The 230,686-nt window shown below is 59.9% G+C and carries 206 protein-coding genes and 11 pseudogenes (1 of these 217 cut by a window edge); 88 read left to right on the top strand and 129 right to left on the bottom strand.

Features of this window, described 5'->3' with window-relative positions:
- Positions 1-474, bottom strand: the 5' portion of a protein-coding gene (locus tag H4I99_RS18530; protein ID WP_163898122.1) for a LysR family transcriptional regulator. 453 nt of this gene lie to the left of the window's left edge; only the first 474 of its 927 coding nucleotides appear in the window; the start codon lies at positions 472-474; the stop codon falls past the left edge of the window.
- A 91-nt stretch (positions 475-565) separates the two neighbouring features.
- Here H4I99_RS18530 and H4I99_RS18525 point away from each other — a divergent pair, with 91 nt between their 5' ends.
- On the top strand, positions 566-1,582 hold the full coding sequence (locus H4I99_RS18525) for an NADP-dependent oxidoreductase (protein WP_163898119.1): 1,017 nt from the start codon (positions 566-568) through the stop codon (positions 1,580-1,582).
- A gap of 36 nt (positions 1,583-1,618) precedes the next feature.
- Positions 1,619-1,942, top strand: a complete 324-nt coding sequence (locus tag H4I99_RS18520; protein ID WP_342345165.1) for a putative quinol monooxygenase — start codon at positions 1,619-1,621, stop codon at positions 1,940-1,942.
- 257 nt (positions 1,943-2,199) lie between these two features.
- Here H4I99_RS18520 and H4I99_RS18515 read toward each other — a convergent pair whose 3' ends face one another.
- Entirely contained in the window at positions 2,200-3,420 is a 1,221-nt protein-coding gene (locus tag H4I99_RS18515) for an ROK family transcriptional regulator (RefSeq protein WP_163898113.1), read from the bottom strand.
- A 228-nt stretch (positions 3,421-3,648) separates the two neighbouring features.
- Here H4I99_RS18515 and H4I99_RS18510 point away from each other — a divergent pair, with 228 nt between their 5' ends.
- The 6 genes from H4I99_RS18510 (at position 3,649) to H4I99_RS18485 (ending at position 9,730) form a co-directional block, all read left to right on the top strand.
- Complete coding sequence (locus H4I99_RS18510; RefSeq protein ID WP_163898110.1) at positions 3,649-4,887, top strand: extracellular solute-binding protein; 1,239 nt, start codon at positions 3,649-3,651, stop codon at positions 4,885-4,887.
- A gap of 68 nt (positions 4,888-4,955) precedes the next feature.
- Positions 4,956-5,837: a carbohydrate ABC transporter permease gene (locus tag H4I99_RS18505; protein ID WP_163898314.1), complete on the top strand. Its 882-nt coding sequence runs from the start codon at positions 4,956-4,958 to the stop codon at positions 5,835-5,837.
- Positions 5,837-6,682 (top strand): carbohydrate ABC transporter permease, encoded by an 846-nt coding sequence (locus tag H4I99_RS18500; protein ID WP_163898108.1) that lies wholly within the window; start codon positions 5,837-5,839, stop codon positions 6,680-6,682. Before H4I99_RS18505 ends, H4I99_RS18500 begins: the two co-directional genes overlap by 1 nt.
- Complete coding sequence (locus H4I99_RS18495) at positions 6,679-7,701, top strand: SIS domain-containing protein (protein ID WP_163898106.1); 1,023 nt, start codon at positions 6,679-6,681, stop codon at positions 7,699-7,701. Before H4I99_RS18500 ends, H4I99_RS18495 begins: the two co-directional genes overlap by 4 nt.
- A 5-nt stretch (positions 7,702-7,706) precedes the next feature.
- Positions 7,707-8,642: a PfkB family carbohydrate kinase gene (locus H4I99_RS18490; protein ID WP_163898103.1), complete on the top strand. Its 936-nt coding sequence runs from the start codon at positions 7,707-7,709 to the stop codon at positions 8,640-8,642.
- The gene (locus H4I99_RS18485; protein ID WP_163898080.1) at positions 8,639-9,730 is read left to right on the top strand and encodes an ABC transporter ATP-binding protein; all 1,092 of its coding nucleotides are present in this window, start codon (positions 8,639-8,641) and stop codon (positions 9,728-9,730) included. The genes H4I99_RS18490 and H4I99_RS18485 overlap by 4 nt, the downstream gene beginning before the upstream one ends.
- 388 nt (positions 9,731-10,118) lie before the next feature.
- Here the strand turns inward: H4I99_RS18485 and H4I99_RS18480 are convergent, their stop codons facing one another.
- Together H4I99_RS18480 and glgX are read right to left on the bottom strand one after the other, a co-directional pair.
- Complete coding sequence (locus tag H4I99_RS18480; protein ID WP_163898077.1) at positions 10,119-10,898, bottom strand: SDR family oxidoreductase; 780 nt, start codon at positions 10,896-10,898, stop codon at positions 10,119-10,121.
- Between the two features lie 340 nt (positions 10,899-11,238).
- Entirely contained in the window at positions 11,239-13,329 is a 2,091-nt protein-coding gene (gene glgX, locus H4I99_RS18475) for a glycogen debranching protein GlgX (RefSeq protein ID WP_163898074.1), read from the bottom strand.
- A gap of 214 nt (positions 13,330-13,543) precedes the next feature.
- Here glgX and H4I99_RS24825 point away from each other — a divergent pair, with 214 nt between their 5' ends.
- Positions 13,544-13,843: a DUF982 domain-containing protein gene (locus H4I99_RS24825; protein ID WP_163898071.1), complete on the top strand. Its 300-nt coding sequence runs from the start codon at positions 13,544-13,546 to the stop codon at positions 13,841-13,843.
- A 256-nt stretch (positions 13,844-14,099) separates the two neighbouring features.
- Here H4I99_RS24825 and H4I99_RS18465 read toward each other — a convergent pair whose 3' ends face one another.
- The 3 genes from H4I99_RS18465 to H4I99_RS18455 all read right to left on the bottom strand — a co-directional run bounded on the left by H4I99_RS18465 (position 14,100) and on the right by H4I99_RS18455 (position 17,934).
- Positions 14,100-16,334, bottom strand: coding sequence for an ATP-binding protein (locus tag H4I99_RS18465; protein WP_163898068.1), 2,235 nt, complete (start codon positions 16,332-16,334; stop codon positions 14,100-14,102).
- Entirely contained in the window at positions 16,331-16,738 is a 408-nt protein-coding gene (locus H4I99_RS18460; RefSeq protein ID WP_244625164.1) for a putative pterin-binding protein, read from the bottom strand. The genes H4I99_RS18465 and H4I99_RS18460 overlap by 4 nt, the downstream gene beginning before the upstream one ends.
- Positions 16,739-16,848: 110 nt before the next feature.
- A complete protein-coding gene (locus H4I99_RS18455; protein ID WP_163898062.1) occupies positions 16,849-17,934 on the bottom strand; it encodes an HD domain-containing phosphohydrolase in 1,086 nt (361 codons plus the stop codon).
- Positions 17,935-18,061: 127 nt separating this feature from the next.
- Between H4I99_RS18455 and H4I99_RS18450 the strand changes: the two genes are divergently transcribed.
- Both H4I99_RS18450 and H4I99_RS18445 read left to right on the top strand, forming a co-directional pair.
- Complete coding sequence (locus tag H4I99_RS18450) at positions 18,062-20,044, top strand: methyl-accepting chemotaxis protein (protein WP_246225533.1); 1,983 nt, start codon at positions 18,062-18,064, stop codon at positions 20,042-20,044.
- A 96-nt stretch (positions 20,045-20,140) separates the two neighbouring features.
- Positions 20,141-20,962 (top strand): helix-turn-helix transcriptional regulator, encoded by an 822-nt coding sequence (locus H4I99_RS18445; RefSeq protein ID WP_244625163.1) that lies wholly within the window; start codon positions 20,141-20,143, stop codon positions 20,960-20,962.
- A 719-nt stretch (positions 20,963-21,681) separates the two neighbouring features.
- Here H4I99_RS18445 and H4I99_RS18440 read toward each other — a convergent pair.
- From H4I99_RS18440 to H4I99_RS18410, 7 genes are all read right to left on the bottom strand, one after another.
- Entirely contained in the window at positions 21,682-21,951 is a 270-nt protein-coding gene (locus H4I99_RS18440; protein ID WP_163898059.1) for a WGR domain-containing protein, read from the bottom strand.
- Between the two features lie 427 nt (positions 21,952-22,378).
- Positions 22,379-23,179 carry a M55 family metallopeptidase gene (locus H4I99_RS18435; protein ID WP_163898056.1) on the bottom strand — a complete coding sequence of 267 codons (801 nt, stop codon included), beginning with the start codon at positions 23,177-23,179 and terminating at the stop codon, positions 22,379-22,381.
- On the bottom strand, positions 23,176-24,213 hold the full coding sequence (locus H4I99_RS18430; protein WP_163898052.1) for a DmpA family aminopeptidase: 1,038 nt from the start codon (positions 24,211-24,213) through the stop codon (positions 23,176-23,178). The genes H4I99_RS18435 and H4I99_RS18430 overlap by 4 nt, the downstream gene beginning before the upstream one ends.
- Before the next feature lie 14 nt (positions 24,214-24,227).
- Positions 24,228-24,971, bottom strand: coding sequence for an amino acid ABC transporter ATP-binding protein (locus H4I99_RS18425; protein ID WP_163898049.1), 744 nt, complete (start codon positions 24,969-24,971; stop codon positions 24,228-24,230).
- Positions 24,972-24,976: 5 nt separating this feature from the next.
- A complete protein-coding gene (locus tag H4I99_RS18420; protein WP_163898046.1) occupies positions 24,977-26,092 on the bottom strand; it encodes an amino acid ABC transporter permease in 1,116 nt (371 codons plus the stop codon).
- Positions 26,093-26,096: 4 nt separating this feature from the next.
- The gene (locus H4I99_RS18415; protein WP_163898043.1) at positions 26,097-26,942 is read right to left on the bottom strand and encodes an ABC transporter substrate-binding protein; all 846 of its coding nucleotides are present in this window, start codon (positions 26,940-26,942) and stop codon (positions 26,097-26,099) included.
- Between the two features lie 48 nt (positions 26,943-26,990).
- Complete coding sequence (locus H4I99_RS18410; protein WP_163898305.1) at positions 26,991-27,854, bottom strand: D-amino-acid transaminase; 864 nt, start codon at positions 27,852-27,854, stop codon at positions 26,991-26,993.
- A gap of 179 nt (positions 27,855-28,033) precedes the next feature.
- On the opposite strand from H4I99_RS18410, the gene H4I99_RS18405 reads away from it, so the two are divergent.
- A complete protein-coding gene (locus H4I99_RS18405; protein WP_163898040.1) occupies positions 28,034-29,011 on the top strand; it encodes a LysR family transcriptional regulator in 978 nt (325 codons plus the stop codon).
- 126 nt (positions 29,012-29,137) lie between these two features.
- Here the strand turns inward: H4I99_RS18405 and H4I99_RS18400 are convergent, their stop codons facing one another.
- From H4I99_RS18400 to H4I99_RS18370, 7 genes are all read right to left on the bottom strand, one after another.
- A complete protein-coding gene (locus tag H4I99_RS18400) occupies positions 29,138-30,205 on the bottom strand; it encodes a 4-oxalomesaconate tautomerase (RefSeq protein ID WP_163898037.1) in 1,068 nt (355 codons plus the stop codon).
- A gap of 96 nt (positions 30,206-30,301) precedes the next feature.
- Positions 30,302-30,808 (bottom strand): tripartite tricarboxylate transporter TctB family protein, encoded by a 507-nt coding sequence (locus tag H4I99_RS18395; protein WP_164490827.1) that lies wholly within the window; start codon positions 30,806-30,808, stop codon positions 30,302-30,304.
- Entirely contained in the window at positions 30,805-31,794 is a 990-nt protein-coding gene (locus H4I99_RS18390) for a tripartite tricarboxylate transporter substrate binding protein (RefSeq protein WP_163898031.1), read from the bottom strand. The genes H4I99_RS18395 and H4I99_RS18390 overlap by 4 nt, the downstream gene beginning before the upstream one ends.
- A gap of 26 nt (positions 31,795-31,820) precedes the next feature.
- Positions 31,821-33,335, bottom strand: a complete 1,515-nt coding sequence (locus tag H4I99_RS18385) for a tripartite tricarboxylate transporter permease (RefSeq protein WP_163898028.1) — start codon at positions 33,333-33,335, stop codon at positions 31,821-31,823.
- Between the two features lies 1 nt (position 33,336).
- Entirely contained in the window at positions 33,337-34,221 is an 885-nt protein-coding gene (locus tag H4I99_RS18380; protein WP_163898026.1) for an NAD(P)-dependent oxidoreductase, read from the bottom strand.
- Positions 34,222-34,267: 46 nt separating this feature from the next.
- Complete coding sequence (locus H4I99_RS18375; protein ID WP_163898023.1) at positions 34,268-34,942, bottom strand: 4-carboxy-4-hydroxy-2-oxoadipate aldolase/oxaloacetate decarboxylase; 675 nt, start codon at positions 34,940-34,942, stop codon at positions 34,268-34,270.
- The gene (locus H4I99_RS18370; protein ID WP_163898020.1) at positions 34,939-35,673 is read right to left on the bottom strand and encodes a PIG-L deacetylase family protein; all 735 of its coding nucleotides are present in this window, start codon (positions 35,671-35,673) and stop codon (positions 34,939-34,941) included. The genes H4I99_RS18375 and H4I99_RS18370 overlap by 4 nt, the downstream gene beginning before the upstream one ends.
- Positions 35,674-35,784: 111 nt before the next feature.
- Here H4I99_RS18370 and H4I99_RS18365 point away from each other — a divergent pair, with 111 nt between their 5' ends.
- Positions 35,785-37,017, top strand: a complete 1,233-nt coding sequence (locus tag H4I99_RS18365; protein ID WP_163898017.1) for a LysR substrate-binding domain-containing protein — start codon at positions 35,785-35,787, stop codon at positions 37,015-37,017.
- Positions 37,018-37,519: 502 nt separating this feature from the next.
- Here H4I99_RS18365 and H4I99_RS18360 read toward each other — a convergent pair.
- The 10 genes from H4I99_RS18360 to H4I99_RS18315 all read right to left on the bottom strand — a co-directional run bounded on the left by H4I99_RS18360 (position 37,520) and on the right by H4I99_RS18315 (position 46,956).
- The gene (locus H4I99_RS18360) at positions 37,520-38,884 is read right to left on the bottom strand and encodes an amidase (protein WP_425314393.1); all 1,365 of its coding nucleotides are present in this window, start codon (positions 38,882-38,884) and stop codon (positions 37,520-37,522) included.
- A 270-nt stretch (positions 38,885-39,154) separates the two neighbouring features.
- Entirely contained in the window at positions 39,155-40,063 is a 909-nt protein-coding gene (locus tag H4I99_RS18355) for a Pnap_2097 family protein (RefSeq protein ID WP_163898014.1), read from the bottom strand.
- 2 nt (positions 40,064-40,065) lie between these two features.
- A complete protein-coding gene (locus tag H4I99_RS18350; RefSeq protein WP_163898011.1) occupies positions 40,066-41,337 on the bottom strand; it encodes an MSMEG_0569 family flavin-dependent oxidoreductase in 1,272 nt (423 codons plus the stop codon).
- A gap of 14 nt (positions 41,338-41,351) precedes the next feature.
- Positions 41,352-41,639, bottom strand: coding sequence for an MSMEG_0570 family nitrogen starvation response protein (locus H4I99_RS18345; protein ID WP_163898007.1), 288 nt, complete (start codon positions 41,637-41,639; stop codon positions 41,352-41,354).
- Positions 41,632-42,786 (bottom strand): MSMEG_0565 family glycosyltransferase, encoded by a 1,155-nt coding sequence (locus tag H4I99_RS18340; RefSeq protein ID WP_163898004.1) that lies wholly within the window; start codon positions 42,784-42,786, stop codon positions 41,632-41,634. The genes H4I99_RS18345 and H4I99_RS18340 overlap by 8 nt, the downstream gene beginning before the upstream one ends.
- Positions 42,783-43,757 (bottom strand): sll0787 family AIR synthase-like protein, encoded by a 975-nt coding sequence (locus tag H4I99_RS18335; RefSeq protein WP_163898299.1) that lies wholly within the window; start codon positions 43,755-43,757, stop codon positions 42,783-42,785. The genes H4I99_RS18340 and H4I99_RS18335 overlap by 4 nt, the downstream gene beginning before the upstream one ends.
- A gap of 2 nt (positions 43,758-43,759) precedes the next feature.
- Positions 43,760-44,302 (bottom strand): MSMEG_0567/Sll0786 family nitrogen starvation N-acetyltransferase, encoded by a 543-nt coding sequence (locus tag H4I99_RS18330; protein ID WP_163898001.1) that lies wholly within the window; start codon positions 44,300-44,302, stop codon positions 43,760-43,762.
- Complete coding sequence (locus H4I99_RS18325; RefSeq protein WP_163897998.1) at positions 44,299-45,417, bottom strand: MSMEG_0568 family radical SAM protein; 1,119 nt, start codon at positions 45,415-45,417, stop codon at positions 44,299-44,301. The genes H4I99_RS18330 and H4I99_RS18325 overlap by 4 nt, the downstream gene beginning before the upstream one ends.
- On the bottom strand, positions 45,344-46,402 hold the full coding sequence (locus H4I99_RS18320; RefSeq protein ID WP_163898296.1) for a Nit6803 family nitrilase: 1,059 nt from the start codon (positions 46,400-46,402) through the stop codon (positions 45,344-45,346). The genes H4I99_RS18325 and H4I99_RS18320 overlap by 74 nt, the downstream gene beginning before the upstream one ends.
- A gap of 71 nt (positions 46,403-46,473) precedes the next feature.
- A complete protein-coding gene (locus H4I99_RS18315) occupies positions 46,474-46,956 on the bottom strand; it encodes an MSMEG_0572/Sll0783 family nitrogen starvation response protein (RefSeq protein ID WP_163897995.1) in 483 nt (160 codons plus the stop codon).
- Positions 46,957-47,327: 371 nt separating this feature from the next.
- On the opposite strand from H4I99_RS18315, the gene H4I99_RS18310 reads away from it, so the two are divergent.
- The gene (locus H4I99_RS18310) at positions 47,328-48,731 is read left to right on the top strand and encodes an aminotransferase-like domain-containing protein (protein ID WP_163897993.1); all 1,404 of its coding nucleotides are present in this window, start codon (positions 47,328-47,330) and stop codon (positions 48,729-48,731) included.
- A gap of 153 nt (positions 48,732-48,884) precedes the next feature.
- Positions 48,885-49,313: a DUF983 domain-containing protein gene (locus H4I99_RS18305; RefSeq protein WP_163897990.1), complete on the top strand. Its 429-nt coding sequence runs from the start codon at positions 48,885-48,887 to the stop codon at positions 49,311-49,313.
- A 312-nt stretch (positions 49,314-49,625) separates the two neighbouring features.
- Here the strand turns inward: H4I99_RS18305 and H4I99_RS18300 are convergent, their stop codons facing one another.
- The 3 genes from H4I99_RS18300 to H4I99_RS18290 all read right to left on the bottom strand — a co-directional run bounded on the left by H4I99_RS18300 (position 49,626) and on the right by H4I99_RS18290 (position 53,029).
- Entirely contained in the window at positions 49,626-50,663 is a 1,038-nt protein-coding gene (locus H4I99_RS18300; protein ID WP_163897987.1) for a zinc-dependent alcohol dehydrogenase family protein, read from the bottom strand.
- 295 nt (positions 50,664-50,958) lie between these two features.
- Positions 50,959-51,984, bottom strand: a complete 1,026-nt coding sequence (locus tag H4I99_RS18295; protein ID WP_163897985.1) for an AraC family transcriptional regulator — start codon at positions 51,982-51,984, stop codon at positions 50,959-50,961.
- 121 nt (positions 51,985-52,105) lie between these two features.
- Positions 52,106-53,029, bottom strand: a complete 924-nt coding sequence (locus H4I99_RS18290) for a LysR family transcriptional regulator (RefSeq protein ID WP_163897982.1) — start codon at positions 53,027-53,029, stop codon at positions 52,106-52,108.
- Between the two features lie 222 nt (positions 53,030-53,251).
- Here H4I99_RS18290 and lysA point away from each other — a divergent pair, with 222 nt between their 5' ends.
- The 8 genes from lysA to H4I99_RS18250 all read left to right on the top strand — a co-directional run bounded on the left by lysA (position 53,252) and on the right by H4I99_RS18250 (position 62,405).
- Entirely contained in the window at positions 53,252-54,577 is a 1,326-nt protein-coding gene (gene lysA, locus H4I99_RS18285; RefSeq protein ID WP_163897979.1) for a diaminopimelate decarboxylase, read from the top strand.
- Positions 54,578-54,708: 131 nt separating this feature from the next.
- Positions 54,709-56,295 carry an ABC transporter substrate-binding protein gene (locus H4I99_RS18280; protein WP_163897976.1) on the top strand — a complete coding sequence of 529 codons (1,587 nt, stop codon included), beginning with the start codon at positions 54,709-54,711 and terminating at the stop codon, positions 56,293-56,295.
- 130 nt (positions 56,296-56,425) lie between these two features.
- Complete coding sequence (locus H4I99_RS18275; RefSeq protein ID WP_163897973.1) at positions 56,426-57,364, top strand: ABC transporter permease; 939 nt, start codon at positions 56,426-56,428, stop codon at positions 57,362-57,364.
- A complete protein-coding gene (locus H4I99_RS18270) occupies positions 57,361-58,251 on the top strand; it encodes an ABC transporter permease (RefSeq protein ID WP_163897970.1) in 891 nt (296 codons plus the stop codon). The genes H4I99_RS18275 and H4I99_RS18270 overlap by 4 nt, the downstream gene beginning before the upstream one ends.
- 10 nt (positions 58,252-58,261) lie before the next feature.
- Entirely contained in the window at positions 58,262-59,260 is a 999-nt protein-coding gene (locus H4I99_RS18265) for an ABC transporter ATP-binding protein (RefSeq protein WP_099060828.1), read from the top strand.
- Positions 59,257-60,231 (top strand): ABC transporter ATP-binding protein, encoded by a 975-nt coding sequence (locus tag H4I99_RS18260; RefSeq protein ID WP_163897967.1) that lies wholly within the window; start codon positions 59,257-59,259, stop codon positions 60,229-60,231. Before H4I99_RS18265 ends, H4I99_RS18260 begins: the two co-directional genes overlap by 4 nt.
- Positions 60,232-60,267: 36 nt before the next feature.
- Positions 60,268-60,783 (top strand): L,D-transpeptidase family protein, encoded by a 516-nt coding sequence (locus H4I99_RS18255; RefSeq protein WP_163897964.1) that lies wholly within the window; start codon positions 60,268-60,270, stop codon positions 60,781-60,783.
- Between the two features lie 56 nt (positions 60,784-60,839).
- Entirely contained in the window at positions 60,840-62,405 is a 1,566-nt protein-coding gene (locus H4I99_RS18250) for a D-aminopeptidase (protein ID WP_163897961.1), read from the top strand.
- Between the two features lie 100 nt (positions 62,406-62,505).
- Here the strand turns inward: H4I99_RS18250 and H4I99_RS18245 are convergent, their stop codons facing one another.
- The 6 genes from H4I99_RS18245 to H4I99_RS18220 all read right to left on the bottom strand — a co-directional run bounded on the left by H4I99_RS18245 (position 62,506) and on the right by H4I99_RS18220 (position 69,484).
- On the bottom strand, positions 62,506-63,519 hold the full coding sequence (locus H4I99_RS18245; protein ID WP_163898293.1) for a LacI family DNA-binding transcriptional regulator: 1,014 nt from the start codon (positions 63,517-63,519) through the stop codon (positions 62,506-62,508).
- 215 nt (positions 63,520-63,734) lie between these two features.
- Positions 63,735-65,015: a D-tagatose-bisphosphate aldolase, class II, non-catalytic subunit gene (locus H4I99_RS18240; protein WP_163897958.1), complete on the bottom strand. Its 1,281-nt coding sequence runs from the start codon at positions 65,013-65,015 to the stop codon at positions 63,735-63,737.
- 1 nt (position 65,016) lies between these two features.
- Positions 65,017-65,961: a tagatose kinase gene (locus H4I99_RS18235; RefSeq protein WP_163897956.1), complete on the bottom strand. Its 945-nt coding sequence runs from the start codon at positions 65,959-65,961 to the stop codon at positions 65,017-65,019.
- A gap of 38 nt (positions 65,962-65,999) precedes the next feature.
- On the bottom strand, positions 66,000-66,962 hold the full coding sequence (locus H4I99_RS18230; RefSeq protein ID WP_163897953.1) for an ABC transporter permease: 963 nt from the start codon (positions 66,960-66,962) through the stop codon (positions 66,000-66,002).
- The gene (locus H4I99_RS18225; RefSeq protein WP_163897950.1) at positions 66,959-68,476 is read right to left on the bottom strand and encodes a sugar ABC transporter ATP-binding protein; all 1,518 of its coding nucleotides are present in this window, start codon (positions 68,474-68,476) and stop codon (positions 66,959-66,961) included. Before H4I99_RS18225 ends, H4I99_RS18230 begins: the two co-directional genes overlap by 4 nt.
- Positions 68,477-68,593: 117 nt before the next feature.
- Positions 68,594-69,484 carry a substrate-binding domain-containing protein gene (locus tag H4I99_RS18220; RefSeq protein WP_163897948.1) on the bottom strand — a complete coding sequence of 297 codons (891 nt, stop codon included), beginning with the start codon at positions 69,482-69,484 and terminating at the stop codon, positions 68,594-68,596.
- Between the two features lie 472 nt (positions 69,485-69,956).
- Here H4I99_RS18220 and H4I99_RS18215 point away from each other — a divergent pair, with 472 nt between their 5' ends.
- From H4I99_RS18215 to H4I99_RS18195, 5 genes are all read left to right on the top strand, one after another.
- Complete coding sequence (locus H4I99_RS18215) at positions 69,957-70,742, top strand: DeoR/GlpR family DNA-binding transcription regulator (RefSeq protein ID WP_163897945.1); 786 nt, start codon at positions 69,957-69,959, stop codon at positions 70,740-70,742.
- A 20-nt stretch (positions 70,743-70,762) separates the two neighbouring features.
- On the top strand, positions 70,763-71,902 hold the full coding sequence (locus H4I99_RS18210) for an MFS transporter (protein ID WP_163897943.1): 1,140 nt from the start codon (positions 70,763-70,765) through the stop codon (positions 71,900-71,902).
- Positions 71,903-71,910: 8 nt separating this feature from the next.
- Positions 71,911-72,294, top strand: coding sequence for a VOC family protein (locus H4I99_RS18205; RefSeq protein WP_163897940.1), 384 nt, complete (start codon positions 71,911-71,913; stop codon positions 72,292-72,294).
- A 265-nt stretch (positions 72,295-72,559) separates the two neighbouring features.
- Positions 72,560-73,759: an MFS transporter gene (locus tag H4I99_RS18200; RefSeq protein WP_163897937.1), complete on the top strand. Its 1,200-nt coding sequence runs from the start codon at positions 72,560-72,562 to the stop codon at positions 73,757-73,759.
- 90 nt (positions 73,760-73,849) lie between these two features.
- Positions 73,850-74,218, top strand: coding sequence for an ArsR/SmtB family transcription factor (locus H4I99_RS18195; protein ID WP_163897934.1), 369 nt, complete (start codon positions 73,850-73,852; stop codon positions 74,216-74,218).
- 103 nt (positions 74,219-74,321) lie between these two features.
- Here the strand turns inward: H4I99_RS18195 and H4I99_RS18190 are convergent, their stop codons facing one another.
- The 12 genes from H4I99_RS18190 to H4I99_RS24555 form a co-directional block, all read right to left on the bottom strand.
- Positions 74,322-77,459, bottom strand: coding sequence for an efflux RND transporter permease subunit (locus tag H4I99_RS18190; protein WP_163897931.1), 3,138 nt, complete (start codon positions 77,457-77,459; stop codon positions 74,322-74,324).
- A gap of 26 nt (positions 77,460-77,485) precedes the next feature.
- Entirely contained in the window at positions 77,486-78,622 is a 1,137-nt protein-coding gene (locus H4I99_RS18185; RefSeq protein WP_163897928.1) for an efflux RND transporter periplasmic adaptor subunit, read from the bottom strand.
- 61 nt (positions 78,623-78,683) lie between these two features.
- A complete protein-coding gene (locus H4I99_RS18180; protein WP_163897925.1) occupies positions 78,684-79,292 on the bottom strand; it encodes a TetR/AcrR family transcriptional regulator in 609 nt (202 codons plus the stop codon).
- A gap of 249 nt (positions 79,293-79,541) precedes the next feature.
- A complete protein-coding gene (locus H4I99_RS18175) occupies positions 79,542-80,654 on the bottom strand; it encodes an NADH:flavin oxidoreductase (RefSeq protein ID WP_163897922.1) in 1,113 nt (370 codons plus the stop codon).
- 147 nt (positions 80,655-80,801) lie between these two features.
- Positions 80,802-81,584, bottom strand: a complete 783-nt coding sequence (locus tag H4I99_RS18170; RefSeq protein ID WP_163897919.1) for an SDR family NAD(P)-dependent oxidoreductase — start codon at positions 81,582-81,584, stop codon at positions 80,802-80,804.
- Between the two features lie 625 nt (positions 81,585-82,209).
- Positions 82,210-83,745, bottom strand: coding sequence for a L,D-transpeptidase family protein (locus H4I99_RS18165; RefSeq protein WP_163897916.1), 1,536 nt, complete (start codon positions 83,743-83,745; stop codon positions 82,210-82,212).
- Positions 83,738-84,754, bottom strand: a complete 1,017-nt coding sequence (locus H4I99_RS18160) for an ABC transporter ATP-binding protein (RefSeq protein WP_244625162.1) — start codon at positions 84,752-84,754, stop codon at positions 83,738-83,740. The genes H4I99_RS18165 and H4I99_RS18160 overlap by 8 nt, the downstream gene beginning before the upstream one ends.
- Positions 84,747-85,727: an ABC transporter ATP-binding protein gene (locus H4I99_RS18155; protein WP_163897913.1), complete on the bottom strand. Its 981-nt coding sequence runs from the start codon at positions 85,725-85,727 to the stop codon at positions 84,747-84,749. The genes H4I99_RS18160 and H4I99_RS18155 overlap by 8 nt, the downstream gene beginning before the upstream one ends.
- A complete protein-coding gene (locus H4I99_RS18150) occupies positions 85,724-86,557 on the bottom strand; it encodes an ABC transporter permease (protein ID WP_163897911.1) in 834 nt (277 codons plus the stop codon). Before H4I99_RS18150 ends, H4I99_RS18155 begins: the two co-directional genes overlap by 4 nt.
- Entirely contained in the window at positions 86,554-87,486 is a 933-nt protein-coding gene (locus tag H4I99_RS18145) for an ABC transporter permease (RefSeq protein WP_163897908.1), read from the bottom strand. Before H4I99_RS18145 ends, H4I99_RS18150 begins: the two co-directional genes overlap by 4 nt.
- A gap of 90 nt (positions 87,487-87,576) precedes the next feature.
- The gene (locus H4I99_RS18140; protein ID WP_163897906.1) at positions 87,577-89,202 is read right to left on the bottom strand and encodes an ABC transporter substrate-binding protein; all 1,626 of its coding nucleotides are present in this window, start codon (positions 89,200-89,202) and stop codon (positions 87,577-87,579) included.
- Positions 89,203-89,301: 99 nt separating this feature from the next.
- The gene (locus H4I99_RS24555) at positions 89,302-90,219 is read right to left on the bottom strand and encodes a serine hydrolase (protein ID WP_163897903.1); all 918 of its coding nucleotides are present in this window, start codon (positions 90,217-90,219) and stop codon (positions 89,302-89,304) included.
- A 186-nt stretch (positions 90,220-90,405) separates the two neighbouring features.
- Here H4I99_RS24555 and H4I99_RS18130 point away from each other — a divergent pair, with 186 nt between their 5' ends.
- On the top strand, positions 90,406-91,326 hold the full coding sequence (locus tag H4I99_RS18130) for a LysR family transcriptional regulator (protein ID WP_163897900.1): 921 nt from the start codon (positions 90,406-90,408) through the stop codon (positions 91,324-91,326).
- A gap of 19 nt (positions 91,327-91,345) precedes the next feature.
- On the opposite strand, the gene H4I99_RS18125 is transcribed toward H4I99_RS18130, so the two are convergent.
- The 13 genes from H4I99_RS18125 to H4I99_RS18065 all read right to left on the bottom strand — a co-directional run bounded on the left by H4I99_RS18125 (position 91,346) and on the right by H4I99_RS18065 (position 103,639).
- The gene (locus H4I99_RS18125; protein ID WP_163897898.1) at positions 91,346-92,050 is read right to left on the bottom strand and encodes a hypothetical protein; all 705 of its coding nucleotides are present in this window, start codon (positions 92,048-92,050) and stop codon (positions 91,346-91,348) included.
- A gap of 114 nt (positions 92,051-92,164) precedes the next feature.
- Complete coding sequence (locus tag H4I99_RS18120) at positions 92,165-92,752, bottom strand: hypothetical protein (protein ID WP_163897896.1); 588 nt, start codon at positions 92,750-92,752, stop codon at positions 92,165-92,167.
- A gap of 24 nt (positions 92,753-92,776) precedes the next feature.
- Entirely contained in the window at positions 92,777-93,445 is a 669-nt protein-coding gene (locus tag H4I99_RS18115) for a potassium channel family protein (RefSeq protein ID WP_163897893.1), read from the bottom strand.
- Entirely contained in the window at positions 93,442-94,626 is a 1,185-nt protein-coding gene (locus H4I99_RS18110) for a low temperature requirement protein A (protein ID WP_163897890.1), read from the bottom strand. Before H4I99_RS18110 ends, H4I99_RS18115 begins: the two co-directional genes overlap by 4 nt.
- A 48-nt stretch (positions 94,627-94,674) precedes the next feature.
- Complete coding sequence (locus H4I99_RS18105) at positions 94,675-94,944, bottom strand: hypothetical protein (RefSeq protein ID WP_163897888.1); 270 nt, start codon at positions 94,942-94,944, stop codon at positions 94,675-94,677.
- Between the two features lie 330 nt (positions 94,945-95,274).
- Entirely contained in the window at positions 95,275-96,795 is a 1,521-nt protein-coding gene (locus tag H4I99_RS18100) for a GMC family oxidoreductase (protein ID WP_163897885.1), read from the bottom strand.
- Positions 96,796-96,798: 3 nt separating this feature from the next.
- Complete coding sequence (locus tag H4I99_RS18095) at positions 96,799-97,842, bottom strand: 2,5-dihydroxypyridine 5,6-dioxygenase NicX family protein (protein WP_163897883.1); 1,044 nt, start codon at positions 97,840-97,842, stop codon at positions 96,799-96,801.
- A 142-nt stretch (positions 97,843-97,984) separates the two neighbouring features.
- Positions 97,985-98,500 carry a flavin reductase family protein gene (locus tag H4I99_RS18090; protein ID WP_163897880.1) on the bottom strand — a complete coding sequence of 172 codons (516 nt, stop codon included), beginning with the start codon at positions 98,498-98,500 and terminating at the stop codon, positions 97,985-97,987.
- The gene (locus tag H4I99_RS18085; RefSeq protein WP_163897877.1) at positions 98,497-99,795 is read right to left on the bottom strand and encodes an amidase; all 1,299 of its coding nucleotides are present in this window, start codon (positions 99,793-99,795) and stop codon (positions 98,497-98,499) included. Before H4I99_RS18085 ends, H4I99_RS18090 begins: the two co-directional genes overlap by 4 nt.
- Before the next feature lie 11 nt (positions 99,796-99,806).
- Complete coding sequence (locus H4I99_RS18080; protein WP_163897874.1) at positions 99,807-101,225, bottom strand: amidase; 1,419 nt, start codon at positions 101,223-101,225, stop codon at positions 99,807-99,809.
- Positions 101,226-101,229: 4 nt separating this feature from the next.
- Positions 101,230-101,619: a nuclear transport factor 2 family protein gene (locus tag H4I99_RS18075; RefSeq protein WP_163897871.1), complete on the bottom strand. Its 390-nt coding sequence runs from the start codon at positions 101,617-101,619 to the stop codon at positions 101,230-101,232.
- 69 nt (positions 101,620-101,688) lie between these two features.
- Positions 101,689-103,179: a 4-hydroxyphenylacetate 3-hydroxylase N-terminal domain-containing protein gene (locus H4I99_RS18070; RefSeq protein ID WP_163897868.1), complete on the bottom strand. Its 1,491-nt coding sequence runs from the start codon at positions 103,177-103,179 to the stop codon at positions 101,689-101,691.
- Positions 103,180-103,237: 58 nt separating this feature from the next.
- Positions 103,238-103,639, bottom strand: coding sequence for a carboxymuconolactone decarboxylase family protein (locus tag H4I99_RS18065; RefSeq protein ID WP_099060297.1), 402 nt, complete (start codon positions 103,637-103,639; stop codon positions 103,238-103,240).
- A 178-nt stretch (positions 103,640-103,817) separates the two neighbouring features.
- Between H4I99_RS18065 and H4I99_RS18060 the strand changes: the two genes are divergently transcribed.
- The 6 genes from H4I99_RS18060 (at position 103,818) to H4I99_RS18035 (ending at position 110,168) form a co-directional block, all read left to right on the top strand.
- Complete coding sequence (locus H4I99_RS18060) at positions 103,818-104,669, top strand: N-acyl homoserine lactonase family protein (protein WP_163897863.1); 852 nt, start codon at positions 103,818-103,820, stop codon at positions 104,667-104,669.
- Positions 104,666-105,448 (top strand): SDR family NAD(P)-dependent oxidoreductase, encoded by a 783-nt coding sequence (locus tag H4I99_RS18055; protein ID WP_163897860.1) that lies wholly within the window; start codon positions 104,666-104,668, stop codon positions 105,446-105,448. The genes H4I99_RS18060 and H4I99_RS18055 overlap by 4 nt, the downstream gene beginning before the upstream one ends.
- A gap of 29 nt (positions 105,449-105,477) precedes the next feature.
- On the top strand, positions 105,478-106,374 hold the full coding sequence (locus H4I99_RS18050) for an NAD(P)-dependent oxidoreductase (RefSeq protein WP_163897857.1): 897 nt from the start codon (positions 105,478-105,480) through the stop codon (positions 106,372-106,374).
- Between the two features lies 1 nt (position 106,375).
- Positions 106,376-107,737 carry an MmgE/PrpD family protein gene (locus H4I99_RS18045; RefSeq protein ID WP_163897854.1) on the top strand — a complete coding sequence of 454 codons (1,362 nt, stop codon included), beginning with the start codon at positions 106,376-106,378 and terminating at the stop codon, positions 107,735-107,737.
- Between the two features lie 18 nt (positions 107,738-107,755).
- Positions 107,756-108,940, top strand: coding sequence for a pyridoxamine--pyruvate transaminase (gene ppaT / locus H4I99_RS18040; RefSeq protein WP_163897851.1), 1,185 nt, complete (start codon positions 107,756-107,758; stop codon positions 108,938-108,940).
- Positions 108,941-109,448: 508 nt separating this feature from the next.
- A complete protein-coding gene (locus H4I99_RS18035; protein ID WP_163897848.1) occupies positions 109,449-110,168 on the top strand; it encodes a GntR family transcriptional regulator in 720 nt (239 codons plus the stop codon).
- Positions 110,169-110,195: 27 nt separating this feature from the next.
- Here the strand turns inward: H4I99_RS18035 and H4I99_RS18030 are convergent, their stop codons facing one another.
- Positions 110,196-110,963 (bottom strand): SDR family oxidoreductase, encoded by a 768-nt coding sequence (locus tag H4I99_RS18030; RefSeq protein ID WP_163897845.1) that lies wholly within the window; start codon positions 110,961-110,963, stop codon positions 110,196-110,198.
- A gap of 274 nt (positions 110,964-111,237) precedes the next feature.
- On the bottom strand, positions 111,238-111,639 hold the full coding sequence (locus H4I99_RS18025) for a hypothetical protein (protein ID WP_163897843.1): 402 nt from the start codon (positions 111,637-111,639) through the stop codon (positions 111,238-111,240).
- Between the two features lie 86 nt (positions 111,640-111,725).
- Here H4I99_RS18025 and H4I99_RS18020 point away from each other — a divergent pair, with 86 nt between their 5' ends.
- The 8 genes from H4I99_RS18020 to H4I99_RS17985 all read left to right on the top strand — a co-directional run bounded on the left by H4I99_RS18020 (position 111,726) and on the right by H4I99_RS17985 (position 121,014).
- Positions 111,726-112,769 (top strand): putative B6 ABC transporter substrate-binding protein, encoded by a 1,044-nt coding sequence (locus tag H4I99_RS18020; RefSeq protein ID WP_163897840.1) that lies wholly within the window; start codon positions 111,726-111,728, stop codon positions 112,767-112,769.
- Positions 112,770-112,846: 77 nt separating this feature from the next.
- Positions 112,847-114,418: a putative B6 ABC transporter ATP-binding protein gene (locus tag H4I99_RS18015; RefSeq protein WP_163897837.1), complete on the top strand. Its 1,572-nt coding sequence runs from the start codon at positions 112,847-112,849 to the stop codon at positions 114,416-114,418.
- Positions 114,415-115,506 (top strand): putative B6 ABC transporter permease subunit 2, encoded by a 1,092-nt coding sequence (locus H4I99_RS18010; protein WP_163897834.1) that lies wholly within the window; start codon positions 114,415-114,417, stop codon positions 115,504-115,506. Before H4I99_RS18015 ends, H4I99_RS18010 begins: the two co-directional genes overlap by 4 nt.
- A 15-nt stretch (positions 115,507-115,521) precedes the next feature.
- The gene (locus tag H4I99_RS18005; protein ID WP_163897831.1) at positions 115,522-116,454 is read left to right on the top strand and encodes a putative B6 ABC transporter permease subunit 1; all 933 of its coding nucleotides are present in this window, start codon (positions 115,522-115,524) and stop codon (positions 116,452-116,454) included.
- A 364-nt stretch (positions 116,455-116,818) separates the two neighbouring features.
- The gene (locus H4I99_RS18000) at positions 116,819-117,769 is read left to right on the top strand and encodes a GlxA family transcriptional regulator (RefSeq protein WP_163897828.1); all 951 of its coding nucleotides are present in this window, start codon (positions 116,819-116,821) and stop codon (positions 117,767-117,769) included.
- Between the two features lie 576 nt (positions 117,770-118,345).
- On the top strand, positions 118,346-119,104 hold the full coding sequence (locus tag H4I99_RS17995; protein ID WP_163897825.1) for an SDR family oxidoreductase: 759 nt from the start codon (positions 118,346-118,348) through the stop codon (positions 119,102-119,104).
- Between the two features lie 65 nt (positions 119,105-119,169).
- Positions 119,170-120,363 carry an MFS transporter gene (locus H4I99_RS17990; RefSeq protein ID WP_163897822.1) on the top strand — a complete coding sequence of 398 codons (1,194 nt, stop codon included), beginning with the start codon at positions 119,170-119,172 and terminating at the stop codon, positions 120,361-120,363.
- A 111-nt stretch (positions 120,364-120,474) separates the two neighbouring features.
- Positions 120,475-121,014, top strand: a complete 540-nt coding sequence (locus H4I99_RS17985) for a carboxymuconolactone decarboxylase family protein (RefSeq protein ID WP_163897819.1) — start codon at positions 120,475-120,477, stop codon at positions 121,012-121,014.
- 302 nt (positions 121,015-121,316) lie between these two features.
- Here the strand turns inward: H4I99_RS17985 and H4I99_RS17980 are convergent, their stop codons facing one another.
- On the bottom strand, positions 121,317-122,126 hold the full coding sequence (locus tag H4I99_RS17980) for a transglutaminase-like domain-containing protein (protein WP_163897817.1): 810 nt from the start codon (positions 122,124-122,126) through the stop codon (positions 121,317-121,319).
- An 86-nt stretch (positions 122,127-122,212) separates the two neighbouring features.
- Positions 122,213-122,491 (bottom strand): annotated as a pseudogene (locus H4I99_RS24550) (transglutaminase family protein); the annotation flags it as partial.
- A 93-nt stretch (positions 122,492-122,584) separates the two neighbouring features.
- Between H4I99_RS24550 and H4I99_RS17970 the strand changes: the two are divergent.
- Positions 122,585-122,761: pseudogene (locus H4I99_RS17970) on the top strand (IS481 family transposase); the annotation flags it as partial.
- On the opposite strand, the pseudogene H4I99_RS24545 reads toward H4I99_RS17970, so the two are convergent.
- The 8 genes and pseudogenes from H4I99_RS24545 to H4I99_RS17935 form a co-directional block, all read right to left on the bottom strand.
- Positions 122,754-123,196 (bottom strand): annotated as a pseudogene (locus H4I99_RS24545) (DDE-type integrase/transposase/recombinase); the annotation flags it as partial. The pseudogenes H4I99_RS17970 and H4I99_RS24545 sit on opposite strands and share 8 nt — an antisense overlap.
- Positions 123,197-123,203: 7 nt before the next feature.
- Positions 123,204-124,739 (bottom strand): hydantoinase/oxoprolinase N-terminal domain-containing protein, encoded by a 1,536-nt coding sequence (locus H4I99_RS17965; protein ID WP_163897814.1) that lies wholly within the window; start codon positions 124,737-124,739, stop codon positions 123,204-123,206.
- The gene (locus tag H4I99_RS17960; protein WP_163897811.1) at positions 124,736-125,818 is read right to left on the bottom strand and encodes an S-methyl thiohydantoin desulfurase family protein; all 1,083 of its coding nucleotides are present in this window, start codon (positions 125,816-125,818) and stop codon (positions 124,736-124,738) included. Before H4I99_RS17960 ends, H4I99_RS17965 begins: the two co-directional genes overlap by 4 nt.
- 27 nt (positions 125,819-125,845) lie before the next feature.
- Positions 125,846-126,925 carry an ABC transporter ATP-binding protein gene (locus tag H4I99_RS17955; RefSeq protein ID WP_163897808.1) on the bottom strand — a complete coding sequence of 360 codons (1,080 nt, stop codon included), beginning with the start codon at positions 126,923-126,925 and terminating at the stop codon, positions 125,846-125,848.
- The gene (locus tag H4I99_RS17950; protein ID WP_163897805.1) at positions 126,922-127,746 is read right to left on the bottom strand and encodes an ABC transporter permease; all 825 of its coding nucleotides are present in this window, start codon (positions 127,744-127,746) and stop codon (positions 126,922-126,924) included. The genes H4I99_RS17955 and H4I99_RS17950 overlap by 4 nt, the downstream gene beginning before the upstream one ends.
- Entirely contained in the window at positions 127,746-128,654 is a 909-nt protein-coding gene (locus H4I99_RS17945) for an ABC transporter permease (RefSeq protein ID WP_163897803.1), read from the bottom strand. Before H4I99_RS17945 ends, H4I99_RS17950 begins: the two co-directional genes overlap by 1 nt.
- Entirely contained in the window at positions 128,654-129,385 is a 732-nt protein-coding gene (locus H4I99_RS17940) for an aspartate/glutamate racemase family protein (RefSeq protein ID WP_163897800.1), read from the bottom strand. The genes H4I99_RS17945 and H4I99_RS17940 overlap by 1 nt, the downstream gene beginning before the upstream one ends.
- A gap of 27 nt (positions 129,386-129,412) precedes the next feature.
- The gene (locus tag H4I99_RS17935; RefSeq protein ID WP_163897797.1) at positions 129,413-130,546 is read right to left on the bottom strand and encodes an ABC transporter substrate-binding protein; all 1,134 of its coding nucleotides are present in this window, start codon (positions 130,544-130,546) and stop codon (positions 129,413-129,415) included.
- 202 nt (positions 130,547-130,748) lie between these two features.
- Between H4I99_RS17935 and H4I99_RS24540 the strand changes: the two genes are divergently transcribed.
- From H4I99_RS24540 to H4I99_RS17890, 9 genes and pseudogenes are all read left to right on the top strand, one after another.
- Positions 130,749-131,774 carry a helix-turn-helix domain-containing protein gene (locus H4I99_RS24540; protein WP_244625160.1) on the top strand — a complete coding sequence of 342 codons (1,026 nt, stop codon included), beginning with the start codon at positions 130,749-130,751 and terminating at the stop codon, positions 131,772-131,774.
- 108 nt (positions 131,775-131,882) lie between these two features.
- Entirely contained in the window at positions 131,883-133,223 is a 1,341-nt protein-coding gene (locus H4I99_RS17925) for an amidase (protein ID WP_163897794.1), read from the top strand.
- 214 nt (positions 133,224-133,437) lie between these two features.
- Positions 133,438-133,655 (top strand): annotated as a pseudogene (locus H4I99_RS17920) (IS3 family transposase); the annotation flags it as partial.
- An 889-nt stretch (positions 133,656-134,544) separates the two neighbouring features.
- Entirely contained in the window at positions 134,545-134,757 is a 213-nt protein-coding gene (napE, locus tag H4I99_RS17915; RefSeq protein WP_163897793.1) for a periplasmic nitrate reductase, NapE protein, read from the top strand.
- Positions 134,758-134,764: 7 nt separating this feature from the next.
- Positions 134,765-135,268 carry a ferredoxin-type protein NapF gene (locus H4I99_RS17910; protein ID WP_163897790.1) on the top strand — a complete coding sequence of 168 codons (504 nt, stop codon included), beginning with the start codon at positions 134,765-134,767 and terminating at the stop codon, positions 135,266-135,268.
- Entirely contained in the window at positions 135,261-135,542 is a 282-nt protein-coding gene (locus H4I99_RS17905) for a chaperone NapD (protein ID WP_163897787.1), read from the top strand. The genes H4I99_RS17910 and H4I99_RS17905 overlap by 8 nt, the downstream gene beginning before the upstream one ends.
- Positions 135,517-138,021 (top strand): periplasmic nitrate reductase subunit alpha, encoded by a 2,505-nt coding sequence (napA, locus tag H4I99_RS17900; protein WP_163897784.1) that lies wholly within the window; start codon positions 135,517-135,519, stop codon positions 138,019-138,021. Before H4I99_RS17905 ends, napA begins: the two co-directional genes overlap by 26 nt.
- A 20-nt stretch (positions 138,022-138,041) precedes the next feature.
- Positions 138,042-138,485 (top strand): nitrate reductase cytochrome c-type subunit, encoded by a 444-nt coding sequence (locus tag H4I99_RS17895; RefSeq protein WP_244625159.1) that lies wholly within the window; start codon positions 138,042-138,044, stop codon positions 138,483-138,485.
- Positions 138,485-139,177 (top strand): NapC/NirT family cytochrome c, encoded by a 693-nt coding sequence (locus H4I99_RS17890; protein WP_163898284.1) that lies wholly within the window; start codon positions 138,485-138,487, stop codon positions 139,175-139,177. Before H4I99_RS17895 ends, H4I99_RS17890 begins: the two co-directional genes overlap by 1 nt.
- A gap of 794 nt (positions 139,178-139,971) precedes the next feature.
- Here the strand turns inward: H4I99_RS17890 and H4I99_RS17885 are convergent.
- The 3 genes from H4I99_RS17885 to H4I99_RS17875 all read right to left on the bottom strand — a co-directional run bounded on the left by H4I99_RS17885 (position 139,972) and on the right by H4I99_RS17875 (position 143,031).
- Positions 139,972-140,931, bottom strand: a complete 960-nt coding sequence (locus tag H4I99_RS17885; RefSeq protein WP_425314392.1) for an AI-2E family transporter — start codon at positions 140,929-140,931, stop codon at positions 139,972-139,974.
- 528 nt (positions 140,932-141,459) lie between these two features.
- Positions 141,460-142,101, bottom strand: coding sequence for a DedA family protein (locus H4I99_RS17880; RefSeq protein WP_163897778.1), 642 nt, complete (start codon positions 142,099-142,101; stop codon positions 141,460-141,462).
- A 180-nt stretch (positions 142,102-142,281) separates the two neighbouring features.
- The gene (locus tag H4I99_RS17875) at positions 142,282-143,031 is read right to left on the bottom strand and encodes an SDR family oxidoreductase (protein ID WP_163897775.1); all 750 of its coding nucleotides are present in this window, start codon (positions 143,029-143,031) and stop codon (positions 142,282-142,284) included.
- Between the two features lie 137 nt (positions 143,032-143,168).
- On the opposite strand from H4I99_RS17875, the gene H4I99_RS17870 reads away from it, so the two are divergent.
- A complete protein-coding gene (locus H4I99_RS17870; RefSeq protein WP_163897772.1) occupies positions 143,169-143,774 on the top strand; it encodes a TetR/AcrR family transcriptional regulator in 606 nt (201 codons plus the stop codon).
- Positions 143,775-143,854: 80 nt separating this feature from the next.
- Here the strand turns inward: H4I99_RS17870 and H4I99_RS17865 are convergent, their stop codons facing one another.
- The 6 genes from H4I99_RS17865 to H4I99_RS17840 form a co-directional block, all read right to left on the bottom strand.
- The gene (locus H4I99_RS17865; protein WP_163897769.1) at positions 143,855-144,091 is read right to left on the bottom strand and encodes a hypothetical protein; all 237 of its coding nucleotides are present in this window, start codon (positions 144,089-144,091) and stop codon (positions 143,855-143,857) included.
- A gap of 71 nt (positions 144,092-144,162) precedes the next feature.
- The gene (locus H4I99_RS17860; protein ID WP_163897766.1) at positions 144,163-144,927 is read right to left on the bottom strand and encodes an SDR family NAD(P)-dependent oxidoreductase; all 765 of its coding nucleotides are present in this window, start codon (positions 144,925-144,927) and stop codon (positions 144,163-144,165) included.
- Positions 144,928-144,959: 32 nt separating this feature from the next.
- The gene (locus H4I99_RS17855; protein WP_163897763.1) at positions 144,960-146,507 is read right to left on the bottom strand and encodes an FAD-binding oxidoreductase; all 1,548 of its coding nucleotides are present in this window, start codon (positions 146,505-146,507) and stop codon (positions 144,960-144,962) included.
- Positions 146,508-146,518: 11 nt separating this feature from the next.
- On the bottom strand, positions 146,519-147,175 hold the full coding sequence (locus tag H4I99_RS17850; protein ID WP_163897760.1) for a hypothetical protein: 657 nt from the start codon (positions 147,173-147,175) through the stop codon (positions 146,519-146,521).
- Entirely contained in the window at positions 147,172-147,600 is a 429-nt protein-coding gene (locus tag H4I99_RS17845; RefSeq protein ID WP_163897757.1) for a c-type cytochrome, read from the bottom strand. Before H4I99_RS17845 ends, H4I99_RS17850 begins: the two co-directional genes overlap by 4 nt.
- A gap of 15 nt (positions 147,601-147,615) precedes the next feature.
- Entirely contained in the window at positions 147,616-148,941 is a 1,326-nt protein-coding gene (locus tag H4I99_RS17840) for a c-type cytochrome (RefSeq protein ID WP_163897754.1), read from the bottom strand.
- A 104-nt stretch (positions 148,942-149,045) separates the two neighbouring features.
- Between H4I99_RS17840 and H4I99_RS17835 the strand changes: the two genes are divergently transcribed.
- Positions 149,046-150,038 carry an AraC family transcriptional regulator gene (locus tag H4I99_RS17835; RefSeq protein ID WP_163897751.1) on the top strand — a complete coding sequence of 331 codons (993 nt, stop codon included), beginning with the start codon at positions 149,046-149,048 and terminating at the stop codon, positions 150,036-150,038.
- Positions 150,039-150,496: 458 nt separating this feature from the next.
- On the opposite strand, the gene H4I99_RS17830 is transcribed toward H4I99_RS17835, so the two are convergent.
- Both H4I99_RS17830 and H4I99_RS24535 read right to left on the bottom strand, forming a co-directional pair.
- Positions 150,497-151,348, bottom strand: a complete 852-nt coding sequence (locus H4I99_RS17830) for a GNAT family N-acetyltransferase (protein WP_163897749.1) — start codon at positions 151,346-151,348, stop codon at positions 150,497-150,499.
- Positions 151,349-151,376: 28 nt separating this feature from the next.
- Positions 151,377-151,558: pseudogene (locus tag H4I99_RS24535) on the bottom strand (hypothetical protein); the annotation flags it as partial.
- A gap of 490 nt (positions 151,559-152,048) precedes the next feature.
- Here H4I99_RS24535 and H4I99_RS17825 point away from each other — a divergent pair.
- Positions 152,049-152,330 carry an SDR family oxidoreductase gene (locus tag H4I99_RS17825; protein WP_163897745.1) on the top strand — a complete coding sequence of 94 codons (282 nt, stop codon included), beginning with the start codon at positions 152,049-152,051 and terminating at the stop codon, positions 152,328-152,330.
- A gap of 172 nt (positions 152,331-152,502) precedes the next feature.
- Here the strand turns inward: H4I99_RS17825 and H4I99_RS17820 are convergent, their stop codons facing one another.
- From H4I99_RS17820 to H4I99_RS17760, 13 genes and pseudogenes are all read right to left on the bottom strand, one after another.
- Entirely contained in the window at positions 152,503-153,432 is a 930-nt protein-coding gene (locus H4I99_RS17820; protein ID WP_163897742.1) for an MYG1 family protein, read from the bottom strand.
- A 190-nt stretch (positions 153,433-153,622) separates the two neighbouring features.
- A complete protein-coding gene (locus tag H4I99_RS17815; protein WP_163897739.1) occupies positions 153,623-154,339 on the bottom strand; it encodes a response regulator transcription factor in 717 nt (238 codons plus the stop codon).
- A 204-nt stretch (positions 154,340-154,543) separates the two neighbouring features.
- Positions 154,544-156,775, bottom strand: a complete 2,232-nt coding sequence (locus H4I99_RS17810) for a sensor histidine kinase (protein WP_163897736.1) — start codon at positions 156,773-156,775, stop codon at positions 154,544-154,546.
- Between the two features lie 14 nt (positions 156,776-156,789).
- Positions 156,790-159,465, bottom strand: coding sequence for an autotransporter outer membrane beta-barrel domain-containing protein (locus H4I99_RS17805; protein WP_163897733.1), 2,676 nt, complete (start codon positions 159,463-159,465; stop codon positions 156,790-156,792).
- A gap of 536 nt (positions 159,466-160,001) precedes the next feature.
- Positions 160,002-160,769 (bottom strand): annotated as a pseudogene (locus tag H4I99_RS17800) (IS6 family transposase).
- Positions 160,770-161,128: 359 nt separating this feature from the next.
- A complete protein-coding gene (gene fhuB, locus H4I99_RS17795; protein ID WP_163897730.1) occupies positions 161,129-163,111 on the bottom strand; it encodes a Fe(3+)-hydroxamate ABC transporter permease FhuB in 1,983 nt (660 codons plus the stop codon).
- On the bottom strand, positions 163,108-163,959 hold the full coding sequence (locus tag H4I99_RS17790) for an ABC transporter substrate-binding protein (RefSeq protein ID WP_280513884.1): 852 nt from the start codon (positions 163,957-163,959) through the stop codon (positions 163,108-163,110). Before H4I99_RS17790 ends, fhuB begins: the two co-directional genes overlap by 4 nt.
- Positions 163,960-164,023: 64 nt before the next feature.
- On the bottom strand, positions 164,024-166,489 hold the full coding sequence (locus H4I99_RS17785; protein ID WP_163897725.1) for a TonB-dependent siderophore receptor: 2,466 nt from the start codon (positions 166,487-166,489) through the stop codon (positions 164,024-164,026).
- A gap of 117 nt (positions 166,490-166,606) precedes the next feature.
- Positions 166,607-167,599, bottom strand: a complete 993-nt coding sequence (locus H4I99_RS17780; RefSeq protein ID WP_163897722.1) for a FecR family protein — start codon at positions 167,597-167,599, stop codon at positions 166,607-166,609.
- A gap of 98 nt (positions 167,600-167,697) precedes the next feature.
- On the bottom strand, positions 167,698-168,186 hold the full coding sequence (locus tag H4I99_RS17775) for an RNA polymerase sigma factor (RefSeq protein WP_163897718.1): 489 nt from the start codon (positions 168,184-168,186) through the stop codon (positions 167,698-167,700).
- 139 nt (positions 168,187-168,325) lie between these two features.
- Positions 168,326-168,427: pseudogene (locus H4I99_RS17770) on the bottom strand (IS3 family transposase); the annotation flags it as partial.
- A gap of 49 nt (positions 168,428-168,476) precedes the next feature.
- Positions 168,477-169,229, bottom strand: a pseudogene (locus H4I99_RS17765) (IS6 family transposase).
- Positions 169,230-169,312: 83 nt separating this feature from the next.
- Positions 169,313-170,521 carry an MFS transporter gene (locus H4I99_RS17760; RefSeq protein ID WP_163897715.1) on the bottom strand — a complete coding sequence of 403 codons (1,209 nt, stop codon included), beginning with the start codon at positions 170,519-170,521 and terminating at the stop codon, positions 169,313-169,315.
- A gap of 345 nt (positions 170,522-170,866) precedes the next feature.
- On the opposite strand from H4I99_RS17760, the gene H4I99_RS17755 reads away from it, so the two are divergent.
- The gene (locus H4I99_RS17755) at positions 170,867-171,772 is read left to right on the top strand and encodes a LysR family transcriptional regulator (protein WP_163897712.1); all 906 of its coding nucleotides are present in this window, start codon (positions 170,867-170,869) and stop codon (positions 171,770-171,772) included.
- 64 nt (positions 171,773-171,836) lie between these two features.
- Here the strand turns inward: H4I99_RS17755 and H4I99_RS17750 are convergent, their stop codons facing one another.
- Together H4I99_RS17750 and H4I99_RS17745 are read right to left on the bottom strand one after the other, a co-directional pair.
- Positions 171,837-172,850: an aldo/keto reductase gene (locus tag H4I99_RS17750; protein WP_163897709.1), complete on the bottom strand. Its 1,014-nt coding sequence runs from the start codon at positions 172,848-172,850 to the stop codon at positions 171,837-171,839.
- A gap of 193 nt (positions 172,851-173,043) precedes the next feature.
- A complete protein-coding gene (locus H4I99_RS17745; protein ID WP_163897705.1) occupies positions 173,044-173,970 on the bottom strand; it encodes an ArdC family protein in 927 nt (308 codons plus the stop codon).
- Positions 173,971-174,453: 483 nt separating this feature from the next.
- Between H4I99_RS17745 and H4I99_RS17740 the strand changes: the two genes are divergently transcribed.
- Positions 174,454-175,107 carry a hypothetical protein gene (locus H4I99_RS17740; protein ID WP_163897703.1) on the top strand — a complete coding sequence of 218 codons (654 nt, stop codon included), beginning with the start codon at positions 174,454-174,456 and terminating at the stop codon, positions 175,105-175,107.
- An 87-nt stretch (positions 175,108-175,194) separates the two neighbouring features.
- On the opposite strand, the gene H4I99_RS17735 is transcribed toward H4I99_RS17740, so the two are convergent.
- Positions 175,195-175,797, bottom strand: coding sequence for a hypothetical protein (locus tag H4I99_RS17735; RefSeq protein WP_163897700.1), 603 nt, complete (start codon positions 175,795-175,797; stop codon positions 175,195-175,197).
- A gap of 65 nt (positions 175,798-175,862) precedes the next feature.
- Positions 175,863-176,768, bottom strand: coding sequence for an HNH endonuclease (locus tag H4I99_RS17730; RefSeq protein WP_163898281.1), 906 nt, complete (start codon positions 176,766-176,768; stop codon positions 175,863-175,865).
- 157 nt (positions 176,769-176,925) lie between these two features.
- Between H4I99_RS17730 and H4I99_RS17725 the strand changes: the two genes are divergently transcribed.
- Together H4I99_RS17725 and H4I99_RS17720 are read left to right on the top strand one after the other, a co-directional pair.
- Positions 176,926-179,274: a hypothetical protein gene (locus H4I99_RS17725; RefSeq protein WP_163897691.1), complete on the top strand. Its 2,349-nt coding sequence runs from the start codon at positions 176,926-176,928 to the stop codon at positions 179,272-179,274.
- 700 nt (positions 179,275-179,974) lie between these two features.
- Positions 179,975-180,187: a hypothetical protein gene (locus tag H4I99_RS17720; RefSeq protein WP_163897688.1), complete on the top strand. Its 213-nt coding sequence runs from the start codon at positions 179,975-179,977 to the stop codon at positions 180,185-180,187.
- A gap of 27 nt (positions 180,188-180,214) precedes the next feature.
- Here the strand turns inward: H4I99_RS17720 and tnpC are convergent, their stop codons facing one another.
- From tnpC to H4I99_RS17705, 3 genes are all read right to left on the bottom strand, one after another.
- Positions 180,215-181,759 carry an IS66 family transposase gene (gene tnpC / locus H4I99_RS17715; RefSeq protein WP_163897686.1) on the bottom strand — a complete coding sequence of 515 codons (1,545 nt, stop codon included), beginning with the start codon at positions 181,757-181,759 and terminating at the stop codon, positions 180,215-180,217.
- 68 nt (positions 181,760-181,827) lie between these two features.
- Complete coding sequence (tnpB, locus tag H4I99_RS17710; protein WP_163897684.1) at positions 181,828-182,181, bottom strand: IS66 family insertion sequence element accessory protein TnpB; 354 nt, start codon at positions 182,179-182,181, stop codon at positions 181,828-181,830.
- A complete protein-coding gene (locus H4I99_RS17705) occupies positions 182,178-182,564 on the bottom strand; it encodes a transposase (RefSeq protein WP_163897681.1) in 387 nt (128 codons plus the stop codon). Before H4I99_RS17705 ends, tnpB begins: the two co-directional genes overlap by 4 nt.
- Positions 182,565-182,974: 410 nt before the next feature.
- Here H4I99_RS17705 and H4I99_RS17700 point away from each other — a divergent pair, with 410 nt between their 5' ends.
- The 8 genes from H4I99_RS17700 (at position 182,975) to H4I99_RS17665 (ending at position 192,869) form a co-directional block, all read left to right on the top strand.
- Positions 182,975-184,624 (top strand): tannase/feruloyl esterase family alpha/beta hydrolase, encoded by a 1,650-nt coding sequence (locus H4I99_RS17700; RefSeq protein WP_163897678.1) that lies wholly within the window; start codon positions 182,975-182,977, stop codon positions 184,622-184,624.
- Between the two features lie 43 nt (positions 184,625-184,667).
- Entirely contained in the window at positions 184,668-185,795 is a 1,128-nt protein-coding gene (locus tag H4I99_RS17695; RefSeq protein WP_163897675.1) for a serine hydrolase domain-containing protein, read from the top strand.
- 398 nt (positions 185,796-186,193) lie between these two features.
- Positions 186,194-187,756 (top strand): ABC transporter substrate-binding protein, encoded by a 1,563-nt coding sequence (locus H4I99_RS17690; RefSeq protein ID WP_163897672.1) that lies wholly within the window; start codon positions 186,194-186,196, stop codon positions 187,754-187,756.
- 164 nt (positions 187,757-187,920) lie between these two features.
- Positions 187,921-188,892 carry an ABC transporter permease gene (locus tag H4I99_RS17685; RefSeq protein ID WP_163897669.1) on the top strand — a complete coding sequence of 324 codons (972 nt, stop codon included), beginning with the start codon at positions 187,921-187,923 and terminating at the stop codon, positions 188,890-188,892.
- A 49-nt stretch (positions 188,893-188,941) separates the two neighbouring features.
- Complete coding sequence (locus tag H4I99_RS17680; RefSeq protein ID WP_163897667.1) at positions 188,942-189,793, top strand: ABC transporter permease; 852 nt, start codon at positions 188,942-188,944, stop codon at positions 189,791-189,793.
- The gene (locus H4I99_RS17675) at positions 189,790-190,764 is read left to right on the top strand and encodes an ABC transporter ATP-binding protein (RefSeq protein WP_163897664.1); all 975 of its coding nucleotides are present in this window, start codon (positions 189,790-189,792) and stop codon (positions 190,762-190,764) included. The genes H4I99_RS17680 and H4I99_RS17675 overlap by 4 nt, the downstream gene beginning before the upstream one ends.
- Complete coding sequence (locus H4I99_RS17670) at positions 190,761-191,750, top strand: ABC transporter ATP-binding protein (RefSeq protein ID WP_163897661.1); 990 nt, start codon at positions 190,761-190,763, stop codon at positions 191,748-191,750. The genes H4I99_RS17675 and H4I99_RS17670 overlap by 4 nt, the downstream gene beginning before the upstream one ends.
- 39 nt (positions 191,751-191,789) lie before the next feature.
- The gene (locus H4I99_RS17665; RefSeq protein ID WP_163897658.1) at positions 191,790-192,869 is read left to right on the top strand and encodes a serine hydrolase domain-containing protein; all 1,080 of its coding nucleotides are present in this window, start codon (positions 191,790-191,792) and stop codon (positions 192,867-192,869) included.
- Positions 192,870-192,893: 24 nt separating this feature from the next.
- Here the strand turns inward: H4I99_RS17665 and H4I99_RS17660 are convergent, their stop codons facing one another.
- The 5 genes from H4I99_RS17660 to H4I99_RS17640 form a co-directional block, all read right to left on the bottom strand.
- A complete protein-coding gene (locus H4I99_RS17660; protein ID WP_163897654.1) occupies positions 192,894-193,844 on the bottom strand; it encodes a LysR family transcriptional regulator in 951 nt (316 codons plus the stop codon).
- A gap of 219 nt (positions 193,845-194,063) precedes the next feature.
- A complete protein-coding gene (locus H4I99_RS17655) occupies positions 194,064-194,840 on the bottom strand; it encodes an ABC transporter permease (RefSeq protein ID WP_163897651.1) in 777 nt (258 codons plus the stop codon).
- Positions 194,827-195,648, bottom strand: coding sequence for an ABC transporter ATP-binding protein (locus H4I99_RS17650; RefSeq protein ID WP_186663358.1), 822 nt, complete (start codon positions 195,646-195,648; stop codon positions 194,827-194,829). The genes H4I99_RS17655 and H4I99_RS17650 overlap by 14 nt, the downstream gene beginning before the upstream one ends.
- A gap of 9 nt (positions 195,649-195,657) precedes the next feature.
- Entirely contained in the window at positions 195,658-196,659 is a 1,002-nt protein-coding gene (locus tag H4I99_RS17645; RefSeq protein ID WP_163897648.1) for an ABC transporter substrate-binding protein, read from the bottom strand.
- A gap of 45 nt (positions 196,660-196,704) precedes the next feature.
- Positions 196,705-197,787 carry a 4-oxalomesaconate tautomerase gene (locus H4I99_RS17640; protein WP_163897645.1) on the bottom strand — a complete coding sequence of 361 codons (1,083 nt, stop codon included), beginning with the start codon at positions 197,785-197,787 and terminating at the stop codon, positions 196,705-196,707.
- A 106-nt stretch (positions 197,788-197,893) separates the two neighbouring features.
- On the opposite strand from H4I99_RS17640, the gene H4I99_RS17635 reads away from it, so the two are divergent.
- The 4 genes from H4I99_RS17635 to H4I99_RS17620 all read left to right on the top strand — a co-directional run bounded on the left by H4I99_RS17635 (position 197,894) and on the right by H4I99_RS17620 (position 203,503).
- Positions 197,894-198,790, top strand: coding sequence for a LysR family transcriptional regulator (locus tag H4I99_RS17635; protein WP_163897642.1), 897 nt, complete (start codon positions 197,894-197,896; stop codon positions 198,788-198,790).
- 288 nt (positions 198,791-199,078) lie between these two features.
- Positions 199,079-200,911, top strand: coding sequence for a methyl-accepting chemotaxis protein (locus H4I99_RS17630; RefSeq protein ID WP_163898262.1), 1,833 nt, complete (start codon positions 199,079-199,081; stop codon positions 200,909-200,911).
- Between the two features lie 717 nt (positions 200,912-201,628).
- Positions 201,629-202,576, top strand: a complete 948-nt coding sequence (locus H4I99_RS17625; protein WP_244625156.1) for a helix-turn-helix domain-containing protein — start codon at positions 201,629-201,631, stop codon at positions 202,574-202,576.
- 465 nt (positions 202,577-203,041) lie between these two features.
- Positions 203,042-203,503, top strand: coding sequence for a YHS domain-containing (seleno)protein (locus tag H4I99_RS17620; RefSeq protein WP_163897639.1), 462 nt, complete (start codon positions 203,042-203,044; stop codon positions 203,501-203,503).
- 83 nt (positions 203,504-203,586) lie between these two features.
- Here H4I99_RS17620 and H4I99_RS17615 read toward each other — a convergent pair whose 3' ends face one another.
- Genes H4I99_RS17615 through H4I99_RS17605 form a run of 3 tightly spaced genes read right to left on the bottom strand, consistent with a single transcriptional unit; the run spans position 203,587 to position 207,583 of the window.
- Positions 203,587-204,822: a CaiB/BaiF CoA transferase family protein gene (locus H4I99_RS17615; RefSeq protein ID WP_163897635.1), complete on the bottom strand. Its 1,236-nt coding sequence runs from the start codon at positions 204,820-204,822 to the stop codon at positions 203,587-203,589.
- Positions 204,823-204,828: 6 nt separating this feature from the next.
- Complete coding sequence (locus H4I99_RS17610) at positions 204,829-205,962, bottom strand: OpgC family protein (RefSeq protein ID WP_280513887.1); 1,134 nt, start codon at positions 205,960-205,962, stop codon at positions 204,829-204,831.
- Positions 205,946-207,583, bottom strand: a complete 1,638-nt coding sequence (locus H4I99_RS17605) for a thiamine pyrophosphate-binding protein (RefSeq protein WP_163897632.1) — start codon at positions 207,581-207,583, stop codon at positions 205,946-205,948. The genes H4I99_RS17610 and H4I99_RS17605 overlap by 17 nt, the downstream gene beginning before the upstream one ends.
- A 95-nt stretch (positions 207,584-207,678) precedes the next feature.
- Between H4I99_RS17605 and H4I99_RS17600 the strand changes: the two genes are divergently transcribed.
- A complete protein-coding gene (locus tag H4I99_RS17600; protein WP_163897628.1) occupies positions 207,679-208,488 on the top strand; it encodes a CE1 family esterase in 810 nt (269 codons plus the stop codon).
- Between the two features lie 38 nt (positions 208,489-208,526).
- On the opposite strand, the gene H4I99_RS17595 is transcribed toward H4I99_RS17600, so the two are convergent.
- Together H4I99_RS17595 and H4I99_RS17590 are read right to left on the bottom strand one after the other, a co-directional pair.
- A complete protein-coding gene (locus H4I99_RS17595) occupies positions 208,527-209,012 on the bottom strand; it encodes a hypothetical protein (protein WP_163897622.1) in 486 nt (161 codons plus the stop codon).
- Between the two features lie 28 nt (positions 209,013-209,040).
- Entirely contained in the window at positions 209,041-210,369 is a 1,329-nt protein-coding gene (locus H4I99_RS17590; protein WP_163897619.1) for a tetratricopeptide repeat protein, read from the bottom strand.
- A gap of 232 nt (positions 210,370-210,601) precedes the next feature.
- Here H4I99_RS17590 and H4I99_RS17585 point away from each other — a divergent pair, with 232 nt between their 5' ends.
- Positions 210,602-211,105, top strand: a complete 504-nt coding sequence (locus H4I99_RS17585; RefSeq protein WP_163897615.1) for a hypothetical protein — start codon at positions 210,602-210,604, stop codon at positions 211,103-211,105.
- A 50-nt stretch (positions 211,106-211,155) separates the two neighbouring features.
- Positions 211,156-211,572: a CopD family protein gene (locus H4I99_RS17580; protein ID WP_163897612.1), complete on the top strand. Its 417-nt coding sequence runs from the start codon at positions 211,156-211,158 to the stop codon at positions 211,570-211,572.
- Positions 211,573-211,736: 164 nt separating this feature from the next.
- Here the strand turns inward: H4I99_RS17580 and H4I99_RS17575 are convergent, their stop codons facing one another.
- Positions 211,737-212,441, bottom strand: coding sequence for a DUF1223 domain-containing protein (locus tag H4I99_RS17575; protein WP_163897609.1), 705 nt, complete (start codon positions 212,439-212,441; stop codon positions 211,737-211,739).
- Between the two features lie 238 nt (positions 212,442-212,679).
- Between H4I99_RS17575 and H4I99_RS17570 the strand changes: the two genes are divergently transcribed.
- The 7 genes from H4I99_RS17570 to H4I99_RS24360 all read left to right on the top strand — a co-directional run bounded on the left by H4I99_RS17570 (position 212,680) and on the right by H4I99_RS24360 (position 218,014).
- A complete protein-coding gene (locus tag H4I99_RS17570) occupies positions 212,680-213,297 on the top strand; it encodes a TetR/AcrR family transcriptional regulator (RefSeq protein ID WP_163897607.1) in 618 nt (205 codons plus the stop codon).
- Positions 213,294-214,025: a glutathione binding-like protein gene (locus tag H4I99_RS17565; RefSeq protein ID WP_163897604.1), complete on the top strand. Its 732-nt coding sequence runs from the start codon at positions 213,294-213,296 to the stop codon at positions 214,023-214,025. The genes H4I99_RS17570 and H4I99_RS17565 overlap by 4 nt, the downstream gene beginning before the upstream one ends.
- Before the next feature lie 117 nt (positions 214,026-214,142).
- The gene (locus tag H4I99_RS17560) at positions 214,143-214,709 is read left to right on the top strand and encodes a sigma-70 family RNA polymerase sigma factor (protein WP_163897601.1); all 567 of its coding nucleotides are present in this window, start codon (positions 214,143-214,145) and stop codon (positions 214,707-214,709) included.
- Positions 214,696-215,331, top strand: coding sequence for an NrsF family protein (locus H4I99_RS17555; RefSeq protein WP_163897598.1), 636 nt, complete (start codon positions 214,696-214,698; stop codon positions 215,329-215,331). The genes H4I99_RS17560 and H4I99_RS17555 overlap by 14 nt, the downstream gene beginning before the upstream one ends.
- 52 nt (positions 215,332-215,383) lie before the next feature.
- The gene (locus tag H4I99_RS17550) at positions 215,384-216,019 is read left to right on the top strand and encodes an NrsF family protein (protein ID WP_163897595.1); all 636 of its coding nucleotides are present in this window, start codon (positions 215,384-215,386) and stop codon (positions 216,017-216,019) included.
- Between the two features lie 340 nt (positions 216,020-216,359).
- Positions 216,360-217,307: an alpha/beta fold hydrolase gene (locus H4I99_RS17545; RefSeq protein ID WP_163897592.1), complete on the top strand. Its 948-nt coding sequence runs from the start codon at positions 216,360-216,362 to the stop codon at positions 217,305-217,307.
- A 131-nt stretch (positions 217,308-217,438) separates the two neighbouring features.
- Entirely contained in the window at positions 217,439-218,014 is a 576-nt protein-coding gene (locus tag H4I99_RS24360; RefSeq protein WP_206110922.1) for a CGNR zinc finger domain-containing protein, read from the top strand.
- A gap of 25 nt (positions 218,015-218,039) precedes the next feature.
- On the opposite strand, the gene H4I99_RS17535 is transcribed toward H4I99_RS24360, so the two are convergent.
- On the bottom strand, positions 218,040-218,930 hold the full coding sequence (locus H4I99_RS17535) for a LysR family transcriptional regulator (RefSeq protein WP_163897589.1): 891 nt from the start codon (positions 218,928-218,930) through the stop codon (positions 218,040-218,042).
- A 95-nt stretch (positions 218,931-219,025) separates the two neighbouring features.
- On the opposite strand from H4I99_RS17535, the gene H4I99_RS17530 reads away from it, so the two are divergent.
- A complete protein-coding gene (locus H4I99_RS17530; RefSeq protein ID WP_163897586.1) occupies positions 219,026-219,676 on the top strand; it encodes a peroxiredoxin-like family protein in 651 nt (216 codons plus the stop codon).
- A 73-nt stretch (positions 219,677-219,749) separates the two neighbouring features.
- Here the strand turns inward: H4I99_RS17530 and H4I99_RS17525 are convergent, their stop codons facing one another.
- Entirely contained in the window at positions 219,750-220,301 is a 552-nt protein-coding gene (locus H4I99_RS17525) for a carboxymuconolactone decarboxylase family protein (RefSeq protein ID WP_163897584.1), read from the bottom strand.
- A gap of 103 nt (positions 220,302-220,404) precedes the next feature.
- Between H4I99_RS17525 and H4I99_RS17520 the strand changes: the two genes are divergently transcribed.
- On the top strand, positions 220,405-221,310 hold the full coding sequence (locus H4I99_RS17520) for a LysR family transcriptional regulator (RefSeq protein ID WP_163897581.1): 906 nt from the start codon (positions 220,405-220,407) through the stop codon (positions 221,308-221,310).
- An 81-nt stretch (positions 221,311-221,391) separates the two neighbouring features.
- Here the strand turns inward: H4I99_RS17520 and H4I99_RS17515 are convergent, their stop codons facing one another.
- Positions 221,392-222,486, bottom strand: coding sequence for a nucleotidyltransferase family protein (locus tag H4I99_RS17515; protein WP_163897578.1), 1,095 nt, complete (start codon positions 222,484-222,486; stop codon positions 221,392-221,394).
- Positions 222,487-222,654: 168 nt separating this feature from the next.
- Here H4I99_RS17515 and H4I99_RS17510 point away from each other — a divergent pair, with 168 nt between their 5' ends.
- Positions 222,655-223,407: an IS6 family transposase gene (locus tag H4I99_RS17510; protein ID WP_163897575.1), complete on the top strand. Its 753-nt coding sequence runs from the start codon at positions 222,655-222,657 to the stop codon at positions 223,405-223,407.
- Here H4I99_RS17510 and H4I99_RS17505 read toward each other — a convergent pair.
- The 4 genes from H4I99_RS17505 to H4I99_RS17490 form a co-directional block, all read right to left on the bottom strand.
- Positions 223,394-223,621, bottom strand: a complete 228-nt coding sequence (locus H4I99_RS17505; protein ID WP_342345163.1) for an alpha/beta fold hydrolase family protein — start codon at positions 223,619-223,621, stop codon at positions 223,394-223,396. The genes H4I99_RS17510 and H4I99_RS17505 overlap by 14 nt on opposite strands.
- Entirely contained in the window at positions 223,618-224,073 is a 456-nt protein-coding gene (locus tag H4I99_RS17500) for a DUF1330 domain-containing protein (RefSeq protein ID WP_163897572.1), read from the bottom strand. Before H4I99_RS17500 ends, H4I99_RS17505 begins: the two co-directional genes overlap by 4 nt.
- A 22-nt stretch (positions 224,074-224,095) precedes the next feature.
- Complete coding sequence (locus H4I99_RS17495; RefSeq protein ID WP_163897569.1) at positions 224,096-224,737, bottom strand: DUF2239 family protein; 642 nt, start codon at positions 224,735-224,737, stop codon at positions 224,096-224,098.
- A 521-nt stretch (positions 224,738-225,258) separates the two neighbouring features.
- The gene (locus H4I99_RS17490; RefSeq protein WP_163897567.1) at positions 225,259-226,155 is read right to left on the bottom strand and encodes an AraC family transcriptional regulator; all 897 of its coding nucleotides are present in this window, start codon (positions 226,153-226,155) and stop codon (positions 225,259-225,261) included.
- Positions 226,156-226,331: 176 nt separating this feature from the next.
- On the opposite strand from H4I99_RS17490, the gene H4I99_RS17485 reads away from it, so the two are divergent.
- Positions 226,332-227,282 carry an aldo/keto reductase gene (locus H4I99_RS17485; protein ID WP_163897564.1) on the top strand — a complete coding sequence of 317 codons (951 nt, stop codon included), beginning with the start codon at positions 226,332-226,334 and terminating at the stop codon, positions 227,280-227,282.
- Positions 227,283-227,547: 265 nt separating this feature from the next.
- On the opposite strand, the gene H4I99_RS17480 is transcribed toward H4I99_RS17485, so the two are convergent.
- Positions 227,548-228,213 (bottom strand): TetR/AcrR family transcriptional regulator, encoded by a 666-nt coding sequence (locus H4I99_RS17480; RefSeq protein ID WP_244625167.1) that lies wholly within the window; start codon positions 228,211-228,213, stop codon positions 227,548-227,550.
- Positions 228,214-228,229: 16 nt separating this feature from the next.
- Between H4I99_RS17480 and H4I99_RS17475 the strand changes: the two genes are divergently transcribed.
- Positions 228,230-228,523 (top strand): hypothetical protein, encoded by a 294-nt coding sequence (locus tag H4I99_RS17475; protein WP_186663356.1) that lies wholly within the window; start codon positions 228,230-228,232, stop codon positions 228,521-228,523.
- Position 228,524: 1 nt separating this feature from the next.
- A pseudogene (locus H4I99_RS17470) lies at positions 228,525-229,289 on the top strand (IS3 family transposase); the annotation flags it as partial.
- On the opposite strand, the pseudogene H4I99_RS17465 reads toward H4I99_RS17470, so the two are convergent.
- Both H4I99_RS17465 and H4I99_RS24530 read right to left on the bottom strand, forming a co-directional pair.
- Positions 229,262-229,630: pseudogene (locus tag H4I99_RS17465) on the bottom strand (SMC-Scp complex subunit ScpB); the annotation flags it as partial. The pseudogenes H4I99_RS17470 and H4I99_RS17465 overlap by 28 nt on opposite strands.
- 2 nt (positions 229,631-229,632) lie before the next feature.
- Positions 229,633-230,586 (bottom strand): annotated as a pseudogene (locus H4I99_RS24530) (DUF1403 family protein).
- Positions 230,587-230,686 lie beyond the last annotated feature (100 nt).

Genomic DNA, 230,686 nt, shown 5'->3' with positions numbered 1-230,686 from the left:
ACGTGTATCCGCGAGATTGCCGATCCGTACCGCGACATCTATTCCTTCCTCAACGAGATCGACGAACTGGTCGTTGAGACGCAAATCGACCATTACCTCGGGATGGCGCCTTCGAAATTCCGGCAAGGCCGGAGCAATCACATGAATGCCAATCGGCATGGAGGCTGCGACCCGCAGGGTACCTGATGGTTCTGCACGCGCGGCCTTCGCCAACTGCTCGATTTCCTCCGCCGCCCGTAGCAACAGCAGCGCACGTTCATGCAAATCGCGCCCCTCAGGAGTGAGCTTCAGCGAACGTGTGGTCCGGGTAAAGAGAGAAACACCGAGATTCTGTTCCAGTCGCTGGATGCTCTTGCTGACCGCTGACGGTGAAATCGCCAGCGATCGTGCGGCAGCCGTGTAACTCCCCATCGATCCAGCCCGGGCGAAAGCGATCAGACCTGTCAGCCGTTCAAGCGCAATTTGTTCCTTCATGGCACTATTAAAACAATATTCCGCACGATTATCAATTTCATGTTTTCGCGCGATATCTCCTTCAGCACGATTTTGCTGAAGGAGCGGACAAATGATGAATGCTATGAAAGCTGTTCGCCTACACGCGTTTGGCGGCCCGGAAGTATTGCGTTATGAGGATGCTCCCAGGCCCGCCCTAGCGCAGGGGGAGGTCTTGGTGCGCGTCCATGCGATCGGTCTGAATCCGCCGGATTGGTACCTTAGGGATGGTTACCGGTCTCTACCGCCCGAGTGGCAGCCACGTCCCACATTCCCGCTTATTCTTGGATCGGACGTGTCAGGTATTGTCGAGGAAATTGGCGACAATGTCACGGATTTCAACGTCGGCGATGAGGTGTACTCGATGGTACGCTTCCCTTCCAATGTCATGGAAGGCAGCAAGGCCTATGCTGAATATGTTAGCGTACCCGCGTCGGAACTGGCGAGAAAGCCGGCAGGCATCGATCATGTTCACGCTGCCGGCGCCCCAATGTCGCTGCTTACCGCCTGGCAGTTTCTGATCGACCTGGGCCACGAGGAAATCAATCCATTCCAAGCCCACAAACATGTTCCATCGCCGCTGCAAGGTCGAACGGTTCTGGTAAACGGGGCTGGCGGCGGCGTGGGACATCTGGCCGTACAACTCGCCAAGTGGAAGGGCGCACGCGTTATCGCAGTTGCGTCCGGCAAGAATGAGAGGCTGATGTGCGATCTCGGCGCAGACCAGTTCATCGATCATACGCAGTCGATGGCGCACGAAATGGTAAGCGACATCGACATCGTCCTTGATGCAGTAGGAGGACAGGACACCGGCCGTTTTCTCCGCACCTTGAAGCGGGGCGGCGCGCTATTTCCAGTGTATCCCCTGGGCTTCACCGATCACGAAGAAGCTGAAAAATTAGGTATCATTGTTTCGACGACCCAGGTCCGTTCCAGCGGCGCGCAGTTGGCCGAGACCGCCCGACTACTCGATGACGGTGCCATTCGAATAGTCATCGACAGCACGTTCCCGCTCGCGGAGGCTGCCAGAGCACACCAGCGGGCCGAGCGCGGAAGCATCCAGGGCAAAATCGTCCTCACCGTCGAATAACTCAAACACGAAAAATCCGTCTCGCCGCGGAGATCCATGAACCATAGGGATACGGCAATGCTGATCTTAACGGGATATGTACACGTCGCGCCGGTCGATATAGACGATTTTCTTGCCGACATTCAGGCGCTTACACGTAGCGTTAGGCGACGAGAGGGTAACCTGCTCTATGCCGTTGCCATGGACGATCGAGACATAGGGCGATTGCTTGTCGTCGAGCGATGGCGGGATCAGGCATCTCTCAGCACCCATCTTAATGCGTCCGAAACAGTGGAATTCGTTGCCCGATGGCAGGGTCGCATGACAGCGGAGATTCTGAAATACGACGCTACCAATGAACGGCCTCTCATGGATAAATGAGTGGTAGACGCAAGAGCCTGATTTCGGCCGCCAGTGACGGCCGTGGCATTATGCCTTGCAGCTTCTGCGACCGATTGAGGTGGATTATATCCGCATCAAGGTAGTTGGCAGAAACCCGTGACACCGGTGCAGCCCTGTTCGGGGCACCATGCGGATAGACCAACGGCCCACATCCAGCATCTCGCAGCCCCCCCCTTGGCCGGTCGATTGAGCAACTGGCAGATGCAGCGTGCTCGGCTCGTCCCCGCTGCATGGTCTCAAGCGACGAACCCCGCACGCGTCTTCAGAATGGCAGAGAAGCGCGGATCGAATGTGCGACCGATCGGCTCGGCGGCGGCGCCGACCGCCACGGCCCAGGGATCGGTAAAGCCGAGTTGAAGCCGGGGAAATGTGCGGTCGCGCCGTTCCGCGATCGACGGAAGCAGAGGATCGAGGGACTGCATCAGGAGACGCGCAAGCGTTTCCGGCAAACTCCCGCACAGAATAATCGTTTGCGGATCGAAGATGGTTTCGCTCATCTGGATCGTCGCGCGCAGATCCGCCGCGGCGCCCCCCACCCATTCGAGCAGTGTTGGGTTCATCATCGCTACGGCATCCGTGATCCTGCCATACAGGTCGTCAACGGCTGGATCTATATCCATAGCCTTGCAGAGTGAGGCGATGGAGGTGCGATGCTCAAGCGGAGAAAGTCTTCCTTCGGGGCGGGCGGTAAGAACCATGCCGATTTCGCCCGCGTTACCATTCGCGCCGCGATAAAGATCCCCGTCAAGGATAAGACCGGCGCCAAGGCCATAACCGAGATAGAGACATATGGCGTGGTCGATCCCGTTGGCTGCGCCGATCATTTTTTCCGCCGTGGCTGCTGCTGCTGCGTCATTCTGAAGCGCAACATCCAATCCGGTGCCCACGGCAAGCGTCTCGAGCAATGGAAAATTCTGCCATGCGCTCATCATCCAGGGATCGTCGTCGACCGTCTCGATACCGAAAGGCCCAGGCATCGCCACGCCAAGTCCAACGAGGCGCTCTTCAGAATGGGTAGCGATCTTCGCCAGTTCCCTGCGCGTTTTCTCCACGAGATCGAGCACTGTTTTTACGCCGGCCGACGGGCCACCTTGAGGCAGGCTGGCGGCAAAGCGGACCAAAACAGTTCCGACAAGATCAACTGCGATGGAGCGAGTGACATGGCGATCGATCTGCAAGCCGATGGCATAGGCGCCCTCCGGCACAAGCCTGTAGGGCGTCGAAGGCTGGCCGCGCCCGCTACGCACGGCGGTCAGCGACACGACAAGACCATCGCGTTCCAGTTCATCCACGATGTTCGATACCGTCTGTTTCGTCAATGCCGTCGCGCGCGCCAGGTCGGCACGTGACAATTGCCCGTTCAACCGAAGAGCTTCCACGATCACGCGCCGGTTATGCGCGCTCGCACCTTCCAGATTCGTCCCGCGTTTGGCGCGGATGGGGCGGACATTATTCATCGGAGATTTCCTCTTGACACGTTTAGATTATCGAACAATAAATAAGTCAAGACAATTGACTTAATGAAGCCAAAGAAGCTTCCGGGGAACAAATCGGAAAACGGCGAGCGCCGAATCCACTCGTTTCGATCGATATGTCGACGGCTGCCGCAAAGAGCGGCGGAAATTTCAGCGCCGGACGACGCCAAGCGTCCCGGCCATCGAATCTGATCGCCAATGGAGGGCAAGATGTTGAAGAACACGCATAAACTGCTGATCGGAACCGGCTTCGCCGCGCTGTCATTCGCAAGCAGTGCTTTCGCAGAGACGACGCTGAACGCGCTTTTTATGGCGCAGGCGGCCTATAGCGAGGACGATGTCCGCGCCATGACGGAAGCTTTTACGAAAGCCAACCCGGACATCAAGGTGAACCTCGAATTCGTCCCTTACGAAGGCCTGCATGACAAGACCGTGCTGGCCCAGGGATCCGGCGGCGGTTACGACGTCGTGCTGTTCGACGTGATCTGGCCGGCTGAATACGCAAGCAACAACGTTCTTGTCGATATCTCCGACCGCATTACCGACGATATGAAGAAAGGCATCCTGCCGGGGGCGTGGACCACGGTCCAATATAGCGGCAAGAGCTACGGCATGCCCTGGATTCTCGATACGAAGTATATGTTCTACAACAAGGACATCCTCGAAAAGGCCGGCATCAAGGCGCCGCCCCGCACATGGGACGAACTTGCGGAGCAAGCCAAGATCATCAAGGACAAGGGGTTGCTTTCAACGCCGATCGCCTGGAGTTGGTCTCAGGCGGAAGCGGCAATCTGCGACTACACCACTCTCGTCAGTGCTTATGGCGGCGACTTCCTCAAGGACGGAAAGCCTGATTTCCAGACCGGTGGCGGGCTCGACGCTTTGAACTATATGGTGGCGAGCTATAATTCCGGCCTGACCAATCCGAACTCCAAGGAATTCCTGGAAGAGGATGTCCGCAAGGTATTCCAGAATGGCGAAGCCGCTTTTGCCCTCAACTGGACCTATATGTACAACATGGCCAACGATCCCAAGGAAAGCAAGGTAGCGGGGAAAGTGGGCATTGTTCCCGCACCGGGCGTCACCGGCAAGAGCGAGGTGTCCGCAGTCAACGGTTCAATGGGACTCGGCGTCACGACCACCAGCAAGCATCCTGAGGAAGCCTGGAAGTACATCGTCCACATGACTTCCCAGCCCGTGCAGAATGAATATGCGAAACTCAGCCTGCCCATATGGGCTTCATCGTATGAGGACCCGGCCGTGACGAAGGGTCAGGAAGAGCTTATCGCCGCTGCCAAGCTCGGCCTTGCCGCCATGTATCCTCGCCCCACCACTCCGAAGTATCAGGAACTGTCCACGGCCCTGCAGCAGGCCATACAGGAAGCGCTTCTGGGGCAATCCTCGGCAGAGGATGCGCTAAAGACGGCTGCTGAAAACAGCGGCCTGTGATCCGACCACTTTCCGTCACCATCCCTGGGATGATGACGGAAACTCCTCCCTGATCAAGGAACTGCATGATGCCGGGCACATGGATGACAACTCGGGCATGGCTGCTCATGCTGCCATTGCTTGTAGTAATGACCGCCGTGATCGGCTGGCCTCTGTTCGATACCGTTCGGTTGTCTCTTACCGACGCCAAGCTGGTCGGCACCGAGGGAACATTTGTGGGCTTCGCCAACTATGCCAAGTTGATCGGGAACGCCGGTTTCCAACGGGCGCTTGTTACCACGACATTCTTTGCGGTCATATCTGTCGCCGTGGAGATGGTTCTTGGCGTGCTGACGGCCCTTTTACTCAATCAGCCATTCCATGGACGAACTGTCCTGCGCGCCCTTCTCATTCTGCCCTGGGCGCTACCAACGGTGGTCAACGCCACGTTATGGCGCCTCATCTACAATCCGGAATACGGTGCGCTCAACGCAGCATTGACCCAGATCGGCCTGCTTGACGCATATCGTTCCTGGTTGGGCGAACCCGGGCTGGCGCTTGCCGCGCTCATTGTCGCTGACTGCTGGAAGAATTTTCCGCTTGTGGCGCTCATCGCACTTGCCGCCTTGCAGGCTGTACCGCGCGATATCACTGCAGCGGCGCTTGTCGACGGTGCCGGCGCATTCAACCGTTTCCGCCACGTGACGCTTCCCTATCTCGTTGGCCCGCTTCTGGTGGCTCTGGTTCTGCGAACCATAGAAGCTTTCAAGGTCTTTGACATCATATGGATCATGACACGCGGCGGGCCGGCCAACAGTACCCGGACGCTGTCCATCCTCGTCTATCAGGAAGCCTTTTCATTCCAAAGAGCAGGATCGGGTGCATCGCTGGCGCTCATTGTCACCCTGATCGTGACATTGCTCGCCGTTGTCTATGGCACCCTGGTGCGCAAAACTGCGGGAGCGGCGTGATGGAAAGACAAAGCCGTGCCTTCTCGATCTTTGTCCATTGTGCGGCCTTGCTGCTTGCAGCCGTCATTCTGGCACCGATCGCCTGGCTCTTCATCATGAGCATTTCCTCTTCGACCGACCTTTCGTCACGGCCACTGCACTGGTGGCCTGATACGATCGACCTGTCGCGCTATGCCACGCTCCTGACGTCCGTAACGAACAGCGCGGGCGCAGCTTTCACGGCAGCACTTGTCAACAGCTTGACGGTATCAGGCCTCGCAACGATCGCGGCCATGGCGATTGCGGTTCCCGCCGCCTGGGCGGTATCGCGTACGCCCTCCGTATCTTGGTCGCTGCACGCGGTCATCGCCACCTACATGTTGCCGCCGGTAGCGCTGTCGGTCCCGCTCTACATGGCGTTGGCGGCCCTGGGCCTGCTGAACTCCGTGTTCGGGCTGGCGTTGATCTACTTGACGATCCTTGCGCCCTTCACCACATGGCTTCTGAAGTCGGGCTTTGATTCCATCCCGCGTGAGATTGAAAGCGCGGCGATGATGGATGGCGCGCGTCTTGACCAGATACTGCGGCTCATCACGTTGCCCCTTGCTGCCCCGGTTCTCGCCACATCCGCTCTCTTCGCCTTTTTGCTGGCCTGGGACGAATTCTTCTACGCGCTGCTTTTCACGTCCGACATGCGCGCCAAAACCCTCACCGTCGCCATCGCGGATCTCGCCGGCGGCCGTGTCTCCGACTACGGATTGATCGCAACGGCCGGTGTCATTGCCGCCCTACCGCCCGTGCTGATCGGCCTTCTCATGCAACGAGCCCTGATTTCGGGGCTTACCAGCGGCGGCGTTAAAGGTTGAACATGACAGATATTTCCAATCGGCCGGCAGGGCTTGTTGCAATCGACCGCGAGATGGCTCGACAGCATGCCGATGCTCTTGCCTCATTCGAGGCGAATGCGGAAGCAGGCCGAAAGATCGCTGCCTCGTTGAAGGCCACCGGGCGCCTCTTGCTTCTTGGCATGGGCGGCTCCCATGCCGTCAGCCGCGCCGTGGAGCCGCTTTACCGGTCGCTCGGCATTGAAGCCGTGGCACTGCCATTATCTGAGCAGCTGGGCCAACCGTTGCCGCTCGCCGGCAAGACCATTCTCGTCACGTCCCAATCCGGCGAAAGCGCCGAAGTCATACGCTGGTTTTCTGAGACCGGCGGGACACCGGACACCTTCGGCCTCACGATGGAAGGCAGTTCCTCCCTCGCCCGTTCCACCACATCCCTGGTAGGCCTCGGAGGAACCGAACTGGCCTTCGCCGCAACCCGCAGCCTGACGATTACCTTCGCCCTGCATCTTGCCATTCTTGCTGGGCTCGGCCTCGATCCTTCCTCGGCCCTGCAGGCGCTCAAGACACCGCAGACACCGGACATCGATGCGGCTCTGGCAAGCTTTGCCGATGTCGACGTGATCGTCACATCGGGGCGGCGGTTGCAGGGGCTCGCCGAAGCGATCGCGCTTGGCCTGACCGAGTTGTCGCGAATGCCCTGCTTCTCTCTCGAAGGCGGACAGCTTCGTCACGGCCCCATGGAAATGCTCGGCCCGAAAGTTGGCGTGGTCCTCTTCCGCGCGGATGACGCTACAGCGCCACTCGTCGCAGCCATGGCAACCTCGGCCGCCGAGGCGGGCTCGCCCGTCATCATCTTCGATGCATCGGGCCTTCCCCCGATCGAAGGCATCAAGACCGTCGCATTCCCATCAGCGAACGGCATGACGGCGATCCTCGCGATGCTGCCGGTCGCGCAAAGCTTCATGGTGGCTTTCGCCGACGCGCGCACCCCGAATGCAGGAACCCCCTTGCGTTCCTCCAAAATCACTCGCAGCGAGTAAACCGAATGCGTCCACTTGCCGCCATCGGCAACGTCAATGTCGATCTCATTCTCGGTCCCGCAGCCCCTTGGCCCAAAGTGGGCACGGAAATCATCGTAGATCATTACGAACTCCGGGTTGGCGGCTGCGCCGGCAACAATGCGCTCGTATGGGACGCGCTCGGCGTGGACTATTGCGTCGCCGCAAGCGTCGGAAATGATCAGTTCGGAACATGGTTGCTGCAGAGCTTTGGCGAAAAGGCGAAGGCATGGCCGGTCGAACAGACCGGAACGACCCTGTCGATCGGCATCACGCATCCTGACGGAGAGCGGACCTTCTTCACCACTCGCGGGCATCTGCCGGTGTTTCGTCTCGCTTCCGTATTCGACATACTCGATGGAGAGTCCTTGCGGGGCGGATATATGCTGTTGTCGGGCGCATTCCTGATGGATGCGCTCGCGGAAGAATACGACCGTCTTTTCGACTGGACGGATGCCCACGATATCGCTGTCGCTCTCGATACGGGCTGGCCCATGGAAGGCTGGAATGAGGACAACAAGCGCCGGACAACGAACTGGCTGCGGCGCTGCCGCCTTGCGCTCTTCAACGAAATCGAGACCACAACGCTCACCGGTATTTCGGACCCGGTCGAAGCCGGGCGGAAGCTGAAAACCATCATGCCTGACGATGCCATCGTTATCGTGAAGCGCGGCGCCGATGGGGCAACGGTTCTCGATCCATCCGGCACTGTCATTGGCGCTGAAGCGCGGGCGGTTACTGTCGTAGACACGATCGGTGCCGGTGACGTCTTCAACGCCGCCTTTCTTGCGGCGCTGGCAGCTGGCCTGCCACTCAAAACCTGTCTTTCGACCGGCGTTGCCGTCGCTACAGAGGCAATCTCAACCTTGCCTCGCAGTTACGGCGATCTTCCGTCAGCCATACTTCAGGACAACAGACCATGAGTGCACTCGAAATCCGGGGAATTCGCAAGCATTACGGCGACTTGCAGACATTGAAGGGTATAGACATCGCGCTTGAGAGCGGGGAATTCCTCGTTCTCCTGGGATCGTCTGGCTGCGGCAAGTCCACACTTCTCAGCATCATCGCCGGCCTTGCCGAACCCACAGCCGGAGACGTGACGATCAACGGACGCTCCATCCTGTCGGCCCACCCCAAGGACCGCGACATTGCCATGGTGTTCCAGTCCTACGCGCTCTATCCGAACATGAGCGTCGCGCGTAACATCGGATTCGGGCTGGAGATGCGCAAGACGCCGGCAAGCGAGCGCGAAAAGGCCGTGCTGGAAACAGCGAAACTTCTGCAGATCGAAAATCTTCTCGACCGCAAACCGGCACAGCTTTCTGGCGGCCAGCGTCAACGTGTGGCCATCGGCCGAGCGCTGGTCCGCAATCCCCGCGTATTCCTCTTCGATGAACCCCTGTCCAATCTCGACGCGAAACTGCGCATGGAAATGCGCACGGAGATCAAGCGGCTGCACCAGATGCTGAAGACGACAGTCGTCTACGTCACGCACGATCAGATCGAAGCGATGACGCTCGCCACGCGTATCGCCGTCATGAAGGACGGGCGCATCGAACAACTCGGCACCCCGGAAGAAATCTACAACCAGCCAGAAACGCTTTACGTCGCGGGGTTCGTCGGCTCGCCGCCAATGAACATCCTCGATGCGATGGTTGTGGATGGCGGAGTGCGGATAGACGGCTTGGAGGAGATAATCCCGCTTCCCCCGCGCTTTGAAGGCTCCATTGGCAGAGGTCAAGCCGTGAAACTCGGTATTCGCCCCGAGGCACTGAAAATATCTCCTGCTTCACCAGGGCAGGTTTCTTTGCCCGTACGGGTTTCTGTGGTTGAACTTACCGGACCCGAGAAGGTCGTCACGGCGCAGGTGGCAAATCGTTTCATCACCGCCTGCCTTCCGGCAAATGCATCTGTGCATCCGGAGAGCGAATGTAACTTCTCCATCGATCTCGATGCCTTGCACGTTTTTGATCAAACCACAGGCCGGACTATGGCACGTCAGAGATCGTGAATTCGATCCATCTCTGCTCTAACCGGACAGAACATCACCATGCTGAACGCGTTTTCGCCAATAGCTCAATAACAGCCTAAGCGTTGACCGCCATGGCTGGATTGATCAACATGATGGTGGCACTGACGCCCAAAAGTGCCGCATCGACCCGCATGCCGCAGACAAGTGTCCATCGACATATTTCTCCAATTTGCCATGCGAGCAAAACGAAGACGCCGTAAAATCGTTCCGGAACACCAGGACCACCCGCCGTCTGCAGATGGACGTCCAAGAGGGGCCGTCCGCCCCGGGGTTGGTGAAGGAGGCGGATACATCACATCCATTCCTCTCAGGGGCGATCATCGCCTCTTTCTCCATGCCCAAACTGCGTTTCGCCCCAAGAACGGGGCTATCGCAGTAGTCCTTGCCCCCCATCGACCCAGACAGGGGTACCCGTCACGTGGCGAGCTTTGTCGCCCGCGAGGAACGCGATCACCTCGGCGACATCCCTTGATCGGCCCGGTCTACCGCCGGTAATCGGCACCTGCCCCTCCGGCCAAACGACCGGTATTGCGGTCTTGTCCTCATCGCGAAGATCGGTATTGTCAGTAATGTTCGTGTCGATCTCGCCGGGACAGACCGCATTGATGCGGATCCTGTGCCTGGCCAATTCCAACGACAACTGCTGAACCATGGCCACTTGCGCCGCCTTGGTCGCTGAATAGGCGGTCGCACCCGGCGTCGTGAAGGTGCGTGTACCGTTTATCGAAGATACGACGACAATCGCCCCCCCTCCTCCGGCTTTCAGATGGGGTACTGCATGATGAATCGTAAGATATGTTCCCCGTAGATTGGTTTCGATGGTCTGATCCCATTCATGCGGCCGCAGATCTTCGATCGGTGCCCACGTACCATTGATGCCCGCATTGGCCACGACGACATCCAGTCGTCCGAACCGTTCAACGGCATGCATGACTGCAAGCCGCATTTCCTCGTCAATGGAGATATCCGCGACAATAGCATGGGCATGCCCGCCCTCCCTCGACAATTCTTCGGCCGTTGCCGAAATCTCTTGCCGGTTTCGCCCGACGACGGCAACCGCAAAGCCCTCCCGTGACAGCTGCCACGCGGCAGCCTTGCCTATACCCGATCCTGCTCCTGTCACCAGGGCCACCTTGCCAGCTTCCATATCTGCTCTCCCGTTAGGATGGACGGTTCAGGCAAGGGCAAACTCGCCCTCGATCGATCGAGTTTCGGTAACGGCAGAAATCTGCTTCCCAGTACAATTTCCCGCTGTCGGTACGTTGAAGGAAATCGTGCCCTTGCGCCTGATTTCCGAATGTCGCTTGAAGCGCAATGCCTCCACCGCAATGTGAACTTGGATAGGTGTCGTCTTCGCACGGTCGATCAGTATTGCCCCGCGCTTCTCGTCGGCTAAAAGCTCATAACGTGCTTCGTGAGCCAGGATACCCTCCCTGACATGTTATAAACTGCGGCATGGGCTTCGGGTTCCTCCCGGCGTCCGGATTTTAATCAGGCGACCGGAACAAGGTCAGGCTTCGCGCGTGAAGCTCGAATGTCGTCTCGGTTCGCACCAGATTGGGCACTTTTGGGAAGAGCGTATCCGTGGAAAAGGCCAGTTGCCAACGGTCTCCGCTGACCGGGGGAATGACGAAATCCACAGCCGCATCGCTGGGATTGAAGAGGATAAGCGCGTCCGACCAGAGACCGTTCTGCATATCGAGACCGGGCTGATGCAGGTGAACACCCAGCGTCATGCCAAAGCCCTCCTGCCAGTGCTCCGGCAATTGTTCGCCCCCACCAGCGTTTATCCAGGTAATAGCAGTGCCATCACGCCAATTATCACGGCGAAGCAGAGGCTGGGCCTTTCGCATGGCAATCAGTTCACTGACGATATGAGTCAGTTGTTTGCCCGAAGGCAGGATTTCCTCCCAGTGCAGCCAGCTTAATTCATTATCCTGACAGTACGCATTGTTGTTTCCCATTTGGCTGCGGCCGAATTCATCGCCCGCGGGAAACATCGGCGTACCGTGCGACAGTAGCAGAGTAGCCATGAAATTCAGCTTCTGGCGTTCGCGGGTGGTATTTATATCATTGTCGTCAGTCGGACCCTCGGCACCATAATTACAACTGCGATTATCGTTGTGACCGTCATTATTGTTTTCGCCATTCGCTTCATTGTGCTTGGCTTCATAGGAAACGAGGTCGTTAAGCGTGAAGCCGTCATGCGCTGCGATAAAATTCACGCTTGCCCAGACCCGCCGACCGCGCTGATCATAGAGGTCGCCGGAACCAAGTACGCGGGTCGCAAAGTCCGGGGCGGTGTGGGGCGTGTTTTTCCAGTAGTCGCGAAGAGTGTCTCGGTATTTGTCGTTCCATTCGGCCCAACCGGGAGGGAAACCACCGACCTGATAACCGCCGGGCCCGATATCCCAAGGCTCCCCGATAAGCTTCACACGTGACAGGACCGGGTCCTGTGTCATGGCATCGAAGAAGCCGCCCCGCTGATCGAAACCCTCCGGTTCCCGGCCCAGGATCGTCCCGAGATCGAAACGAAATCCATCGACATGAAAGCATTCAACCCAGTAGCGCAATGAATCCATCACCATCTGCAGCACGCGCGGATGAGAGGTATTCAGTGTGTTTCCAGTGCCGGTGTCATTGATGTAATATCTGGGCTCACCTGGGAGCGTGCGGTAGTAGGAAAAATTATCGATGCCGCGAAACGATAAAGTAGGCCCGAGTTCATTACCTTCTGCAGTATGATTGTAAACGACGTCCAGTATCACCTCGATATTGGCGTCGTGGAACGCTCGCACCATGTCCCGCAATCCATCGAGTCCACGCGGGCCGTAATAGCGCGAAGCCGGGGAGAAGAAACCCAGCGTATTGTAGCCCCAATAGTTCCGTAGACCCTTCTCCAGAAGATAGGATTCGTCCGGAAAGGCATGGATCGGAAGCAATTCCACGGAGGTAACCCCGAGGCTCTTGATGTAATCGACCGCCTTTTCATGGGCCAGTCCTTCGAATGTTCCACGAAGTTCCGGCGGAATCGCGGGGTTTAGTTGGGTGAACCCCTTCACATGGGTTTCATAAAAAATCGTATGGGACCATGATACGGTGGGATGCCTGTCTCCCGTCCAAGTCCATGCACCGGGATCGACCACACGGCACTTCGCCATGGCAGCAGCACTATCCAACCCATTGAAGCTGAGGTCCTTTTCCGGACTATCGATATCATAACCGAAATGAGCGGCAGACCACTCGATGTTGCCGACAATCTCTCTTGCATAGGGGTCGAGCAGGAGTTTGTTCGGGTTGAACCGATGACCGTTGGAAGGATCGTAGGGACCGTGCGCCCGGAATCCGTACAAAGCGTCCGGTTTAAGACCCGGCACATATCCGTGCCAGATTTCGTGGGTGAATTCAGGAAGGTCCAGCCGTTGGATCTCGTGTGCGCCCGTCTCATCGAAGAGACATAACTCAACGCGTTCGGCGTGGGCGGAAAAGAGCGCGAAGTTTACGCCCTCTCCATCAAAGTTGGCACCTAACACGCCCCAGTTGCCGGCAGTGATGTGTTTGTCAGTCGTGTTTACCATATCGCGTAAGGTCCCAGGAGTTGATCGCAACAGGAAAGGCGCCTTCGAGCAATTGGTTCCCGTTTGACAAAATGCGCTGGCAATTATCTCGCTTGCGGAGAAACCGGAAAGTTTCCTCAAGTCTGTGAAGACAGGAAGCGCGGCGCCTGATGCGATCCCTCGGGAACAATTGGTGACCTCTTCCGTTTGGACGCCAAGAGGAGAGGACAAGCCAATGCAAAATCCAAATGTCGTCTGGGCGTCGTGGGTAACGGTAAGAGTTCATTCTGACGACATACGTACATTCGCTTCGCCACGCGAAGCACTGGAAATCCTGCAAGGGGAATGGCCAGGTCCCGGCGGTCCCCATCACCGAAGCGCCATCAACGCATGCAGGGGTGCGCTCGATAAGACGACACCGCTGGCAATTGCCCGAGAAGCATTTCTCACGGCGTGCAGCGAGGCTGGCATGGCATGCGCGGTGCGAGCGGCAAGTCCCCTGCCATGCCGGATCCACCACAGCCCTCTCCTGTAGGAAAAACCTGCCAAGGAAGGTCGACCAGTGGCTGGCGTTCAGACTTTCACGGCAGAATTGAAATATCTTATCGCCAGGCGGGGAAACCCATATCGCATGGCAATACATCACCGCCGACAAGCCAATGCAGAATGGCTTCGCCGACAGTTTACGCTACAAGTAACTGAACAAGAGCCATTCCCGTGCTCGCTAGGCCCGCGCTGCTATTCCCGCATGGAAAGAGACAGAGCATCTAGCACCGGGCACTCCTTGACCTTCAGGCGGCTATCGCGATACGGCAATCCTCGACGGCTGAACGCAACGCCTCAAGGTCTTCCGGCTGGAATGCCCGCTCCCTCATTCTTTGCGCCATCATCGCAATAGGCTGCAGCCCCACGTTTCCGGCCGCTCCCTTGATGGTATGCAGGACCCGATCGATGGTTGCCGTCTCATGGAATGCTGTCATGCCCGTGAGCGTCGTCAGGGCGAAATTGGCATCCTGGAAAAACGCCTCCAGCAGTTCGGCGAAATCGTCCTCACCCAGAACGGCAACCAGCTCCGCACGCCGATCCTCGAAAGATGACAGATCCACGGACTCGGCTCCACGATTGACCGAAGGCGGCTCGGTCTTTTCAATCGTCACCTCATTTCCAGTATGGCGGCTCGGAGCAGCGCTGCGGATGATGCGTGTCAGTTTTTCCATGCTTACCGGTTTCGATTGAAATCCGTCCATCCCGGCGTCGATACATCTCGCGGTATCGTCGTCAGAGGCATTCGCAGTCATGGCAACAATCGGAGTACGCCTCGAACGGCCACCACCTTGGCGAATACGGGCTGTCGCTTCGATGCCGTCCATAACCGGCATCTGCATGTCCATGAGGATGAGATCGAACTCGCTATCGTCTGCCTTTTCGACGGCGACTGCACCATTTTCCGCCGTGTGAACCTCCTGCCCGAGGTGAGCAAGGAATTTCCCGGCAACCTGCATATTTATGACGTTGTCTTCGACCAGCAATATCTTCAGTCGTGGAAGTGGGCGCTGGTCTGGCGATGCGACCGGGGCAGACGAGACTGGAGGAGGAAGCGCTTCCTCAATCGGGATCTCGAACCAGAAAGTGCTCCCAAGGCCATAGACACTGTCCACCCCAATACGCCCGCCCAGGCGCTCGACAATTTCCTTGCAGATGGTCAAACCGAGTCCGGTTCCACCATATTTGCGGGCGATACTTGCATCGACCTGGGAAAAAGGGAGGAAGAGCTTTGCCCTGCCCGCTTCATCGATTCCGATCCCCGTATCTTGAACCTCGACCCTGAGAAGGGTGGATTGGACACCACGGATCTCGGTAATTGCAAGGGTTACGGTACCGTTAGCCGTAAACTTCACGGCATTGCTCACGAGATTGAGTATGACCTGCCGGAACCGCGTCGCATCGGTGCGAATGAAGGGAAATTCGAGCTCCGTGGGTAGGTCCAGAACGAGTTTGTTGCCACTATCCAGGGCCCTGCCTTGCATCATTTCTACCGCGCCCTCGACGGTAGCACGGATGTCAACGGAGCGCATTTCGAGCTCAAGCTTGCCGTATTCTATCTTGGAGTAGTCGAGAATTTCGTTGATGATATCGAGAAGCGCTTCGCCCGATCGGTGAATAGTCTTGAGATTTCTGACACTTTCAGGGTTCTCGGCAGAAAGCTCCATCAACTCCACCGTTCCAAGAATGGCGTTCAATGGGGTTCGGATTTCGTGGCTCATTGTCGCCATGAACTGGGATTTGACACGATTACCCGCCTCTGCCGCGCTGTAAGCGCTTTCGAGGTCACCTGCCATCCGTTCAAAACCCAGCCCGGCTCTACGTACGCTATCCAGTTGGCGCCGCAAGATCAGGATAAGAGCACCCACAATAAGGACGAGCAAACCGATGAGAACCAACGACTTGATTTCAAGTGCCTCCACGGCGTTGCGTTGTTCGGCGCGGTAAACGCTCAAGGTGTTGTTGGTGTATATAACCAACTGCTCTGTGTTTCGGATCAAATCTGCAAAGCGAGCATGCATGGACAGGAGCTTATCGCGAGATGCCGGCACACCATCGGCGATGTTATCGAAAAGTGGCGAACTTCCGAGGACAACGGCCTGAATTTCGGACAATTGTCTGGTCACAGCTTCATCGACAGTAAAGTAGCGTTCGAACTTTGCCTTGTTCAGCATGTCCATTCGCGAATAGAGAATATCATAGTGGACTGATAACCGCTTTTGCGATGCGATCCCAATGTCGCCGGTCGCAAGCATCATCGAGAGGTAGCTATGAAGGCCTCGCGCTTCCCGATCCAGTTGATACACAGACCACATTGCGTTTTCGCGGATACCAGTTTGCATCGCGGTGTAACGCTGTGAGATATCATAATAAATAAAACCGAGTATGATCAGGAGACCAACTGCAAGGGATTTCAGTATAGCGGTTGTCTTACCCGCCTTTCTGATGGCAGCGCGATCAGCTTCGGTGGACAAAGCGGTCAATGGACCTTGATCTCCCGAATCTGCCAAACAGAGCGCGAAAAGTACTTCTCGTTGTAGAGACTCGGATCCTTATCGAAGGGATAGATCAGGAAAAGAGGGCCTTTGTCTCGAACGGACATAGGTCGACCATCCATGGTCGTCGCGAGTATAGTGTCCAATCGCCGTGCATCCTCCATCGGAACATCGACAAAATAATCGTTCAAAGCCCTGACCGTAAGTGCGTCTCCCTCCGCGCCAGCCTCATCCAGGACAGCTCGCAATAGCGGGCCGGAGAATGTCACCTTGCCCTCAGTCCAGGGTGTTTCCATCGTGCCGGAGCGAGAGACGAGCTTGGTCAGCATATCTCTATCAAACTGGGCGGTAGCGCCCACATTCGCATGGGAGACATGACCGGAGATCGTCAAGATGACATCTCCGGCAGGGGCCTCCAGCGCGAAGGCGAGAGACGGAGAAATCGCGATGACAAGGGCTGTGACAAGGGAGCACTTGGTAAGCATATGACGATATCTTTCTGTTATGCGGCTTCAACCGCGGCATCTACGGAAACCTTACATTCTCCTTTCGGAGAACCATGTTCGATTTCGAGTTTGATATGCAGGATCGATGGCAGTGCTTTCTCAAAAGCCGCCACGCAAGCCGGATCAAAATGGGTACCGGCTCCCGCACGAATATGGTCGATAGCTTTCTCAATCGGCCATGCTTCCTTGTATGAGCGAGCCGTCGTGAGTGCATCGAAATTGTCGGCTATGGCGACGATCCTCCCGGAAAGGGGAATTTTCTCTCCCGCCTTCTTTGACGGATACCCCTCGCCATCCCATCGCTCGTGATGGGAGCAGGCGATCTCCGCGGCCAGTTGCAGAAGACTGCACTTGGACTCCTTGAGGATGTCTGATCCGGCGACGGTGTGGTGCTGCATTTCGACGAATTCGTGCTCGGTAAGCTTGCCCTTCTTCAGCAGAACCGCATCCGGGATGGCTACTTTTCCAACGTCGTGCATCGGCGCCGCCAGTTTTATATCGGCGCACTCCGTTTCGGAGAGACCATAGGCGTGCGCGATGGCAGCAGAATACGCACCGACGCGAACCGTATGGCGTGCAGTCTCGGAATCCTTGTAACTTGCGGCTACGGTGAGACGGTGAATGATCTCCTCCTCGCGCTCTCTGAGCTCGATCACGGCCTTGTCCACTTCGCGACGCAACCATGCGGTGTGATCGGCCAGTTTCGCCCTCGCATCGGCCAACGCGACAAGATTGCGCAGACGTGCCTTGAACTCGAGAGGGTCGATCGGCTTGGTGATGAAATCGATCGCGCCGGCATTGAGCGCGGTCATTCGGGTCGAGACGTCGGTATCGGCCGTAACGATGACAACCAACTTGTCCCGGTACTTCTCGAACCGCATCATTTCAGCCACGAACTCTGCGCCATTGTAGACGGGCATCTGAAAATCCACGATCGCGATATCGAAATCCAGGGCAGGCATCACTGCCAGCGCCTCCTGTGGAGAGGCAAAGCCAACTGGTTCACATCCCGCAAGCCTGGCGGAAAGCTTGGTCAAAACAAGAAGGCTTGTGTGATTATCATCGACAATCAGGATGCGCATTGAACCCCTATCTCAGTGCATTGCCGGACGCCGCGCCGGCGAAACCCACGCCTCATTTCAGGACGGCCTTATAATTAGGGTCGGCTCTCTAATTAATCGTGAATTTCGAATATAAGAAGCTAAAGATGTGCTTGTTTTTGCAAGGCCAAGCAAACAACGAAAGACTGAGCTGTTTTCGCCGACGCACTGGGGCGAAGAAGAAACATTAACGAATATTAAAACAAAGGACCCTAATTTTGGGAATGCAACACGCCAGCCTCATGAGGTTCTCATGCCCCACTTTACTATATCGCGTCTTCTTCTGTTATTCGGTCTGATCGTAACTTCCGGGCTGATGGCATCGGTTGGCGTTCAACAACACGCACTTTCCACATTGAAGGTTGGTGGCCCCGTGTATAGCCAGATAGAGAACGAAAAAGATCTTGTCGCCGATATCTTGCCTCCGCCGCTTTATCTTGTGCAGGCCTATGGCCTGGCAAACGAGGCGATGATTCATTCCGAACTGATGGAGACGAATGTCAGATCGATCAGAGATCTGAAGGATGAATACAGTCGTCGTCTTGCCTATTGGGGCACTGCTAATCTTCCCGCCGATCTGAGAAATACGCTTAACGAACAGGTGATAAGGACAGCCGAAGTGTTCTGGAAGACGGTTGAAACCGACTTTCTGCCCGCTGCCGAACGAAACGACAGCGCCACACTTCATACGGCCCTCGACCGAATGAAAGACGAGTTTCATTCTCATAACGCGGCCGTGGAAGTACTGGTCGCCGAATTGAATACCCGTTCCGCTGAAACAGAGGCCATAGCCGCGTCGGAAGACCGAAACATGGAAACGCTGGCGCTCAGTGCTGGGACTGTGTCCCTTCTCCTGTTCCTTGGCGGCCTTTGGATCCTGCGTAAGCGCGCAATTTCGCCATTGACAACGATTAGCCGATACATGAGCCACATGGCACGGGGAGATTATACCCGCGAAGTGCCCTTCAAGGACAGGACGGACGAAATCGGGGAAATGGCTGCCGCCGTCGAGGTCTTCCGGATGGCCGCTTTCGAGCGGCAGCAATTGCGATCCGAGATGGACAGGGCCAAACTTCTTTCCGAACAGGAAAAGGCTGTTCTCGACGGCATACGCGAACAGGAAGCCAGAGAATTGCAGATCGTCGTCGAGACCTTGGGAGCCGGTTTGGCAAGGCTCGCCGACTGCAACATAAGAATGACCATCGATGAGCCTTTCGCCGAGAGGTTTGAAGCCCTGCGCGATAATTTCAACAATTCGATCGCGACCTTCCAGGCAACGCTGGAGCAGGTACTGACGAAAACCGCTCATCTATTCGATAACTCCAACGCGATGCGCGAAGCCGCAGACAATCTGTCGAAACGTACAGAGCAACAGGCAGCGGCCCTCGAAGAGACAGCCGCATCGCTGGAACAGGTCACATCCACCGTGCGCTCGTCTGCTGACCGCACGACGGAAACCCGCGATCTTGCGCGCGAAGCCCGCGAATGTACCGTCACATCCGGAAGTGTCATGAGAAACGCGGTCGATGCAATGAGGCGGATCGAGACCGCGTCCTCTCAGATCAACCAGATCATCACGGTTATTGATGAAATCGCCTTCCAGACCAACCTTCTTGCGCTGAATGCCGGTGTCGAAGCAGCACGGGCGGGCGAGGCAGGAAAAGGGTTTGCGGTCGTAGCGACCGAAGTACGGGAACTCGCTCAGCGCTCAGCCAAAGCCGCGAAGGAGATCGGCGCCCTCATCGCACACTCCTCCCGCGAGGTTGCGGACGGGGTTAAGCTCGTCAGCGAAACGGGTACCGCCCTTGAGCGCATTGCCGGCTTCGTTTCTGAAATCAACAATAAGGTCGAAGCAGTCGCGACGGCCTCCCGCGAACAATCTGTCGGCTTGAACGAAATCAGCGCTGCGGTAAACGCCATCGACCAGATGACGCAGCAGAATGCAGCCATGGTCGAGGAAACCACCGCCATCAGTCATTCACTTGCTACGGAATCGGAAGCACTTACTGAACTGGTAAGCCGTTTCAAGCTTAACCGACGCTCGGAGATCCGCTCCGGCACCAATGGCAGAAACGTCCGCCGGGCAGCTTAACAGACTGTAATCGTTCTAACTATTTGTCCCGTTGACCTGCAAGGGTCGGCGGGACGGTTATTTTCAGATATCATTTCCGAAAGAGAGAATTCCTGCTTGTTTTCCAGCTTCGGGGAAGCCGGCTGCATATTTAACAAAATCTTCATATTTGAGTCCGATTTTTATCTTTTATCAATTTCATCAAGGCCTGTTATGAAACTCCGCGCTTTCTCGGCAACTTCATTGGAAGATCTGCCAGATCTGCAGTCGGTGCCGCAGCATCGCCGGTTGACGAAGAATCCATTGATTGAGCGTTTACGAATGGCGGTTCCACACGACTTCATCGCGATCAGTGGCCTGGACGTAGATGATTTCCGCTTCGGCCAACGTCTCTGCTTCGATACAAATCTGCCACCTGCGTTCATCGAGACCTACATTATCGAAGAGCTTGGCAGGATCGATCCCTTCCGGGATGCCGCCCTCAAAACTGAAGGTACGATCATCGAAAGCGAAGTGTATACGAGAAGCGCGCCGCCCCAGAGATTGGCGTATCTCGCCAGCAGTTTTGGAATCCACAACAGAACCTTGTTTCCCATCACAAGAAATGGCGTAACCTATGGCGCGATCACGCTGACAAGAACGGAACCGTTCGAGACGGACGAGATCGCTTTCATGGAAATGGTGGCCGATACAATACATGCCGCTGTCACAAAGCCTCTGAGGCAACGCTTCGTTGCCCAGCATATGAAACTCACGCCTGGCGAACTGATATGCCTTACCAACGCAAGCTTTGGCCTAACCAGCGACGAAATCGCAAAAACAACAGGATATCAACCGGATACGGTAAATAGCTACATCAAGAGCGCTATCAAAAAACTCGGAGCAGAGAACAGGAGCCATGCTATAGCGGAGGCAATCAGAAGAAGGCTAATTCGCTAAAAACCGCCCATCGCGGCAAGGAGGCAATGCCCCGGCCCTGCGAAGGGTTGCCATGGTGACCGAAAAAGCAGTCATCCGGCTTCTTGGCTGCATTTATAAACTCCACCGTTCTAAGCGGACGACGCGCGTTCGCTTCATTGCTTACTGCCGGAGATCCGGATAGGTAGGCGGGCGCTGGTGTTCACAAAATTCGGACCTTTGTCCTTTTCACTCGCTCGATCTACACCAGACCATCGTCGGTTTCAGTCAGACCGGAAAACCGTGCACATATTTGTGAAAGAACACGGGAAACAAAACCATGGCATGGAACGAATAGCAGAGGCCAAACCCGTAAAAAAGAGACCTCATGTCCATGATCAGCGGGCCACGGCAGGCGCTGCTGCGAGCCTCGCGGCGAGCGCGATGGGCACCGCCATCTATGCTTGACACGCCCGTACGACAGCCCGCTGTTCATGGCAAGTTGGTACATGACCGGCCCTTGTGACGCTGTGCGGTAGCCTCGTCGGGTGCTCGCTTTTGCGGTGGCGGCACCGATTTTAGGTCACTCTAATGCACCGTGATCGTCATAAGATACGTTTCGTGAGGAAAGGCGACTGCCTGCAGGGTCCCGTGGTGAAGAAACGCAGCGAGACCAGAGCGAGCTATCGAAACCACCACGGAAGCAAACGGCTTGGAGGCGACAAGACTTCGGCATTTTCCGCCCGACGTCCATGTTGGAACTAAGAGGTGGCCTTTGGCGGCACCAAGGGCCGCAGGCGATATCCTCGCGCCCGCTTTTGCCGAACAATATCAAGAAACAACTCTACTGCTTCCTCCTCCCTCTTGAAATGATGGACCAGCATCTGTCCCATTGTCCCGATACGTCCCCATCGACGCGTCAGGCAAGCGTCTCCGAACAGGTTCGGTTCGATCGACACTGAATAGAACCGAGCCATGTTTTTCGCCTGCTCGGTCCGTTCGATATAAAGCTGGTAACGCTGAGTGATCATGCCTCCATGATCTGATTTCCATCACTGCGCGTCCAACGACTGTTTTGAATCGGTTGGTTAGAAGCGATTCATTTCGGTGAAGTGAAAAGAGGGAGAACCGGTCGGCCGCACGGGTATCGGCAGGCCGATGATCGTACATCCCACCCGAAGATCGCTGCCCTTCAGCGCGAAATCGTGGAACTGAGAAACGTGCTGAGCCTTCAAATCAAGGAGAGATGCTCTCTCCCTGGCATTTTTGGGTTTCCGGCTTGGTCCAAAATATGCTCATCCGGGCAAATGAACAGGAAGGGCTAACAGCCGCCAATATCGCAAGTGAGGGTGCAAGCAGACCTCATCCTGCGCCGCCCAAAAGCGTTGCATGTCGCCTCCTCGAAGGGGCGCTAACCGAAATGGAAATTGCCCCGTCCCGCCTGGTTGAAACCTTCCGCTAAGCGGTAAGAAAGCGCAATGCTCTCTGGATTTCGAAGAAATCATCAGACTTGAACACAACCGTTCTGGAACCGCTCGCCTTGGCTCCCGGATACCATGCCGCCCGCCAGGCGTCTGTCGGGTTGGAGAATTCGATGACGATCTCGAACGGGCCTTCCAATGGCGGAACACGTTCCGGCGACATCGAGGACAAGGCTGCAGCCACTTCTTCCCGTATTGCGGAACAAGCGCGGCTTGGCGCAATTGAGAGGGAAGCCCGGCCGAAGCCTTCGATTGTTGAGACTGTGCGCAAACTCGGCACCATCTGGCGAGCGTCCTCGCATATCTCGGCATCGCCCGCCAAAAAAACGGAAGGAACACCGTAGCGCGCGGCGCAGAGAGCGTTGAATGTAAACTCGGAAGCCACTTCGCCGTTCAAAAGGAGACGCGATATTCGCAACGTGGTCGTATGGGCCAGCGGATTGGCTTCCGATCCGGCTTTCGCGTGATAACCCGTGTAAATAGCCGCAGCGAAATCCGGGCCGATGCCAAACATCATTCCATCCGGGTGCCCTGACCATCCGCGCATGATCCGCACGTAGTCCGGCAGGCGATCCAAAACAAGGTTCCGGCCGCTGTCATGGGCATCTTTGATAACGACTTCGGTTGCTCCGGCGGAACGGGCGCCCTCGCAGGCGGCAACGACTTCAGCCGTCATAAGGCTACGGAACTCCGCATAATCGGCGTGGGTTCGCTCCGCTTCGTCCCAGTGGGCGATCCCGGCGGTCCCCTCGATGTCGGCAGACAGAAAGATCTTCACAATGCGTTCTCCTCGGCCCAGTCCGCCAGCGACGGATAATGCTTTCCCGTTCGGCCGGTCTCCCCGGGTGCGGCACACAGGGCATTCAGGACAGCCTCCTGCGTTGCCTCGACGGCAGCTCGGAACGGCAGATCGATCAGATTTTCGTCAATGCACGTCATCGACTGAAAGGCCGGTGCATCGTGTGCGATCTGGTCCGCAGTGGTGAACCCCAAAACAATGTCTCCAGAGCCATGCCCCCAGAAGGCGCCAAGTCTCGCAAGTCCCGCTCCGGCGCGACGGGCGACCCGTTGCAGCTGGCGATCACCAAGGGGAAGATCCGTGGCCAGAACGACGATCACCGATCCCCTTTCCGAGTGGCTCACACTGCCCGGATCGGGGCGACGCCCATCAGGCAGGACAAGATCTCCGGCTCTTCCGAAATTTGCCAGAACCAATGCACCAAGCGTGAAATCCCTGTCGGCAATATGCATGCGTCGCGAGGCGCTGCCTATTCCGCCCTTGAAGCCGAAGGCCGTCATACCCCGACCCGCTCCGACAGACCCCTGTTCAACGCGACCGGAGGCGGCGGCGGCCAAGGCTGCAAACGCGTCCTCCGGCGACACAGCAAGCGCCTGAATATCGTTGATCGTACCGTCATTGCATTCGCAAACCACGGCATTAACCGTTGAAGTCTCGCGACCGATTGCGGGATTATCGGCAATGGCGCGACGGATCAGAGCCTCGGTGCATGCCGCGACACCGAATGTATTTGTAAGCAGGATCGGGGTTTCGATGGTTCCCAACTCCGCGATCTGCACAAGTCCCACGGATTTACCAAAGCCGTTGATCACCTCGACCGCGGCACGAACCTTCTGGCGAAAGAGATCGCCTGCATGCGGGATGACGGCCGTTACCCCGGTCGCCAGCCCGCCATCCGAAAGTGTCTGATGCCCTACCCTCACACCGGGCACGTCCGTAATCGCGTTGTGTTCGCCCGACGGGAGACTGTTCTTGCCCTCCGCCCACAAGCCCAGCTGGCGCGCTGTCGTCATGTGACTTCCTTCCGTTATAGCCGCCCGGCCTTTTTCAGGCTGCGCAGGAAAGCCTGCGTGCGCTCGCCCTTCGGGTTTCCGAAAATCTCGGCCGGAGGTCCTTGCTCGTAGACCTTTCCGGACTGAAGAAAGCAAATACGATTAGCCACCTCGCGGGCAAAGCCCATTTCATGGGTGGCCAGAAGCATCGTCATTCCTCTCTCCGCCAGATCCCGTACGATATCCAGCACTTCGGACACCAGCTCCGGGTCAAGGGCGGAGGTGATCTCGTCTAGAAGAAGTACCATGGGGTTCATCATCAGCGCCCTGACGATTGCAACCCGCTGCTGTTGCCCTCCCGACAGCCGGTCAGGATAGTCGCCGGACTTGTGTGCCAGACCAATCCGGTTGAGAAAAGCCATCGCCTTTTCCTCCGCTTCGCGCCGTGGCATCCCCAGCACCTTTGTCGGAGCCAGCATGGTGTTTTCGAGTACAGTCATATGCGGGAAAAGATTGTACCCCTGAAACACGATCCCGATATCGCGTCGCAGTCGATCCAGATCGACCCCCGGTCCCGTGATCCGGTCGCCATGGATGCGGATTTCCCCCGACGAGATCTCCTCGAGGCGGTTCACGCAGCGCAGTAGCGTTGACTTCCCGCAGCCGGAAGGGCCGATCAGGCAGATCACCTCATGTTCTTCGACACTCAGCGAAAGATCCGAGATGACCTCAAGTATCCCGTAGTGCTTGGTCACATGGTCGATTTCCAGAATAGCCATGAATTTCAGCCCCCTGCCCGCATACGGCGGCGATCGCGGTCGATGAGCTTATCGACGAGCCGTGCCTGTGGGATGGTGATAACGATAAAGAGGATGGCGACCGTCGTGACGGCGGAGAGATTGAAGTTGTTCGCTGCGATGATCTTCGATTGGTTGAAAGCATCGATCGTGCCGATGATCGCAACCAGCGCAGTGTCCTTCTGAAGGCTGATGCAATTGTTCATCAAAGGCGGAATGATGTTTCTGATCGCGAGGGGAACCACGACATAGCGCATGGTCTTGGCATGGCTAAGGCCCAGAGAGCGCGCTGCAGCGACCTGACTATGATGCACGCCCTCTATGCCTGCGCGATACACTTCAGACGTGTAGGCGCCGTAGGTGAGTGTCAGGGCGATGATCGCGTAGGATGTCGAGGAAAGGTCCGAGAGTATCGGCAAATCCGTCAACGGAAGGCCAAAGCCGATCAGATAGATCGTGATGATGGCCGGCAGGCCACGGAACAGATCCCCATAAGCAATTGCGAGAAAGCGAAGCGGACGACCTGCCTCTCCCGGCAGTGTGCGTGCTATGGCCACTAGCAGGGACCAGACCAATATCAGGACCGCCGAGACGGCAAATATGGTGACATTCGTGCCGAACGCCCATATCACCTTGCTGGCGGAGCTTCGAATAAGGGCAACATCGAAGAAAGTCCGACTGACGGCGGCTTCATTGACCGCCATGAACCAGGCTATCGCCGTGACTATCAAAAGAGCGCCTGTCCAGGAGAGAGCTTTCCAGGATCCAAGTGATGCTTCAGCTCCCAATGCGCGCGCGGCATGAAGGTCGATACTGCGCGAGGCCATGATCGATCGCAGGAAGGCCCGGCCTGCCATCAGCAGAACCAGCGCCGCCGCAACCGCGACAAGAACGCCTGGAATTGCGGCAACGATCCGGGAAACGCCCTGTGTTACCGCATAGCTTCCCAGATGCTGTGCCGAAACGGCAACTATGACGAAGGTTGCGATTGCTGCAAGGAGAGTTAACCCGGAACGGGTGCGGTGGGTCCGTGCGGCGCTCCGGGTACGCTGTGAAGCGTGCCCGGTTTCGCTTTTCGTCTCGGATACGAGAGACTCGGTCATTGGATTAGTTTTTCCAGACAGGCACACCATCGGGCGTCAAACCGCCCCAGGCAGGAGCGAGATATTCCGTCTCCAAGGCCTTCAACGTTCCGTCGGCAGCCATATCGGCGATGATCTTGTCGACGACGGGCTTTTCCGCGGATCCCTTCGGATAGATACCAGCAGTATCCCGCCCACTCGGATATTGGCCCACCACCTTGAGCTTGCCACCGGAATTGGAGACCTGACCGAGTACGACGGAAAGATCTGTCATCACGACATCGACATTGCCGGCAGCAAGCGCGGTGAACATTGCACCCGTATCGTCGAATACCGACAGCTTCGTGTCGGGCAAGGTGTCCTGCGCCCACTGGACCATGATCGTGCCAGCTTGGGTGCCGAGCTTTGCGGTCTTCACGCTCGCCTCATCGAGAACGGAATCTGCACGAGTTGCGAGGCCGAAGGCTCCATGGGCGTAGGGTGTCGAAAAATCGACCACTTTCTTGCGCGGTTCCGTAACCGAGATAAGCGCAAGCGCAATATCGAAATCCTTGTTCTGCCCCGCAACGATGGAATCGAACGATGCGTTTTTCAGTACGACTTTATCGATCCCAAGACGGTAGGCAATGTTCACTGCCATGCAGAATTCACGACCGCTCGTGATGCTCTCCGGCGTGTCGCCGTTGAATTCGCCAACGGCCGGCAGGTTGATGATGACGGTGAATTGGCCTGGAACGGCGGTCTCAGTTTTTTCCGTCCCCTGCTTTCCGAAAAGTTTGCAGTCGCCATAGCCCTCGTTCGCGAGCGTGGGTGCGCCAAATGCAGTAGCGGCCGCGAGTGCGACGCCCATGAATGTCAGTTTGTTTTTCATGCGTTCTTTCCTCTGTTGGTCTTGTTTCTGGTTTTTATTTGGGAGTTCTTAGTGAGATGTCGTTTCAAGCACTCCTGCTGCTTCCAGGTAATAGGACTGCAACAAACGTGTTAGCGGTCCCGGTTTTCCGTCGCCAATCACTGCATCACCTATCCGTACAACCGGAGTGACCAGACTGGATGCGGATGTCTGGAAGGCTTCGGCGGCGGTTTCGGCTTCTGTTTGCGTGAAGCTGCGCTCCTCGAAGGTCAGACCGTGGCGATCGCACAGCCTCAGAAGGGCCTGTCGCGTACATCCGGGCAGAATCATTCGGGAATTCCCGCGCGTCAGGATTCTGTTGTCATCGGTCACAATATAGGCCGTGGAAGAGGCCCCCTCGGTAATCTGCCCTTCCTGCGTCAGCCAGACGTCGCCAAATCCCGCAGCACGGGCATCCCGCTTTACCAGCACCTGACCGAGAAGCATGACCGTCTTGATATCGCGACGCGCCCAGCGCGGATCCGGAACGAGCGCGACGGCAATTCCTTCCTCCTGCGCTCTCGTGCCGAGAAGCTTCTTTGCCTGGGTGAAGCCGACCAGTGTTGGCTTCAGCCCATCAGGGTAAAGAAAGTCGCGATCAGCTTCCCCGCGCGTGGCCTGAAGATAGACCGTGCCCTCCGTCAGGCCATTGCGCGTGATCAGGGTTTGCTGCAGATTCTCTATTTCTTCGAAAGTGGCAGGCATAGGGATAGCCAATTCGGCCAAAGATCTCCGGAAACGGGCAAGATGCAGATCGTTGTCGATCAGCTTGCCGCGGATAACCGCAGTCACTTCATAAACACCATCCCCGAAAAGAAACCCGCGATCGAAGAGACTGACATGAGCCTGATCCTCCGGCACGAACTTGCCCGCGCAATAAACAATCCTGCTCATTTCCTGACTCCGGTCCTTCAATTCTTTCGTTATCAACGACTGTGGAGTGAGCAGGCGGACTTGACCAATTCGGTTTAGACACAAAATCATGCAAAAAATGCATAACTATGCTAAATCAAAAAGTTAAGAACGAATTCCGTCCTTAAAAACTCTAGCTCATGGCTTTGGAGCAATATGAAATGGAACTGAAATGGCTGGAGGATTTCGTGACGCTGGCGGACACCTCCAGTTTTTCACGATCGGCGGAGTTGCGAAATGTCACCCAACCGGCGTTCAGCCGACGAATCAAGCAACTGGAAGTCTGGCTGGGTGCGCCGCTGATCAATCGTGGAACGATGCCAGCAGAACTGACCCCGGCCGGCCGCAATTTTCTGCCGCTGGCGCGGGACACCATTCGAACACTTTATGCCGCACAGGAAGCTTTGCGACCGACCTCGGAAGCGGGCATGGCCCGATTTGCTGCGCTTCACACGCTGACCGTTACGTTTGTGCCGGAATGGCTGCAGCTCTTGGAAAAGGAAATGCCCGACATCCGTATCAGCCTCATCCCTGATCGGGGCGGTATAGAGGCAAATCTTGCGACGCTGGTCGATGGCGAAGCGGATTTCTTTTTGACCTACGCTCATCCCCGCGTGCCGTTTCATCTGGACCGGGAACGCTTCGACTATCTGCCGGTGGGCCGTGATAGACTGATTCCTGTCGCTGCTCCCCAGGTGAAGATGCAGCGCGAGCATTGGGTACCGGGAGCAGGCCTCCTCGACCGGGCCGTGAGCGAAGGGGGGCCCGTCCCTTATCTAAGCTACGGTTTCAGCTCGTTCTTCGGCGTCGCGCTCGGTCGTCTTTTTGCAGAGAGGCCCCAGTTTCTCCGGAGGCAGGTTCATGAAAATGCAATCAGCGCAGGCCTGAAGACCGTAGCATTGACGGGAGCGGGTTTATGTTGGCTGCCGGAGAGTCTCATTCAGGCAGAGTTGGATGCAGGTCTTTTCCTGAACGCTTCGGCCACGACAGACTGGACGATGGATCTGGAAATACGCCTCTATCGTCATCTGGGAAGCCAGAGCAAACTCGTGAAGAACTTCTGGAAAAGTGCCGAAGCACTTTTGCACACCGAGGCTGCCCCCTCGCCCGGTTCCAGACCATCGGCTCATAATGCATAAAACCAGATTCCGGCGACCACCAGTTTTAGTTTCTCAGACGCTGTTGGCATCTGATTGCCAATACCCGCAACTGTTTGATCTCGTTGAGAAGCGGCTCCAGTAGCCACTGCAGGGTGTGTGGATGATCTAGTCAACAGGCACCCTGCCATCGAAGAGCTTACGCGCTGTGCGCAGGAAAGAGCACTCTCCGAGTCCGCTCGGCGCGTCTTTGTCGAGACGCAGGAGAATTTCCAGGTTGCCGCTAGGATGTTCGACCGCGACCGTCTTGGTGTCACCTTCGGGGAGCGTTGCGAGCGCGGCAGCAGGGCTTTCGGGGAACATGCAGGCAGTCGCAACGCTAAGTGCACCAAAAACCCCTATGGACGCGTGCACACGATGCGGAATGAAGCTGCGCGTCATGATGGCACCACCCTCAATCGGCGGGGCAACCAGTGTCATCTTAGGCACCGACTTCTTTTTGACATCACCAAGATTCATCAGCGGCCCCGCCGCCAGCCGAATGCGTTCGATGCGCGCCTTGACAACCTCGTTCGCCTCCAGCTCCTCGCGGCTTTCATAGCCGGTCAGGTCGAAATCGGTAGCGCGCATCACCACGACGGGCATGCCGTTGTCGATCAAGGTGCAGGTCACGCCATCGATTTCCGTTGCGGCCGACCCCGTTGGCAGCAGGGCTCCGCAGCTTGAGCCGGCGGCATCCGTGAACGACAGATAGACTGGCGCCGCAGAACCCGGCACGCCGTCGATGCGCGCCTCGCCTCCATAGGCGGGCACACCATCCTTCGTACGGATACGCGCCACGGCGGATTGCGCTGTATTCTCCATGTAGATGCGGATGACGGTTTCGCCCTCGTCCGCCTGCACAAGACCACGCTCTACGGCAAAGGCGCCAACGCCGGCGAGAATGTTCCCACAGTTCTGACTGTCGCTTACGAGCGGCTGGTCGACGAAGACCTGAAGGAACAGAAAATCGACATCGAAGCCCGGCCTCTCCGATGCCCGCACTACAGCAACCTTACTGGTCAAGGGATCTCCGCCACCGATGCCATCGATCTGGCGGGGGTCGGGCGAACCCATGATGCGCAGAAGCAGCCGGTCGCGTTGAGCCGGATCCGAAGGCAGGTCGCCAGCGAGGAAATAGGCGCCCTTAGACGTCCCGCCTCTCATTATCATACAGGGGATGCCATCCAACGTCATATCCGTCACTCCTATCGGTAGAGAGTATGTCCGGCCGGAGCGAAAACGCTTCCACACCGGAGATTGCGATAAAGCAGGAACCGGAAGCAGACCCGTTCAGGGAAGCGGAAGGTCCAGCAACTTTCCGAACAGCCCCCAGGCGATCAGCCAGAAGCTGAACCCTGTCGCGACTGCCCGCAACAGGGGCTTTTCACCGGGAAAAAGCAGCGTCGCCACGCCTGTGCCGACGCCCAGGCAAATGGCGAGCCCGACCCAGTTCGCGCCGAGTACCACGGCAACGAAGAGGCCGAGCAGGCCGGCCACCCGCGCCACGTCGATCTTATCGCTCGACCCGCCAAGATCCGAGCCGCGCAGCACCTGTACGAGATAGACCGCCGAAACGACCAGGCCAAAGATAGACACCTGCATAGGCAGCGAACCCGGACCGACATCACCGCGTGAATGGCCGGCAGGGAGGGCAAGGCTCATGAAAAGGAAGCCGCCACTCCATGCCAACGAGACGCAGGCTACCACGAGGTTCTGCCAGAAGTGCTGGCGCGGCACCTCTCCCCCCCGTGGGGAGGAGAGGGTCGAGTCTGGAACAGCCGAAGTCCGGTTGGTCATTGGACGTATCCATTTGCCTTGAGGAATTCGAACTGTCTAGCAAGATCGCTTTCAGCGCGCTTGGTGAACTCCTCCTCTTTCCAGTCGGGACTGTCCTGGAACTGTTCGGCCTGGAACTTCTTCCAGTCATCGGAAGCCGTGACCTTGTCCACTGCGGCCTGGATGCTGTCGACAACATCGTCAGGAGTTCCCGCCTTTACCGCGATACCGCGCCAAACCGCCCCCTCGATGTCATAACCGAGTTCTTTGAAAGTCGGGACGTCAGGTAGAAATTCGCTGCGCTTGTCAGTGGAAATGCCCAGCAGCTTGATGTCGCCGCTCTTGACCTGCGCCAGGCCGGTTGACGGGGTCATCATGGCGGCGTCGATATGTTTGCCGAGCAGGGCGAGCGTAACCTTGCCCGAGGCATCATGCGGGATCCATCCGCTTTCGAAACCACCCGACTTCATAAGCTGGTAAAGCATGTATTGGTGGAAACCGCCCGGCGCATGGCCACCGACCTTCAGCCCGTTCGAATGGTCTTTCATGTATTTCACGAAGTCATCGACGGACTTATACGGGCTGTCCGACAGGACGGCCAGTGAGGATGGCTCGGACTGCATGGCGCGTAGCATCCGGAAGTCCTTAAGCTCGAAGGGAATCAAGCCTTGAGCGATACCGAAGGTCAGAGTTCCGGTGAAAACGAGAATGTTGTAACCGTCTGCCGGTTGAGTCATGATCTGGGAAACACCGACTGCACCGCTGCCGCCTGGCCGGTTGTCAACTTTCACGCTCCAACCCGACTCCTTTTCCAGGAGTTCCGCAAGTTTGCGACCATAGGTATCGAGCGCCCCTCCAGCACCCGCCCAGACCACAAGTGTCACGGACTTTTCCGGGAATCCGGCGGCAGTCGCATGCCCTGGCAGGGCGACGCCCGAAAGCGCAAGCGCAAGCCCCAGTGCGGCTCCTCCCAGGCGTTTGCCTAATGTTCTTCTATTGATCGTCATGTTTTCTCCTCCAGTTGATAGGCTGTCTAGCGCATTGCGCCGTTTACCGTTCCGTCGAGCCGGCGCATGCGGCGTGCTCTAAGCCGACGCCACAGCGGCGTCAGCAGGCTGACGAGACTGAGGACGAGGAACAGCAGGCTGACGGGATCGGTTATAAAAATCGTGTAGTCGCCCTGCGAGGAAACCAGCGCGGTCCGGTAATTGGATTCCACGAGATAGCCTAGCACCATGGCCAGAATGATCGGTGCGACCGGGAAGTGCAGTTTCTTCATGAGATAGCCGACGACACCGAAACCGAGCATCAGATAGACGTCGAACATCAGGTTGCGGATGGCAAAGGCGCCAAGCACGGCAAATGCCATGATGCCGACGGCGATGACCGCATCCGGCAGCCGCATGACCCGGGCCATCAAGGGCAGGAATAGCGAGCCCGCAGCATACTGCACCAAGGAGGCGATGATCGTACCGAAGAGGATCGCGTAAACCAGAGACGGCGCCTCGGTGAAGAGTTGCGGGCCGGGATGCAGTCCGTGCATGATCAATGCGCCGACCATGATAGCCGTCGTAGGCGAACCAGGCACGCCCAGTGCAAGCAACGGAACGAGCGCGCCGCCGACAGTTGCATTATTGGAGGCTTCCGGCGCGGCGATGCCATTGGCCGAACCATGGCCATATTCTTCCGGATGCGGATCACGGGCGCGGGCATAGTCACGCGCCACCCAGCAGGCAATGTTACCGCCGACGCCGGGCAGGATGCCGAGAAGGGTGCCGATGACCGAGCCCGACAGCATGGAGCGCCAAGTCTCCCTCCAAAGCGCCGCCGACATGAAGACGTGACCGACCCTGTCCTTGATGACCGGCGCTGCCGCGACACGGCTCTCGATCATGACAAGTGCTTCCGAGACGGCGAAAAGGCCGATGAGAGCAGCCAGAAACGGAACTCCCTCGTAGAGTTCGAACAGGCCGAAGGTAAAACGCGGCGTGCCGGCAATGGGATCGATTCCGATCGTTGCGAGCGCAAGTCCGAAGGCCGCGCAAATGAGCCCCTTCACCACCGAACCGCCGGACAGAGCCGCGACCGAGGTGAGGCCGAAGACGCCGACGGCGAAATAGCCCGCCGGGCCGAACTTGAGGGCGAGCGAAGCGAGCGGCATGGCCAGCATCAGGAGAGCCAGCCCGCCGAAAACACCGCCCACAGTCGATGCGGTCAACGAAATCGAGATTGCTTCGTTGGCCTTGCCCTTACGCGCCATGGCATAGCCGTCGATAGCCGTGGCCGCCGCGGCTGCCGTCCCGGGTGTGGAGAGCAGGATCGCGCTGATCGACCCGCCATATTCGGCTGAGGTGTACAGCGAGATCATCATCAGCATGCTCAGTTCCGGGCCGAGATTGTAGGTGAAGGGAATGAGAAGGCTGAGCCCGATCGACGGCCCCAGTCCCGGCAGGGCACCAATAACGATGCCGAGCAAAGCACCAGCGATGAGGACTGCGAGGCCTGAAAAGCTGAAAATAACGCCGAGCGACTGGAGAATACCGTCCATCTCAGAGATCCTTCGCCATACGACGAGCCATCACCGGCACAAAGCCGCGATATCCATCAGCCACGGCAAGCCCCTGATCCGTCATCGCCGCATGGGCAGCGGCTATAGTCTTGCAGGCGGCTCGAGACATCGAAGCATCGAGGCCCAATGATTCAATCGTTTCGGCGGCTTCCGTCATCTCGGTCACACGGCGGGCTCCGTGCTCGAAGGTTCGCGAAAGGTAGTAGTCCGCCACCTGCCGCCAATCGAGCCCGGGTAAGGTCTCCTGCACGGAATCAAGGATGCGCTCGGTCACGCCTGCACGCTCAGCAGACGAGAGTGCCTCGATCAACAACGCTTCCACGCCCTTGATCATCACAGATCGGATCATCTTCAGGGACGAAGCCTGTCCAGGGGTCGCCCCGACAGCTTCAAGGTTCATCCCGATCGCGTTGAGTCGCTCGGCCGCCTCGCCCGCTCGTTCGCCGGCGACGAGGATAGGCACCTTCTCGGCATATGGCGGAACGCGCGCCATAATCGCGCCTTCGACAAAATTGCCTTTGCCCGTCGCAATCTCCTTGGCGGCAAGCGCCTTGGTTTCGGGGCCAACGGAGTTGAGGTCGATGAAAATCGCCCCTTCCGAAAGATGTGGCGCAGCGGAAACCGCGACGGCGCGCGCCGCCGAACCGACGACGAGCGACAGGACCACATTTGCTGCAGCGATGCCGGAAATGTCGTCTAGCGGCTCCACGCCGCACTTGGCAGCCTTCTCACGCAAACCGGCAGAGGCCAACGGATCTGCAAAGCGCAGGTCGTAGGCGTTGAGCTCCGCCGCATTGCGGCCAGCAAGGCCGCCAGCGATGGCTTGCGCCGCCTCGCCGAAGCCGATGAAAGCAATTTTGGTCATTTATCCTCCCTTGCGGGAAAGGTTCCTCCCCCTTTCCCGACTTCGATCAATCGATGTAGGTCAATCCCTTGGCTGCAAGCGCCTCGCGCATTTTATAGATATCGAGGCCGAGTTCGCCGGCCGCGAGCCGCACGCGGGTCTGCTGCTCCTTGTCCAGCCGCGCACGTGATGCCTGAAGCACCATTTCCGCTTTACCCTTAGGCACGGCCAGCACCCCATCGTCATCGGCGACGATCACATCGCCCGGTGCTATCGCGGCACCGGCACAAACAACAGGAACATTGACGGACCCCAAGGTGGCCTTGACCGTACCCTGCGCGGATATGAAACGCGACCAGACCGGAAAACCCATCGCTTTCAGTTCAGCGACATCGCGAACTCCAGCCTCGATGATCAAACCACGCACGCCACGCTTCTGCAGCGACGTTGCAAGCAGTTCACCGAAATATCCGGCATCACATGGAGACGTCGGGGCGACCACAAGAATATCGCCTTCACGGCACTGCTCTACCGCGACATGGATCATCCAGTTGTCCGCCGGCGGGATCGAGACGGTCACCGCAGTGCCCGCGACTCGTGCGCCACGCCAGACGGGGCGCATATGGGACTGCATCAGGCCTATGCGTCCCATCGCCTCATGCACCGTTGCCACGCCACAATCGGCAAGGCCGTTTACGATATCGAGCGGTGCGCGTTCGATGTTGCGATAGACGACGCTCATGCCAGCGCTCCGTGACCGAGAGTGCCTGTCACATGCGGGAACACCGCTTCATAGGCCTCGCCGTAGACAATCTTGTAGTCGGAATTGCGCGAGGCCTGCACGCCCCGCTGGAGAGCCACCCGGGTATAATATTCCCAGAGATGCTCCTGTCCTTCCATGCACTTGATCGCCTCCAGCTTCTTCTCCCAGACAGCACCGATATCAAGCAGGAAATTGGGTTTCCAGTTGCACTGTTCCGGCTGGTGCGGCTCGAAGAGATAAACCGGCGGCGCACCAAGTACCGGCACCTCCGGCTTATGGCCATGAGCCTGTGCGATGACCCGCGCATGCTGGGCAAACTCGGTCGCCATTGGATGGTCGAAGTTATAAGGGTCCTGCCGTGAATGGGTCAGCATGAACTCCGGACGAAGTGCGCGGTAAAGATCAACCAGCCGATCGAAGGCCTCCGTGGTGATCTGCATGGGATAATCACCCAGATCGTAGAACTGGATATCGCGAACGCCAAGCGCACGAGCCGCATTTTCCGCCTCGCGGCGACGGTCCGCTTTTACAGCCTCAAGCGTCATGCCGGGCTTGCGCCACAGCTTTGCCGACTCGCCCCGTTCCCCGAACGACAGGCATACGACAGTGATGTCATAGCCTTGCCTCGCATGCGCTGCGATCGCACCGCCGGCCCTCCACACGAAATCCGCCGAGTGCGCGCTAACGACGAGTCCAGTCCTGTTCTGCATATGCATTTTCCTCCAATCTTCGAGGCGAAACTGGCACCAATCGGGTATCAGGTGCTAATATGAAAACTGTATCGAGTTATAGTTTTTTGCGAATTTACTTATGGATTCCGCATGATCGCAAACCGCCTCAATCTTCGCCATCTGCGCGTCTTCATGCAGGTATGCGAGACAGGTAGCCTCAACCGAGCTGCCGCGGAGTTGAACGTCTCACAGCCCTCAGTGACAGTGGCGCTGGCTGGCATTGAGGCCCATTTCGGAGCAAAGCTACTCAACCGATATGCCGCCGGCAGCCAGCCAACAACCGCCGGCGAAGTACTGCTGGCCCGGTTGCGCCGCATGGACAGCCAGCTCAATGCCGCGCTTAGCCATGTGCTTGGCGCCAGTTCGCAGCGCGAGCCGGCCGTGATTTCCAAGATTCTGGCTCGTATCAGCTTTCGTCAGATCGAGGCATTGATTACGCTTTCCAGCAGTAGCTCCATAACGGAGGCAGCCCTCAGCAGCGGAGGCTCACCTGCGGCGCTACACCGGATCCTTCATGAATTGCAGGCGAATATCGGCAAGACGGTCCTTGTGCGCGGCCCAAACGGCGTGGCACCGAACGCGATTGGGCACAAGCTTGCCATGCATTGGCGCGTCGCCTTGACCGAACTGGAACAGGCGGACGATGAACTGCGGGAGCTTGAAGGCCGCATGGAGGGGCGCATCAAGATCGCCAGCCTGCCGCTTGCGCGCACACTGCTCCTCGCGCGCGCAATCAACCCGCTTCTGGCGACCTATCCGGCCGCCCGGATCGAAATCGCCGATGGCTCCTATGAACTCCTATCTCGGCAATTGCGCATTGGCGCGAGTGACATTCTCATAGGCGCGCTGCGCTCTGGAAGCGATCTCGTCGGCTTGAAGACCGAGGCGCTGTTCGACGATCCCTATGCGATCGTCGGCCGCCCGGGACATCCCCTTCTGGCACGCAGCGCAACCGCATCGCTCGATGAGCTTGCACAGCAGGAGTGGGTGGCCCAAAGCCCCGGAACTCCCATCCGAAGCGCGTTCGACGCACTTTTCGAAAAGTGCTCCATCTCTCCTCGTGCCAGTATCGAGACGAGTTCCCTCGTTCTTACACGTGCCATTATTCTGGAGAGCGATCGCCTCTCCATGCTTTCTCGCCGGCAGATCGCGATCGAAGAACGGGAGGGCCTGCTGAAATGCGTGCCCGTTGCAGATGAAGTGCGCCACCGGCTTGGTACGCGAACGATTGGCATAACCATGCGCGAAAACTGGTTGCCGAGTGGACTGCAATCTCGTTTTTTGGAACAGCTGAGATCGCAGCGAAATCTCCCCGATTTTTGAGTGCCTGGCGCGAGCCCTCCATATCGAATGGTGTTGCTGCCGCCGCTTTTACCGTTGATGATCTTCAAGCCTGGCTTGGGCATGAATGCCGGATCGGGGACACGACATGATCACCCTCCGCCCGCGGCAACTGCGCGCCTCTTCGTGCCAACCTCGGCAGCGGTTCTAAGCGGGTAGAGCAACGACTGGCATCCAAGCGGATGCTCGCTTCAGGCCTCCTCTCCCGGCGGAAGGACGACCTTCTAGATCGACGCGGCATATGTGATGGTCTTTGATGCGGGAGCCGTCTGATGATGATCACGCGTCTGACATTCACGTGCTTCGCCGTAAGAAAACTCTGCGTTCTACGATCCGGTTGATCCATTGACGATCATCGGTTCGCGCGCTCGATCATTCTATCAGATGCACATACTGAGCTATATCGACATCAACAATACCTGCTTCATTGGCTCCAGCCTCGAACATCGACAACCCCGTCACCGGCAAGGTCAATGCGATATTATCAGCCGCGCACCGTCTCCTCCGCGGCAAGTGCTACCGACAGGAGATGTTCATCGGTGTTCGGCAGGCCGGAAAGCAGGCAGCCGACGGGCATGCCGGCATCGCCCGTACCGCAGGGGATGGAAACGCCGCACCAGTCGAGGAAATTGCCGATCTGGGTGTTGCGCAGCGTCTTGCCGTTGGCTGCAAAGAAGGCCGCATCGTCTGTGAGAAGACTTTCGATGGTCGGCGCGACATGGGGGAGCGTCGGGGAAACGAGGATTTCACCCGGAGCGGTCGAGCGAGCCATCTCGGCGATCATGCGCCGGCGGACCTGAAGAATGTGGATGTAATCCGGCGCGGTGATCCTCTGGCCGGTGAGCGAGCGGGAGACGACGCGCTGGTCCATTCCGGCCGCATCTTCGCCATGCAGCCGTTCGCGATGAAGCGCATAGGCTTCCGCTGTCACCAGAGCCCCCCTTTCGGCGATCATCTCGAACAACTGCGCAAAGATCGGGAAGGCCTGACGGCGAATGCGTGCGCCGGCTTTTGCAAGTCTTTCGAGCGTGGCTTCGAAGGCCGCGGCGACGCCATCCTCGATGCCATCGAAGAAGACGGTTTCCGGCACGATAAGCGACTGCCCTTGAAGCGTTCCCCTGACGACATCGGAGGCAGTCCGCCCGCGCATGGCAGCATCGACCCAGACGGCATCCTGCACGCTGCGGCAGAGCGGCCCCAGCGCATCGAGGCTCTCCGCCAGCGGGAAGACGCCGTCCATGGCGTAGCGACCGCGGGTTCCCTTGTAACCGACGATGCCGTTGAAGGCAGCAGGGATGCGGATCGAGCCGCCCGTATCCGTGCCCATGGCGACCGGCACGAGGCCGGCGGCGACGGAAACGCCGGCACCCGAGGACGAGCCGCCGGGAATGCGGGGAACGTCGGTGGAAGCTGGGTTCTTCGGCGTGCCGTAATGGGGATTGATGCCAATGCCCGAAAACGCGAATTCGCTCATATTGGTACGGCCGACGGCAATCATTCCGGCCTGCTTCAGTGTGGTGACGATGGCGGCATCCGATGTTGCAGGCGAGTTCTTCGCCAGCACCGTCGAGCCCGCGGTGGTGGTGAGGCCTTCCATGTCGAAAAGATCCTTCCAGGCGATCGGGATGCCGTCGAGAATGCCGAGCGAACGGCCCTCGGCAAGCCGCTTCGCAGACTGCCCCGCCTCGGCGAGCGCTCTTTCAGGCGTCAACACGGTGAAGATCGACTGGTCCGCATGGGTCCGGATCGCATCCAGCGTCTCTTCGGCAAGTGCCCGCGGGTCGAGCACGCCTGTCTGGAGAAGTGTCGAAAGCTGCGCGACCGATTTGCCGAGATGCCCCATATCCATGCCCTTTTAAAAGTTTATCGGCCGACGAACTGCCTCCAGCGCCGGACGAGATAGTTATGCTCATCCATCGTGGGACGCCTTAACGGAATTGGTTCTTTGGCTGTAGAAACGGCCACAGGATGGCAATACCACGCAAATGCTCACGCCGCAGCCCGAGCCAGAAAGTTTCTCGATCATCCAACCTGCCCACCAGCGGTCCAAAGGATGCCGCACATGTAGTTGCCAGAGTAGGCGAGCGCCTGTGCATCCATGGCAGAACATGAGAACATTTCAAGATGTGCTTGAAACCACCTCGGGATTCGGCATCCCGCTTTCTCGGGCTTCAGCAGCTTCAATGAATATAAAGGCGATGCCTTCACCATCTTCCCGCACGAGCTTGCAGGTATATCGAAGACTATCCATCTGTCGCGTGGATCCAATATGAACGGTCACGATTTCGCCGGGCACGATGTTGCCGGTGAAAAAGACATCGCGGCGGGAGAAGGCATGGCCCGCTTCAGGAAAGCGGGTTTCAAACGCCCTGTTTGCGATGGCCTGGAATTCGGCGAAATAGAAGAGGCCCGCGCCATTGAATTCCTCTAGCAGACTTGGCTGGAAGCGGTAGCTGAGCGGTTCTGGGCCGGACGGCGGCGACATGCCGAGATGGCCACTCGCTGTTCCGCGCCGGAAGGACGCTGCGAACGCCGCAAGCTCGCTTTTGCTGGAAACCTCAGCCGGAGCATCCCAATGGCCCACCCGTGCCAGCGAACGATTGTCGCCCTCGATCATGCGATGGACAAAAGCTGAAACCAGTTCCACCTCGCCGATTGCCATATCACGGATACTCAGCCGATGCCGGCTCGACCATTGCGTCCTCGATATCCGGACCAGCGACGAACGGATCGTCAAGACATCGTCTGCCACGGCAATCCCCAGGCGCGCATCCCTGAGCGACGTCGCGCATATGGAGGCATAAGCCTTGCCGCCGTCTGGCGTGCGGAAATCGGCGTTCTCCATGCCGAACCTCAGCGCCAGTAATAGCCAATGCCGGTGCCCCAACTCCTTCATCAGCCATGTCTCGGAAAGACCGTGAGCATTGAGATGCGGCATGCCAAGAAGCACATGAGGTTCGAGCGCGCGCTCCATCAGCATGCGTGCAGAAGGCACCTCTCGCCGTGGATCAAGAACGGCAAGATTCATGTTCAGCGGCCCGCCGCTTGTCTGGGAATCTGACGGCTTACTTCGATATACCGGGCCAGATGGTCCACGATGTGTTCCGCATCCCTGCCGACGGCGAGGAACCGGCCGGAACCCCAGGTCCAGAGCCAGGGCAGGCCGAGCACGTAGACGCCGTCGATGCCGGTTACGCCGCGCCGCTGGATGGGATAGCCGGTGCCGTCGAAGATCGGCAGGCCGACATAGGACCAGTCGGGGTGGAAGCCGGTCGCCCAGATGACGGAAGTGACGCCTTCGGCCTCGAGATCCAGTTCGGCGGGTTCGCTTTCCGGTTCCCACAGAGGCACGTAAACGCTTGCCGGCGGCGCATCGATGCCGTTTGCCGCGATATGCCGGTCGATCAGGGCGTTGATGCCGTTATAGACCTGATCGGCGCCGTCGAGATTGGCCTTGAGGTTCGGTTCGAACAGCATCCTGCCGCTGGCAACACCCTGCATGCGGCCGTAAAGCGACATGCCTTCGAGCGCGAACTTCCTGAGGTCGATGTCGCGTCCGCCATCCCGGCCGGTGAGATAGTGATTGGTGTCGTGCTTCTTCTTCGACATGCCGTCATGGGCGACGGTGATGTCGTACTGGCCGACATCGGCAAGCCAGTCGACAACGTCCCGGCCACGGTAGAAGCGGGCGCAGCGCGGCGCATTTCCGGTCACCATATGCACCTTGCGCCCGGCAAGATGCAGGTCTTCGGCGATCTGGCAGCCGGACTGGCCGGAGCCGACGACGATAACGGCGCCCTCCGGCAACTGGCCGGGATTGCGGTAGTCGGCGGTGTGAAGCTGCAGGATGTTTTCCGGCAGGCGCTCGGCGGCGCGCGGAATTGCCGGGCGGCTGTAGAGACTGGTGGCGAGGACCACGCTGTCGGCTGTCACCGTACCGGCCGAAGTCTCGACCCTGAAGGCGTCGCCGGTCTTCTCGACCGAGGTGACCGCCGTTCCTTCCAGAACCGGCGCGTCCACCTTCTTCACGAAGCGGTCGACATAGGCGAGGATCTGGTCCTTGACCATGAAACCGTGCGGATCGTCGCCGTCGTAGGGGTGGTCGGGAAGCTGGCATTGCCAGTTCGGCGTCACGAGGCAGAAGGCATCCCAGCGTTCGTCTTTCCATTTGTGCGCCACGGTCTTCTTCTCGAAGACGATGTGATCAATACCGTGTTTCTTGAGATAGTGGCTGGCGGAAAGGCCGGCCTGCCCGCCGCCGATGATGACGGCGCTGTAGTGCGACTTGAGGGACGAGGTCATGGACGTGGTTCCTTTCAGAGGATGAAACTTTGGCAGCTGACGAGGGCGTCAGCGTCGTGGAGGAAGGGCGTGCCGGCGGCCTCGATGCGGGCGAGCTGGCCGCGGGCAAGCGAACAGGGATGGCCGTATTTCGCCTCGACCCGGTCGCTGGCAATCGTCAGGGCCTTGCGGCTGCGCTCGAGAAAATCGCGGACCGGATAGGTCCGGCCCTCCTCGAGGAAATCCCTGATGACGAGCGAGGGTGAGTAACAGGTCTCCTCCCGGCCATCCGGCCAGGCGATGACGAAGCGCATTTCAGGCATGGATGGCCTCCTTCAGCGATGCATAGGCGGAGAGATGAGCCTCGCCGACGCGCCGCCACGAGAAGCGGGCGGCAACGTCGAGGCCGCGCGGAATGATCCGGTCGCGGATCTGCGGCACGAGGGAAAGGGCCATCGCCTCGGCAATGGAAGCGGGATGGTGGGGATCGCACCAGATTGCGTCGTCGGTGGAGAGATATTCCGTGAAGGGCGCGATGGAGGAGACGATGGCGGGAACGCCGCTGGCCATGGCCTCCAGCACCACCAGCCCGAACCCCTCCTTCAGCGAGGGAAAGACCAGGGCATCGGCGAGCCGGTAGAGATTGGGCATGTCCCTGTCGGCAACCGGACCGATCAGATGCACTGCGGCGGCGTGTTCGCGCAGCATGGCCAGTTCGGAGCGGAATTCCTCCTGGTAGCCCTGATGATCGAGCAGCGATGCACCGCCGGCAATCAGAAGCTGGGCATCGGGCAGGACGACGCGCAGCTGCCGGAAGGCGTCGAGGATGGCGATCGTGTTCTTGCGTGCCTCCACGCCGCCGACGCTCAGAAACGTCGGACCGGGTGGCAGTTCGAGGCGGTCGCGCAGCGCCGTCTGTTCGCCATTCCAGACGGGCGCGAAACGATCGACATCGACGCCATTGCCGACGACGGTAGCCGCCTGCCCGCGCTCCAGCAGCGCCTGCCGCCATGTTGCGCTGACGGTGAAGAAGACGTCCGCCATGTCGATCGACCGATCCTGCAATTCCATGAGACGCGGATCGGTGAACTGGTCGATGTGATGCACGGTCCGGACGAAAGCCGGGATCAGGCCGCGTTGCTTCAAGGTCGCGAGCGCATTGCCGGAGATGCCGTCATGGGCGTGGAAGATATCGAAATCCCGCGCCGCCGGGTTCTCGAAATGCCTGACGTAATCGGCAATCCGCTGCTCCACCATCGCCGTCATGCCGGCCGGTGCCGGATCGGCGGGGATGCACACCGTGCCGCAGGCCGGGTTGCGGAAGAAGCCCGCGCCCTTCGCATCCGGGGCATGCAACACCACCTCATGACCAAGAGCGGTCAAGGCTTCGGAAAGCTGCATGGCATGCACCACCCCACCGCGGGGATTGGTGGAATGCGTGAGCATGGCGATGCGCAGCAGCCGGCTCATGCAGCCTCCTCCCGTCGAGCGAGTTGAAGCAGCGGCGTTCGGGCATGGTCGCGGATGACCGCGCGGACGCCATCGGCGTTGATGGCGACCTCGCTGCCGTCGGTGACGGCGCCTATAGCGGCGGCCACGATGCCGCGCGCGGAAAACTTCTGAAGGACGGCTGCGACATTGTCCGGCGGAACGGACACGAGGTAACCAAAGCTCGGAAAGGTGGCGAGCCAGCGGTCGAGGGTGACGCCCGCCGGCAGGGGAATGGCGGAGACGTCGATCTCGATGCCGACCCCGGAACATTCCGCCAGCATGATGGCCGTGCCGGGAATGCCGCCCTGGCTGATGTCCTTGGCGGCGAGTGCCAGTCCGGCCTCTGCGATTTCGGGCAGGATTTCGAGGTCGCCGCGCAGGCGGGCCGGCGGTGCGTCGGTCGCTGCTTCCCAATTGTTGAAGGGTTCCCGGTAGCGTCCGCGGTGGTCGATCGCCGCGATCAGGAGGTCGCCCGGTTTCGCGTCGAAGCTCGTCAGCAGGCTCGACGCTCGTCCGAGGATGGCGACGGACAACTGGCTGCGATCGGTGCGGATATTGGTATGACCGCCGACAATCGGTATTCCGAAGGTCCTCGCGGCAGCGCGCATGCCTTTCAGAACCGGCGCAGCAGCCGCTTCGCCATTCGCCCAGACGGCATCGACCACGGCAATCGCCCGCCCGCCCATGGCAGCGACGTCGGAGATGTTGACCATCACGCCGCACCAGCCGGCAAACCATGGATCGGCGGCGACGAATTCGTTGATGAAGCCTTCTATGGCGAACAGAAGATAGCCATCGCCATCGGGAAGTGCGGCGCAATCGTCGCCGACGGCGACCGGCTGGCCGGCAAGGCCGAGGCTTTCCGCAACCGTGCCGATATCCGCCTTGGCGGCGATGCCGCCGGATGCCGAAAGCTTGCTGGCAAGAGCCGGGATGTCGATGGCGCTCATGGTCATGCCGCCTTTCTCGGGAGGGCGACGAAGCCCGCTTCGGGGGTCGCGCAGGGCGGATACCAGGCGAGGTCCGCCTTCATGCGCAGATGTGGCTTGCCGTAGATCTCGAATTCCTCGACCACATCCCAGTGCAGCCGGCGAAAGAGCAGTCCGTTCTGCGGTTGCACATTGGCGAGAAAGGTATGGCAGCCCATCGCATTGGCGGAGGAGACGGCAAGCCTGATCAGCGTTGCGCCGAGCGCACCGATCTTGCGGAAATCCTCATGCACCGCGAGCCTGGAGCCCCACCACAGGCCCGGGGTTTCCTGATGGATGCGGACGGTGCCGACCAGCCGGTCGGCGGTCACCCCCATCATCGACAGCGCGACGATGGGGATCGCATGATCGTCGATGGCATCGCGGTCGTCGCCCTGGAAGATCTTCTGTTCCTCGCAGAAGACGGCGCGGCGAAGTGCATGCGCTTCCTGCCGCTCCCATGCGGATGTCGCGAACTTCACCTGGAATTCACCGGCCTGATATGGCGCGAAGGGCTCGAAGATCATTTCGTCAGCATCCTTTCATAGGTGGAAAGGGCCGAGCAGGCACCGCATTTGCCGCAGCCGGCCTTGATGTCGACGGCCTTGAGACCGCTGTCGACCAGCATTCTCGACAGCGGTCCGAGGATCGAATGCATGAAGTCGGGCTTCGGACCGGCATGGCTTTCAAGCGGCGTTCCGGAAATCGGTACGAAGGGCACGACGAAGGGATAGACGCCGATCGCCACCAGTTTCTCGCAGATGTCGAGGATCGCCTCACGCGTATCGCCAAGGCCGGCGAGAATATAGGTGGAGACCTGCCCGCGGCCGAAGACTTCGACGGCCGCCCTGAACGAGGACATGTATTTCTCGATGGAGACCTGCGCCTTGCCGGGCATGATGCGGGCGCGGACTTCAGGCGTGACGACTTCGAGATGCATGCCGAGCGCGTCCACGCCCGCATCCTTCATCACCTGAAACCAGCCGTCGTCTTCGGGCGGTTCGCATTGCGCCTGGATCGGCAGGTCGACGGCCGCCTTGATGGCCCGCGCGCTGTCGGCGAGGATCGCGGCGCCCCTGTCTGACCCCTTCGGGGTGCCGGTGGTCATGACCATGTGCCGGACGCCATCGAGTTCGACGGCGGCCTTCGCCACCTCCGCAAGCTGCTCCGGCGTCTTGTGGGCGATCGTGCGTCCGGCTGCCAGCGACTGGCCGATGGCACAGAACTGACAGGTCTTTGTCCGGCTCTGATAGCGGATGCAGGTCTGCAGCACCGTTGTCGCCAGCACGTCGCGGCCATGCAGCACCGCGATCTGCGAATAGGGAATGCCATCCGCCGTCGAGCGTTCGTAAAAGCGCGGCCGCAACGGAAAGGAAACCTCGCCCAGCACCTGACCGTCGCGACTGATCCGGCTTTTGCCGGTCTCGTCGGGTTTTTCCACCAGATAAGGGCTTTCGAATGCCGGCGCGGTATGAACCGGCACCATGACGGTCATGCCATCGATGGTCATGGGCTTGTGGTCGGACGGGCCTGCACCGCCGCGGCGGCTTTCCTGACCCGCTTTCGGATCAACCAGCCTGGCTCCGAAGGACTGCAACTCGTTGATCAGGATCTCGGTCGAAGGACGTGTCGCGGTTTCCATCGTTGCTGCTCCTTGCAGTCGGGGTTTCGAAAGAGTTCTGGGAAGCGACCATCGGCGCCGTGGCGCGGCCGTCGATGACCAGATGCAGCAGTTCGGGGCGGGCATAGTGGCCGACCGAGTCCATCATCCGCTTGCGCTTGACGATGAGGCTCATGTCGAGATCGGCGATCAGGATGCCCTCGCCTTCGGTGATCGGGGGAGCGAGATGCTTGCCTTCGGGGGAGACGATGGCCGTCATGCACCCGCCGCGCAGCGCCTTCTGCAGGCTCTGGTCGGGAGTGATCGAGACGATCTGCTCATCGGTGAGCCAGCCGGTGGCATTGACGACGAAGCAGCCGCTCTCCAGCGCGTGATGGCGGATGGTCACCTCCATCTGCTCGGCGAAGATCGGCCCGACCATCGAACCGGGAAACTGGGCGACATGGATTTCCTCGTGCTGCGCCATCAGCGCGTAGCGGGCGAGCGGATTGTAATGTTCCCAGCAGGCGAGAGCGCCGATGCGGCCGACGCCGCTTTCGACGACGGTCAATCCCGAGCCGTCGCCCTGCCCCCAGATCATCCGCTCATGGAAGGTCGGCGTGATCTTGCGCCGCTTCAGGATGAGCTTGCCGTCGGCATCGAAGAGAAGCTGGGTGTTGTAGAGGGAGCCGTGATCGCGCTCGTTGACGCCAAGCGCCACCACGATGCCGTGTTCGCGGGCGGCGCTTGCCACCGCGTCGGTCGCGGCGCTCGGCACCGTCACGGCCTCTTCATAGAGGCGAACATGCTCGCGGCCGGAAAGCACCGGCGGCAGCACGAAGGAGAAATAGGGATACCAGGGAACGAAAGTCTCCGGAAAGACGATGAGTTCGGTCCCCTTGGATGCCGCTTCCCGGATGGTTTCCAGTACGCGCTCCAGTGTTTTCTCGCGGGAAATCAGGTCCGGCGCGATCTGGGCGGCGGCCGCCCTGACCGTCGATTTCCGCATGGTCGTGTTTTTCTCCATCATCAGATCCTCCGGTTGGAATTGCGGAGGCGGAGCCGATGAACTCCGCCTTCCGGCTATGCGAACGCTCGTCAGAGCGTCCAGGTATCGAGGATGAAGGCGCCGTCGCGGCGGTGGATCAGGATCAGGTCCAGCACGTCGAGCGGATTGATCGGCCGGATGCCAGGAATGAGCGAGGGTTCGCCATGCCCGTAAAGCGCCTGAAGCGCGAACCGGCAGGCATAGACCTTGCCGCCTTCTTCCATGAAGCCCTTGAGCTGGTTGTTGAAGTTCAGATGTCCGGGAAAGGCTTCGGCTCCGAGCTTGGGAAAGCCGCGCTGCACGCCGAGCGTGACGCCGGGACCGTAAAGGAGAATGGAGGTTTCGAAGCCCTTCCGCTTCAGGCGCTTCGCCTGCAACAGGTTGACGAGGCCGATCGATCCCTCGAAGGCGACGGTGTGAAAGGTGATGAGGGCTTTTTCACCTTCCTTGGCCTGGACGTCCTCGAAGACCTTTTCCTCGTAGTCGACGAAGAAATCTCCATCGGCGTGGGCCGGTGCGGTAACTGCGGGCATGAATGGCTCCTGTGTTTGAAGTCAGGCCCCGGAGTGGGGTACAGCCATTCAATTGCAAGCAGTATGCCAGTATTGTATTTGCCCAATTTGCAATCAAATCGTGATTTTTTGCATTCAAATATACAGTCAATAGCTGGCTCAAACTTGAGAAGAGTCAAAAATAGCGGCAAAGCCTGCTGAAAACGAAATCATCAATATCAAAAATGAATGCAATCAATATGCATTCATTGCGATTTCCCGGCGTCGTCCGAACCGGCCAGCACTCCGGGCAACGCAACATGCGTCGCATTGTCCGTGCTTTCGCAGGTGACATGGATGCCGGGCAACAATATACAGTCAATCATTGCCCTGACCAATGGATGCCGCACGAGATGAAGACCTGGACCCCCGACCTCAGCCGCAGCAACGGCCCTCGCTACATGGCGATAGCCGATGTCATCGAAATGGACCTGAGGAGCGGCCATCTGGTTGTCGGGGACCGGTTGCCGCCGCAGCGGGAACTCGCCAGAAGGCTCGAAATCGATTTCACCACTGTGGCGCGGGGCTATCTGGAGGCTCAGAAGCGGGGCCTCGTCAGCACCCATGTCGGTCGCGGAACCTTTGTCACCGGCGGCGCCGACAGGGAGCGTCGCGGCTTCATCTCGGATGCCATGCCGGATCCGCGCCGGGCGTCTGTCGTAGACTTCTCCATGAACATGCCACCGGAGCCGGATGATCCGGACCTGATCGCGCGCATGCGCGAGGGGTTCTCATCCGTGGCCACGAACCTTGTGCCGCTCCTGCGTTACCAGGGTTTCGGGGGTGCGGGTATGGACAAGGAAGCCGCCGCCGCATGGCTGAGCCGCCGCGGCCTCGTGCCCTCCCAGGAGCGTATCTTCGTGACGCCCGGCGCCCATCCGACGCTGCTCGCTCTCTTCGGAATGCTGGCGAAGCCCGGCGAGACGGTGCTTTCGGAAAACATAACCTATCCCGGCATGCGCTCGATCGCCGCCCTGTTGCGGCTGAACATTGCCGGCCTGCCGATGGACGATGAAGGCATCATTCCGGCTGCCTTTGCCGAGGCCTGCGAGATGAAGAAGCCGAAGGCGCTTTATCTCAATCCGACGCTGCAGAACCCGATGACGTTCACAATTCCGGAAAAGCGCCGGGAGGAGATCTGCGCGGTCGCGCGCAAGTATCACGTACCGATCGTCGAGGACGACGCCTATGGCTTCATTCCGCTCCATAGTCCGCCGCCGCTCGCGGCCATGGCCCCGGACCTGACCTGGCATATCGGCGGCCTTGCCAAATGCATCGGGGCCGGCCTGCGGCTGGCCTATGTGGTGGCCCCTGACACCAAGGCGGCATGGCCGTTCGTCAGCGCCATGCGGGCCAACAATGTGATGGCCTCACCGCTCTCGGTGGCGCTTGCCACCCGCTGGATCGAAGACGGTACGGCGGACAGTATCCTGCGCTTCATCCGCAGCGAGACGGCGGCGCGGCAGAAACTCGTGGCCGACATTCTGCCGAAGGGCAGCTATCGCGGCGATCCCATCAGCTTCAACATATGGCTGCCATTGACCGGGGGGTGGACGCGCTCCACCTTCGGCAGTCACATGCGCTCCTCCGGGATCGGCGTGGTGGCAAGCGATGCCTTCGCCGTGGACGGCTCCGCCCCGGAAGCGGTCCGGGTGTGCCTCGGAGGCCCGATCCAGCGCCCGCAACTCAAGGCAGCAGTTGAGTTCATGGGCCATGCGCTGGCCAATTCGCCTGAGATGGCCGGCTCATTCTTCTGAGGCGTTTCGCTTCGCCGTCGCGCGGAGCATGCCGTAATGCCTGCGGCGTTCTGGCATGTCGACTCATTGAATGCAATCATGTAGCTTGAAATGAATGCATTCAATATCGATATTGAGTGCTCCTGATTGCGCGCTCTGACAAGGAATGATGTCATGCGAACCGAATGGCCCTCCCTATCCCCGATGCAGACAGGCATTCGCGGTCGTTGCCCCCGGTGCGGCCAGGGGCACCTCTTCAAGGGATTTCTGACGCTCAACCAGAGATGCGAGGCGTGCGGGCTGGACTACTCCTTTGCCGATCCCGCTGACGGTCCGGCATTCTTCGTCATCTGCTTTGCGTGCGTGCCGAGCGTGGCACTCGGTGTCTGGCTGGAGGTGCAGTTCCAGCCCGCCTGGTGGGTCCATCTCCTCGTCACCATTCCCTTCATGTTCCTGACCTGCATACCCCCGCTGCGCCCGCTGAAAGGTTGGCTGGTGGCTAGTCAGTATTTTTACAAGGCAGAGGAAGGAAAGCTCGTCAGAGCATCCAGGCCGGCTTCAGGTCTTGAGGATAAGGAAGCAGCTCTTTCTCCCGGAGAATGAGCGATATCAAGAAGCGAGTCTGTATTGCCCGGCAGTGAAGTGATTACCTAGGCAAAGCGCCAAGCGAGTTCCGCTTGGTACATAATGGTGAGGCGTGGTCGCATTTGACAGGACTCCACGATGAACATGGTGGCCCGCAAGCTGCTGGTTGTAGCACACCTATCTCGGCCCCCGGCGCTGATCTTTCTCCGGCCATTCATCGCTGCACGGTTGACGGAGACCGTGACGGGCCAGCCGAAACTTGAAAAATGAAAGCCACCGGGTCCTTTTATTTGGAGTCCGGTGGCGCTTGCATTCGATGCCGTCCAGGCCTCAGGCCGCGAGAATGACCTTCATCGCCTTTTCGCGAGCGGCATTTCCGAAGACCTCGTAGGCGTCGAGGATCTCGTCGAGCGCGAAACGATGGGTAATCAGCTTGCTCGGGTCGAACTTGCCGGCCTCCACCGTCTTCAAGAGCATCGGCGTGGTGTTGGTGTTCACCAGGCCCATCGAGATGTTGATATTCTTGATCCAGAGATCTTCGATGTGAAGCTCCACCGGCTTGCCGTGAACGCCGACATTGGCGATCTTGCCGCCGGCCGAGACGATCTTCTGGCAGATATCGAAGGTCGCGGGCACGCCCACGGCCTCGATGGCAACATCAACGCCACGTCCGTCGGTCATCGCCATGACCTTGGCGGCCGCATCCTCAGAGCCAACCTGCACCGTATCGGTAGCGCCGAACTGGCGGGCGAGCGCCAGTCGCGCGGGGTCCATGTCGATCATCACGATCTTGCCCGGCGAGTAGAACTGCGCAGTGAGCAGCGCCGACATGCCGACCGGACCCGCGCCGACGATGGCGACGGTGTCACCCGGCTTCACACCGCCCGCCTGCACGCCGATTTCCAGACCCGTGGGCAGGATGTCAGAGAGCATGACCAGCGCTTCCTCGTCCGCCCCGGCCGGGATCGGATAAAGCGAGTTGTCGCCATGGCGGATGCGAACGTATTCGGCCTGCGTGCCATCGACCGTATGGCCAAGCTGCCAGCCGCCGTCGTCGCAATGGGAATAGAGCTGCCGCTTGCAGTTGGGGCAGGAGCCGCAGGATGTGATGCAGGAAATCAGGACGGGATCGCCTTTCCTGAAGTTGCGCACCGCGCTGCCGACTTCATCGACGATACCGACGCCTTCATGGCCGAGCGTGCGTCCCTCGGTGACGGTCGGTACATCACCCTTCAGAATGTGCAGGTCGCTGCCGCAGATGGTCGTCTTCGTGATTTTCACGATGACATCGGTCGGCTCCTGCACGACCGGCTTGGGCTTCTCGACCCAATCCTTCTTGCCCGGTCCATTATAGACAAGCGCTTTCATCAGATCCTCCCTAGGGGGTATGCCCCTCAGCATGATATTACAAAGATCGCACAAACCGGTCTCCTGTCCGGATGGTGGAGTGCAAAACGACACCCGCAGCCACCATAGCCAACGGGGAGGATCGCCGCTGGCCGAGCTTTGCTCCATTACGGAAGCGGATGATCGAAAACAGAAGCAATTGGCTGACAAGACAAGTCCACCGCCGGAACGGACCGGCGCTCGCCGTTCGGAGAAACTGCGATTTCGGGAAGTCAGGAAATACGGGGCGTCAGGCCCCGTTCGGACCCCCTGCCTGTCAGGTCGCCGGGAGCTTGGCCGGGCGGTTGCGCAGCGTCTGATAGGGGCTTTCGCCGAAGCGCCGGCGATAGCTCGTGGCCATAGCGGTGAGGTTCACATAGCCGCGCGAAAGCCCTATCGAGGAGACCGTTTCACCGGGAGGTGCTTCCTCCAGCGCCTTGCGCAGGCCGTCGAGACGGCGTGCCGTCAGGTAATCGTGCGGCGTGATGCCGCGAAACCGCCTGAAGCCATCGGAAAGGCTTCGGGCGGAAATGCCGACTTCGGCGGCAATCTCGATGACCGAGAGACCCTCATGCGCCCGTTCCTCCATCAGCCGTTCCGCCTCGCGCACATATCTCGGCGCGGCGCCGCGCGCGCCGGTATCGAGGTTGAGGCCGGAGCATTCCGCCCATCCGCGCAACAACTCCAGGCACAGCATTTCCTCAATGCGCTTTTCGATCAGCGGGCTTGATATGCGGTCGTCGCGGGCATCGACGGATCGCGTTGCGTAGTCCACGAGCGACAGCCAGGCGGAATTGCCCCGACCGAACAGCAGGCGTTTCTTCCAGAGGTCGTCTTCGGGAACAAAGCCGTACCATCGCTGCGCCGTTTCCTCCATCAGGCTGTGGGGGATGGTCAGGTTGAACTGCAGGTCGTCGCCATTGGCGACGTTCCAGTAGTCCGTGCGGCTGCAATCGACCACATAGCTGTCGCCGGGACGGGTATCGATGCTGGCACCATCTGCAAGCGGATGGCGCACGCTGCCCCGCATGGTGTTGACGACGATGATGTTGCCCGACGATGGATCGAATTCATCGGCCTTTGTCGGCACGCCAAAGCAGAAGCGGCTTAGAATGATCCGGCCGATCGAAAGGGTGCGCAAGGTGGCGTTCGGGTCCGCTCCCTTTACCAGCGGCCGCGCCGCGAGCGGCATGTAGACCCTATTGCAAAACGCGTTGACCTCAGCCCACTCCCGGGAAGCATTCAGTTTTCCGTTCAGGAGCGGCTGGCCCTGCGCATCGTAGACCAGCGCATTTTCCAGCATTCGAGCATCCTCCTCCAGATACCGCCGGCATTGTGCCCGCAAACGCGGAGATTTCAATTGGCAGATTGCAGCATGCGACGCCCGCTTCCGATCCTCGGGCGGGATCGGCGAGGTTTTCTGTCTATTCCCTGTTCAACGCCGCCTGCAGGGTCTGGCGCATTTCGGCGGCGACGTCGGAAAGCGTGGCGATGACCCGCTCCGCCAGCCGCGAGCGGCTGCTCTTGGCGGGGCGCCAGACCACGAGCGAATAGGGAACGCTGACGCCGAGGCGGCGCAGCACGACGCCCTTGCCGATGTGGTTTTCGGCGGTCAGCGGATTGATGATCGAGACGCCGAGCCCTGCGGAGACCATCGAACAGACGCTGGCCGCCGTCGTGGTTTCCACCGCGTAGCTGCGGGTGATGCCAGCCTCGAAGAAGATATCGTCCAGTTTTCGTCTGTAGGGGTCGTCCTGGGAGAAATAGACGAAGGGTTCGTTGTTTAAATCCTCCGGCATCAGGACCTTCTTCCCGGCAAGAGGGTGGCCGATCGGCAGCACGCAGACCAGTTCGCCAACCTCGATATTCTGGCTGATGACGCCCTGCTGTTCGAACCGTCCCTCGGTGACGCCGAGATCGAAGACGGTGGTCGATACCTCGTGCTGCAGGGAAAGTTCTTCCAGCGAATGGAGGGAGAGATGCACGGCCGGGCGCTGTTTCTGAAGCCTCTGGGCGACGCGGGGCATGACGGATTCGGCGAAGGCCGGAATGGTGGCGATGCGGAAGTTCGCAGCATTGTAGGTGCGGATCGCAGATGCCGCGCGGCTGATCTCGTCCATGCCGACGAAGGACCGGCGCACCACCTCATGCAGCAGCAATGCCTGGTTGGTGGGCGTGAGGCGTTTGCCGAAACGCAGGAACAGATCGAAGCCGATCCGCTGTTCCATTTCGCGCAATTCGCGGCTGATCGTCGGCTGGGAAGTTCCGAGTGCGGCGGCGGCGGCCGTCACGCTCTTGTTGACCATCACCGCGTTGAAAACCTCGATCTGGCGCTGGTTGAGACGCATCGCCGGTTCCTTCTCCCTGAAGCCGGGAAAAGAGCTTTTGTTCTGGCGGTTTTCCACCCCTCCCGGAAATGACGAACATCAATGTCAGCCATTTTGCATATATCAAAAATGAATAAGACGGCTTTAGCAATTATTTCCCAAGCATGACAATATCTGAAATCACTCACGCATTCGACGGCCGGACAGGCCGACATTCGTGATGGGATGACACGATACATGGTAATGACGACCCCCCGGAAAATTCAGTCGGACCAGCAGGCGTGGTTTCACTATCGCGCCGGCGAACTGCATGTGGAAGGCCTCTGTCTTACCGACATCGCGAGGCAGGTTCCGACCCCGTTCTACTGCTATTCGGCAGAGGCGATGCGCTGGGCTTATTCCGTTCTTTCCGATGCGCTGAGCCCCATCGGCGTTTCCATCTGTTTCGCGGTGAAGGCGAACAGCAACATCGCCGTTCTGCGGCTCCTGTCCGAACTCGGCTGCGGCATGGACATCGTCTCCGGCGGTGAACTGGAGCGAGCGCTGGCTGCCGGCGCGCCATCCTCGCGGATCATCTTTTCCGGTGTCGGCAAGACGCGGGCCGAAATCGCCCATGCTCTCGAAACCGGCATTCACCAGATCAACGTTGAATCCGCTGCGGAAATCGAGGTGATCGCGGAGGTAGCCCGCTCTCTCGGACGCCGCGCCACCATTGCGCTGCGTGTGAACCCGGATGTCGACGCCAAGACCCACGCCAAGATCACCACGGCGACCAAGGACAGCAAGTTCGGCATCGCCATCGACGACATTCCCGAACTTTACGCCAAGGCTGCCGCACGGCCGGAACTCGACGTGCAGGGGCTGGCCGTTCATATCGGATCGCAGGTTCAGGACCTTTCTCCGTTCCGCCACGCCTTCGCCTCGATGGCAGGGCTGGTGACGGCGCTGCGTGCCAAGGGGCTCGAAGTTCCGCGCCTCGATCTCGGCGGCGGCATCGGCATCGCCTTCGGTGACAATCCGGGTCCGGATATCGCCGAATATGCCTCGATCATCGCCGAGACCGTCGGCAACCTCGGCTGTCAGCTGACCGTGGAGCCTGGCCGCTGGCTGGTCGGCCGCGCCGGGCTTCTGGTCACCGAACTGCTTTATCTCAAGGACGGTCAGGACGGTTATGTCGCCATCGTCGATGCGGGCATGAACGACCTCATGCGCCCCGCGCTTTATGATGCCAAACACCCCGTTCTACCGTTCCATCAGGCGAAGGGCGCGGCCGCAGCGCCCCGCTACCGGATCGTCGGGCCGATCTGCGAAAGCTCGGATGATTTCGGCGCCTATGAAGGGCTCGGCGAACTGAAGGCCGGCGATCTTCTGACGTTCGACTGCGCCGGCGCTTACGGCGCCTCGATGGCATCGACCTACAATTCGCGCGATCTCGTGGCCGAAGTGCTGGTCGATGGCGATCACTTCCGCACCATCCGCCGCCGGCAGAGCATTCGCGAAGTGCTGGAGCTTGAAGACGGCGGCAATTGGCAGAACGGCCCTGCCCCGGCGCGGAAAGCTGCCGGCTGAACATATTGCGCGGCCCGATCCCTTGGGAGGGACGGGCCGTGAACCGTTCCGGTCCGGAACGAGCCGCAAAGGCGGGGCCGATGCCCCGCATCCGCGGGATTGGGGAACTAACAAAGAAGAAGGAGAACTGAATGCTTGATAAACTGAAACTCCTGGTGACGACCGGCCTTCTCGGCCTGACGTTGATGTCGCCGGCTCTTGCCGCCGACCACACGCTGCGGATCGCCTACACCGAAGATCCGAAGACGGCCGACGTCCAGAAGACCTCGGACGCCTACACGCTGCCGCTCAACATCTTCGACCGTCTCGTCGAGGCCGAGACCAGCGGCCCCGGCCAGTCGAAGCTCACCGCCGGCCTCGCCGAGAGCTGGGACGTTTCGGAAGACGGCAAGACCTACACCTTCCACCTGCGCAAGGGCGTGCTTTTCCACAATGGCGAAGAGCTGAAGGCCGATGACGTCGTCTTCACCTTCGACCGCATGCTGGATCCGAAGACCAAGGCGCTCGGCACCGATATTCTCGATTTCGTCGATGGCGCAAGCGAGCGTCTGGACGGCACAGCAACCTCCGTTCGCGGCCTGCAGGCCGTAGACGATTACACTGTCAAGATCGTCCTGAAGGAGCCTTATGCCGCGTTCATCGCGTTGATGGCGAGCCCGCAGGCCTCGATCTTCAATCGCAAGTTCACCGAGCCGCTCGGCGATCAGTTCGGCCTTTCGCCGGAGACCACCAACGGTACTGGCCCGTTCGTTCTCAAGGAATATAACCTGAACGACAGCCAGGTCATGGAAGCAAACGAGAACTACTACAAGGGCCGGCCGAAGCTGGACCGGATCGTGGTTCGCGTCGTGGCCGATGCGGAAACCCTGCGCATGCTGTTCGAATCCGACGAACTCGACGTGTTCGACGTCGACTACGCCACGACGCAGCTGCCCTACTTCCTCTCCAGCGACAAGTGGAAGGACCAAATTCGGTCCGGCCCGCGCGTCGGCATCTACTATTACAACATCAACCAGGCGGTGAAGCCCTTCGACGACGTGCGCGTCCGCAAGGCCTTCCAGATGGCGATCAACCGCCAGGAAATCCTCGAGAAGAACTTCTACGGCAAGGGCATGATCGAAAACGGCGTCATGCCGCGCGGTGTGACCTGCTATGCTCCGGCGACCCCGATCGAGTACAATCCGGAAAAGGCCAAGCAGCTTCTGGCCGAAGCCGGCTATCCGAACGGCGTCGACATCAACCTGACGCAGGTCAGCAGCTGGTCGTCGAAGTGGTCTGACATGAACCAGATCATCCAGTCCCAGATCAAGGCGTCCGGTTTCAACGCCCAGATCAAGATGATGGACGAGTCTGCCTACCTTGATGCCCGCAAGGCCGGCACCGTCGATAACTACACGCAGACCTGGTCGGCCGACTTCAACGACCCGGACAACTTCTTCTACACCTTCTTCAGCAAGAGCGGCACGGCCGTGCGCGGCTACAACAACAACGATCCGGAAGTCTTCGCCGCGCTCGACAAGGCGCGCACGATGACCAATGCCGACGAGCGTTGCGCCCTCTATCAGAAGATGAACGAGCGGATCGTGCAGGAAGATGCCGCCTGGGTACCGCTGTTCAGCCTCGATCACACCTATGTCGTACAGCCGCGCGTGAAGAACTTCACCGTTCCGTGGAACGGCTGGAGCGACATGAGCTACTACCAGATGGAAGTCGAGTAAGACCTATTGCGCGGCGGGTCTCGTTTGAGATCCGCCGCCTCCGCCTGCTCTCGTCCATCCTTCCCGGTTCATTGGAGCCCGCACCGGTGCGGCCCTCGATCCGGCGACCGACCATGAAAGAAACCCACCGATGCTGATGTTTGCTATAAAGCGCATCGCGGCTTCGATCCCTGTTCTGATCGGCATCACGGCGCTGCTCTTCGTCATGCTGAACGTCATTCCGGGCGATCCGATCGCTCTCCTGATGAAGGAGCACGCGAGCCCCGAGGTTATCGAGCGCGTGCGCGCCCAGATGCATCTCGACGATCCGCTCATCACCCGCTACTTCCGCTTCCTCGCGGGCGCGGTGCAGGGCGATCTCGGCATGTCGATCAAGCTGAACCGCAGTGTGACGACACTGATCCTCAACGCCTTCCCGAACACGCTCTATCTGGCGGTCTGTGCGGCGATCGTCTCATGGGTGATCGGCATTCCGGTGGGGGTTCTCTCGGCCGTGCGGCGCGATTCCGCGCTCGACCATTTCTTCATGGGCTTTTCGCTGCTCGGCGTTTCCATGCCAATCTTCTGGTCGGCGCTGCTGATGCAATACATCTTCGCGCTCAAGCTGAAATGGCTGCCGGTTTCCGGCTTCTATGGCTTCGAATATGTCATCATGCCGGCCATCGTGCTGGGTTGGAGTTCGGCGGGCGTGATTGCGCGCCTCACCCGCTCGAGCCTTCTGGAAGTCATGCGGCACGACTATATCCGCACCGCCCGCGCCAAGGGACTGCGCGAGATCAAGGTCATCATGCGTCATGCGCTGAAGAACTCGCTCATTCCGGTGGTGACGATCATGGCGATCCAGGTGGCGAGCCTGCTGTCCGGCGCGGTCATCACCGAGGCGATCTTTGGCATTCCTGGCGTCGGCCGTATCTCCGTCAACGCCATCCAGGCCCGCGACATGCCGCTGCTTCAGGGATCGGTTCTCTTTGCCACGGCGCTGGTCATTTTCGGCAATCTGGTGGCTGACATTCTCTATTCCGTTCTCGATCCCCGCATCCGCCACCAGATGAAGGGAGGCGCGAAATGACTGAAGTGAACGCAGCTCCGGAAGAAATCATCGAAAGCGGAGAAAGCGACAGCTTCCTGCGCGATACCATCCGGGTCTTCCGCAAGAACAAGATGGCGATGGTGGGCCTGCTCCTCGTCAGCCTGCTCTTCCTCGTCGCCTTCTTCATCCCGATCATCAGCCCGCACGATCCTTACCGGGTGGCGCTCGACGAACAGTTCCTGCCGCCGTCTTCCAGCTACTGGCTCGGAACCGACAATTTCGGCCGGGACCTTTTGACGCGTATTCTCTATGGCGCGCGCATCTCGCTTCTGGTCGGCATCGTGCCGAGCTTCATCTCGCTGATGATCGGCGCTGTCATGGGCATCGTCAGCGGCTATTACGGCGGCAAGATCGATTTCATCATCATGCGGCTGGCCGACACGATGATCGCCTTTCCCTCGCTGCTGCTGGCGATGGTGGTGATGTATACGCTTGGCGCCAACCTCTTCAACATCTTCATCGCACTCAGCCTCGTCGGCTGGGCGGGCGTTGCGCGCGTGGTCCGCTCACAGACGCTGGCGCTGAAGGAGAAGGAATTCATCGAGGCCGCTCGCGCCGTCGGAACGACGAGGGCGAAGATCATGGTCCGCCATATCTTTCCGAACATCGTGCCAACGCTGATCGTGCTCTTCTCGCTCAGCATTCCCGAAGCGATCATGTGGGAATCAAGCCTTTCCTTCCTCGGCGTCGGGGTTCAGCCGCCGGAAGCGAGCTGGGGCCTCTTGGTCGCCAAGGGCAAGGAATACCTGTTCGCCTCGCCGCTCGTCGCCATCATGCCCGGCGTCGCGATCCTGATCACGGTGCTCGCATTCAATTTCATCGGCGACGGTCTGCGCGACGCGCTCGACCCCTACATGAAGGACTGAGGCCGTGACGATGACGGATCAAAACCAGTTGCTGAGCGTGCGCAACCTGCGCACCGATTTCCGCGGCCATCGCGGCGCCGTGCGGGTGGTGGACAACGTGTCCTTCGACGTCGGACGCGGCCGGATCGTTGGCCTCGTCGGGGAATCCGGCTCCGGCAAGAGCGTCACCTCGCTCTCGCTGATGGGCCTCGTGGCTTCACCCTCGGGCCTCGTCACCGCCGACAGCATCATGTTCGACGGGAGCGATCTGACGAAGCTCACCCCCGACCAGCTGCGCCACAAGCGCGGCCGCGACATGTCCATGGTCTTCCAGGAGCCGATGACTTCGCTCAATCCTGTCCGCACCATGGTGCAGCAGGTAGGCGAACCCCTGTCCATCCATACGGATCTCGGCCGGCGCGCCATTCGCGAGAAGGTGCTGCACATGTTCGAGACGGTGGGCATCCCCGAGCCCGCCGCGCGTCTCGACGCCTATCCGCACGAGCTTTCCGGCGGCCTCCGCCAGCGTGCGATGATCGCGATGGGCCTCATCTGCGAACCGAAGCTTTTGATCGCCGACGAGCCGACGACGGCGCTCGACGTGACCACGCAGGCCCAGATCCTGCGGCTGATGGTGGCGCTGCGCGACCGCATCGGCACAGCGATCATCATGATCACCCACGATCTCGGCATCATCGCCGAGATGTGCGACGAGGTGAACGTGATGTATGCCGGCCAGATCGTCGAGCAGGCCGATGTCTTCGACCTGTTCGACCGGCCGTCGCATCCCTATACCCGCGGCCTGCTCGCCTCGATCCCGAAGGCGACGGAAAAGCGCACCGGCGAGCGCATGAGCAGCATCAAGGGCGTCGTGCCCAATCTGGCCAAGCTGCCGCAGGGCTGCCGGTTCCACCCCCGCTGCGGCGACGCCATGCCGATCTGCAGCGTCAAGTCGCCGGAACTCGTCGATCTCGGAAAAGGCCACAAGGCCCGCTGCTGGCTCCACGACAAGCAGGGAGCTGCGGCATGAGCGAAGTCCTCATTTCCACCGACCAGCTGACCAAGTATTACCGCATGAGCGCGGGCTTCCTCGGCTCGCGCGACAAGGTGATCCGAGCCGTCGATGGCGTCAGTCTCGAAATCTACGAGCGGGAAACCTTCGCGCTGGTGGGTGAATCCGGTTGCGGCAAGACCACGCTCGGGCGCGCCATGCTGCGGCTGGTCGAGCGCACCGCCGGCAGTGTCAACTATCGCGGACAGGATCTCCATTCGCTCGACGAAGGCTCGATGCGGGCGATGCGCAAGAAGCTGCAGATCGTCTTCCAGGATCCGTTCGCCTCGCTCAATCCGCGCATGCGGGTCAAGGATATCCTGGCCGAACCGCTGAGGGCGCATGCCTACGGAAGCGAAGCCCGGATCGAGGAACGCTGCCGGGAACTGCTCGAAGTGGTCGGCCTGCGGCCGCATCTGATGCGGCATTACCCACACCAGTTCAGCGGCGGCCAGCGCCAGCGTATCGGCGTTGCCCGCGCACTCGCCAACAACCCGGAATTCGTCGTCTGCGACGAGGCCGTGTCGGCGCTCGACGTATCGATCCAGGCGCAGGTGCTGAACCTCCTGCGCGACCTGCAGGAACAACTCAAGCTCACCTACCTGTTCATCACTCACGACCTTAGCGTCGTCAGGCAGTTTGCCGACCGCATCGGTGTGATGTTCCTCGGGCGACTGGTGGAAGTGGGGACCACGGAGGAGATCTTCTCCAATCCGCGTCATCCCTATACCATGTTCCTGATTTCCGCCGTGCCGCGCGCCGATCCGCATCAGCGCAATCGCGAACGTCCGGTGCTGGTGGGCGACATTCCGAGCCCGGTGAACCTGCCGAGCGGCTGTCGCTTCCACACGCGCTGCCCCTATGCCAAGGATATCTGCCGCACGGAAGATCCGGCGCTGGCGACCAATGACGGCCGGGGCGTTGCTTGTCATTTTCCGCTGGGCGAATAAGCCCGGCGGCTCTGTGAGGTTAGGGAAGGAAAGAACATGGACCTGATCGTGAAGAAGATCGGCGACGAGCTGTGGGAAGCCCGTCATGGCGACCGGAGCTGGCGTTGCGCCGTCGGCCGCGGCGGCATTCATCTCGAAAAGACCGAGGGCGATGGCGTCAGCCCCGTCGGCTGCTGGCCGATCCGGCATCTCTATTACCGCGCCGACCGCATGGAAAAGCCCGCGACTGCCCTGCCCTGCACGCCCATCGACCGTCTCGACGGCTGGTGCGACGAGCCTTCCGATCCGCAGTACAACCGCAAGGTCCGGCTTCCCTACGCGGCAAGCCATGAGGAACTCTGGCGGGAAGACGAGGTCTACGACATCGTCGTGGTGCTCGGTCACAACGACGATCCGGTGGTGCCGGGCGCCGGCAGCGCGATCTTCCTGCATCTCGCGCGCGACAACTATTCGCCGACGGCCGGCTGCGCCGCACTTTCCCGCGACGACCTTCTGGAGTTTCTGGCCCGGGCGGAACCGTCCGTCAGCCTCTGCTTCAGCGACGCGGCCTGATCCCGCGTCGCATTCGCCTCGCTACCTTTCATTGATAGAAATCCGGGTACTTCGTCATGTCGACGATCGACACTGCCGCGCTCGAACGGGCGCTGAACCTCCTTCCCTCCCGCTGCAAGGGTCCCGGAGGCGTGGCGGGCGTGGTGAAGGACGGCAGGATCGTCGCACGGCGCGCATGGGGTTTTGCCGATACCTATCGCCGGCTGCCGATGACGGCGGCGACCCGCCTGCCGATCTGCTCGATCTCCAAGCACTTCACCTGTGCGCTATTGCTCGACCTGTTCGATGACCCCGCCTCGCTCGATGCGCAGGTCGCCGATTTCCTGCCGGATTATCGCGACCCGTTGCCGACCGTGGAACAGCTTTGCCACAACCAGTCGGGCCTGCGCGATTACTGGGCGCTGACCGTTCTGCAAGGCGCGCTGCCGGAGATGAGTTTCCGCCGGGAAGATGCCCTGCCACTGATCGCCCGGTCGAAGACCGATCATTTCCGGGCAGGCACCCTCTATTCCTACAATAACGCCAATTTCCGCATTCTGGCCGAACTGATCGAGCGCGGAACCGGACGCGATTTCGGCGAGCTTCTGTCGGAACGCCTGTTTGCGCCGGCTGGCATGAAAACGGCGGTTCTCTCGCAGGATGCGCGCCATCCGCTCGATGGCGTCATCGGCTACGAGGGCAATGACGAGATCGGCTTCCTGCCGGCCGACAACGGCGTGTACTGGTTCGGCGATGCCGGCATCTCGGCGGCGCTGGACGACATGCTGGCCTGGGAAGTGCATATCGACGCGACGCGGGACGACCCTCAAGGCCTCTATAACCGCCTGACGGCGCCCGTGACCTATTCCGACGGCTCGCTTGCGGATTACGGCTACGGCCTGCGCCGCGACAACTGGGCGGGCGTGAAGTTCACCGGCCATGGCGGCGGCCTCCGCGGCTTCAGTTCCTATCGTCTGCATGCCGCGGAAGAGCGACTGTCGGTGGTGGTGATGTTCAACCACGACACCGGCACCTTCACTTCCGCAATCTCGCTGATGGAGGCTGCCCTCGGCATGCCGCCCCGGCCGAATGCGTCGGTGCGACCGGAAGGATGGGACGGGTTGTGGCTGGACGAGGAGCGCGGGCTGATCCTGCGCACCGTTCAGGACGCCACCGGCGTCAAGCTCTATTACAGCCCCTCGCCGTCGCGCCTGACGGTCGGCACCGATGGCATCGCCCGTGGACAGGGATTGCGCCTGGAAAAGGACGGCGATGCGCTGGTCATGCATCGCAGCCAGGAAAACCTGCATGTCCGGGCACGGTCGCTTACCCGCATCGATTATGCCGATGGCAGCGATATTGCCGGTCTCTACCATTCCGAAGAGCTGGATGCCGACCTCGAGATCGAGGCCCGCGACGGCGCGGTGCACGCCCTCTTCAAGGGCATGCTGGGAACGGGACCGATGGAGCGGATGTATCCGCTCGCCGAAGACATCTGGATCGTCACCTCCCGTCGTTCCATCGATGCTTCTCCACCCGGAGACTGGACGGTCAGGGTGCGTCGCAACGCCGACGGCTCTGTCGCCGGTCTTACCATCGGCTGCTGGCTCGCCCGCAATATCGGGTATGATCGCGCGGGATGAATAGCGTGCTATCCATGTGATAGGGAGTGCCGGAAGCCGCTTTCAGGTATTTGGAACGACAGCGGGCCGGACACTAAAATGCCCGGTCCTTCCCGCCGGCTCAGGCGGATTCGCGCAGGATGATTTCGGCGTTGAGGAGAACCTGCTCTTCGTGTTCCGGGGTCGAGCCGGCGTCTTCCTCGCCGAGCTTGCGCAGCAGAAGCTCCATGGCGATGCGGCCGATGTCGTTGTAGCTCTGGGCGACCGTGGTGATGGGCGGACAGGCGTAGCGCGACAACGGATGGTCGTCATGGCCGGCGATGCGAAGTTCACGGTCCTGGCCGCGCCCGACCTTGATGCCGGCATGATAGGCGGCGGAAATCGCGCCGAAGGCCACGCGGTCATTGGCGCAGAGAACCGTGCCTGTGGGGAAGCCGCCGTTTTCCAGAATGCGCAGCGTTTCCTCATAGCCGAATTTTTCGAAATCCCAGCCCGCGGTCTTTGCTATCGGCAGCACGATCGGCTCCATGCGCAGCTGCGACATGGCCTCGATATAGGCAGTCTCGCGGGTGCCGGCATTGGTATTGACCGGCGGCATGCCGAGATAGCAGGGCGGCTCGCCCGAACGACATAGATAGTCGACTATCAACTGGAAGCTCTGCCGGTTGTTGGTGCCCACGAAGGGTGACGTGTCGTCCAGCGGCGAGTCGACGAAGATCAGCGGAATGGATTCGGCCAGCGACCGCAGCGTCTCGTGGTGCGACTGCACGCCGAGCGGGGCTATGATCGCGCCCGCGACGTTCATCGACTTGAACGTCTCGATGGCGCGCGCCTCCATCTCGGCATTGCCGTCGGAAGACAGGACGAAGGCGAGGAAGCCGGAGGCATTGGCGATCAGTTCCACCCGCCGCGTCAGCGCCATGTAGAACGGGTCGGTCGAATTCGGGATGATGATGCCGAGGATATTGCTGCGCCGCCGGTTGAGATTGACAGCGAACATGTTGGGGCGGAAGCCGCTCTGCTTGAGCGCCACCTCGATCAGGTCACGCGTCTTGCGGCGGACCGAACCCGGATCGTTGAAATACTTCGAGACGGTCGGTCGTGACAATCCGACAAACTCGGCAAAGTCCTCCATGGTCCTGATGAGCCTGTCTTCCAAATTCGCTTTCACCCCGTTTCTTAATCGATTTAAATCATGACTTCATGGTTTCAAGCAGAACTTCCACGCCGCTGCAAGCCGCAGCTTAGAGCGCGTTTCGATCTGATTAAATCATATCGGCGCTCCGAGACTTCCTTTTTTGAAGCATAGTCTTGTCGATCCTCGTTTCACTCCGGTCGGATATTGCTCTATCAGGCGCGGCAGGCTTCGAAATAGTCTTCCAGAACGTGGTCGACGGCTGCAAGCGCCAGCGCCTCGGCCTGAGGCTTCACGCGGCCTTCGCGGACTGCCGTATAGCTTGCCTGAAGATACTGGCTGATCAGCGTTTCGGGGATCTCGACGCCGTCGAGGATCGCGAAGAGGTCGCTGACGGCAGCGTTGATCTCGGGATGCGGCCAGTAGTAACGAATGCGGTCGCTGTAGCTGAAATGCCGCTGCAGGCGCTGCTCGTCCGCCGTGCCGTGATAGTATTTTTCCCAGTTCTTCGGCTCCGCGGTCAGAACGCGCTCGACGGTATCGAGCAGGGTTTCGCGGCGCTTGCCGGGGAAGAGGAAATCGGCGACCCGGTCGAGACCGTAGAAGGCCTCGCGAAGCGCAAAGGTCAGGCCGGGGCCGACCTTCAGGATGGAGAAGCCGTCCAGCACCAGCCGGCGCAGCGCGTCGCGGGTCTGGTAGTCGGTGGAATGGGCCTCGAACACCATGCCCGGCATGCCGGCGAGCGTGGCGCTGAGTGCCGCGGCCTTTTCCGGCTCGTAGGCGATGACATTGTGGTTGCCGAATTCGACGCCCGGCTGGACGACGGCTCCGACGGCGCGGGAAAAAGCCGATGCGACGCCGGCGGCTTCGAAGGCCTCGCGGTGGACTTCGACCGTCTTCAACGCTGCCTCGGGCTTTGTGACTTCCAATACGTCTAGTTCTTCCATGGCGCCGCCGGGGATCGGAACCTCGGTGCCGACGATATAGACCGGCTGGACGCCGTGCGAGCCGACAAGTGCGGCCTCGGCGACGCTTGCAAGACGCGCTGCGCGCTCCGCGGTGACGGCATCGGGAAGCGCGACCGGCTCGCCGGCGCAGCCCATGCTGGTATCGAGGTGGAGCTTGGTGAAGCCGGCGCGGGCGAATGCGTCGATCATCGTGCAGGCCTTGGCCATGGCCTCATCGGCGGGCAGATTCTTCCACGGATTGGGGCCGAGATGGTCGCCGCCGAGGATCAGCCTGTCGAGCGGGAAGCCGGCCTTTTCGGCGATCTTCTCGACGAAGACCCGGAAGTCGGCGGGCGTCATGCCGGTATAGCCGCCGTCCTGGTTCACCTGGTTGCAGGTGGCCTCGACGAGCAGGTGCTCTCCCCTGGCGAGCGCATGCAGCATGGAAGCCTCGATCACCATCGGATGCGCCGAGCAGATCGAGGGGATACCCTTGGAGCCGGCGTGCTGACGCCAGGTTGCGATGTCCGAAAGATAGTTCTGCTGCATGTCAGGCCCTGCCTTGCGTCTTGATGAGGGTGTCGAGTTCGGCCCTGGTGGAAGCGCCCTCCATCGGGCCGGCCCTGGTGACGGCGCACGCACCGGAAGCATTGGCGTAAAGCAGCGCTTCGGCGGGGCTTGCGCCCTGCAGCCAGAAGGTCACGAAGGTTGCGCCGAAGCAGTCCCCTGCCCCGGTCGGATCGACTTCCTCGACTTTGAAGCCTTCGAGATCGAGCCGCGTGTCCTTGTCGAAATAGCTGGCGCCCTTGTCGCCACGCTTGACGACGATTGCCCTGATGCCTCGGCCAAGCAATTCGGCGACGGCGGCGTCTTCCGTCTTTGCCTCGGCGAACAGGAAGAGTTCCTCGCCGCTCGGCATGAACAGGTCGGTTTTTGCGAGCACCGTCTGCAGCGCCTCGCGCATGCCGGGGCTGTCGAGAATTTCCGGCCGGAGGTTCGGATCGAAGGAGACCGTGCCGCCGGCGGCCTTGATGCGCTCGACCGCCGTCAGGATGCTTTGCACCACGCTTGGCGCGTAAAGGGCGGTACCCATGACATGCATGTGCGTGCAGCCGTCGATCATCGCGAGCGTCTTTTCGGAGAGCTCGATGGTGCCGCAGGCGCTGTGGCGGATGTTGAAGACGAAGGCGCGGCTGCCGTCCTCGCGGTAGCGCACGAAGGCGCTGCCGGTCGTGCCCTGCGGAACGACCTCGATGCCGGAAACGTCGACGCCGTCTTCCGTCAGCCGGTTGATGTTGACCCAGCCGAAATCGTCATCGCCGACGCGCGAGACGATGGCGCATTCCTGGCCGAGCTTGCCGACCTGATCGATGAAGATCGCCGGCGCGCCGGAGGGGAACGGGCCGATCAGAGGAACCGCCTCGCGAAAGCCGTTACCGCGGTTGGTGGCGACGATCTCGACGAGGATTTCGCCGATGGTCAGGATTTTTGACATGGGACGACTGCTCGCTTTCGAGTTTTACTGGCGTCGGTTCACTGTCTGGCCCGCTTCGAGCGGACGTCGAGGCCGACGGCGATGAGGATCACCAGGCCCTTGACGATGAGCTGGTAGAAATACGGGACGGACATCATGTTCATGCCGTTGTTCAGGACGCCGATGATGAGCGCGCCGATCAGCGTGCCGACCATGGTGCCGACGCCGCCGGCAAGGCTGGTGCCGCCGAGAACGGCCGCGGCAATCGCATCCAGCTCGTAGCTCATGCCGGCATTGGTCTGGGCCGAGAACAGGCGCGACGAGAGCAGCACGCCGGAGATCGCCGCCATCACGCCGGAGATCATGAAGATGATGATCTTCAGGCGGTCGACATTGATGCCGGAATAAAGCGCCGCCTCGCGGTTGCCGCCCGTCAGATAGGCGCGGCGGCCGAACTTGGTCTTGCTGAGCAGGATGTGGTTGAACAGGAAGAGCACGGCGACGAACCAGATGACGATCGGGATGCCGAGGAAGCTCTGGGTGCCGATGGCTGTCCATGTCGGCTCGGTGATCATCGCCGGTGCGCCATTGGTCGGCAGACTGACGAGGCCGCGATAGATGCCCATCGTCGCTACCGTGACGATGAAGGATGGCAGCAGGAATTTCGCCGTCAGCACGCCGTTCACCGAGCCGAGCAGGGCGCCGGCGAGAAGCGTTAGCGCAAACGTCGGCAGGAAGCCGAGGCCGAAGGCGAAACACTGGGCGGCGACCATGCCGGCAAGCGCGATGATCGAGCCGATGGACAGATCGATCTCGCCGAGCAGGATGACCCAGGTCATGCCGAAGGCGGCGATTGCGATCACGGCCACCTGCTGCAGCACGTTGAGGAAGTTGGCGAGCGACATGAAACGCGGGTTCATGACGGAGAAGATGACGCACAGCACGATGAGCGACAGGAAGATGCCGCCATACTGTTTCATCAGTCGCATAAGGGCAGCATTGGCTGCAGTCTTGTCTGTCATGATACTGTTCCCGTCGCAAAGCTCATGATTTTTTCGGGGGAAATCCGGTCGCCGGATACAGTCGTAGTCATGCGGCCTTCGCTCATGACTGCAACGCGATCGCTCATACCGATGATCTCGGGGAGTTCGGAGGAAATGAGCAGGATCGCCGTGCCCTCCGCCGCCAGCTGGCGGATGATCTTGTAGATTTCATACTTGGCCCCGACATCGACGCCGCGTGTCGGTTCATCAAGGATCAGGATCTTCGGCCTGGTCAGCAGCCATTTGGCCAGCACGATCTTCTGCTGGTTGCCGCCCGAAAGCGTGCCGGCGATTGTGTCGAGCGAGGCCGTCTTGATGGCGAGGCGCTTCACTTCCTGATCCGCCGCATCGCGTTCTCTGCGACGCTTGAGGAAGCCGAGAAGGCCCGAGAATTTATCAAGCGACACCATCGAGATATTGGCCTCGACGCTGTGGCTGAGCACGAGGCCCTCTTCCTTGCGGTTTTCCGTGACAAAGCCGATGCCGCGGTTGATGGCATCGATCGGCGAGGAAATGGAGACCGCCGAACCGTCGATCGAAATGGTGCCGGCGGCGATATGGCCCATGCCGAACAGGGTGTTCATCACCTCGGAGCGGCCCGAACCGACCAGCCCGAAGAAACCGAGGATTTCGCCGGAGCGCACGTCGAATGAGACGTCCTCGAATTCGCCGGTGCGTGACAGTCCGCTGACGGTCAGGACAGGCTTTTCGGTCAGCGCCGGAGCCGGCACATCGCGGGGCGGATAGATCGCGTGCATGTCGCGGCCAACCATCATCGCGATCAGTTCGTCGATGGTGGTGTCTTTCTTCTCGCGGGTGGTGATATAGGCGCCGTCGCGCACGACGGTGATGTCGTCGCTCAGCCGCATGATCTCTTCCATCCGGTGCGAGATGTACAGGATCGCGACGCCGCGGGCTTTCAGCCGCGCGATGATATCGAACAGGATCTCGGCTTCGCTGTCGCTGAGCGAAGAGGTGGGTTCATCGAGGATGACCACCTTCGCATCGACGCTGAGGCCCTTGGCGATTTCGACAAGCTGGCGCTGTGCAATCGACAGCTCGCCGACCTTGTCGCTCACCGACACCGGCAGCTTCAGGTCCGCGACGATGGCCTCGGCCTTGCGGGTGAGCGCGCTGTCGCTGATGAAGCCGGCTCTCGACGGTTCGCGGGTCGCGAGGATGTTTTCCGCAACGGAGAGATTGTTGCAGAGGCTGAGTTCCTGGAAAACGATCGTCAGCCCAGCCTTTGCCGCTTCCTGCGGATTGGCCGGCGCATAGGGCTGGCCGCCGAGCGTGATCTCGCCGGAGGTGACCTGATAGACCCCCGCGAGGATCTTCATCAGCGTCGATTTTCCAGCGCCATTTTCGCCCAGGATGGTGTGAACCCGTCCGGGCCGGACTTTCAACTGCATGTTCTTGAGCGCGGTTACAGCGCCGAAAACCTTGGTCACATCCTTGATTTCAAGGATGGCATCATTGCCGGTGGCAGGCATGGCATCACCCTTCGCATCGTCGTGCCCGGCGGCTCGAAAAGGAGTTCGAGCCGCCGGCAACCGAGCGGTCCTTGCCCCCGAGGGGACAAGGTGCCTTGGGAGGCGTTTCGGTAAAGGTTACTTCTTGACGTAGACGCCCGGAACGATCGGCTGGTCGGCCGGTACCGTTTCGCCGGCAACGAGCTTCACGGCGCTATCGACGGCAAGCTTGCCCATCTGGTCCGGGAACTGCTGGATGACGCCGACCATGTCCGGGTCGTTGTCGACGGCGGCGATTGCTTCCGGCATGCCGTCGAAGCCGATGACCTTGACCTTGCCGGTCAGGCCTGCGGACTTGACCGCAACGGCGGCAGCAAGCGCTGCGTCGTCGCCGAAGCCGAAGATGCCGGCGATATCCGGATTGGCCTGCAGCATGTTCTGGGCAACGGCCAGGGCTTCGGCGCGGGTGATACCGGTCTGGATCGAAACGATCTTGATGTCGGGGAACTTGGCAATGGCTTCCTTGAAGCCGTTGACGCGGTTCACCACCGACTGCACCAGCGGGTAGTCGATGATGGCGACATTGCCCTTGCCGCCGAGCTGTTCGGCCATCAGTTCGCCGGCCTTGACGCCGCCGGCATAGTTGTCGGTGCCGATGTAGGAGGCAACCTGGGTGCCTTCGACCGGAACGTCGACGGTGATGACCTTGATGCCGGCTGCTTCAGCGCGCTTGACGGCGGCGAGAGCGCCCTTGCTGTCAACCGGCGACATGATGATGACGTCGACACCCTTGACGATGAAGTCTTCGATATCGGCCAGCTGCTTGTTCAGGTCCTGATTGGCGATCGAGATCTCGAGCTTGACGTTCTTGGCCTTCGCCTCTTCGGTGATGGCCTTGGCCAGCTCGTTATAGAACGGATGCTGCTGCGTCAGCAGCGAAGCGCCGATGCCTTCCGCCTGCGCTGCGACTGCGGCCATGGTGAAAGCGGCAGAGACGAGGAGCGACTTGGCGATGCGAGAAATGGGCATGATTTCCTCCCTGATTATGCAAGAGACCAATTGTTGATGGTCATCATGACTGGTGGCCTCCCTTACCAGCTGATGGTCCTTATCAACCACTAAAGTTTCCGCGCGTCAACTTTAAATTCTATGCGCGTAAAATTATATCGACGCAACGAGAACCTCCTGCTGTTATCGTGACTTCCGACATGACCGAGGCGAATGACACAAAAGAGCGACGAAAAGCCATCTACCGAAGGGTTTCCACGGAACGGCAGGAGGCTTCGTCGCGCAGGATTCCACTGTTGTGAACCGGGCCGGACGTCATCGCTCGAAATAGAGATCTTCGGAGGCTGTCGAGATACAACGGCAGGTGCTGCTCGACCATTCCACCGTCGCGGCCACTCTCCCCGCTATAGTTCTGCCTTCCTCTTGCCCACACATCATGATGCCGCACGATTCATGAATTGACATGCACGATTTCGTACGTTAATTCACGATCATGAATAATCATCTTCCCCTATCCCGGCGCGATGCAATCGAGGCGCGGCTTACACTCGGGCAGCAGGTTTCTGCGACAGCACTTGCCGAAGAGTTCGATGTTTCCGAAGATGCAATCCGCCGCGACCTGAGAACGCTGGCGGCGGAAGGAAAATGCCGCCGGGTCTATGGGGGCGCTCTCCCGCTTGCGCCGACCGGGCGTCCGATGGCTGTGCGCGTGGGTGAAGGTTCGGTGCGTAAAGGCCAGCTTGCAAAGGTCGCGGCCGCCATGATCCGCCCCGGAGAGCTTGTCTTCCTCGATAGCGGCAGCACCAATCTCGCGATTGTGGATTGCCTTAGCCCGGATCTCGGCCTGATCGTCGCCACCAATTCCATCGATATCGCCAGCGCTGTCGCGAAAAGAGACGATATCGAGCTTCTGCTGATCGGTGGCGCGGTCAATCGCCATGTCGGGGGTAGTGTCGATACTTCCGCGATTTCAGCCGTCAGCCTGCTCAACATCCATCGCTGTTTCATCGGCGCCTGCGCGGTTACGCCGACAACAGGCATGAGTGTGCATGACCATGCGGACGCAGCCTTCAAACGTGCGCTTCTCAAAAATAGCGCGACATGCGCAGTTCTCGCAACTTCCGAGAAGTTTCAGCAAAGCGCCCCCTACCGGATCGCCGTGGCATCGGACATCGAAGTCCTCATCGTCGAGAACGATCTTGCCGCAGACGAGGCGGAGCGGCTGGCGAATGCGGGCTTTAATCTCGTGAGAGCCGAGCCCGTTTCAACGACAAACTGATCTTACCCCAAGGAAACGACATGCTTTCTGCAGATCGGCCGGCAACCCGGCTGGCGACACGCCTTGCTTTTCTGGTTGCCGGATTCGGCCTTGCCTGCTGGGCGCCGCTCGTGCCCTTCGCCAAGGAACGGCTCGGCGTCGATGACGGCGTTCTCGGCGTTCTGCTTCTCTGTCTCGGCCTTGGGTCGGTGGCTGCGATGCTTGCAACCGGCGTGCTGAACGCGCGTTTCGGCAGCAAGCCGATCATCATCGCAGGCGGTCTCGGAATGGCGGTAGTCCTGCCGGTTCTCACGCTGGCCAGCACGCCGGTGACATTCGCCATCGCATTGGCGATCTTCGGCGGAACCCTCGGCTCCCTCGAGGTTGCGATGAACATTCATGCCGTGGAAGTCGAGAAAGCGGCGGCCTGCCCGCTGATGTCCGGCTTCCATGCCATGTTCAGCATTGGCGGCTTTGCCGGCTCGCTGCTGATGACCGTATTGCTTTCCGCCAATGCCGGGGCATTCACCGCGACCGTCATCTGTGCCGCATTGATGATCGCTGGAATTGTCGTGGCCTGGCCCCGGCTTCTCGATACGGCGCAGGCCGGGGATGCGCCGCTGTTTGCGGTTCCGCGCGGGGCCGTCCTGCTGCTTGCGATTCTGGCTGCCATCGTCTTCCTGGTCGAGGGCGCGGTTCTCGACTGGAGCGCCCTGTTCCTGACATCCGGCGGCATCGTTCCCACCGAACAGGGCGGTATCGGCTATATCCTGTTCGCCATCGCCATGACGACCGCCCGGCTGACCGGAGACGCCCTGACCGCAAGGCTTGGTGACCGGGCCACGCTGTTCTGGGGCGGGGTCGTTGCCATTGTCGGCTTCGTGATCGTTCTTGCAAGTCCCATCAGGCTTCTCGCCCTGAGCGGCTTTCTGCTGATCGGACTGGGCGCGGCCAACATCGTGCCGGTGCTGTTCCGCCGGGGCGGATCGCAAACCGTCATGCCGCCCGGACTGGCCGTGGCCGCGATTACCATGATCGGCTATGCCGGTGTCCTGCTCGGCCCGGCAAGCATCGGCTTCGTAGCAAATCACGTCGGCCTTCCGGGGGCCTTCTGGATGCTCGTTGGGCTGCTCTGCGTCGTTCCGTTCTGCGCCGGGCTTGTCACCCGCTCGAAACACTGAGAGGGACCATGCGTATCGCCCATTCCGCACTGTGGACCAAAGACCTCGATGCCGCCGCCTCGTTCTGGGAGCGCTACTTCGGGGCGACGGTGGGAGGTCCATACCGCAGCAAGAGGCGGGAAGGCTTCGTTTCCCGCTTCGTCCACCTGCCCGGTGGGGCCGATGAGATCGAGCTGATGACCGGGCCATGGATTGAAGCCGCCCCAAAACAGGAGCACGTCGGCTGGGATCACATCGCCGTCTCGCTCGGCAGCAGAGAGGCTGTCGATGAACTTGCCCGACGTTGCGCCGGGGATGGTTGCCTCGCCTCCGGCCCGCGCATAACCGGCGACGGCTTCTATGAAGCCGTGATCCTCATGCCGGACGGAACGCTCGTGGAGATCACGGAATAACGGTTTCGACCACCTCTTCAGATCGATAATCCGGTTCGCCACCCCCGGAAACGTTGCAAGCTCCGTGTGGCGAAGGCTGGCGGTGGCCATGGCCACCGCCAGCGCATTTTCACGTTGCCTGAAATCCTCACGCGTCAACGGAACGGCAGATCCAGATCCGCATTGTTCGAAATTAGTTGAACCATTCGTCGGGGAGTGGCATATGGTCAGTTCGATAATATTCGAACCAACCTCATGCATCGCCGACAGGCAACGGAAATTCGCCATGACGACAGCCAGCAGCATTTCCTACACCCGGCGACACGGTGCCGGTTTCGCAATCGCATCGCTGGGCAGTGGCCTGATGATGGCAAGCGCCAGCGCGCCCTCCCCCTTCTATCCGGTGCTGCAACGGGAGATGGCGTTTTCCGACGTCACCATGACAGCGATCTTCGCTGTTTATGCGATCGTCCTGCTGTTCACCCTGCTGGTCGGCGGCTCCAGTTCCGACCATGTCGGCCGGCGTCCGATCCTGTCGCTCGCATTCGTGCTGCTGGCGCTGTCGGCGCTCGTCTTCGAGGCCGCGATATCGCCGCTTGGCCTGATCGGCGCGCGAGCGCTTCAGGGCATTGCCTGCGCGTTTCTGCTTTCCACGCTCTCGGCCGCCATCGTCGATCTCGAGCCGCCCGAAAGGCCGGGGCTTGCCGCCGTCTGCAACTCGGTCCTTCCGTTGATCGGCCTTGCCGCGGGGGCGCTGGCCTCGGGCATCGTCATGGAGCATGCAAGCTCTCCGAAGATTGACGTCTTCGTCGCGATCACCGTCATAAGCCTTATCCTAGCGGCTGCCGTCTGGCTGCTGCCGGAAACATCGCCGCGGCATGAAGGCTTGCTTCAGGCCCTCATGCCGCGCCTTGGCGTACCCGTCTCCGCGCGGTCCGCCTTCTGGCAGAGCGCGCCCGCAATCATCGCGGGATGGGCGACCGGCGGTCTTTATCTGTCGCTCGGCGCGCCCATCGTCGCTGTTGTCTTCGGCATTCACAGCTACCTGATGCAGGGGGCGGTGGTGACGCTGATTTCCGGCACCGGTGCGCTCGCCTGCTTCATTGCCAGAACCCATCAGCCGCGCCGGATCATGCTTTATGGCACGTTCGCGCTCTCGGTCGGGACCGTTCTCACCCTGGCAGGCATCTGGATCGGATCCCTCACCGTCTATCTGCTCGCGCTTGCATTCGCCGGAACGGGTTTCGGGACCTGCTTCTACGGCTCGCTCAGAACCATCGTGCCGCTGAGCCCGCCCGACGAGCGCGGTGAACTCTTCGCATCGATCTTCACGCTGAGCTATCTGGCCTTCGGTCTGCCGGTCGTGTTTGCGGGTCTGGCGCTTCCCTATGCCGGACTGCACGCAACGGTCCTCGTTTACGGCACCACCATCGCGATCATGGCGGCCATTGCCGGGCTGTGGCGTAGATACGGATCAAAAACCTGATTGTAGCGAGAGCATGCGGCATTGCCGCACCCGGACGCTTTCCGGCAATCCGGGCTATGATGGCAAAATGTGTTCCATTATGGTTGAACGATGAACGATCAGACCGTCTCTTCGCCCCTTGAACTGCATCATCCCGCGCGCGAGGAACTCGTGCTGGCACAGGTGCTGTTTGCGCTGAGCGACCCGGCGCGGCTGGAGATCGTGCTGCAGTTGACCGAGGGGCCGCTGGAAATGGCCCATTGCCATCTGAACGATCCATCCCTGCCGAAATCGACGAAATCGCACCTGATGAAGGTGCTGCGCGAGGCGGGCGTGATTCGCAACGAACCCAGGGGCCGAGGCCGGGTGCTGAGCCTGCGGCGCGACGATCTCGACCATCGGTTTCCCGGATTGCTGGACGCCATACTGAAAGCCTCCTCCTCCCCGGAGGCAAGCCCGCGCCGCCTGTCGGGCGCGTGAGACGGCCTGCCGTCGTTTCTCCTGAGTTTTCAATACAAGACGAGAAAGCCGGCGAGATGCCTGAAATGCATCCCGCCGGCTACGATCTTGTCCGTTCGTCCGCTTACTCGGCGGCCATGGCGGTCGGGTGGCGCATGGTTTCCTCTTCCACGATGCTGTCGGGGGTATCGGTATGCGCCTTGGGCTCCCGTCCGAAGAACAGGGCGTAGGCCGCCGGCAGCACGAGAATGGTCAGCACGGTCGCCACGAGAATGCCGCCCATCATTGCATAGGCGAGCGGTCCCCAGAAGACCCCGCGGGAAATCGGGATCAGCGCGAGAACTGCGGTCAGCGCCGTCAGCATGATCGGGCGGAAACGTCTCACGGCCGCGCCGATGATTGCTTCCTGCCGCGCCATGCCCGCCTTGATGTCCTGATCGATCTGGTCGATGAGGATGATCGAGTTGCGGATGATGATGCCGAGCAGCGCGATGACGCCGAGGATGGCGACGAAGCCGAACGGTGCGCCGCTGATCAGCAGCGCCGCCGCCGCACCGATGATGCCGAGCGGCCCCGTTGCCAGCACCAGCATGGCCTTGCCGAAATGCTGGAGCTGGGCCATCAGCAGCACGACGATGACAAGCAGCATGACCGGCGCCTTGGCGGCGATCGAGGCCTGGCTCTCGGCTGCGTCCTCGGCGCCGCCCTGGATTTCGATGCTGTAGCCGGCGGGCAGGCTGTCGCGCAGATCCTTCATGTCGGCATACATTTTCATGACCACGTCGTTCGGCTGCACGTTGTCGGGCAAGGTGGCCCTCACCGTGATCGTCGGCAGGCGGTTGCGCCGCCACTCGATGCCCTGTTCCAGCACCGGCTCGATCCGCGCCAGCTGGGAAACCGGCACGAAGCCGCCGAAATCCGTCGGCACGTAGACGGAGTTCACCGCAGAAAGCAGCGAGCGTGTGTCATCCTGCTCACGCAGCACGATCGACACGGTTTCCTCGCCATCGCGGAAATCGTCGAGCGGAACGCCGCTCATTGCCGCCTGCAGCATCTGCCGGATGCGCTGGGAGGTTACGCCAAGCGCACGGGCGCGATCCTGATCGATGACGAGTTTCATCGCGGCCACGGGTTCCAGCCAGTCGTCATGCACGGCGCTCAGCCGCGGATCGGCATCGAACCTTGCCTTCACCTCGTCGGCGATGCGGCGCACCTCCTGGCGATCCTGCCCCATGACGCGCAGCTGCACGGGCCATCCGGTCGGGGGCCCAAGGAACAGCCGGTCGACCTTGCCGCGGATGGAGGGGAAATCATCCGCCAGAATGCCGCGCAGCTTGACGATCAGTCTTTCGCGGGCCGGTTCGTCATTGGCCATGACGAGCATCTGGGCGAAGTTCGGATTGCGAAGCTGCTGGTCGAGCGGCAGGAAGAAGCGCGGCGCGCCTTCACCGATATAGGTGGCGACGAACTTCTTGTCCGGATCGTCCATGATCTTGCCTTCCAGCGCGCGCGCCTGCGTTTCGACTTCCTTGATGCTGGTTCCCTCGGGAAGCCAGAGATCGACAAGGATTTCGGGACGCGACGATTGCGGGAAGAAGTTCTGCGGGATGAACTGGAAGGCCCACAGGCTGGTGACGAAGGTCACGAGCGTCATGGCGAGCACGATGATGCGGTGATGAACGGCCCAGCCGACCGTCGAACGCAGTCCGCGATAGAAGCGCGTGTCGAACACGTCGTGATGTTCGCCGGCATGGGCGCGCTGCTTCAGGATCATGTGGCCGAGCCACGGCGTGAAATAGACCGCGACGAACCAGGATGTGACGAGCGCGATGCCGACGACGTAAAACAGCGAGCGCACATATTCACCGGCGGTCGAAGCCGCGAAGCCGACGGGAATGAAGCCGGCGGTGGTGATGAGCGTTCCCGTCAGCATGGGAAATGCGGTCGATGAATAGGCGAAGCTCGCCGCCTCGATCTTGACCAGCCCTTCCTCGAGCTTCCGTTCCATCAGCTCGACGACGATCATCGCATCGTCGACCAGCAGGCCGAGCGCGATGATCAGTGCGCCGAGCGAAATGCGCTGAAGATCGATGCCGAGTTCGTACATGATGGCGAAGGTGGCCGCGAGAACCAGCGGAATGGTGATCGCGATGACGAGGCCCGAGCGCCAGCCGATGGAGAGGAACGAGACCACGAGCACGATCACCAGCGCTTCGACCAGCGCCTTCATGAATTCGCCGACGGCTTCCGTCACGACTTCCGGCTGGTTGGAGATCTGCTGGACAGAAACGCCATAGGGCAGGCTTTCCTCGAAGCGATGGTAGGTCGCTTCCACGGCATCGCCCACATCGGTCACCTTGAAGCCCTTGGCCATGACCACGCCGACCTGCACGCTGTCGGCGCCGTTGAAGCGGAACTTGCGCTGGTAGGGGTCTTCAAGCCCGGCCGTAACGGTGGCGATGTCTCCGAGACGGGTGATCTGTCCGCCGGCGTTGAGGCGCAGTTCACGGATATCCTCGGCCCGCTTCACGTCGCCTTCGACAGAAATCCTGACCGAGCGTACCCCGGTATCGACGGTGCCAGCGGCATCGACGTTGTTCTGGCCCTTGATGGCATTCTGCAGGTCGAGGAGCGTCAGCCCGCGCTCGGCAAGCGCCTTCGACGAAACGTCGATGAAGATCTTTTCCGGCTGGTCGCCGAGGATAACGGCTTTCTCCACGCCGGGCGTGGTGAGCAGCATATCGCGCGCCTGGATCGCGATCTTCTTCAGTTCCGGGAAGGTAAAGCCTTCGCCGCTGATCGAATGCAGGGTGATGTAGGTATCCCCGAATTCATCATTGAAATAGGGGCCGAGCAGTCCCTCGGGAAGCTCGCTGGAGATGTCGCCGACCTTCTTGCGCACCTGATAGAAGGCGTCCGCCACGTCGGCGGCGTTGGTATCGCCCTTTACCTGCAGGGTGATAATCGCGCTGCCGGCGCGGGTATAGGACTTCACCCAATCCAGATGCGGCGTTTCCTGCAGCTTGCGTTCGATCTTGTTGACGACCTGGTCCTGCATTTCCTGAATGGAGGAGCCGGGCCACACGGCCTGCACGACCATGACGCGGAAGGTGAAATCAGGATCTTCCTTCTGTCCCATGCGCGTGAGGCCGAGAACGCCGGTGATCAGGATCAGGCCGAACAGGAAGCGCGCGATGCTGGGGTGGCCGATGGCCCATCGCGACAGGTTGAAGGGGCGCTTTTCTTCGCTCGATTTCGTCATGACGATATTCCTTCCAACCGGCCGGTTCAGCGAACGGCGTCCGAGGGGCGCAGAAGAGCGGATTCTTCCTGGGGCAATTTCACCTTGAGGTCCTCACGCATGAACTGCGTGCCGGCCGCGACCACCAGATCATCAGGTTTCACACCGCTCGACACGTTGACGCCATCGGCGGTGAATTCCGCGACGCGGATTTCGCGCGCACTGACCGTGGAGGTCTGTGGGTCGACCACCCAGACGATCTTCTGTCCGTTCCTTTCGGCAAGGGCCGAAAGCGGGACAGCCAGATAGCCCTTGGTGTTTTCCCTTGCGGCCTCGATGGTCGCGGTCATGCCGAGAAGAACCCGGGCGTTGTCGGGCAGGCTGATCCTGACGGAAAAGGTGCGCGATTGCGTGTCGGCGCTGCCGGAAACTTCCCGCACCTTGCCGTCGATGGCGAGCGTATCATCCGACCAGAAGCTGGCCTTCACCGCCTTGCCGGGGCGGAAATTCGCGATGTCGCCTTCCGGAACCGCGATCTGCACTTCCTTTTCGTTGTCGAGGGCAACGGTTGCGACCGGCGTGCCCGCGGCAACGACGGCGCCGGTGTCGGAGCTGATCGCGGTGACGATCCCTTCCCGGTCGGACTTGAGCTCGGTATAGGAAACCTGGTTCCTCGCCTGATCGAGCGTCGAAATCGCGGCATCACGCGTGGAGACCGCCTGATCGTAATTGAGGCGTGCCTGCTCCACCTGGGACTTGGCGGTTACGCTCTTGTCGAAGAGCTGCTGCGCACGCTTGTTGGCGAGATCAGCGGTCGCGACCGCAGTTTCAGCCGCGGCGAGACTGGCCTCGGCGGTTCTGACGCTCAACTGGTAGTCGGTCGGATCGATCCTTGCGAGGATATCGCCCGGCCTGACGCGGTCACCGACATTTACCCGGCGCTCGATGATCTTGCCCGCAACCCGGAAGCCGAGGCTCGTTTCGACGCGGGCCTTGACGGTGCCGGAATAGAGGGAGGCCTGTTCGTGCGATGTCGTGGAGATATGGGCGACCTTGACGGGGCGGATCGTTTCCTTTGTCTCTGCCTGTTCTCCCTCGCTGCACCCGGACACACCGAGCGCCAGGGCGAAAACAAGCGCCAGAGCAGGGAATTTAGAAAAAAGAAAACCCTTCAGCGAAGTCATGTTCGCATCCTCAATAACCATAGAAATACTGTTCAACGGAAGCAGACGACCGGCGTCCACCTTATCTTTTCAATGCGCGAATGGCGAAGTCGACCAGTTCAGACGCGGTTGCCCGGTTTTCCTTGGCCATGCATTGGGCCACCATCTGCGGATGACAGAGGCTGACCGTGGCCGCGCCAAAGCATCTTGCGGCTGCAATCGGGTCCTGTTCGGCAAATTCGCCTGTCGCGATGCCTTCCTTGATAATCTCGGCGACGAGATCCTGAATGCTGTCGATGTGGCGTTCGATCACCTGCCAGTCGCGCTCGATGGCGACGATGATCATTTCATGCACCTTGTGCTCGTCGAGCATGGTCTCGACCGTCCAGCGATGCTGCTCCTCGACATAGCGACGCAACCGCATCTCCGCGCTGTCAAGACTGTGGCGGGTATCATATGCCTGCTTGTAACAGGTCGCCAGCATGCGGGCGCACAGGGCCTGGTGAATTTCCACCTTGGAACCGAAGAAGCGATAGATGTTAGCCGTGGACATGCCGAGTTCCCCGGCAATGTCGGCCACCGTCGTCTTGCTGTAGCCATAGTGCCTGAATGTACGCTCGGCCGCATCGAGAATGCGGGTGGCGGTATCGCGGCGGGCTTCTTCCACGTCGATTTCCGGCATGTGGTTCATGATCTGCCTTATGAGTTACGGATGACGAAATTCGAATTTCGTCATCCGTAACTCATAATAGGTCTCTCGTCAATTCGACATCTAGAACAACAGTGGTCACAAAAGAGGCGGCATCGAAAACGCCGCCTCTGCATTTGCCGTATCGGATCGCCTGTCGGCACCTGACTACGGCTCCCCACAGTGTGGAGTTCCGCTTCGTATTGGCTGGAAGCTGCCCGGCGAGAATGCCTCCCTGGCAGCCTTTTGGGGTCAGGCCAGCACTGCCAGATCGGCGGCGTTGAAGCCGCCCAGTTCTTCAAGCTTTCCGCTGGAGACCTTGGCGGTCCACTCGGCATCCGAAATCAGCGGACGACCGACGGCGATGAGATCGAATTCCTGGCGTTCCATCCGTTCGATCAGGTTGTCGAACGAGGCGCTTTCGGACCCCTGCCCGCCGAATGCGCCGAAGAAATCCGAGGACAGACCGACCGAGCCGACGCTGATCGTGGCGGCGCCCGTGAGCTTCTTGGCCCAGCCGGCGAAGTTCAGGCCGGCGTCACCGTCGATCTCCGGGAATTCCGGCGTCCAGAAACGGCGCTGCGAGCAATGCAGGATATCCACGCCGGCTTCGACCAGCGGCAGGAGCCATGCCGTCATTTCATCCGGCGTGCTCGCGTTGCGGGCGGCATAGTCCTGCTGCTTCCACTGGCTGACGCGCAGTGACAGCGGGAAATCGGCGCCGACGGCAGCCCGGACCGCGCGCACGGCTTCCGCCGCAAAGCGAGAGCGTTCGGCGATGGTCGCACCACCATAGGCATCCTTGCGCTTGTTGCTGCCTTCCCAGAAGAACTGGTCGATCAGATAGCCATGGGCGCCGTGCAGCTCGACGATGTCGAAGCCGAGACGCCTGGCGTCGGCGGCGGCACTGGCGAAGGCCGCGACGGTATCGGCGATATCCTCCTCGGTCATCGCCTTGCCCCGTGGATCATCGGGGCCAACGAGACCCGAGGGGCTTTCGACCAGATCCTCCTGCTGCGTCTGGCTTCGGCTGGAGCGTGTCGAGCCGGTATGCCAGATCTGCGGGCCGATCTTGCCGCCAGCGGCATGCACGGATTTCGCCACCGCGTCCCATCCGGCAAGAGCTGCCTCGCCATGGAAGAACGGGATTCCGGGATCGTTGCGCGAGGCGGGACGGTCGATCACCGTGCCTTCGGTCAGGATCAGTCCGACGCCGCCGGCGGCGCGGCGGCGGTAATACTCGGCTTGTGCCGCGCCGGGAATGCCGTCCTTGGCCATGGCGCGGGTCATCGGGGCCATGACGATGCGGTTCTTCAAGGATAGGGACTTCAGGGAGAAGGGTTGAAACAGGATCTGGGTCGACATGATCTTTCTTTCTATGCCGGAATGGGCTCAGGCGTTGACGTCGGTGACGGTACAACCCTGCACTTCGTTCCCCGGGATGCACTTTTCAACCCGTGGGAGCGTTTGCGTGGTCGATGACGAAGCGTGCGGGCTCTATCGCGAATGCCGTCAGGCGGATGTCCGGTAGCGCTCGGCGGGGGTGGTGTTTCCTATGCCCTGCACCACGGAGATGCGCGCGGATTCGAAGGCCATGAACCGTGCCTCGTCATGCAGCGGCGGGATGGTCACTTCCTCGCGACGGTCGAAACCGGCGAGCGCCGCATCGACCAGATCGGCGGCTTCCATCATCGGCGGAAGCCTCGTTTCATCGACGAATTTCCAGATGTCGGTTCGGGTCGCTGCCGGAAGAACCGCCTGGACATAGACGCCCTTCGGCCCGAGATCGGTCTGCAGCGCCTGCGACAGCGTCAGGACGAAGGCCTTGGTCGCCGAGTAGACCGGGGAACCCCATTCCGGCGCAAGGGCGAGAACCGAACTGACGTTGATGATCGCCCCCTCGCCCCTCTCGGCAAAGCGCGGCGCGACCGCGTGGCTGAGGCGCAGGACGCTTGTAGCGTTGAGCCTCACAAGATCCGTCAGGTCTTCGGCGCTCTGGGTGAGGAAGGTGCCGCCGACATTGCCGCCGGCGTTGTTGACCAGAATGAGGATCGAAGCATCATTGCGAAGCCGCGCCTCGACCACAGCCAACTGGCTTTCGTCGGTCAGGTCCGCTGGCAAGAGATCGACTGAGACGCCGGTTTCTTCCCGCAGGCGGGCTGCGTTTTCCTCTAGCTTTTCGATGTTGCGCGCTACCAGCACGAGGTCATGGCCGCGCCGGGCGAAGCGTTCTGCGTAAACCGCGCCGATGCCCGTCGAGGCGCCGGTGATGAGGACTGCGTTCTTGTCGAACATTGCGTTGCTCTTTCCGTTGGATAGCCTTAATGATGACAATCATCATGATAAAGCGTAAACATGATGATCATCATGTAATCTGTCAATGGTGGATCGCTGGATTTTTTTGCCGGGTAGCGTTGGGTGAGCCGATCTCTCCCGCCATCGTCAAGTGACGACAGTTGCGGCGATGCCAAGGTCAAAATGTTGTGATCGCGTTTCGGCGAGGCACAAACGAAAAAGCCTGCCGCGGGAGGAGGTGCGGCAGGCTTTTCCTGAAAAACCGAACAACGACTGGGAGGAGGAGTGTCGTTGTTCCCTCAGGCTTCCCTGGGAGGAGGAGTGGGTCGCCTGAAACACGAAGCTCTGCGGGAGGAGGTGCATTGCTTCGATGGATTGATTTATACAGCATTCCCGATTTCGAGGAAGGCGCTCTATCGCAGTGCAGCCATGCAATTGATGCATTCCTTACATTTTTCGATGCCCAAATTGTAGCCTTTGTGCGCCGCGAACAGGCAAAGCTACAACGATAGCCGCACTTGCGCCTGCGCCTCTTGCCGGAACCGAGCTCGATCAGAAGATACAGGGTTTCCGGTACCGCCGTCTTATCTCGTTATGCTTGCGGCAATGCCGGCTGGGTCGAGAATCAATCCCCCAGCCGATCGCTTGGCCGGCAGAAGAAGCAGAGTTCGGTGCCCGGTTCGGCGGTGAGGCTAGCGAAGATGATGGCGCCGTCATAGGGCGCGCGGATCGGCTGGCCGCTGGCGCGCTGGCCGATTACCTCTCCTTCCCGCACGGCCTCTCCGGCGGCGAAGCGGCGTGACAGGCGGTCTTCGGCCGCATCCGCCATCAGGGCTTCCGAGATTTCCCAGACCTGCGGCGCATCTTTCGGCAGGATCGGATCGGCGACCACGAGGCCGAGATGGGCGAGGCCGTTGAGGATCGTGCGGTAGCCGACTGCAGTTCCTTGCGGGTCCGTATGGGTTCCGCATTCGACGGTAACGCCATAGCCGCCGGCGAAACGCATGTATTCCGTGGTGCCGACGCTATGGGTCAGGGAAATCTCCGGGAAGCCGCGTTCGGCGCGGACGGTTGCCGCCTGTTTGAAGGCGTCCATCCAGCCATGCACCACCATCGGCAGTCCGAGCGCCTTGACGAGCGCTTCCTCCTGGGCGGCTTTGGCAAAGGGTTCCAGCGTGCCGTTATTGTCAGCCGGTCCGATCAGGGCGAAGGGAACGCCCGGCGAACTGAAGGAATGCAGGTCGATCAGCACGTCATGTTCGCGCAACAGCGGGCAGAGCACGTTTGCGATGCGGTCCTCATTGTCCACCGGCACCGGCTTTTCGCCAAGGTCGCGGTTGAGGTTGCGGTCACCCTCGCGACGGTTCCACCGGTAAGCAAGCGCGTTGACCACCGGCACGAAGGTGACGCTGCCGCGCGCTAGCCTGAGCCGACCGCAGCGGAACTCGGCGATGACGCGGGCAATGGCGGTCGGGCCGCAGGTCTCGTTGCCATGCACGGAGCCGGTGACGATCAGGCTCGGCCCTGGCTGGAGGGCACGGAACGACACGCATTCCATCGTTTCCGTCTGCACCGGCGGGGTCACCTGTTCGGGAGCGTCCGCTGGGGCGATGTCGATCATCATGCCGGGCTGAAGCCGGCTGGCGAATTCCAGCAACTGGTCATGGGCAATGGCGACGCAGCCCTGCGTGCCGCTGAAATCCGGCCGCGCCGCATGCATAAAGATGGCGCTGCCGCCGGCTGCCCGCGGGGTGGAGTCGTTCCAGCCGACCGGGATGAAGAGATCGAACAGCCGCTCGCCCGTCCGTGTCTGTGCTTCCGGCGACATGTCGAGCACGAACTGGTTGTAGAACGGGCTTTCGGGATCCTCGACCCAGTTATAGTTGGCCGGTTTTTCAAGGAAGGGGAAGGCAAAGGAACGCGGTTCGTCGCCCAGCGCTTCGGGATCGTAAAAGCCGTAACGCAGCGGAAATGTGCCGATCGGGGTTGCGCCGTCGCCTTCGCGCTTCAACGCCGGATCGCGCAGGCCCGAGCGGCCGACGGCGCAGGGGATCGTCCAGTTGCCGATGGTGAGCGTGCCCCGGTGGGGCTGGTCCGGATCCTGTCCGGCGCGCACTTTGATGACCGGCTGGACGAGATGGGAGGCGGAGATGTCATTCATGTCGGAGACCTTGCAAGAGATGGCAACGCGCGTGATGCGTCGGTGACAAAGCTGAGAATTCAGGAACCGTGCCGGTCCGGCAGGCGGCAATCGCCTGGCTGCAGCGCGGGTTGAAGGCGCAACCCGGCGGCGGATCGAGCGCCGAGGGTATCTCGCCCTGCAGGCGGATGCTGCCGGAAGCAGGGTTCATCGGATCGGGGATCGAGGCGATCAGCGAGCGGGTGTAAGGATGGGCCGGCGCGGTAAAGATCTCGTCCCAGCGTCCCTGCTCCACGATCCGGCCGAGATACATGACGGCGATGCGATCGCACATGTGCTCCACGACGCCGAGATCGTGCGAGATCATCAGCAGTGCCACGCCGAGTTCGTTCTTAAGCTCCAGAAGCAGGTTGATGATCTGCGCCCGGATGGAGACGTCGAGCGCCGATACCGGCTCGTCGCAGACGACCAGCTTCGGCTCGACGATCAGGGCGCGCGCGATGCAGATACGCTGCCGCTGGCCGCCGGAGAATTCGTGCGGATAGCGCTTGGCCGCGTCGGGTCTAAGCCCGACCTTGCGCAGCATCTCCGCGACGCGGTCTTCCCGCTCGCTGGCATTGCCCATGCCGTGCAGCTTCAGCGGTCCGCCCAGGCTCTGGCCGACGGTATGCCGGGGGTTCAGCGAGGCGAACGGGTCCTGAAACACCATCTGCACGATGCGGGCGCGCTCCAGTCGGTCGGACTGGCTGATTGCTCCGCTCACGTCCCGTCCGTCGAGCACGATCCGCCCGCCGCTTGTCGAGACGAGGCCAAGGATGGATTGCGCGAGCGTCGATTTTCCGCAGCCGGATTCACCCACGAGGCCGAGACATTCACCGGCCTTCAGGTCGAGGTTCACGCCATCGACGGCCTTGAGCAGGCCGCGCCGGAAACCGAAGCCCTGACGGACGGGGTAGTGAACCCTGAGATCCTCGATGCCGAGGATATCGGGACGCAAGGTTCCGGGATTTTCCATGGTGATGTCAGCCATTGAGATAGCACCTCTTGCGGCCGCCCGAGGAAAGCGGCGTCGTTTCCGGCGCGGCCGTCAGGCATTGCGGCATGACTTCGGCACAACGCGGAGCGAAGCGGCAGCCCTTTCCGTATTCGACGATGGGTGGAACTACGCCGGGTATTTCGGCAAGCTTCGCCTGACCGGCGACGAGACGCCGGCCAAGCCGCGGCAGCGATGCCACCAGCCCTCGCGTGTAGGGATGCTGCGGATCGGAGAAGATCTTTTCCGCCGGCTGTTCCTCCACCAGATGGCCGGCATACATCACCGCCACCCGATGGCAGACACGGGCGACAAGCCCGAGATCGTGAGAGATCATCAGCACTGCCGTGCCTCGGGCGCGGCAGAGATCGAGGATCAGTTCGATAATCTCGGCCTGAATGGTGACATCGAGCGCCGTCGTCGCCTCGTCGGCAATCAGAAGATCCGGATCGCAGGCGAGTGCGATGGCGATCATCACGCGCTGGCGCATGCCGCCGGAAAGCTGATGCGGATAGTCGTTTACCCGCCGGCTGGCAGCCGGCACCTGCACCTGTTCCAGACATTCGATGGCGCGCTTGCGTGCCGCCCGCTGGCTCATACCCCGGTGAAGAACGAACATCTCGCCGATCTGGTCGCCGATGGTCATCAGCGGATTGAGCGCCGTCATCGGCTCCTGGAAGATCATGGCGATGCGGTTGCCGCGCAGCATCCGCATGTTGCGGTTGGGCAGCTGGGCGATATCGCCGCCGTCGAAGCGGATGTGGCCGCCGGTCACCCGTAACGGGCCGCCCAGAAGCCCCGCGACGGAAAGGGCCGTGAGGCTCTTGCCGCAGCCGGACTCACCGACGAGGCCGACGACTTCACCGCGGCCAATCGACAGGTTGAGCCCTTCGACCGCCGGGAAATCCTCGCCATTGGCGGAGAGCGAGATCCGCAGGTCCTCGATATTGAGAATAAGATCCTCGCTCATGCCCGCCGTGCCTTCCCCTGCGGATCGATGAGGTCGCGCAGACCGTCGCCCAGCAAATTGAACCCGAGAACCGTGAGGAAGAGCGCCAGTCCGGGGAATATGGCGATCCAGGGCGAGACCATCAGCTGTTCGCGCGCATGGGAAAGCATGGAGCCCCAGCTCGGCGCGGGCGGCACGACGCCCAGTCCGAGGAAGGAGAGAGATGCCTCCGCCATGATCGCCGAGCCGATGCCCATGGTGGCGATCACCACCAGCGGACCTGCGATATTCGGCAGAAGCTCGCGGAACATGATGTGAAGGCGTCCGTAGCCCATGGTCTGCGCCGCCTGCACATAGCTGCGCGATTTCTGTGACAGCACCTGTGCGCGGCTGATGCGACAGCTATAGGCCCAGTCGGTCATGCCGAGCGCGATCAAGAGGCTCGTGACCCCCGGTCCGAGTACGGCCATCAGCGCCAGCGCGAAGACCACCGTCGGGATGGAGAGCATCAGGTTGGTGAGGCCCTGGACGAATTCATCCCACCAGCCGCCGAAATAGCCGGCCGAAAGACCGAGCGCCACGCCGATACAGGTGTTCATGAGCTGCACCACCAGCCCGATGGTAAGCGAGATGCGCGCGCCATAGACCACGCGGCTGAAGATGTCGCGGCCCTGTTCATCCGTCCCCATCAGGAACGACAGGCCCGGCGGCTCCTCGGCATAGATGAGGTTGGCGTCGAGAACGGGATCGTGGGTGGCGATCAGCGGCGCGAAGAGCGCCATGACGACCATGACGATCAGGATCAGCCCGCCGACGAAGAGATTGGGACGCAGGAGATGGAGGAGTTTCATCGGTAGCGGATCCTCGGATCGATCAGCATGTAGGCGATATCGACCAGCGTGTTGATGAGCAGGAAGAACAGCACGATGACCAGAATGCAGCCCTGCACCGCGGGAATGTCGCGCAGCGAGACGGACTGGATGAGCAGCGACCCGACACCCGGCCATGCGAACAGGCTTTCGATCACCACCGAGCCGCCAAGCATGGAGCCGAATTGCAAGCCGATCGTCGTCAGCACCAGAACGAAGGCGTTGCGGGCGAGATGCCGGGTGACGATGCGGGTCTCGCTCATGCCCTTGGAACGCGCCGTGCGGATGAAATCGGCGCCGCGCACTTCGAGCACCGCCGCCCTCGTCGTTCTGGCGAGAAGCGCCATGGGGCCGATGCCAAGCGTCAACGCCGGCAGCACGAGATGCTGCAATCCACCCTGCCCGTAGCCGAAGGTCGGCAGCCAGCCAAGTTGCAGCGAGAAGAAATACATCGCCAGCAGGCCGAACCAGAAGCCGGGCACGGAAAGCCCCGAAACCGCCCCCATCATCGCAGCCATGTCGATCCAGCTTCCCGGCCTTGAAGCCGCGATGAAGCCGAGCGGCAGGCCGATGGCGACCGCGAACAGAATGGCGGCGCAGGCCAGACGGAAGGACGCGACGATGCGGCTTTCCAGCATGTCGATCACCGGCCGGCGGGTGGAGAAGGAGGTTCCGAGATCGCCGCGCGCGAGGTCGGCGACATACCGGCCGAAGCGCTCGGGCAAGGGATCGTTCAGATGAAGCTGTTCCTCGATCCGGGCCATGACCTTGGGATCGATATCGCGTTTTTCACCAACCAGCGACGTGACGAAGCTGCCGGGTATGACGCTGAACAGCAGGAAGACGAGCGTCACCACGACGGCGACGGTCAGAAGCGCCTGCATCAGCCGCCGCGCAATCACCATCAGCATGAAGTGTTCCTCTGTTCCGTGAGCCGGACGCCGCATGGATGACACGCGACGCCCGAACCGGAAAGGTTGGTTTGACAGGAGCCGATGGACTTACTTGCGTCCCGGGGCGTTCTCATCAAGCCAGATCTGGTCGACTTCGAGGATGGCGGCTTCCGTTACGTTGGAGTCGACGCCGTGTACCCAGGGCTGCGTGGCGACGACCGCCTTGTTGTAGTTGTGGAACCACACCGGCGCCTGTTCGAAGATGTAGCCGTCTGCTTCCTTGGCCAGCTCGATGCGGCGCTTGGGGTCGGGATCGGACGAGGCGGCATCGATAATGGCGTCGAACTTCGGATCGGCATAGCCGCTGCGGTTGCAGGCCGAGCGGGAGACGCGGCTGTCGAAGCAGCGCAGCGCGCCGACCGGATCGGGACCCGTGCCGTTGGAACGGAACCATGCCATGGCTTCGCCGGCATTGATCGCATCGAGCAGGACGCCCGATTCCACCACCTTCGGCTTGGCGTTGATGCCGACCGCCGAGAGGAAGGGCATCATCGCCTGCAGAACGCCGAGGCTGCTTTCGCCATCGGTCACCATCGCCTCGAATTCGAAACCGTCGCCATAGCCGGCTTCCTTCAGGAGCTGCTTGGCCTTTTCCGGATCATAGGCATAGGGCTGGCGGTCCTTGTCGAAGGCGACCGAGGTCATCGGCAGCCAGCCCGTGGCCTTGAACGCCTTGTCCTTCAGGAGCTTGCGGATGATGATGTCGCGGTCGACGGCATAGTTGATCGCCTGACGCACGCGAACGTCGTTGAAGGGCGCCTTCTGGACGTTCATGCCCATATGGCGGGTAAAGAGTTCGGGAACCTCGATCAGGCCCTTCGATAGTTCCGGATCTGCCTTGTAGGCGGCATAGGCGCTGCCGGAAAGCACGGTGGCGTCCAGTTCGCCGGCGCGGAAGGCGACGTCGAGCGCGCTGTATTCATCGGTAATGGTGAATTCCACGCGGTCCGCATAGGGCTGGCCGGGCTTGTAATACTTGTCGAACTTTTCGCCGACGACGCGCGAACCCTCGACATGCTCGACGAAGCGGAACGGGCCGAGACCGACGGGATGCGACAGGAATTCCGGCTTGTCGGCTTCTTCCTTCGGCAGGATGGCGGTCACGGCCTCGAACAGCAGGGTGCCCGGCTCGAGGTAGTTCTTGAAGGTGATTTCAAGGGTGAAGTCGTCGATCTTCTTCAGGCCCGAGATCGAGGTCGCCTTGCCGGCCGCATAGTCTTCCGCGCCGACGATTTCCGAGATCATCGGCGAACCCGGATAGCCCTTCGCCGGGTCCATGATGCGGGTATAGGACCAGATCAGGTCGTCCGCCGTCATCTTGCGGCCGTTATGGAAATAGGCGTTGTCGCGCAGTTTGTAGGTAAAGGTCTTGCCGTCCGCAGAGGTCTCCACCGAGGTCGCCAGATCGAGCGCCGGCCGGTTTTCAGCCGAATCCCAGGTGTAGAGCGCACGATGGAAGGCCTTGGAAACGGCCATGTCCTGCGATTCATAGGTGATGTGCGGGTCGAGCGATTTCAGCGCCGAGCTGTAGGGGGCCGGCAGATGCAGCGTGCCGCCGGGGATCGGTGCCTCCGCCATAACCGGCGAGAACTGGGTCAGAACGCTGATTGCGGTGGCGGCAAGCAGAAGGCGGGCTGAACGCAAACAGCCAGCGGATGTTTTCAGTAATGTCATGGCAGTATCCCTCTAGTGGTTATTTTCTATCTTCAGGCTGCGAGCATTTCGTTTGATGCTCTTTTCCTGCCCCGCAGGAGGCGCGAGGCAAATTGGGTGTCAGGACGGGTTTAGGCCTCCCTTCAGGACGGCTTCGTGAATGAGCCGCCCGACATCGGGGAAAAACGTTCTGTCGTCGGCCGACCAGTGGCTGTCGGTCATCACGCAGGCGACGAAGCTTTTTCCGGATGCCGTCTCGGCATAGACGAGATCGTGGCGCGTCCAGCTCGTATGGCCCGCCTTCGACCACAGAAGCGTGGTCTCAGGCATTCCCTCCCCGAGAAAGCCCCGCGCCTGATCGCCTTCCGGCGGAATGCCGGTTTCGGCGAAGGCCCGCCGCTCCCGCGTGCGGTCCATCAGCTCCATCATCCAGTCGGAGGCATCGGCCGCGCCGCGCACGATGTCATGCATCAGCGCGGCGCAGGCGCGCGCCGTGAGGCGGTTGCCCTTCGAATGAGACCTTGCCTGATAGGAACAGCCATACGGGCTGTCTTCATAGGTGGCATGCAGGACGTTGATGTCGCGGAACTCCGGCCGGTCGAGACTTGTCAGCCAGTCCTGCACCGCGTGACGCCGGCGAAGCCAGTCGGCAAGGTCCGCCTCATCCAGGCAGGGACCGTCGAACGCACCCGTCAGCCGGCCCATGAGAAATGCCGTGGCTTCGTTGGACGACAGTTCGATCATGGCGCGGGCGGCGCGCCGGTCTTCGTCGTCAGGCTGAAAGCGCCCCATGGCCTCGAAGGCGGTGAAAGCGTAGAGACAGAAGAGCTTCATCACGCTTGCCGGATAGACCGGCACATCCTGTCGGTAACCGAAGAGCGCGGTCTCCGGCAAAGGCCCGCAACCGCTTCCGCGCAGCGGCCGGTCATGAACAGCGAGTGCCAGTCCGATGGCATCCGGCCCCAGTCTGCCGGCACTGCGTTCGCCCGCAAGGCCGATGATCCGGTTTCGAAGTTCGTCGAAGTCTGCCGCGTTCACGTATCAATCCGCATTCTGTTCGCCGTTCCGAAAGCGGTGCAAACCGGTCCCGGCAATGGCGATGTCATGATCAACATGAATGAAGCTTAAGTCCGATATGCTGCTCTTCGATACGAAAAATGCGCTGCAAGTTCATTCATTCATGATATGAAGTCGTGATGCGTGGACACGGGCCGGGGGTATTTCATGGGCGATCTCAATCTGCGGCAGATCGAGGTCTTCAGGGCCACGATGAAGTTCGGGACGGTGACGGCGGCGGCAGCCGCTCTCACCTCGTCGCAGCCGACGATTACCCGGGAATTGAGGCGTCTCGAGGATACGGTGGGCTTCCTGCTGTTCGAACGCCGGCGTCAGCGACTGCATCCGACAGCCCGGGCGCTGAAGCTCTATCACGAGGTACAGGCTTCCTTCATCGGCCTCGATCGCATCAATGTCTGCGTCCACGGGCTTCGTGGCTCCTATGACGAAATCCTCTATATCGCCACCCTGCCCGCCTTCGCCCAGAACCTGCTGCCCGAGGCGCTACAGCGTCTCATGACCCGTCACCCGCATGTTTCGGTGCGCATCGACACCTCCGACCCGCGGGACCAGTCGCCGATTTCCGGCTTCAACTTCGATATTGGCCTGATCGAGGGAAGCTATGGTTCGGAAAGCGCCGATGTCCTGACCGTCGGCAGTTTCGATCAGGTCTGCGTGATCCCTGCCGGCCATGCGCTGGCGGAAAAGAAGGTTCTCGTTCCTGAAGATTTCCACGATGTCGACTTCATTTCTCTCGGCGACAATGACCCCTTCCGCATGCAGATCGACCGCATGTTCGACGAAGCGGGGGTGACGCGAAAGATGTCGATCAGCACGCAATCGGCAAACGCCGTCTGCGAAATGGTTGCTTGCGGGCTCGGCGTTGCGATCATCAATCCGCTGACCGCCCTGTCCTATCGAGACAGACCCATCGTGCTCAGAAGGCTGTCCCGCTCGATCCGCTTTCTCGTTTCGGCACTGAGGCCGGCAAACCGGCCTGTGGTCAACAGCGGCGAGAGCCTCGTGCAATATCTGACCGCCGTCTGCGGCGAACGGGCGCGCCTGCTGGAAAGCATTCTGGAGCGATAGCGATTTCGATTGCTGCCGTTCACCCGCCTACACTTTGCCTTTCAAGAGCCGCCTTGTTCCCGTTCAATTTGCGAAACATGGCTGCAATCTTCGCGGCGAACACGAACAATATGACAGCCAGTGCGGCAGATATTATGATGACGGATTTGGGTATATCGATCGCAAACTTCTCCTGTATCATCCCGACATCCAGAAGTGAGCCCGCGACAAAAGCCGCTATCGCATATATATAGCTCTTTTCTTTGTCGATCTTGGCCCGTTCTTCGCTAAGGTGCGCTTGATCCAGGTTCTGTCGAGCTCGAATACTTGCTTCCGCCGCTTGCCTGGAAGCGTCCAGAGACGTTTCCAATATCTTCCCGAAAGCTTTGCGCTCCGGATCTTCGTTATCTGATAACCACGCAGCGCAATCGGCTGCGGATGCCTCGGAAATTTCAAAATCCAAGGCCTCTTCGGCAGCTATTCCCATGTCCTTGAGATGGGTTTCATGAGCCGTCAGGTGGCCGGATTTGGAGCCCCTTGCATCAACGCAGAAAACCCCGGATCCAACTTGGGCGCCATCCCTGTAGGCGGTGATCCTGACAAGTCCTTTGGATCGAATCCCGAGACGATCTTTTGCGTAAATGCAAACCGTCTTGGTGCGTCGTACGTAGCTGGGAAAATCTTCAACACTTTCAATATTCTCAATTTTCCGACAAATAAGTCTGTTCAATTGGGTTTTATTCAATTTAATAATCCTGATGCCTGAAACGCTCAGCTAAAGAGCAAATAACATCAGCCAACGAATTAAACTTTGTTAACGCCTCATGGCTTGAACACCTATCCTGATTGAGTTTTGACCCTAAAGCAGGTCATACACCCTGATGATCCAGCTGATCTGGTAGATGGCTCCGACCACCAGAAACACGAGCTGGAAACGTCTCCCCTTCACGAACATGGCCGTGATGGCGGCGGCCGCGAACAGGCATTGGCGCAGGATGTATTCAGTTCCGAGCGAGGCGAAATAGTCCTGTCCCTTGATCAGCGTATCGCCGATATCGAAGATGAAGGTCAGCGCAAGGACGCCGTAGAACCAGCGTTTGCGGGCCTCGAAATAGTGCTCGTAGCCCTGATAATCGGTGATCTGGTCGGGAAACAGCAGCGCGGTCAGCGCCGCATAGAGCATGGTGTAGACGATCAGGAAGAAATAGACCTGAAAGTTCCATTGCGGAACGAGCCTGAGGTGAAACTCATACCACCAGAAATGAATGATGGTGACGAGCAGGAAGAACGCCCATCCCAGATGGATCGGATAGATTTTCACGCTGCCCGGATGCTGCACGAAGCGCGTCAGGCCGTTCACCAGCCTCGCGAGGCTGAGGCCGAGAACCATGCCGACGATCACGCGCACATGGGTGAAGCCTTCCGCGCTGCTGGCCAGAGCATCCATTGTCCCACTCCCTACGAAACCTCGTCACTCCGTCGGTCGGCTCGCATGCAGCCCCACCAGACGCGACAGCAGGATAACCGTATAAAGCACGCCGAGCACGGCCTCGAATGCAGCGAAGGACTGTGCGTAGAAGCCGACCGGTGTGATGTCGCCGTACCCCACGGTCGTCAGCGTCACGAAGCTGTAGTAGACGAGTTGCTGCCAGCCGATCTGTGCGCCTGAGGAGGCAACGAAGGAACCCGGCTGCAGCCAGTCGATCAGCGCGAAGACCGCCGCGAAGCATGAACCGATGACGAGATAGAGCGAGGTCGCCGCCAGCACGACATCGGTGACGACGATGCGCGCCGTGAAGGTATAGCGGATCAGAACGGCGATCATCAGCCCGTGATAAACGATCGAGGTCACATAAACGTCGAGCGCCGCCAGCGGTCCTGGCCAGTAGGAATTGAGCAGTCCGACGACGAAAACCGCAACGCCCGAAATGCTGATCGCCGCCCGCCAGACCCTGCCCCGTTCCAGCGCCCAGGTGCCCGCCACGAAGATCGAGGCATAGAAGAGATAGAAAATCAGAGGCCCGACGCCACCGAGCGTCGACAGCGGATAAGTAAGGTTATGCAGCAGGATCGCGACCAGTAGCAAGACGTTGGCCGTCAGGGTTCGTTTCGACTGCCGACTGTCGGATTCTGTCATCATCTATGGGCGCCTTCCCCTTCCCGGCTACTCAGCGCGAGGAAAAGCATGCCGACCAGCACTCCGGTGCCAAGCATAAGCGTCGGAAGATGAATGACGAAGGACAGTGCTGACCACGCGCCGATGGTACAGACGGCGACGAGATAGCTCAGCGGCACCTTTTCGGCCATGGTGCGATGGAAAAGCGCGCTGCCGGCTAGGAAGAGCGCCGGACCGGAAAACGCGATCAGCGCGGTGGAGGCATGGGTGGCTTCCACCGGATGGGACGCCATCTGCTCGATGGCGACCGCGACCACGATCGCGCCACAGACCATGATACCATGCGCATAGGCGAGGCCTGCACGGGCAAGATCGGTGTGGTCCGCCGCATGGCTGAACCGATGCTCGCCCGTCTCCGAAAGCTGCACGAAATAGATCCACCAGATCGCGACGATCACAAGGAAGCCGACGAGTGCAGCGCCGAGCATCGGCGCGTCCAGCGGCTTTTCCACCAACATGGCGCCGAGGAGGAGCACGGATTCCCCAAGCGCGATGATGAAAACCTGCTGGTTGCGCTCCAGCAGATGGAGACCCTTCAGCGGCCAGGAAGACATCGGCGTTGCGCCCGCGCCGGGCAGCCAGAAGCCGGCATAGGGCGCTCCGTAATCGACTGCGACTGCCACGATCCACAGCCAGATCCTGTGCTCCGGCAGGAAAACGCCGGCAATCCAGAACAGGCCGGAAAGCACACTCCAGGCGCAGAGCTGCGCGTAGTTGCGGCCCATGCGCTCACCCCGGAAAACGAGCGCCATATAAGCGGCGCGGATCACCGCCATCGCTACGTAAGCGCCGACGAACAGGCCGGGGCGCTCCGAATACGCTTCGGGCACCGCGGCAGCCATCATCAGCGCACAGCCCATCAGGCAGACCATCAGCAGGCGGCCGTTACGATGGTCGGGGTTCAGCCAGTTGGTTGCCCAAGCGGTGTAGTTCCATGCCCACCATACCGCGGCAAACAGGGTCGCGGCTTCCACGACGCCCTCCCAGCTCTGGTGAGCGAGAAGGAAATGCGAAAGCTGGATGATGGAGAAGACATAGACCAGGTCGAAGAACAGCTCCATGTTCGTGACACGAGGCTGAGCGCCGGCATCCAGTTTACGCAGGGCGTCGGCGGGAAAAAGGCGGGCGAAGAGTGACTGGCTCATGGAGACCTTTTCAGGAGTGAGGAATTCCGTCCCAAGCTACGACCGCGCTCAGGACTTCAGCAAGAGCCAGGCGGCAAAACCGGCGATGGCGGCCGGGACGGCAAAGACGACGAGAAGGATCGGCAGTTCCTCCGATACGCCATAACCGGCCTTGGTCACGCCCACCCACATATTCGTCAGGGCCACGAGCAGCCAGACGGGCACGAAATACCGGGCAGCCAGCGCAATGCCAGCGGCATCCCCGCCCCACAACTTTCCAAAAAGCGCAAAAACGCCGAGCAGTATGAGGCCGGCGGAAATAACGAGCAGCATATGCATGAAAACAAGTCCCCCTATCCCCGCGCCCCCTAGCCGGTTGCGATCCGCGGAGGCAGGGCCACAAACGGCATCGCTCCCTGCACTTCAGAAAACGCGCAGGTCGAGCGCGCTGCACCGATGCGATCAAACTAACGCTTATATTGTCCTGATAAAGTGGGTTGCGATAACAACACCTGTCAGAAATAGCGAACAATTGGGAAGCGAACACCACTCGATGTCATGAGTGATCCGCGGAGCCCTCGGCTTGAATGCCATCGAGAGCGAGCACGGCCCGGGGAAAGACCTTGTGGCTGGACCAGCGAGGCACATCGAACCAAGCTACCTGCACCCCTAAAACTGTCTCACGAATGTCTCCGCGACTGCCAATATAGCAGCGTGGATCGGTCCCGCCGTGAGACTGGGCAACACGGAGCCGTCGACGACGTAGAGGTTGTCCAGACCGCGCAGACGCAGGCGGGGATCGACGACGGAGGCGTCATCCTTGCCCATCCGGCAGGTCCCGGAGGGATGGTGATGCGTGATCGCTGCCTTGGCGATGAAGGCGTCGATTTTTTCCGTGGTATCGAGCGGTCCCGGAAGCAGTTCGTGGCTGCGCCATTCGTCGAGTTCGGCTTGTTGTCCGATCTCGCGTGCCGCGACAAGGGCCGCGCGGAACATGCGACGGTCGTGATCGGTCTGCAGGTAGCACGGGTCGATCTGCAGCGGATCCGTCATCTCCGGTCCGGAAATGCGCACATCGCCACGGCTTGTGGGATGCGTCACGCCGAACAGGAAGGAATAGGCGGTTCCCGGTGCAGGCGCTGTCAAGCATTCCGAGACAATCGGCGCAACACCACAGCCGACCACGATTTCGGGCTGGCCGTCAGCGCTGAAATCTCCCGCCCGCATGTAGGCCATGCTCTCCGAATGCTGCAGGCGTGACGGCGCCACCTCTTTCCGAGCGGCGTAGAGATTACCCGCTCCGAGCAGATGGTCCATCAGGTTGTGGCCGAGCTCCGACGACTTGACCCGGCAGGTGACGCCGGCCTGTTTCAGGACGTCTTCAGGACCTATCCCGGAACGCATCAGCAGCGCCGGGCTTTCCAGCGAACCGGCCGACAGGATGACAATGTCGGGGCTGATGCTGGCACTGCCGTTTGGTCCGACAACCGCAAGGGCCGTAACTTTCGATCCCTCGAGTTCCAGACTGCGGGCAAGCGTTCCGGTCATGATCGTCAGGTTCGACCGTGCTCGCACCGATGGCGTAAGCCAGGCTTCGGACACCGTGACGCGCCGGCCGTCCCTGATCATCAGGGAATTGGGCGTGACGCCGACCATCTTGCCGGTGTTGTGGCCGGGGATGCGCGGCAGGCCCAATGCTTCGCCTGCCCGCATATAGGCCTGCGCCAGCGGGCTTACCTCATCACCGGGGATCCAGACGGGCATCGGCCCGCCCTTGCCGTGGATGCCGTCGCCGCCCGACGAATGGTCTTCGATGGCCAGAAAGGCCGGCAGCAGGCCCTCCCAGCTCCAGCGCTCGTCGCCAGTCGCCTCCGCCCAGACGGCGAAGTCGGCGGGATGACCGCGCATATAGCCCATGGCGTGCAACAGGCTCGATCCACCAAGCGCCTTGCCGCGTGCCCAGGCGTGGCTGCGTCCCGCCGTCCCCTTCTGGGGAAGGGTGCGATAGTCCCAGTCATAGCTGCGATGCTGGATCGCCGGCCACATGGCGGGCTTCCAGATATCGGGATCGGTCGGCTCGCCGCCCGCCTCGATCAAAAGCACCTGCCGCGCAGGATCTTCGCTCAGGCGGGCCGCGAGAAGGGCACCGGCAGAGCCGGCGCCAACGATTGCCACGTCATACTGTGCCATGGCTTATTTCTGATCTTCGGGGATAACCACGCCATCCAACGTCATCACTTCGCCGTCGAGAGAAACCGAGCAATTGCGAAGCGGAATATCGAGATGGCATGGCGTGTCGCGGTCGCCTCCGGCCTCGGTGTTCGGACCCGACGACCAGAGGAAGTTGCCGGCAAACGACCGGGCATCCATGCCGAGCTGCGCTTCCGGATTGTAGAGGCCGAGAACCGTCCAGTTCGCGCGGTTTTCGAGACCCCAGCCGACATGCGCCATTGCATAGGCCCTAGGATCGTTGAAGCTGTCCATGAACTTGCGCATGAACTCGGCATCGTAGCCGCCCTTGATGTCGACGATGTAACCCTTTTCGATGGTCACCGTGACGGGCGCACGGGCATATTTCTTGAACGGCAGGAGGATGTCGCCCTCGTCGATCACGATCGTGCCTTCGGCGCTGCCTTCGTCGGGCCAGCGTGCCGAGAAGCAGCTCGGCCAGTGGTCCCAGCGACCCGGCTCGTCGGCGAGACCGTACTGGGTGAGCACCGGATACTGCCCCAGCCGGCAACGGAAATCGGTTCCGGCCTTCGAGGTAACGTGCATTTCGCGCGCGGCGCCGATCTTGCGTGCTGCGGCGAGAACGCGCGCCTTGTCTTCGGGACGCGGGATCTGACGCATCATGATTTCCGGCGGTTCCACGGCGAGCAGCATGCGCGTGCCGCCCTTCAGCACCTCTTCCTGCTCCTTCGAAAACAGAAGCTGAAGGGTGTCGATCACCAGATCGGAAGCCTGGAGGCAGGCAAGCGCTGCGCTGTTTCCTTCGAGCGGCGTCTTGCCGACATAGCCTGACTTGTCGGGCGAAAGCGCCTTTTCGCCGTTCATCGGAGCAAGGTTAAGCTCGGTAACCACGGCCCCGAGATCCGATGCGGCGAGCTTGGCGATATAGGCGATCTGCTTGTTGCTGTCGTCGCCGGTCAGGATCGTCACCTGCTCGCCCGGTTTCAGATTGCACATGCCGAGAACCTGTCTCCAGCCCTTCAAGAACTGCGCGTCACTGATTGCCATGATGTCATACCTCCGTTGGGCCATTGCGTTGCCCGTTTGATATTTGTGGCTGCGACCAGGCGCGGACCCGGCCATGCCGGATCGAAGGCGCTCTTTGCTTTTGTCTTGTGGTCGAAGAGCCGGTTCCCGATTTCGCTGGTTTTCAGAGTGCTGTCTGGTTGGCCAACGAGAAAAAGTTTCGATTGTAATGAAGCAGTGGCGATGTTTCCGGCCCGAAGCGAATGGCCTTCACATTGCCGATGAAAATGGAGTGGCTGGACGTTTCCGAAATCGACGCAATCTCGCAGTCGAGATTGGCCATCGCACCGTCGAGGGCGGGAGCGCCGGTTGCCAGACGCGTCCATCCGTAAGGTGCGAACTTGTCATCTCCCACCTCTCCGATCTGGCCGGCAAACCGCATCGCGATTTCGCGCTGGTCGTCGGAGAGGATGTTGACGCAGAAACTGCCGGCGGCGGTGATCGCCTTGTGCGCCTCGCCGAAGCGGTTGACGCAGACCAGCATGGAGGGAGGCGTCATCGACATCGAGCAGACCGCCGTTGCCGTCAACCCGCGCCGGGTCGCTCCCTCACCGGCGGTGATGATGTTGACGGTCGCCGCAAGCTGTCGCATGGCCGAGCGAAAGTCGTCTGACAGCTGATCCGTTGGAAGCTGGGTCATTTGATACCTCCTTCGGCAGCGATGGCGGTTTCCAGAAACTGTGCGGCACAGACCAGTCGGTGGTCCGAACCGCGTGCGCCGACAAGCTGGACGCCGACGGGAAGCCCCTGCGGTCCATTGGTGACCGGCAGGCAGACCAGCGGCACCTGCAGGACACTCCAGAGACGGTTGAAGACCGGATCTCCCGTCGCCATGCCCTTCGGTGCTTCGCCGGGAGCGGCCAGCGTCAGCACGGCATCGAAGCGAGACAGAATCGCGTCCATCAGATGACGGATGCCGGGTATCTCGGCCATTGCCGAGCGGTAGCGGATCTCGTCCACGCGTCCCTGATCTTCCAGCATGGCCCTTGTGACCGGTGTCAATCCATCCCAGTGCCGGGCGATCTCGAAAGCAAGCGAGTGGGTCACTTCCCAGCCCATGACGGCTTCGTGCAGATCGAAGATGCCGTCATACCAGGCGGGTGCCGGGATGATCGTTGTTTCTGCTCCGGCTGCTTCCGCGATGGCTGCGAGCCGCTCGATTGCTTCAAGTGAGCTTCCTTCAGCCTTGTCGAGACGAGTTCCGGTCAGAATTCCGATGCGCGGCCGCGCTGGCGGTGTCGGGTTCTCCAGACCGGACCGGCCGCTCAAAGCCGCAGCGCAATGGGCCGCATCGCCGATATTGCGCGTAATGATACCGAGTGTATCGAGACTATGGCAGAGCACCTTGATGCCGACGGTGTTGATCAGCCCGAAGCTCGGCTTGAACGCCGTGACGCCGCAGAAACTTGCTGGGCGAATGACCGAGCCGGAAGTCTGCGTGCCGAAGGCGACCGGCACCATGCCTGCCGCGACAGCCGCGCACGAGCCCGACGACGAGCCGCCGGGGGTGTGGGCGGGGTTGTGCGGATTGCGCGTCTTGTTCGGGCTCGCCATCGCCAGTTCGGTGCTGACGGTCTTGCCAAGGATCAATCCTCCGGCGTTGCTGGCATTCTGCACGCATGCCGCATCCCACGGCGGCTGAAAGCCGTCATAGATAGAGGTGCCATAGCCTGTCGGCATGTCGGCGGTGTCGATTACGTCCTTCACGCCAATCGGCACGCCGGCGAGGAGACCCGTCACACCCTGCCGATCCATTGCGTCGGCAGAGGCAAGCGCCTGATCCGCGTCGAGATGCTGCCAGGCCATCACCGGCCCGTCGGTCTCGTCGATATGTTTCAGATGCGCTTCAGTGACGGCGCGTACCGTCAGTGCGCGCGAACGCACGGCCGAAGCGATGTCGCGGGCGCTCAATGCGAGGATTTCTTTGTCTTGCACGAGATTTCTCCTCAGCCAAAAAGGGCGGGTCGCCGGTTGATCCACGGAGCGGAACGCTCAAGCTCCGCGGCCAGCGAAAGAAGCAGGGCATCCTTGCCGAAGGCGGCACCGAAATGCGATCCGACTGGCAGACCTTTCGCGCTCATGCCCAGCGGAACCGACATCGCCGGGCAGCCCGAGGTGTTGAAAACAGCGGTGAAGGGCGAGTGCGACCAAAACAGGTCATAGAATTCGTCGAGCGTCTTGCCGCGGCCAGCGAGCTTGCCCAGCAGGGGAGCCGGTTCCGCCGCCGCGGGCGTCAACATGACATCGTACCGGCTAAAGAAAGCCGCCATGGCGCGCGACGAGGCGTGAAGCTGGTTGATCGCCCAGAGGTAGCGTGTGCCGGGAACGGCCAGCGCCTCGCGGACCCATTCCTGATTGACGGGTTCAAGCCTGGACAGGTTCGCTGAGGCCAGGTCTCCGCCGGTCACTCCCAGCGCGACATTGACCCCGACGACAATACGCCAGGCGGTTTTCAGAGCTTCGGCGTCATAGCCCGCATCCCGGACCTTTTCGACATGGTGGCCGAGACCTTCCAGAAGACGCGCCGTTTCCTCGACGCTCGCAACCATGTCCGGTTCGACAGGGCTCCCGGTGGGCACCTCGACGATCATCGCAATCTTCAGGCGCGGTGGCGTCTTGTCGGTGGCAGCAAGATAGCTGCCAGCAACGGCCGGTGAAGCCCATGGGTCACCCGCGTCTGCGCCGGCGGATATGTCGAGCATGGCGGCATTGTCGCGAACCGACCAGGAGACCGCGTGCGGGGTCGACATTCCGCCGATCGCCTCGGCCGAGGCTGGGCCCACGGGGTTGACCAGCCGCGACGGCTTGAAGCCGAACAACCCGCAATGGCTTGCCGGAAGTCTGGTCGAGCCGGCGCCATCCGAGCTGTTGGCAATTGGAACCATACCGCTCGCCACAGCGGCGGTCGAGCCGCCGGACGAGCCGCCAGCTGTGCGCTCGAGATCCCAGGGATTGCGGGTGGGTCCGAACGCATCGGGTTCGGTTGTGAAGCTGAGGGCGAATTCCGGCGTGTTGGACTTGCCCAGGATCACCATGCCCGCCGCCTTGTAGCGTGCGGTAATCGTGGAATCCCGCTTGCTGACATTGTTGCGTAGCAGTTCGGATCCGGTCGACAGGATCATGCCCTCGGCTTCGAAGCCGGTGTTTTTCAGGAGCGTGGGAACCCCGGAAAGCGGGCCTTCCGGCAATCCTTCCGCTACCTGCTTGCGGGCAAGATCGAAATGCTCATGCACGACGGCATTCAATTTCGGGTTCAGCCGCTCGACGCGCTCGATCGCCGCTTCGAGGACTTCGCCGACGCTGACTTCGCGTTTGGCAATCAATCCGGATAAAGCGATGCCGTCCAGTGTCGCAAGATCATTCATCGGTTCAGCCCATCTGCGTCTTGAAGATGTCGAGGTCCCACATGTCCTTGCTGGAGGCGAACAGACCGTCGCGGAACTCGAAGATGTGCAGGCCGTCGAGTGCGATCTGCCTTGGGGTTGGGTCGCCGCTGCGAGGCGTGAACGTACCAGTCATGAAATAGGGAACGGCGACCTGATTGGCGGCCCGGACATAACCGCGCCGGTCCCAGGAGACGTCGGGCAGCATCCGCCAGAAGCCGAGAAGTCCCTCCGCAAGGGCTGCGCGACCTTCGCGACGCTTGGCCATCGCGACTTCCTCGTGCCAGCCATCGGGATGATAGAGAGAGGCCACCTGTTCCGCGTCACGCGACGCGTAGGCCTGATAGAGGCAGTCAATGAGCGTGGCGTGATCCATCACGGGCTCCCGCATTGTCAGACAAAGAGAACCCCGCCCTTCACTGGGTCGGGCGGGGTCGACTTGAGTTCACTCGATGCCGGCGATCTTCTTCACCTGAGCGACATATCCGTCGCGTTTGACTTCGTTGTAAAGTCTTGCGCGAAGAGCGGGGGCCGGCGTGGCATTGACGTTTTCGAACAATGCGACGCGGCCGGCAAGAGAGCCGGAGGTCATGTCCCAGATGAAATTCATCAGCTGTTCCTTGACCATTGCCGACACGCCATGGCCGGGCAGGAGTTCATGCAGGAAGTGGCCGACATCCGGATTATCGAAGGCCTTCTTGCCGAAGCGCATGACGAGACCCTGACCGCACATTTCCTGAAGGATGTGGATGATCTTGGGGTAGTTCTCGATCGAGTAAAGGCGACCGGCCGTCAGCATCCCGACATCCGGGCGCATGACGTCACCTTCCGTTGGCACGGCGAGAGCCTCTGCCGCCGTCACGAAGGCGCGCAGCGTCTGGGCGTATTCGACGAGCTGGCCGAGCATCATCTGTACGGCCGGGATCTTGCCGGTGCCGAGATAGTCGAGGACCATCTGCCCCGCCCCGACAAACAGTTCCGCCTTGACGGCCAGACGGGTGAGCACGTGCCAGTGCGCGAAAACGCAGACCGGGCCGTAGTAGCTCATCGCGGTCGGGTCGCCGAGATTGAAAAGCCGCTCCTTCGGAACGAAGACGTTGTCGAAGACGATAAACTGGTCGGCTTCCTCACCGAGGCTGGCGACCGGATGATCGAACTTGCCGGACAATGGCTGCGACACCATCTCGCGCGAGATCATCTTGATACCGGGGGTGTCGATCGGCACCGAACCCCAGATGCAGGCGTCCGCCGGGGTTTCCTGAATCCCGCCGAGATTGGTGAAAAAGATGTCGTTCGCCTGGGCGGCGATGGAGCCGACAGTCTTGGCGCCGTAGATGTAGACACCGTCCTTGGTGACCTTGCGCGCCTTGAGCAGAGAGGCCTCGGAGGCCTTGGGTGACGAGCGGTCGGCCTGCGGGCCGGCAAGGCTTTCCGATGCGGTCAGATTATTGTTCTGACCGTATTCCATGTAGCGTTCGATGTTTTCGGCAAAGTCCGGATCGATGCCTTCGATCAGGGACTTCTTCTTCTTGAAGGTCGGCAGATAGGCGTAGAGGCCGACGACGATCGACGGCGCGAGATCCGGCGGACGGCCAAAGGTGCCGGCGGTCTTGAGCGAGGTGTATTCGATCATCTTGCGACGCGCGGCAAGGTCTTCCTTGGTACGCGGGATCTGCCAGGACCGGCTTAGTACGGCGCCGACCTTTTCGTCGTAATAGGTGGTCGCGTCGGCGTGTTCCTCGGTGAACTGGTCATCGAACATCGAGGCCAGCAGGTCGATGCCCCGTGCCAGCGCCGGTTCATCATAGACCGAGTTCAGTTTTTCACCGCCAACCCAGATCTGGCGATTATCCTTGAGTGATTCCTTGTATTCCTCACCAGTCTTGAGCCTGTGAGGCGCGTCCTTTGTGGACTTCAGCGTTCCCGTCTCTGTCATTTGGGCCTCCTGTTGGAATTCGGATTGCCGCTCGCGCCCCTTGGACGCAAGGGCTAAATCAAGCTTTTTCTTCGCGCACCTGACGGATCACTTCCGTCGCAACCCGCATCGCGTCCAGCGCCGCCGGAACGCCGCAGTAGATCGCCGCCTGCAGGATGACTTCGACGATCTCTTCCTCCGTCACGCCATTGTTCAGCGCGCCGCGGACATGGATCTTGATCTCGTGCGGGCGGTTGAGCGCCGTCAGCATCGCGAGATTGAGGAAACTGCGGGTCTTGCGCTCCAGCCCCGGGCGGGTCCAGATTTCCCCCCAGCACCACTCGGTCACGAGCTTCTGCAAGGGAGCGGTGAGGTCGTCGGCACTGGCAAGCGATGGTGCCACATATGCATCGCCTAGAACTTCACGCCTTACCTGCAGACCTTTCTGGAATTGTTCACCGCTGAATTCAGGACGAGTCATGCATCTCTCCGTTAAGGTGGGTAGGCAGGCAGTTGTCGAACCGGTCACTCTGCCGTTCTGATGGTTAAGACTAGACACGCCGGACTTGACCTGTCAATAGATTGTATGACAAGATTACGGTCATATTGTAGGAGCGTTTCTTGCACCGTCATTTTATCGCGCTGAGGAATGAATGAGCATGACTGAACCGACGGAGGAGCCCGATGCAGGAATTGCGCCATTCGAACTCTATGCCCTGCGCTATGCCGTGCACGGCGGAAGAACTGCCAAGGACAACTTTCTCCATGCCGACGATCCGCACGAGGCGGGAGAGAACCTCGACTATTTCATCTGGCTAGCGCGTCGCGAGGACGAGGTGTTCGTCATCGATACGGGATTCGGCATCGAAGCGGCGAAGGAACGCGGACGCACCCTGCTGCGTGAACCCAAGGATGCGCTCGCCCTGCTTGGCGTTGATGCTCGCGAGGTGTCGCAGGTCGTCCTGACGCATCTTCACTACGATCATGCCGGGACCTTGGGACACTTTCCCTCCGCACGGTTCCATCTTCAGGTCGATGAAGCTGGACATGCCACGGGTCCCTGCATGTGCGACGCGAAGGCCCGTGGGCCTTTCGACGTTGAGAATATCGTCGCCTATATCCGAAGCCTCTATGCTGGCAGGATCGAGTTCCATAGAGGCGACCGAGAGCTCGTCCCGGGTTTCTGGCTGCATTCGATACCGGGTCACAGCGCCGGCCTCCAGGCTGTGCGTGTCATGACACGCCGAGGCTGGGTCGTTCTGGCGTCCGATGCGACGCATTTCTACGCCAACATGGAACGTCAAAATCCCTTCCCGGTGCTTTTCGACGAAGCTGCGCTCATTCGCGGCTATTCGAGACTGATCGAACTTGCGCCCAGCCTCGACCACATCGTGCCTGGGCATGATCCGGCGGTGATGCGCGCCTATCCGCCGGCTTCGACGGAACTGGAAGGCATCGTCGTCCGGCTGGATGTCGCGCCCGCGCTCACCTGGGAGGAGCTGGCGCGATGAATGCCCCGAACGGAAGAGGCGTCCTGATTACCGGTTCCGCCCTCGGTCTGGGGCTGGAACTGGCGCGATCCTTTGCCAAGGCGGGTGACAGGGTCTTTCTGACTGATGTCCTGTCCGAGGTGCGAGATGCCGCCGATCTGCTCGCCGAAGAGACCGGCCGGCCGGTCGGCGTGCACGTAACCGATCTGTCTGAAACAGGTGCCGCTTCGCGCCTCGTCGCCGAAGCGGAAGGTCACCTCGGCGCGATCGACGTGCTGATCAACAATGCGGTGGTTCGCAAGATGTCGCCGGTGGAAACGCTTGACGATGCAGACTGGGACCGGGCGCTCGAGGTCAATCTTTCCGCGCCGTTCCGGTTGATCAGGGCGTGCCTGCCGGGGATGCGGGAGCGCAATCAGGGGCGCATCGTCAATATGGCCTCCGTCTACAGCCTGATCGCACTTGCCGGGCGGGCGGATTATGTCACCACCAAGCACGCCATGATCGGCCTGACCCGCACCATCGCTCTCGAACTGGCATCGACGCGTATCACCTGCAACGCGATCTGCCCCGGCTTGATGGCAACGGATTCGGCACTCGGCCGCATCGAGACCTTGGCGGACGAAAAAGGGATTTCCCGCGACGAGGCGGAAAAGCTTTTCCTTTCCACCCGACAGCCGGGAGGGAAGTTCATTCCGATAGAAACGGTGACGGCGCTTGCGCAGTTCCTTTGCGGCCCCTCCAGCGAGGGCATCAACGGGGCGGCCATTCCCGTGGACAATGGCTGGTCTTTCGCTTGAACGGCGGGCCGCGACAACAGGAGAGTGAAATGAGTGAGATTGGTTTCATTGGCCTTGGCAACATGGGCCGACCGATGGCGGAACGCATCATCGGCGCAGGCTACAAGCTTGTCGTCAATGATCGTGTCGATGCAGCAGTTGCCGCCCTGACGGATGCCGGCGCAACAGCTGCCGGGACCATTCCCGAGCTGACCGCTCGTGCCGAAACGCTTTTCATGTCGCTGCCCACGCCTGAAGTGGTGCTGGCTGTTGGCCGCAGCATTGCCGAAAACCCCGGCATCGTGAAACGCGTCGTCGATCTTTCGACGACCGGCCCGAAAGCCGAAATGGATCTGGCGGAGATCCTGTCCGCAGCCGGAATCGCCTTGGTCGACAGTCCGGTATCGGGCGGCGTCGCGGGCGCGACGAAAGGCACTCTGGCCCTGATGGCGGCCGGACCATCCGCCGATTTTGCCGTCGTCGAGCCGATGCTTCTCAGACTCGGCAAGGTGATCCGCGTCGCCGAAGAGCCCGGAAAGGCTCAGGTGATGAAGCTCATCAACAACATCTGCTCGGCTGCGGCGCTGGCAATCACGTCCGAGGCGATGGTAATGGGCGCCAAGGCCGGCCTTGATGCCGATGTCATGATCGAGGTGCTCAATGCCGGATCCGGCCGCACCTCGGCGAGCGTCGACAAGATCCCGCGTTTCGTCCTGCCGCGCGGTTTCGACTTCGGCTTCGCCATTGCGCTGTCACTCAAGGACATCCGTCTTTGCCTCGAAGAGGCAGACCGCCTCGGCGTGCCCATGCTCGTCGGCAATGCCGTGCGGATGCTCTTCTCCATCACCAAGGCAGATTGCGGCCCGTCAGCGGACATGACGGCGATCATTCGTCCCCTGGAAAAATGGGCGGACACCGAAGTCCGCGGCAAGGCTGCCGGGGCCTGACATGGTCGGCATCAGCGCCACCGTCGCCGATTTCGTCCATGCGCCGCCGGCGATGCCCGACGCCGTGATCCTCGCCGGCCGGCGTTCCCTCATCAATATGGTGGGCACCGCGATCGGCGGTTCCGGCGAAGCGGCGATCGATAAGCTGGCAGCGCTGCTACCGGCCTTCTCCGGTCCCCCGACCAACACGCTGATCGGGCGCCCGGAGCGGGCAGACATGTTATGGGCGGCGTACATAAACGCGGCCTCCGCGAACATCTTCGACTATGACGACACGCACATACCGACCGTGATCCACCCCTCGGCGCCGGTCGGACCTGCGGTGTTGGCGCTGGCGGAAACCTTGGCCAGCGAAGGCCGTCCGGTCGATGGCAGAGCCCTGATCGAGGCATTCGTGCTCGGCGCGGAGGTCACCTGCCGCCTCGGCAACGCCCTCCATCCGGTGCACTATGCACGCGGTTGGCACATCACGTCGACATGCGGTGTTTTCGGCGCAGCCATGGCCGCTGGACGCCTACTTGGCCTGTCGCCTTCCCAACTGGTCGACGCGCTGGGCCATGCGCTGGCGCAAGGTGCGGGTTCGGTCGAAACGCTCGGCACCATGTCGAAAAGTCTCTCAGTCGGCCAGGCTGCGCGCGGCGGCCTGATGGCCGCACTGCTCGCCGCCGACGGATATACCGGCCCTGAAGAACCGCTTGAGGGCAAGCGCGGCTTTTTGGCCCTTCACTCTGATACGCCGGATTATGCCGCCATCACCGGCGAACTTGGCAGTCGCTGGGAGATCCTGAACAACACCTTCAAGCCCTACCCTTGCGGCGTCGTGCTGAACCCAGTCATCGAGGCCTGCCTTGCCCTACATGCAAAGGGCGGTTTTAGCACAACGGATATCATGTCCGTGGAGCTCACCGGCCATCCGCTACTACGCCAGCGTACCGACCGACCCGGCGTGACTTCCGGCCGATTGGCCCAAGTCAGTGCACAGCATGCCGTCGCCGTCAGTCTGGTGCACGGAAGAGCCGATCTGGCAGCGTTTTCGGACAAAGCAGTCGCAGATACTGAGACCCGCGCGCTCGGTGACAAACTTACCTTTCGCGACGACCCCACCTATGCACTGGATTCAGTTCAGATCCGTCTTCTCATGACCGATGGGCGCGAAATCCTGAATGTCATCACTGCAGCCAAAGGCGGGCTCGGAGACCCGCTGAGCGACACCGATCTAGCCGAAAAGTTCCGTGATCAGATCGCTTGGCGGCGTGTTCTACTGGATGGCGATGAACTGATTGCGACCCTCGAAGAGCTGGATCATGCCATCGATGGGGCGGTATTCCTGCGTAAGACACAACCTGCAATTTTTCGAGAATAGGACCTACAGGAGAAGCCCATGGGCCACAGAAACTTTTCAGATCCCATATTCACGCTGACGACCGGCCCGGTGGATGCCTATCCTTCGGTGCTGCGGGCGTTGGCTAGGCCAGTGCTCTACGACTATGATCCGGCCTTCCTTGAGCAATATGAGGCGACGCACGCCAAGGTTCGGCAGGTCTTCCATACCAGCACTCCGCCGGTGATCCTTCAGGGTGAGCCGGTGCTGGGGCTTGAGGCCGCGGCAGCTTCGCTGATCGCACGCAACGATGTCGTGCTCAATCTGGTTTCAGGGGTATACGGGAAAGGTTTCGGATTCTGGGCCGCACGATACGCCAAGGAACTCGTCGAACTGGAGGTTCCTTACAACGAAGTGCTCACGGCGGATGCCGTGGCCGACATGCTGAAGAAGCGCCCCGACATTGCGATCGTCTCCATTTGCCACCACGACACGCCGTCCGGCACGGTCAATCCCGTAGCGGAAATCGGTGCGGTTGTGCGGGCGGCCGGTAAACTGCTGATCGTCGACTCCGTTTCGGCGTTCGGCGGCATGGAGGTCCTGCCGGAAACCTGCTTTGCCGATATCTTCGTCACCGGCCCTAACAAATGCCTCGGCTGCCCGCCGGGATTGTCGCTCCTGCATGTGAGCGAGGCCGCGTGGGAAAAGATCGCGGCCAACCCTGATGCTCCGACAGCTTCGATATTGTCGATAAGCGACTGGAAACGAGCACATGAGGCAAACCAACCTTTCCCTTTCACGCCGTCGGTCTCCGAAATCTACGCTCTTGATGCGGCGCTTGATCTTTATCTGGAGGAAGGAGAACAGGCGGTATGGGCACGTCATGCCCTGACGGCCAAGGCCTGCAGGGCCGGCATTCTGACGGCCGGGCTCAAGCTCTGGGCGGCGAGCGAAGAGATTGCATCACCCACCTGCACCGCGGTCGCAATCCCGGATGGCATCGATGAAGTAAAGCTCAGAGCCGCCATCCGGGCACGCTATGGTGTCGTCTTCTCATCGGGTCGGGCTGAGACGTTGGGCAAGCTGACCCGCATCGGGCACATGGGACCGACCGCACGGCCGACCTACTCGCTCATTTCTGTCGCGGCAATCGCGGGCGGGCTTCAGGCGGCTGGTGTCAAAGGGATCGACGTCGGTGCCGGCGTCGAGGCGGCAATGGCAGTGATCGACGAAGCCCAGGCTTGATGCCTTGCTTTGCATCGGGATAGTTGCACCCAAGACATGGCTTCCGGAACCCCGACAGCGTTCCGGAAGCCTCTTGCGGAGCAGCCTGCCAAAACGCCGATATGGAACGGAAAGCTGTTGAAGGTCCCAAAAGCCATTAAAAGCAGGAGTAACCGTCGCCTCGATTTTCAACCATATCGTTATCGATCCGATTTGCATGGAATCGATTCGTTTTAATGCCAGGGCGATACTGTAGTCATGCTCACGAATGCCCGATGCAGAGATAAGTTATTCCAGTTTCAGCTTTGCAGATGCACTATTGCTTCGCTCCGTTGCGTGGAAAGCGCCAAGCATTGAAAAATATGAATTTTGAGTAATGCCATCCCCGACAGGCCTTCCCGGTGAGGTCACAAGCAGGATGCTGCATCCTAAAGAGGCATTCAGGCAATCTACCGCTTTTAAAGCAGGCATTTTCCGTGTAGTAATACCGTATTATCAATTTTTCAGTTCACAAACGGGGCACCAACTGATGGCCAAGCTGCTGCAACGGAAAACACCGCCGATCGATTTCAAGGTCATCAAGGCTGCAGCGCCAGTTCGCCATAGCGTTACCGAGAGCATTCGCGAGTCGATTGCCGTTGGATACTTCAAGGCTGGGGAACGCATCACGGAGCGCGATCTTTGCGAAATGACCGGCGTCAGCCGCACCGCTGTGCGTGAGGCGCTACGCCAGCTGGAGAGCGAAGGACTGGTGCAGGTCGTCCCGCATCGCGGACCGATCGTTGCACGCCTGCTGCCGGAACAGGCTGAGGGTATCTACCAGGTGCGGGTCGAGCTCGAAGGTCTCGCCTGCGAACTGTTTGCCCGCAATGCCACGGACGAAGATATCGAAGCGCTGAAAGCCGCGTTTGAAGTGCTGAAACGCGGAGAGCAAATTACAGATCCGCTCGAACGCCTGACTGCGAAGAACGCATTCTACGATTGCCTGATCTATGGTGCCCACAATGAGGCCCTGGGTCATACGCTCTCGTCGCTCAACGCCCGCGTCATGGTATTGCGCGCAACATCCCTGGGTGCGCCGGGACGGACGCGTGAGAGCCTTGATGAGCTTGAAGAGGTTGTCGGCCATCTCGCCGCCCGGCGTGGCAAGGAGGCTCGCAAGGCAGCAGCGCGTCATGTAATGAACGCAGGCAAGACCGCGCTTGCCATCCTCCGTCAGCGGCTGGCCGAAGAAGAGCAAGAGGATTGAATATTCGGCCCGATAGCGGGCCGAATATCAGATACCCGGCGTCGCGCCGCCGTCGACGTTTATGACCGTGCCATGCACATATGACGCCGCCGGACTGCACAGAAACCGCACGACATTCGCGACTTCTTCAGGATCGGCAAAGCGCTGGATGCCCTGCTCCAGGCGCATTTCCTCACGCGCATTCTCAAACGATATGCCCCGTTCTCTTGCAAGGTTCTCAATGCGCTTGGCGAGCCGGTCCGTCACGATATGGCCGGGGCACAAGGTGTTGATCCGCATCCCGGTATCCCGGGCCCGCTTGGAGATGGCCTTGGTGAAATTGATCAGGGCGGAGTTGACCGAACCGCCGATCGTGAAGTCGGGCTCAGGGGTGTGAGCCCCGACGCCTGATATGTTGACGATCACGCCCTTGCTCTCCGCCAGGGCAGGCCATGCGGCCCGGCAGAAGCGCACTGTGGCATGAAACTTGAGTGCGAAGCCCTCGAGGAAATCGTCGTCGGCCAGCGCGAAGAAATCCCCTCGCTTCGTGGCGCCTGCATTATTGATCAATGCATCGATGCGCCCGGTTGCGGCTATAGTGGCTTCCACAACGTTTTCAGCCGCACCCGCCTGGGAAAGATCCGCGGAGATCATATTCACCAACGGCGAGCCCGCGTTCCGAGCCATTTCAGCCGTCTCCTCCAGTCCCGCCACATCACGTGCACAAAGGCTCAGCGCGTAGCCGTCCCGCGCCAAGCCAATCGCAAAGGCTCGACCCAATCCACGGCTGGCTCCCGTAATAATCGCAGTCCGCATATCCTTTTGCCCTCTCAGATCCAGCTTGGAAAATACAATAATGCATTTTAGATCAGTAGCTTAAGTTAATGGCACGAAAATTCACCATCGTCGCCGCTTTTCATTATTGTATTACGGTATGATCATGCTATCGTATTCTCACGCTGTCAATCGAGAACATCGCTATGGCTTTCCTGGCAATCTTTGGTTTCTTGCGCTGCCGGTCCGGCCGCCCCAGAAAGGGGAGCCGGATTTCGCCTCACGCTCGATGGCAGGCAAACAGCTCCGAGGACGCTCATTGCACGCTGCAATGGGCCCTTTCTCCATCAGCGTCACACCGCAGGCGAACCGGATTGGGGGCAACTCCAGCTCGACGCTCAAGTGGAATCTCCTCTCTCGTGCGCCAGTCGTCACCCTTCCGGCCACACCAGATCCGCTGCACCGCCATTTTGTCGCCGACCGAATTTTGCTGGAACACGTTTCCAGATGCAACGTCGACGCCGAAGCTGAACGAGATCTTCGCACCAGGAGCAGCCTCTCCAAGGTCGGCGGAGAACCAGTGCGCGATTGCAGCACGACAACTCAGCGCGGTCTTTCCCGTATTCTCGACCGCAACGTCCAGCATCTGCGCCGCAGAAAAGGCAGGAGCGGAGGTGAAGGTCAGCAAGAGCGCCGGAATCAGGAGGTAATCTTTCATATCTGGACCCGTTTTGGATTTTACGATTAGTAAAATCTAGCATGCCAAGAAGTGCCGTCAACTAAAATCAAGAAGGGAACAATATAATGAGAAATACAATAAAGTCGTCAGTAAGTATTACTGCGCTTATCGCATCCATATCAATGTTTTGCGCAACATCCGTTTCTGCTGCAGATCTGGAGTCTATTGCTATTCTTGCGCCGGAAATGGGCACCGACATGGGCTGGAACCAGCAGGGCGTTGATGCTGCCAAGGCTGCCGGTGAAGCCGCAGGCGTAAAGGTGATCGTGGCCGAGAACCTCGGCTACGGCGACGTTCGCCCGACGTTGCGGGAACTCGCGGAAGACGGCGCGGGCCTTCTTATCGCTCATGCCTCGGGCTACAACACCGCAGCGCCAGAGATCGGTGAAGAACTGGGCGTTCCGGTCGCCATCGTCGATAGCCCTGACAAGCTGTCGGCCGGCAAGGTCGCCGACTACACCGCAGCCGGCAGCGACGGCGCTTATCTTGCAGGCCGCCTGGCTGCCAAGGTGTCCCGCACGAAGGTTGTCGGGATCGTCGTATCCGGCGAACCGCCGTCCTGGAACAACATGTCGGTTGCCTTCGCCCAGGGCGTCAAGGCAGAGAACCCGGCCGTCGAGGTCCGTTACGCAGTAATTGGCCCGGCCGCCTATGCGGATGCAGCTGGCGGCAAGCGCGTGACCGAAACTGTCATCGCATCGGGTGCGGATATCATTTTTGGCCAGGGCAACGGTTCCAGCTTCGGCATGCTGCAGGCCGTCGAAACCACTCCGGCAACCGACGGCGGCAAGGCCTACTTCATCGACGTGATCGGCGACAAGACCTCAATCGACAAAGGCTTCCTGCTGTCTTCAGTCATCTGGAATCTCGAACCCGTCTATGCTGCCATGATAAAGGATCTCAAGGACGGCAAGTACGGCAGCCATAATTACGATATCAAGCTCGCCGATGGCAGCCTTCGCTTGCTGAAGACAGCCAACGCGCCCGCCAATGTCTGGACGGAGATCGAGGCGCTTCAGGCCGATATCGTCTCCGGCAAGATCAAGGTCGAGCCGAAGTTCGATGCCGAGAGCGTTCACGCACTGGTAAAGACGGTCGGCTCGAACTGAGCCATCCTGCTCCGAATACCTGAATTGCCGCATGCACCATGCATGCGGCAATTCAGACTTCCATGAAGGAATTTGAGATGCAGGCTTCAATCGAGGCAGAGACCTCTTCGACACGCGCGCTCGGGAGACCGTTCATCGGTCTGCGCGGCGTTACCAAGCGCTTTCCCGGTGTCATCGCCAACAATAATGTCAACATCGACATCTGGCCCGGTGAAGTCCATGTCCTCCTCGGCGAAAACGGCGCGGGCAAGTCGACCTTGGTCGGTATGCTCTCCGGCCTGCAGCAGCCGGACGAAGGGACAATAGAGATCGACGGAACCGCCGTCACGATTTCATCGCCTCGCCACGCCCTTTCTTTGGGCATTGGAACAGTCTTCCAGCATTCAATGCTGGTCCCAAGCCTCAGCGTGGTGGACAACTTCACGCTTGACGGCGTCTGGTGGCGCAAACCGGACCGAAGCGGTGTCGCCAAACGCATTCATGAGATTGCAGAACGCGTCGGCTTGCGCGTCGATCCTTTTGCACTGGTCTCCACCCTGTCCCTTGGCGAACGCCAGCAGGTGGAGATCCTTCGAGCCCTCATGCGCGGCAGCCGCTGCCTCATCCTCGACGAGGCGACGGCCATGCTCACTCCACACGAGGCAACGGCCCTTGGCGCATTGATGCGCCGGCTTGCTGCTGACGGTCTTGCGGTCATCTTTATAACCCACAAACTGAATGAAGCTTTGGCCTATGGCGATCGGATCTCGGTCCTGCGTCTTGGACGTAATGCCGGATCCATCGGCCCGCAGGAGCTTCACGAGCAATCCGACGAAGAGAACACCCGCAACATTATCGGCTTCATGTTCGGTCAGTCCACCGTCGGGAAAACGAACGACCAACCACGCCCCGCACGCGATTTCGGTGCGGTTATCCTGAGAGTCGAAGGACTCACTTCAAGGGCTGGCCGTATCCCGCTGAACAACATCGCGTTCAGCGTACGTGCCGGTGAGATTCTGGGCATAGCCGGCATCGACGGTAACGGACAGAAGGAGCTGGCGGAAGCTCTGGCTGGCCAGACGGAAGCATCCGGAAGCGTGCAGCTCAACGGCATGGAAATCGGTGCCCATACCGTCGGCGCACGCCGCCTTGCCGGGCTGAGATATGTCACCGATGATCGATTAGGCGAAGGCACCGTAGGCATCTTCAGTGTTGCCACGAACTTCCTCCTGAAAGACATCGGCGCCGCGCCATTCTGGCAAAGAGGTATGGAAAAGCCGCAAGCAATCAACGCTCAGGCGACCGAGCATGTCCGTAACTTCGATATTCGAACGCCAAGCATTCAAACGCCAGTGGGCACGCTTTCCGGCGGCAACATCCAGAAGGTTCTACTCGCACGCGAACTGACCGGGACAGCGGAGGCGGTGATTTTCGCCAAGCCGACTTACGGCCTGGACGTCAAGAACATCCGCGCAACACGTGAGCGTATTCGCGAGGCTGCCAACAACGGCAAGGCGGTTCTGTTGATTTCGACAGATCTAGACGAACTGCTCGAACTCGCTGATCGGATCAGTGTGATTGACAGCGGCAGATTGCTGGGCGCAGTCGAGAACGGCCCGAATGCCCGCGATGCAGTCGGTCGCATGATGAGTACCGGAGAAGAAGAATGAATGAACAACAGGCGACAGTCGCTCCGACAACAAGCTCCGGCAGATCGAGTATGTTCCCGGCCTGGGGCCGAGTGCTGGCCATAAGCGTCGGGCCGCTCATTGCTGCATTGGCGCTCGGCGGAGTCATTCTTCTGGCCATGGGCGTCAATCCCCTGAGCTATTATGCCTATGTGGTGGAACGGGCGATCCTCTCTCCATCCGGTCTGTCGGCGACCCTGACGAGAATGGGGCCTTTCCTGCTGATCGCCGCCAGCCTGATCGTCGCCTTCCGGGCCGGGATTTGGAACCTGGGCGGCGATGGCCAGTTTCTGCTTGCCGCCGTCATCGTGGCGGCAACCACGCCGCTGATGTTTGGCGCAGGCCTTCCCATCTGGATCAATCTGGCGATTGGCCTTGTTATCGGCGCCGTGATCGGCGCGCTGTGGGGCATCCTGCCGGCCTTGTTGAAAGCGTGGCATGGGATCAACGAAATCATCACGACGCTGATGATGAGTTTTCTCGGCGTTTCCCTCGCCAACGTTTTGGTGAAGCTCGCCTTTCTCGACCCGGCTACCACGACGCCCCAGACCCGCACTCTTCCGGTCGAGGCCCGTCTGCCGAAACTTTTCGATACGACTGTCTCTTCGGGACTGATCGTCGGCCTGATCGCAATTGTGGCGGTACACCTGATGATGACGCGCACCTCTTTTGGCATGCGGCTGCGTCTCGTAGGCGCCAACCCTCGGGCGGCGGTTCATGCGGGACTGTCCGTACCAAAGCTGACGATTGCAGTCTTTGCCATCTCCGCCGGCCTTGCAGGATTGTCGGGTGCCGTCGACATTCTCGGCACCCAGGGCAATGTGCGGGCCGACTGGAACCCGGCCTACAGCCTGACCGTCGTGCCGCTGGTGTTTCTGGCAAGACTTAACGGCTTCGGCTCGATTGCTTATGTCTTCCTGTTTTCCGCCCTCACCATTGGTGGCGAAAGCGCCGCCCGGCGACTTGGTGTACCAAGTTTCTTCTCGCTGGTCATCGTCGCATTCCTGCTAATTACGCTGGGGCTCGCTGAGTACCTGGACAAGCGTCGGCATTACCGCGCGAAGCCCTGAGCAAAGGTTCGATACATGTCGCTCTTCACGGAAAGTTTCATCATCACCTTGTTTCTCGGAGCCATTTCGGCCGGGACACCCTTGCTGCTGGCCGGCCTTGGAGAACAGCTCTCGGAAAAGGCGGGCGTGTTGAACATCGGTCTCGAGGGCATGATCCTCGCAGGCGCCTATGCCGGCTTTCTCGTCGCTTGGGCGAGCGGCAGCCCAGCCCTCGGATTTGTCGGCGGCGCTTCGGCAGGCGCATTCATCGCCGCATTCATGGTGCTGTTTTGCGTTCGTCTGGGGCTCAACCAGATCGTGATCGGGATCGCATTGACGCTTGCGGTGCAAGGGCTCACGGCCCTCTTGCATTTTGCGCAGTTTTCCCGGAGCTATCCGCGTCTCGACGGCGTGTCGAAGTGGCCGATATGGCCGCTGTCCGACATCCCCGTGCTGGGCCCGATCCTCTTCAACCACAATCCGGTCGTTTACTTGGCAATTGCCTTTGTCGCGCTCTTTGCCTGGGTGTACCGCATGACCCATCTCGGCTCCGTTCTCCAGGCAGCCGGAGACAAGCCCGCGGCATTGGACGCCATGGGCGTGGACGTGTTCCGCACTCGCAGCCTGGCCGTTCTGGCCACCGGCGCGCTGGCGGGGCTTGGCGGCGCTTTCATGTCGGTGGCTGTCGCCGGCGTCTTCATCCCCTTCATGAGCCACGGCAATGGCTTCATCGCCATCGTTCTTGCCATGCTGGCACGGGGACGTCCACTCTGGGTCCTTGGCGGAGCACTGCTTTTCGGGGCCAGTCTTTCGCTGACCACAGCGTTGCAGGTGGCAGGGGTAAACGTGCCCACCGACGTCATCCAGATGCTGCCGTTTGCAATGGTGATGATGGTGCTGCTCGTTGCCGGCAGGAAGGCGAGCCTGCCGCAAGCCTTGGGCGAGAGCTTCGTGCGGGGAGCTCGTTGAACTGCTTCACACTCGGGTGGCCGGTGTCATCTTCGGCCCCTCGCCAGGAACGCAACACCCTGGCTTCGGTCTTGACCATTTCCATCTAACGAAAATTCGGCGGACTTCTTGAATAAGCTGGAGCGGCGGCCGTCTTCTTGTCGGCGGGAGTGTGAGGGGCCTCTGCGGTCGGAACGCTCCCGATCAGCTTGAGAAGCTCGAGGCCATTGGGGTTTCCAGCGCAAGGCCGCCAACCATCTCCCGCCACCCCTTTTTTGTGTGACAGACAACACAATTGCTTCATTTTCTGACACCGACAGCGATAGCATTTGTTTGATCCTGCTGACCGGATTAGTCTTTAGCGGCAATTCGAGAAGGAAGTACGATGCGGAAGGTCGGTTTGATCCTGGAAGACGGGTTCCAACTCATGGGACTGGCAGCGCTTGCGGCTTTCGAACTCGCCAATGCAGAACTCGGCGACGAAGGCTATCAGCTGACAGTGTTATCCGAGAGGGGCGGAACGGTCCGGTCCTCGATGAATGCGGGGATAGAGACCGTCGCTCTTGGAGTGATGCCTGACACATTGATTGTGGCCGGAGAGCTTGTACCTTCGGCCATCTCGCCGGGGCTACGTGCTTACCTGACGCAGGCCGGGAGAGAGGCCCGCCGGGTCGCCGGGGTCTGTACGGGAGCCTTCGTTCTGGCGGAGGCAGGTCTGTTGGACGGGCGGATGGCCACAACACATTGGGCGCATGCAAACAACCTCAGATCGAGGTTTACCAAGGTCACCGTGGATGAGGACCGCATCTTTATCCGCGACGGCAACATCTGGACCTCGGCAGGAATGTCATCGGCCATCGACCTCACACTAGCGTTGATCGAGGACGATCATGGCCCCGCACTGTCTCGTTCCATCGCACGCAAGCTGGTTGTCTATCACCGCCGCCCCGGCGGCCAATCACAATTTTCGGCCTTGCTCGAGCTGGAGCCACGATCCGACCGGGTCAAGCGCGCCCTGAGCTACGCCCGGGAAAACTTGCGCAAGCCTCTGTCTGTCGAGGAACTTGCAGAAGCAGCGAATCTCTCACCTCGCCAGTTCAGCCGGATTTTTCGCGAGGAGACAGGCCAGTCCCCCGCAAAGGCCGTCGAAATGCTGCGCCTTGAGGCTGCGCGCGTAATGCTTGAAGAGGGGCGGCATCCGATGGAAGTCGTGGCGCGCGACACGGGTTTTGCGGACCGTGACCGGATGCGTCGAGCTTTTCTGCGAAGCTACGGTCAACCACCAGCAAGCCTGAAGCGCAGCCTCAAACTGATGGAAGACAGTACGATCATATGACCTTATTTGCCGCATCAGCGTCATCTTAATTGAGAGGCACACGACCTCCGGAATGGCTTCAGTCGCTGCCGAAGTGATCGAGCAACTGAGTTTGAATCAGGTCGATATACTCGGCTGTTCTCTGAGTGGCGGTGCAGCATAGCAACTGCCACTGAATGCACCTCTATCCTTCAACGTCTAATCTTAACGGGGAGAAGCCCCCTCGTCAGCATGACCGATTGACAGCAACCGCATCCTCGTAGCCCTAGATCACGATGCTGGAGTCAACGACCACACAGACTTCGTCTTCTATCCAGAACAGAGATGGCAGTCGCTGCAGGCAAGGCCTTGCTTGCCTGGATAAGGCGGAACCCGAATGGGAACCGCTCGTCGCCGCCACGGCTTTAACAACTCAGGTGAAAGTCATATCGACCTGGCCCGGGTCTCGTCCTGCTCCACGGAGTTGCGCCTATCGATCCTAAGGCGAACCTAACGCATGTCCGTATTTGCTGTTTATATGACATTTGAGACTTAACGGTCAGAGTGCATAGTGAACTCCACAAGGCACCACAGTGGTGCGACAGAAAGGATGATCCCATGCAGATGACCGGCAACACAATCTTCATCACAGGCGGTACTTCCGGCATCGGCCGGGCGCTGGCCGAGGCATTCCATGCACTTGGCAACAAGGTCATCATCGCCGGTCGGCGACAGGCACTGCTCGATGAAGTGGCAGCCACAAACCCGGGTATCGACGGGGTTACACTCGACATCTCGGATTCTGCAGACATAGACCGCGTTGCCGCACAACTAATCCGCGACTACCCGACACTGAACGTCGTAATCAACAATGCGGGCATCATGCCTTTTGATGATGCCTCAGCTAGGATTGACGACGCCACCTCTCGCCGTATCCTCGATACCAACCTGCTGGGCCCGATCCGGCTGACCTCGGCGCTGGTCGAGCATCTCAAGACGCAGCCACGCGCCACGATCATCCACAACACCTCTGTACTCGCCTACGTGCCGATCGCAACCAACGCTGTCTATTCCGCGTCAAAGGCCGCGCTGCATTCCTATTCCTTGTCACAACGCTTCATGCTGAAGGGCACGAACGTCACAGTGCAGGAAATCGCGCCACCATGGGTCGATACGGACCTCATCAAGAAGAGCGGCGATCCACGGGCTATGCCGCTCGACGCCTTTATCGCCGAGACAATGAAGGGTCTTGCGACAGAGGCCCCGGAAGTCTTTGTCGAAGGCATCCGGGCGCTACGCGACAATCCTGGCCTGAACGAGCACGCATTGGTCGACGACTTCAACGCCCAGATCGCTGCCAATCCGATCCCGGTCTGACATCTCCATCCCATCGATGTCCGGGACCGTAGGCTTCGGGCCCGGACATCAAGGAGTGCCACCCAATGTCTGTATCGTTCGCCCATACGTCGCACGCCGCGCTTATTCCCGCCGGTTTTCTTGCACTTGGAACCTTTGCCATTGGCACGGAGGGTTTCATGATCGCACCACTCTTGCCGGTCATGGCGGAAGACTTCCGTATGGCCGTGCCGACCACAGCACTCTTGGTTGTAGTATTCACGCTGGTGCTCGCCTTGTCGTCACCAGTGACGACGGTTGCAACAGGCAGGTTGCCGCGACGCCGGGTCTTACTGATCGCGATGTCGCTCTTTGCAGTCGGTAATCTCACTGCGGCGTTGTCATCATCCTTCACTGCACTGATGGGTGCACGCATTGTCATGGCGATCGGCGCAGGTCTCTATGTCCCAGCGGCCAATGGTCTGGCCGGTGTCATTGTAGCCCAGCATATGCGGGGCCGTGCCCTTGCTATTGTCAGCACAGGGCAGACACTGGCGATTGCGCTTGGATTGCCCCTCGGCGGCCTGATCGGCCACGCCTTCGGTTGGCGGGCAACCTTCCTGTTGGTTAGCGCGATGAGTGCTGCAGCAATTGCAGGTATTCTGACAGGTATTCCGGGCAGTGCCGGTAGGGAGGTCTCAGTCCCAAGCTTTAGAGAGCGGGTGCTCGTCATCCACCAGCGTCAAGTCCTTCGCCTGCTTGCCGTCAGCCTGTTCTGGTCGATCGGTGCCTTTGCCGCCTACCCCTATCTCGCCGAATATCTGGCGACGGTACTCTTGTTTGGACCGCTGGCAATCACCGCAACGGTGTCGCTATGGGGGGTGTCGGCCGCAGCCGGCGTCCTGACCGGAGGCATCTTCAATGACCGCTTTGGCGCCAGCCGGGTGGTGCGATGGTCGCTCACCCTGCTCGGCCTATCATTCCTGTCACTGGCCATTCTGGCCGGACTGCCAGTGACTGTGGCACTTGTCCCGGTGCTGATGGCGGTGGCGCTGTGGGGTTTCACGGTCTGGTCGTTCTTCCCGGCGCAGATGTCGCGCTTGATTGGCGCCGGCGCTCCGTCACAGGCTCCCGTGGCACTCGCGCTGAACACATCCACCATGTACTTCGGATTTTCGGTCGGAAGCGCACTCGGCGCGGCGGTCTTGGGCACAGGTGCTATCTGGGGCATCGGCCTGTTAGCAGCCTCGGCAGAACTCATTGCCGTGGCCGTAAATGCCGCCCTCGTCAGAACGCGATAATGCCCGACATCCTAGTCGGCGGCCAGATCAGGTCTCAACAATCTCCAAAGTTACTCATCACCTTTCACGGCAAACATCCGCTGGAAGGACAACATCGAAAGGAATGATTACATGACATCTCGTATAGAGACCCCAGCCGCCGCAGCAGCCACAGGCGAAACCGCCGATCTCCTTACCGCCATTCGCAAGTCGATCGGCATGGTCCCCAACGCTTATGCGGCCATCGGAAGCCTCAATACGCCAGCCTTGCAAGCTATGCTGTCTGCCGACGCTGCACTCTCGCGTGGTGTTCTATCAGCCCAGGATCGCGAAACCGTCAAGCTCGTGGTGAGCGCGATTGCCGGCTGCGACTATTGCGTGGCGGCTCACAGCCTTGCCTGTAAGGCTTCCGGCATTCCGGTCGACACCGTAAAGACGATCCGTGCGCTCCAACCGACAGGCGATGCGCATCGTGATGCACTGATCCGGTTCGTGAGGGCTCTGCAGGAAAGTTCCGGAACGATCGCTCAGGCTGAACTCGATATGTTCCGCGCGGCAGGTTTCCCGGATCAAGCCGTTGTCGACGTCGCCCTGGCGATCGCAATTATCACCTTCACCAATGTCTTTAATCGGGCGAACGACACCACAGTCGACTTTCCGGCACTTAAGTAATGACTCCCGTACCTCTCAATGCGATCGCAGTATCGTTGAGAGGTACGCCCTCTGGCAACATGCCCGACGCCATTGTGCAGATGTGAGCCGATGCCTGGAGGTTTAGTAGCGGCGCGGGGCCGGACGCCAGTCAATCTGCTCAGCGTGTCGCCTGACGCGCTCCTTACCCAAATGTTGGAAATGCGCTCGACCCTCAAAGTTTGAATGCTGATCGTCACCGGCTTCGCCCCCAAAAGGCGGCGAAAAACATCTTTTGCAGTTGGTGGAAGAGAGCTGTCCCCTTGTCGAGATTGTCGCTGCAATCAAGCGGTAATCTCTTCAGTAGTTACCTCGAAACGCTTTAATAGCGCCGGCCCGAAAGCGGTCGACATAGCAACGTCCGTTGCGTCGCGTCCGGTTGCCATCAGGATACGACCGATGCGGGGCGTGTTATGGCGCGCATCGACAGTGTACCAACGACCACTAAGATAGACCTCCAGCCATGCACTGAAATCCATTGGGTTCGGATCCTCCGGCACGCCGATATCCCCGAGATAGCCTGTGCAGTAGCGGGCGGGAATGTTCATGCAGCGACAGAGCGTGATTGCGAGATGGGCATAGTCACGGCATACGCCGGTTTGATCGGTGAAGCCACCGAATGCGGTTCTGAGAGGATCGGCTTTCATATAGTCGAAGACGATCCGGCCATGAGCAAAATCGAGGATGGCCTGAACGCGCGGCCAGCCGAGCGGCGTGGGGGAGAATGTCTTCCATGCAAATTCCGCGAGCCGATCGGTATCGCAGTAGCGGCTGCCGAGCAAATAGATCAACACATCGTCAGGCAGATGGTTGATGTCGTGCTGGATGGCGTCTTCCGGCACGGGATCGGGCAGACCGCTGTCATAGATCTCGAATGTCGTTGATATGGTCGTGAGACCAGCCGGTGCGACAATACGATTGCAGGAATTGCCGAAGATGTCGGTGTAGTTCCAAGCCTCAATGGGACGATCGAACACCAGCGTTTGTTCGCTCAGAAGATCGACGCGGCGGGAAGGGTGAATGTTGAGAACGAGCAACATCGGTGTCTCGTGCTCGCATTGGTATCCCAAGCGAAAACCTGCGCGTATCTTCATGTAGGTCTGTTCCTTTGCGTTGGAAATAAATGAATGCAGGTTAAACGCTGGGCATGGGCGGAGCGTTCCGCCAAGCTACCGTGGCTTCAGCCGCAATAGCTCTGTCCGGCGGTCACGTTGACCTGCCCGTCCATTTCGGCAAAATCTGCCGGCCCACCATTGTAGCTGCCCGATAGCGGGCAACACCAACGCGGATGAGAGCGGGATTGCCGACGATGTCGTTGGTCAGGTCGAATTCCACCCAGCCCACACTCGGCAGATAGACCCGGCACCATGGCATGCCTCGAACCTCCGCCGAGCATCACCGGCCCGTCGCGATCGGTAAGATTGATCTATCCGGTGACGAAGCGGCCAGCGAGACCTAGTTGTTCAATCCCGGCATTTGATGGTGCGTTATTCAGCCCGGAATGGAGGGTTGGGCTATCGTCAAATTCTACACGGGAGCGCCCGCACCACAGAGGCATTTCCTGCAACGCTGTTTGCAACGACATGAGATTAGCCGATTACCAGCGTGACAGGGGACAAGAAGCCAAAGAAGAGGTTTAAAACCTACCCGATCGATCGCATCGACTTCGCCGAAGTTCGAACGGCCGCAGGCAGGCTCTATCTTTACGTAGCGATAGACGAGACTTCAATGCTATCGGCGCGATTGTTCAAGCCTTTACGCGACCGATGTTCGAAGCCGGGCATCAAGGTCCGTCTCGCAGCGCCGTACGAGCGGGGTTTGTCGGTTATGACGCGCGTCAGTGCCAGGCCATGTTTTTCAACAGCCTGGCCAACAGCCGCTTGGCCGCCATGGAACCGCGGCAAGCCTGAGCGACCTTGTCGGGAACGTAGCCGTACTGGTCTCGATTACGCCAAAGTCAATGTTTCCGGTCGCCAATCGGAACCATGACCCCATCAAGGTGCCGGACATCCTTTCGGGACGGTTTCCTTTTGCGCTGCTGCTTGGCCTAAGCCGCACCGAACTTGCGGGCCCAACGACGGATCGCTTCATAGGGCACGACGACGCCACGCTCCAGAACCATTTCCTTCACCAGCCGCAAGCTCACGGGAAACCGGAAATACAGCCTCGTCTTAGCCCCTCAGGTCCGCAATGAGGCGTACGCGTACACGCAGCGGGTTTCCCGGAATATAGGTTAGCGGGATGTCCTCGGCGTCGAGAAGCTGGATCGTCTCCATATCGGCACCTGCCTCCAGTGCACGCCGTTTGGCTATATCGCGGGCTTGAGCCAGTGCATCGTCGCGGGAAACGCCGTAAAAGACCTGATCGCATTCGCCGCTGACCTGTGCCATAGCGGCTCCGATCGCGTTTGCAACCCCTGCATGCTCGACCTTGATGACAGTCGAGACACCGGGCAATTCATCCGGCACCAGCGCGGCCCCGCCGCCGACTGCGATCACCGGAACGGCCGACACACTGGTTTTCATCCTATCGACCAGTTCGGCCAGCCTTCCGTTGATCCAGACATCGACATCAGAGAGCAAGCTGTCCGGCAGCTCCGAGACCTTCGAAACGTCTCCGAATTTCATGCGGTTCATACGAACGGCGACATCGGTCAGGGTCAGGGTGTCTCCGCCCTTCACTCTGGCTTTTTCCGTGATCCGGTAACCTACACTCTGTGGTCCGATCCGGCCGCTGTTCTCATCGACGATCGTGCCGCCACCGAGCGCGATCGCCACGACATCCGGCATCCGGAAGAAGGTCGAGACACCGCCGATATCGACCTTGGAGTTTGCTTCCCGCGGGAAGCCGCTGACAAGCACGCCAGCATCCGTCGTGGTACCGCCGACATCGAGCACGATCGCTTCGTCGAGACCGGAGAGCATGCGCGCGCCCCGCATGCTGTTGGTCGGGCCGGAAGCGAAGCAAAGCACGGGAAAACGGACCGCTTGGGAAGCAGGCATGACCGTGCCATCGTTCTGCGTCAGATAGAGCGGAACCTGCAATCCGCTTTCTGCGACCGCGGTCTCGAAAGCGGCGACCGTGTCGCGAGCAAGCCGATGCAATGCGCTGTTGAGGATGGTGGCGTTTTCGCGCTCGATCAGGCCGATGCGACCGAGTTGGCTCGAAAGCGTGACCGACACGCCGGGGGCGACTTCCCTGAGGATCGCGGCCGTACGCTCTTCGCATTCGGACGTCAGCGGCGAGAACACCGCCGTGATAGCCGCCGCGGTGACGCCACTGTCACGGATTTCGAGCGCCACGTCGCGCATGCGGTCGTCATCGAAAGGCACGATCTCCCGCCCGTCGAATTCATGTCCGCCGCGAATCAGGAAGGTTGGCCCCTCCACTTCGCTGCGCAGATCGGCCGGCCAGGCCTGCATAGGCAGGATGCTGTGGGCGGCGGGCAAGCCGATACGGATGACCGCAACCTTTGACAGTCCACGCCGCTCGATCACGGCGTTGGTGAAGTGCGTGGTGCCGATCATGATCGCGCGAATGCCGTCCGCGTCAGCGTCGCCGCCGCCAAGAATGTGGTCGACGGCCGTGCGGATACCGCTGGTCACGTCGGTCGTCGTCGCCGTCTTGATCGAGCGGATGATTCGGTTGTCGTCGAGAAGAACCGCGTCGGTGTTGGTCCCGCCGACATCGATACCGATGCGCTTCATACCGTTTTCTCCGCAAAAGGCTGGTAGTCGAAGTCAAATCCGAAGGCACGCGGCCCGGTTAAGGCAAGGCCCTCGGGACTGGTCATGATCGGATCGGCCGGCAGGGCGATCACGGCAACGCGCTGGCCGTAGCGCAGGACCTCCGTTCCGATCGCTTCCGCCGTCTCCTCATCGAGCACGGTGATGAGATCCGGCACGCAGGCAATCCTGACACTATCCAGCCGGGCGACGGAGAACTCGTTCTGGAAGTCGATCTCCAGCCGCTGACCTTCGAACGCCCCGGTGCCGGACAGGACCGCACAACCACGAACAAAGCCGTCCGTGGTACGGCGGGACACGTCCTGAACCTTGCCGGTGAAAAGCAGCGCGCCATTCTCTGCCTCCAGAATGGAGGCGACGGGATTGGCCCCTGCCTTTCGGGCGTCCAGAACAGCGTTGCCGATATTGAGTGCGCGGCCGATGGAGTTGAGAATTGCATGGTCCTTCACCTCGCGCCCCGTGCGTGGGGCAGCACAGGTGCCTGCGATCGATCCCAGTTCGACAACCGTCTTGCGGCCAATCCGCTCAACGCGGGTCGCATTCTCGGCGACAGGGATAAGCACGGCGTTGTCACGGATATCGGCGATGGCGAAAGGCGTGACCGGAAGACCACGGATCGCGAAGCTCGCCATCTGCGCCTCGGGAAAAGCCCGCCCCATGGTATCCGCATCGACCACCGGAAGGCCGAGTTCCATGCCGACCAGAAGCGCGAAAAAGGCATTCTCGCCGCCGATCTCGATCGACATGATCGCGTCGAAAGCTTTGCCGCAGTGCTCTTCCATCAGGCGCACGGCTTTGCAGATGGCAACCGGCTCGGGAAGCCGTTCCTTGGTCACCAGCGGTGCACCCATGATGCAGACCACCGCCACGCGTGCGTCATCGGCCAGTTCCCGTGGGTCGAGCAGCGTCACTCGCCTGCCGCGCAGGTAGTCGGCCTGGGCGCACATCAATTCCAGATGAGGGTGATTTCCACCCCCTGTTCCAAGTACGCCAGCGCCGATCGCCAACGCCTCCAATTCATCGAATTCGAGTTCGCGCATGCTGTTTTTCCGTTTGAAAATCTGGATTTATCTGGAGACCAACCAGGACAGAGACCCGTCCCAGGAAAAGATCGCCTTTGAACCGCGATCCGGTGGTGGTTTGAGAGCCTGCTCGTGGGCGACGATCGTGCTTCCGTCATCGAACCGCCCGACGACCTGCTGGACCGCGCCGGAGAACAGGACTTCGGTAATGGTGGCTTCAATAGCCGGGCCGTTGGCGATACCCTCGGAAGGCGATGTCGAAACGGTCTCCGGGCGTACGACCACGGACACCTTCTCCCCGACCTTGCGCTCGCCGATAACCTCGGCGCCGATCCCGGTGAATGGTTTGCCGTTCACAAGCAATTGGCCACCTGCCGCGATCTCCGCGTCGATGAGGTTGGCTCCGCCGACGAAATCCGCGACGAAGCGCGTCGCGGGCCGGCGATAGAGGGTCTCAGGCACATCGAACTGCTCGACCCGACCGGCGTTCATCACCGCGATACGGTCGGAGAGCGTTAGAGCCTCTTCCTGATCGTGTGTCACCGCGACGAAGGTCAACCCCAGTTCGCGATGGATCTTCTTGAGTTCCGCCTGCATCTGCTTGCGCAGTTTCATATCCAGCGCACCGAGCGGTTCATCGAGCAGCAGCACCGAAGGCCGGACAACGAGAGCGCGTCCGAGTGCCACGCGTTGCGCCTGACCTCCCGAGATTTCACTCACCCGCCGGCCGCCAAAGCCCTTGAGGTTGATGAGTTCGAGCATCTCGTCAACGCGGCGGGCGATCTCCTTCTTCTCCGTCTTGCGCATTCTGAGACCGAAAGCGATGTTTTCGGCTACGGTGCGATGCGGGAACAGCGCATAATCCTGGAACACCATGGCGGTGTCGCGCTTGTAGGGCGCTAGCCCCACCACAGACTTGCCCGCGATCCGCAGGTCGCCGGTGGTCGGCTCGACGAAGCCGCTGATCATCCTGAGCAGGGTCGACTTGCCGCAACCGCTGGGTCCGAGGATGGTGACAAACTCACCATCCTGCACGTTCATGGAAACATGGCGGATCGCGACGGTGTCGCCGTAACTCTTGGTGATCGCGTCGATTTCGACGGCGTTGCCGGGCTTTTCTGTCATGCGGATGGGGCCTTGCTGGTTAGGCGTGTCTGTCGGATCACCCACAGCTGCGAGACAAGGCTCAGAAGCAGCGTGACGATGATGATCACGGACGACAGCGCGTAGACTTTCGGTGAAATCACCTGCCTCAGGGATGTCCAGATCGTGATCGGGAGCGTCTCCGTGAAGCCGGCGACAAACCAGGCGACGACGAACTCACCGAACGCGTCGGTAAACGCGAGCATGAACACTGAGATCAGCGCGGGCCGGATCAGAGGCAGGACGATCTCGCGAAAGACGGTGAACTCGCTGGCGCCGAGGTTCATCGCCGCCTCGATGTAGCTGCGGCGGAAGCCGAGGAAGCGGGAATAGAGGATCAGCGTCGCATAGCTTGAGGTGATGGTGGTGTGGGCAAGAATGATCGCCGGCTCTCCCACCATGTCGGGAGCGGCCCGAAGCAGGATCACGAGGCCGAGGCCTAGCACAAGCTGCGGCAGGACGACGGGCCCAAGCACCATGCTCATCACCAGCGACTTGAAACGGATCGGCAGCCAGGCGAGCACCATCGCGGCGGGGAGCGCCAGCGCGGTCGAGAGCGCCGCGGAAATGACGGCCAGCCGAAGGCTTGTCAGCAGCGAGCCGACAAGCTTTTCGTCGCGCAGCGCTTCGGCGAACCAGCTTGTCGTGAGCCCATTAAGCGGCAGGCCGGGGATCGGCTTCGCATCGAAGGCGAAAAGAATGATCACCGCGATCGGCAGGTAAAGAAACAGATAGATCAGGGCGGAATAGAGAACGAGCAGAGCGTTTCCGCGCTCGCCTTTCCGGGGCATGAGCCGAACCATCACAGCTTCTCCCCGCTTGCCTTGCGAAACCATTTCATCGAGACGGCGAGCAACATGAACACCATCAGCAGCAGAACGATGGCGATCGCGGCGCCGGCCGGCCAGTCGAGACGACGCTGGAACTGATCCTGGATGAGCTGCGACATCATCAGTTGCTTGCCGCCGCCGAGCAGCGCCGGCGTCACGAACTCGCCCAGTCCGAAAATGAAGCAGAAGACCGCGCCGACAATAAGGCCCGGCATCGACAGCGGCAGCGTCACCTCCCAGAAGGCGCGCAAGGGACCGGCATTGAGATCCTTGGCCGCGGCGATCCAGTTGTCCTCGATGGCATCGATCGAAGCGTAGAGCGGCAGCACATAGAGCGGGAGATAGGCGTAGACGAGGCCGATGGACGTGGCGACGGGCGAATAGAGAAGGAAGCCCAAAGGATAGTCGATCAGTCCCAGCGAGAGCAGCGTCTGGTTGATGACACCGTTTTCACCCAGCAGCAACCGCCAGGCGGCAACGCGCATGACGATGCTGATCCAGAAGGGGGCGATGACCGCCACCAGCAGGATGCCCTTGAGCGCTCCCGCCTTCTTCGCGATGAAATAGGCGATCGGATAGGCGAGCACGGCACAGGCAATCGTCACGAACGCCGCCGTCTGGACGGAGAGAGCAAGAGCCCGCCAGATGGCTCCGTTGGTGAAGACGGCGATATAGTTGGCGAAAGTGAAGTCCGGAACCATCCGGTAGCTTTTCGTACGCCAGAAGCTGATGACCAGCAGCAGGATCACCGGAACGACGAAGAAGAGGCACTGCCAGAGCATGAGTGGCGCAAGCCCCGCCACTGCGAACAGCCGGCTACGCCGGGCGCCTCTTTGCGCTGCCGCCGAAGCCGTGTTGCCGATTGCCTCTCCCGACGCCATCACGCGAACCTGTATTCGTTGCGCGCAAAAGCCGGCTTTGGATAGGCGAGCTTGGAATGGCTGAGCCCCGTGGCGACCATGGCACGGGCGAAATGAAGGGCGACCTTGCCGGGATCGATCACGGGAACATAAACCCCGAAGCGCTCCTTCAGCGCTTCCTCGATCGTGAGCGCCATATCGAAGCCGGTCCCAGTGCATCCCATGACGAAGGCTTCCGCGCCGTCGCGCTCCACGCTGTCGACGCATTCGGCGATGATATGCTCGAGGTGGCTTTCATTGAGATCCATCACGCTCGCATCGGCGGACCGGACAGATGCAAGACTGGCGGAAAGCCCGTAATGGCTGACGGTTCGCCGGATCAGCGAGAAGAAAGGCTTCTCCGTGATCACCACGGTAAAGCGGGTCGACAGCATCGCAGCCATATGCAGGGATGCCTCGCCCTCGCCGACGATCGGAATGGACACGAGTTCACGTGCGCCCACGAGGCCCGGATCGGTGAAGCAGGCGATCGTGCAGGCATCGACGCCGTCCGCTTCCGCTTCCTTCGCCAGTCTCATGACTTCCGGCGCGGCCAGCGTAGAGTCGAAGCCGCATTCGATCGATGAGGTGCCGCGCTGAAGCGGCACCGCGGAGATCGTCACGCCGTCACCGGCGAAGGAGCGGTATTCCTTCTCGGCCTTGCCGACCAGTTCATCACTGTCGAGTACCGGTACGATGACACGGATATGCATCGGGTTATCCTTTCAAGCCGTTGGCAATCAGGCAGTCTTGAAGGTCTGCCAGGCGTCGGCCCAGGCCATGTCATCGGTGGGCGCCTGGCTCATTCCGCAATTGGAGACCCATTCCTCCATCATGTCGAGGCCGAGCGCCTTGACCTGATCGGCGGTCAGGAGGTCCTTGACCTTCGCATTGGTTACCGCAAACTTGTCGGCACCCCAGGCCATCTGCTTCATCGCCTTGGCGCTGGTCATGTAGTTGATATAGGCGAGCGCGGAAGCAAGGTGTTCGGTGCCGCGGACAACCTGCAGCGTTTCCATCCACATCGCTCCACCCTGCTTCGGGATGACGAGATCGACATTGGCGCCGGCGAGACGCGCGGTAGTGCGGACGTTGTCGCTCGAGGAACCCCAGACCATCCATGCCTCGCGGTTGGCGAGGTCGGTCTTCACCGTGCCCATGTCGCTCTGCAGGGCGCGCATGTTCGGCCGGAAGGCGATCATCTTGTCGAGGATCTTCTGAAGATCGTCGCCGGTCGCGGTTTCCGGGTTCTTCATTCCGAGCCACTGGCCGGCCATCCACAGATAGAGTTCCGGCCAGTCGATGATTTCGACGCGGTTCTTGAGGCTCGCATCCCAGGCCAGCTCGCAATCGCTCGCAGCTTCGGCCGAAATCTTGTCCGGCCAGTAGACGAAGCCGTTGACGCCGAAGCGGGTCGGGATCGCGTAGACCTGATTGTCGAACATGGTCTCGGGACGGTTGCGAAACATCGGGATAGTTTCGTCCTGCGAGGAAAGCTGGGCCGTGTCGATCGGCAGGGTCAGGCCGGCCTCGGCGAACTTAGAGGTCCACACGGCATCCGGGTTGATCACGTCGAACTTGACGGTTCCGGCCTGGACGAGGCTCAATTGCGCGCCGTTGCTTTCGGCTTCCTTGACGTTGAGTTCGACGCCGGTCAGTTCGGTGAAGCCCTTCATCAGGTCGGGATCGTCGTAACCTGCCCAGGCGAGCACGTTGAGCGGGCCTGTCAGCTTCTGCTCGTTGGCGAAGGCCGGCTTGGTGAAATCCACCTGCGATGCGACGGCTGCGAACATCGCCGCGTTGGCGCCGTGGCGAAGAAGGTCGCGGCGCGAAAGCTGGAAGGACTTACCCGTGTTCTTGGTATCGGTCGACATGGCACGTTCCCTTGATCTGGCTGCCTTGCGGCAGGCCTTTTTTGATTAGAAATCTTGCAGAAACAATAGAGGAATGCTCTTTTCCGGCGCCATAGTGACTGCAGTCACCGTGAGTCTGCCTGAAATGGCGGCCTTTTCTCCGAGCGCCCTGGAGGCACGAAAATTGCATGTCGATCACCTGACGTTTCAACAGGTCACTCGAATGCCAGCTACTGCAACACTCTCGACACCTTTTCCCATCGGCTTCGGCTCGCTCATGGCCCAGGCTTTGCGCGACATGGGAAAACCGGAGTTCTACGAAAGCATGGTGGAACTCGTCAGGCAGATGATCCCTTGCGATTTCTGGATCATCGCCCGCTACGACGCCCGCAGCAAACCGCTGATCATTTCCGAAAACGGCATGAACGTGAATGCCAAGACGCTCTATTCGAACAGGCTCTGGCAGAGGGATCCGCTTCCACAGCATGCCGGGAGACGCGATACGCGTGCGATCAGCCTGCGTGAACTGCGCCGCGACGGCGCGCTTGACACCGTCTATGCGCGTTATCTCGACCGGACACTCGGCATTCAGGACGAACTTGCCCTACTGTTCCCGATCAGCGGCGGCAGCTTCCTCGCCCTTTGCCTGGACCGCCAGCGCGACGCATTCACAGATCAGGAACTGGCGCTCGCACGCGAGCTGCAGACCATTCTGGTCGAAATGCACCATCAGCACATCTTTCGCGCAATCGACAGGCAGGTCTCGCTGTTCCTTCATGACAGCGGTGTCGGCAAGCCGGAAATCATGATTCTCAGCGCCAACAACACGGTGCTCTACAAGTCCGATACCTGGTCACATGCCGCGACCCAGGCTTTCGAGCGGGACCCGTTGCCAAGCGAGATCGGATGCGGCGACATAGCTGCGACGGGTGGACGCGACGGGTGGTCGCTGACCCGAATGCGGGACGGTTCCCGTGATGCAATTCTGGCCGGCGCTGACGTCTATCTCCTGCGTCGCAACGCCGCCGATGTGGGCGACCGGGTAGCGGAATTCGGGCGTTTGCATCAGCTGACGGAGCGGCAGCAGCAGATCCTTGTCCTGTCGCTGCAGGGGCATCCGAACGCCTCGATTGCTGAAAAACTCAGGATTACCGTTGGCGGCGTAAAAAACCACAAGCTGCGGCTTTACGAAAAGCTAGACATCACGAGCGAGCGCGAACTGATGTCCGCGATCCTTTGCCATCTTTGAAAAGGCCACTACGCCTGCCTGGTGCCAAAGTCGGTGGTGACTGCAGCCATTATTGCCACTGAACAGGCCTCATGCTGTCTTGCCTGACGTTTTCAGGGAGCAGCAAGCATGACGTCCACGCCGATCGATACTGCCTTTCTATCCATCGGAGAACTGGCTGACGGCTATCGATCCGGCGCATTCACTCCACTCGACGTGTGCCGTCGGGCCCAGGAACGACTGGCGCTGCTGGAACCGAAGCTCAACGCCTTCATCGATCCCATGACGAATGACGTTATCGAGCAGGCAGAGCGCGCCACGCGCGAACTTGCCGACGGCGTCGACCGGGGGCCGCTCCATGGGGTGCCGGTCGCCATCAAGGACATTATCGACGTCGCGGGAACCGAAACTACCTACGCAACCAGGGCCGTACAGCCGAAACTTGCCACTGTCGATGCGGAATGTATCCGACGCCTGAGAGACGCCGGAGCGATCATCTTCGGTAAGACCAACCTTCTCGAATTCGCGGCCGGCGTTGCACACCCCGACTTCGGGCAGACCAATAATCCCCACGACATGCACCTCACTGCCGGCGGATCCAGTGGCGGATCCGCCGCAGCAGTCGCTGCCGGTATTGTGCCGCTTGCCCTTGGCACGGACACGGGTGGATCCGTGCGCGCACCGGCCTCCTATTGCGGCATCGCCGGCTTTAAGCCGGGTTTCGGGACACTTCCGCTGGATGGGGTCTATCCCCTGTCGCCCTCGCTCGACCATCTCGGCATTCTTGCGCGAAGCAGCAAAGACGCAGCTGTGGCGTTCGCGGTCATCGGCGTGCGCAAGCCAAACAACAGCCCGGCAATCTCGCCGGAGCAATTACGGCTCGGGATCGTCTCCAACCAGTGGAACCACCCAGCCATTCGGCCGGATGTTCGCCGCGCCCTCGACGCCACTCTTGGGGTTCTGGAACACGCTGGAATGCATATCGTGAACGTCGACCTGCCCACTCCGGAACTAATGGCGAAATCCCTTCTCGACATCCTGATGCCGGAGGCAGCCCTCATCCATCGACAAACGCTTGCCTCGAACCCGGGCGGCTATGCCAGAGGAACACACGAACTTCTTCTCGCGGGTTTTACCTTGCCGGCGATCGACTATGTCGATGCAAGGCACAACCAGAATTCCTGGCGGGAACAACTCTCTAGCCTTTTCAAGACAACGGACGCGATCCTTGCCCCCACCGTCCCGTTTGTCGCTCCCGGAACGGACCCTGCTCTCTCGACCGAGGGCGATGACGAGATCATCTCTTTGACACATGCCAATCTCACCGGCGCACCCAGTATCTCGATAAGATGCGGACTGGAGAAAACTATGCCCGTCGGATTACAGATCACAGGCGCGCTGGGATCAGAGGAAAGACTGTTGGCGATAGCGAACTATCTGGAAGAGCTGCTGCAAATGGCATCGCCTTGACTGCCGCGAGTGGGCATTGACGATGTACCATCAAAGATGGAGGATTGGCTCAGACACTATAACGAATTCCGGCCACGCAACGATATCGGCAACAAGGTGTCGATATCGCTGATGAACTGCTCATCGCCCCCCGCTGACATGGGCCTTAACCCCGGAAAATTCCAGCTCACGCTCGCCCAAATTCGGGGTGAACGTCAGCGGACGGCCCGTTCACCGCGGCGAGCTGGTTCATCATCATTCCGACCGCAGCTCGCAATATGTGTGCAGTCGTTATTCTGAGCGGTTAGCGGAGGCAGGCATCGAGCCGTCTGTGGGAAGCGTTGGCGACAGTTATGACAACGCTCTCGCCGAACGATCAACGGTCTTTACACGTCCGAGGTCATCTGGCCTGCTGCCTGTTTCATGAGCCTTGAGTTAAGGTGTTTTCAATGGAACCGGAGCGAAGGAAATTCCTCCGCGAATACGCACTTGAGGAGGTGAAACTGGTGAGCGAGTGCCGCGTAAGCCTCTCGCAGGCTGCGTAAGGAAGTCGCCAAGCCCTGAGCGGAACGCGACTTCGAAAAGAGGCTCCAGCCTACTTTGCCAGGAATGCGTTATGCAGCTTGCGTTTACAGCAATACCATTTCATCCGGTTCGGAGCGTGCAGCACCTATAAGGGCTATCGGTTGGAATTTCTTGGCAATTTATCGCGCCCGAGCGCTTCGGCGAAAACAACGTGGCTTTCGCCCGGCGCGGCACGGGGCTGATGCTCAACGGTGTGGCTCAGGCTACATCGCTTAATCGGGTAGTCACCCTCTGTTGACAGTCCATCGATCCGCCCGCATCCAGGTCATTGCACAGGACGCGACAACCGCCGACATATTATCGACCGCACTCAGCCTCATGCCGGTAGAGGAAGCCCGCTCCCTTATGGCCCGGCTCTCGCCAATGGTGGCCGACCTGCGCCTCCTCTCCGGCGAGCAAATGAGATGTACATCGAGCCCGTGGCCACCCGGCAACCAGAATGTTGCCAGTTGCCAGATGGACATCGGAGTGCGAAATGGATGCAATTAGAATTGGGGCTCTTCGCGCCCTGCCGAACCGGTTTCTCCCGGCCGGATGAATAAAGCGGTGGAGCACCGCCATTTGCCAGATCGGAAACGATGGCAAATGGCTGACCTTGCTCAAGGTTTGTCTTGAGCGTTGTATCCGCAGGGTGATTGACGACTTAGGCTCCCGTGTCGTCCTTCCAAATGCACCGGAAGATTGCACGCCGCGCAACGCGTTATGGACAGTTGCGCATGTCTTGACTAGACTGAGGGCTCGATCCTGGGAGGAGACAGTGTCGACAGGAGGTTCAAGCAGCCAGCAGGGTTTCCGCGCCCGGCGTCGCCGGGAGGTGCTGATATTCGCCGTCCTGGCTTTCGGCATCTGGCCTGTCGTAGCAGTCGGTACGGTGGGCGGTTATGGCTTCCTCGTATGGATGTACCAGATTGTCTACGGCCCGCCAGGACCGCACGACATCACCCCCGCACCCGTGAACTCCGGGAACTGAGTTCGCCATGCCCCAGACGACAAGTACCAGAAGAGGATTTCTTGCCGGACGCGCGTTGGGGGGCGACAAAACTCACTATCCCCCTGGTATTACAGAGGAATCTCTGAAAAACTGTTCCGGCTGCGTCGAATGCGCGACAGCCTGTCCGAGCAAGATCATATCGATCCGGCACGGAATTCCGGTCCTCGATTTCCAGAGGGGCGAGTGCACGTTCTGCGGCAAGTGCGCGGACCGATGTCCCGAAAGGGTCTTTCCGACTGACCCCGTCTCACGATTTCCCCACAACGTCACTATCGCCGACGATTGTTTGGCCGTGAACTTCATCGACTGTCAGGCTTGCCGGGACGCCTGCGCCACGGCGGCGATCCGCTTCCGGCCACGCATCGGCGGACCCTTCGTGCCGGTTCTGGACGCAGATGCCTGTACGGGCTGCGGAGCATGCATCTCGGTCTGCCCGGCGGAGGCAATTTCAACCAAGTCGCGCGTTTTTCCGGAGGTCGCCGATGCCTGAGGTGCAGCACCACATTTCAAGCGCAATCGTCATCACGCGCGCGGAACACGTCGAAATGGTCGCTGGCAGTCTGCAGGCGCTCGAAGGCGTAGAAGTTCATGCAACGGCTCAGGGAAAGATCGTCATCGTGATCGAAGGGCCGACGGCTGGCCATCTGGGCGAGATGCTGCTGCGGATCTCGGCGATGGACGATGTGATCGCAGCCCATATGGTTTTCGAGCAGGCAATCGTGGAACAGGAGATGTCGGATGACGGCAGAACTCACGCGGCGTGATCTACTGAAAGCCCAGGCAGCGGCCATCGCCGCCTCGACGGCCGGCATTGTCGGTCCGGCAGCCGCGCAGTCTATTCCCGGCGGCGTGGAAGCGCTGGAAATCAAATGGTCGAAGGCGCCGTGCCGTTTTTGCGGAACGGGCTGCGGGGTCATGGTCGGCGTCAAGGAAAACCAGGTGGTCGCCACCCATGGCGACATGGAGGCAGAGGTCAATCGCGGCCTCAACTGCGTCAAGGGCTATTTCCTCTCCAAGATCATGTACGGCAAGGACCGGCTGACCACGCCGCTCCTCAGGAAACGCGACGGCGTCTACGACAAGGAAGGCGAGTTCGAGGCGGTGACATGGGAGGAAGCCTTCGATATCATGGCCACCCAGGCCAAGCGCGTGCTGAAGGAGAAGGGGCCGACAGCCGTCGGCATGTTCGGCTCAGGTCAGTGGACGATCTTCGAAGGTTATGCAGCAACGAAGCTGATGCGCGCAGGCTTCCGCTCCAACAATCTCGATCCCAACGCCCGTCATTGCATGGCCTCGGCCGCAGTGGCCTTCATGCGCACCTTCGGCATGGACGAGCCGATGGGCTGCTACGATGATTTCGAAAACGCCGACGCCTTCGTGCTCTGGGGCTCGAACATGGCGGAGATGCATCCCATTTTGTGGACGCGCGTCGCGGACCGGCGGCTCGGCCATGAACATGTCAAGGTCGCGGTTCTCTCGACATTCACTCACCGCAGCATGGATCTTGCGGACATACCGCTGATCTTCAAGCCAGGCACCGATCTCGCCATCCTCAACTACATCGCCAACCACATCATCCAGACGGGCCGCGTCAATCAGGACTTCGTCGACCAGCACACGAAGTTCATGCGCGGCATGACGGATATCGGCTACGGCCTGCGTGCCGACAACCCACTCGAGGTCAAGGCGACCGGCGCCGCCGACGCGGGCAAGATGGAGCCGATCGATTTCGAGGCCTTCAAGGCGCTGGTATCCGAATACACGCTGGAAAAGACGGTCGAGCTTTCGGGCGTGGACAGCGCCTTTCTGGAGCAGCTTGCGGAGCTTTATGCCGACCCCAAGATCAAGGTCATGTCGCTCTGGACCATGGGCTTCAACCAGCATGTCCGCGGCGTCTGGGCGAACCAGATGATCTACAATATCCATCTTCTCACCGGAAAGATCTCGGAACCTGGCAACAGCCCGTTTTCGCTGACCGGGCAGCCGTCCGCCTGCGGCACGGCGCGCGAGGTCGGCACCTTCGCCCATCGTCTCCCCGCCGACATGGTGGTGACCAACGCGGAACATCGCGCCCATGCCGAGGAATTGTGGAAGCTGCCCTATGGCCTGCTCCCGGACAAGCCGGGATATCACGCGGTGCAGCAGGATCGCATGCTCAACGACGGCAAGCTGAATTTCTACTGGGTGCAGGTGAACAATAACGTTCAGGCCGCCCCCAACACCAGTAACGAGACCTACAGGGGATATCGCAACCCCGACAACTTCATCGTCGTATCGGATGCCTATCCGACGGTGACGGCGATGAGCGCCGACCTCATCCTCCCCGCCGCGATGTGGGTGGAAAAGGAGGGCGCCTACGGAAACGCCGAACGCCGCACCCATGTCTGGCATCAGCTCGTCAATGCACCGGGCGAGGCGCGTTCCGACTTGTGGCAGCTGGTTGAGTTCTCCAAGCGCTTCGTCACCGATGAGGTATGGCCCGAGGACATTCTCGCCGCCAATCCGCAATACCGGAACAAGACGCTTTATGAGGTCCTGTTCCAGAACGGTCAGGTCGACAGATTTCCGCTTTCGGAGGTTTCTCCCGACTACGAGAACAGGGAGGCCAAGGCCTTCGGCTTCTATCTGCAAAAGGGGCTGTTCGAGGAATATGCGAGCTTCGGGCGCGGCCACGGCCACGACCTCGCACCCTATGACATGTATCATCAGGTCCGGGGAATGCGCTGGCCCGTGGTCGACGGCAAGGAAACGCTCTGGCGATACCGCGAGGGATACGACCCTTACGTAAAGGCCGGCGAGGGCCTGAAATTCTACGGGCAGAAGGATGGCCGCGCGGTGATCCTTGCGGTTCCCTACGAACCGCCGGCGGAATCTCCCGATGACGAGTTCGGTTTCTGGCTGGTCACGGGACGCGTCCTGGAACACTGGCATTCAGGCTCGATGACCATGCGCGTTCCCGAACTCTACAAGGCCTTTCCGGGAGCGCGATGCTTCATGAACGGCGATGATGCCCGCAGGCTCGGCATCAATCAGGGGGCGGAGGTGAGGATCGTCTCCCGCCGCGGTGAAATCATCAGCCGCGTCGAGACACGCGGACGCAATCGCATGCCGCATGGCGTGATCTTCGTTCCCTGGTTCGATGCCAGCCAGTTGATCAACAAGGTCACGCTCGACGCAACCGATCCCATCTCCAAACAGACGGATTTCAAGAAATGCGCAGTCAAGGTTCTTCCCGTCGCCTGAATGCCCGGCGCAGACTGGCCATGCCCGCCATCATCCTTGGACTTTTGATGGCAAGCGCCGCGTTGGCGCAGATGGTTCCGCAATTGTCGGGCAACGAAAACCCGATGGAAAGCAAGGATGCCAAGCCGCTGCCGAAATGGGTGGTGGATGACATCCGCAAGATGCGGAACTACCCCGACCAGCCGCCCGTCATCCCGCATTCAATCGAAGGCTACCAGCTCTCGGTGAACACAAACCGCTGTCTGTCCTGCCACAAACGGGAGCTGACCGAAGGTTCGGGAGCGCCGATGATCAGTGTCACCCACTACATGACCCGTGAAGGCCAGATGCTCGCCGATGTCTCGCCGCGCCGCTATTTCTGTACCGCCTGCCACGTGCCGCAGGCGGATGCGAAACCGCTGGTGGACAACAGCTTCAAGGATATGAGCGAGCTTGGCTTCAAACCCATCGGATCTGACCAATGATGGCATGGCTGAAAGCGATCGTTCTCTGGGCGTGGGGCATTCTGAGCACGCCCGCAGCAACCCTCGGCCTAGGCTTTCTGACGCTCGGCGGCTTTGTGGGCGGCGTCATGTTCTGGGGCGCGTTCAACACCGCTCTCGAACTGACCAATACGGAGGCCTTCTGTACCGGCTGTCACGAGATGAAGACCAATGTCTACGAGGAACTGACAAGGACGGTGCACTTCTCGAACCGTTCCGGGGTGCGCGCCTCCTGCCCCGATTGCCATGTACCGCATCAATGGACCGACAAGATCGCCCGCAAGATGCAGGCCTCGAAGGAAGTCTGGGGCAAGATTTTCGGCACGATCAATACCCGGCAGAAGTTCCTCGACAAGCGTCTGGAACTGGCGCAGCACGAATGGGCCCGGCTGAAGGCAAACGACAGCCTGGAATGCAGGAACTGCCATTCCTCGATCGCGATGGATCTCTCGAAACAGACCGAACGAGCCGCCGAAATCCACACCCGCTATCTTCTGGCCGGAAAGGCGACCTGTATCGATTGCCACAAGGGGATCGCACATGAATTGCCGAATATGGACGGTGTTGACCCAGGCTGGAAGGTCCCCGCCGAACTGATGGGCAAGACCGCCTATCACCGCATGGAGGATCTCGACCGTCTTCTGGCTTATCTGACCGAAAGTGAATTGGAGTAGGTCAATCGAGGGACCGGTCCTTCATGTACAATCGGGCTGACCTTGCCCCGTGGTTGCTTCCACGAGAGACAATAGCGGCTTTACGCGTGTTTCTTCTGGCCTTGATCCGCCCAAAGACGGTCCCCAGTCATCCGAGCACGACTTCGGTAGATTCGGTCCGTGCCAACGAGATATACGTTGTCATCCGCCGAACTCACCCATGCCGTCGTGGCGACGTCACGCTGTTCTTATGCTCGCTGCCAGCAATTGGGAACAATGCAGCGGCACGTCGGTTGGTAAAGCGACAATTAGCCCTCGCGCATTTCGCAAACATCGAACGAGAACCCGCGATGATCAGGAATTGGGAGAACCGTGGCAGTCGTAGCAGGGTGAATACAGTTCGGAATGGCGAATCGAGCGCGACTGGTAAGACAGATTAGACGACTGGGCTCGCATTGGCGATGAGGATGCCAAGCGTCGCCAGATGCGGATAGGTACGATGACCGTATGAGCATCTCTGAAAAGTATGCTGGAACTGAGAGCTGACGAACGCGGCTATCGCTTCTCCGGCAGGAAGAACAGGTCTATCAGGCCGGTGCGTGATTGTGATCTATATGGTTGAAGCCTGAAAGACTTCGGGAATAATTTCAATATGTTGCGCAGGGCGACGACGGTCGTTGTGATGCTTGCGACGATTAAAGGGAGGCTTGGAGTATCCCCGGAACCGGCAAGCAGATGCCGATCGCGGACTTCAGGCCACGCTTCAACGTACCCCTGTGCCAGTTCCGTTCATCAACACCACCAAGCTGGCTTTCTCACTGAATCGTATTTTCGCCCGGCTGCCTTTCCGCAACAAAGATCGACCATGCCGCCATGAAGAAAGCGGCAACCATGGGACCGACGGTGAAGCCGTTCATGCCAATCAATGCGGTGCCACCGAGGGTCGAGATAAGGACAAGGTAATCTGGCACTCTGGTTTTCTGGCCCACCAGCGATGGACGCATCAGATTATCAACAAGGCCGATGACGAAGATCCCCACCATCGTGAGCGAGATTGCCTGCCACCAAAGACTTATGAGCGCAAGGTAGGTCGCCGCCGGAAACCAGATAAGCATGGCGCCCACGGCCGGCAACATCGATAAAAGACTCATCGCCACGCCCCAGAGAAACGCCGGTTGGAGATCCAGAAACCAGAATGTGATGCCCCCTATCAAACCTTGGACGATGGCGATGATGACATTTCCGCGAACAGTTGCCCGCACAACCGATGTAAACTTCAGGGCAAATTTCCGGGTATGGTCATCGCTCAACGGAAGGGCACGCCTTATTGTCTGCGCCAGCTCGCGACCATTGCGGAAGAGGAAGAAGAGCAAGTAGAGCATGGTGCCAAACGACAGGAGGAAAGCCAGCGTACTTTGGCCAAGACTCAATGCTCGGCCTGCAAAGAAGCCGCCGCTCCCTATCGCCGCCGCCGACATGCTCTCTCGCATGTTAACGAGCCCCTCGATGCTAACGCCTTCAAGATATTCACGTATGAAGAGCGGAAGGGTGCTCTCCATCCTCCGCAAAAGGTCCGGAAGATCGATCTCGCCGTCCTGGATGCGCAGGAAAAGCGCGCCTGCCTGGTTCGCGAGCGAGGTCGCCACGACGAGGGCCGGAACGATCACTAGACATAGACAGGCCAGGATGGAAAGGCCGGCCGCGATATTTTCGTGCCCTTTCACGGCACGTTCAATACGAGCATGGATCGGAAAAAAGATAATCGCGAAAACCACAGCCCATAGGATTGCGGAAAAAAGGGCCAAACCACCGCGACGAAGGCGATGGAGACCAGCGTTAACATGACGATAAAACCGACTCGATAGGCGGACATTGATTTCTCCCCGGTCGAGCTAGAATCCAACGTTCCCCCCGTTTATTTGATCCCTTTCATGAAATCCGGACCCGTCGCCCATTATGGCGATCGGGTTTCCTTACGCCGGAAGTGCGTTTCCATTCCGGAGACGACGTTGATAGCCCCTCATGGCGTTCGAAGCATGCTAGAAGCCGTGCACGAGGGGCGTCCACCGCCTTGGAAAGCGTTTGATGACGCATGACGCCCCTTGATTTCCGTCCCGCCCTCCGGTTCGCATGTTGCCCGGGACGGATGTCGCCGGGGCTGCAGGGAAGCTCGGAAACTACATCTTCGGGCACGGGGGGCCTTACCCGACAAGAAAGCAAAACGTCACGATCCGTAAGGTATTCCAAACGTGATGTGCTTCAGAAGGAGCCAGGATCGGCTACGCGCCGACCCGATGTACCGGTCAGATCTCGCAAGCGGCGGCATCGGCTTTTCGGTGGGGGTGAAGCCTTCGCCCGATCCAGAACAGGACGGCCTCTGCGACCAGCAGGCCGCCGAGCGCAAGTATCGCCAGGACTGTTGTATTGGTGGTCTCGAAGAAACGCGAAGCGGCATATCCCGTGCCGATGAACAAGCCATTCCAGACCATGATTCCGGCTACCGAAGCGAGTAGAAAGCTGCGCGACCCCGCGCGCAGAAGGCCGGCAAAGGCTGGAGCGAAGAGCCTGATGGTCGGCATGAGTTGGAGCAAGAAGGCCAGTATGGTCTGATGGCGATGGAAGGAGGCAATCCAGCGCTCGATGCGATCGGTATGCAACCCGAAAATACGTCCGGTTCCATGCAGGAAGCGCCCGGAGCGCGCGGCCCCCAGTCCTCGAACCGCATAAAACCAGATGGCGCAACCCAAACCGCCGCCAATGACCGTCGCCAGAAAGCCGGCTGAGAGTGACCAGGCTCCGTTTGACGCGCCAATGCCGACCACCAGAAACAGGCCGTACGACGGTATCAATGGGACGAAGCGCTCAGCCGCGGCCATGGCAAAGATACCCACAAGACCATATGCACCAATCCAGGCCATAACTGTACTCAGCGGGTCAAAAGACATAGATGCTTCCTCCTCGGATGAAAGGTTGCAGGGAGTACAGGCGGTGCAAAGATAGGCCACTGGATGGACCGGGCCGCAAGCCTGAGTGGTCCGCCGGTTTCTTGCCTGTGAAAGCCTTGCCCCAATTTCCCGCGATCCTACCGTCGGCCATACGCATTTTTGGTGATGACACGGCCGAACCTAGGCGTTGCGCAGTATTCTGCAGGCCAGCGCTGGTGACAAACGGCTGATGATGCGCAGAAGCCGGGTTTTGCCAACCCAGACTTCCCTTCGCTCCCGCTCAATCCCTTCGATGACAGCGCGTGCAGCGATATCGGCAGACAGCTTATGCGCGCCTCTTCCGCGCGTCATTCCGGTATCCACAAATGCCATGATTACATCAACCACCCGAATCGACGGAGTTGCATCCTCACAACGATAGCGAAGAGCCCGACTGAATATGCGTAACCCCGCCTTGCTGGCGCAATAGACCGGGGCCGTCCGTTTGGGCGCGATGGCAAGTCCCGAGGAAATGTTGACGATCGCGGCTTCTTTCTGGCGCGCCAGAAGCGGCATCAACCCAAAACTGAGGACCATCGGCGCCGTAAGGTTTACTTCGATCTCGGATCGAAACTCCGTTCCCCGCCCGCCATCACCGATACATGTCGCAGGCATGTTGATCTGGATGCCTGCGTTGTTGACGAGAATTGCGAGATCCGGCCATCGCTCTGCAACCGTGGCCACGACCCTCTCCTGCTCATCAGATCGTGAGAGATCAGCCGGCAGGAGCATGATGCTCCTGGGATGACGTGCAATCACCGCTTCTGCGCGTTTCAGATCCCGCGCCACTATAATAACCTTGGCACCCATTGCCGCGAGTTGGAGTGCGATTTCCTTACCGATTCCCGCGCTGCCACCGGTTACCAGCGCCAGTTTCCCTTCGATCCGCATCGTTCGGCCTCACGCTGCCTTCTGCTCTGAGAAAATCATGGGGGATTGCTTGCACGAGATCACGGCGACTCCTGTTGTCTGGTTGCTCGATGTCACATACATTACGAGTAATTGCTCGCATCTCTTACTCGCGTTCCATGTCTGGCTCCTCCTCCTTCATCAATGCCCGGAAATACCCGCGTCAGGCCCGCTCGGCCGTCATGGTCGAGACGATCCTGGAGGCGGCGGCTCGTGTTCTTGAAACGGGTGGGCTCGAAGCCTTCAACACCAATGCCGTTGCGGAAAAAGCGGGTGTCAGCATAGGCAGCCTTTACCAGTATTTCCCGGCGAAAGAGGCGCTTTTGGCCACGTTGATCCGCCGCAAGCGGATGGTGCTCGTTGAGGCGATCAGCGATGTGAAGGCGCAGGCAGGCGCGCTCGACCTGCGATCCCTGATTGATGGCTTCATCCGGGCTGGGCTCTTCCAGCAGCTTCAGCGGCCAAGACTGGCAAGGAGCCTCGAATATGCCGAAGCAATGTTGCCGATCGACGAGGAGACCGAAGCCCTCAAACGCTCGATCACCATGGCCGTTGCCGATGCATTGAGGGCGCATGGCGTTGAAGAACCGGAAATCGCCGCCCGCGATCTTGCCGCGTTGACCCGCGGCATGGCGGATGCGGGCGGCCTGTTCGGCGAAACCGATATGCCATCCTTGGAGCACCGCGTCAGACGCGCTGCATACGGGTATCTGGGCCTGAACTGACGCGGGTTCAGGAGCCACGATGGAAACGTCGGCTCGTTTCAGATCAGCAAGCTCGTTGGCCGTCCGAACGATAGGCGTTATCAGTCCACCATCGGTGGCAACGGCGAATACCCTGGAATTGCTGCCCCAAAAAACCAACCTGCACCGACGACATCGTCAAAGATTGTTGTACGTACCTTCGATGCCGTTGCGCTGCCGCTCTTCGTAACTTTGTCGCCGCCCCAGAGAGGACGCTTCCGGAATGCGACCGAGCCACCCGCGCGGGAGACGAAAAGCTCGCTGCCGGGAAGCTCGGCACGGGCGGGTGTTTCGCTCATCGAGACGCAAACGCTCTTTTCTGCCCGTTTCTTCAAGCTGGCAGCTCACATTACGATGCCTCGGTCTGAATTCAGTGTGCGGTCTGCCCACCGTCTGCGACAAAGATCGAGCCGTTGATGAACGACGCGGCCGGGGACGAAAGAAACAGGACCGCGGCGGCAATTTCTTCCGGCTGCGCAGCCCTCTGGATGGGACTGTTCGCCATAAGCGCCTTCGAAATCTGCGGGTCGGCCAACCAGCGCTCCGTCATCGGTGTGGCGATAAGGCCCGGCGCCACGGCATTTACCCGGATGTTCTTTGCCGCATAGTCCAAGGCTGCTGCACGGGTTAGCCCAACGACGCCGTGCTTTGCCGCCGCATAGGGCGCCATATTCGGGTCCGCGACTACGCCGGCAACCGAAGCAGTATTGACGATCGCACCGCCGCCAGCGCGTAGCAGTGCCTGGAGTTCATATTTGACAGAAAGGAACACGCCACGCAGGTCGACGGCGATGATCCGGTCGAACTCCGCCTCGTCCGTTTCGGCAAAAGCCGTTGTCGAGGGCAGGATGCCGGCATTGTTAAATGCGATGTCGAGGCGGCCAAAACGCTTTTCGGCTTCCGCCACCAGCGCCTGCACGTCCGCGCTCTGAGAAACGTTGGTCTTTACGAAAACGGCGTCTACACCTTTCTCACGGGCAAGCGCCGCGGTCTCTTCAGCTGCTTGCGACAGATCGCCGATGACCAGACGAGCGCCGCGATCCGCGAATGCCAGTGCGGTGGCGCGTCCGATACCCGTTGCAGCACCGGTGATCAGCACAACCTTGCCATCAAAGTCGAGATAACTGTCGCTCATTTTCTTCCTCCATCTATTCAGTTTGCAGACATTCAGATGTTGATGCCGGACTTGCCGGGCGCAATCACGCCGTTGGGATCGAGCGCGCGCTTGAGCTTCTGATTGAACGCGCGCTGGGCGGGGCCATAAGTCTCGGCCAAATGGTTCATGAACGCGGTCGAGGTCCGGTAAATGCCGTAGCCGGCCTTGTGCAGTTCCTCGACCATCTTCACGTAGCACCGATAGGCACGGTCCATTTCCTCTGCATCGTTGCGGTCGTAGAGGATGTCCGTAAGCTGCTCTGCGTGACGGCCACCGATCAGGAAGCCACCGATATAGTCGAAGCCGAACTCGTCCAGTACGCCGTGCATCAGGTTGAACTGACGGAGCACCTCGGACCCTTCGCACCGCACGACGGGCGCCAGCCAAGAGGAACCGCCACCGCCCTTGTAATTGTAGATCGTGAACTCGGTAAGGGTCGGCTCGTTGGTCATATTGAGGTTCCAGTGATGGAACGGGGTCTTCTCGATGCCGGGATCACCCTGAACCGCAAATTGGCCACCGGTCGTGGCGAAGGCCTCACGTGCGATTTTGAGATTGACTTCGACCTGTTCCTCGGTTCCGTAGAGCGTGGAAATGTGGCCCCAGATTCCGAGTCCGATGTCGTTGCAGATCTGCTTGACGCGATCACGCGGAATTGCGCCGTGTCCGGTATATATCTCGCTGCGCCGATAGGTCTGAGCGATGTAGTACATTGTGTGCCCAAGGACGCCGTTCTCGATGACCTTGTTCAGGTTCAGACCGCGCACGACATCCATGCCCTTGGCCATCGAGTCGTCGTCATTCCAGCCGCATAGAAAGCCACGGCTGACCGCTGGCTTTGGCATCAGCCAGATGCCCATCTTCGTGACGACGCCGAAGTTGGACTGGCTGAAAAGTCCGTCCACCCATGGGCCGTATCCCCAACGGTAGACATTCCATTCCCGGCTGTTTTCCACGCCTCCCATGCCGGTGCGCAGAACGGAGCCGTCCGCCAGCACCACTTCCAACCCACAGAAATTCTCGAAATGCTGACCGTAGCGGTTGTAGCCCACACCCCTGTCGAGCGTATTGCCCATCGGGCCAGCCACAGGGCCGGAGGAAGGGAAGCTGATCCACAACGGGATATTGTTCTCTTCCAGGTACTGCTTGAGCTGCATATAGGTGACGCCTGGCTCTACCAGAGCATAGCAGAGCGTCTCGTCGACCTCGATAATCCGATTCATGCGCTTGAGGTCTAGGACAACCTGGCCCGCCGTCGCCGGCGCCGCATCGCCGTAACCCAGGTTCTTGCCGGTAGAGATCATCCAGACCGGAATGCGGTACTTGTCGGCAACCTTCATCACCGCCTGCACCTCCTCGCTGGACGCGGGAGCGACAGCCCCGGCAGGACGATGGCGTTCTGCCGGTTCAGGCAGCATGACCTTTGAGTAAGGCGCCAGACGCTCGACATCGGCGGTAACGTATTCATCTCCGACGATCGCACGCCACTCTTTCAGCGCTGCGGCGAAGCTTTCGCGCGATACCCCGGGCGGAAGAAATGAAAGATCTTCGTTGGCCATTGTTCCAAATCCTACAAATCGACGATCAGGGTTGAGAATTCATCCGGCGCATTGTCCCAGCGCAGGGTGTCGTACGGTCCTGTTTCGGCGGCGTTTGCCACCGTGATGAGGTGGGCAAGAGTGAGCGCCTGCCAGCGCGACCTGCGTTGAGTGCCTAAAGAAAAGGCATCCGTCTCCGGTGGGTTCGACGCGCCTTGCAGGCTGCAGGGCCAGCCAGCCGCCGCGAGATCGCGCTTAAGGCCGTCTCCGCACGACCAGCTAGTCGAAATATCGATGCTGTGGACGGATTTGCCATCGGCAGTGCGCTGGTCCCGGTGGAAAGCGCTGTGCCGTGTCCGGAACCCCGCTGCCCTATCGGCAAGAGCAAGGTTGACCAGCACCTGATCCGCCGCGCTTCCGATGTGCAACAGTCGCTTGCCGCGATACTGCCGAAGGACCTGGGGATTGAGAAGCAGCCGCTCGGCGGAAAGCGCATCCGCCTGCAGATCGCCCGACCGAAGCTCGGACAACAGCGGGTCGAATTCGGTCGAGGTGACCAGAACGTGGAGTCTTGGCCTTGCGCGCAGTTCACCGGCAATGCCCAGCGAAGGGAGCATCACTGAGGAAAGGCCGAAAGCGCCTGCCAGCAGGATGCCGCGCCGGTTGATAGTCATGTCGTTCGCCATCAATGCTGCTCCCGGCTTTGAACAGATCCCGGTACCACGCCCGGCGTCTGTCCCGCTGGAACACGTAGAGAAGCCAGATAATCCGCGACTTCCCGAAGCTCGGCATCCGAGATCTCGCCTTCGCGGAAGGACGGCATTGCGTTGAGGCCGTTGCGCGTGACGTAGCGGATCGTGTCAAAGTTCAGCTGCTGCTGCCGAAGATCCGGACCGACCCCGGTGCCGTGGCATTGCAGACAGGTATTTTGCGCCAGTCTCGCGCCGGAGCGATCTCCCTGAGGCGACGCGGCAGCTTGCTGGTCAGGGCTGGCCACACCCGTTGGCTCTGCTCGGGCGGCTGATCCGACGAGCGTGAAGCCGAAGATCGCCACCAGGATTGCCGCTCGGTGTGTCGATGCCCTACGGGCTTTCGACCAAATATTGATGTCCATGGTTTGCTCCACGAATTAATGCAGTTTTGCCCGTGCGGAAGCGACCTGATCGGCTGTCGCCGTCGCATCCGTGACGCCGCCCATGGCGCTGCGCACATAGTTTGCAATGTCTGCGACCGTCTGGTCGTCGAGCTCGAAGGCCGGCATCGAGAGACGTCCGGTCTGACCTGATAGACCGGCGATCACTGGCATAATGACGTTTTGTGAAGAGGCGCTGAGAGCATGATGTCCCGCCAATGGCGGCGCAAGTCCCGGCACCCCATCACCACCCATCCGATGGCAGGCGGCGCAGTTTGCCTTGTAAGCTGCATAGCCGCGGGTAACGGAGGCTTGTGCCAACGAACGATCCAGTACCCCTGTCGATACAGATTCTATCGGCTTGAGTTGATGCAGATAGGCAGCGATCGCGCGATTGTCTCCTTCGGTCAAATGAGACGTACTTTCGGCGACGACTTCGTGCATGGGACCGAACGGCCCACCGTGCGGTGTATCTTTTCCGGAAAGGTAGGCATAGATATCATCCTCGCTCCAGCCGCCAAGTCCGGTTTTCGGGTCGGTAGTCAGGTTTGGTGCCCAGAAGCCGTCGATTGTAGCGCCGGCCAGAGGCCTGCTCCGGTCGAAGCCGCCGAGAGCGTCACGGGGGGTGTGACACTCGGCGCAGTGAGCCGCACCCTGTACGAGATATGCGCCTCTGTTGACGACATCGCTAACCGCGGGATCAGCCTTGAATTCGCTGTTGTCAAAATAGAGCTTCCGCCAGCCGGCAAGCAGCATGCGCAGGTTAAAAGGAAAGCTCAGGGACATTTCGGTACGCGGCGCCCTCACAGGCGGCTGCGACATGATGTAGGCGTAAAGTGCATCGATATCCGAGTCTGACATCTTGGAATAGGATGTGTAGGACATTGTCGGATATAGAAAACCGAGATGCGGTGCGACGCCTTCGCGAACAGCCGTGGCGAATTCGTTGCGCGTCCAGCCACCGATTCCCGTCTCGGTGTCCGGCGTAATGTTTGGGCTTGCCATGTCGCCGAAGTCGGTCTTGAGGATCCGACCACCGCTGAACGGCTTTCCGTCCGGCGCCGTGTGACAGGGAGCACAGTCTGCCGCGCGGGCTACATATGCCCCGCGTTGGATTTCATTGCTCAGCTCGACGCCAAGCGCGGGCGCAGGTGTAGCGGCGGCCTGTCGTCGAACAGGACTAAAGACCCAGACTGCCGTCGCGCTCGCAACGCAAACGACGAGGATTGCACTAAAAACCCGCCAGCGGCGGCTGGCTTGGGCAATTGTGGATGCCATCACTTCTTTGCTTCCCGGTAGCTTCGGAACAATGCCGTGCGTCACGATCGTTCATTGTTCGAAGCTAAACCGTCTCCATCGCGGCGTCTTGTCGCAGTAGGACGAAGCGTTTAACTTCTGAGGACATATTATCTGGAACTTAGAATGGCATGACGATGAGCTCGAAGGACTGCGTCAGACAGATTGGTTCGCTTCGAACGCTGGATACGGCCACTCTTTCGGTTTCGCGGCAAATTCCCCTGTGGGAAGCCCACACAAGAGACAACATCATTGGTATTCGCTGTACCTCTGTGAATTGCAGTCCTCTTGTTGCTGTCCAACGCACCGTCGCAATCGGAGCAACCTTGCTGACAGAGATGCGCGTGTCAGCTCACGTGGTTGAACGCGGTGAATTCGAGATTGCGGAAGACCCGCGGGATCTGGTGTTGGTGTTCTTGATCCTCGAAGGAGAAGCCATGCTGGGACAGGGGGGCAGATGGGTGACGGCGTATGCAGGTGATATCGTCGCGTTGCGATCCGATCGGCCTTTCATCGTCACTTACCCACGTCCTATGCGCCAGATCGTACTGAGCCTTCCGGAGAAGGAATTTGCTTCGATGTGCGGACGGCATGTCGAGGGTATTGAATATTTACCAGGATCAGAACTTGGCAATGGAGGTTTCCATTGGTTCGCACGACAAGGGCTTGAGTGGCTCTCGGAGCAGAGCCGGTCACCTTCGGGAGAAATCGGGGATGTGGGCGTAGGAGTGATCGCCGAACTTTTTGCTCGGAACCCGGATTCGCGTAAGGAACGCGTGCCGGCGTATTTTCTCGCGGCTGAGGCCTGGATTGCTGACCATCTTTCGGAGAGAGACCTGACGGCGAAACGTGTCGCAGAAGCGCTTTGCATCTCGGTTCGGCATCTCAATCGGCTGTTCGAGAAAGAAAACACGACCGTACGTCAAAGCATTCACACACAGCGCCTGCAGCTTGCTCGACAGATGCTGCAGGATCCTGCTCGAACACGCCTCAGTATTGGAGAAATCGCCTTCCAATGCGGGTTTTCGGTCCAGTCCATCTTCAATCGGCAATTTCGCAAGAAGTTCGGTGTCGCGCCCAGCACGATCCGGGCGCGGCCACTCCCGGCAGCACATGGAGTGTGAAGTCGGATTGGGTTGCCCACCCGGACCAACGATGAAGGCGAGCGATTGGGACAGCGTCGCTTTCCATCCGCTCATAGACCCTAAAGGCCGCGCGCCATGTCCTTCGTGTAGATTTAGGAGAGAAGAGCGTTATCGGTACCGTTTACGCAGCATATGGCTTCGTCCTCTGTTTCGAATGTCGATATTGAGCTTCCCTGAACAGCGTACAGCCCACTTCGGTCGATCCGGGCAACGAGAGCTTCCGGACACTGCTATCATTCGACATGGCGCGGCCGGACGGCCCGGAGCGAGTCGTCGCAGTGATGCCGGATCGAAGCTCAGCGCGTGGGGTGTCTTTGCCGCAATATTCATGGTGGTCTCCCATAGCCCCGGTGAAGTAGGTTTTACTTAGTTGCAGGCACCCGCGCGGTCCGCACCCAGTGCAGGGATCGCTGTTCAGGCAGAAGATTTTCGGAGACTTAGTTGAAGGCCTGACTTGCCAGAGCAAAGATGCGCAGATCAGGATGCTCTTCCGGGCGATCCCCTCTGATCATAGAAGCCGCCCTGCTCGCGGGCTTGAAACCCTGAGAGCGCAGCCATTCGCCGAGACCAGAGGCGGACGTTATGTCGATCCGGATAAACTCACTGGGATATCGACTGATCCAATAGGCGATGAGGTCTCTTGCATCTGCTGAGCCGGATGCGATGACCGGACCGACGGCCCTTCCGCGTCCGAACATACGACAGGTGCTATAGCCCGTGATCCGGCCGTGACGCCGCGCAACGGCAGCTTCACCAAGGCTGACTATCGATGTCAGAAGCGTCTTGCGATCCATGCCGGTGGCATTCCGATCCAGTGACTGGATTGCGTCAGCCTCGTTGCCTTCGGCCAGCTCAACCTGGGTCTGGGCTATCCACTTAGAGCAAGCATGCGCAACCGCGATGCGATGGAATTGCTCGACCTCTCCGGACTTCTCGAAGCCGAACTTCGCGTAGAGCGGTTCGCCCGCAGCGGTCGCGTTTAGCATCACGACCCTTGGTCCAGCCTGCTGGACCAACCAGTCGACGATCTGCCATCCCACCCCTAGCCCTTGTAGAGCCGGAGAAACGATGATCATGCCGATGGTGGCGTGGTTCTCCCCGAACTTCCAGACCATGCCCGTGCCGACGATATCGCCATTGAGCATGGCGACTATGCCTTCACCGACGTTCATGGCGAACCGCCAGTCATCGGCTCGATGTGGCCAGCCGACAGCAGTCGAAAGCGCATGGCATGCCTCGACGTCTTCATCCCGCATGGTTCTCAATCGTGTCAGTGCATTTGCGACCATAGGCTCCGTCTCCCGGATAGCTGCAATTTCATCGGGCTTCACCCGTTACAACGCGTTTTATCATGGCTCGACAAGGCTTGAAGCTCGTCTACGCCGGTCCATTCGTTGGGCTTGTGCGCGCGGGAGATGTCACCTGGTTCGCAGATGATCACATCATGTCCCCCCGTTCTGGAACAGCCAGGCCTCAGTACCGTAGCTGATCGCCGGGACGACCGTCTCATCCGCATCAACAATTTTTCGCGGTTCCGCGTAAAGCGAAACCATGTTGATATCGATCGCAACAAGAGCGCTGTTTCTGTCGACGATATCAGGCCTATATCCGTACCGTTCGCCCCGTTGTCATGGGTAACGCAAGCCGTACTGCAAAAGCCGCGCGCCAACCAGAATATACGCCGAAACAAAGGCCGTTACGATGACATCAAGCATTTGTTTTTATTGCAATTTTCTACTGTTTTTCTCCTTGGGAATTAGGATTTGCGCAAAGTGGAGTGCTGGACGTCAAAATGTGCTTTTCGTCTGGAGCGGACGATATAAGGGAACACGCGCGCTCACGCTTTCCAGGCTACCATTGTCGCCTGTGCGCATTCGTTCATGACGGGGAGCGCCCGCTAGGGGTGTAAGTTCCGATGACGAACGGATTGCTTTTGCTTGTTCCGGTCCGCATCGCTTCCAGCTTCTGAACCGCTTCGTCATAGATATTGTGATTGGAGATGAAGACGTCGACATTCTGTTCGCCGGCGATATCGCGCGCCCGCGCTGGGAAGTGGTCGTGCGGAGCGATGAATGCCGCAATCTGGTGCGTTCCTGGATCTTCGATCTTGAGGGCACGGGCATCCGCGTCAACGTCGTCTCGCCCGGTCCGCACGGCCGCGTCGGCGCACCCGAGGAAATCGGCAAGGCCGTGCGGTCTCTCGCAACAGAAGTGTCGAGCTTCGCCAAAGGCGCCGAACTCTTCATCGATGGTGGTAAGGCTCAGATCTAAGTCAGGTCAGTCGGTCGCGGATCCGACTGGTATACAGAGCCTGCGTCGGAAACTGGCGTACTGATAAGCGCCACCCAAGCAGGCATCCGGGGACAAACTCCGTCCCGTTTTTGTCATGCTGTTCCAGCAAGTCCGCTACGCAGTCCCTGCTGAAACAGTTAATCGTCTCGCGTTAAGCAGCGACCTTTTCCGCTTCCCGCACGGCAATGTCCGCCATGGCAAGTGCGGCTTCCCGCGTCTTTGCTGCGGCGATGAAGCGGCCGTTGTGACAGAAGCTTGCGCCTTCGACGCCGCTTGCCTGTTCAAGGGCGCTGCCGGTCAGGCCCGCCCATACGGCAGGAAGGTCGGCGCGCTGTTCAAACCCTTCTTCCGCCCGGCGAATGCCGGTCACGCACCAGTCCGTATCGCGCGGATGGACCACGAACAGCAGCTGGTCCGCGCCCGCCTTCACGACGGCCGATCGAAACGGCATGCCCATTGGCAGCTCAAGCACCCTGCCCTGCCCCGCAGCGGCAATGGCGCTCAAGACCAGCGCTTCGGCGCGAAGCTTGGCATTCAGCCCGCCTATCCTTGCCTCGATGAAGCTGCGGGCAATGGCGATCGCGGCATGAAATGCGCGTTCGGTCGCCTCAGGGTCCCGCTCGTCGAATGGCGGCTTCAGGGTTTCGATGAGTGACGGCAGCGTCAGGCCGGCCAGTGCACCGGCGCTGGCGGGACTGAGCGCGCCGTTGTCCACCAGATCCACCGGCAGCACGAAGCTTGCATCGAACGAGGCGTGCACTGTTTCGATGAAGCCATCGGGCACCGAGAGAGCGGCCAGATAATTTCGGCCGAAATGCCTCCAGATCAGGCCGAACGAACTGAAGGGCTGGCCATCGTCCCGCAACGGTGCCCCGCGCTGGTGATGATCGAAGATCCCCGCAGCGGCGTCATAAAAGCCACCAACATCATAGACGATACGGTCGGGGCCGGCCTTGATCCATTCCGGCGCCCTGCTCCGCACCAGCTTCGCCTGAGGAAAAAGTCGTGTGAGGACGACGCTGGACAACACTTCGTCGGCATGGAAACCGCCGGAATGCGTGACGAGGAAATCGGGTGCCATACGGGAATCTTCGCCTTTACTGTTGGCTGATCAATGCTGAGGAGGAAATAGCCTAAACGGCCCCCTATCTCAAGCCGCGCCCGAACTGCACCCAAGCGCGCAAAGGTCACTCAAATGACTGATAAGGCGTGGTTTTTCTGCTATACCTGTTGATTGCCACTGAGAACTGACCCGTCTCGATCGTCCAGACCTAGGACACGATTACGTTCCCGGAAAGCTGAAAGCCAACGCCGTGAATGACATGCACCGGCAATTCCGTTCCGGCTTCCCGCGCCTTCACTCGTAACCGTTGCACAACTGCGTCGAGACTGCGCGTGTCCGAAACTGAATCGTACCCCACGGCAAGGCCGAGCTCCGCACGGGGAACGATCGTCCCGTTTGCTGCCACCAAAGTTGATAGGAGCGTTGCTTCACGTCCGGACAATTTGATTATCATGCCTTGGGGGGAAACGAGGCGATGGCCGACACGGTCAAGGGACCAATTGCCTGCCGATCGAGGTAACTCCTTTAAGCCCGTTGCACCCGCTTTTATTCGCCTCGACAGGTTCTTGACCGCGAAAGCGAGTTCATCGCCGTCAACCGGCTTAGTCAAATACAGGTTTGCACCCTCGGCATAGCCTCTCAGCTTGTCGCCTCGTGATGTCCGGGCGGTCAACATGATCACACCCATATTTGTAGTTTTTGTCAGACGTTGCACGATCTCAAAGCCGCTCACGTCAGGTAGGTTTACGTCAATGATCGCAATATCGAAGGTCTCAGTCGCGAATGCCAGAGTGAAATCCCTTCCGGTTGCGACTGCCGTCACAGCGAAGAAATGCAAGCGCAGAAAGTCGGTCAGTCCCTCTCTCAGGTCTGCATCGTCTTCAACGATGATCACGCGAACCGGTTCACTTTCCCTCGAATTCATAACTTACTTACCGCACCGCTGATTTGTTCAGCGCATCGACCGCAACTGTGCATGTCGTATTCCGGTAGACTCCCTGTGGCGCGCCATGGACCTCCGGTCTCACCGCGAAACTTCGCACAAGCCCGTCGACCAAGAGAAATCTCCTATCAGACAACCCCCGGCTCAGAGAACAGCGCCAAGGCTGACATTCAGTTAACTTATGTCTCATCCGAGAATTGGCAAGACGATGGTGGCCACGGTGCCGCCCTCGGCCCGACCGGCAAGAACGAAACGCCCTGAATGTGCGTCAGTTGTCCGTTTTACCAGAGACAAGCCCACTCCAGTTCCTTTGATCTGGTGGGAGTTGAGCCCTCTTCTGTTGTTGTCGATAAGGTCCTCAATCTTTTCCCCATCGATACCCACCCCCCGATCCCGGATCGTTATGTGCACCTCACCCATCTCACAAGATACGTCAAGCCAGACTACAGTGGAGCCGCAGGGGGCTGAAAACTTGAAGGCGTTTTCAAGCAGATTGATAATCGCAAGTCCCAGCATCTCTGGATCGGCGTGAACTCTCGCCTGCTCGGCGCTCGCGGCCAGTGAGACGTGCAGTGTTGCCCCATGGATCAGGTCTCTGGCGCTTGAAACTGCGCCGTTCACGATATCGGCGACCTTCGTCTCCTCGAATGTCGGTTGATATGAGGACCCTTGCAGCTTGCTTCGCGTCAGATTCACTTCGAGTACTTCGACCAGGCGCGCGATACCGGCGCGCGCGCGATCCAGTCGCTGGCGGTTGGGCAGATCGCCTGCAGGTAGCGTAAGCCTGACACTCTCCAGATTTGTCCTGATGACACCGAGCGGTGTCCGGTACTGGTGCGAAATAACCTCCATGAACCGAACCTGCAGTTGTTGCGTCTGCAACTCCGCACGCAGTGCGGTTTCCGCCACGGCTTTGGCTTCCGCAAGCTCTCGCGTTCTTTCGACCACAAGATCGTTCGCTCGCTGTTCAGCCGCGTTCGCGGCCAGAAGCGCCCGACGATCCGCGCTTCGGGCCGCGGTTTCCGCGTTGCGGAGCCGCACTGCCAGGGAGCCGGTCAGCAAGGTAAAATGCATGATGCTGGTCGCGGCATAGGATCCTGCAACCCAGGTGGGTAAGGGAAGGATCCCGTAACGCTGGCCATTGGTTGCTATTAAGCCCCCCCACAGGAGGCTGAATGCCGCAAGGTTGAGTCCGTGCTGGGCGTTTGGCGAGCGGGTAAAATCGAGGAGGACAACCGCCATGGCCAGGGTGGTGATCGTCAGGATGGTAGGTCCGGCCACCAGCACGAAGTAGCGGTTGACGCCAAGGAAAACACAAACCACGCCAATAGCACCAAGGAAAATTGCAACACGGAAAAACAGGTCGATCCGCGGGTATCGTGTGGGAAGCTCAAGGATTGCCGCAATGGAAAGAGCGCCGGCAGACAGGCCGAACCAGGATGACATGCTGGTCAGGTAATCATTACCAAGACCGCCATTGTTAAAAAACAGAAGTCTTGCGAGACCGAGACTTCCCAAATAGGTCGAACTGACAGCCAATATGTCGAGTATGAGAAAGACGTAAAATTTCTTTCTGTCGAAATACAAGAAGAAAAACTGGATGATGAGCAAGATGCTCATTCCTCCGAACCACATGCCTCGAACGATATTCTGGATAATCGATCTGTATTCGTAGTATCTGGGAGACAGCAGCTCTACCGAAACATTCAGGCTTGCATCCTCATTGCGCGCCCGGATGTAAACACTGGTAGTTTCGCCGGGTTGTATTTCGATGGGAAGAATGTTCGCAGAGGTGCTGATGTTGGCCCACGAGCGTCGGGAGTGATCGCCCATGTCGTAACGCTCGAAATCTGTCGCGCGCATGCCGTCTCGCTCCAAGCCCACATAGGTTGTGAGTTCATCGGTGAAGTTCGGCATCATGGACAACGTGATGCGTTGCGGCTCCGTGATTTCGGGAGGCAGGGCGAGAGCGAACCGAATCCAGGCCGACGTGCGAACGAAACCGAGATTGATGTCGTGCCCTGCAAGTGGCGCAAACAGCGACTGCTGCTGCAGCACGTCCTGTAACGAGACGCGCTCATCCTTCAGGAGTGCCACGTCGATGAAGCCGTCCAGCGGGAGTGCTTCATACTGGCCTGCGGGTATCTGCATGACCCGTATCCCGTTCCCCGCTTCGTTCGCATGCAGCGGGTCGGCCCCCGTGAACAATGTGGCCAGTAGCAGTAACAGGAAACTCATCGCAGCCATGAGCCAGAGTGTCTTCCGATTGTCTTGGATATACGATCCGATTGAATAGCGGAGGTTTTCTGCCTCACCCTCCTTGGACGGGTTGTCAAGTGGGATGGCGGATTGCTGGGAAACAAGGGAGGAAGACTGCGGGTAAAGAGAGCGGCGAAGACCGCCGCTCTCTCGTTTCATCCGTATTCCTGCGCTCAGAACTTCACACGCAGCTTGGCGCTTGCCACGTGGTCGTAGGCGTTCGAACCGATCTGGCCGTTGTAGGTCAGGCTCAACGTGGAGACTGGCGTAACGGTGAAATCCACGCCCGCCTCGAGAAGTACCGCGTTGCGATCGAGCGGTGTGCTGGAGACGGAGAAGCTGTCACCCGTGACGAAGCGTGCGGAAGACACCGGATCGACATCGCCGAACGCATGAAGCCATCCGACGGTACCGCGGGCCATCGAGGCGATCCCGAACAGATCGAAATCGGTCGACGTGCGCAGACCAATGGTGGTGTAGCTTGTGTCCATTGTGGATGAATCGACCGTCAGAGCCGCGCTGCCGCCGGTTTCGGCGAAACCATCGGTCTTCAGGCGGGTATGGGCAAGCGCTGCGAAGGGTTCGAATGCCGAGGTGCCGACATCTAGACGATAGGCCAACTCGCCATAGGCATTGAGGCTAGACGCGTCGTAATCTCCGGAGAGTGTCTGGCCAAGGGCGGTGATGTCACGGGTCGTGCCGACGTCATGCCAGGTGTAGTTGACGCCCATGCGGAATGCGACGGGCCCCCACTTGTTCCCGGAATAGGTGCCAAGGTGGTAGTTGGTGCTATCGCCTTCGCTGCTGTTCGTATCGAAGAACGATCGGCTGTAGCCACCAAGCACACCGACGCGCCAGTCATCGCCGATCGCGACGTCGCCACCGACGAGAACGCCGCCACTTGAAGTATCGGTATCGGATTCACCGTCCAGGCCACTCACCTTGCCCCAGGAGCCGAAACCGGTGATCCATGTTGCGAAACGATCAGGGTCGAAATCCTTCTGCTTCTCAATAGCCGCGAAGCGATCATCCTCTTTTGCAGCCCTCGGCTCTTCCGCGTAGCCGAGCGCCATGGAGGACGGAGCAGCCACACCGCCCGTCACGCTGCGAATGCGGCTGTTGAGTGCAGAGTTGACAGCGCGGCTCGACTGGATGAACGAACCCCGCGCGGTGCCATAGACATTGCCGGAAAGCTGCTCGTAGGTTCGCAACGCCTCATCCTCGCTCAGAAGGAGAAGGCTGTTGTAAAGTTCAAGCGACTGACCGGATTGTTCAAGGGAATCAAGCGCAGATCCAACAGACCGCTGGTTCGCCGTTCGCGCTATCGGCCTAAATACGCCCGAACCGCCATTGTCAGGTTCACTATCACCCGATCCGGTGCCACCGGTTGATTTCAATGCCACGGTCAAATAGGCGTTGTTGTCATCGTAGGAAGTTGTGAGGTCGAGAAAGGCGGACTTGCTGGTGACAGTGTCGAAAGTGCCGGTCAGCGTGCCCGCCGAGTTGATAATCGAATATGTCTGCGCGGTCTGATAGCTGGTGGATGCGTCGAGCGACGTCACGCTCACACCGGCTTCCGCAGCGATGGTTGTCGTGCCGGTAACACTAATGAGATCGCTCGACGCACTGGTTACATCAACGGCATATGTAGATCCGTTTTCCAGCACGAGATCGCCATCGACCGTGAGGGTTCCAAGTGCACCAGAATAACCCGGCGACAGGGTGCCGCCATCCTTGATCGTGGTGGAGCCGAGCGTGCCAATTCCACCTAGCGTTCCCCTGTCCGAAACGGCGATCATGCCACCGAGAGTATCCGCGATGTAAAGCGTACCACCCGTTACGTTGGTGAAGCCCGAAAAATTGGAGTTGTCGCCGGAAAGCGTCGTGACACCGGAAAGATGGCTGATGGTGCCGGAGCCATTGATCTCGGCCGAGAAGTCGTAGTCATCATCCGTGTGATTGAAGACGATGCTTCCTGTTCCGTGCCCGAATTTGATCGAACCGGCTTTCAGGGCTCCCGCGGCCGTGGCTGTGTCGCCGGCGGCAGACCCGATAACAAGCGAGCCGGTCGCCCCGGCCTGATAACCGATGTAGGTAATGCCGTCAAAAGTGCCGTCCGGTTGCTCCGTGCCGACGGAAACCACACCGCCGTTTTGAATGGTAAGAGTGCCGTGGCCCTGATCCGCGATGTAAAGCTTACTGCTGTTGGCCCAGATAGAACCGGCGCCAGTGACTGTTGCGGTTCCGGTTCCCACACTTTCGTAGCCGAGGTATCCGACACTATCCTCGACGAGACCGCCATCTTCAATGTTGAGCGTCCCGTTTCCGAAGTAACCGGCGTAGAATTCACCGGTATTCGTCCAGGTGGAGCCGGCACCTGAGACCGTTGCCGTGCCGACACTTCCACCGGAGAGGGCGATGTAGGCGTAGTTCCCATTCGTCACCTGGCCGCCATCTTCGATATTGAGGGTGGCGGTGCCGTAGTCGCCGACCACGATGGTACCGGTGTTCAGAATGGATCCTGTGCCCGTCACTGTCACTGCGCCAACGCTGTCGTCTGACCGTGCTATCGTTGTGGCTGAAGCATTTACAAGACTGCCATCTTCGATGGTCAGGACGCCCTCGCCCGAAAAGCCAACAAACAGCGAATCGTAGTTGATCCACGAAGACCCGCCGGTGATTGTCAGCTCACCTTTTGTGGCTGCGTTGTATCCCAGCATGCCATAGTCGCTTTCGAGGATCGCGCCTCCCGAAATCTCCAGGCTTCCGTCTAATGCATGACCAACGTAAAGAGATGTTCCCGCATCCAGGTCAGTCGTGAGGGTGTTTCCCAAAGTATCGTACGTCATGTCAGCTCGGGCCAACGACGGCAATGTCAAAAGTATCGTAGACGCCAGCAGTGCGCCACGGCTGGTTGCGCCAGCTTTTTGAGTCCGCCGCGCTCCCACGGCTCCAATCACCAAATATTTAAGCATTTATGTCCCTGCATCGAGAAGAGAAGGGCCTCTCGCCGCCATGCGCAAATGGTTCACGCGATGCAGGAACTTTAATTAAGCCATTGAAAATATCTAATTTTTTCTACGTTACAATTGTAACGATACGTCACGGCGGGCAACTGAAATCGTGACGAAAACATCACGCGGCACCATAGAATGAAATGACCCGCCTGCTGTCGGAACTGCAGTTCGTGGTGTGGTTGTCTTTGATTGATAAAAGTCGAGCGGCTGTGAGCCCCCCTTGTTCCGACCCATTTTAGGTAGGTGTGCCGAGTGAATGATGGCTCCGACAGTTATTCGTTTCGGCGCTCCAGAACTCCAGAGCCGGTTCTTGCGGCTTTGTTGCGAATAAATTCGGATGGCTGAGAAGGGACTTTCGTACACTTCAATCACACGGGTTTGGTGCCAAGATTCTGGACGAGGATTACCACAACTTCGGTAAGGGCGCTGGGCGCAATCCCGAAGGCTCGTTCAACGATGCGAGCTTCGCCACTGATATCGCCGGTTAGATTGAAAGCCGCTGCCTGGCCCTTGCGTAGGGCCCGCATAACTTCGAAGCTCTTGATCGTCGCATAGGCCGTTTTCAAGGTCCTGAACCCTCTGACCGGTTTGATCAGCTGCTTCAGCTTGCCATGATCCGCCTCAACCACGTTATTCAGATACTTGACCTACCGGTGCACCAGCTCCTTTGGGCATTTGCCTTCGGCTCTCAGCTCGGAGAGCGCGATACCATAGGTCGGCGCCTTGTCGGTGTTAATGACCGTTGGCTTTTCCCAATCCTTCCAGCCATTCAGGGCCTTGCCGAGAAATCGCTTCGCTGCCTTGGCATTGCGGGTCGGCGATAGATAGAAATCGATGGTGTTGCCGAACTTGTCGACAGACCGATACAGGTAAGTCCATTTGCCGCAAACTCTCACATAGGTCTCATCGACCCGCCAACTCGTCGATTGAGGCCGGCGCTAATGCCAGCGTAGCCGCCGTTCAATTTCTGGCGCATATTTCTGGACCTCTCGATAGATCGTGGAATGATCGACCGCCACGCCCGGTTCGCCCATCATCTGCTCAAGATCGCGGTAGCTAACCCCATAGCGGCAATACCAGCGAACCGCTCACAAGATCACTTCACCCTGAAAGGGACGCCACTTGAAATCACTCATCAAAGGTCTCCCTGAAAATTGCCGGCGTTCTTTCGGCATCAACGCGATTTTTGCAACAGAGCCCGCAAGCGTGCAGAGCGAAATCGATATCAAGCCAACTGGCGCGGGCATCTATTGTACGTATGGGTATAGCAGCGGGTCGCGACGAGGTCGGCCTGGGTGCATCCCTAGTGGGGGAATGACCGGAATCTAGCCATGCTCGCCTCTGTCCCATTGCGCGGGCACATGCAGGCGGGCGTGCAGGTTGGTATCCGCGTCGAAATGGCCAAGGTCCGTTCCCGCCAGCCGCAGCCATTACATTCTCGGAGCAATCCGTTCCGAGGAGAGTACCGTGAGGGGTCGGAAACTCCTCCTTTTCCTCATGCCTTTCTCCCGATGAGCAAAAGCAGGAAAGGCCCTCCAATCAGTGTGGCCAGCAGGCCGGCCGGGATCTGGTAGGGGAAGATGAGATTGCGACCGGCCCAGTCGGCGATGAGGAGAACAAGTCCACCGATCAGCGCGGATGCAAGGAGGTGACTTGCCGCACGCCGAAATCCGATCAGACCGGCGAGATGCGGCCCCATGAGGCCGGAGAAGCTGAAGGGCCCGACAAGCGTCGTCGCGGTAGCGGTCAGGACGGCCGCGATCGAAAACAGGACCGATCGGCTTCTGATCAGGGGAAGGCCGAGTGAGGCCGCGGCGTTCTCGCCAAGCGAAAGAAGGGCAAGCCATCGGGCGATCAGCGGAATGATCAGGCAGCAAAGGACCGTAACAGCCACCGATACGGCGGTATCAGAAGCGGTCACGGCATAGGTCGAGCCGGAGAGCCAGCTCAGCAATTGTCCGAGGCGTGGATCTTGGCTGGTCATGAGCACCGCGACGATGAAGCTCGAAATCGAACTCAGCGAAATCCCGAGTAACAGCAACCGGTTGCCGCTATATCCCGGACGGTTGGAAAGGATCAGCATGGCGATGAGCATCGCAAGCGCTCCGGCGGCACCCGCGCCGATCTGTCCCCAGCGAGTCGGCGTCGAGACCGTCAGGATGAAGGCGATGATGCAAACCAGCGCACCGGAGGACACACCGAGAATTTCGGGAGAGGCGAGCGGATTTGCCGTCATGCGCTGCAGAATGGCTCCGGCGAGCGCCAGCATCGCGCCGCCGGCGAATGCCGAAAGTGCTCGCGGCAATCGCCAGGCTGCGAGCTTTGCCAACGTGTCGCCGTCGGCCAGCACCCAGCCATCCAAACCGCGCCCAAAAGCAACGGCGAGCCAGAGAGCTGGAACCACAGCGATGAGCAGACCTGCAAGCAGCAGGGGAACGCGTATTACATGCCGTGGCGAAGGCTGCGGGCTGCGTTCAGACATAGGTACCGGCCTCAGGCGCAGGATCATCACCATCAGCAAGGGCGCCGCCAGAAGGGCTGTCATGGTGCCGACTGGAAAAAGCCTGTAGGTGACCGGGAAGGCGAGTACGATTTGGTCGGTCAGCAGAAGAAGCAGACCACCGATCAGGCTTGACCACAAGGCCGACCCGCCGATGCGCCGCATGCCGAGGCCGGCCGCGATTGCCGGGGCAGCGAGCCCGATGAAACTGATGATCCCGACCCATGCTGTCACCAGCCCCGTCAGCGCTGCAGCCAGGGCCAGCGCGACAATGCGGAACGTTGTCGTGGACAGGCCGAGGCTGCGGGCGCTCCGCTCATCGAGTGAAAGGATTGTCAGCGGGCGCGCGATGAGGGCCACGGCGGCCGCCAGAAAGGCGAGGCGAGGCGCAAGGAAAAGCACGCCGGCCCAGTCCTGCTGGTCGAGATAACCCGCACCCCATATGAATAGGCCCAGCAGCAGGTCGTGGTTGAACAGGGTCAGAACGGCGCTCGCCGTGCCGCAGTAAAGGGTGACGATCAGGCCGGACAGTGTCACGGTTTCCGGCGCCAGACCGCCATTCCAGGATAGTCCGAGGACAGAGACGAGTGCCAGCACTGCGCCGGCGATTGCAATCCATTCCTGCGCGACGAGCAAGATAGAGGGGGCGAAGACGCCTGTTATCGCGAGCATCAGATAGGCGCCCGCTGAAACGCCGAGCGTTGCCGGTTCGGCCAAGGGATTCTTGAGGATGCGTTGCAGGAGCGCGCCGGAAAGGCCAAGCGCCCCGCCGGCGATCAACGCCATCACGATGCGCGGCAGGACGGCGTAATGCAACAGCAGTTCGGCCGTGTTTGCCGGATCGGGAAAGAGGAGCGTGCCGAAACCTGCATCCGACGGCATGACCGCCAGGATGTTGCGCAGGCTGCAGATCGCTGCGAGCAGCCCGAGGAGGCAGAGCAAGACTGCCGGATGGCGCAGAGCGGCGACGAATTTCATTGAGAGGCCGTACCCGAAAGCGCCATGGATGCCAGCCGGGCAAAACGCTGCGCCGAAGGCAGGCCGCCATAGAACAGAACGTCATCGATCGCCACCGCACGATTTTCCCGGACATAGGGAAGGCTGGCGACAACGGGCGATCGAAGCGCAGATGTGAGAAGCTGCCGGCTTTCCCGGCCGATCGACAGCAGGCTTGCATCAGGGCGGCCGGCAAGCGCGTCGAGCGTGATCGTGGTATGACCATAAGGAGAGGTCGGGCCGTCCCAGGCATTCTCGATCGAGAACAAGTCGAACACGCTCTGAAAAAGGCTGTTCCTGCCAAAGACAAGCGCACGGCGCGTGTCCATCAGGGTGACGATATAGGCGGGTCGCCCGTCGTGACCTCGCAGCCGCGTTGCGGCCTCGGCAATCGCAGCCTCGAAGGCATTCATAGAGGCGGCAAAGGCATCCGGCATGGTAATGGAGCGGGCGAGGTTGTTGAGGTTCTGGCGAGCGTCCGAAAGCCTGTCGCTACGATCGGTATCGCCGCTTGCATCGGGATCGAAGACGGTTACCGTCGCGATCGTATTGAGGCTGGGGCGAAGGGTCTCGAGTTCGGGATGCATGACGATCAGGTCCGGCGCCAGACTGTCGAGAAGCTCAAGGTTTGGCTCCGAGCGCAGGCCGAGATCGTAAGTCCCCGGCTGTGGCTGCGGTTCAACGACACGTTCGCGGTAACGGTGGAGTTCGGGCAGTGCGACGACATTGGCACCGAGTGCCAGCAAGTTTTGCGCACTGGTCCAATCCAGAGCAGCGATCCGCCGAGGCTGGCCCGCTGAGGCCACAGAGAATGGGAGAGGAAGTGACATCATCCCGCCGAGAAACGCTCGGCGGGGGAGGGAATGGTCTATTGCTGTACACCCGATCAAGTGCTTACCATTTGTAGGACAGCGTTGCATTGATCGTCCGGCGATTGCCGTAGAGAACGGTGTCGGAATAGAAGCCGGGCGTAAAATACTTTTCGTCGGTCAGATTGGTGCCACTGAGCGCCAGCGTCAGCCCCTTGAGATCGGGATTCTTGGCGCCGAAGTCGTAAGAAATCGAGGCGTCGAGAAGCGTGTGGCCGGGAACCTTGACCTGCGATCCGGTCGACGTGTCCATTACCGCCATCGAACTGCCGACATAACGCAGACCAGCGCCGAGTTTCAGGCCGTCAAGGGTGGCATCTTGGATATCGTAATACAGCCATAGTGAGCCGGTGTGATAAGGTACCGATGGCGAGCGCGATCCGACCGCGCTGACGCCGCTTGTATTCGGATTGTCTTCAGTAATGCGCGCATCGGTATAGGAATAACCAGCGGTCAGGCTGAGTTCGTCGGTCAGGCTTGCCTTGGCTTCGAGCTCGAAGCCGCGCGAGCGCACTTCGCCTTGCTGCACGGCATAACCGATATGTACCGGGTCGGCCGTTGAGACGTTCTGTTGGGTGATCTGGAAAACCGAGGCGGTGAAGAGCGCGTTCCAGCCAATCGGCTGGTATTTGACGCCAACCTCGTATTGCTGGCCTGTCGTCGGCTTGAAGGGATTGCCCGAAAAGTCTATCGACGAGTCCGGCTGGAAAGAGGTCGAGTAGCTGACATAGGGAACGACGCCGTTGTCGAAGGTGTAACCGAGACCGATGCGACCGCTGAAAGCCGCGTCGTCGGTCTTCATCTCGCTTTTGGAAAGATAGTCGTAGACCTTGCCCTTCACCCAGTCATAGCGGCCACCGAGCGACAGGATCCAATTGTCGAACTTCAACTGGTCTTGCGCATAGACGCCAAACTGCGAGGTCGTGACCTTTTCATCCACCCAGAGCGGATCGTAGGTCAGGCCCGATCCGTCATAGACCGGATCGAATATGTCGATGGTGATGAAGTTGGACGAGTTGGAGCGCTTTTCCTTACCGGAATAGTAGCCGTAATCGGCACCTAACGTGATGGTGTGGGTAACGGGGCCGGTCTCGACCTCGCCGCTGATATTGTTGTCGAACAGGAAGCTGTCGGTGGCCTTCGGGCGCTTCTGTGTGCCGATATTGGCGAAGTGGCCATCGACCAGCGCGGTCGGCCAATCCCAGATGAAGCCGGCGGTATAGTCGACCTTTGAATGGGAATATCGGGCGTTTTGACTATAGGTCCAGCCATTGTCGAATTCATGCCTGAACTCGGTGCCGATGGATGTGTTCTGGACCTTCCATTCGGTGAGGCCGGGCACGCCCAGGTAGGTGCTGGACGGGATACGCACCCCCTTGTCGAAGATCGTGTTGTCCATTGGCAGGCTTTGTTCGGCGCCGCCCTTGGTGGTCTTCTGGTAATTGGCAAGCAGGGTCAGGCTCGTTGCGTCGTCCGGCTTCCAGGTAAAGGCCGGCGCGATATAGAGGCTGTCGTCGGGCGAATGATCGATCTGGGTACCGCTGTCGCGATAAAGGCCCGTCAGGCGATAGAGGAAGATGCCGTCATCGTTGACGGGGCCGCCCAAATCGACCGCCGCCTGTTTCCTGGCAAAGCTTCCGTACTGGACTTGAACTTCCCGCAACGAGTCTTCCGTCGGGCGCTTCGTGGTGGCATTTACCAGGCCTCCCGGTGTCGCCTGACCGTAGAGGATAGACGAGGGGCCCTTCAGCACGTCGAGCCTGTCAAAGGCGTACATCTCTATGTCGCTGTCATAGCTGTTGAAGCCGTTACGCAGGCCGTCGCGGTAGTTGGCGAACTGTCCGATCGCCCGGAAGCCGCGCAGGTAGATATCGGGCATGCCCTGGCCGCCGGGATAATCGATCATGCGAACGCCAGGTGTATAGGCGACAGCGGAATTGAAATCCGTGACGCCGCGGTCGTCCATTTCCTTGCGCGTAACGACATTGATCGTCTGCGGGACTTCGAGGATGGCTGTGTCCGTCTTGGTCCCGGTCGTGCTCGTTTCCGCGACATAGCCGTTGGTGCCGGCAGCCTGGGCGGTGACGACGATCGGCGCAAGCATGGTCGCGTCGCCGCCGGTGGCGCCGGCATTGGCCGCTTGCGACGGAGCGGTGATGGTCACGGTGTTGGCATTGGTGAAGCTGTACTGTAGGCCAGAGCCTGCAAGCAGGGTCGCGATCGCCTGCGACGTGCTCATCGACCCGCGAACGCTGCGGCCGATCGCCGATGCTGCCGGCGTTTCTGGGAAGACGACGTTGATGCCGGTGGCGCGAACGATGTCGTTTATCGCCTGTCGAATCGGCTTGGCCGGAATGTCGAAACTGTGCTGCCGATCCGCAAGTCCCTGTGCCCCGGCCTGCCTCAAACCGCCGCCATCTACGGCAATCCCTGCCATGGCCGTTACCGCAAGCAGAACCAGCGTGCTGCCTCTCAACCCGATATTCATCATCCGTCGCCCCTCATGCCATAAAACTGAAGAGAAGCCAGCAGGTGTCCCCCCGCGCGGCCCTCTCACAGAGTTATCGCTTGTCGAGCCTGCACACCCTCAAAAGTTTTCCGAAAAAAATCAGGGGCCGATTATCGTCAGGCGGCCAAAGCTGTTCAGACGGAAGCCGACCGTCGACTGTACGGCGGCAAGCGCTTTATCGGTCTCGTCGAGCTCGATATTGCCGCTGACCCTCAGTTCTCCGAGCCTCAACCCCAGGATTACGATGCGACCGGCGCGATAGCGCCCGATCTGGGCAAGCACGTCGGCGAGCCGGGCATTGTTGAAAATGAAGCGGCCGTTATGCCAGGCCATCTCGTCCTCGATCACCGCCTGCTTGACGAGGCTTAACCCTCCGGTTCCGTAGTCGACACTCTCCCCCGGCTTGAGGACGACATCCTTGCTGCTGCCGATCATGGCGACTTGGATGCTGCCCTTGGCAAGGGTGACGGTGACCTGCCGGTCTTCCTTGAGCGACACGTCGAATTCTGTGCCGAGAACGCGGACTTCACCGCCCGCGGCTTCGACGACGAAAGGCGTGCCGGTATGCGTGATCTGGAAGAAGGCCGTTCCGCGCAGCAACCGCACGCGTCTCTCCGAACCCGAAACCCTGACATCGAGTGCGCTGTCAGCATCGAGCAGAACATGTGAGCCGTCGCTCAGCGTCAAGGCCTTGCGGTCGCCCCGCGGCGAAACGACGTCCGCTCGCATGTCCTGCAGCAGATGGGGCCGTTCAAGCAATGTCCAGGTTCCAGCGATGAGAAGCGCGAGACAGCTGACAATGACGGCGCTGGCCTTGAGGCCCGCTCGCCGTTCTCGCAACCGGCTGATCTTCTCGAGCGGCAGAGCGAGGCTATCCTCTACCCGACCGCCAACCTGCATGGATGCGCCGAGATCCGACCAGAGCCCTTCGACACCCTCAAAGGCGGTCCGGTGCTCGGGCGCGGCGTCGAGCCAGTCTTCAAAGTCGCGGCGATCCTGGTGGGACGGTTTTCCGTTCATGCGGGTAAACCACGCAATCGCCTCCCGCTCGATCCGCGTAGTATCGGCAGATGTCTGCTTTTGGTCCGTCATGGATGGGATAGCCTCAATTCGCAAATCGGTGTGAGAAGACTAGCCCCCTCACCAGCATATCGAGCGACGGCGACGCCTGCCCTCACATGATCGGTCGATTATCGCATTTGCCGGCAGGCGAGAAGCGCCCTGGCGATTTCGCGCTCGACGGTGCTATACGAGATGTTCAGCGCGACCGCGATCTCGTCATAGCTGCAGTCATGCAAGCGGTTTAGCAAAAAAACCTGCCGCGTGCGGGCCGGAAGATTGGAAATCGTCGCCTGCAGGCACTGAAGCTCCTGACGCGCCGACACGATCTGGTCCGGCTGGATCACCGGCTGCGCATGCTGTTCTTCCGTGAGCCCACTTGCAAGGCTCTGGCGTCGCCGTTCCGCGCGCAGATGGCTGATTGCCGTGAACTGCGTGGCCCGCGAGAGATAGGATGGCGTTAGGCAGACATGCTCCCTTGCTCGGGACCAAAGCAACATAAAGACGTCCTGCACCGTGTCGGGGGCATTCGAACGGCCGATCATGCGCCCCGCGAGCTTTTCCAAGCGGACGCGTTCGGATACATAAAGTGCCTCAAATTCGGTTTGCTTCGTCGTCACGCCGGCAGCCTCGTCACGTCCATAAACTGGAGTGTTACGCTCCAATTATAGCTAATTTTTGGGTTCCGCAATGGGGATGTTGTCGGGGTAATCTACTTCAGGGCAATGAATCGCCCCGAGTTTCGTAGACACCCTCAGCTTAGATTTTCTGCTGCTTCTCGAACTCGACGGGCGACAGCATCCCGTTCCTGACGTGCTTGCGTTTCGGGTTGCAGAACATCTCGATGTAGTCGAACGGGCTTGTCGCAAACCTCTCAGAAGGCTGAGACTACCCAGCACGGGTGGCAGTTTCACGATTTGTTAACCTTTTGAAGTCCGAAGATGCGGCCGAGCAGATCATTCTGGTCGTTGACGGTCCAGTCGCCGGAAAAGCCGAAGCCTTTCCGCAGCCACAACATCGCTTCGAACCCAGCGATCGTCCGGCGCGCCGTTTTAAATGACTGAAAGCAGCCGATCTTGGGCATGTTCTTCTTCACTCGGAAGTGATCGCTTTCGATGCCTTGTTGGAGATGCTTGGTGACATAATGTAGCGGGCCTGGACGCAGGAGCCCGTCCTCGACGGCTGTCTTGATCGTTGACGGAAACGTGTTGGCGCCATCTGTGCCGATCTTCCCCGGCGAGAGTAGCGGCTCGTCCTTGAGCATCATGCGAAAGAATCGCTTCGCGGCATCAAGGTCGCGCTTTGCGGTGAGCAGGAAGTCGATCGGGTTGCCCTGCTTGTCGATGGCGCGGTAGAGGTATCGCCACTTGCCGCGGATCTTGACGTAGGTCTCGTCAATCCTGACTGAGCCACAATGCGGTCGGCGGAACTGGCGTAGGCGCTTCTCGATGATAGGTGCATAGGCGAGGACCCACCTATTGATGGTGCTGTGGTCGACCTCGAAGCCGCGCTCGCGGAACATCTCCTCGAGATCTCTATAGCTGAGCGGGTACCGAAAATACCAGGTCACCGCCTGCACGATCAGCCATGCCTCGAAATGCCGACCCTTGAAATCATCCTTCGACTAGCGCTTCAGCTTCTCGGCAATTGCACTCAGAATCATGGCTACGCTCCGCTTCATCGGGAGCGGATTTCCACCGTTGTGGTCAACAGCACGTTAACCACAAAAAATTGCGACAGGCCTCTTCAAATCCTAGCCAGCCGGTTAAGCAGGGTCAGGCCGAACACTACCAGTCCCAGCAGCGTGACGGCAAACCCTGCCCAGGCGGCGGACAGGAGACCGTAACCGGCCCCGACCGCGATACTGCCTGCCCAGGCGCCGATCGCGTTTGCAACATTGAGCGAAGCGAGGTTCATCGCACCCATCAGGCTCGGGGCTTCCGGTCCGAAGTTCGTCAGCCGTACCTGGATCGTGGGGATTGCCGCCATCATGGCCGCACCGACGCCGAACATGGCCGGAAAGAAGACTACCGGATGGGTGCCGCCGAGCGCCAGCGCAGCCAGGATCAGCAGCGTGCTGCCGAACCCAAGGACGATGCCGCGTGCAGGATAGCGATCGGCGAGCTTGCCGCCGTAGATATTGCCGACTGTCATGCCGATGCCGAACAGTGCGAGTGCAACCGGGATCGTTTCAGGCGACAGCTTCACGACATCGGTGACCATCGGCGCGATGAAGGTGTAGACGGCAAAGATGCTCGAGATACCGAGTGCGGCAACGATCATTACGCCCCACACCTGCGGCTTGCGAAGCGAGGAGACTTCCTGGATGATGGGGACACCGTCGAGCGCCCTGGTGCGCGGAACCCATTGAAAGATGGCGCCGAAGGCGAGAAGCGAGAAGGCCGCCACGGCAAGATAGGTTTCACGCCAGCCGATCGTCTGTCCAAGGAACGTTGCCAGAGGCGAGCCGACGATCGTCGCGACGGTCAGCCCGGTCATGACGATGGCGAAGGCCTTTCCAGCCTGTCCCGGCCCGACGATATAGGAGGCCACGACTGCGCCTGCACCGAAATAGGCGCCCTGCGGCATGCCGCTGATGAAGCGGGCCACCATGAAGAAGCCAAGGTTCGTAGCCATCGCCGAGAGCACGTTGCCGGCGATGAACAGGCCCATCAGAGCCAGAAGCAGGGTGCGGCGATTGAGGCGGGCTGCCGCCAGCGTCACAAGCGGCGCGCCGATGACGACACCGAAGGCGTAAGCTGCGATCGCGCTGGTCGCGTCGGGAATGCTGACGCCGAGGCTCTTCGAGAAGAGCTGAATGATGCCCATGCTGGCAAACTCAGAAGTTCCGATCGAAAAGCTGCCGAGCGCCAAGGCCAGCAGCGTCAGATTGCGGGAGCGCGCATGATCGGTCGGTGCCAGCACGTCGATGTTCGCTTGCGAAACGATTTCCATGATGATGATCCTTTCCAAAACCGTATGGGGAACAGTCTTTTGCGGGACACGTGTCCGGCCGCTGCTCTGGCAATTAGATCTCACATCGGCTGCGTGCTCAGTAGACGGAGCTTGTTCCCAGCATTTGAGAAAGCGTTTCACAGGAGGGGCTATGGGCGGCCGAGAGGCTCTTTTTATCAGGGGCGTTGAAGCCAACGCATCACCGCCCGCACTATTTTGAACAGTCGATGCCGTTTCAGATCTCACATCAACGTATTTGATAGTCCGGTTCACATATGGCACGACAGATAGGAGAAAGCTTGCTAAAACTTACAGGTTTCGGTGAACTCAGATCATAGGTTGGCGATGGATAACCGCGCAGGCGAAATGATGGTGTTCGTTAGGGTCGTGGAGGCCGGAAGCTTTTCCGAGGCAGCGCGGCTCATGCTGATGACGCCTTCGACCGTGTCGAAACTCATCGCCCGTCTGGAATCCCGGCTGGGTGTCCGATTGATCGAGCGCTCGACGCGCCGGCTGGCCCTGACCGAAGAGGGGCAGTTCTACTACGAGCGCAGCCAGGCGCTGCTTGCCCAGCTCGACGAGACCGAACAGCAGATCGCGCAGGGAGGAGCAGAGGCCGAAGGCGTTGTCCGCATAACCTCCTCGGTGAGCTTTGGCACGACGGCCGTGGAGCCCATACTGCCGGCCTTCTTCGAAGCCTATCCCAATGTGATCGTGGATCTTTCATTGTCGGACGAGGTGGTCGATCTCTATCTCGACCGCACGGATATAGCAATCCGGGTTGGCAAGCTTCCCGACTCTAACCTGATGGCGCGCAAGATCGGCGAGACAAAACGCTGCATCGTCGCTTCACCGGCCTATCTGAAGCGCCACGGAACGCCGGTCACGCCGGAAGAGCTCGTGCATCACAATTGCCTCGGCTTCAATTTCCGCCGGGCCATGCCCGTCTGGCCGATGCGGGAAGGTGGACGGATCGTCGAGCGCATGCTGAGCGGGTCGTTGCTGGTCAACAATGGTGATACCTTGCGCAGGATGGCGATTGCCGGCGTCGGCATCATCCGTCTTGCGGACTATCATCTACGCGGACCCATCGAGCGCGGCGAACTCGTCGAGCTTCTGGCGGACAGCGATATCGGCGTCGTCGACGAGGTTCATGCCCTCTATCGCGGATCGCAGTTCCTGCCGGCGCGTGTCCGCGCATTCCTCGACTTCGCCATTCCGCAAATGCAGACATTCTTGCAGCCGCGATAAAACGCAAAGCCGACCGGGATACGGTGGTACCCCGGTCTACGTCAGTGATGCGATCGGCAGTCAGTCAGTCTTCGATCGGAAGCGGCGCTGCCAAATTGACGAGACCGCCAGAGCGTAGTTCGCGCCAGAAATCCGCCGGGATCGTCTCGCGCAGTGCGGCCCCATCCTCGGCAATTCGGGCCGGACGGCTGGCGCCAGGGATGACTGCGGCAACCGCAGGGTTGGCAAGCGCAAACTGAAGCCCAGCAGCCTTCATTGAAATCCCGTAGCGATCGGCGATCGCCTTGATCGCGACGACCTTGGCCAGGATTTCTGGCGTCGCCGGCGCATATTCGAAGTTCGGGCCGCCGACGAGTGCGCCCGAGCTATAAGGACCGCCTGCGACGATCCCAAGGCCGCGTTCGGCAACAGTCGGCATGACGCGCTGCAGGGCGCGGTCGTGATCGAGGAGCGAATACCGCCCGGCCAGCAGGAAACCGTCCGGCCGGGGCTCATCCAGCGCCAGCAAGAGTTCGATCGGCTCGACCTTGTTGACGCCAAGCCCCCAGGCCTTGATGACTCCTTCGTCACGCATCCGGTCGAGCGCGCGGAATGCGCCCTTACGCGCCTCTTCGAACTTGGCGAGCCATTCATCGCCATAGAAATCCTGCGCGATATCATGCACCCAGGCGATATCGATATAGTCAGTCTTGAGGCGCTTCAGGCTGTCTTCGATCGAGCGGTAGGTCGCGTCCTCGGTGTAATCGTTGACGATCTTGTTCGGGAGGCCATACTTGAATACGTCGCCCTTCTCGCCGAGATCACGGGCGCTGATATCCTCGACTTCATCGAGGATCAGGCGGCCAACCTTCGTGCTGATGACATACTGGTTACGCGGCTTGCCGGCGAGTGCCTGCCCCATGCGGATTTCGGCGAGACCCGCGCCATAAAATGGCGCATTGTCGTAATAGCGGATGCCGCCTTCCCATGCGGCCTCGACGGTTGCCAGCGCTTCCTCCTCGGGAATATCGCGAAACATGTTGCCAAGAGGAGCAGCGCCGAAGCCGAGCTTGCTTGGCAGCATATCCTTGAGAGCCATTGTCTTTTCCTTCCGTATCGAGATGGTTGAAACAGGTCCGTTCCTGTTGACCAAGAAGATGGAGGAATGGCGCCGGATGCAGTAGTCGGGCGCAGTTCCCAGGATCCACGAAGAAAATTCACAAATAGACCTGCTCAGAATCAGCGACCGGGGACGGCGTTCGCCCTCCCCTTCTTGTACGAGGCGTCCGGCATCAAGTGGACTCCCACTCGGCTTCAGCCTTCGGCTGGAGATCATGAAGATAGGCGACAGCGCGCTGCGCATGCGCAACCGCCTGGAAGATAGCCCGCGTGTCGGAGCCGAGGATCGCGGCCCAACTGTGGATATAAGCAGCATGATCCGGCCGCGGCTCCAGCTCCGGAACGATACCAAAATCAGCGCAGAGCATTGCCGATCCCAATTCCACGAGCATCTCCTCGAAGGCCCTCTCGCGGCGATCCTTGCGATAGTGGCTGAGATCCCTGTTCAGGCGGCCCGGCCCCGAAGTCCAATGCAGGGTTTCGTGGGCTCTCGTGGCAACAAAGGACGCCGTGTCCCGGAACTGTTCCGGCTGGGGCAGTTGAATGTGGTCGGTGACCGCAGAGTAATAGGCCTTGTCGCCGCCATAGCGGACCTCGGCACCCGTGTTGTCAAAGAAGCGGTCGGCATGCACGATACGCTCCAGCGGCTTTGCGACCGGCTCCGGACTGCGGTAATAGTGATCGGGAAGACGGTCTATCTGATCGCAGTTAAACACAGTGTACGCCTTAAGATACGGGATATCCCGCTCGACTTCGCCGCCGCCCGCATCCTTCTCCGTCTTCGTGAAGCGGCTGGCATAGACGACGGTCGCACCTCGCTCACCCTTTCGCACATGCGCGCCAAGCTCGTTTGCCTGACGAAGAGTCATCCACGTTGCCGACATGAAGCCGCTGGCAACACTCTCAGACCATAAGAGCAGAACATTGAGCCCCGAATACGGTTGACCATTGTGCCGAAGCGGCCGGCTGACCCGGCCGGACATGTTGCGAACGCTCCACGGCTGCACCCACGGGCGCACACCCTTTTCCAGATCGGCGACGATCCTGTCCGTGATGCGCGCGTAAATGTCCGTGCGCGTGTTTTCTGATTTCCTGCTCATATTCCAGACCTCCGTTTTCTGAGGAGGCCGCGCCGATCGCGGCCCCGTCGTGGAGGGCCGAGAGCAGAAGCGATCGGTGGCAGGCGCACCGGAAGGCCGGAACGAAGAGAAGGACGGCGCAGCCGTTGCGCCGGTTGCCGGCTCCTGCAGGACCGACAGGAGGGACGGGACGCGATGGGTGGGGAATAACCTTCCGATACCGTTGTCGTCGCGTTCTAGAAGGACCAATCGAAGGAGAGCTGGCGCCGCGCACCAATTGAGTTCAGGCTGGGATGTCAGCAGAGCTGGGCGCCATAGACGACAGCGAATGACCAGCTGAAAATGAAAAAAGCCCGCCAGTGTCGAGCTCTTTCCATTTATCGTATGACGATGAGGGTGGTGTTACCCCGCGACCTCACGCGCCTTTCGATTTCTAATTAGTCAGAATCACGTGTATTTGTCAATGACAAGCTGACCTCTGCTGTCTGCGACGGGACCGAACAATTGCCATTCACACACGACGAAATCCATAATCTCCCAACCGTTTTATCGGCTCCGCGTTTCGCAACTTATCTGGCTGAAAAGGCCGGTGACAAAGAAGCGGCGCTGGAACTCTACCAGTGGAATCTTGAACTCTCATCGGCATTCTTCGTTCCCCTTCAGATATGCGAAGTCAGCGTTCGCAATTCAATCGTCTCGGCAATAGAATCGACCTATGGGCCGAATTGGCCATGGGAACGAGGCTTCGAAATCAGCTTGCGAAATCCCCCGACGGGATACAGTCCGCGTCGAAACCTTATGGGACTTCGTTCTCTGCCGACATCAGGGAAGATCGTTGCCGAATTGAGCTTTGTCTTCTGGGAGAAGATGCTGACACATGGGCATGACGGTGCGATCTGGAACGCGCATTTTCGGACAGTGTTTCCGAACACGGATAGCAGCAGAACCGTTCAAGCCTTACGCGGCGAAGGAAACGATACCCTTTTCAAGATACGTGATCTGCGAAACCGCATCGCACACCATGAACCGATTTTCCGGCGCAACATTCAGGAGGAGTATGAGCGGATTCGCAAGATCATCTCCTGGAGCAATTTGACCGCTGCGGCTTGGCTCGACAAAATCGAAAACGTCACCAGCATGATCGCAAGAAAGCCGTGACTGACGGCTTGTGCGCCAGCGTTACCGGGCTGAGGGGGGGCACGCCCACCATGAAAATGGCGGAGCCGAAGCTCCGCCAGCTCGGACTCAATCGAAGGCCGACATCTGCGCGGCGGCCGCCCTGCGGTCGAAAGACTGGCTGGGATTTTCGACTGGGGGATCGAAGGGCTTCCAGGCTTCACCGACGATTTGGCTGTAGGCAGCCACAGCGCCTTCGGGAGCCAGGCGGAGCGCATGGGCCTGGATGCCCATGTCGGCGGCGAACTCGCGCTTGCGCTGGGCGGCGCTGTCATAGCCGACCGGGCCATCGAGGTCCTCGTCGCGGGCGTCAGCAGATCCCTTGGCGGTGGCGTCGCGCGCTTCGGTGACGGCTTTGCTGTAGAACTGGCCGGCGCCATGAGCGGAACCGACATAGGCGCCGACGATGCGCTGGAGATGGATCTGCATTGCGCGTTCGCCAAGGCCATCGGAGAGAGCGGTTGCGGTCTCGACGATCAGGCGCTCATGCAGGTCGCGCATGCCGCCGCTGTCGAGGATGGCGGTGCCAAAGCTTTCGGCGGCCTTCAGCGCCTGGGCTTCGTCGGGGCATGTTAGGCGGACCATTTCGATGGTGGCGCCCTTACGCAGTTGCACGACACGGCCAGAAGCAGGGCGAGTGGTTTGACGAGAAGGGGTTGCGGGCTTTGCCATGATGGTTTCCTTTTCCAGTTGCCGAAGCGGTTCCGGCCCCTTGGCCGGTCTGTCCTTCGGTACGGTCAGAAGCAGTTCTCACGGTGCCATCTCAGGAACTGGGGATGTGGCCGCTCGAAGACCCGGCCGGGCACGATCGCCTTCCCGGTCTTGTTGAGGAGTCCTTGGATGCTGTCAGGATCATTCGCGTGACGCGATATCAGGATATCAAGATCGTCCGAAAGGCCAATCAAACCACGGTCAAACATCCAGTGTGCGGTACCCGAAAGCGCAATTCCGTTGGATAGAATATCGGGCCCGCTCGCTTCCACCGGCCGAATATGTGCGGCATCGACCTCCGCCCGGCCACCACCGTTGATGAGCTTCAATCCCGTGATGGCACATCGTTTGTCATAGGCGTGAAGAACGAGCCGGCGAAATAGCCGATTTCGAACGATCCGCGACGAGAGTTGCATAACCCGGTCGCGCTCCTGCTCGAATATGAACGGCGCTTGCGCTTCATCTGCAAATCCATCGACCGCATGCGTCACCCCTGGCTCATCCAGCCGAGGCAGTTCAGGCTCATCCTCGTCGATGCCGATCGATACGATGCGGTTGAAATCTGCTGCGGATATCGGCCGGACTGCGGCCTGTGCTCTGCCCGAAATGCGCCCCTCTTCATTCAGCACGCCTCGCTCTATGACACCGTCTGGTCCGCTGAACGGAACGGGATTGATGAAGTCGAGATAGCTGCCGTGTTCGATCAGCGCCAGATACATGCCGGGCGCCTTCGGATCAGGAATAACCCGCTCAACCTTGGCGACAGCAAAATAGCCGCGGGTCGCTGCGACTTTCCGAGGCTCGTAGTAGATGATCCAGTCACCCACACACGCCTGGACACGACCGAGATACTGGCCCGGGAACTGGTATTGTTCAGCCGGGCTATCATCGTAAATCGAATCTGACCGGTGAATGAAAACCCCGAATCCCATCTGCAATCTTTAGCATGAGGCTCTTGATGCTTCATTTGAAATCTGGGGACCTCAGCCTGGCCCCAGATGTTCGCCGCTGCGGCATACCATTTGTTAAATGTCCACTCCTATTCCCGCCCGCCCTCGACAACGGTATCGAGAGAAACGGAATAAGAGCATGGCAACACACGATCTTTCAATTCATCACTTTCAACGAGAAATCTCGGATTTCTGCGAGGTGCGCATCGCGCCAATCGCCTCACAGCGAGTTCTGGACAGCATTCGGACCTATCTCATAAGTCTTGTCATCCACCGCTGGCCACCACCGATCGTTAGTGGCCGTATGGATTGGACGGCCATTGGCGAGGCATGCGGGATCGAAAACCAAATGACAGCCGATTTGAAGAAGGCGCTCCGTCCAGGACTGGACGCGATTATCCGGTGGCTCGGAGAACCGCCTGCCGCCGATGACATCCAGTCAACGAAACCACGCACGAAATCGCGCAATACCGTTCGGCGCAAGTCGGAAACTGCGACGCGTTCCAGACCGCGACAGATCCTCTCCGACAAGACCCCGGCTACCTCTTCGTCAGAGCCGAGGGGACCACAACCGAAACCAATCAGTCCATTCCCTGAACCATTGTTCGAAGCAACCGATGATCCGGCCAGCTTCCACGATGCACTCCTTTATCAGATGCGCCGGTTCGGCGAGAGCTACTGGCAACTCTACCGCGCCGTCGTTCGCCTGGGCGAGACGTTCGATGACAAGACCCTGCTATCATGGGTTCAGGGCGAGCGCGTGCCGCGATCTCTGACGAGCTTCGAGATCCTCTCCCGTATCGAGCGGCGCTACCGACTGGGACAGGGGTATTTCAAAGTGAAGCTGCCGCACCAATCCCGCTCCCTATACGGCCATGATATGGGTGACATCAGCACTGCGGAGCGGCGACGACTTGCATGGCATCTTCCGGACAATTTCAGCAGCTTGCCGTTCTCCAAGCGGGAGGAAATCATCGAATGGGTGCGCCGGGTCATCATCTCGGGATCAACCGACTATCGTCGCTATCAGGCGGCGGCCACCAAACAGCGTTATGCAATACGATTTCCGGGGATCACCTATGGCGGAGGCACCCTGTCTCCACGACCACAAATGAACCCGGACAGCACGAGCCACAATCCCGAGGCCTTTGAAGATCCTGATCTCCTCTCCGACGTCGTCGATGCGCCGCCGCGGTTGGCTATGGAGATGGCCGATCTGATCCGCTTCAAGACATCGACGCTGACCGCAATCGGCTTCCAACGAAATGGAGTTTGGGGAGAGGAAACCGCATCCCAGAAGGTCGAGCATCTCGGCCTCATGTTCGGTGCACTCGCTGCCTCACCCGCCAGCGTCGTCAAAGGGCGCGGTGTGCCGCTCAGCCAACTAACCTTTGGCCTGTTGATCTTCCCGGGCGTCTGGGACTGGTACCTCCAATGGCGGAAGCACCGCCGCGGCTTCTACACCAAATGGGAAGAAGACATGCTGATGGTGGCGCAAGCTCTCACGCGGGCGGAGGTGGGCTGGATCCGCCAGCATCCGGAGCTCCTGAAGACGGTTCAGCCAATCGAAGGGCTGATCGCGCCGGAGGAGATAGAATTCGCAGCACGCGACTGGCACGGCGCCTGCGATGCTTTCCACCGGCACGCTGCAAATCGCTCGAAGGAAATCCAGCGTGTCATGCGCGTGCATCGCGATCCGTTCGAGCCGATCATGGTGATCCTTGAAGCAGACAGCCCGTTGTCGGAGTACCGCAAGATTACAGATGAAATCCTGAAGCGCATGCCGGATGAAAACCGCTATCCTCGGGCTGCAGCCGAAGCGGTCCGCTCTTTCCTTCTGCTGCGCCTCGGCCTGCATCTGGGACTTCGGCAAAAGAACCTTCGCCAGCTTCGCTTGTGCCCACGCGGGCATTTCCCGACTTCGGAGCGACGGCTGGAAGACATGAAATGCGGTGAATTGCGCTGGAGCGATCGGGAAAACGGATGGGAGGTCCTCATCCCATCAATCGCCTTCAAGAACTCAGGCTCATCATTCTTTGGACAAAAGCCGTTTCGCCTGATCCTGCCGGATTTGCTCGACCTCTACAAATACCTCGAGGCCTATATCGATCGCCACCGAGGTGTACTGCTTGGTTCGGCAAAGGATCCTGGCACCCTGTTCGTCAAGACGGTGAAGACGACTAGTCTGGACGCGGCATACGATTCCACCAAATTCTATGAAGCCTGGCGGACTGTGATCCAACGCTATGGGATCTACAACCCCTACACCGGCCGCGGCGCCATCAAAGGGCTGCTCCCGCACGGACCTCATAATCTCAGGGACATTCTGGCGACGCATATCCTCAAGCAAACCGGATCGTATGAACAGGCGAGTTATGCCATCGAGGACACACCGGATGTCGTTCAGCAGCACTACGGTCGCTTCCTGCCGCAGGACAAAGCTGCACTTGCGGCGAAAATCCTTAATCGGGTTTGGGAGGCTGCATAGCAGCTCGGATGAATGGCTGATCCACATCCCCCATGCAGATGCAAATCAATCCCGGATCTGCATGGGGGATGCCGGTCGTCTCCGCCTTGAAAGGATTCGAACTAGCGTTCCACGGACGTAAGCGGTGTTTTCCTCTCACATTGACCAAGCTCGTTTGGCCATCCCGAATGACACAGCTATGAAATTGATGGCAAGAATGCGCCAATTGAAGACATAAGGTAATCTCATGCGAGCGGGAAACGTTCTCGCGAGCTTTTGGAGAGTCTGCATGCCTAAACAAACGATCACACTCTCTCTGAAGAGAGTTTGGGTTCATTGCAGATCGACTTCCTACAATTCGGTACGCCGCTCCTACAAATCGCAGAGACACTCGGTCCACCGAAAGGGTGGATTACCAACGCGTATGACGAGCCAGTGCCGCTGTATTGGCTCTATCCAGGCGGACTGGAATTATCTTTCGAACAGGAACCGCCTTACCGGTTGACTGCATTTAAGCTTTCGCCCGTAGGTAGACATAAAGGAAGGATGACCAACTTCAGTTATTACGTTCGGATGCGCAACGACTTTCCAATGGTCGATACTTCGGTATCTGGCTTCCTGCGGAGCGGTTTATGGGATTTAGAAAGTAAGTGTCGGCATCTGCGCCGAACGAAACTATCCTGTTCTCGATATTTGTCTCGGATGCCTACGGATACCTTTCTTGATGAATTCGGAAATGGAAGAGGCACTTGAAGATCAACTTTCCGGCAACGACATTGAATTTAAAAAGAGAATTTCCTTACTTGATCCGAATTGCGACTTCTTTGGAGCCTACTTCTCACTTGAAGAGGTTGAAGATCAACGATTCCCGAGAGATGGTTGGACGACCATTAGCGGTGAAGAATATCTTCGCCAGCTTGACTTAGCGGAATGAGGGGCTGCTTCGGGCCGACAGCAAACTTCAGCCGCCTGTCCGCCGCGAATAATTCCACGGCATCAACTCATCGAGCCGATTTTGCTTGTGGCCGTTTACGATAGCGGTGAGCGTGGCCGTCAGAAAGGCAAGCGGATCGACAGCGTTGAGCTTGCAGGTCTCGATGAGCGAGGCGATGATCGCCCAGTTCTCTGCTCCAGTGTCGTGTCCTGCGAAGAGAGCATTCTTGCGGTTCAGCGCTATCGGCCTGATGGTTCGTTCGACCGTGTTATTGTCGATCTCGACGCGACCGTCAGTCAGGAAGATGCCGAGCCCGTCCCAGTATTTGGCTATATAAGCCAGTGCTTCGCCAAGCGGCGACTTGCCAGCAACACGGGCACGATGATGCGTGAGCCAAGTCCGCATGTCGGCGATCAATGGCGCTGACCGTTCATGCCGTCCGGCTATCCGAGCGTCAGCGGGAAGGCCGCGCAGTTCCGCCTCGATCCGGTAGAGTTCACCGATCCGCTTGACGCCATCCTCGGCAATGGGTGCCGATCCGCTACGGGTGATCTCTACCAGCTTGCGACGGGCATGGGCCCAACAGTAGGCAAGCCGGATGTCGGGACCGACACGTTCCGGTGCGATCAGGCGATTATATCCGGCGTATCCATCGACTTGGAGAATGCCCGTGAACCCCTGCAATATCCGCTCCGCATGGAGCCCGCCGCGACCGGGCGCATAGGTGAAGGCCACACCGGGCGGCGCACCGCCACTCCACGGCCTATCATCACGGGCCAAGGCCCAAAAGTATCCTGTCTTGGTTTTGCGGGAGCCGGGATCGAGGACTGGCGCACGGGTCTCGTCCATGAACAGCTTCGTCGACTGCTTCAGGTTGGCAATCAGAGCATCAAAGACCGGACGCAGTTCGAATGCCGCCCGCCCGACCCAATCAGCAAGTGTCGAGCGGTCAAGGTCGATGCCCTGTCGGCTCATGATCTGTGCCTGCCGATAAAGCGGCAGGTGATCGGCGTATTTGGACACCAGCACATGCGCTATGGTCGCTTCGGTCGGCAATCCGGCGGTAATCAGTCTTGCAGGCGCTGGAGCCTGAGATACACCGTCAGTGCAGGCGCGGCAGGCATATTTGGGACCACGAGTAACGATGACGCGGAACTGCGCCTGGATGATATCCAGCCGCTCGGACACGTCTTCCCCGATGCAATGCAGACCGCCGCCGCAAGCACAGATCAGACTTTCCGGCTCTATGACCTCTTCGACACGAGGAAGATGGGCGGGAAGAGAGCCACGATTGGCGGCGCGTGCTTTGGGCTGCGGTTTACCCGGAGCGCTGTCGGCCTCGTCTTCGGCATGGATCGCCGCAATGGCCGTTTCCAAGTCTTCCAGTGCAAGATCGAATTGCTCGGGATCGACCTTCTCGGATTTGCGGCCAAAGGCGGCTTGTTTGAAAGCGGCGACCAGTTTCTCCAGCCGTTCGATCCGCTCGTCCTTGCGGACTTCACGAAGCTGGGAGGCGATCAGCATCACCCTCAGGGCAGCAATATCGTCTGGAAGATCGACCGCATCCAACATATTGGAAGTTTATCAAATTGGGCGTCGTCTCGCTGTCGGAATTTGCGAACCGAGTCATCGTGACGCACCTATTCGATTGCCGTTGGCCCTCTCGGCTCAACAGAGCGAACTCGCCGCCAATCGAGCCCTGCGAACAGCGCCTCGAACTGGGCATGACCCAAGGTCATCAGACCGTCCCGGATATCTGGCCAGGTGAACGTGTGCTCCTCCAGCCGCTTGTATGCCATCACCAGACCGCTGCCATCCCAGTAGATCAGCTTCAGGCGATCCGCCTTGCGCGACCGGAATACGAACACCGTTCCTGTGAACGGGTCTTTGTGCAGCTCGTTCTTGACCAGCGCCGCCAAGCCGTCATGACCCTTGCGGAAATCGACAGGCTTGGTCGCCACCATGATCCGTACCCGGTTCGATGGAAAAATCATGTCGGACCTGCGCACGCACGCGCGACAGCGGCGATCCGGGAAGCGGACGCGCCTTCTTCCAACCGGATGGTGACAGAGCCGACGATGATCTCGGGACGGCTGGCTTTCTTGATCGGCGGTTCCGATACGGTCGGTTCGACAATCACCGCAGCGAAATCTACCGCATCCTCGGGTGCGGGCAGAACCAGCTTGCCCTGCCGCGCCATTGTCCGGCAGGTGGACAGGTGGTTCGGCTTCAGGCCGTGTCGCTCTGCGACCTCATTGACCAAGGCTCCGGGCCGAAGGCTCTCCGAAACGATCTGCGCCTTGACCTCGTCCGGCCAATGCAGATGCAGCTCACGTCCAGACTTCCTGGGCGTGAGAAACTCCAATGTACTCTCCATGGAGAAACTCCCGTTGCTCGTCCATGGAAAGGCGATCACAGATTAAGGCGGCGAGGACAACGTGGGAGCGGAACACCGGTTACCCACGGACGTATTTTTCTAACTCATTTAGAGATCAGAGTGACTGTGCTTACCTTCCGCGATAAGCCCCAAGCAGAACATCCGCTTCTCGTAGCACGCAACGCCGCGCTCACGCTGATAGTCGATGCTCCTACCGCGCGGCCACGGTTCGTTCGCCTGCAATCAACAACTGGCCGAGAGGGCGAAGCCGCTCTCACTTATGCGGCTGCCGGAATAAAGGAGCTGATATTTGCATTTAACCTCGGTGTCTGGCGCGCGTAGTCTCAGCTGCGATGTTCGGGAGAGGACATCTCTACTGGTGCCTATGCCGGTTGGGCAGGGAGGAAATCATGCCGTTTCATCTAGAAGCGCAAGCGCCGCTGGCGTTGGCGGTTGCTGTTTTATTCACTTCAACATCGCCTGCATCAGCTCAGGCGGGCGACGGTGCCACACAGTGTGCCGCGTTGAATTCATTTATAGTACCTGCAGGTGCTATTACCTTGCCGACATCAGGCGCCAAGGTGACATCCGCTGCGTACGTTGCATCTCGCGACCCGGCGAATCCGCAAAGCGAATTTTGCAAAGTCATGGGGGAAACGATGCCCGTCGATCCTCAAGCGCCCAAGATACTATGGCAGGTCAACCTGCCGAGCAGCTGGAACGGAAAGCTGCTGCAATATGGCGGTGGCGGATATAATGGCAGCATTCCGCCGACGACCGAAAAGACGACGCTGGGCCTCGAAGTGGTGCCGACCCCGCTTAAGCAAGGTTATGTCACCTTCGGAAGCGATTCGGGCCATCAGGCGCCGAATGCTGATGATGCCTCTTTCGGAAAAAACGACGAGGCCATGCTCAACTATGGATACATGCACATCAGAAAGACCCTCGATGTGGCGAAGGCACTCGTCCAAAGACGCTACGCCAGACCAATCAAGAGGGTCTATTACCAAGGCGGCTCCACAGGCGGCCGAGAAGGTCTGACGGCGGCATCCCGCTGGCCGGATGCCTATGATGGCATACTGACGAATTATCCCACCGCCAACTTCGTGGGTCTGAGGCTCTGGGGCGCTGGACTTGCCCGCGCTGTCTACGACGACACGTCGGCGGGGTGGATCCCTCCGAAGCTGGTCGAGACGATTGCGAAAGAGGCAATTGCAAGCTGCGATGCGCTGGACGGCGCCAAGGACGGTCTGATCAGCAATGCATCCGGCTGCCGCAAGCAATCGGCCGCACTGGTTGAAAAGCTCGCCTGCACGGCGGGCGAGAGCGGCGATCCGCAAAACTGCCTCACGAAAGCCCAGATCGACCGGACCCTCAAGATCTACCACGACGGGTATACCCTGCCGTACCAGCTGGCGAACGGAATTGACAGCTACCCCGGCTATAACAGCCTCGAGGGCATCCTGATGCAGCTCGGATCGGAGCCGCAGATGCGCAATCCGCCTGTCTCGGGGCCGAACGCTCATCATTCCAGCCGCGCGTTCGAATTCCTTCAGAACTTCGTCGCGCGTGACCAGCCGCTCGACCTCCTGTCCTTCGACATTCGCGATCCCGGCAAGTTCAAAGATCGCATCGTCGAACTGTCCGGCATCATTGGCGCGACCCAGACAGACTGGTCGGCCTTTGCCGACAAGGGTGGCAAGATCATCTGGCTGCAGGGCACCGACGACCCGAGTGTGAGTCCCTACGGCAACGCCAAACTTTACGAGGCCATCGTGGCGAAGATGGGTCGTGAGAAAGCGGCCGCCTTCGTCCGCTTCTATCTGGTGCCAGGCCTCGCCCACGGCGGCGGACGTTTCTCGCCCACCTGGGACAATCTGACCGCTCTCGACAACTGGGTGGAAAACGGCGTTCCGCCGATCAATCCGGTCGTCATGGATGCCACCAAATCCGACACGCGTGGGCGCACACGGCCTCTTTGCGAGTATCCCTCCTGGCCGAAGTACAAAGGCACAGGCGACATGTCCCAAGCCTCCAGCTTCATCTGCGCCGGCGATTGACGCCCTCACGGCGACCCAGGTTCTCATTTCAGGAAAGAACGTTATGATCCAAAATTTCACCCTATCGCGCCGCTCCATGCTTGGCGTTTCCGCAGCGGCTCCAGCGGCCATGGCGAGCCTTCTTGCACCTCGCGCCTCTGCCGCAGCCGATGCCACTTGCCCTGCGCCAGCCGCCGGCAAGCCTTGGACATTCGCCAAGGATGTCTCGTCGTCCGGCTGGTCGGCTGAAAAACTCGCGAAGATGGAAGAGAAGCTCTACCCGATGGCAACGACGTCGATGGCAATCGTCCATAAGGGCGAGATCGTCTATCGCTATGGCAACATCTCGGATGTCAGTTATCTCGCCTCCGCTCGCAAGAGCGTGCTTTCGATGCTGTTCGGCAAATATGTCGGCGAAGGCAAGATCGATCTCGACATGACGATCGGCGAAATCGGCATCGAGGAAGACGGCGGCCTCCTTCCACTCGAAAAGACCGCAAAGGTCAAGGATCTGCTGGTTTCCAGTTCCGGCGTCTATCATCCGGCCGGAAGCCCCGGAGGCAATGAGAACACGCCGGAGCGAGGGAAAACCCCTCCGGGCTCGACATTTCTCTACAACAACTGGGACTTCAATGTGTTGGGCGCGATCTTCGAGAAGCGCACCGGCCGCAAGATATTCGAAGCATTGCAGACCGATCTGGCGGAGCCACTGGGCTTTGAGGATTATGATCTCGGCCGGCAACGGATGATGGGTTACGAAAACCAGTCGCGTTATCTGGCCTATCACCTCTTCCTTTCGGCGCGCGACATGGCCAAGCTCGGCCAGTTGATGCTCCAGAAGGGAAAATGGGGCGGCAAGACGATCCTGCCCGAAGCCTGGGTAAGCGAGAGCACGAAAATGCATGTCACCCCGGAGCGGACCAAGAGCAAGGAAGGTCTCGGTTATGGCTATCTGTGGTGGATCCCGACGTCAACGACCCCCGCGTTCGAAGGCTCCTACCTCATGAACGGCAATTTCGGCCAGTTCGTTCTGTGCATGCCGGCGATCGACACCGTGATCGTCCACCGCCGCGCCGTGACCGACGAATTCGCAGTCGCGCGCAATCTCGGCAAAACCACCTACGAACCGACAAAGGTCAATGTCGCGGAGTTTCTGCAGATCGCGGACATGGCGGCTGCCGCGCTGAGCTGAGCGACAGAGCCCCTGGAGCGCGCGCGAAGGCACCGGCTGAATTCGCGGGCGCTCCGCCTTCTTTGAGAGAGCGCGGTGGCGGCATGTCCGCCATCCAGCGCGCGCACTCCGCGGCGAAAACGCCATGAAAGCCCGGGACATGCCGTCGCCGGATGCCGCCGATCACGACTAGCGTGCAGGCGCGATCAGTAACTTGTCTTGCAGCAGAAACAGCGACGTCCCAGTTCCTGTCCTGCAGGAATTGTTCGCCCATTGTTGAGAGCGTCACCAGCGATATTCGTCAGGCGAATGATCGGCAGAAAAACATTCATTTGATAAATCAAAACACCTGGAAATAGATGTATCCCAACCTACAGCGAGAAAAGCGCTCCAGCGGGGCGTCAATAAAAGGGAACAATATGAAAAATCTAGCTTTCTGGTTGGGCTTTGCAAGTTGCGCGAGCTTTTTGGGTGGCCCGGCAGCGGCCAAGGACATCACCGTCGGGCTGAGCGGCACCGTCACATCGGTCGATCCGCATTTTTACAACGCATCGCCCAACAACAGCATCGCGATGCAGATTTTCGACCGTTTGACCGAGCGCACCGCCGAAGGACAGCTGGTTGAAGGTCTGGCGACGAAGTGGGAAGCGGTTTCCGATACCAAGTGGCGCTTTACCCTTCGTGACGGTGTGAAGTGGCACGACGGAAAGCCCTTCACCGCCGATGACGTGGTTTTCACGCTTGGTCGAGCCGGGAAGGTCCCCAACAGCCCCGGCGGGTTCGGCGGCTTCATCAGGAATGTCGCGAGCGTCAAAGCCGACGGAGATCTTTCGGTTATCATCGACACCAAGTCACCGGCGCCGACCCTTCCGGGCGATCTTGCCAATATGGCAATTGTATCACGGCACGCCGGTGAAGGTGCAGACACTGCCGACTACAATTCAGGCAAGGCGGCGATCGGCACCGGCCCCTTCCGGTTCTCGACATTCAAGCAGGGCATCGAAGTCGGACTGGAGCGCAATCCCGACTGGTGGGGCAAGAAAGTCGCCTGGGAGCATGCGACCTACCGCATGATTTCCAGCGCCAGCGCGCGCACCACCGCCATTCTGGCGGGCGATGTCGACATTATCGACGCGCCTGCCGCGACCGATATCGCGCGCTTCAAGTCGACGGCCACTCTCTCCTTCGTCTCCACGCCCGGCTTGCGCGTGATCTATCTGGCGCCGACGACGTCCGGCGAAACCTGGAAGGCCAATGTGAAGGGGCCGAATGGAGAAGCGCTGGAGACAAACCCGCTTGCCGATCCGCGCGTCCGCACGGCCTTGTCCGTGGCGATAAACCGCGAAGGGATCGTCGACAAGATCATGGAAGGCACGGCGACGGCATCCGGCCAGTGGCTGCCGAAAGGCGCCTTCTCCTACACCGATGACATCCAGCCCCCCAAGCCCGACGCGGCAGCCGCCAAGAAATTGCTCGCCGACGCCGGCTTCCCGAACGGTTTCCAGCTGACGGTTCACGTGCCCAATGACCGCTATCCCAACGCGCCGGCCGTCGTGCAGGCGGTTGCGCAGATGTGGACCCGCATCGGGGTGAAGACGAATGTGGAATCTCTTCCCTGGACCACGTTTTCGTCGCGCAAATCGGACTTCGCCATGAAGCTCTTGGGCCTCGGCAACGCCACCTATGACGCAAGCTCCATGCTGGTCAACGTGCTTGGCACCGTCGATCCGCAGCGAGGGCTGGGTGCGGCAAACGATAGCGGATATTCCAATCCGGCTCTTGATGATCTCGTTGCAAAGGCAATGACGATTTACGACGACAAGGCGCGGGAAGCAGCCCTTGTCGAAGCGGTCAAGGTCGCGGTGAACGACGGCGCCATCATACCGCTTTATCAGCAGAGCAATGCGTGGGTCGCGCGCAAGGGCCTGTCTTACGCACCGCGGATCGATGAGCGTACGCTCGTCAAGGACATCGCTGAGTAAACCTGAAGTGACGGATCGGAAGCTTGCCGATCCGTCACTGACATCCCGCGCGCAGATGAGCGGCGGCTTTCGACAAGGATGCGAAAAGCCGAAACGCGGTCTATCTGACATCCCGCACCGTGGAATGTGCGGGTCGCCCCACATCATCATTGTTTGAGGGTATCATGACCCTATGGATCATCCAGCGCCTGCTGCAAGCAATCCTGGTTGCTTTGGCCATGGCCGTGATCGTGTTTGTCGGTCTTCACCTGATCGGCAGCCCGATCGAAACCCTGCTTCCGGCGGAAGCCACGCACGAAGACCGCCTGCGGCTGATCGCCGATCTCGGCCTTGATCGCCCGCTGTACGAACAGTTCTTTCTGTTCCTGAAAGGTGTCCTACAGGGCAATCTCGGCATCAGCTACGTCTATAAGGAGCCGGCCGTCGAGCTGATCCTCTCGCGCTTGCCGGCGACCCTGGAGCTTGCCCTCGCCGCAGTTCTCCTTTCGCTCGTCTTCGGCGTTCCCCTCGGCCTCATGGCCGGATGGAAGCCGGAAAGCGCCTTTTCCCGCGTGATCATGATCGGTTCAATCTTCGGCTTCAGCCTGCCAATCTTCTGGATCGCCATTCTGCTCATCATGATCTTCAGCGTTCAACTGGGCTGGCTGCCCAGTTCCGGTCGTGGAGCAACCCAAACCCTGTTCGGCATTCCGTGGTCGTTCGTGACGCTCGACGGGCTGAGGCACATGGTGCTGCCGGCCGTCGGCCTTTCGCTGTTCAACATTTCCATGGTGACGCGTCTCACCGAAGCCGGTGTCCGCGAAGCCATGTCCAGCGAATATGTCCGGTTTGCCAGGGCCAAGGGCCTGTCGCCACGGCGCATCCTCAGCGTCCATGTTCTGAAGAACGTCATGATCCCCGTCGTCACGGTCGTCGGCCTCGATATCGGCCAGACAATCGCATTTTCCGTTGTCACCGAAACCATCTTTGCCTGGCCGGGTGTCGGAAAGATCATCATCGACAGCATCGGCGCGCTCGATCGCCCCGTGATCGTGGCCTACCTCATGCTCGTGGTCATCATGTTCGTCATCATCAACCTCGTCGTCGACGTCACCTACCGGCTGCTCGATCCACGTATCCGACTTCAGGGAGAGTGACGTGCCAGCAATTCCGCGTTCCGCCAAATTCCGCCCTGGGCTGCAATTCATGCGACAGTTTTCACGCTCGCCGCTGGCGCTCATCGGGCTCGTCCTGATCACCCTGATCGTCCTGTTGGCGATCTTCGCACCCGTGCTATCGCCTCAAAACCCTTATGACCTGATGCAGCTGGACATCATGGATGGCCGCATGCCGCCGGGATCGGAAGCCTCGGCCGGCTTCACCTTCCTGTTCGGCTCGGACAATCAGGGTCGAGACATGCTCTCGGCAATCCTTCATGGCCTGAGGATCAGCCTGATCGTTGGCCTCGGATCGGCGGCCATCGCCTTCATCATCGGCACCGCCTTCGGCCTGACTGCCGCCTATGTCGGCGGCAAGGTCGAAACGGCCATGATGCGCATCGTCGATCTCCAGCTGTCCTTCCCCACCATCCTTTCGGCGCTTCTCATTCTCGCGCTGCTGGGAAAAAGCGTCGGCAACGTGGTGTTCGCGATCGTGCTCGTGGAATGGGCCACCTACGCCCGCACCGCCCGCGGCGCCGCATTGACGGAGCTTCGCCGTGAATATGTGGAAGCGGCAAGGTCACTGCGCTTGCCGCACCGGAATATTCTGTTTCGTCAGCTTCTTCCAAACTGTCTGTCTCCGCTGGTGGTTCTGCTGACCATGCAGGTGGCGCGCGCGATCACGCTTGAGGCGACGCTCAGCTTCCTTGGCCTCGGCGTCCCCGTGACCGAACCGTCGCTCGGCCTCCTCATTTCCAGCGGCTATGAATTCATGTTGTCGGGGACCTACTGGATCGCCCTGTTCCCCGGGATAGCGCTTCTCGTCACCATCTTTGCGATCAACCTCGTCGGCGACCGCCTGCGTCAGTTGCTCGATCCGAAGGCTGCACCGAAATGACCGCCATGCTCGAAATCAGAAGTCTGAAGACCGAAGTCGTCACGTCGGAAGGTCGCGTCACGCTGATCGACGACATCAATCTCGAGCTCGCAGCTGGAGAGGTGATGGGGCTCGTCGGCGAATCGGGATCCGGAAAATCCGTTACCGGTCTGTCGATCATGGGCTTGATCGACAAGCCCGCCCAGGTCACCGGCGGACAGGTTCTCTTCAAGGGCAAGGATTTGCGGAACCTTTCCGAGAGGGAAATCCGGTCGGTCCGCGGCAACCGGATCGCCATGATTTTCCAGGATCCCATGTCGACGCTCAATCCCGTCCTGCGTATCGATACGCAGATGATGGAGGTCGTGCATGCCCATGAAAAGATCGGCAAGCAGGCAGCACGCGAGAGGGCGCGCGACGCATTGGGCATGGTCGGCATCCCCAGCCCCGAGGAAAGGCTGAGCGCCTATCCGCATCAGTTTTCCGGGGGAATGCGGCAGAGAGTTGCCATCGCCATTGCCCTGCTGATGTCGCCGGACCTGATCATTGCCGATGAACCGACCACGGCTCTCGACGTCACGATCCAGGCGCAGATCCTCTCGATCGTGCAAAAGCTTGCCCGCGACAAGGGAACCGCGCTGATCTGGATTACCCATGATCTTTCGGTTGTGGCCGGTCTCGCCGAAAAGGTGTCGGTCATGTATGCCGGCCGCATCGCCGAGCAGGGCAAGACGGCCGACCTGCTGCGCCGTCCCATGCACCCCTATACCAACGGACTGATCGCGAGCCTTCCTGCCCACAACCAGCGCGGCTCAAGGCTCAAGCAGATCTCGGGGACGACACCCTCCGTCGCCAACATGCCGAAAGGATGCGCCTTCCATCCCCGCTGCGCGTCGGCAACGCAGCTCTGTCTGAGCCCCCCGCAACTTGAGCCTGTCGAAGGTCGGCTTCTTCGCTGTTTTCACCCCGTCATGGAGGGAGCGTCATCATGAGCAACCGACTGGAAGTTCGCAGCGTCAGCAAACGCTTCAGCCGCAAATCCGGATTGGTGGAACGCGGCGCCGAATTCATGGGCCTGAAGCCCCCCAATCCCGTCGTCCGTGCCTTGGATGACGTCAGCCTGACTGTCGCGGAAGGCGAAGTCGTCGGGATCGTCGGCGAGTCCGGCTGCGGAAAATCGACACTTGGACGGGTGGTGGCAGGACTGCTGCAGGCGTCGGAGGGAACGGTGCTCTTCCGCGACAAGCGTCTTCAGGACATGCCCGGGGAAGAGGCCGAGGCGGCGCGGCTGAAGGTTCAGATGATCTTTCAGGACCCCTCCTCCTCTCTGAACCCCCGGCAGCGTGTGCGCGAGATCATAGGTGCTGCTCCCCTTCATCATGGACTGACGACGGCGCGGGAGCTGGATGATTATGTCAGTCTGCAGATGGCGCGTGCCGGCCTTGATCCTTCCATGGCATCCCGCTTTCCGCATCAGTTCAGCGGCGGGCAGCGCCAGCGTATCGGCATCGCGCGTGCGCTTGCGGTTCAGCCGGACATGCTGATCTGCGACGAGTCGGTCGCGGCTCTTGATGTGTCGATCCAGGCCCAGATCCTCAATCTGTTTCTCGACTTAAGAAAACAGCTCGACCTCACATACATCTTCATCAGCCACGACCTGTCCGTGGTCGAACATATCTCCGACCGCGTGGTGGTGATGTATCTCGGTCGTGTCGTGGAAGAAGCGGCGGTCGAAGAGCTGTTTTCGCACCCCAATCACCCCTATACCCGCGCGCTCCTCCAGGAGAGACCGAGCCTTGACCCGGTGCAGCGGAGCTTTTCGGCCATCGAAGGCGAAATACCGAGCCCGCTTTCACCGCCGTCCGGTTGTCACTTCCACCCCCGCTGTCCGTTGGCGATGGACCGCTGCCGGATCGAGCGGCCCGAGCTTCGTACGGTCGGTTCGCGCCACAAGAGCGCCTGCCACCTGAACGACTGACATCTGGAAATCACAATCTATAACCGTAAAGGAAGAACTATGTCTGTTTCAGCCCCTCTGGAACATCTCGGGACCGATCCTGGCCAAACATTTCCGGCAGAAGCATGGAAGCAGGTGGACAATCCGCAGGAACACGGCCTTTCGGCCGAGATCCGTGCAAAGGTCGATGCGGCGCTGGAGGCACTGCCGACCACGTCCTTCACGGCCGTTGCCGGAGGCGAGATCCTTTACAGCTATGGCGATATCAGCGAGGTGAGCTATCTCGCCTCGACCCGCAAGAGCATCCTGTCGATGCTGATGGGCAAAGCCGTTGCCGAAGGAAAGATCGACCTCGACCTGACCATGGCGGACCTCGGCATTGATGAGGATCACGGCCTGCTGCCGATCGAAAAGACGGCAACGCTGCGCGACCTTCTGATCAGCAGCTCGGGCGTGTACCACCAGCCGGGGAGCCCCGGTAGCAACACCAAGAACATTCCCGAGCGCGGCTCGAAGACACCCGGCGCCTATTTCCATTACAATAACTGGGATTTCAACGTGCTCGGGGCTGCGTTCGAACAGTTGACCGGCCGCAGTGTCTTCAAGGCCTTCGAGGAGGATTTCGCGGTTCCGATGCAGATGCAAGACTTCGATCCGGCCCGTCAGCGGATGATGGGTTACGACGGAGCGTCACGGTACCTCGCCTACCACTTCTTCCTGTCCGGCCGTGATATGGCGCGACTGGGGCTTGCAATGGTCCGCAATGGTCGTTGGGATAAAAGCCAGGTCGTCCCGGCCGACTGGGTGGAGGAAAGCACGAAGATCCGCGTTTCTGCGGACAAGATGAACGAGAGCAAGAAGTCCCGGATCGCCGGTTACAGCTATCTCTGGTGGATCCCTGTCGTTCGGGATGAAACACCGGAATGGCGGGGCGCCTGCATTGCCGCCGGTCATTTCGGCCAGTTCATCCTATGCCTGCCGGCGCTCGACATGGTGTTCGTGAACAGAAGGGCGATCCCGGACGACCTCGCAATCGCGCGCAACGACGGCAGCTTCAAGGAAGAACTGCCTGCCGTGACCATGGAAGATTTCCTCGCCGTGACCGATCATTTCATCCGCGCGAAGATGGCCGCCCGATGATCGAGACCGCGGGACGGCGGCCGATCAGGTCGCATCCGCGGTAAAGCAGGCCGAGATCTGTTCTCTCAGCCATTGACTTGCCGGATCGCGTTCCTTTTCGGCAAGCCAGATCATGCTGGTTGACTGTTTTTCCTCCGCAAACGGAGAGTCCAGCAGCAAGAGTTCATGTGAATGTTCAAACAGCCTTGCGACGCTTTCCGGCATGATGGCCACGAGATCGCTGCGGGCGATGATCGCAACCGCGGCGGAAAAATGCGGGACAACAGCGACAACCCTGCGCTGAAGGCCCATGGCATCCAGCCGCTCATCGATCCAACCCCGGCGACTGGGGGCGGAGGTGACTTTGACATGCCCGAGCGATAGCAGCGCATCGAGCGTCAGAGGCTTCTTTGCGGCCGGATTGGTGGCCGACATGATGCAGACCCGCCTCTCCGTGAAGAGGGACGTGCATCGATAGCGGGCCGGAAACGTGTCGGCCGTCATGACGGCCACATCGATGGCGCCCTCGTCGAGGTGTTCCTGAACGACCGGAAGGAAATTTCTGTTTTGCGTGCCGCCCGTGCGCGGCATGTGAATGACCTCGAGCACACAGTGCGGCGCCCTTGAACGCACACGCTCGAGAAGGCGGGGCATCAGGACGACCGAAAAATAATCGTTCATACCGATCCCGAATGCGCGATTGGAAGTCGCAGGTTCAAAATCAAAGCGCGACAGCATCACGGACTCAGTGTCCTCGATGATACGCCGCACGGCGGGAAATATCTCCGTGCAAAAGCGCGTCATCACAAAACCGCCGGACGTCTTCTTGAACAGCTCGTCTCCCAAGATCGCCCTCACGCGCTTGAGTGCATGGCTCATCGCGGGCTGGGAGAGGCCGATATACTCGCCAGCCGCCGTCATGTTGCCCTTGATCACGAGGGCATAGATGACCTTCAGGAGATTAAGGTCGATAGATCCCAACGGAAATCGCTGCATGCGAAACCAGCCTCAGTCTTCAGAGCGTGCGTAAATACAATGGCATGGACTGCGCCGACCGAGAATAGAGGACATCCCGTCGCTTCAGACAGTGGGCCAAAACTCTCAAAGCCGCGCATCCGATCATCCCATGTGACGCGCCAGGGTGACCATCGATCAACGAAAAGGACCGGCCCGACGGGGCCGATCCTCTGTTTTGATTTTTCTGGGCAGGAAGGCTTAAGCAGGCCGTTCTTCGCCCGCATTCGGCCGCCACGTGATCAGCCTCTTTTCTGCAAAGTCGAGGATGAGGTCGATGATGAGAACGAACACGGCCAGGATAATGATGCCTGCGAAGACGCCGACCGCATCGAAATTGCCTTCCGAGCGGGCAATCAGGTAGCCGAGGCCGGCGGATGCACCGAGATATTCCCCGATGATTGCGCCGACGACGGCAAAGCCGACGGAGGTGCGCAGTGACGACAGGATCCAGGTCGCCGCCGCCGGAAAGTAGACGTGACGCAGCAGATCCGAGCGCCTGGCGCCCAGGATGCGGGTATTCGACAGCACGACCGGGTTCACTTCGCGCACGCCCTGCATGGCGTTGAAGAAGGTGACGAAGAAGACGAGCGTGACGGCGAGTGCCACCTTCGACCACAGGCCTAGACCGAGCCAGAGAACGAAGATGGGGGCCAGAACGACACGCGGAATGGCGTTTACGGCCTTGATGAACGGGTCCAGCACGCGGGCGACGAAGGGGCTGAGACCCAGCCAGACGCCGGCGCCGACGCCGAGACCCGTGCCGATGATGTAGCCAAGCACCGTTTCGCTGAGCGTGATGCCGACATGCTTGTAAAAGCCGGTGTCGGAGACCCAGGCGATTACCTGTTTGACGATGTCATAGGGAGCCGGGAAGAAGAACCGGTCGATGGCACCGGAAGTGACGCCAAGCTGCCATCCGCCCAGAAGCACGACCAAGAGGGCGACCTGGATGATACGAATATTAACGGCTTGCATAGCTTTTCTCCACTTCGCCACGCAGAGACGCCCAGATATCGCGGTAGAGCGTCATGAATTTCGGATCGAGTTTGATCTCGGCGACGTTGCGAGGCCGTTCGAGATCGACAGGGAAGCTTTCGATGACACGGCTCTTCGGGCCGGCAGCGAGAACGACGACACGGTCTCCAAGCGCAATCGCCTCCTCCAGATCGTGGGTAATCATGACCACCGCGCGGCGATCTTCCTGCCACAGACGCAGCAACTCGTTCTGCATCAGGTGGCGGGTATGAATATCGAGCGCCGAGAAGGGTTCGTCCATCAGGATGACCTTCGGGCCGGTGATTAGCGCCTGCGCCATCTGGACGCGTTTGCGCTGCCCACCCGACAACTGGTGCGGGAAACGGTCGCCAAAGCCTTTCAGGCCGACCTTCTCAAGCCAGGCGAAGACCTTGGCGCGGCGCTCCTCTTCCGGGACGCCGCGAAACATCAGGCCGAGCTCGACGTTCTGGAACGCGGTTTTCCACGGCAGAAGCGCATCCTGCTGGAAGAGATAGCCGATATTGTTCTGCACCCCCTGGACCGCGGTGCCATCGATCGACACCTTGCCCTGCGCGGGCTTGAGCAACCCCGCAATGGCGTTGAGGATGGTGGATTTCCCGCACCCTGTCGGACCGACGATCGAGAGAAACTCCCCGTCACCGACCTTCAGGTTCACGTTCTGGACGGCCACGAACGAACCAAATGCCATGGTCACGTCATCGATCGCCACCATCGGCTTGGCTTTCAGTTCTGTCACGGCCTCTAGCTTTCTTACTGGCGAAGACATGGCGGATCCTCAGTTCCCGGCCTTCGAGGCAGCTGCCTCGACGAACTTGTTGGTGTAGGTTGTGTTGAGATCGATAGTGGCCTTGGCGACGGCTTCATTGAAGCTCTTCAGAACGGCCAGCGGCGTTTGCAGGTCGGCAGGCTCGAACTTGCCGTCTTCGGAGAAGATGGCCTTGGCGGCCTCAACGGCCTTGATGTAGGTCTGCTTGTCGCCGGAGACGTAATCATCGGGGAGCTTTGCCACGATCTCTTCGGCTGAGTGCTGCTTCATCCAGTGCAGCGCGCGAACCGTCGCATTGGTGACCTTCTGGATGACTTCGGGATTGGCATTGATGTAGTCCTGCGTCGCGTAAAGGACGGAGGTCGGATAGATCCCGCCGTAGACATCCTTGGCGCCCTGATCGCTACGGGCGTCGATGAGGATCTTGCCCAGCCCACGCTCAATGACGATGGTCGCGGCAGGATCGTAGTTGACGAGCAGATCGATCTTGCCCTGCTGCAGGGCGGCCACGGCCGCCGCACCCGAACCGACACCGATGATGGAGATGTCGTTGTCGCTGAGATTGTGCTGCTTCATGTAGTAGCGAATAAAGAAATCGGAGGAAGAGCCGGGCGAGGTGATGCCGATCTTCTTGCCCTTGATCGTCTCGGGCTTGGCCGGATCGAAGTCGGTATCGTTCTTGCCGGCAAGGACAAGGCCGGAATTGCGCGCAAGCTGGACGAAGCCGACCACGTGCTTGTTCTGCGACTGCATCTGGATCGTGTGATCGTAGAAGCCAACGGCGACGTCGGTGGAACCGGCAACCAGTGCCTGAAGCACCTTGGAGCCGCCCTGGGCGAAATTCTCGGTCGTTACGTCGAGCCCTTCATCCTTGTAGAATCCGAGGCTTGCCGCGACCGGGAAAGGCAGGTTGTTGAGGTTGTAGGAACCTACGCTCATTCTGACGGATTCGGCGTTGGCGGATGCTGCCAGCGCACAGAGCGCTGCAGTTGCAAGCAAAAATTTACGCATAAGGGTCTCCTCCCTGTTTCATGTTTTGCGTCAATATGGCCGTATCTAAGCTGCGGCTTCAATTGCAGCGATGGGCTTGGCGAAGGCGAAGCCTTCGAAAAGTCTGCGTGCTGTTCTCACAAGACCGGCTGTGATGGCCCCGTTTCGCATTTCAAGCTGTACGTCGAGCCGGCCGGCGGGGTGTTCGATGCGCACGAGGGTCGGTACGGAAAGACGGCCTGCCAGATCATAGGCAACGGAGCCTTCGGTCACAGCGGCGGTTGCGATACCGACTGCACCGGTCGTGGCCAGGGCGGGATGACAGTCGTTGGGCATGAAATACCGGACCGAAAGCGTACCACCCTTGCGCGCGGGCGCAATGAGCACCGGCTTTGGAATGACCATGTCGGCCACGTCGCCCATGCCCATCAGCTTGCCGGCTTCGATCCGGATGCGGCTCATGCGCTCGATCAGTTCGCGATTGGCGGTAAGGGCCTGCGGCTCCTCGTAACCCGTCACGCCGAGATCGGCGGCGCGCATCAGCACCATCGGAATGGCACAGTCGATGGCCGTCACCGCGATGCCGTCGATCATGTCGACCGCCTTGTCGGTGGGCAGCAACTTGCCGGTTTTCGCGCCGGCGGCATCCATGAATGTCAGGGCGATGGGCGCTGCAAGACCGGGCACGCCGTCAATCGAAGCATCGCCGAGATAGATGACCTCCCGACCACGCGTCGGCACCTTCGCCTCGATCAGCTTGCCGGTGTTGACGTTATGAATGCGCACCAGCGTATCGTTGCCCTGAGCCTCCACCAGCCCTGCCTCGATCGCGAAGGGACCGACGGCTGCCAGCATGTTCCCGCAATTCGGCGAATAATCGACAAACTGCCGGTCGGTGCGAACCTGGGCGAAAAGATAGTCGATGTCGGCGCCCTTGATCGATGAAGGACCGATGATCGCCACTTTGGACGTGACCGGATTGCCGCCGCCGATGCCATCGATTTGCAGCGGGTGCCCGGAGCCCATGATGGAGAGAAGGGCTGCATCCCGCTCTGCTCGTTCACGAGGAAGATCAGAGGCGAGAAAGAACGGCCCACGCGATGTTCCACCGCGCATCAGAACACAGGGTATCTTAATCAGATCGTTCATGGCTAAGCCTCAGTCTTGCATGCTGCGGATTAATGTCGCTTGTTGTTGCAATATGGGGAAAGACGCATAAACTGTTAAATGCAATGTTCGGAGGTTTTATTGCGATATGAGCATCAATTGCGAAATTCTTGATTTGCGGGCGTTTCAGGCCGTCGTCGAGCTGGAAAGCTTCCATAGGGCAGCTGATGCGCTGCATATCTCGCAACCGGCGCTCACTCGCCGGATCCAAAAACTGGAACAGGCCATTGGAGCGCCTCTTCTCGAACGAACCACCCGCCATGTCGCTCCGACGGCAATGGGCCAGGAGGTAATGCCACTTGTCCGGCGAATGCTGGAGGAGTTCGATGGATCGCTTTTTGCAATGAAGGACGGTGCACAACGACGTGGTCTTATTACGATGGCCTGCGTTCCTACAGCAGCGTTTTATTTCCTGCCGACCGTCATCAAAACCTTTAGCAAGGAATACCCGCATATCCGGTTGCGTATCAGAGACCTGACGGCAAATGAGGGCCTGCAGGCCGTGGCGCGTGGCGAGGTAGAATTCGGCATCAACCTGATGGGAAATTCGGATCCAGATCTGGCGTTTGAGCCGCTCATAGACGACCCGTTCGTCCTGGCGATGAGGAAGGACCATCGCTTGGCGGAATTTGAGACAATCGAATGGGATCAACTGGAGCCTTACCCGCTGGTTGTCGTTGACCGTTCCAGCGGCAACAGAACACTGCTCGACGGAGCGCTGGCGCGACACAATTTGAAACTGAACTGGTTCTATGAGGTGACCCATCTCAACACCTCGCTTGGCCTCGTGGAAGCGGGACTTGGGATCTCCGTGTTGCCACGTTTAGCCACGCCGCAGGATGATCATCCTTTCCTGGTGACAAGACCAATCGTGAACCCAGTGGTGTCGCGAACGATCGGCATTGTGCAGAGGCGAAGCAGTGTCCTATCTCCTGCGGCGGAGAAGTTCGTGGAGATGCTTTTGAAGGCCTGGAAAACACCTTAGGCAGTAACGGGCCACATGACCTATTCACGTTGGCCGCGCAGGCGGTCTGCCGTAAAGTCTCCTGCCTAGCTGGTCAGGTCGCCATTGCGAACTATGACGTTAGAGGTCCGCTGCTGATCGTCAACGATGCTTCTGTTGTCATAGAGGGTTTGTTTAAATTTTGAATCTACACTTCGCTGTTGGGTGCATGCACAGCATCCGGTGATGCGTATGAAGCGCAGGACTTGTTGCCATTGTTTTTCGGTTTCACAACCGGCACGACAGCAACTTAGCGCGCGGTGGCCATCAATGAAGAACATGAAAATCTCGCTTCAGCTGTTTTTGCTGGTTGGGGCCATGATAGCGACTTTCGCAGGCCTAACATTCCTCCAGATCCGGTCCTCGACGACGGCTATCTACCACGAGCGCTACGAAATGCTGCGCACGCAGGTGGAAACGGCAATCTCGTTGCTGAAGGACTATCAGGCCCGCGTCGAGAAGGGTCAGTTGTCTCTCGATGAAGCCAAGAAGCAGGCTTATGGCCAACTCAACAAGATGAGCTTCAACCCGGACGGTTATTTCTATGGATACGACTACGACGTCGTGCTGACGTTTCATCCCACTTCCCCAAGTGTCGGCCAAAGCAACAAAGGCGTTAAGGACGCCAACGGCTTCGCGTACCGCGATGAGCTGGTTCGCCTGGGGCGCGCCGGCGGCGGGTATGTCGAATTCCTCGGCCCGAAACCCGGCAAAGACCCGAATGACCGAACCTACTCGAAGGCAAGTTATGCTCGGGCGTTCGAACCTTGGCAGATCGTTATTATAACAGCGCTTTATACGGACGATCTGAAAGAAGACATCCGCAATTCAATCATCAAGATCGCCGGCGGCTCTGCCATCGCTTTCCTGCTGGCGATCGCCGCAGCGTTTTTCATCATCCGCGGTATTTCTCGTCCGCTCAATGCCATCCACGATGCCTTGAACGCCGTTGCAGATGAAGACGTCAATCTCCCCATTCCACATACGGACATGGGTAATGAAGTGGGCATGATGGCCCGAGCAACCAAGTCGCTACAGGAAAAGGTGCGCGAGCGCCACACGATGCTCGCCCGGCAGGAGGAACAGGGCCGCGAACTTGACACTGAACGCCAGCGCAATCTCGATAAGCAGCGCAAAGAAGCCGACGAGCAGGCGCATGTGGTCGCCACCATCGGCGCCTCGCTGGAAAAGCTCTCCGTCGGCGACCTCACGGTTCGCTGCGCGGATCTGGGGCCGAAGTATGAGGGCCTACGCCATAACTTCAACGACGCCCTCGCCCGCCTCGAACAAGCCATGAGCCGTGTCAACCTGAAGGGTTCCGATATAAGCGTTTCCAAGGAAGAGATCCGGCGCGCGTCCAACGAGCTTGCCCAGCGCACCGAGCGCCAGGCGGCCAATCTGGAAGAGACCTCCGCGGCGCTCGACGAGTTGACGGTGGCGGTTCGCCAAACGGCAGAAGGCGCGAGGGAAGCTGCCCAGCGCGTGAAGACCATCAGCAGTGAAACGCGCCAGAGTGACACCGTCGTTGAAAAAGCGATTGCGGCAATGAGCGGCATCGAACAGTCCTCCGCGGAGATTTCCAAGATCATCGGCGTGATCGACGAGATCGCCTTCCAAACCAACCTGCTGGCCCTCAATGCCGGCGTGGAAGCTGCACGCGCTGGCGAGAGTGGCAAGGGCTTTGCCGTCGTTGCCCAGGAAGTGCGCGAACTTGCACAGCGTTCCGCTGCCGCGGCCAAGGAGATCAAGGACCAGATTTCCCGCTCCGGCGGCCAGGTGGAACAGGGCGTTCAGTTGGTGGCGCAAGCCGGCGAGGCGCTGAAGCGTATCTCTGGTCAGATTGAAGCGGCCGACAATGTCGTGACGCGGATTGCGCACAGCGCGCAGGAGCAGGATACGACACTCCGATCCATCTCCTCGGCTATAAACCAGCTCGACACTGCCACGCAACAGAATGCCGCCATGGCGGAAGAAACGACAGCTTCGGCGGAGGTACTGGCCAACGACACCGGCGATCTTCTGGACCTCATCCGCGGCTTCCGTACCAATGCCAGGCCGAATGAGTTGCATGGTGTTGCTCAGCAGATGCGTCACGCCGGTTGAACTCCCTCGTCCGTTGACCCTCACACAAAGGCCGGCCTAATCGGGCCGGCGTTCGTGTGACAGAAAATCGGCATGGCGGTCTCCCGGTAATATTCGAGCAGCCTGCGACAAGAAACATGGGTGGTGGGTTGGCAAACAGAGCGACAGTTTGGAATATCGATCGGTATTATCCGCGCCATGCTGGGCACAAAATCGAGCGCTGCCTGAGCCGCCGGGTTTGATGATGGCCATCGGTTGAAGGAAAACGATAGACCCTTCGAGCTCTTGAGCGGATTCGAACCGGCGCCCCGCGATTTAGAGGGAGAATTTCAATGACGATTCCACGCGTTGGTGGCCCACGCGAGGAAACGCATCTACGGCAGCTGCAGGCCCGCGTTCAGCAGATCGTCAGGATAATGCTCTCGCGACTGGAACGCGCCGCTTCTGGCTGGTTCAACTCTCGCACACACCACGCGCCTTGCCAGCGACCGCGCGTCGACGGGGCCCCGGCTGCTATGTCACCCATTGGCCGACCAAGCAGAAATGCGCTCCTTATCTTGAACAACCGGTAGAACTGGTCACCGAAGCTTCGGTTTCAAAGGAGGCCACGGACACGATGACGCATTCGTTCCGTCGCCCACAGGCGCGACATTCGGTAACCGCTGTTCCACTCCCACGTTGCCTTCGTCGCTCTGATCTGTGATCGCCTATCCATAGACGAGCAATGGGAGTTTCTCCATGGAGAGTACATTGGAGGTTCTCACGACCAGGAAGTCTGGACGTGAGGTTCACCGGCACTGGTCGGACAAGGTGAAAGCGCAAATCGTTTCGGAGAGCCTCCGGCCCGGAGCGTTGGTGAATGAAGTAGCCGAACGGCATGGCCTGAAGCCGAACCACCTGTCCACCTGGCGAACGATGGCACGGCAGGGCAAGCTGGTTCTGCCTGCACCTGAGGACGCGGTGGAGTTCGCAGCAGTAATCGTCGAACCACCTGTCAGGAAGGGGCAGACACATTTTCTGTACGTCTCGGATCTGGCTCATATTGATTTTACCACACCGCGCCATACGCAGGAGGTGATCCTCCAGCGTAGCTTCATGCGGGAGATCACTAACGATCTTGAAGTACCTCATGTAACGCATCTGGGACGAAGTCTCTATCACATGACGGACGATCCTGTTCTGCGCCGCCTCGCGTTGCGGATATACCCCTTCTTCGATGCTCCTGAGACCATGGATTCATTGATGGCGGACCACTATATGTGGAGCCTTGGCATCTATCTTTGTACCCATTATGGCGACCTCGCGATACGCCGTCCGATTGTTGGAGGTTTGTGCACATGGCAGGTGCGTCTGGCCAAGGACGTCATCGAAACCAGCCTCGTTGGAGGCATCGGCCTTGCTGATCTCGCTCAGCTCTGTGGTCTTCGGACAAGCCAATTCGCGCACGGGTTCAAGCGTTCCACCGGCGTGGCGCCCTATGAATGGTTGCAATGCAGAAGGATAGAACGCGCAAAAGAATGCCTGTTAGCTGGAGGCAGCCTCTTTGACGTGGCTGCACTCTGCGGCTTTGCCGACGAAAGCCATTTGATCAGAATGTTTCGGCGAAGGATGGGCGTGTCACCCGGAGCTTGGCGACGGGCAAGAGGTAAAGGTTCCTCGGAAGAGACCGCAGCCGAAGCCAAATAAACTCCGAGTTATTGGATCTCAGGTAACTTCGGGAGACCTTCACAACCGGTCGGCTATCCTCGTCCGCAGCGTTTGGAAAACCTCTATAACTATCGATAAGTACTTCATACCGCAGGGCCCAAAGCCTCACCGGCGACGAGTTGCACATTTCAACCATGGCCAGTGACAACGGCACACTCTCGGCGATCTCGCCACCGATTTGCACGCCTGACTTTATCTGCGCCGACAACTTCAGGCCGGCTATGCAAGCAGCCATGAAATCGAGGGCTTCCGTCGGCAAAGCTACGTCCATGGGAAATGGGACCATACATCCGGGTCAGCAGGAAGACTTGATGGGGTCTGAACAGTTGTGCCGACGATGATTGCGACTCGGAGCAGCACGCACGTATTTGTGACCCCACCTAGGGAAACAAAACCATATCGCCGGACGAATAGCGGAGGTTGAGCCTATGAAAAGGAGACCTCATGTTGTCGTACGGCCGAAACCTCATTCATCTGACCATCGTTGCCTCCAGCCTCGTCTTCTCCGAACCGGTCCGAGCCGGCGAAATATTCACCCCCGATGGCGTTGCCATCCATGGCTATGATCCGGTGAGCTATTTTACCGATGGAAAACCCGTTAGGGGTTCCGCAGCCTTCACCACGATCTACAAGGGTGCGACGTTCCGATTTGTCTCCAGGGCCCACCGTGACCTCTTTGCGACCGACCCCGAGCATTATTCCCCACAATATGGCGGCTTCTGCGCTTATGGAACGGCCCGGGGCTATAAAGCGATAACGGAGCCGCAAGCCTTTTCGATCGTCGATGGGAAGCTCTACCTGAACTACGACGACGAGGTGGCCAAGACCTGGAGGAGCGACAGGCAGGCCTTCATCAAACGGGCTGATGAAAACTGGGACAAGGTGAAGACACAAGCCGCCCCCTGAACTACATGAGCATGGGACCCAGCCGTCGGCATGACTTCATCCTGCCGGCTGGGTGCCTTGATGAGCTTGCCGGACGCTGCAGTCTATCCCGATGTGGACTGATCATCAGGCAGCCGAGCAGCCCGCTCCGCCTCTTCAAGCAGTCGAATGACATGGTCGCGATCCTGATCAACATGCGGCGGCGCAAGATCGAAGCGAACGGGCGTGGCCGACATCTTCAGGGGATTACCGAGAACACGAACGTCCCGCCCGTCCCCACCCTGCATCGTCACGACCATTTCACGCGCGAGAGTGTGAGGATGGCCGAGCACCTGATCGAGCGTGGCGACACGTCCGGCGGGCACCCCGACTTCCGTCAGTCGCTCCTCCCATCGCTCCGCGCTTTCCATCGCGAGCGCCTGCGATATCAGCGGGTCGAGAGCCTCGATGTTCTGCACACGATCGCGATTACGGCGGAAGCGTGGATCATCTGCAAGCCCGGGCGCACCAATGACAACGCAGAACCTTGCGAACTGCTGGTCGTTTCCGACCGCGACGGCCAATTCGCCGGCGGCGGTCGGGAACGTCTGATAGGGCGCGATATTCGGATGACGATTGCCTATGCGCCCCGGAATCTTTCCGGAAACGAGATGGCCTGTTGCGGCATTGATCAGCCAGGCGACCTGCGCATCATAGAGGGCGAGATCGATGAACTGACCTTCACCAGTCCGCTCGCGGTGCCTCAGCGCTGCCAGGATGCCCACTGTCGCATACATGCCGCACATCACATCGGCGATACCGAGCCCCACCTTGAGCGGACGTCCGCCCTTTTCCTCAGGCTCGCCGGTAATACTCATGATACCGCCCATCGCCTGCACCAGAAAATCGTAGCCTGTCCTGTGAGCATAAGGCCCGGTCTGGCCGAAGCCGGAGATGGAGCACCAGACGATATCAGGCTTTATCATCCTGATATCGTGGTATCCAAGGCCACGTCGAGCGAGATCCCCCGGCTTGTAGTTTTCGATGACGACATCGGAAATGGCAGCCAATCGCCTTACAAGCGCCGCCCCCTCATCCGCGGCAAGGTCGATGGCGATCGAACGCTTGTTGCGGTTGGCGCAAAGGAAATACGCGCTGAGATCGCTGTCCTCGCCTTTCGCATTCGCGATGAAGGGCGGCCCCCAGCCGCGCGTATCATCGCCCACCCCCGGCCTTTCGACCTTGATGACATCCGCGCCGAGATCGGCCAGCAACTGCGTGGCAGTCGGTCCGGCGAGTATGCGTGACAGGTCGAGAATACGCAGCCCGTCGAGGCTGCGGGGAAAAGACTCTTCAGACATGAAACCTCATACTTTCCACGGAGAGCTTTTGAACCAACGGACGAAATAGGCAGTGGCGACGAGAATGGCGAAACCTGCGAGATTGGCTACCGCTTCGGCCAAAGGATTGCGCCCCACATGATCCAGCGCGATGCCGATAATCTGAGCGACCACCATGCCGGTGATGAAGACCGCCAGCGATTGCTGCCCGACAACGGTCAGGACCCTGACGGCCGGGCCGCGCAGGCGAGAGCCTTTCTCGCCGACGACGTGGACGGCGATGTAGCAGAGCGCGAGAAAATGAACGAAGCGCAGCGCTCCGAAATGGCTCTTGTCTGTAAGAAAGGCGATCTCCTGAGCCGCGGTCTTGAAGAAAGGATGCATCTCGAAAAACCGCACCCAGGCGAAAGGTACCGAAAGGAAGACAAAGGCAATAGCGAGAAGCATCAGCCGGCGGTCGAAACCGGGATGGGGCAGGCTTCCGCGCATCAGGAAGAAGCCGGTAAAGAATAGCAGTTGCCAGCCGAGCGGGCCGAAGAACCATGTTCGTTCGGACCACGGCTCGGCCGAAAATCCGGTGAACCCGAATTGTTCGGCCAGCCACAGACCGGCCATCAGCAGGAAAGGCAGTCCCCGGTGGCAACGCTCCGCCAGCACCATCACCGGCATGAGCGCCAGCACGACGATATACATCGGCAGGATGTCGAAATAGTTCGGCACATAGCGCAGCGTCAGGAGGGAGCCCATCAGCGATCCGGGATCACGTATGAAGGGAAGGAGATTGAGGCTTTCGAGATAGGAGACGCCGTCAGGGCGGGTGCCGGCCGCAGCCATGATTGCGACCAGCACGACGAAGACTGCAATATGAGCCCAGAAAATCTGCCAGATACGCTGTGCGACCCGCGCAACGAACGCCAGCATTCCGGCCCTGTCGAACGTCGATCCGAATGCGATGGAGGAAGCCATTCCGGACTGGAAGACGAACATTTCCGTGGCATCGGAAAATCCGAAGCGTGCGGGAATCCACAGTGCCCAGCCGTCATAGGGAATATGCGCGGTCAAAATGATGAGCATGCCGACGCCGCGAAAGAAATCGAGACGCGGGTCGCGGACTCTGCCGGTTGCGGTTCTGACTGCTGCGGCGCTAGAAAGCGCCCGCATAGGCTGCGGCGTCGAACCGGCAGCAGATGAGGCTGAAGCACCGGCGCTCTCGCGCGGCCGCAAGTTCGTTACGGAAGTCATCGAGGGTCTCCACATTGATACCGTATCCGCCGAAGCCATGCGCCACGGCGGCAAAATCCGTCAGACCAAGCTCGACGCCGATCGGCTGCAGACCCGAAGAGGCCTGTTTCAACGCGATCAGAGCGAGGCTCCGGTCCTGAAAAACGATGATCGTCAGAGGCAATTTCTGGTCTCGCACCGTGGCGAGTTCTCCGATCCCCATCTCGAGGCCGCCATCGCCCATGACGGCGAAGATGCGTCTTTCCGGCGCGGCGATCGCGACGCCTATGGCAAGGGGAAGCGCCGCGGCCATGGTGCAGAAGCCCGCCGACTGCAGCAGGGCAAGCGGCTTCTGCGCAACCCATTTCTGGGACAGCAAAATGCGGTGCGCGCCGCTGTCGACGGTCACGGTCGCGGCATCGCCGGCTTCTTCCTGCAAAGCCTCGACGATGGCATGAGGCCCCCAGGCCGGCGTCGCAGAAAAGAGGCGGGCAAGTGCAGCCCGGGCCGCCTCCGGCTCTCCGTCTGCCCAGCCGGGGATGCCGGCCGCCTTTATCGCAAGCGCGTCAACGAAAGGCGCCAGAGGCGCGACGACCTGCGTGCCGGCATGGTGCATGCCGTGATCGACCGCCGCTTCGGTGATCTCGATGAGTTTCGCGCCGTCTCCGGCGAAGTCCAGCCAGCCGAGCCGCATCTCGATCGGATCGTAGCCGATGGCGAGGATCAGGTCGGCACGTTGGCAAAGCGGCAGCAGGATGCCATCGGCGCGGGGTGAAAGCCCTGCCCCTCCAAGCGCAAGCCGGTGGCTTTCCGGAATGACACCCTTGCCCTTGTAAGTCGTGAGAACAGGCGCTCCCAGCGCCTCGGCAAGAGACCGCAGGGCGGCACCTGCTCCGGCGCGGCTTGCCTCGAAGCCGGCAAGGATAAGCGGGCGCTCCGCATGGCTGATCCGTTCCAGAACCGTCACTACGGCCGGATCGTCAAATCGTATTGCCGGGCGCAATATGGCAGGAGGTGAAACAAGATGTCGCTCCGGGCCAGTCATCGCTGCAACAGCCGGGGAAAGATCGAGGTGCACCGGCCCCATCGGTGCGGTCGTCGCGATGGCGATGGCGCGAGCGACGGTGGAAGCCGCACTTTCCGCCTCGATTTCGAACGATGCCTTGACGATCGGAGCCAGCAGTTTTGAATGATCGATGACCTGGTGGGTGTAACGCCCTCTCGTGGAATGATCGACGATGCCGGAAATCACGATCAGCGGTACGCGCTCCTGCAGGGCGTCGGCAATGCCATTGACCGCATTCGCCAGTCCAGGACCAACCGTGGTGACGAGCAGCTGCGGCCTGCCCGAGACAACGGCAGCACCGGCAGCCATGATGGCGGCGGCGGTTTCGTGACGGGCAAGATGAAAGGTGATGCCTGCCTTTTCGAGGCCGTCGACCAGTGTCACGACCTCGCCTCCGGGCATTCCGAACGCATCGGTCACACCGTGAGCGGCTAGGGTTCCAGCGATGCTGTCAGCCACCCGCGCGACGGCAGGCAGGGTGTTGCGGGATGTCATGAAGTCCTCTCGTCAACGTGAATGCAGGGGAAATTGCCGCCGTTGGGCAAAGCCTGTACGCCTTTGGCCATCAGCCTGTCTTGGGAGTTTGCCCGATGCTTTTGCGCTTTCCCGTCGTCCTGATTTGTGCCGGAATGGCCCTGCCCGCCTGGGCGGGAATGCCATGTGGCGGCGACACCGCCTGTATGGTCGAAGGCGGCGACTATCGTATCGAAATGCCCGGGGATGGCGACGTTCGTGGCGCCTATGTCTTCTTCCATGGCTACAAGGGGTCGGCGGAACTGCAGATGCGCCAGCATCGCGACCTCGTGGAAACCACGCTTGCCCATCATCTCGCCTTCGTGGCGGTGGACGGCGTCGATGGAAGCTGGTCGGTCCCGAACGCCCCCAGCAAGGATCGCGATGAGTTCCGTTTCGTGTCGAACGTCCTCGACGATCTGAAAGACCGCTATGATTTCGGCGCCCAAAACACCGTAATCGGCGGATTTTCGCTCGGTGCTTCTATGGCCTACTATGCGACATGCCGCATGGGTAACCGGGTCGATGCGATGGTGACATTTTCCGGTGTCTTCTGGGATCCGCTGCCGGCACCTTCCGACTGCGTTGCCGAACAGCCGACGGCCATCCATTTTCACGGCCGCGCGGACAGGACTTTTCCGCTGAACGGCAGGGCGATCGGAAAATCGTATCATCAGGGCGATGTGTTCCGCAGCGTGGCGGTCCTGCGCGAGGCGGCGAAATGCGATATCACGGCAGGGCGCAAGATCGTGATCGACGGCATCGAATGCGACGACGTCTCCGGATGCCAGCGCGGCAACAACGTCTTGTGTATTCACGATGGCGGACATGAGGCGCGTGCGAACCTTCTCGATGCCGGTTTGCGGGAAGTCGGCTTCCCGGAATGAAAGATGCCGCCCGCATGAAATACGGGCGGCAGTATGGATCAGCGGCCGAAGGCCCGAACGACATAAGCCACGACGACGCCGAAGATGATGTGACCGAAAAGCGATGCCCAGGTGAGCGGGATAAAGCCCAGGAACGGCGGAAGCCCCGCGAACAGATGTGCCATCACATAGAGCGCGAATATCCAGAGCCCAGTACCGAAGCCGATACCCGTAAGGAGCAGCGGCAAATTCGGAAGGACGAGCCTCTGCAGCGGACGAGCGATGAAGAGGTAGCCGATCGGGTAGAAGATGACGCCGACAATGGCGTGGATGGCCTCGGCCACGAGCAGATTGCTGAAGCCGAATACCGACTGCACCAGAGCCGCCGGCTCCAGCGGCCCGCCGACGAGGACAGGCGTGACGAGACGGGCCCATATTTCCCAGGAAATATCGGCGGCAAGACCTGCCGCGATGATCGTCCGGATAAGACCGGGTTCGGTGGCGGGAAAGATCGACGGCTTGTGCATTTCATTGATCATGGTCATTAGGGTTTTCCTCCGGTTTCAGATGGTTTCAGGCAGATAGTCCCGGTCCGGCGGCGATTTCGATCGAGCGAAGGAGGCGGTCCTCGGTCTTGAGGTGCCTGCGCACATCGCTCACCCTGGAAACGCCGGCGATATCGCCATTGCTGCCCAGCGCCCGGGCAAGGGCCAGAACGAAGAAGTCCCGCTGTGCGTTGCTGCCGCCGATCCTGGGCAGGTTGACCATCATGCGGTCGAGCATCTGCCTATCCGCGGGGGCGCCGAGACCGGCGAGCATGCGCGCAAGCGGCACACCGACTTCGGCCGCGACCCTGCCCTGATCTCCAGGGCCAAGAGCCCTGGCCTCGATCTCCGCAACCAGCGTTGCGGCGGCATTGCGATCGCCTATGGCGACGAGAGCTGCGAGATTGTGAAGGGCCGCAAAGACGAGTGTGGTATCCGTCTGGCGGCCGCGGGCCACCTCGGCGAGATCATGCCAGCGCGCGCCCGTGTGGACGCCCATCTGGTTCAGCCTCCAGAGAAGCGAGACGGCATTGGCCATGTCGCGGAAATCGTCGGTCGGCTGCGGACGGACCTCGTCGTCATAAAGTTCCAGAACCCGATCGTGATCGCCACGCTCCAGATGAAGCAGCGCCAGATGCCAGGCCATGTGAAAGGAAAAATTGTTGCAGCGCGACCAGGCGCCCCGGCTGTCTTCCAGCCAGTCGATGCCTGCCGCGGTTTGTCCGCGCATTTCGTACACATGGGATACCGCGTGCAGCCCCCATGAATCGTCAGGCTGCAATGCGACCGCCTTCTGCCCGGCCTTCAGGGCCTCCTCGTAATACCCGGCCTCCTCCAGCGAGAAGGCATGACAGCCATGGATGAAGCCGGCAGCAGTATTTGCGGGATCGAGGGCATCGACCGCCCGCCGCGCCGCATTCAGCATACCCGGCCCGTCACCCATCATGAACCGCAGCGCGTGGGAAAGCTTGAAGGGAAGAAATGTCGCAGGCCGCTCAGAAAAGCCGCTGTCGAGAATGTCGATCGCCCGGGTGAAGGAACCGCCTTCGGCAGCAGCCAGCGCCTCGACCAGAACACGCTCGTCGCGGGATCCACCGGAGCGCGCCGCGAGCGAACGTCGGGCATCGGCAAGAGCCTCGCCTGCGACGGTGTTCAGTTCCGAGCGCGCGAGAATGAGATTGGCAAAGCCCTTCAGCGCATGCGCGCCGACGTGATCGGGATCGGCGCGCAGGGCGGATTGCAAAGCGGCCCCCGTATTTGGCCGGTGCGTTGCCAGACCATGGACCGCGTGTTCGAACGCGCGTCGTGCCTCGAGGCTATCGGTGCTGGTATGCAGATCATAGGCATCACGGTTCATTTCAGTCTCCTTGAGTGGGTCGGCGGACAGCGAGGTGATCCGGGCATCGTCGGTCGAGGGCCGACTTTGGCGTTTACGAGCGCGGCCCGGGGATCGTTACAGCGGAGCGCCTTTTTTTCCGGCGCGCATCGTTTTCGGGCGAAAGATTTCGGGAAATCTTCGCGCCGACGTAACGAACCGGCCTCGGCCAACGAACCCGATCCGGAAGAGCGCAAAGGCAAAGGAGTGAACTATGCCCCGCCCGGAAACGGCAACAGACAAGCTCGGCATCGCCATCGAGGATCTCGCCGATATCGCTGGAGAAGGAACCGACACGAGATGCGGCGATGTCGTGACGCCAGAGCTTCTCGCCCTTCTCCAGAGCGGTATCGTACTGACGGTAGCTCCATCGATGTGGTGGCCGCATCTCGATGAAACGGAGAACTGGGAGTTCACGGTACGCTCAGGTGCAGGAGGGCGTCTCCTGACGCTCGATCAGAGAGGCTTCGGTCCGCTGGCCGTGGTTGATCCGAACGAAATCGTTGTCCTGCATAGCGTGACGGACGTCTTCGTCTTTCAATTATGGGGACGCCTGACACTGGTGGAATCCAAAGGTGCCTGTTTCGAGCTCGTCCTCTGGCAGGTCACTGCGACCCAGCCCGACCTGCCGGCGCTGCTGAAGCGACGGATCAGACAATTGCAGGAGACTGTCGAGTGGCTCCGGCTGGAAGTCGCACTGAACCACGCGCAGCAATAACGACGCTCCCGAGCGGGGCAGCCGACTTTGACAAGCCGAAGGTGCGGGACATGTACATATACGCCAAGGCGATCCACGTTTTCGCGGTCGGAACACTGATCGGCGGCATGCTGTTCGTCGCCATCCTGTTGCGGCTGACTTCCGGCAAAGAATATTCGCCCGATATCCAATGTCTGGTCCGCAGGGCGATATGGTGGGACAGCCGCATTTCGACCCCTGCCCTCTTCGTGGCCTGGGCTGCGGGGTTTTCGATGGCTGCCGACGCCGGCTGGTTCGATTCCGGCTGGATGCTGCTCAAGCTGATACCCGTTGCGTTTCTGACCGGGCTGCAGCTGTTTTCCGGTGCGATGCTGGAAAAGCTTGCTCTCGGCGGACAGGACTATCGATCCATTCGAGGTTACATGCCGGCAGCCGTTCTCCTGGCCTTCGCCCCGATCGTTTTTCTTGCTGTCGTCAAACCCTTCTGAGTGCCCGGACCGTCTTCGGGCATCGCGCCGGATGGCTTGCGCGGGCCGGCGCGACATTCTCTTCTGGAGAATTTCCGGCGAACAGGGGATCGCCAAAATGCTCTATCTTTTTGTTTTTACGGCATTATCCTCAGCCGAAGCGATCACGTTTCGGCTGGAAATGCTCAACGATCGGTTCCCGCCGAAAGAAGCGCACCGCCCTGCGGCAGCTGGAGCAGGACCGCAGTGCGCAGGTTTCGTCCGGCCTGAGGGAATTTCAACCTGACAGCCTCCCCCTGATAGGTTCCGAGATGCCGGAGTGCGTGCACCACATGCGTATGGGCAAGCGTGCTCCCACGGTTTTCACCACGCGATACGGGAACGTTCTCGACTGCGGGATCGTAACGGACGAGCCAGATGTCGGCAGTCTGTCGAAAACCATGATCGCTCTCGATCTTTACGGAGGAGCGGTTGACCGCAATGGCCGGGCCGGCAAGCGGTTCCGCTCTCGATATGAGTTCACGCGCTTCCGGCAGATTGTTGCCCACGGCGCTTGTCCGGCCGTTGAAAACCATCTGCGGTGTGAAGGGGCCGCGCAAGCCGAGCGCCGGTTCGTAGACCACCTGCCTTGCGGTGAACTCTTCCCGCCCGTTGGTGTCCTTCCAGCCGAGATAATCCCAATATGTCACCGAAAAACTCAGGACGAGAATATTCCTGCCGCGGGCAAGCTCGATGAGATTGGCATTTGCGGGAGGGCAGGATGAACATCCCTGACTGGTGAAGAGTTCCACGACGGTCAGCGGCTGATCGGCTGCGCGCGCTGTCGCCGCCGCTGAGAGCACGATGCCCGCCGACAGGATTTGCATGGCGATGGTTCTTGAAATCGGCATGAGAGCATTTCCCTTCCTGTTGCAAGGTCGCCAGGCCCCGTTGGCCCGGCGTCTTTCATTCGCAGCAATAGCGGGCCCTGTTACACCTTCACTCCAATGTGAGGGCACGTCTGCCAGGTCGAGTTCCGATTGGCCGGCTTCATGGAAATGCGAGGATTGCATTTTATATCAGTCGTTCTAAAACATGCCGGGAGAGTTTCATCGCGCGATCACTCGGTCGTGCTTCCCGGAGATGGCAGTGGGACGTCCCAGACAATTTGACGAGGAAGCCGTGCTTGGCCTTGCTGTCGAGCGGTTCTGGGAACATGGCTACGAAGCGACGTCGATCCGCGACCTTGCCGCCAGCATGGGCCTGACCACGGCAAGCCTCTACAATTCCTTTGGCGACAAGCGATCCCTCTACCGTCAGTCGCTGAATTTTTATGTCGAACACAGCTTCGCGGATCGGGTGAACCGGTTCGAGGCAAGCCTGCCACCGCGTGATGCGGTCGAGGCCTTCTTTGCGGAAATCGTCGATCGGTCGCTGGCCGATCCGAAGCGCAAGGGATGCATGCTGGTCAATTCGGCGCTCGAACTCGCCCCCCATGATCCTGAGTTCCAGCGAATGATCGCACAGGTGCTTGTTCGGGTAGAAGCCTTTTTCCAACGCTGCGTAGAGTCGGGTCAGACCGACGGCACAATCTCCACCGCCCAGCCGTCCGCCGATCTGGCAAGGATGCTGCTCGCCGGGCTGCTCGGCATTCGTGTCCTTGCCCGCGTGCGCCCGGAGCGCGAACTTTTCGAGGGCATTGTGAGACCACTTCTTGCGATGCTCGATCCCACCATACCACCAGCGAAGGAGCTTTTGCCGTCATGATTCAACTTTACTACTGGCCAACGCCAAACGGGCACAAGATCACGATGTTTCTCGAAGAAGCCGGACTGCCTTATGAGATCCACCCCGTGGACATCAGCGCCGGCGATCAGTTCAAGCCGGACTTCCTCGCTTTTTCGCCCAACAACCGCATGCCGGCAATTATCGATCGAGAACCTGCGGACGGTGGTGAGCCGATTACGGTATTCGAGTCCGGCGCAATCCTCGTCTATCTCGCGGAGAAGACAGGCAAATTCCTGCCGCGGGATATTCGCGGGCGAAAGACGGTTCTGGAGTGGCTCTTCTGGCAGGTCGGAGGCCTCGGGCCGATGGCCGGCCAGAACCATCACTTCGGTATCTATGCGCCGGAAAAACTGCCTTATGCGATCAGCCGCTATGTGAACGAAACCAATCGTCTCTACGGCGTTCTGGATCGGCGTCTGGAGGGCCGCTCCTTTATCGCGGGTGACGAGCTTTCGATTGCCGACATGGCCTGCTATCCATGGATCGTTCCGTGGAAGCGCCAGCAGCAGGATCTGTCCGCGTTCCCGAATGTCGAGCGCTGGTTCAAGGCGATTGCCGAGCGGGACGCGACGCATCGAGCCTATGCCCGTGGCGAACCCTACGCCGCCCGACCGGCCGTGACGGAGGACGGAAAGAAGATCCTGTTCGGCCAGAACGCCGCCAATACGGCCCAACCCGGCGGGAGAACCGCAGACAATCGCCGCTGAAAAGGCCCGATCCGGCCGGTAGCGCCGATCCGGTGAACGAGGTGGAAGGCCTCATTCGCCACAAGATTGATGAAGGCCGGTAACAAAAGCCTCTCCCTATCCGTAAGGAACCGCAGGATGACCAATTCGGAACGGGAAATGGAATGGGCGAACATGATGCGCGCCGCCATCGGCGGCGACGCTCGCGCCTATCGTGATCTGCTCGTCACGATCACGCCGCACATCCGCTCGATAGCGCGAAGGCGTTGCGACCAGTTCGGTGTGCCGGTAAGCGAGGCGGAGGACGTGTTGCAGGAAGTTTTGCTGACCATCCATCTCAAACGCGGTAGCTGGGACGCGGACCGTCCACTCGGCCCCTGGCTTGCTGTGATCGTCCGCAACAAGCTGATCGATGGCCTGCGCCGTCGCGGCCGGCATGTGAGCATTCCGATCGAAGACGTGGCCGCGACCCTCGGCGTTGACGACGGAGCCAACATCGGGAACCGGCTGGATGTCGAACGGATGCTGCAGACGCTTCGCGATCCTCAAAAGACGATCGTCCGCTCGATTTCGGTGGAAGGAGCGAGCGTTCGCGAGACCGCGACGCGGCTGAACATGACCGAAGTCGCGGTTCGGGTTTCCTTGCACCGCGCTCTCAAGGCGTTGTCCGCGCATTTTCGAGGGGGTGCCAATGGAGACGAATGAACTTATAGGGATTCTGGCAAGGGACCCGGGCCCGGTGGTGCCGCTGAACCAGATCCTGATCAACGCGGGCTGTGCGGCCGTGCTGATGGCAGCAATCCTGTTCTTCATGATGATCGGCTTTCGCACCGATATCGGCCTGGCGATCCAAAGCGGCCGTTTTCTCTTCAAATTTGCCATAACCCTGGCGCTGGTGCTGTCGTCCTGCGCAGTGCTTATCCGGATCGGCAAGCCCGGAGTGCCGCTCGGTGGGGTAGCCGTGTTCCTCCTTTCGCCGCTTGCGCTGGCGCTGGTTTCAGCCGTTGCGGAATTGTGGGTGATGCCATCCGATACATGGCTGCCGCGGGCCATCGGCCACAACGCGCTGAATTGCCTTACGTTGATCCCCCTGCTGTCGGCTGCGCCGCTTGCCTGCTTTCTTTACGGATTGCGGCACGGCGCGCCGCAGAACCCGGGACTGGCCGGACTTGTGGCGGGACTTGTCTCCGCCGGCATCGCCGCCACCTTCTACGCATCGAACTGCGATGACGACAGCCCGCTATTCGTTCTCTTGTGGTATCCTGTTTCGATCGCCTTCGTCGCATTGTGCGGCTACGTTGCCGGCCGGTTCATGTTGCGATGGTAAGCGATGATTGCAGCCGGTCGGCGTCAGTTCGACCGACCGGCATGGAGTGAAGATGAAGACCGACGACCTGATCAATCTTCTTGCCGAGGATGCTCCCGTGTCTCGCAGCCTGACGCGCGGCCTTGCCATCGCTCTCGTGTCGGGTGTGCTGCTGTCCGGCCTCTTCCTGCTGGTCACCATCGGGATCAGGACGGATATCGCCGAAGCCGTGCAGACGTTGCGGGTGATTTTCAAGATCGGAGTGACGCTCGTTTTGGCCGCGACAGCCTGCAATCTCGTTTTCAGGATCGGCAAGCCCGGGGTGGCGTTGCGGCCATCAATCATCCTTTTGTTCCTGCCTCTCGCGATTCTGGGAGCGGGTGTCGTCGCGGAGCTTTTCGTGACGCCCGCCGGGGAATGGAAAACGGCACTCGTCGGCCGCTATTCCACGTTTTGCGTCTTCTACATTCCGCTGCTTTCGCTCGTGCCGCTTGCGGCATTCCTTCGGGCGCTGAAGGGCGGAGCGCCGGAAAATCCCGTCACGGCAGGTGCCGCTGCGGGCCTTGCGGCCGGGGCGATCGGCGCGGCGATCTATGCCTGGCACTGCCCGGACGACAGTCCGCTGTTCATAGCGAGTTGGTACACCATCGCCGTCACCTTTGTGACGCTGTGCGGCGGTCTGGCGGGTCGCTCCCTGTTGCGCTGGTAAGCCGCCGGCTTTCCGTTCCCGAACATTCCCTGAGAGCATAACCTCCGCCTCCGGCAGAAGGCTGGCATCCTGCGGCTCGTCCGGCAACGGCTGCGGGCCTCGACAGGCGCGCTCGACCGTTTGCCCGCGTTTCATCGCCATTCCTCGCCGGTCGATGCGGTTTGCGGGGTTTTATTCTCGTGCCCGCACTGTTCCGCACCGGTCTGCCCGGCATGAACGCCGCCTGATGTCCACCCCTCGATTTCACGGCCTTGTGATTGTAACCTATAAAATAATATTTTAACAGTTACAAAATGTATGTAACCATTAATTGTCAAAAACAAAGGTTACGGAGATTTCCATGTCCCATTCCCTATCCCGGCTGCCGACTCTGGCGACCGCGGCTGTTGCAGCTGCGATTGCGGCTGCCGAACCTGCGGCCGCAAGCCGGGCCGTTCAATCCAGGACGGTGAAGATCAACGGAGTCGAGCTCTTCTACCGCGAGGCCGGGCCGTCCAATGCGCCAACGGTGCTTCTGCTGCACGGTTTTCCGTCATCGTCCCACATGTTCCGCAATCTCATCCCGCAGCTTTCGGAGCGCTATCATGTCATCGCGCCGGATTATCCGGGCTTTGGCTACACCGTGGCGCCCGCAGATTTCTCCTATACCTTCGCTTCAATCGCAGATCTCATCGACGCATTCACGCAGACGATTGGCGTCAGGCAATACACGCTGTTCGTGCAGGACTATGGCGGCCCCGTCGGTTTCCGGCTTGCCGTGAAGCATCCTGAACGTCTTCAGGGGCTCGTCATCCAGAATGCCGTTGCCAATGTCGAAGGGTGGAGCCCCGATGCAGTCAAACAGCTTGCCCCTTTCTGGAAAGAGCGCAATACGGAAACCGAGAAGCCGATCCGGGCGCTGCTGACGGCCGATACGACCCGGTTCCAGTATGAACACGGCACGACAAGGCCGCAGAACCTGTCTCCCGACGCGTGGACGATGGATCAGGCGGGGCTCGACCGTCCCGGCAACGACGCGATCCAGCTCGATTACTTCTTCGACTATCAGAACAACGTTGCCGCCTATCCGGCCTGGGGCGAGTTCCTGAAGCAGAAGCAACCGCCGACGCTGATCGTCTGGGGAAGGAACGATCCCTTCTTTACGCTGAAGGGCGTCGAATATTTCCGTAATCTCCTGCCGAACGCCACAGTGCACGATTACGATGCCGGGCATTTCGCACTCGAGACCTATGGCGACGAGATTGCTGCGGAAACCCTGCGTTTCCTGGATACTCTCCCAGACAAATGACACGTTCCGCGAGGCGGGCCTGTCCCGCCTCGCGCCTCACTGTCGAAAATGGTCTTATCCGGCCTTTCAACATATCCGGGAACGACTACATTGCGAGTAACCGTCAAATCGAGCGACTGAGGCTTCAGATCGTGACCCAGCATCCCCCGGGCGATTTTCGTGAAGGCATGCCGTTTCTCGGCGGCAGGCTGTGGATCGATCTCGTCAACACAAGATCCGACGCCCTGGGAGACCTCGTCTCCTCCCCTGACGGCTGGCAGAAATGGGCGGCCACGGCGGAGCTGGAGCCTGCGGCCGACGCCCCTTTCGAGGCGAAGGAGGCGAGGGAATTGCGTAGCGCACTTGCCAGACTGTTCGATCCCCTGATCGAAGGAAACCGGCCGCCGGCCGATGCGATCGGCGTTATCAACTCTCATTTGCGTCGGGCTGCGTCATTTCCCCAGTTGTCCGCGAATGAGAGCCGGCTCGCTTTCCAGCAGATACCCGTCGAGCCTTTGTCGGCGGTCGGCGAGATCGCTGTCGATTTCGCGAATTTCATCGCCGCTGGCTTCGAGCCGGCGAGGTTGAGGCATTGTTCCGGCGAGGCATGCAGCCTTGTCTTCTACGACAGCTCACGCAACGGAGCGCGGCGGTGGTGTTCCATGGAAGTTTGCGGCAACCGCCACAAGGTCAAGAGCCACCGGGCACGCAAGACGGATACGGAATAAAGCGTCGGTACATTGCCTTCCGGTTTCAGATGCGCCCGTAGTCACGCCTGAAGGATTCGGCCAGAAATGTCGCGAATGCGCGTGCCGCGGGCTTCGCAGCATGCCCCGCGGCAAAAACCGCATGCAGATCGATTGCACCGAGCTCCCATTTCGGCAGAACGTGAACAAGCCGCCCGGCATCAAGCTCCGCCCGGCAACCGCCGAGACTCATGGAGACGATACCCAGCCCAGCAAGCGCCGAAGCTGTCGCCACTTCGTTCTGGCTGGAGACGATGGCTGGTTCAAGCTTGACCGTCACGGTCCGCGTTCCCTTGCGGAATGTGAAGCTCGCCTGCCGGTTGTGCGGCCCTGTGATCAACCGCAGCGAAATGAGGTCGAGTGGCTCGACGGGCCTTGAAACAGCATTGAGATACGCTGGCGATGCGACCAGCACAATCGGCCAGCGCGCCAGTTTCCTGGCGACGATAGCCGAGTCGGGAAGCGTGCCGAAACGAAGCGCGATATCGACCGCTTCGACGACGAGATCCTGATGGTCGTCATCGCAAAGGAGTTCGAGCTTGAGATTGGGATGCTGTTCGAGAAACTGCGGAAGCCGCGGCGTAACCTCGCGAATGGCCATGGAGGATGACAAGCCGATCCGTAGCGTACCGCGTAGCTCTCCGCCGCCACGTGCTTCATGCTCAGCCTCATCCAGTGCGGCCAGGATCGGCTCTAGGCGTTCGAGGTATTTCTGCCCTGCATCCGTCAAGGCGACCGCGCGTGTGGTCCGCAGGAAGAGTGTCGTGCCAAGCCTCTCCTCAAGATCGGCGATCTGGCGCGAAACAGTCGACTGGGGGAGTTTCATATCCCGTCCGGCCGCCGAGAAGCTGCCCCGGCGGGCGACACGTACGAACAGTCGAAGCGTCGTTATATTCATAGCAGATATGGATAACTCAAATCCCAATGTACGGGCTAGCCGTCCAGGCGCGGATAGATGACATTTCTCACGTCCCCCCAAATGAGAGAACAGACATGATGCTGCAAGATAGACTGGACGCCATCAAGACAGACTTCGAAGCCAAGGCCCCACTCGAAGCTCTTACAATCATGCGCAATGCAACCGACATGCTTCATGCTTCCGGCTTGGCCGAACGTGCCATTGGCGCGGGCGCCAGTGCGCCAAACTTCGTACTCAAGGATGCGGACGGCGCGGACGTGACGCTTGAGGGGCTGTTGCAGAAGGGGCCGCTGGTCCTGACCTTCTATCGCGGCATCTGGTGTCCCTATTGCAATGCCGACCTGAAGGCATTGGAGGAAGCCCGACCGCGTCTTGAGGCCCTTGGGGCAAGCCTCGCGGCGGTTTCTCCGCAGACTGGCGCAAACAGCCGCAAGACCCGGCGGGATCTGGGTCTCGGCTTCCCGATTCTGACAGATACAGGCGGTGAGGTCGCTTCTTTGTTCGGTCTACGCTGGACCCTGCCGCAAGACCTGAAAGCTCTCTACCAGCAATTCGGCGTCGACCTGCCCGGCTTCAACGGCGATCAGAGCTGGACGCTTCCGATGCCCGCGCGATATGTCATCGGTACCGACGGGATCATTCGCTATAGTGAAGTGAACCCTGACTACACGCATCGCCCGGATCCTTCCGTGCTCTTTCCGGTCCTCGGCAACCTCGCTGGCTGAGACCGCATCCGGCACATTGCCGATGGCAGCCTCCACCGTTCAACGGCGCAGCCACCATCGGCACTACGGCTTCTCAGGCCGCCTGCCTTGCCTTCACGAGCGGAAAGTCGATCTCCGTGTCGGCAACCTTGTTGAGATAGTTCGTCCAGCTATTGAGGGCGACGTGCAGGATGATTTCGACGATCTCTCCATCGTCATATCCGGCAGCCCTGACGGCTTCGACGTCCTTGCCGGAAACATTGCCGCGTTCGCGCGCCACCATCGCGGCAAAGTGAACCGCCGCATTTGCTTTCGGGTCCTGCGAACGGCCGTCGCGGTTTGCCTCCATCTCGGCATCGCTGAGCTTCGCAAGGCTCTGGCCAAGATAGGTGTGCGCGGAGAGGCAGTAGTCGCAACCATTGACCTCCGCGACGGCAAGCGCAATCCGGTTGCGCGTCTGGACCGACAGTTTTCCCTTTGCGAGCGCACTGAAAAGACCGAGATGCCCCTCCAGCGAAACGGGGCTGGTGGCCATCAGAAGAAACAGGTTGGGGGTGGCGCCAAGCTGCTGCCTGACAGCTTCGAGAAGCGGTTGCGAGGCGGCAGGCGCAGCTTCGACTGAGGTGGGAATTCGTATCCGAGACATGACACTTCCTTTCATTGCCGGATTGACGGGAGGAAAATAGATCCTGCCGGAATGAGCAACTATCTGGCATAATCGGAAACCATTCTCTCGAATTGTGGAAACCATGTCAGACCGTCTCGAAGCCATGTCGATGCTCTTGTCCGTGGTGGACGAAGGGAGTCTTTCCGCAGCCTCGCGCAAGCTGGACATTCCGCTTGCAACCATTAGCCGCAGGATTGGCGGCCTGGAGGAGCATCTCGGCACCCGCCTTTTTCAGCGCGCAGGAAGGGGCCTCATCCTGACTGAAACCGGACAGGAATATGTCGCCTCCTGTCGGCGGATTCTGGAGGACGTCATGGAAGCCGAGCGAACCGCGGCAGGTGAATATCGCACTCCTAAGGGCAGCCTGACGATTACCGCGCCGGTCGTTTTCGGAAGGCTGCATGTTCTCCCTGTGATTGTGGAATTCCTGAAGGTCTTTCCGGAGATCGACGTCCGCCTTATCCAGTCCGATCGGCTGTTGGACATTGCCGAGGAGCATGTCGATCTGGCGGTACGCATCGGTAAGCTTGCCGAAAGCAGCCTGATCTTCAGAAACCTCGGAACGATCCGGCGGGTGGTCTGTGCGAGCCCCGATTATCTGATGGCGCGCGGAGTACCCCGCAGCCTCGAGGATCTGGCGGATCACGATTGCATCAGCTTCGAAAGCCTGATGTCGAGCAGATCCTGGGCGTTCCGGCACGGCAGCACGGAACGGAACGCGCCTATCCATTCCCGCTTCGTAGTCGATACCGCTGAGGCGGCGATAGATGCGGCCATGGCCGGACTGGGTCTGGCGCGCGTGCTTTCCTATCAGGTGCACGATCTCGTTGCCAAAGGCTCCCTGATGACCGTCCTCGATGAAGACGAGCGTGACCCCTGGCCGGTCAGCATTGTCTACCCATCCCGTGGCCTCATCCCGAAGAAGGTCAGGGCATTTCTCGATTTTGCCACGCCCCGACTACGAAGCCGCCTTGCCGATCGATCTTGAGCAGAATCGGACTCTCGGCACCCTATTTGTCTGAGCAACCTCCAACGAGATCAGCAGCTTGGCATTCAATCCAGGTACGGTCTATTCGCCAAACGGAAGTTCAATTTCTTCGCGGTTTTTCTTTGCGCCGTCGATTAGGACCGTTTTGAACCGGTCCGCATCTGGTGCCGGCAGCATTCCCGCCCCAATTCGGATAGCGTCTTGCCACCCAGGGCCGCGCTCCCATGCTTCATTGTAGACGAGGGCCAAGTCGGCGGATCGCCTTGTCTGCTGCAGCGCCTCAAAAAGCAGCGCGGCCTGGCGAATGTCCTTCTCGCGCTTCGCCGGCCCTTGCCCGTCGGTGTGCCGACGGCTGGCGACTATGAGCTTATGGACGGCATACCGAGCCGGGTCAGGTACGACGACCGGGATGCCGCTTCGGTGGAGCAGGATTGTCCTTACCGGTTCCCTGATGAGAAAGTCGAGAAAGCGTAGTGGATCCGCGCTGGCACCGCCAAGAGCAGGCATTTGTGCCGGCTGATCGACGTAGTCGTTCGAGCCACGGTTCGATGTCAGGAATTCAACTCTGTAGCCGTCGGCATTCTGAAACGCTGACGAAGCCCCTGATCCCGATCTATGTGGAACGGGCCGGAAGCTGGCGTCGACGTCCTGCAGCAACTCCACGATCGGAGGCAGACTATCTTCAACCTCTCGACTGATGGCATAATCCTGAGCGATGTCCGCATCGCCGGTCAGTATGGCAGCCATGGGAAGGCGCACGCCCAGCAGCCCTGAATAGCATTGAAAGGCCACCGTGCCGATGAGAACGCCACGGAGTCGAAAGAGCCCCCCATCGGCAAGAGCTTCGACAATGTCGCCCGACATGGCGTCGGGGGAAATCATCCCACCTTCGCGCGTGAGGGTATTTACCAACCGCCTGCGAGCGCGTAGGTCGTCCTTGTCCCGCTTATGATCAGATACGCGTTGTGCTATATCCGGATCGTCAGCAGGACCAACATAGCGACGTTTGGTACCACCGTGTCCATCCGGGATGTCGAAATACCAATACTTGCGTCCCTTGATGTTCGCGGGGGTGAATCGCCCCTCTGGAGGGAAATCAGCCGTCCAAGCGGCGTCGAGCGAGCGCTGACCTAGCTCGGCGAGCATAGTCTGGTACATGAGATCGACGGATTTCATAAGCTAGATTCCGGCGTTATACTGTTTTTCAAAAACAGTATAACGCTCGAAATGATAGGTCGCAATATAGGACGCGGGTTCTACGGGGCCTGTCGCAAATTTTCGTGGTTAACGAGCTTTTGACCATCAGTGGGGAAATTTCCGCTTCCAGTGTCGTGGAGCGTACAAATGATTCTGAATGCCATTGCCGAGAAGCTGAAGCGCCAGGCGAAGGATGATTTCAAAGGGCGGCATTTCGAGGCATGGCTTATCGTGCAGGCGGTGACCTGGTATCTACGCTATCCGCTCAGCTATCGAAACCTGGAAGAGATGTTTCGGGAGCGCGGCTTCGAGGTGGACCACAGTACGATCAACCGCTGGGTGCTCGCCTATGCGCCGGTGATCGAGAAGCGGCTGCGCCAGTTCCGCCAGCCGCATTGCGGCTCAGTCCGGATTGACGAGACCTACGTCAAGATCCGCGGCAAGTGGCGATACCTCTACCGCGCCATCGACAAGCAGGGCAACCCGATCGACTTCCTGCTCACCGCAAAGCGCGACCTTGATGCCGCGAAGCGATTCTTTCGCATGATGCTCAAGGACGAGCCGCTACTCTCGCCGGGGAAGATCGGCACAGATGGCGCCAACACGTTTCCGTCAACGATCAAGACAGCCGTCGAGGACGGGCTCCTGCGTCCAGGCCCGCTACATTATGTCACCAAGCATCTCCAACAAGGCATCGAAAGCGATCACTTCCGAGTGAAGAAGAACATGCCCAAGATCGGCTGCTTTCAGTCATTTAAAACGGCGCGCCGAACGATCGCCGGATTCGAAGCGATGTTGTGGTTGCGGAAAGGCTTCGGCTTTTCCGGCGAGTGGACAGTCAACGACCAGAATGATCTGCTCGGGCGCCTCTTCGGACTTCAAAAGGTTAACAAAGGGTGAGGCGCATCCCCTTCAGGGGCAAACTACGGGCCGAACAAGACTTTGCGACAAGCCCGATCACGCGATAGCCTCGTGCGGCCAGCCCTGTACAGAAAGGCTCGGACCAGCGGATCATCTGCGTTCCAAGCCCCGAAATCAGCAGGATCGTTTCCGCATCGGCATAGCCGAAACTGTCCCACGCGAGCTCGATGCCATTGGCCTTTGCAATATTCATGACCTCGCTCCTCCGGCGGGTAGCGCCATTTCGGACAATGGCAGAAGTCGAGAATCCATCACCGCCGCTGTGCGGTGACCAAGTCCAGCGAGATAGCCCTTATGGCTGGCGAAGGAGAGGAAGGACGCAGCACTGGCCTGCCTGATCATCATCGCCAGATCCCAATATTCATCGGCCGGGCCGATCAGGAAGGGACCGCCATGGCCGAGAAAGAGTAGATCGCCGCCGGTTTCTCGTAAGAAGGGCAGTGTGTGCTCAACATAGAGATTGAAGGCCTCAGCACCGCTGATCGGCCTGGCAGGTGCCAGCTCAGGGTGGCCCGAATAATCGGCAACGCCCCTGAAGCGCAGCAGGTTGAGCATCACGACGGGACCGGCAAGGTTGCGCTGTACGAACCTGCGGCCAGCCTCTTGTGTCGGTTCGAGGTAGGAAATGGAGTCGGCTCTGGTCATCGGTATTCCGTTGAATGGCGGGTTAAGCGCTTTGGTTCTCGCCAGCGCCGAAGGCGAGACGCAGCGCATAGGTGCGGATGTCTTCAGGCCACGTAGCGATCTGTTGTTCCAATGATGTCCGATCGTCACCGAAAAGGGCGCGCGTCGCTTCCTCGTAGCCGGCCAGATCGCCCGCGATCGCATGCATGAACTGATAGGCAGCGTCTTGTGCCGCCCGCCTCTGTTGGCGCGGGCCCGCCCCTTTTCGTGCCTCTTCAACCAGACGCCTTAGCGTTGCGGACGCACCGCCTGGCTGCTCGCCCAGCCACTCCCACTGTCGGGGAAGCAAGGTAACTTCCCGGGCGACGACACCGAGATTTGGTCGGCCACGCGGCGCGGGGCTCCGAATTTCCTCGGACTCCGTCGGGCCCGGCGCGACCTCGGTTTTGGGGCGGTAGCGTCCTGGGTACGCCTTCGGAGGTTGCGATAGCCTTTCAAGAACTTCTGCATCGCTTCCGCGCAGATCAAGATCGATGGGACGCCCCGTCGTGTCATCGAAGACGAGGACTGCGCCAACCTCATCTGGAGAGCGCTTTACCGCCAAAGCCACCTCGGATAATGGCGCGCTCAGCAGCAATCTGTCCCCGGCAAACGCCGTACAGGTCTTTGTAGCGGGATCGGACATTGCGCACTCCCTTTGATAGAGACGCGATTTTTACCCGGACAAAATTGACACGTCAATTATATCCGGGTAAAAATATACCGCTGTTGCGCCCGCGCGGCGAATGGCGGCTCCGACGAGGCCATTAATGTCAGCCTCCGTAGAAACTTGCGCGCAGTTAATGTCAGAGGCAGCACTCGTAAATTTCTAAGGCATACAGTGACGTCGCTCACAAAATGGGTCCTCGAAGGAATAACCCTGGACGGGCGAGCGGTTGGTTTGCTCTTAAAAGGAGTCGAACACCGGTATGCTTTCATTCCGAATGCGTGCCGGCAGATAGACGGGGCAGATCAAGCACCTGGTTCATTGGTAATGTCCGCAAAGGGGCCGGAGGCGGTCAGTCCGCTTCTGTCGCGCCGTGAACAGAAGCGGACATCTTACATCTGCCCCCTTGAGAACGGGCAGCGTGAAGGCGTCTCCGCGCGCGAGCTCGTCGTGCGGCTGTAGGCCTAAAGGAAATTTCGGGACCAAGGCGATGATCGCCTTCACGCGACGCCGGCCATGATCGGCAGAGTTCGCAGCCGGGCGACATCGCGCGCCGGTGGTTCACCGAAGAGGCGACGATATTCACGGCTGAACTGCGACGGGCTCTCATACCCCACCCGCAAAGCGGCACTCGCCACATCGATGTCTTCGACAAGCATCAGGCTGCGCGCATCCTGCAACCGTAACTGTTTTTGAAACTGGAGCGGTGTCATCGCCGTCACGGCGCGAAAATGTTCATGAAGGCTAGACGGGCTCATCCCGACTTCCGCAGCGAGCGTCTCTATGCTGAAGCGCTGCCGGAAGTTCTTGCCAATCCAGGCGATGGCACGACCGACCTGTGCAACCCGGCCTTGGCTGGAGGTGACACTCCGCATCCTGCCCCCGTCCGGCCCGGCGAGCAGTCGGTAGAGGATTTCCTGCTCGGCGAGCGGCGCGAGGACCGGAAGTGCTGCCGGATCGTCCAGCAACCGCATCAGACGCAGCACCGCGTCGAGCAGGGGAGGATCGGCGTCGGTTACCGTCTTGCCAATCGGCGCGATGACTCCAACTGGCGGCGGTATGCGATGCGCCAGATCGGCCAGCATGACCGGATCGAATTCGATGAATAGGCAAAGATAGGGGTTGGCCGGCGTGGCCTCGACCACATGGCCGATCACCGGCAGATCATATGTCACGACCCCGTATCGACCGGGGCTATATGTGAACAACTGATCTCCGAGCGAAACCTCCTTTTGCCCCTGTGCAACAAAACAAAGCTGCGGCCGATAGACGTTGGGCATCGGGATCGTCACGGTAGACGATCGCGCAAGCGTTAGCCGTGCGATCGGCGCTGTATGAAACCCGTCCGCCGGGACATGTCGGGCAATAAGCCCAGCGATTTCGTCAATTCTGTCCATACCCAATTATCCAATCTGCAGAGCAAGCACGCAATGTGCATCTCGCCTGTCTCGGAGGATCGTGCAGAAATTCCGGTGCATCAGACTCACGGTACGGCACGGCTTGCACCATCCTGCCCGAGCAGTGTGTCGGATCACAACAGATCTGGCGGCAAACAGAGACGGAAGCAAGGACGATGAACGACACAATGAAAACGCCGAAGGTAGCGTTGGGAACCTGGGCCTGGGGCGATAGCGGCGATGCAGGCGCTGGCTATTTTGGCAGCTCGCTGAGCCGCGATGGGCTGGGCGACATCGCCAAAGCCGCCCAGGCGGCCGGGTTCACCCTGTGGGACACGGCAGTGGTCTACGGCATGGGGCGGTCTGAAACGGTACTTGGGGAGGTACTGAAACACTATCCCCGCAGCGACTACCAAATCTCGACGAAGTTCACCCCACAGGCCGCCGGAACCGACGATGATCCGGTCGCGGATATGCTCGAACAGAGCCTCGCCCGTCTTGGCACGGACTACATCGACCTTTACTGGATACATAATCCGGCCGACGTGGAACGGTGGACACCTCGGCTCATTCCGCTGCTCGAGAGCGGAAAGGTCCGGCATGTCGGCGTCTCGAACCATAACCTGGACGAGATTGAGCGCGCTAACCGAATCCTGGAAGACGCCGGGCATCGGGTCGAGGCCGTTCAAAATCACTACAGCCTGCTTTATCGTGCCCCCGAGAACGTCGGCCTTCTGGAGTACTGCCGCGACAGAAATATCCCGTTCTTCGCCTATATGGTGCTCGAGCAGGGCGCGCTAAGCGGAAAGTATAGTGCCCAAAACCCAATGCCCAGCGGCACCAACCGGGCGGAGGCTTACAACGCCATGCTGCCCCAGTTGCAGGGCCTGATCGGCGGGCTTTACAACATCGGTCAACGCCATGGGGCGACGGCTGCGGACATCGCGACGGCCTGGGCTCTTGGCAAAGGGGCAACCCCTATCGTCGGCGTCACCAAGCCCCACCATGTCGAGGGCCTGATCCGGACCGCCGCACTGGCGCTCTCAGATGATGAGATCGCCGAGTTGGAAGTTCTCGCTCAGTCCGCAGGCGTAAACACCCGCGGCTGGTGGGAAAAGGATATGTGAGACTACGGCAGCCCCGCTGTTGCATCGCGAGGGACAGCATGGACATGCCGAAACGCCAGCGGACCGCACTATCGGCCGCTGGCGGAGGCGGCTTTTCGTAGCCGGGTCGCGTTCATCCGGCTGGAGACTCGTTCCGCTTGGAATGTTCGCCGGAGACAGCTTTGCACGCCTGTTCACTATTCCGCTGATCGGGAAGGTCCGCCGTTTGCCAGAAACGATAGATACGGCTCGAAGCGCCTCATCCCCTGGAACGAGAAGGCTTCTCTCAACGCGGTGGCTGAAGGACCGTGGCGAACAGCACCCGCTTGAATTGCTCGATCGGCTGAGGCGAGCGATCGACTTTCATCCGCATCATCGCGCCCTCCCAGGAGGCGAGGAGAAATGTCGCGATGTCATCGGCATCAAGGTCGCGGCTTATCTCACCCTGCCCCTGCCCAATCCGCAGGACATCAGCGAAAGCATCCGTAAGCGACCGGCACACCTCGATCAGATGGCTGCGAAGCACCTCGCTATGCTCGGACATTTCGAGGCTTAGATTTCCGACGAGGCAGCCGTACCGCCAACCCGCCTCTTCCAACCATCGAGTTATCTCGTCGAAATAGGCGCGGAGCCGATCGACCGCAGGCAGTTTCTCGTCACGCAACGTCGTGTCCATTATGACCTGCGTACGCTGATGATAGCGGTCGAGGACCACGCTCGCGAAGGCCTCCTTGGATCGGAAATGGTTGGTGAAACAACCTTGCGGAACGCCGGCATCGGCCGTGATTTCACGCACGCCCGCACCCGAATATCCACGCTCATGCAGCGTCTGCACGCCGGATTCGATGATTTTTTCGCGAAGAGAAGGTCTTGCCATTGCCAATAAATACATTTGTACGTATTTATTTGCAATGACAAATGTGGCGACACCCGATCCGCATCGGGACCCCATCAAGCGAGGAAGAAAGATGACTAAAATCGAATACGAGAAAGCTGCGATCGAAACTGCGGCGAAAGCACTGGCGGTCGCGGGCCCGGTCTATATGGTCAACATGGTGCGCTACCGCGAGATGGCTGCCTATGAAGTCGCCAGCGATCTTCCTGCCTGCTCAGGACGCGAGGCCTATTTTCAGAGGTATGCGCCCGCCTTCAACACGGTCGCACAAGGAGAAGATTTCTCCGTCTTTTGGGTTGGAAACGTTCGTGGCGTTCTGGTCGGGCAGGACGGCGAAGCTTGGGATGACATCGTCATCGTCCGTTAAGCTATCCGTCGTGCGCCAGGCGAAGCTGCTCGGCTTCAGCCGTGGAAGCGTCTATTATTCTCCACGTCCAATGCCTGACGGCGATTTGGCCTTGATGCGGCGGATCGACGAACTGCATCTCGACTACCCCTTTGCCGGAAGTCGGATGTTGCAAGGGCTCTTGAGGGGAGAAGGGCTGCAGACTGGGCGGCGACACGTCGCCACGCTGATGAAGAAGATGTGCATTGAGGCGATCTACCGTCGCCCGAACACGTCGAAACCGGCACCTGGGCACAAAATCTATCCCTACCTCCTGCGCAAGCTGGCGGTTACAAGGCCCAACCAAGTCTGGGTCATGGATTTGACCTATATCCCCATGGCGCGAGGCTTCGTCTATCTTTGCGCTGTCGTGGACTGGTTCAGCCGACGTGTTCTGTCGTGGCGATTGTCAATCACGATGGAGGCGGACTTCTGTATCGAGGCGGTCGAGGAGGCGCTTGCGCGTTACGGCAAACCCGACATCTTCAACACCGACCAGGGCTCGCAGTTCACCTCGATGGACTTCACCACCGTGCTGAAGAAGGCGGAAATCGCCATCTCGATGGACGGTAAAGGCGCATGGCGCGACAATGTCTTCGTCGAACGGGTCTGGCGTTCGATCAAATACGAAGAGGTCTACCTCCACGCCTACAAGACCGTATCGGAGGCCCGCGTCGGAATTGGCCGATATCTGACCTTTTACAATAGTCGACGCCCACATTCATCGCTTGACCGGCAGACGCCGGATCCCCGTGTCGGCGCTGATGAAGCCCGGGTCGTCTCCACAAACCGCTGCCGGGTGCGATGCTGCCGGCCACCGGCGACCGACACCAGTTCATAGGGACGGTCTCGCAATTCCTCGATCAGATCGTCGATCAGCAGATCGATGCTGCACTCTTTTCCGACCACCCGCGCCAGCGTCTCGCGGCTGACGGGTTCGGCCGAGGCAAAGATCACCGCTTCGACCCGCAGCATCCATTCCCGCCAGCGTAGTTCCGGCGGCGGGTCCTCCAGATCCCGATCAAACGGGCGTTCGTCTGCGGCGTTCGCCTTCCGGCGGGATGCTTTGGTTGCAGGAGATCCAGCCATGCTCATAATCCATAGATGCGGAAGGACGAACGGCCCGACAGTTCGCGAACGGCGCCAAAGCTCTCCAGCCGCTCGAGCAGCCGGGTAGAGGCCCAGCGGGATAGAGTGCCGCCGGGCGCGGAGGCCGGCACGGCGTCCCCGTCGAGCAACTTGCGGATAACGACTTCGGCACCCTTGGTCCTGACCTTCGGCGCCACGGCAAGAAGCTGGTCGGCGCGGCGGCCGATCTCTCCCGCCAAGCGTAATGCCACGCCGGTGCCCTCGACCAAAGCCAGACAGACGGCACGCGGGAAGCCCCGTTCGCCCGACCGTACGCGCCCCCTGCCCCCGATTGTCCGAAAGGCCGGACCGTAGCGCTCAGCCATCAGCAGCGGCACGGGATGCGCCCATTTCAGCGAGGCGGCGATCAATCCATCGGCGAGCGCCCAGGCAAGCGGCTCGGCGTCCGGCCGTTCGGCAAGGATCGCCGCCACCAGATCCGCCGCCGCAAGGGGCACCGCACTACCAGACTGAAGCGCGTCATCCGCAAGATCGACAGCGGTGGCAAGCCGGTCATCCCAGACAAGGCCGAGAAGCTCGGCAAATTGCGCGGCGAATAGGGAGCCCGTCGCACCTCTCGCCGCCGCGAGCCTTTAGTAGGCCAGAAACACCTTTCCCGCCGGCCCGGGGTCGTCACCTCGCATCGTCAGCAGAACGGCATCACGAAGGGCAGCCTCTTCCTCGTTGCGACCCATCAGCCGGACGGCGGACGTGGCGCATCTCAAGGCTTGCCGGGCACGCCAACAGCCACCCCAGAGCGGTCCGGACTGAACGAGATCATCCAGTGATTTCAGGGCGATACCGGCGGAAAAGGCGGCATCCGCCTCGCTCGGCTCACGCCCGCGTGGCAAGGCCCAGCCCGGCAGAGGCGCGGAGAGGCGAAAGGGTAAGGCGGGGGTGAGAACGTGCGAATCCATATATGTAAGCCTACGACAGATGTGCGGCTTTGTCTAATTATGTCGCATAAAAGCGCACGTCCCGTTGCAGAATAAAAATAGCTGATAATGTTGCATTATC

Source organism: Paenirhizobium daejeonense, assembly GCF_014280875.1.
Lineage (GTDB): Bacteria > Pseudomonadota > Alphaproteobacteria > Rhizobiales > Rhizobiaceae > Allorhizobium > Allorhizobium daejeonense.
The sequence above is the reverse complement of the archived record's forward strand: the minus strand, read 5'-3'. Positions and strand labels throughout refer to the sequence as shown.

Coding starts and splice junctions, on each gene's coding strand:
- H4I99_RS18290 (WP_163897982.1), bottom strand. CDS start 53,029: ATGCGTCTCAACCAGCGCCAGATCGAGGTTTTCAACGCGGTGATGGTC.
- H4I99_RS18295 (WP_163897985.1), bottom strand. CDS start 51,984: ATGCTGGAAAATGCGCTGGTCTACGATGCGCAGGGCCAGCCGCTCCTG.
- H4I99_RS18195 (WP_163897934.1), top strand. CDS start 73,850: ATGAACGATCAGACCGTCTCTTCGCCCCTTGAACTGCATCATCCCGCG.
- H4I99_RS17960 (WP_163897811.1), bottom strand. CDS start 125,818: ATGCGCGAACTCGAATTCGATGAATTGGAGGCGTTGGCGATCGGCGCT.
- H4I99_RS18275 (WP_163897973.1), top strand. CDS start 56,426: ATGCTGATGTTTGCTATAAAGCGCATCGCGGCTTCGATCCCTGTTCTG.
- H4I99_RS17645 (WP_163897648.1), bottom strand. CDS start 196,659: ATGCGTAAATTTTTGCTTGCAACTGCAGCGCTCTGTGCGCTGGCAGCA.
- H4I99_RS17500 (WP_163897572.1), bottom strand. CDS start 224,073: ATGACCAGAGCCGACTCCATTTCCTACCTCGAACCGACACAAGAGGCT.
- H4I99_RS17505 (WP_342345163.1), bottom strand. CDS start 223,621: ATGAATATTGCAAAGGCCAATGGCATCGAGCTCGCGTGGGACAGTTTC.
- H4I99_RS17510 (WP_163897575.1), top strand. CDS start 222,655: ATGATTCTGAATGCCATTGCCGAGAAGCTGAAGCGCCAGGCGAAGGAT.
- H4I99_RS17755 (WP_163897712.1), top strand. CDS start 170,867: ATGGATAACCGCGCAGGCGAAATGATGGTGTTCGTTAGGGTCGTGGAG.
- H4I99_RS17890 (WP_163898284.1), top strand. CDS start 138,485: ATGGCATGGCTGAAAGCGATCGTTCTCTGGGCGTGGGGCATTCTGAGC.
- H4I99_RS17565 (WP_163897604.1), top strand. CDS start 213,294: ATGATTCAACTTTACTACTGGCCAACGCCAAACGGGCACAAGATCACG.
- H4I99_RS17625 (WP_244625156.1), top strand. CDS start 201,629: ATGGAGAGTACATTGGAGGTTCTCACGACCAGGAAGTCTGGACGTGAG.
- H4I99_RS18160 (WP_244625162.1), bottom strand. CDS start 84,754: ATGGCTGACATCACCATGGAAAATCCCGGAACCTTGCGTCCCGATATC.
- H4I99_RS18405 (WP_163898040.1), top strand. CDS start 28,034: ATGGAACTGAAATGGCTGGAGGATTTCGTGACGCTGGCGGACACCTCC.
- H4I99_RS17575 (WP_163897609.1), bottom strand. CDS start 212,441: ATGCCGATTTCAAGAACCATCGCCATGCAAATCCTGTCGGCGGGCATC.
- H4I99_RS17495 (WP_163897569.1), bottom strand. CDS start 224,737: ATGTCCGATCCCGCTACAAAGACCTGTACGGCGTTTGCCGGGGACAGA.
- H4I99_RS18130 (WP_163897900.1), top strand. CDS start 90,406: ATGGGCGATCTCAATCTGCGGCAGATCGAGGTCTTCAGGGCCACGATG.
- ppaT (WP_163897851.1), top strand. CDS start 107,756: ATGGGCCACAGAAACTTTTCAGATCCCATATTCACGCTGACGACCGGC.
- H4I99_RS18200 (WP_163897937.1), top strand. CDS start 72,560: ATGACGACAGCCAGCAGCATTTCCTACACCCGGCGACACGGTGCCGGT.
- H4I99_RS18090 (WP_163897880.1), bottom strand. CDS start 98,500: ATGACCCAGCTTCCAACGGATCAGCTGTCAGACGACTTTCGCTCGGCC.
- H4I99_RS18385 (WP_163898028.1), bottom strand. CDS start 33,335: ATGGACGGTATTCTCCAGTCGCTCGGCGTTATTTTCAGCTTTTCAGGC.
- H4I99_RS17655 (WP_163897651.1), bottom strand. CDS start 194,840: ATGCAAGCCGTTAATATTCGTATCATCCAGGTCGCCCTCTTGGTCGTG.
- H4I99_RS17895 (WP_244625159.1), top strand. CDS start 138,042: ATGCCCGCCATCATCCTTGGACTTTTGATGGCAAGCGCCGCGTTGGCG.
- H4I99_RS18360 (WP_425314393.1), bottom strand. CDS start 38,884: ATGGATATGGGGCATCTCGGCAAATCGGTCGCGCAGCTTTCGACACTT.
- H4I99_RS18430 (WP_163898052.1), bottom strand. CDS start 24,213: ATGACGACAGCGCGCCAGCTGGGCTTGTGGGCGGAGGGCAAGAACAGT.
- H4I99_RS17640 (WP_163897645.1), bottom strand. CDS start 197,787: ATGAACGATCTGATTAAGATACCCTGTGTTCTGATGCGCGGTGGAACA.
- H4I99_RS17730 (WP_163898281.1), bottom strand. CDS start 176,768: ATGGGATTCGGGGTTTTCATTCACCGGTCAGATTCGATTTACGATGAT.
- H4I99_RS17780 (WP_163897722.1), bottom strand. CDS start 167,599: ATGACGGACCAAAAGCAGACATCTGCCGATACTACGCGGATCGAGCGG.
- H4I99_RS18030 (WP_163897845.1), bottom strand. CDS start 110,963: ATGCGGACTGCGATTATTACGGGAGCCAGCCGTGGATTGGGTCGAGCC.
- H4I99_RS18140 (WP_163897906.1), bottom strand. CDS start 89,202: ATGACATTACTGAAAACATCCGCTGGCTGTTTGCGTTCAGCCCGCCTT.
- napA (WP_163897784.1), top strand. CDS start 135,517: ATGACGGCAGAACTCACGCGGCGTGATCTACTGAAAGCCCAGGCAGCG.
- H4I99_RS18230 (WP_163897953.1), bottom strand. CDS start 66,962: ATGACAGACAAGACTGCAGCCAATGCTGCCCTTATGCGACTGATGAAA.
- H4I99_RS18205 (WP_163897940.1), top strand. CDS start 71,911: ATGCGTATCGCCCATTCCGCACTGTGGACCAAAGACCTCGATGCCGCC.
- H4I99_RS18395 (WP_164490827.1), bottom strand. CDS start 30,808: ATGACCAACCGGACTTCGGCTGTTCCAGACTCGACCCTCTCCTCCCCA.
- H4I99_RS18170 (WP_163897919.1), bottom strand. CDS start 81,584: ATGTTCGACAAGAACGCAGTCCTCATCACCGGCGCCTCGACGGGCATC.
- H4I99_RS17875 (WP_163897775.1), bottom strand. CDS start 143,031: ATGCGGATCGAAGGGAAACTGGCGCTGGTAACCGGTGGCAGCGCGGGA.
- H4I99_RS18080 (WP_163897874.1), bottom strand. CDS start 101,225: ATGAATGATCTTGCGACACTGGACGGCATCGCTTTATCCGGATTGATT.
- H4I99_RS17535 (WP_163897589.1), bottom strand. CDS start 218,930: ATGAATATAACGACGCTTCGACTGTTCGTACGTGTCGCCCGCCGGGGC.
- H4I99_RS18190 (WP_163897931.1), bottom strand. CDS start 77,459: ATGACGAAATCGAGCGAAGAAAAGCGCCCCTTCAACCTGTCGCGATGG.
- H4I99_RS18480 (WP_163898077.1), bottom strand. CDS start 10,898: ATGGAAGCTGGCAAGGTGGCCCTGGTGACAGGAGCAGGATCGGGTATA.
- H4I99_RS18235 (WP_163897956.1), bottom strand. CDS start 65,961: ATGTCAAAAATCCTGACCATCGGCGAAATCCTCGTCGAGATCGTCGCC.
- H4I99_RS18305 (WP_163897990.1), top strand. CDS start 48,885: ATGCGAACCGAATGGCCCTCCCTATCCCCGATGCAGACAGGCATTCGC.
- H4I99_RS18265 (WP_099060828.1), top strand. CDS start 58,262: ATGACGGATCAAAACCAGTTGCTGAGCGTGCGCAACCTGCGCACCGAT.
- H4I99_RS18410 (WP_163898305.1), bottom strand. CDS start 27,854: ATGAGCAGGATTGTTTATTGCGCGGGCAAGTTCGTGCCGGAGGATCAG.
- H4I99_RS18365 (WP_163898017.1), top strand. CDS start 35,785: ATGATCGCAAACCGCCTCAATCTTCGCCATCTGCGCGTCTTCATGCAG.
- H4I99_RS18225 (WP_163897950.1), bottom strand. CDS start 68,476: ATGCCTGCCACCGGCAATGATGCCATCCTTGAAATCAAGGATGTGACC.
- H4I99_RS17635 (WP_163897642.1), top strand. CDS start 197,894: ATGAGCATCAATTGCGAAATTCTTGATTTGCGGGCGTTTCAGGCCGTC.
- H4I99_RS18065 (WP_099060297.1), bottom strand. CDS start 103,639: ATGACTCGTCCTGAATTCAGCGGTGAACAATTCCAGAAAGGTCTGCAG.
- H4I99_RS18175 (WP_163897922.1), bottom strand. CDS start 80,654: ATGTCGACCCAGATCCTGTTTCAACCCTTCTCCCTGAAGTCCCTATCC.
- H4I99_RS17870 (WP_163897772.1), top strand. CDS start 143,169: ATGTCTGGCTCCTCCTCCTTCATCAATGCCCGGAAATACCCGCGTCAG.
- H4I99_RS18370 (WP_163898020.1), bottom strand. CDS start 35,673: ATGCAGAACAGGACTGGACTCGTCGTTAGCGCGCACTCGGCGGATTTC.
- H4I99_RS17835 (WP_163897751.1), top strand. CDS start 149,046: ATGACGATGAGCTCGAAGGACTGCGTCAGACAGATTGGTTCGCTTCGA.
- fhuB (WP_163897730.1), bottom strand. CDS start 163,111: ATGAAATTCGTCGCCGCTCTGCGCCATCCGGCAGTCTTGCTCTGCCTC.
- H4I99_RS18315 (WP_163897995.1), bottom strand. CDS start 46,956: ATGCCCGCAGTTACCGCACCGGCCCACGCCGATGGAGATTTCTTCGTC.
- H4I99_RS17995 (WP_163897825.1), top strand. CDS start 118,346: ATGCAGATGACCGGCAACACAATCTTCATCACAGGCGGTACTTCCGGC.
- H4I99_RS17675 (WP_163897664.1), top strand. CDS start 189,790: ATGACCGCCATGCTCGAAATCAGAAGTCTGAAGACCGAAGTCGTCACG.
- H4I99_RS17480 (WP_244625167.1), bottom strand. CDS start 228,213: ATGGGGTCCCGATGCGGATCGGGTGTCGCCACATTTGTCATTGCAAAT.
- H4I99_RS17760 (WP_163897715.1), bottom strand. CDS start 170,521: ATGGAAATCGTTTCGCAAGCGAACATCGACGTGCTGGCACCGACCGAT.
- H4I99_RS17855 (WP_163897763.1), bottom strand. CDS start 146,507: ATGGCCAACGAAGATCTTTCATTTCTTCCGCCCGGGGTATCGCGCGAA.
- H4I99_RS18015 (WP_163897837.1), top strand. CDS start 112,847: ATGCAGGCTTCAATCGAGGCAGAGACCTCTTCGACACGCGCGCTCGGG.
- H4I99_RS18120 (WP_163897896.1), bottom strand. CDS start 92,752: ATGGATGCTCTGGCCAGCAGCGCGGAAGGCTTCACCCATGTGCGCGTG.
- H4I99_RS18425 (WP_163898049.1), bottom strand. CDS start 24,971: ATGGCTATTCTGGAAATCGACCATGTGACCAAGCACTACGGGATACTT.
- H4I99_RS18220 (WP_163897948.1), bottom strand. CDS start 69,484: ATGCCCATTTCTCGCATCGCCAAGTCGCTCCTCGTCTCTGCCGCTTTC.
- H4I99_RS17815 (WP_163897739.1), bottom strand. CDS start 154,339: ATGAATTCGAGGGAAAGTGAACCGGTTCGCGTGATCATCGTTGAAGAC.
- H4I99_RS18105 (WP_163897888.1), bottom strand. CDS start 94,944: ATGCATATGCTGCTCGTTATTTCCGCCGGCCTCATACTGCTCGGCGTT.
- H4I99_RS18520 (WP_342345165.1), top strand. CDS start 1,619: ATGAACCATAGGGATACGGCAATGCTGATCTTAACGGGATATGTACAC.
- H4I99_RS18300 (WP_163897987.1), bottom strand. CDS start 50,663: ATGAAAGCGCTTGTCTATAATGGACCGGGCAAGAAGGATTGGGTCGAG.
- H4I99_RS17785 (WP_163897725.1), bottom strand. CDS start 166,489: ATGATGAATATCGGGTTGAGAGGCAGCACGCTGGTTCTGCTTGCGGTA.
- H4I99_RS18210 (WP_163897943.1), top strand. CDS start 70,763: ATGCTTTCTGCAGATCGGCCGGCAACCCGGCTGGCGACACGCCTTGCT.
- H4I99_RS17610 (WP_280513887.1), bottom strand. CDS start 205,962: ATGCGGGCGCTTTCTAGCGCCGCAGCAGTCAGAACCGCAACCGGCAGA.
- H4I99_RS18020 (WP_163897840.1), top strand. CDS start 111,726: ATGAGAAATACAATAAAGTCGTCAGTAAGTATTACTGCGCTTATCGCA.
- H4I99_RS17990 (WP_163897822.1), top strand. CDS start 119,170: ATGTCTGTATCGTTCGCCCATACGTCGCACGCCGCGCTTATTCCCGCC.
- H4I99_RS18415 (WP_163898043.1), bottom strand. CDS start 26,942: ATGAAAAACAAACTGACATTCATGGGCGTCGCACTCGCGGCCGCTACT.
- H4I99_RS18420 (WP_163898046.1), bottom strand. CDS start 26,092: ATGACCGAGTCTCTCGTATCCGAGACGAAAAGCGAAACCGGGCACGCT.
- H4I99_RS18255 (WP_163897964.1), top strand. CDS start 60,268: ATGGACCTGATCGTGAAGAAGATCGGCGACGAGCTGTGGGAAGCCCGT.
- H4I99_RS17585 (WP_163897615.1), top strand. CDS start 210,602: ATGCCCCGCCCGGAAACGGCAACAGACAAGCTCGGCATCGCCATCGAG.
- H4I99_RS18240 (WP_163897958.1), bottom strand. CDS start 65,015: ATGCAGCAGAACTATCTTTCGGACATCGCAACCTGGCGTCAGCACGCC.
- H4I99_RS18070 (WP_163897868.1), bottom strand. CDS start 103,179: ATGACAGAGACGGGAACGCTGAAGTCCACAAAGGACGCGCCTCACAGG.
- H4I99_RS18035 (WP_163897848.1), top strand. CDS start 109,449: ATGGCCAAGCTGCTGCAACGGAAAACACCGCCGATCGATTTCAAGGTC.
- H4I99_RS17530 (WP_163897586.1), top strand. CDS start 219,026: ATGATGCTGCAAGATAGACTGGACGCCATCAAGACAGACTTCGAAGCC.
- H4I99_RS17805 (WP_163897733.1), bottom strand. CDS start 159,465: ATGACGTACGATACTTTGGGAAACACCCTCACGACTGACCTGGATGCG.
- H4I99_RS17605 (WP_163897632.1), bottom strand. CDS start 207,583: ATGACATCCCGCAACACCCTGCCTGCCGTCGCGCGGGTGGCTGACAGC.
- H4I99_RS18390 (WP_163898031.1), bottom strand. CDS start 31,794: ATGACGATCAATAGAAGAACATTAGGCAAACGCCTGGGAGGAGCCGCA.
- H4I99_RS18525 (WP_163898119.1), top strand. CDS start 566: ATGATGAATGCTATGAAAGCTGTTCGCCTACACGCGTTTGGCGGCCCG.
- H4I99_RS17925 (WP_163897794.1), top strand. CDS start 131,883: ATGACGTCCACGCCGATCGATACTGCCTTTCTATCCATCGGAGAACTG.
- H4I99_RS18330 (WP_163898001.1), bottom strand. CDS start 44,302: ATGATCTTCGAGCCCTTCGCGCCATATCAGGCCGGTGAATTCCAGGTG.
- H4I99_RS17690 (WP_163897672.1), top strand. CDS start 186,194: ATGAAAAATCTAGCTTTCTGGTTGGGCTTTGCAAGTTGCGCGAGCTTT.
- tnpB (WP_163897684.1), bottom strand. CDS start 182,181: ATGATTTTTCCATCGAACCGGGTACGGATCATGGTGGCGACCAAGCCT.
- H4I99_RS18380 (WP_163898026.1), bottom strand. CDS start 34,221: ATGACCAAAATTGCTTTCATCGGCTTCGGCGAGGCGGCGCAAGCCATC.
- H4I99_RS18165 (WP_163897916.1), bottom strand. CDS start 83,745: ATGAATGACATCTCCGCCTCCCATCTCGTCCAGCCGGTCATCAAAGTG.
- H4I99_RS18270 (WP_163897970.1), top strand. CDS start 57,361: ATGACTGAAGTGAACGCAGCTCCGGAAGAAATCATCGAAAGCGGAGAA.
- H4I99_RS17490 (WP_163897567.1), bottom strand. CDS start 226,155: ATGGACAGAATTGACGAAATCGCTGGGCTTATTGCCCGACATGTCCCG.
- H4I99_RS17905 (WP_163897787.1), top strand. CDS start 135,261: ATGCCTGAGGTGCAGCACCACATTTCAAGCGCAATCGTCATCACGCGC.
- H4I99_RS18505 (WP_163898314.1), top strand. CDS start 4,956: ATGCCGGGCACATGGATGACAACTCGGGCATGGCTGCTCATGCTGCCA.
- H4I99_RS17560 (WP_163897601.1), top strand. CDS start 214,143: ATGACCAATTCGGAACGGGAAATGGAATGGGCGAACATGATGCGCGCC.
- H4I99_RS18455 (WP_163898062.1), bottom strand. CDS start 17,934: ATGCGCATCCTGATTGTCGATGATAATCACACAAGCCTTCTTGTTTTG.
- H4I99_RS18260 (WP_163897967.1), top strand. CDS start 59,257: ATGAGCGAAGTCCTCATTTCCACCGACCAGCTGACCAAGTATTACCGC.
- H4I99_RS18280 (WP_163897976.1), top strand. CDS start 54,709: ATGCTTGATAAACTGAAACTCCTGGTGACGACCGGCCTTCTCGGCCTG.
- H4I99_RS18325 (WP_163897998.1), bottom strand. CDS start 45,417: ATGGAAACCGCGACACGTCCTTCGACCGAGATCCTGATCAACGAGTTG.
- H4I99_RS18185 (WP_163897928.1), bottom strand. CDS start 78,622: ATGACTTCGCTGAAGGGTTTTCTTTTTTCTAAATTCCCTGCTCTGGCG.
- H4I99_RS17985 (WP_163897819.1), top strand. CDS start 120,475: ATGACATCTCGTATAGAGACCCCAGCCGCCGCAGCAGCCACAGGCGAA.
- H4I99_RS17700 (WP_163897678.1), top strand. CDS start 182,975: ATGCCGTTTCATCTAGAAGCGCAAGCGCCGCTGGCGTTGGCGGTTGCT.
- H4I99_RS17650 (WP_186663358.1), bottom strand. CDS start 195,648: ATGTCTTCGCCAGTAAGAAAGCTAGAGGCCGTGACAGAACTGAAAGCC.
- H4I99_RS17860 (WP_163897766.1), bottom strand. CDS start 144,927: ATGAGCGACAGTTATCTCGACTTTGATGGCAAGGTTGTGCTGATCACC.
- H4I99_RS18155 (WP_163897913.1), bottom strand. CDS start 85,727: ATGAGCGAGGATCTTATTCTCAATATCGAGGACCTGCGGATCTCGCTC.
- H4I99_RS18340 (WP_163898004.1), bottom strand. CDS start 42,786: ATGAGCCGGCTGCTGCGCATCGCCATGCTCACGCATTCCACCAATCCC.
- H4I99_RS18100 (WP_163897885.1), bottom strand. CDS start 96,795: ATGGCACAGTATGACGTGGCAATCGTTGGCGCCGGCTCTGCCGGTGCC.
- H4I99_RS17910 (WP_163897790.1), top strand. CDS start 134,765: ATGCCCCAGACGACAAGTACCAGAAGAGGATTTCTTGCCGGACGCGCG.
- H4I99_RS17705 (WP_163897681.1), bottom strand. CDS start 182,564: ATGGAGAGTACATTGGAGTTTCTCACGCCCAGGAAGTCTGGACGTGAG.
- H4I99_RS18005 (WP_163897831.1), top strand. CDS start 115,522: ATGTCGCTCTTCACGGAAAGTTTCATCATCACCTTGTTTCTCGGAGCC.
- H4I99_RS18025 (WP_163897843.1), bottom strand. CDS start 111,639: ATGAAAGATTACCTCCTGATTCCGGCGCTCTTGCTGACCTTCACCTCC.
- H4I99_RS18215 (WP_163897945.1), top strand. CDS start 69,957: ATGAATAATCATCTTCCCCTATCCCGGCGCGATGCAATCGAGGCGCGG.
- H4I99_RS18320 (WP_163898296.1), bottom strand. CDS start 46,402: ATGGAGAAAAACACGACCATGCGGAAATCGACGGTCAGGGCGGCCGCC.
- H4I99_RS17595 (WP_163897622.1), bottom strand. CDS start 209,012: ATGACCATGATCAATGAAATGCACAAGCCGTCGATCTTTCCCGCCACC.
- H4I99_RS17620 (WP_163897639.1), top strand. CDS start 203,042: ATGTTGTCGTACGGCCGAAACCTCATTCATCTGACCATCGTTGCCTCC.
- H4I99_RS17790 (WP_280513884.1), bottom strand. CDS start 163,959: ATGTCACTTCCTCTCCCATTCTCTGTGGCCTCAGCGGGCCAGCCTCGG.
- H4I99_RS17670 (WP_163897661.1), top strand. CDS start 190,761: ATGAGCAACCGACTGGAAGTTCGCAGCGTCAGCAAACGCTTCAGCCGC.
- H4I99_RS17665 (WP_163897658.1), top strand. CDS start 191,790: ATGTCTGTTTCAGCCCCTCTGGAACATCTCGGGACCGATCCTGGCCAA.
- H4I99_RS17600 (WP_163897628.1), top strand. CDS start 207,679: ATGCTTTTGCGCTTTCCCGTCGTCCTGATTTGTGCCGGAATGGCCCTG.
- H4I99_RS18440 (WP_163898059.1), bottom strand. CDS start 21,951: ATGATCACTCAGCGTTACCAGCTTTATATCGAACGGACCGAGCAGGCG.
- H4I99_RS18150 (WP_163897911.1), bottom strand. CDS start 86,557: ATGAAACTCCTCCATCTCCTGCGTCCCAATCTCTTCGTCGGCGGGCTG.
- lysA (WP_163897979.1), top strand. CDS start 53,252: ATGACGACCCCCCGGAAAATTCAGTCGGACCAGCAGGCGTGGTTTCAC.
- H4I99_RS18310 (WP_163897993.1), top strand. CDS start 47,328: ATGAAGACCTGGACCCCCGACCTCAGCCGCAGCAACGGCCCTCGCTAC.
- H4I99_RS17955 (WP_163897808.1), bottom strand. CDS start 126,925: ATGACAGAAAAGCCCGGCAACGCCGTCGAAATCGACGCGATCACCAAG.
- H4I99_RS17695 (WP_163897675.1), top strand. CDS start 184,668: ATGATCCAAAATTTCACCCTATCGCGCCGCTCCATGCTTGGCGTTTCC.
- H4I99_RS17685 (WP_163897669.1), top strand. CDS start 187,921: ATGACCCTATGGATCATCCAGCGCCTGCTGCAAGCAATCCTGGTTGCT.
- H4I99_RS17555 (WP_163897598.1), top strand. CDS start 214,696: ATGGAGACGAATGAACTTATAGGGATTCTGGCAAGGGACCCGGGCCCG.
- H4I99_RS17745 (WP_163897705.1), bottom strand. CDS start 173,970: ATGAGCAGGAAATCAGAAAACACGCGCACGGACATTTACGCGCGCATC.
- H4I99_RS18050 (WP_163897857.1), top strand. CDS start 105,478: ATGAGTGAGATTGGTTTCATTGGCCTTGGCAACATGGGCCGACCGATG.
- H4I99_RS17880 (WP_163897778.1), bottom strand. CDS start 142,101: ATGTCTTTTGACCCGCTGAGTACAGTTATGGCCTGGATTGGTGCATAT.
- H4I99_RS17950 (WP_163897805.1), bottom strand. CDS start 127,746: ATGGTTCGGCTCATGCCCCGGAAAGGCGAGCGCGGAAACGCTCTGCTC.
- H4I99_RS24825 (WP_163898071.1), top strand. CDS start 13,544: ATGCAAAATCCAAATGTCGTCTGGGCGTCGTGGGTAACGGTAAGAGTT.
- H4I99_RS17515 (WP_163897578.1), bottom strand. CDS start 222,486: ATGAAATCCGTCGATCTCATGTACCAGACTATGCTCGCCGAGCTAGGT.
- H4I99_RS17525 (WP_163897584.1), bottom strand. CDS start 220,301: ATGTCTCGGATACGAATTCCCACCTCAGTCGAAGCTGCGCCTGCCGCC.
- H4I99_RS18010 (WP_163897834.1), top strand. CDS start 114,415: ATGAATGAACAACAGGCGACAGTCGCTCCGACAACAAGCTCCGGCAGA.
- H4I99_RS17725 (WP_163897691.1), top strand. CDS start 176,926: ATGGCAACACACGATCTTTCAATTCATCACTTTCAACGAGAAATCTCG.
- H4I99_RS18045 (WP_163897854.1), top strand. CDS start 106,376: ATGGTCGGCATCAGCGCCACCGTCGCCGATTTCGTCCATGCGCCGCCG.
- H4I99_RS18095 (WP_163897883.1), bottom strand. CDS start 97,842: ATGGCAATCAGTGACGCGCAGTTCTTGAAGGGCTGGAGACAGGTTCTC.
- H4I99_RS18115 (WP_163897893.1), bottom strand. CDS start 93,445: ATGATGACAGAATCCGACAGTCGGCAGTCGAAACGAACCCTGACGGCC.
- H4I99_RS24540 (WP_244625160.1), top strand. CDS start 130,749: ATGCCAGCTACTGCAACACTCTCGACACCTTTTCCCATCGGCTTCGGC.
- H4I99_RS17485 (WP_163897564.1), top strand. CDS start 226,332: ATGAACGACACAATGAAAACGCCGAAGGTAGCGTTGGGAACCTGGGCC.
- H4I99_RS17580 (WP_163897612.1), top strand. CDS start 211,156: ATGTACATATACGCCAAGGCGATCCACGTTTTCGCGGTCGGAACACTG.
- H4I99_RS17475 (WP_186663356.1), top strand. CDS start 228,230: ATGACTAAAATCGAATACGAGAAAGCTGCGATCGAAACTGCGGCGAAA.
- H4I99_RS17810 (WP_163897736.1), bottom strand. CDS start 156,775: ATGAAACGAGAGAGCGGCGGTCTTCGCCGCTCTCTTTACCCGCAGTCT.
- H4I99_RS17845 (WP_163897757.1), bottom strand. CDS start 147,600: ATGGACATCAATATTTGGTCGAAAGCCCGTAGGGCATCGACACACCGA.
- H4I99_RS17680 (WP_163897667.1), top strand. CDS start 188,942: ATGCGACAGTTTTCACGCTCGCCGCTGGCGCTCATCGGGCTCGTCCTG.
- H4I99_RS17965 (WP_163897814.1), bottom strand. CDS start 124,739: ATGAAGCGCATCGGTATCGATGTCGGCGGGACCAACACCGACGCGGTT.
- H4I99_RS18245 (WP_163898293.1), bottom strand. CDS start 63,519: ATGGAGGACTTTGCCGAGTTTGTCGGATTGTCACGACCGACCGTCTCG.
- H4I99_RS18500 (WP_163898108.1), top strand. CDS start 5,837: ATGGAAAGACAAAGCCGTGCCTTCTCGATCTTTGTCCATTGTGCGGCC.
- H4I99_RS18055 (WP_163897860.1), top strand. CDS start 104,666: ATGAATGCCCCGAACGGAAGAGGCGTCCTGATTACCGGTTCCGCCCTC.
- H4I99_RS17830 (WP_163897749.1), bottom strand. CDS start 151,348: ATGGTCGCAAATGCACTGACACGATTGAGAACCATGCGGGATGAAGAC.
- H4I99_RS17935 (WP_163897797.1), bottom strand. CDS start 130,546: ATGTCGACCGATACCAAGAACACGGGTAAGTCCTTCCAGCTTTCGCGC.
- H4I99_RS18345 (WP_163898007.1), bottom strand. CDS start 41,639: ATGCCTGAAATGCGCTTCGTCATCGCCTGGCCGGATGGCCGGGAGGAG.
- H4I99_RS18110 (WP_163897890.1), bottom strand. CDS start 94,626: ATGAGCCAGTCACTCTTCGCCCGCCTTTTTCCCGCCGACGCCCTGCGT.
- H4I99_RS17750 (WP_163897709.1), bottom strand. CDS start 172,850: ATGGCTCTCAAGGATATGCTGCCAAGCAAGCTCGGCTTCGGCGCTGCT.
- H4I99_RS17865 (WP_163897769.1), bottom strand. CDS start 144,091: ATGAGCGAAACACCCGCCCGTGCCGAGCTTCCCGGCAGCGAGCTTTTC.
- H4I99_RS17940 (WP_163897800.1), bottom strand. CDS start 129,385: ATGCATATCCGTGTCATCGTACCGGTACTCGACAGTGATGAACTGGTC.
- H4I99_RS17820 (WP_163897742.1), bottom strand. CDS start 153,432: ATGGCACCCGATTTCCTCGTCACGCATTCCGGCGGTTTCCATGCCGAC.
- glgX (WP_163898074.1), bottom strand. CDS start 13,329: ATGGTAAACACGACTGACAAACACATCACTGCCGGCAACTGGGGCGTG.
- H4I99_RS18400 (WP_163898037.1), bottom strand. CDS start 30,205: ATGACGTTGGATGGCATCCCCTGTATGATAATGAGAGGCGGGACGTCT.
- H4I99_RS18335 (WP_163898299.1), bottom strand. CDS start 43,757: ATGAGCGCCATCGACATCCCGGCTCTTGCCAGCAAGCTTTCGGCATCC.
- H4I99_RS18145 (WP_163897908.1), bottom strand. CDS start 87,486: ATGCTGATGGTGATTGCGCGGCGGCTGATGCAGGCGCTTCTGACCGTC.
- H4I99_RS18250 (WP_163897961.1), top strand. CDS start 60,840: ATGTCGACGATCGACACTGCCGCGCTCGAACGGGCGCTGAACCTCCTT.
- H4I99_RS17590 (WP_163897619.1), bottom strand. CDS start 210,369: ATGAACCGTGATGCCTATGATCTGCATACCAGCACCGATAGCCTCGAG.
- tnpC (WP_163897686.1), bottom strand. CDS start 181,759: ATGTTGGATGCGGTCGATCTTCCAGACGATATTGCTGCCCTGAGGGTG.
- H4I99_RS18355 (WP_163898014.1), bottom strand. CDS start 40,063: ATGAATCTTGCCGTTCTTGATCCACGGCGAGAGGTGCCTTCTGCACGC.
- H4I99_RS17660 (WP_163897654.1), bottom strand. CDS start 193,844: ATGCAGCGATTTCCGTTGGGATCTATCGACCTTAATCTCCTGAAGGTC.
- H4I99_RS17630 (WP_163898262.1), top strand. CDS start 199,079: ATGAAGAACATGAAAATCTCGCTTCAGCTGTTTTTGCTGGTTGGGGCC.
- H4I99_RS18490 (WP_163898103.1), top strand. CDS start 7,707: ATGCGTCCACTTGCCGCCATCGGCAACGTCAATGTCGATCTCATTCTC.
- H4I99_RS17615 (WP_163897635.1), bottom strand. CDS start 204,822: ATGTCTGAAGAGTCTTTTCCCCGCAGCCTCGACGGGCTGCGTATTCTC.
- H4I99_RS17980 (WP_163897817.1), bottom strand. CDS start 122,126: ATGAAGATACGCGCAGGTTTTCGCTTGGGATACCAATGCGAGCACGAG.
- H4I99_RS17520 (WP_163897581.1), top strand. CDS start 220,405: ATGTCAGACCGTCTCGAAGCCATGTCGATGCTCTTGTCCGTGGTGGAC.
- H4I99_RS17545 (WP_163897592.1), top strand. CDS start 216,360: ATGTCCCATTCCCTATCCCGGCTGCCGACTCTGGCGACCGCGGCTGTT.
- H4I99_RS18375 (WP_163898023.1), bottom strand. CDS start 34,942: ATGAGCGTCGTCTATCGCAACATCGAACGCGCACCGCTCGATATCGTA.
- H4I99_RS18075 (WP_163897871.1), bottom strand. CDS start 101,619: ATGGATCACGCCACGCTCATTGACTGCCTCTATCAGGCCTACGCGTCG.
- H4I99_RS17735 (WP_163897700.1), bottom strand. CDS start 175,797: ATGGCAAAGCCCGCAACCCCTTCTCGTCAAACCACTCGCCCTGCTTCT.
- H4I99_RS18515 (WP_163898113.1), bottom strand. CDS start 3,420: ATGAATAATGTCCGCCCCATCCGCGCCAAACGCGGGACGAATCTGGAA.
- H4I99_RS18350 (WP_163898011.1), bottom strand. CDS start 41,337: ATGACCTCGTCCCTCAAGTCGCACTACAGCGCCGTCATCATCGGCGGC.
- H4I99_RS18485 (WP_163898080.1), top strand. CDS start 8,639: ATGAGTGCACTCGAAATCCGGGGAATTCGCAAGCATTACGGCGACTTG.
- H4I99_RS17550 (WP_163897595.1), top strand. CDS start 215,384: ATGAAGACCGACGACCTGATCAATCTTCTTGCCGAGGATGCTCCCGTG.
- H4I99_RS18510 (WP_163898110.1), top strand. CDS start 3,649: ATGTTGAAGAACACGCATAAACTGCTGATCGGAACCGGCTTCGCCGCG.
- H4I99_RS18060 (WP_163897863.1), top strand. CDS start 103,818: ATGACTGAACCGACGGAGGAGCCCGATGCAGGAATTGCGCCATTCGAA.
- H4I99_RS18000 (WP_163897828.1), top strand. CDS start 116,819: ATGCGGAAGGTCGGTTTGATCCTGGAAGACGGGTTCCAACTCATGGGA.
- H4I99_RS18180 (WP_163897925.1), bottom strand. CDS start 79,292: ATGAACCACATGCCGGAAATCGACGTGGAAGAAGCCCGCCGCGATACC.
- H4I99_RS17945 (WP_163897803.1), bottom strand. CDS start 128,654: ATGGCGTCGGGAGAGGCAATCGGCAACACGGCTTCGGCGGCAGCGCAA.